Origin of the sequence: Niastella soli (genome assembly GCF_017742245.1) — a bacterium.
Classification (GTDB): Bacteria; Bacteroidota; Bacteroidia; order Chitinophagales; family Chitinophagaceae; genus Niastella; species Niastella soli.
In genome coordinates this window covers 57,672-288,357 of the sequence record NZ_JAGHKO010000002.1, presented here as the reverse complement: position 1 = coordinate 288,357, position 230,686 = coordinate 57,672, and the positions used below count along the sequence as shown (strand labels likewise).

Here is a 230,686-nt window from a genome sequence, read left to right as displayed (position 1 = left end):
GTATTTTATTAATCCCTGAAAAAACTTTTCCACAATAACGGTGATCCATACGGGTTAGTGGGTATTATAACGGTGCCATAATGGTGCTTCTGCAACGCCGTTGCCATTTTGCGCGGTTGTGTCACAAGATAATTTTGGTAAATTGATAGAGTATCACGTGCAGTAACCATACCATTAACCAAAGTTGTGATTTACTTTCAATAACCAACTATTAAATCTACAGACACATGAGAAAGACTATTTTCACCTTATCCGCAGTCGTGGCGGTCTGCCTGCTCACGTTATTTGCCTGCCGTAAAAATGTAAAAAGCGATTCTCCTTCAAAGGTTTCAGACGAAGCGCTTACTAAAATTTACAACCTGGGTTTCAGCAACAAAGATGTATTTGTTGATGGCAACGATTATATCGTAGAAGGAGACATCCGCATCAGCGAAGCTGAGCTGAATCAAAAAGCAGATGTTTCTCTTTTACGGGTAGCTGGTGAAGAACAATACCGGACTACCAACCTGGTGACCGGTTTGCCAAGGACCATTACGGTAAGCCTGGCTTCGGCTTTGAGCACCTGGTCTACTGCCTTGAATACCTGTATTTCCCGCTATAATGCGTTGGGACTCAGGATCACTTTTACCCGGGTTTCTTCCGGTGGCAATATTCAGATCGTTAACGGATCGGGCAGTTTCCTGGCCTCATCTGGTTTTCCATCTGGCGGAAATGCATATAACCGCGTGATCCTCAATTCAAGCGCGGTGGCTGGTCAGCCGAATAATACGGTTGCTTCCATTCTGGCGCATGAAATAGGCCATTGCATAGGTTTTCGCCATACCGACTATTTTAACCGGGCCTACAGTTGCGGCGGATCTGCTGTAAATGAAGGATCTGCAGGGGTTGGAGCCATCAATATCCCTGGTACGCCAACCGGCGCAGACCCCAACAGCTGGATGCTGTCCTGCATTGGTTCCGGCCAAAATCGACCCTTTAATGCAAACGATGTCACTGCATTGAACTACCTGTATTAATTTACTATTACCAGTTTGGTTACTGCACCAGGGAAAGTCCTGTCCGCCAGCTGGCAGACGGGATTTTCCTTTTTGGAACCCTGACTACGCTTTATTTTTACCCTTTGCAACGCCGAATTGGTAAGAATTTTTCTTACCTTTGCCCGCTCATTTTCAGGGCATTTTTCCCTGGAACATTAAAAAGAAAATTTAACAAAGTCATGGCAGACTTACGATTACAAAGAAACTTTGGAATTGCGGCACACATTGATGCCGGTAAAACAACTACTACGGAGCGTATTTTGCGCTATACCGGTATGATCCATAAAATTGGAGAGGTGCATGATGGGGCGGCTACCACCGACTGGATGGAACAGGAGAAAGAAAGAGGTATCACCATTACTTCTGCTGCTGTTAGCTGCCAGTGGAACTTCCCTACCGTAAAGGGTAAGGCTGACGCCAATACAAAAAAATATTATTTTAATATCATTGATACTCCGGGCCACGTTGATTTTACCATTGAGGTAGAGCGTTCAATGCGCGTACTGGATGGTTTGATTGCTCTGTTCTCTGCCGTTGACGGGGTTGAACCTCAGTCTGAAACCGTTTGGCGTCAGGCTAACCGCTATAAAGTTCCCCGTATCGGTTTCGTTAACAAAATGGACCGTTCCGGTGCTGACTTCCTGATGGTGGTTAAACAGGTAAAAGAAATGCTGGGTGCAAAAGCTGTTCCCCTGCAATTACCTATCGGCGCTGAAGATGATTTCAAAGGCGTGGTTGACCTGATCAAAATGAAAGGTATCATCTGGCACATGGAAACAGAAGGTATGACCTTCGACGAGATCCCTGTACCCGAGGATATGGTTGAAGAAGCAAATGAGTGGAGACAGAACCTGATCGAAGCTGTTGCCGAATACGACGACAAGCTGATGGAGAAATTCTTCGAAGATCCTAATACCATCTCTGAAGATGAAGTTCACGAAGCTATCCGCAAAGCTACGATCGATCTGAGCATCGTTCCAATGATGTGCGGTTCTTCATTCAAAAATAAAGGTGTGCAAACTGCCCTGGATGCTGTTTGTCGCTACCTGCCTTCACCCGCTGATATCGATGATATCGTAGGTACTAATCCTGATACTTTAGAGCCAGAAGTTCGTAAGGCTGATCCTAAAGCACCTTTCGCGGCCCTGGCTTTCAAGATCATGACCGATCCATTCGTAGGTCGTTTGGCCTTCTTCCGTTGTTACAGCGGCCACCTCGATGCCGGTTCGTATGTTAAAAACATGCGTAGTGGTAAAAACGAGCGTATCAGCCGTATCATGAAGATGTTCGCCAACAAACAAAACCCCATCGATTTCATCGAAGCTGGTGACATTGGTGCTGCGGTTGGTTTCAAGGAGATCAAGACCGGTGATACCCTGTGCGATGAGAACCATCCTATCGTTCTGGAGAACATGTTCATTCCAGAGCCGGTTATCGCTATCGCCATCGAGCCTAAAACACAGGCCGACGTTGATAAAATGGGTATGGCTATCGCCAAGCTGGTTGAAGAAGATCCTACGTTGCGTGTAAATACCGATGAAGATACCGGTCAAACCATCCTTCGTGGTATGGGTGAGCTGCACCTGGAGATCATCATCGATCGTATGAGACGCGAATTTAAAGTAGAAGTAAACCAGGGCGCTCCCCAGGTTGCTTATAAAGAAGCTTTCAGAAAATCTGTTGAGCATCGCGAAACCCTGAAAAAACAAACCGGTGGTCGTGGTAAATTCGCTGACATCGTGTTTGAGATCGGGCCCGCCGATGAAGAGTGGCTGAAAGAAAATCCTGACAAAGGATTCCAGTTCGTGAATGATATCTTTGGTGGATCTATCCCCCGTGAGTTCATTCAGCCTATTCAAAAAGGTTTTGAATCAGCTATGAGTAACGGTGTACTGGCCAGCTTCCCTGTTGAGAATGTGAAGATCCGTATTTTCGACGGTAGCTACCACCAGGTTGACTCTGACGGTATGTCGTTCGAGTTGTGTGCAAGAGCCGGTTTCCGTGAAGCTGGTCGTAAAGCACAACCCGTATTGCTGGAGCCAATCATGAAAGTGGAAGTTATCACTCCTGATCAATACATGGGTGACGTAACTGGTGACTTGAACCGTCGTCGTGGTATGCTGGAAGGTATGGATACCCGCGGTAATGCCCAGGTTATTAAAGCTAAGGTTCCGTTGAGCGAAATGTTCGGTTACGTAACGCAATTGCGTAGCTTATCATCTGGCCGCGCTACCAGCACCATGGAGTTCAGCCACTATTCTCCTGCACCTAACAACATCGCTGAAGAAGTGATCGCCAAGTCAAAAGGCAAGGTGAAAGTAGGTGAGTAATTGAGTTCTCATATCTCTTAATATAAAGCCTCCGGACGAAAGTCAGGAGGCTTTTTTTATTACCCCGTCTTACACGTCTATTGCCAAAAACAACACAGTTATCCGGTAAAACAACGCACTTATCAATTTATCCCGGGGTGTTGATTTGCGCATGTTGATTTTTGTTATCTTTCTTTTATCCAATCCTTCCGCAAAGCCCCCAATCCGTTCCATACTATTTGTATTGCATACATTCCTTTTTTAATATTTAAGCAATAATAAATGAATCAGGTATGAAACGAATTATACTCTCTGTCTTATGGCTGCTGTTCGTGTATACTTGCGGTTTGGCGCAAACGCCCGGTGTTAAATGGAGCAAATACATTGCCTCCGATGATGACGTGGAAGGTATTTTTGATGGAAAACAAACAACCGACAAGGGTTATATTCTGGTTGGCTATGATACCTCTTATCTTTTCCCGAAGGAATTTCTGTGGACTAAATCCAACTTCGGCACTGGATTGATAATTAAACTGGATAGTGCTGGTAACAAAGTATGGAGCAGGTGGCATCCCTATAGGGGCGGATTGCTGGCTGTAACGGAAGTGTCGGGCGGCTATACGGCTGCTGGTTATTCAGGGGGCTATCCTGATACAGCAAATTTTTACATAGGCAAACTAAACACAACGGGCGGTCTGGTTTGGGAGTACACTTATGGCGGCTCTGGAGAAGACAAGGCTTATTCAATGAAAGCAACCTCCGATGGATATATTTTGGCTGGTTTCTCCAATTCCTCGAACGGGGATGTTGTAAAGTCTCATAAAGAACGGGATGCCTGGTTGGTGAAACTGAATGATAATGGCCTTAAGCAATGGGCGGTTGCATATGGCGGTAGCCAGGATGATACCGCCTACGATGTTGTTCAGATGCCCGACGGGGGCTTTCTTGTTTGTGGAGTTTCTTCATCGGTAGATGGCGATATCGATGCCAATAAGGGCAGCAGCGATGGCTGGGTTTTTAAGGTCAATTCAGCTGGCGCGCTGCAATGGAAAAAGAATTTTGGCGGCAACGGATGGGATGTTCTAAACCGGATCATAAAAAATACTGATAATACTTATACGCTATCAGGATATTCTTCTTCCAATAACGGCGATGTTTCAGGTGCCCACGGTAATACCGATGTATGGGTAATAAAAATAGATGATACGGGTACGCTCCTTTGGTCGAAAGTATATGGGGGATCCCGTGATGATGCCTCATTTGGATTGCAGCCGGGCGTATCGGGAGGTTATTTTGTAACCGGATTTACTGAGTCTTCCGACGAGCAAATAACAGCACCTGCCGGTGGCGCAGATTGCTGGACGTTACGCCTTGATGACAATGGTGGTCTGCTCTGGCAAAAAAGCTCCGGTACAGTGAATGATGAATATGCAATGGTTGTAATGCCCACCAATGATGCTGAATTTGCCATTGCCGGTTTTGGCTATCCTTTAACTCAGGGCTGGCAACTCGATGAAGGGGATGGATTGATCATAAAATACAGCTACGCCAATACTATTAAGGGAACCGTGTTTTTTGATGCCAACAACAATGGTGTTAAAGATGCAGGGGAAAATAGTTTTGATAAGGCTATGGTCACCACACAAAAAACGGGTTATTCATCTTCGGGTATACCCTATAATGGCGCATTTAGTTTGGATGTTGATACGGGCAGTTTTGCGACCAGCCTGCAGCTGTCCAATCCCTATTATACTGTTGTACCTGCTACTCATGCCAGTAACTTTTCCAACTATTACAATGTCGATTCCTTTGGGTTTGCGGTTCAGGCCATCCCCAATAAAAAAGACCTGTTTGTTAGTTTGAACGCCATTACGCCGGCCCGGCCAGGTTTTAATGTGCAGTACCGGATCCTATATGCCAACCTGGGCACAGTAACTATACCCTCGGGTACTGTTCAGTTTGTAGCTGATCCTAAATTTAGTATCGTAAGCGCTTTGCCCCTGCCTACAACAACCAGCGGTAATACGCTAACCTGGAATTATTCAAACCTGAACGGAGCTGATACAGGAACCATATGGGTGAATTTACAACTGGCTGCGCCGCCGGCCGCTAATATTGGGGATACGCTGCGTTCTGTGGCTGTTATAAACCCCGTTGCAGGTGATGAAACTCCTGCCGATGATACCGAAGTATTAAAACAACTGGTAGTTGGTTCCTTTGACCCCAATGACAAAACAGAAGCCAATGCGGGTGTAATTACGCCAGACCAGGTAAACAATGGGGAATACCTGCATTACCTGATCCGTTTTCAAAATACCGGTACCGATACCGCATTTAATGTAACCGTAAGAGATACGCTGGAAAATCGCCTCGACTGGAACTCCCTGCAAATGATCTCGGCAAGCCATCCATATCAACTTACCATTGAAAATGGTAACAAACTCACCTGGCGGTTCAATGATATTAAGTTACCTTATACTGCCATCGATGAACCCGCCAGTCATGGGTATATTGCCTATCGGATCAAACCGGTGTCAACGGTGCAGATAGGTGATGTTATTCAGAATACAGCCGGTATTTACTTCGATTTTAATTTACCTGTTGCCACCAATATCGAAAAAACTGTAGTAATGGTATTGACTCCATTGCCGGTGACACTTACTTCGTTCCAGGCTGCCTTAAAAGATGCCGTAGTTCGGGTAACCTGGACAACCAGTTTAGAGGAAGACTTAAAACAATTTGAGGTAGAGCGCAGCACCAATGGGGTTGATTTTACAACCATTGGCATCGTACTCCCAGGTGGTAAGAGTTATCTGTTTACGGATAAGCAGCCATTGCCCGGTTACAATTATTACCGGTTGAAGTCGGTAGATAGGGATGGCGCCTATAAGTATTCATCCATTGTTATGGTGAATGTAAAGAACGATGGCAGTATTATTTCCTCCCTGTATCCCAATCCTGCTTCTGGCAGTATAACGCTGAAATTACAAGGTGTTATTGAGGGAAATGTAATGGTGCAGGTGCTTGATCAGCAGGGCAGACCTATAGTGACCAAACAATTGGGCATGCAACATACAGGTGAACTCAACATGCCGATCGTGTTAAATGGAATTTCAAAAGGAACTTATGTATTGCGAATATTAGTTGATGATAAAGCATACCTCCATAAGCTGTTGGTCCAATAATAATGAATGACTACTGAAAAGGTCCCGGCCATGCCGGGACCTTTTTCGTGTATATACAACTCCTTTTAACAAAATGTATAACAGTTGGGGGTATATGTGTTAATGAAATGACAACAAGTAGTGTGGCATTAAACTTACTTTCTCTGTCAGGCTCTAATAAACAGAAAACGTATTGTAGAACAACTAAAAATTCATTGTATGAAAAAATATGTTAACCGCATCATTTTAGCCGCAGTACTGGTAGTTGGATTTTCTGTTGCATCATCTGCACAAGTAGTAGTAAGAGCTCGTTTGAATGCACCGGTGGCAGTACGCCCTGTAGCTCCTTCGTCTCATCACGTATGGGTAGATGGTAACTGGCGGCCTCGTCATGGTCACTATGAATATGTTCAGGGTTATTGGGCAAGACCCCGCCATGGTCGTCATTATATACCCGGTTACTGGGCTCCGCGCCGTCAGGGTTATGTTTGGATAGATGGTCGTTGGGGACGCTAAATTTGCTGAAATAAGATAATTACGGATCAGGAGTACATATACCAAAACCCCGCTCATTAATTTGGGCGGGGTTTTTATTTGCGGTAATGATAGTTTGCGTTCAATGTCTTAATTTCCTGCCCCAAATAGTATCAGCATGCCACGTTCAATGTCAGTCACCCTTTCGACTCCGCTCAGGACTTTTTTATTAATTGTATTTACCGCGTTTGTACCTGTTGTACTGTTTGCCCAGAAGGGCACTAAATGGAACAGGACCGGTAATGGATATTATCAGTTTAAAGAGGGCGAACTGGATTTATATACCCTGCCCCTGCAAACGAAAACTGTGATCCTTACCAATAAGCAGTTAACCCCCGATGGAAAAACGACGCCCCTCAATGTTCGGGGTTTTAGTTTTTCAGCCGATGATAAAAAGGTGCTGCTTTTTGCCAATACCAAAAAGGTGTGGCGTTTGCAAACCCGGGGCGATTATTATGTATTCGATACTAATACCGGGAGTTTAAAAAAGCTGGGTAAGGACCGCCCGGCCTCGACCCTGATGTTTGCCAAATTTTCGCCCGATGCGTCAAAGGTGGCCTATGTAAGTGAGTATAATTTGTTTGTGGAAGACCTGGCCAGTGGAAATATACAACAGCTTACTTTGGATGGTAACCGTAAATTCATAAACGGTACGTTCGACTGGGTGTATGAAGAAGAATTCTGGTGCCGCGATGGTTTTCGCTGGAGTCCCGATAGCAAGCATATCGCTTACTGGCAAATAGATGCCCGCAAAACCAAAGATTACCTGATGATCGATAATACCGACTCTATTTATCCCTTTGCCGTACCGGTTGAATACCCCATTGCAGGCGAACCCCCATCTCCCTTTAAAATTGGGGTAGTGGATATTGCTACCGCCAAAACACAATGGATGGATATTCCCACTGACCCCGTATTGCAAAGCTATGTGCCGCGTATGGAGTGGGCTGCTAATAGCAATGAGTTGATCATTCAACATTTGAACCGGCATCAAAACCAGAGCGATCTGATGCTGTGCAACGCGCAAACAGGCGCTTCACAGGTGATCTATACCGAAAAGGATTCGGCCTGGATCGATATTCAGCCATTGTGGGATAACGATTATAGCTGGGGTGGCTGGGACTGGATCAGCGATGGCAAAGAATTTATCTGGGCTTCGGAAAAAGATGGCTGGCGCCATTTATACCGCGTTACCCGCGATGGAAAGAAAGAAGTTAAGATCACCAATGGCAATTACGACGTAATGGATATTTCGGCCATTGATGAAAAAAATGGATATGTGTATTTTCTGGCCTCGCCCAACAACGCTACTCAAAAATACCTGTACCGTACCAAATTGAATGGCAAAGGCCCGGCTGAAAGGGTGTCGCCTGCCAACCAGGAAGGAACACATGATTATGACCTGTCGCCCACAGCTGCCTATGCCCGGCATTTTTTCTCAAACATCTATACTCCCTCCACCGATGAAATGATCAGCTTACCTGATCATAAAGGCGTGAATGGGCAGCATATAGTAAACGATGCCCTTGCAAATGCCGACAAAAACTCCGGTGCCGAATTCTTTAAAGTAAAAACTGAAGAAGGCGTTGAGATGGACGGATGGATGGTGAAACCCAAAAATTTCGATCCCAACAAGAAATACCCCGTTGTATTTTATGTATATACCGAGCCCTGGGGGCAAAATGTTAGAGACGAGTATGGCGCCGCAGATCCCTTCCTGTACAAGGGCGATATGGCGGCTGACGGCTACATCTATATCTCCATCGACAACCGCGGTACACCGGTGCCTAAAGGCCGTAACTGGCGAAAGGTGATCTATCGTAACATCGGTAGAATAAACATACGCGATCAGGCAATGGCCGCTAAAGAGGTTATTAAATGGCCTTTTGTGGATACCTCCCGTATAGCAGTATGGGGATGGAGTGGGGGTGGTTCTGCCACGCTTAACCTGATGTTCCAGTTTCCGGAGATCTATAAAACCGGGATCGCTGTAGCGGCAGTAGGCAGCATCTTTACCTACGATAATATTTACCAGGAACGTTATATGGGGCTGCCCCAGGAGAACGCAGCAGACTATGTACAGGGTTCACCCGTTACGCATGCAAAAAATCTGCGTGGTAACCTGTTGTACATTCATGGTACCGGTGATGACAATGTGCACTATCAAAACGCCGAATTGTTATTGAATGAGCTGATCAAATACAATAAACAATTTCAGTTAATGAGTTACCCTAACCGCACACACAGCATTTCTGAAGGGGCCGGCACGTGGGAACACCTGAGCTCTTTATTTACAACTTATCTTAGAACGCACTGCGCACCTGGTGGCCGGTAATTGCATTCATTAGCGTTTTGCTAATTCGGCTATCCATAACAAATACGGTTTTTGATTTCGGCTAACTTTCCTAAAAAGAAGGTTATGCCGAAATCTTTACCTCTTGCTTTTATCCCCTTATTCTTTTGTGCTTCCTGCACAACCACCTTTCAGTATCCCACTCTTAGTAGTCCTCCCGCAATGCGCGACAGGCTCTCCTGGGAGGGGGTAGGGGGGTAATAGTATGAATGGGCAATAAGCAATAGGTCATGAAATTCGGGAAAATCTGAGATTCACTTTCGGCGGACGATCCTACTTCGCTAAAGCTTCTGGGTAAAGAAAAACTGGGGAGGGGGGTGAACCGAAAGGCGGGTGAGGATGTTGATAGTATCTCGAAGTTGGAACCCGGAACCTGGCGATCCGGGACCCGGAATAGGCGACCGAAAATCGCAAACAGGGCATCGTAAATGTCCCCAAACCGGAAAATTGGACCCCTGAAAGGGGCGAAAAAGTACTTTTTTTTAACTTTTTTAACCTTTCGGGAAAAAATAATTGAGAATTCTTTTGCTCAATACCTAACAACCCCTACCTTTGCATCCCCATTGGAAAAATTGGGTTTTGCAATATGTCTCAGCGAATCAGAATAAAATTACAGTCTTACGATCACAATCTGGTAGACAAATCTGCCGAGAAAATCGTAAAAACCGTTCGCAGCACAGGCGCTGTGGTAACAGGTCCTATTCCTTTACCTACACGTAAAAAGATATTCACCGTATTGCGTTCACCCCACGTGAATAAGAAGAGCCGTGAGCAGTTCCAGTTGTGCACCCACAAACGGTTATTAGATATTTATACTTCTAGCAGCCGTACAGTAGATGCGCTGAGTAAGCTTGACTTACCCAGTGGCGTTGAAGTAGAGATCAAAGCTTGATAGTATTGTATGAACCCTGTCAGGGTTCTAAAAATCCTGACAGGGTTTTTTCATAAAGTTCTTTCAATCCCATCTGTAAACTTTGTTCTTAACGGGGCAGATAAAACAGCGCTGGGTTAGCTAATTGGGAGTAGGAAGGCAAATGCCTGAATACGACTAAACAGATTAGATTAATAACTTTTTAAAATATGAACTAGCCCTTCGAGGTTAGTTTACTACCGGTACTTCCAAAATAATTTAGCGGGTTTCCCCGGGATTATTAAAACAGAAAAGGTCGGTAGCAAACGGAGATTGAAGTTGTGCATGGTTGTGCCTGTCCGCCGCCTGGTGGATAAGCGTATTAAGAACTCCCTGTTCTACAATCATTAACGCAAATGTCTCTTTAACCACGAGGGCACAAACCGAACAACGATGAAAGGAATCATTGGTAAAAAAATCGGGATGACCAGCATCTTCAGTCAAGATGGCAAGCAAACTGCCTGCACCATCATTGAAGCAGGTCCCTGCATTGTGACCCAGGTAAAAACTACCGAAACAGACGGATACAATGCTATCCAGTTAGCTTACGGTGACAAGAATGAAAAGCACACTATCGCTGCTGAAAAGAATCACTTCGCTAAGGCCAATACAGCCGCAAAGAAATTTGTTAAAGAATTCCGCAATTATTTTACTGAAAAGAATTTAGGTGATGCTATCACTGTTGACATTTTCGCTGAAGGCGAAAAAGTTGACGTTGTAGGTACTACTAAAGGAAAAGGTTTTCAGGGTGTTGTTAAACGTCACGGATTTAGTGGTGTGGGCGAACAAAGCCACGGCCAACACGACCGTCAACGTGCTCCAGGTTCAATCGGTAACTCATCAGATGCCTCTCGCGTATTCAAAGGTATGCGCATGGCGGGCCGCATGGGTAACGATCGCGTTAAAGTAAAGAGCCTGAAGATCCTGAAAGTATTCCCTGACAAGAACTACATCCTGGTGAACGGATCTGTTCCTGGCCACAATGGTGCGATAGTATACATTCAAAAATAATTTTGTTATTGCAGATTTATTCCTGGCTAAGGTTGGGAGGTAATCTTAAATATAAAGTACGATGCAAGTAGATGTTTTAAGTATAAAGGGTGCAAAAACCGGTCGTTCTGTTGATTTAGCCGATGATATCTTCGGAACAGAGCCGAACAACCACGTTGTTTACCTGGCTGTAAAGCAATATCTGGCCGCACAACGCCAAGGTACGCACAAAGTGAAAACCCGCTTGGAAGTTAAAGGTTCAAGCAAAAAATTGCACCGTCAGAAGGGTACTGGTGGCAGCCGTAAAGGTAACATCCGTAACCCGCTGTTCAAAGGTGGTGGTACCATCTTCGGGCCTAAACCCCGCGATTACGATTTCAAGCTGAACCGTAAGGTAAAAGACCTCGCCAAGATCAGCGCGCTGTCTTATAAAGCAAAAGAAAGTGCAATCGTGATAGTGGAAGATATCAACCTGGCTGCTCCTAAAACAAAGCAGTTTGTTGAGATCATGACTGCCCTGAAGATCGACAATAAAAAAGCATTGGTGATTTTACCTGAGTATAACGAGAACCTGCAGTTGAGCGTTCGTAATATTCCAAATGCATTGGGTATTCAGTTCGCAGATATCAACACATACGATATCGTGAATGCCGATGTATTGTTATTTACAGAAAGCACTGCCAAGTTGTTCAGTGAAGAAGGTGTAGAAGCGTAATTCATCAAATTTTCAAAAACGTTATTATGAAACTCACGGAAGTATTAATAAAACCAATCGTTACCGAAAAAAGCAATAAGCTGTCTGATGCTAAAAGAACTTTTGCTTTTCGTGTAAACCGCAAAGCCAACAAACTGGAAATTAAAAAAGCAGTTGAAAGCTTTTACGGTGTAAACGTAACAGAGGTAAATACGGTGGTAGTACCTGGAAAGGCAAAGAACCGGTTCACTAAATCGGGCTTTATTTCCGGTGTAAAACCAGCTTATAAAAAAGCGTATGTGAAAGTAGCAGAAGGTGAGAGCATTGATCTGTACGCTAACATCTAATCCTAACCGTTAGCGTTAGGATAAAGAATGGCGAGTCAATCGCCGCAAAGAATTGACAAAAGATTTTATCACGATATTATAAGAAGAAAACATGGCACTGAAAAAATACAAACCGATTACAGCCGGTACGCGTTGGAGAATCGGTAATGCGTATGCTGAAATCACTACTAATGAACCAGAAAAGAGTCTGCTGGAGAGTGTAAAATCAACCGGTGGTCGTAACGTTCAAGGTAGAAGATCTATGCGTTATATGGGTGGCGGACACAAGAAGATGTTCCGTATCATCGACTTCAAACGTAACAAAAAAGATATTCCTGGTACAGTAGCTTCTATTGAATACGATCCAAACCGTACTGCATTTATCGCTTTGATAAACTACAAAGACGGTGAAAAAAGATATATTCTGGCTCCCCAGGGCTTACAGGTTGGCGCCACTATTTTGTCTGGCGACGCAGTAGCTCCTGAAGTTGGTAATGCGCTTCAAATGAAGAACATGCCACTGGGTACCAACGTACACAACATTGAAATGCAGCCTGGTCAGGGTGGTAAGCTGGTACGCAGTGCCGGTACATCAGCTCAACTGGCCAACAAAGAAGAGAAATATGCTGTATTGAAAATGCCTTCTGGTGAATTGAGAAAGATCCTCATCAACTGCTTTGCTACTGTAGGTGTAGTAAGTAACGGTGACCATAACCTCGAAATGATGGGTAAAGCTGGTCGTAACCGTTGGAGAGGTATCCGTCCTCGCAACCGTGGTGTAGCGATGAACCCTGTAGATCACCCAATGGGTGGTGGTGAAGGTAAATCTTCAGGTGGTCACCCACGTTCTAGAACCGGTAAATACGCCAAAGGTCTGAAAACTCGTCAAAGAGGTAAAGGAAGCGATAAGTTGATCATTCAACGTAAGAACGGTAAAAAATTAGCCAAGTAATTGTTGAGTATCAAATTTTCAAACTAACAGAATCAAATCTTAGATATGGCTCGTTCAATTAAAAAAGGTCCTTACGTAGCCTCCAATTTGGAGAACAAAGTATTGGGTATCAATGATGGTAAAGTAAAGAAAGGTGTGATCAAAACCTGGAGCCGTCGTTCTACCATTACTCCAGATTTTGTAGGCCACACTTTTGCTGTGCACAATGGCAACAAATTCATACCAGTATATGTAACCGAGTTCATGGTTGGACATAAGCTGGGCGAATTTGCTCCTACCCGCCAGTTCAAAGGACACTCTAGTAAAAAAGTTGGTTAATAATTTCATTATTCCAGGTTGAAAGGACCCGGGATCAGAAATCAGAAATAATAAAAATGGAAGCTGTAGCAAAACTTAGAAACTATCCCACATCACCCCGCAGAATGCGTTTGCTGGCTGATGAAATACGTGGTGTTGACGTGGAAAAAGCATTAGCGTTGCTGGAATTTCATCCTCAACACTCTGCCACTCCACTGCTTAAATTATTAAAGAGCGCCATTAATAACTGGGAGCAAAAGAATGAAGGACAAAGCGCTGCTGATGCCGGTTTAAAAGTGAAAACGATTTTTGTTGACGGCGCCCGTACTTTGAAAAGAATGTTACCCGCTCCGCAAGGCCGTGCATATCGCCTTCGCAAGCGCAGTAACCACGTAACCATAATCGTTGATGTTAAATAATTAGCTCAAATTTTCAAATTATAATAAATGGGTCAGAAAACGAATCCTATTGGTGCCAGGTTAGGGATTATCCGCGGTTGGGAATCTAACTGGTATGGTAACAAAAAAGATTTTTCTACCAAGTTGATCGAGGATAACAAGATCAGAACTTACTTGAATGCCCGTATCAATAAAGGTGGTATCTCTAAAATAGTTATTGAGCGCACGCTGAATAAACTGATTGTTACCATTCATACTTCCAAACCTGGTATTATCATAGGTAAAGGTGGGAATGAGGTTGATCGCATTAAAGAAGAGTTGAAGAAATTAACTGGTAAAGAAGATGTGCAGATCAACATTCTTGAAATTCGTCGCCCCGAGTTGGACGCTATGATCGTAGGTGATACCATCGCCCGTCAGATCGAAAATCGTATCAACTACAAACGCGCCATTAAAATGGCTATCGCTTCTGCACTGCGCATGGGTGCTGAAGGTATCAAAATAAAGATCAGCGGACGTTTGGGTGGTGCTGAAATCGCCCGTACTGAAGAGATCAAACAAGGTCGCACTCCATTACATACCCTGCGTATGGATATCGATTATGCAAACGTATTTGCATTGACCGTTTACGGTAAGATCGGTATCAAAGTATGGATCTGTAAAGGTGAAGTACTGGGTAAAAGAGACCTGAATCCGAACCTCGTTGGTGGTAAGAGCGATGTAAACGACAGAAGAGACAGAAGAGAAGGAGAAGGTGGTGAAAGTCGTGGTCATCGTGGTGGTGGAGATCGCAGAGGTGGTGGTGACAGAAGACATCACGGTGGTGGTGGAGATCGCAGAGGTGGCGACAGAAACAGACAACAAGACTAATTTGAAAGGCTTTTTCAAATTAACCAATTTTCAAATTTTCAAATTTTAGATAAATGTTACAGCCAAAAAGGACGAAACACCGGAAAGCTCAGAAGGGCCGCATCCGCGAAGTAGCAAAACGTGGTACTACCATCGCTTTTGGTTCTTTCGGTTTGAAATCCCAGGAAGCTATCTGGTTAACAAATCGTCAGATCGAAGCTGCACGTCAGGCATTGACCCGCGCCATGAAGCGTGAAGGTAATGTTTGGATCCGCGTATTCCCTGATAAACCAATTACCCGCAAGCCACTTGAAGTGCGTATGGGTAAAGGTAAAGGTAACCCTGAATTCTGGGCTGCTGTAGTTGAACCAGGTCGTATCATCTTTGAATGTGATGGTGTTCCTGAACAAGTAGCAAAAGATGCTCTGGAACTGGCGGCACAAAAACTGCCCATCAAAACCAAGTTCATCGTAAGACGCGATTATAGTGCATAATATGCTAATCCCTGCTAAAGTCGGGATGCGCTAATTATCAATTTTCAAATAAAGAATAATGTCAAAGAAAATAGATTTCAATAAGAGCGTGAAGGAAATGAGTGCGGATGATCTGAAAGCCCGCATTCAGGAAGATGAACTGCGTTTGAAAAAGCTGGAGTTCGCTCATGCCATTTCTCCTTTGGAGAACCCAATGAGCATCCGTGACCTGCGCAGAGATGTGGCTCGTTTAAAAACAGAATTAAGAAACAAGGAACTGGCAAAATAATGTGCTAATTAGCCAATGTGCTAATATGCTAGTTGGTTTTAATTATCACATTAGCTAATTACCAAATTATCAAATTTATTATAATGCTCGACAGAAATTTGCGTAAAACGAGAATCGGGACTGTAACCAGCAACAGAATGGAGAAAACCATCACTGTTTCTGTAGAAAGAAGAGTAAAACACCCGATCTATGGTAAGTTCGTAAAAAAGACTACTAAATTCCATGCTCATGATGAAAAGAATGAGTGCACCATAGGCGATACTGTACGTATTATGGAAACCCGCCCTCTGAGCAAAACTAAGCGGTGGAGACTGGTAGAGGTAGTAGAAAAGGCGAAGTAATAAGCTGTTGGCTGTAAGCGGTTAGCTGTAAGCCAACGACGATTTCAAATAAATTTTTAATCATCGGTATTTGTCCCGATACCCTCGGGGCTAAAGGCTGAGAGCTAAAAGCTAAAACAATGATTCAGCAAGAGTCTAGATTAAATGTAGCTGATAACAGTGGCGCCAAGGAAGTACTGTGTATCCGTGTATTGGGTAACAGCGGCCAGGATTACGCCAAAATAGGCGATAAAATTGTAGTAACCGTAAAGGATGCTATTCCTGCCGGTGGTATTAAAAAAGGTACTGTTGTTAAAGCGGTAATTGTTCGCACTAAAAATAAATTACGCCGCAAAGACGGATCTTATATCCGGTTTGATGACAATGCCGTAGTGTTGTTGAATCAGTCTGATGAGCCTCGCGGTACCCGTATCTTCGGACCAGTAGCCAGAGAGTTGCGTGATAAAGGATACATGAAGATCATTTCTTTGGCACCCGAAGTACTTTAAAATAAAGCTGAAGGCTGAACGCAGAACGCTAAACGTTGAAATGCAGAAAGCCTGAAGTTTTCGATAAACATAAATTCGAAACAGCGTTATGCGTGGAGCGTTAAGCGTTAAGCACATTTCGCGTTAAGCTTAAATAAAATGAGCAACAGATTCAAACCTAAGTTTAATATTAAAAAAGGCGACACCGTAGTAGTTATTGCCGGTGATGATAAAGACGCTACTAAGCCCCGCAAAGTTTTGGAAGTATTTCCAGAAAAATCTCGCGTGCTGGTTGAAGGCGTAAACATTGTTACCCGCCATACCAAACCTTCGGCACGTAACACCCGTGGCGGTATCGTTAAAAAAGAAGCTGCTATTCACATTTCTAATGTGATGTTGTGGGATGCTAAAGCCGGCGCCGGCGTAAAAGTTAAACGCAGCCGTGAAAACGGTAAGCTGGTGCGTATTTCTAAAGAAACTGGTGAAGCAATTAAATAATTATCGATTATCAATTGTGTTATGCTGAGTGCTCAAAACATGAAACATAACACGCTAAGCTAAATAAGATGTCTACAACAAAATATAGTCCCAGGCTGGCAGATAAGTACAAAAAAGAAGTTGTACCTGCTTTAATGAAACGTTTTAGTTATAGTACGGTGATGCAGTGCCCCAAATTGGAAAAGATCTGTATCAACCGTGGTGTGAATGGTGCCGTTTCTGATAAAAAGCTCGTGGATGTGGCCATTGAAGAGCTGACTATGGTCTCTGGTCAGAAGGCTATCCCTACAATGTCTAAAAAAGACATTTCTAACTTTAAATTGCGTAAAAACATGCCAATTGGTGCCCGCGTAACGTTACGTGGTACCAAAATGTATGAGTTCCTCGACAGGCTGATCGCTACCTCATTGCCCCGTGTACGTGACTTCAAAGGGATCAATGAGAAAGCTTTCGATGGCCGTGGTAACTATACTTTAGGCGTTACCGAGCAGATCATTTTCCCTGAGATCGATATCGACAAAGTGAACAAGATCACCGGTATGGATATTACGTTTGTAACTACTGCCCAAACCAATGAAGAAGCGTATGAGCTGTTGAAAGAGTTGGGCATGCCGTTCAAAGGAGCTAAAAAAGATTAAGAACATCCCGATCACAATCGGGATTCATCTATACATTTAGAAATCTCAAAACGTAAAATAAATTATGGCTAAAGAGTCAGTTAAAGCCAGACAAAAGAAAAGAGAACGTATGGTTGAGCAACATGCTGAAAAGCGTGCTGCCCTGAAAGCTGCCGGCGATTGGAAAGCACTGGACGAAATGCCGAAGAATTCTTCGAAAGTTCGCCTGAAAAATCGTTGTCAGTTAACCGGCCGTCCCAAAGGATACATCCGTTACTTTGGTGTAAGTCGTGTTACGTTCCGTGAAATGGCGTTGAATGGCAAAATTCCAGGTGTTAGAAAAGCATCCTGGTAAGGTGAATCCCGATCTTATCGGGAAAGCCTCACAAGACATGAGAGTAAGCCTGTACCTGTAAACAGGAACTACTCTTGAATAAAATTGTAAAACTGAATTAACTAAAAATACACATGGTTACTGATCCCATAGCAGATTACCTGACAAGAGTTCGTAATGCACAGATGGCTGGCCACCGGATCGTTGAGATCCCGGCTTCTAATCTGAAAAAACGTATTACTGAAATATTGTACGATCAGGGATACATTCTGAAATACAAATTTGAGGATGATAACAAACAAGGTCTTATCAAAATAGCCTTGAAGTACGATCCTCAAAGTAAAGAGCCTGCTATCAAATCTCTGGAAAGAGTTAGCCGTCCTGGTTTGCGTCAGTATGCCAGCCCTGCTGAATTCAAAAGAGTGAAAAATGGTCTGGGCGTTGCTATTGTGAGCACATCACAAGGTGTAATGACCGACAAACAAGCCAAAAGCCAGAACGTTGGCGGCGAAGTTCTTTGCTACATCTATTAATATCAATAATGTGCAAATTTTCGGATTTGCACATTGTTCTCCAATACATTAAGCCCTTACCTATAGGGGCTGACCGGTTGGCTGAACAGGAAACTATATATAAATAAACTAAAAACTGATTAGTTATGTCTCGTATAGGTAAAAAACCAGTACCGGTTGTAGGTGGTGTTACCATTACTGTAAGTGGTGATAATGTGATCACTGTTAAAGGTCCTAAAGGCGAATTGAAACAATCAATCGATCGCGATATTAAAGTGGCTGTAGAAAATGGTGAAGTTGTATTCACTCGTCCTACCGACCAGATCCGTCACCGTGCCATGCATGGTTTGTACCGTGCACTGGTAGCCAACATGGTAAAGGGTGTTACTGAAGGTTACACAAAGAAACTGGAGTTAGTGGGTGTGGGTTATAAAGCAAGCAATCAGGGTAACATGCTCGACTTGTCGCTCGGTTACTCTCACAATATTTTGTTCGAGATCCCTAAAGAATTGAAAGTTGCTACTCAACAGGAAAAAGGGGAGAACCCAAAAATTACCCTGGAAGGTATTGACAAACAATTATTAGGACAGGTAGCCGCTAAATTACGCAGCTTACGTAAACCTGAGCCTTACAAAGGAAAAGGTGTTAAATACGTTGGCGAAGTTATTCGTCGTAAAGCTGGTAAAGCTGCCGGTAAATAATCAATGGGTCAATGTGCTAATGAGGCAACTCATTAGCACATTGATCAATTTTCAAATTCTCAAATTAGCTCTCCGGCAGTATCGGGGAACACAAAATAAAAGCAATGAATACCAAATTAGAACAAAGGCAGAAGATCCGCTACCGCATCCGTAAAAAGATTGCAGGTACTGCCGAGAAACCAAGATTGGCTATTTTTCGCAGTAACAGCGACATCTATGCTCAATTGATCGATGACACTAAAGGGTTTACTCTGGCGTCTGCCTCTTCACGTGATAAGGATATCAGTGCACAGAAAGGAACCAAAGTGGAAAAAAGCAAACTGGTTGGTCAGGCTGTTGCCCGTAAAGCAAAAGAACTGGGTATTGCCAAGATCGTTTTCGATCGCGGTGGTAACCTGTACCATGGCCGTGTAAAAGCAGTTGCTGAAGGTGCACGTGAAAGCGGATTAGAATTTTAAGACAGTTCACATTTTACAATTCCGATAATTTCAAATAGAAATAATGGCAAAAGTTAATTTAAACAGGGTTAAAGCCGGAGATATTGAACTGAAAGAGAAGGTGGTGGCTATTAACCGCGTGGTAAAAACAACCAAAGGTGGTCGTGCTTTCAGTTTCTCTGCCCTGGTAGTGGTAGGTAACGGAAATGGTGTTGTAGGTCATGGTCTTGGAAAAGCAAAAGAAGTACAGGAAGCAATTACCAAAGGTATCGAAGACGCCAAAAAGAACCTGATTAAAGTGCCTATCATGCACGGAACTATTCCCCACGACCAATGGGCGAAAGAAGGTGCTGCCAAAGTATTGATCAAACCTGCTGCCCATGGTACTGGTGTGATCGCCGGAGGTAGCATGCGTGCTGTGCTGGAAAGCGCCGGTATTACCGACGTTCTGGCTAAATCACTGGGTTCTGCTAACCCTCACAACGTGGTTAAAGCTACTTTTAAATCATTAGCTTTATTGCGTGAGCCGGTTACTGTTGCCCGTCAGCGTAAACTGAACCTGAAGAAAGTATTTAACGGATAATGTCGCGCGTCGGTAATCCCGGCAATCGACCATCATAACTAAGTTGAATCATGAAAAAGATAAAGATCACTTTAGTAAAAAGTCCTATTGACAGACCTGAGCGCCAAAAACTGACATTGCAGGCGTTGGGCTTGAATAAGACGAATTCTTCGAAAGAAGTAGAAGCAACTCCTCAAATTCTGGGTATGGTTCGCAAAGTGACCCACCTGATAACTGTTGAGGAGCTGGCATAAAAACACTTATTAGCCAAAATTTCTAATAAAAAGCAGTCATTTCTTATGGATTTGATTGCTTTTGATGTTAGTAAATCATTATTTTCGCGGCCGCTTGTAGCGAATTAGTACATTTTTAAAAATGCGAGGGGCGATTCCCCGTAAGTAAAAATCAATTACAATGAAATTACATGAATTAAGGCCTGCCAAAGGCGCAACGCACAGAGAAAAACGTTTAGGTCGTGGTGAAGCTTCCGGTAAAGGTGGAACTTCTACAAAAGGTAACAAGGGTGGTCAGAGCCGTGCTGGTTATCAACGTAAAAACGCGCATGAAGGTGGTCAGATGCCTATTCAACGTCGTTTGCCAAAACGTGGTTTCAAAAACCCATTCCGTGTTGAATATAAAGTGTTTAACCTGGGTCAAATTGATCACTTGGTAGAAAAATATGAATTGACAGAAATTTCTCACGACTCATTGAGAGAGTGGGGTCTGGCTGGTCAAACAGATAAAATAAAAATATTAGGTAACGGTGAACTGAAGAGCAAGGTAGCTTTCAAAGTAAGCGCAATTAGCGAAAAAGCTAAACAAGCAGTTGAAGCGGCAGGCGGTTCAGTGGAAATTGTAAAGTAATTTTGTGTAACTTGCATAGACGCATTAAATCAATGCGTCTTTTTTTCTTCTTTGAGGGAAATCTAAAAATCTTGGTAAATCCGTGAAAAAGTTTATACAAACACTAAAGAATATCTGGGGGATTGACGAACTGAGGAGTAAAATTCTGGTGACAATTACCCTGATAGCCGTTTACCGCTTTGGAACACACATTGTTCTACCCGGTATCGACCCCGAAAAAATCACCGTTAATCAGGCTGGTGGCGGTATCCTTGGATTGATCGATGCTTTTGCCGGCGGCGCCTTTCACCAGGCTTCTATCCTGGCGCTCGGGATCATGCCATATATCTCTGCATCAATCTTCATTCAATTGATGACCATCCTGTATCCACCTTTTCAGAAATTGCAAAAGGAAGGAGACAGTGGTCGTAAGAAGATCAATCAATACACCCGTTATCTCACCGTTCTGGTAACCATTTTACAGGCCAGCGCTTATGTAGCATTCCTGAATACTACAAACGCACAGGCTATGGTAGAATCTTATAAACCCTTCTTCTGGGTTTCTACCACTGTCATCCTTACAGCAGGTACCCTGTTTGTAATGTGGCTTGGTGAAAAGATCACAGATAAAGGTTTGGGTAATGGTAGCTCAGTGATCATCATGGTGGGTATCCTGGCTCGTTTCCCTCAATCACTTTGGCAAGAGTGGAGCGCCCGCTCAAACAGAGGCGGTGGCGGTTTGTTGATCTTTGTGATTGAAATTGCTATCCTGGTTGCGATCATTATGGGCCTGATCATCCTGATCCAGGGTGTTCGAAAAGTGCCTGTTCAATATGCCAAGCAAATTGTAGGTAACCGCCAGTTCGGTGGCGCCCGCCAGTTCCTGCCTTTAAAGGTGAACAGCGCTGGTGTAATGCCTATCATCTTTGCCCAGGCCATCATGTTCCTGCCAACCCTGTTGAGCAACTTTGACTCAACTAAAGGCCTGGCTGCAGTGTTTGGTAATCACAGTAACTACTGGTATATGGTCATTTATGCGGTAATGGTAATTGGTTTTACCTTCCTGTATACCGCTTTGATCTTTAACCCAAAACAAATTGCTGACGATCTGAAACGTAATAACGGTTTCATTCCCGGTGTAAAACCAGGTCAACCTACAGCCGATTACATCGGTGCGGTGATGGATAAAATAACCTTCCCAGGTGCGGTATTGCTGGCGCTGGTAGGTATTTTACCAGGTTTTGCTCAAAGAATGAGCGTACAACAATCGTTCTCTTCTTTCTTTGGAGGTACCTCCCTGCTGATCATGGTAGGGGTAATTCTGGATACTCTGCAACAGATAGAAACTCAGTTGTTGATGCGCCAATACGATGGCTTGATGAAGAGTGGACGAATTCAGGGACGCCAACAGGTTACCCCGGCTTCCTCTATCTAACAAAATATTTCTCAGCAAACAAAACCTGACAACTTATTGTATTAGTTGTCAGGTTTTGTATTAATATAAATTAGTGAGATGATCTATTATAAAACGGAAGCGGAAATTGCCTTGATGCGGGAAAGCGCTTTACTGGTAAGTAAAACACTGGCGCATATTGCCGGCATCTTAAAACCTGGTATCACTACACTTTCTCTGGATAAAACAATTGGCGAGTTTATTCGCGATCACCAGGCTGAACCTACATTTCTTAATTATAAAGGCTATCCCTTTAATTCCTGTATCTCCGTGAATGATGTGGTGGTGCATGGCTTTCCTGGCAATGATGAGTTGAAAGAAGGGGATATCATTTCTGTAGATATCGGGACCTATAAAAATGGTTACCATGGCGACCATGCCTATACATTCGCGATCGGTGATCCCGGCGACGAGGTAATGAAGCTGATAAAGATCACCAAAGAATCGTTATACAAAGGCATTGAAAAAGCAGTGGCCGGCAATCGTATTGGCGACATTGCCTATGCCATACAGGAACATACTGAGAAAAAACATGGTTATGGCGTTGTGCGGGAACTGGTAGGGCACGGGCTGGGAAGATCCCTGCACGAAGACCCACAGGTGCCCAATTATGGTCGCAAGGGTATAGGGCCGGTTTTGCGTGAAGGACTGGTGCTGGCTATTGAACCTATGATCAACATGGGTAAGAAAGATGTATATACAGAAGAGGACGGCTGGACGGTTCGTACCGTTGATCACAAGCCTTCTGTTCACTTTGAACATGATGTATGTGTGCGTAAAGGAAAAGCTGATATCCTGAGCGATTACAGCATCATTGAAGCAGTGGAGAAAAACAATCCCAATTTACATACCAAGGATTAAGTAATAAGTGAGTGAAGCAACAAAAAGACTGGTAGTTATAGGAGGCGGGGCGGCTGGATTTTTTTGTGCGGTGAATGCTGCCCGCATGTTTCCTTCTCTCGAAGTACTCCTTCTCGAAAAAACAGGCAAGCTGCTTTCAAAAGTAAAAGTATCTGGCGGCGGCCGGTGTAACGTTACCCATTCCTGTTTTTCTATTCCCGATATGGTGCGCAATTATCCCCGGGGCACCAATTTTCTGAAAAAGACATTTCATCAATTCTTTACCACTGATACCATTCAATGGTATGCCGATAGGGGCGTGCCATTGAAGAAAGAAGACGATGGGCGGATGTTTCCCGTTACCAATTCTTCTCAAACAATTATAGATTGTTTGATGCGTGAGGCAAACAAGTATGGGGTTGATATTAGAATGATGGCTGATGTAAGGAGTTTGAAGCGTGAAGCTGGAGGTATGTTTACCCTTGAGCTGTCTGAAGGCCGGTCGCTTACCTGCGATTTCGTTGTCATTGCCTGCGGTGGATATCATAAACTTTCCCAGTTCAGCTGGTTGCAGCAATTAGGCCATACCATTGCAGAACCAGTGCCCTCCCTGTTCACATTTAATATGCCGGGAAACGCCATTACACAGTTAATGGGCGTGTCTGTGCCAGAGGCAGCCATAAAGATAGCTGGCAGTAATTTAACGGCTAAAGGGCCTTTGCTGATCACCCATTGGGGATTGAGCGGTCCCGCGGTGTTGCGGCTATCGGCCTGGGGAGCGCGGCAACTGGCAACAGACAACTGGCAATTTGCAATAATTGTTAGCTGGTTACCTGACTACAACGAACAATCATTGCGGGAATACCTGCAACAACTGCGTTTCGATATTGCTTCTCAAAAGATTGGGAACAGAAATCCTTTTAATCTGCCGCAACGGTTATGGCAGTACTTACTGCAACAATCAGGTATCGATGAAGATAAACGCTGGGCCGATCTTCCGGCAAAAGAGCAGAACAAGCTGATCGCAAATTGTTGTGCACAGGAATTTAAGATACAGGGTAAAACAACTTTTAAAGAAGAGTTTGTAACGGCGGGCGGTATTCAGCTATCGGAGGTTGATGCCAATACTATGCAAAGCAAACTGGTGCCGCATTTATATTTCGCCGGAGAAATACTGGACGTAGATGGCATTACAGGCGGGTTTAACTTTCAACATGCCTGGACGAGTGGATATATTGCTGCGAAAGCAATTGCCAAGGAAATGGAAGGGGAGTAAGTCCGAGATATCCCGGACTCCCTGGCTTCCTGGTTTTTTTGATTTATTTCGCTTGCTCTTGCTCCTGTTCTTGTGGAAAACCCAATAATCTTCTGTGATAAGTGATCTGTCCTATATGGTAGTTCAGATGGGTGAGCATGTGCAGCAATAAATATTCAGTTGTTACTGTTTCGCCATTAATAGGCAATGGATAATTTTTTTCCAGTTCTTTTTTACTGGTTTGTTCCAATGCATCTTTCACGGCTACTTTAGCATTCTCTATTTCATTTAACAGCTTGTGTTTGCTGATATTTTTCAAATTGAATTCTGCTTCCCGGTTCCTTATGTAACCCGATTCACCCAGTACTGCGCCGATAAAATGTTGCAGGCTGCCGGTACAGTGTAAACACAGGTTGCCGCCGCTGTTCTTGATACCATCTTTTACCACCCAAAGACTGCTGTCGTCTGGGTACTGGGAAATTTCTTCAGTCAGCTTATTCAGGTCCCGCTCAAATAAAGTGATCAAAACTGGTGTAATCATAACAAATAGTCAGTTGAAATAATTTTCGATAAAAGTAAAAAGAAAAAGTGCCTGTCTGAATAACAGCACAAAAAAATAATTTTCATTCCTTAAATCCAATCTTATTTATGCACGTTTTCCCAAATCCGGGATCATTTTCGTACAATACATACTGTTGGATCGGCTAATCGTTTTTGCTATGTGAATCATACTATTAGTAGTGATTTTATTTTCCCATAAAACAGATGTACTAATACTACGAAGGAACCAACAGTTGCAAGGCAGGAAAAGTTCGTGGCAAAGGCATGATTAATCTTGTGTATATCAAGTAGTTGTTAAATGAAAAAAAACAGTTAAACCAGCTGTAATTCAGCATTTTGACCTATCTTTGCAGGCCCGAATTAAAATCATCGGGTTTTTATCATGTTTCAATTTATTAAACAATTAAACGCTGATGCACAGGAGTCTTCTGCAGCCGGTCAGGGTGCTGAAGCTACAGCGACACCAAAAGCACCTGCAGCTCCTGAAGTTGTGGACAACACTGCACACGACGATTTCGACTGGAGCATTGACAAACGTAACGTAGCTACGTACAGCAAAGAAGAAAAGGAAAAATACGATGCTGTATACGAAGGTACATTCAAAGCGGTTACCGATGGTGAGTTAGTAAAAGGTCTTGTTGTGGCCCTTACTAAAACTGATGTGGTGATCAACATTGGTTTCAAGAGCGATGGTCTGGTTTCGTTAAACGAATTCCGTGATCTGCCAAACCTGAAAACCGGTGATGAAGTGGAAGTTATGGTTGTAGAGAAAGAAGACCGGGAAGGTCACCTGAACCTCAGCCGTAAGCAAGCCCGCATTACCCGCGCCTGGGAAAGAATCGTTGAAGTTCATAAAACTGGTGAAGTTATCACTGGTACTGTTACTTCAAAGACCAAAGGCGGCTTGATCGTGGATGTATTTGGTATGGAAACATTCTTACCAGGTTCACAGATCGACGTAAAACCTGTAACTGATTACGATCAGTTTGTAGGTAAGACCATGGAGTTCAAAGTAGTGAAGATCAACGAAGCTATTAAGAACGCTGTAGTATCACATAAAGCTCTTATCGAAAGCGATATCGAAGCACAACGTGCCGAGATCATGAGCAAACTCGAAAGAGGTCAGGTTCTGGAAGGAACTATCAAGAATATCACCGACTTCGGTGCATTTATGGATCTGGGCGGTTTAGACGGTCTGTTGTATATCACTGATATCAGCTGGGGCCGTATCAGCCATCCTGGCGAAGTGCTGAAGCTGGATCAAAAACTGAAAGTGGTTGTATTAGACTTCGATGATGAGAAAAAACGCATCAGCTTGGGTCTGAAACAACTGACTCCACATCCTTGGGATATTCTGCCAGAAAATATTCACGAAGGTTCTGTTGTGAAAGGTAAAGTGGTGAATATTGAAGATTATGGCGCATTCCTGGAAATCATGCCAGGTGTTGAAGGTCTGGTACACGTAAGTGAAATTACCTGGGCTAACACACCTATCAATGCGAAAGAATTCTTCAAACTGGGTGATGAGTACGAAGCGAAGATCGTAACGCTCGATAAAGATAATCGCAAAATGAGCTTGTCTATCAAGCAAATGAGCGAAGATCCATGGAGCACTATCGAAACCAAATTCCCAGAAGGCAGCCGTCATACAGGTTTGGTGAAAAACATCACTCCTTATGGTGTGTTCGTTGAACTGGCTCCTGGTATCGGTGGTATGATCCACATCAGCGACCTGAGCTGGTTGAAACGTTTCAACCATCCTTCTGAGTACACTAAAGTTGGTGAGAACATCGACGTAGTGATCCTCGGAATTGATAAAGACAATCGCAAACTGCAACTCGGACACAAACAACTGGAAGAAGATCCCTGGAATGCATTACAGGGAACATTCGCAGTTGGCTCTGTACACGAGGGAACAGTTATCCGCAGAGATGACAAAGGTGGTATCGTTCAATTACCTTACGGTTTGGAAGGATTTGCACCTAACCGTCACCTTATGCGCGAAGATGGCAAAGCAATCGGCGCTGACGAAACAACTCAGTTCATGGTTATCGAATTCGATCGCAATGAAAAACGCATCGTAGTTTCGCATACCCGTATCTGGGAACAGAACAAGCAGGAAGAAAAGCAAGCTGCTCAAAAAGAAGCCCGTGCTGAAGCTGATAAAACTAAAAAGGCAGTGAAAAACATTCAGGGTAAAGTAGAAAAAGCTACTTTAGGTGACCTGGGTGCACTGGCTGAGATCAAAGAAAAATTGAAGCAGGAAGAACAACAAGGTGGTTCTACTGAAACAAAAGAATAATCTTTGTTTTCTGCAATAATAGTAAAGCGCCCCGATCAATCGGGGCGCTTTTTTTATGACAGAAGGAATCTTTTCTGTTTTACCGGAAGGATTCCTTTTTTTATTGCTTACCCAAAGGCGTACTTGCAAAACCGAGATAGCTTGTGTAAGTGGCACATTATCATTGCCAAGTCACATTATCACCTGATTGAGTGATGACAGTAGTTAACAAAAATTCGGCATATAAGCTTGCATAAGAAAAACTGCTTTTATATATTTATGTAAGCAACTCAAACGGGATACAATCTTAGTACAGGCTATAGCGTAAGTAGCATCAACTTTCCACTTATCCGGTCCATACATATTCAGTTTCCATTACAGGGATAGATCAGATTGGCGTAGCAATTCCATTATACATTACGTACAATGATGTCTGTTATTGGGCTTTGCGCCTGGCGCGAAGCAAGGGCGGCACATTGCGCCTTCGCTAAAGCTTCGGCGGCACCAGGCACAGATAGACATGTACTCAACTTAATACATTACAGGTTCATTTGGGTAGTAACACTCAACGGGGTGTTCCGGTCTCTACCGGGGCGTCCCGTTTGAGTGTATATACGGGCTGTTGTAATATTGTGGAGGTAGTCGGATAATATGGCGCTAAGGAGGAGGTAAGAATTTGAGGTAGGAAGTAGGAGGTAGGAAGTAGGAGGTAGGAAGTAGGAGGTAGGAAGTAGGAGGTAGGAAAAAGGAAGTAAGAAGTAAGAAGTAAGAAGTTCTAAGGTTCCCGACTTTCGAAATTCGGGTTTTTCATACGTCCTACGTCCTACTTATTATTTCATTACCTATAGAGTATCCAGGACAGTCTTATTAAACTTAAGCAAGGAGGATAACTTACGGTCTGAAGCATTCCAGCGGCCTTCATGGTGTACATGAGGGGCGGGGATCACCACACATTTCATCCGGGCTGCTTTGGCAGCGATCATGCCATTGAAAGAATCTTCAAAACAAATGCAGGTGGTGGGTGGAACCTGCAGCAGTTCGGCGCAATTCAGAAATACCTGGGGATGTGGTTTGCCATGGGGAAGGAGTTCCGCAGAGGTAACCGCATTTAAATATGGTAGAATATTGAGTTTTTCAATTACCGCTTCTATTAATCGCATGGGCGAAGAAGATGCCAGTCCGATAAGAAAACCATTGGTTTTAAAAAACTCCATGATGTATTGCACGCCTTCCATGGCTTCGCCATGTTGTTTTATTTTATCAAGGGCGGCCTGCTCAATGGCTTTGGCTGCTTCTTTTGCCCGGTCTTTATTGATAGCAAAATGGGTGAACCAGTAATCGACCCATTCGGGCGTACGTAATCCGGTAGTGAGGTTATACTGCTCGTCTGTAAGTGTTACACCAAACTCTTGTAAAGTCTCTGCGCCTGCCTGTTGCCATAAAGGCTCAGAATCAATAAGCAGACCATCCATATCGAAAATTACTGCGGAAAATTTCATGCCCGCAAAGATAAGAAAGAAGGATAAGGTTTATGGAGAGCTATTTTATAGCAAAGACCACGTTCATTTCCATTATAAGCCTGATCTTTTTAAAATCGATGCCGGCCCCTTCAACCCAATCTCCATTATAGCCAGCGATATTGGCCTTTGCCAACTGGTTCGCGTTAAAGAGTGGCACTACAGATGTATTATTCTGGTTTTCGGTGATAGTTACCGCTACGCCTAATTGTTCTCCCACCGCTTCAGTAAGATATTCGGCTTTTGCCTTGGCGGCTTTTATGGCCTGGATTTTTAATTGTTTGCGGTATTCCTGTATTTTACTGTGCGATACACGAACTACATCGAAATTCTTGGTGGCTTCATCGTCGAGTTGGCGAACCAGCTCATCAATTTTTTTACTGTTGGTAAATTTTAGCTGATAAGCAATGGTTGCATACAATTCATCTTTGGATTTTTTGCTCCACCAGTTTCTGGGGTTTGTCCCTTCGTATGATGCAATGGAGATGACCGAATCGGGCATGCCGGCATTCCGGCAGGTGGCAAGGAAATCAGTCTTTACTTTTTCGAGATCCATTTTTCCGGAGCCCTTCTTTTCATATTCTTTTAAGGTGACCACCACATAAATTTCATCGGGAATAATTTCCAGTTCGGCGCTACCGGTAACATTGATGGTTTTGGGGAATGGGTTGGGGGCCTGGGCAAACAGGCCGGTTGATAAAAAACATACAAATACAATAGCGATAAATCTGTTCATGGTTTATTCTTTAATAACTTAATGAGTGGGGAACTATTTAAATTACATAAACAGGTATGCGCTGTAAATAGGGAATAGTACTTTATTAACATTTCCTTAATTTCGGTGCTAATTGACGTTCAAAACCATGATGAATGAGTTCGTTTAGTGAAAGGTTAAGACATATTAAACTGGTTCGAAAAATATTATACCCCATCATAGGTATTATAACCTGGCCTGGGCTGGTTATAATTAATAAACTACAGATCAGGGGTACCGAACACATTGCCAAATTGCCCCGGAAGAACGTGCTTTTTGTAAGCAATCACCAAACTTACTTTGCCGACGTTATTACGTTCCTGCATATATTCTGCGCAGTAAAATGGCGTAAAAAGAACAAACTGGGTATCCCTTATTACTTATTAAACCCATTCACCAACGTATACTATGTGGCTGCCGAGGAAACAATGCGTGGCAGTTTTATCAGCCGGCTGTTTACACTGGGTGGGGCATTAACCGTTAAAAGAACCTGGCGTTCGGCTGGTACCGAAGTACGTAAAGGACTTGATCCATCAGATACCCGTAAAATTACCCGTGCCCTGGAACATAACTGGGTGATCACTTTTCCGCAGGGGACCACTACGCCTTTTGCGCCAGGTAGAAAAGGCACCGCCCACATCATTAAACTATGCAAACCCACAGTTATTCCGGTGGTAATTGGTGGTTTCTGGCGCGCTTTTAATAAGAAGGGATTGAAGTTTAAAAAGACAGGCACCTTACTTACGGTAACCTTTAAGGAGCCGCTGCAAATAGATTATGAAGCATCACCTGAAGTCATATTAGCGCAGATAATGGATGCCATTGAGCAAAGCAAACCGTTTATGTTGAAAGGCCCGCATCACAGGAAGGCCGTTAATGATAAAACAAATCCCGCCTGAAGCGGGATTAATTTTTATAGTTTAAATAAAGCTTTTAATTCTGTAGCGTCATCAGGTTTCATTTTTCCTCCCAATATCAGGCGGACCTGTCTTCTGCGTAAAGCCCCTTCAAATAACTTTATCTCTTCTTCTGATTCTGGTGTCACATTAGGCACCTTGCGGGGTTTGCCATTGGGGTCCAGTGCAACAAAGGTAAAATAGGCCTCGTTGCTTTTATATTTATACTGGTGCAGGGCATCTTCACCCCAAACACTCATATATATCTCCATAGAAGTATTAAATGCCCGGGAAACTCTTGCCTGAATGTGTACCGCATTGCCCAGTTTTATGGGATTCTCGAAGCTGATGTTATCAACCGAAGCTGTTACCACTGGTGTGCCGCAATGTTTCATAGCTGCCAGGGCAGCCGCAATATCCATCCAGTACATTAATCGTCCACCCATTAAGTTGCCAAACATATTGGTATCGTTGGGCAATACCAATTCGGTCATAGTAACCGAGGATTCTTTGGCAGTTTTAGAAAACTGGTCCATTTAGTTTTTTGCGCAAAGATATAGGTAGTTAGGCCAGAAAACCAGGATAACCTGAAAAGTCCGGTTGCTTAAACGGTTACTTTTTCAAGGGTTTGTAAAAAAGATTCGTTGGCATCAGCCCCAATACCAGGTGTTTCCGGTACTTCCAGCAAAAAGCCTTTGTATTGCACGCCGCCGGTAACGGGGTCGGTCTTATGCCCTAGCATACAGGTATCCATGTCATAAAAAACGATATTGTCATGCGCCAGCGCAAAATGCGCAAAGGCCGTCAAAGCAACCCGGCTTTCCAGCATACCGCCCATCATACAGGGGATATTATGCTCCTTGCATACCGCATGAATTTTTTGGGCTTCCCAGATACCCCCCGATTTGGCAAATTTGATGTTTACATAGTCGCAGGCATTGGCTAAAATAATGCGTTGGGCATCATGGTGATCAAAAACGCTTTCATCGGCCATAATGGGGATGGGGGATTGTTTAACCAGCGCCGGTAGCTTATTATCGTCCCAATACCGCATGGGTTGTTCGCAAAACTGAATATTATATGGTGCCAAATTGGTGAGGGCAAAAAGGGCGTCCTCATAATTCCAGCCCTGATTGGCATCTATGCGTAGGCCAATGGTGGGGCCGGCCGCTTCGCGGATCATCCGAACCCGCTCTACATCTTCTTTGGCATTCTTGCCCAGTTTTATTTTGATGATCCGTACTCCCCGTTTTACAAAGTCAATGGCTTTGGCTGCCATCTGTTCGGGCGTATCTATCCCAATGGTAAGATCGGTTTCCAGTTCCTTTTTGCCGGTTGCACCCAAAAACTGATACAACGGCTTTCCGGCAGCTTTGGCGGCCAGATCGTATAAGGCCATATCAAAGGCACTCTTAATGGTGGCATTAAAGGCAGTAAAACTATGCAGCTCATGTAACCTTTCTTCTATGGCGTTGGCATCTTTGTTTTTCCAGAGGGCGGCAAAGTCTTTTGCCATTTCAAAACAGGTAGCCTGGGTTTCACCCGCGATCATGGGGAAGGCAGAGCATTCGCCTACGCCGTATACTCCGGCATCGGTATGCACCCTGATAAAAATATTCTGCGCATAATGCATAGTTCCGGTGGCAATGGTAAAAGGGTGCATGGGGATGCTGAACTTATAGATATCGGTGTGTAGGATGTTCATAGTAATGTGCAATTTACAAGGTTCGGGCTACAGGAAAATCAGCAGAATCAGGCAAAGGGCAGAAGGCAGAGGGCAAAGGGCTTCTGCGCGGCGTCCAAAAGGCAGTAGGCAATAGGCAGTAGGCAATAGGAAATACACTTCTGCGCGGCATACATCGTCGCGGCCTTCATACGCCCCTCCCTTGCCAAAGCTTCGGCGGGCGAAACAAAGAACTCAATAACCTAAGAACCTAATAACCGGTGTTAAATATGGGCAATTATGATCCTGATCCCTAGAAATTATTCGCTAATGAATTATCTTCGCGCCTAACATTCGTTAGTTCTATGTCAAAAACCGCCGTAGCTGTATCTTTTGATAATACTGAAAATGCATTTGCTTATAAATCAGACAAGGAGTTAAAAAAAGCCCATTTCCTTTTTTCCAGTATGGGGTACCAATCCCTGGTAAAACTGGGCACCCGGATTACCCCTTGGGCCATAAAAGCCGGACTTCCCATAAAAAATCTGATCCGCAACACCATTTTTGAACAATTTGTAGGGGGCGAAACACTGCAGGAAACCGCTCATGTAGCAGCCAAACTGAAACAATTCAATGTGCAGGTGATCCTGGATTATGGAGTAGAAGGGATGGAAGGTGAAGAGAATTTTGATCACGGTACCGAAGAGTTCATTAAAGTGATTGAATATGCTGCTACTCAGCCAAATATTCCCTTTATGAGTGTGAAGGTAACCGGTTTGGCGCGGTTTGCCCTCTTGGAGAAACTGGATGCAGCCGCCACCACCAAAAGTGGGTTCGAAGGAAAAGTGCATACCGAGGTGTTAACAGCTGCCGAGAAGGCTGAATGGCAACGTGTTGAACAACGGATCATTCGCATTTGTGAAGCTGCCGCTGCCAAAGGTATTGGCGTTTTAATAGATGCAGAAGAAAGCTGGATCCAGGACCCCGTTGATGCGCTCACCATGCAAATGATGGAAAAATTTAACCGGAAAAGAACGGTGATCTACAATACCATTCAACTGTACCGGCACGACCGCCTGCAATTCCTGAAAGACAGTTTTGCATCGGCTCAACAAAAAGGTTTTATCCTGGGCGCTAAACTGGTTCGTGGTGCATATATGGAAAAAGAACGTAAGCGGGCGGCTGCCATGAACTATGCATCGCCCATTCAACCCAATAAAAAGGCTACTGATCACGACTATAATGCAGCCCTTGAGTTTTGCGTTGATTACCTCGAACATATTGCGCTGATCGTTGCATCGCATAACGAGTTCAGCAATTTATATACAACCGAGTTGCTCGATAAAAAGGGGATACCGCACAACCATCCACACGTGCACTTCTCGCAACTGTATGGCATGAGCGATAATATCACTTTTAACCTGGCAAAGAACGCCTTCCGTGTAAGCAAGTATTTGCCTTTTGGCCCCATTAAGGATGTGATCCCTTACCTGATGCGCCGGGCGCAGGAGAATTCATCGGTATCAGGACAAACGGGACGTGAATTGGGATTGATCAAGAAAGAAATGGAAAGAAGAAAAGAATCGTAGTCATAAAATGTAGCATTAAGAAGTAGGAAGTAGGAGATAAGAAATTCGCGAGTCTTGTATTTCCTACTTCTTACTTCCTATTTCACCAACCTATATTACGGGTTAATCAAAGTTTACTTTAAAGTCTCACCAAAAAGCTTCAACGTCCTTTCCCATGCCAGTTTAGCGACTGCCGCATTATAACGGGTAGGGGCGGTATCGTTATTGAAAGCGTGATTAGCCCCTTCGTAAACGTACAGTTCGTATTTAGTGCCTGCTTTTTTTAGTGCATCCTCATAAGCGGGTATGCCTGCATTGATGCGTTCATCCAGGGCGCCATAATGCAACTGAACGGCAGCTTTTATTTTAGGAACGTCTTCGGCACTGGGTTGCCGGCCGTAATAAGCAACAGCGGCTTTCAGCTCGGGCACATGAACGGCTAGCTGATTAGCCATAGCGCCGCCCCAGCAGAAGCCAACGCAACCTGTTTTGAGATTGCAATCTTCCCTCGATTTCAGGTAATCGAAAGCCTTGATATAGTTATTGAGATTTTTTTGAGCGTCCAGTTTACCGATCGCGTCACGGGCAGCGTCTTCATTAGTGGGGGTACCACCCGAAGGTGATAACGCATCAGGCGCCAGGGCCAGGTAACCGGCCAGTGCTACCCGGCGGGTAATATCTTCTATATGCGGGTTCAGGCCCCGGTTTTCGTGTATGACCACTACGGCGCCGTACTTTCCTTTTTCTTTAGGTTTGGCAACATACCCTTTCATGGTGCAATCATCACCGGGATAAGTTATACGTTCTGTGGTAATGCGGTCGTCCTGCGGGGGTACCGTATGCGCGTGGGCATAATTTACTTCCAGCATGGGCAGTACAGCCACCGCTGCGGCCAGGCTACCGGTTAGTTTGGTAAGGCGGCGCAGGAACTCATCGCGGGAAAGCGGTACGTGGGTATACTCATCGAAAAGGTTGATTATTTCCTGGTTCATAAATATGGCTTGAATGGTGAAGTGCTTTTCTTAAAGGTAATAAATTTGGGGAAGGCGGGCGACTGTTTTATCTTCGGTGTTCCCGGACTGCTAGCTCAGTTGGTTTAGAGCATTACTTTGACAGAGTAGGGGTCACTGGTTCGAGTCCAGTGCAGTCCACTTAAGGGAATGGTCAGATCTGATCATTCCCTTTTATTGTTTAATTGCATTTATGCGATGCTATATTCTATGTATCAATTCATACTGAACCAATGATTTGACGCAGTTTTATAAAACAGCTGAACAAAGTGTAGTTGTGGACTATTATTTACACTTACGACGGATCTTATTTTTTTAAAAGTTTATAATTCCCATCTGGGTCTTTTTCTACAGCGTACCCGTCATTTAGCGTAAGTACCCAACCAATTCCTTTTATATTTTTCTTATCCAGCTCTGTTGGATTGGTTATAGAAATTTTATCCCAATTCGCGCTTATAAGTGCGCCATCGCTTACCTCTAATATCCCCCAATTATCTGTCACTCTGATAGTCGGATAAACAGTTCCTTTGTCGTCAATGGGCATCATATTCCGTGGATCAAAAGATATGTTCATTTTCTCAAACCGAATTTCAAAATGTGGTTGCTCAATAAACTTGGATTTATATTCAGCTATTAGTTTTTTTATTCTTTCTTCGCGTTTTGTTTCTTCATCAATAATTGCAGACCCGTTGTATTTATTCGATAGGGTGAGCACCGACTTCTTCAAATTATCAGGGAATGATATTTCAAATGCTTTTATGAAATAATTAGTTAAGTGTGAGTTTGCATTTATGTCTTTATTCCAATGCTCTTTTTGAGTCTGCAGTATATAACCGTAAATAGGAATTGTTTGATACACAAATGAACGCACAAACGTTGGATTTGTTAAGAAGGCATTTATGTTTTGTTTAAAGTGTTCAATAATCTGTACTTTATTCCCGCCGCGTATCATAACGCCGGTATATTCAGCAAGTCCCTCGTTAAGTTCCAGCATATTCTCCGTTGAATCTGCCGCCGGATAAATTAAATAGCGATATTCTCTAAAATATAAAGCATTTGTAATATTCTTTTTTATTTCAGAAATGGTAGTACTTGTCAGCGCCATTTTCAATGCTTCCAATTCCAGACGCAGGTAAACCCTGCCATCCTTCTCATTCAAGTGATTATTTATTGGATCATGGGGTTTAAATCCCAACGATGGCTGTGCTCTGTGAAATAATTCATGAGCCATTAAATTTATTCTGTCCTGCTGTGTTTCGGGAAGATGGGGAAGTAAGATCATAGCCCAATCATTACCATTCCAGTGAATGGCAGTATTGGCAATATTTATATTAAGCGGCAAAATGCCCCTATAAACAGACCCATTGGATTGTAATATGCCGGCAGAGTCAGGAACATTCGCATAGGCCATTCTTGTGACAGGATTGACTAAAAGGATAGGGCCGTATAAATTCTTATCCCAAAGCAGCGTGTGTTTTTTTGTGGCAATTTTTATTTCATTAAAATAATTGGTAATGCTATCCTCGATTGTTGCAGTTTTTTGCGCATTAACTATTTGAAGAATGAAAACAAACAAAAGTGATACAATAAGTTTTCGTATCATTTGCAATTGTATTTAGAGAATAAAAGTTTAATATTAATATTATGAGTAGCCGAATATAAGTAAAAAATATTACAGAGGCTGCAGCTTCTGACATCATCAGAAGAATGTTCAAATGGCTGAAAGAAGATATTTTACATTATTTTGTACCCGGAGATGAAAACCGGGTATATACGCTTAAAGAATTCTTTTAATTGGTTCAACAATCTGCCGGAGGACTCCGCGAACGGCTCTTACATTAGTGATTTGAAGTCTCAATGTAAGCTTACCTTACCCATACGGTTTGCGTAAATGCACCATTTGCAGCCACATCCCAGGCTTCTAGTCGCACCCATCTTCTGCCGGTAAGATCAAGAGGTATATTGAAGGTTTGTTCCCCAAAGGGATGGGTATGTTGTAGGGTAATTCGTTCACGATATACCTTGTCGCCATCTCCCGAAATGATCTCTGCGTAGTTCATGGGGAATGTCCATTTAAGTTTGAATGAAATTGTTGTTTGTTTGCTGTTGGGGGAGATTGATTCGCCGGATGACTTTCCATTTACCGTGAACGAAGGTATAAGCACTTCGCCGGTAGAGGAAAAGAAATTTCCCTTTTGCAACACATCAACAATAGCCTGCCAGCCATTTTTGAAATAAGGCAGTTTGTCAATTTTCAGGTAGTTGATGTTCAGGTGAGCATACATTTCATTTTCCGGCTCAATGGTAAACAGGTCCGATTCCGCGAGTACTTTTTTATGGTTACCCCAGTTGTTCATATCATTCATTAGGTCGAGCACACGTTTACCGAGGATGGGCTGTGACAGGTCGGCTGGCATAGCTTTCCAGGCTGCACCCAGGAAATGGTCATCCTTGAAAAAAGGTGACTGTCGGTATTTGTCGGGATAACCCGTTGAACCTTTTGTGCGCGGATGGGCTGTCCAGGCCAGGCCTTTTTCTTTTTTCAACAGGTCGAGCATTTCATTCTCATTCGATATCCGGTACACTTTGCCGTAAGTGACATCATTGGTTACAAATGGCTGTCCGTCTTTTCTGGACATGACCCAATAAACAGGTTTAGGGAATAATTGCAGCCAATGTCCACCAAAGAATTCATTCGGCTCCTCCCCTGGAAGCAATAGAAATTTATCTGACGATAATCTTTCACATTGTTGAAACAGGGCGTGTAATTCTTTTAATCTAAGGCTGTCGGGGCCTTTTGGGTGCGCTGTGTAATGAAACTCACCCAGGTGAACAATGTCGATACCGGTTTGCCTGAAAACGTGGATGAAAGCTGGCGTATCAGGAACCGGTTTATTGGCCATTACTACTTTCATGATAAACTCATTATGAAAGTGGCTTGCCATTGTTTTATAGCCGGGGAGCGAAGGATAGCTATCGTTGTTTGTAAAATGTTTTATTGCTGCCAGCGTACTGGATTCGTTTTCGCTGTTGAGTAAAACAAAAAAATTTAATCGCTGCCTGGTACCAGGTGGTGCATTGAACCAGGGTACAAACCGTCGATCACCATAGAGGTCCTGCCGGATGCCAATACCATATCCATTTACCAGGTTTCGGTAATTATTACCTGCCCATACGAACTTTAAATTGAATGCTTCATCAAGCGGATAAAAATACTGGTGGGGTGGCGGAAATACTGCCAGGCTGCCATGGCTGCTTACGCCAATTATACTTCTGTATTTTACCTGCAAGGAGGCAGCACTGTCATGGCTGGCAGGTTTCATCGATTGCATTTGTCCTTGCACGTTGCTCCAACCGATCTTTACCCATGGTGTGGTCTTTGAAACCAGACCTGCGTCGTACAGGATAGCTGTAGAATCAATATTGGTTGACATTATTGCAGCAATGTTCAGCAAAGGGCTACCATTATATAAAGTTATTTCCAGGGTACCGGTGAAATCAGGCGCCTTCAATGAATCGATGCTGATCACAGTTCTGGTACCGATGCTGGTGACAGTGACAGCCTGTTTATGAAGTTCAACAAGGTTTGATGTAAACGGTTTGTTGGGAACTTTGTCGAAGAAAATGTTCCAACCGTTTTGTGACACCAGATCTCGTTTGCCAACCGTTAACAGGAATACCGGATCAAGACCTGATGCGATTGTATAATTTTTGTTGCCATCTTGTAATTCCAGGCTTTTGAAGAGGGGCTGTTGAGAAGAAACGTCAACAACCAGTTTGCCGGTTTTGTTATTGCCAGCTGGCCATGATACCGATAATGTGTTTGCGTTTATTATGGCCGCTGTGCCATTTTTATTACTGAAATTTTCCAGCGATATTTTTACTTGCGCATAAAAAATGCAAGGGCAGAAAAGAAATAAAATGGCAATAACGAATCGCATAATTGTATAGGTTGTTAGAATAACAGAGAAGCTTATTGTTGAACTAAAATAGCACTATATATTTTATTAATTTGTACATGCAGGTGCTAAATTTAGTTCAGCAAGTTTGGCATGTAAATTATATCTGCGAATGATGAGTTGAGATCAGGTTAAGTCAAACCTTATCATTTTAACAAGTGTTGTTGGGTGGATTCTTTATGAAGATCCTGGCTGACACCATGAAGGTTAAATGAACGCCAGACCAAAACAGTCAAACCGGGAAGTTCACCTTACAGATTCAAATGCCAAACCATCAACAGGTGGTATTTTAGTTATTAATCGTTTGCGTGCCTCTCGTTTCAACTCATCTGGCCCTTTTTACAGTTAGTCTGCCAAAATAGAAACCCACTTCAATTGCTATTTCAGGCGGTTTGTCCCAATGATCCCTTATTTTGCAAGCTAAATTTTAAGGCAGTGTCAGCAGGTTTTGCTTTATACGATAAATTCACAGCCCTATGAAGTCATTTTTATTCCTTATTGCATTACTGCTATTGAATTGTGCTGACGTGTGCGCTCAGGATGCTGACATAACGCCATTGATAAAAGCCTGGGAAATTTCCGATACTTCGCAAACCCGGAAATATCTTGAAACCGTTCATCATTACTTGAAGCAGCCGGATTCCGTTCGGAGAAAGGTAATTCAAGAAATGCATGCATACCTTGATAAACATGTGAATACCCGCTTACAGGTACGTCTTATGTTGTTCGAAGAGCCATGGTGGGTTGTATGTGCAAATCACGTTCCGGGAGCTGAAGCCGGCATCCCCCTTATAACGAAAGCTGTACAATTGGCCAGCCAGGAAAACGATGATCAATTGCTCAGCGAAGTGTATGCGGCCTATGCCGAACATTGTACACGCATTGCTTGGATTGAAGACTACCTCTTTTACAGTATTAAAGCGATTGAATTGCAACAGCGGTTAGGCGCTGAATATTTTCCGGATATCAGCACCCGGTGGTTCGATATGTGCAAAGCTTTATATATTACAAAAGAGTTTAGGTTAAGTTTGCAATATGGTCTGAAAGTATTGTCTGTAAAACGTAAAGACGTCTTCACAATGGACCTCGTAGGTGCCTGTTATAAAAAACTGGGCTTATACGATAGCTCATTGCACTACTATAAAAAACTTGCAGAGATGCTGCAAGCCGATGGAGGAGGAACTTCTGATCCTTTTAATAAAAAATGGCTGATCATTGCAAATGGCGATATCGGAGAAAACCTGGCGCTGCAAAAAAAATATGATCAGGCCCTTCCAATGCTCCGAGAATATGCCATAAAAAGCGGCCAGGTAGTTGATGCATTTAATGTGGCCCTTGCCAATAATGCTCTTGCCAATCTCTATTTTGCCCGGCATCAATTTACATTAGCCCTGGATTGCTGGAAAATAACCTATGCCTGGGCTATTTCACAAGAAATAATAAATATGGAGTATGCCGCCAATGCGGCCGAAGGCATTGCCGCGGCCTATAGTGGCCTTGGCCGTATCGATAGTGCGTTCTTGTATTCTACTTTGTTTCACAAACATTCCGACAGTCTCAATGCGTTTACCAATCGCAGCAATCTTCGGGCAACAAAGGCTAAAATAGCTTTTGAAGAAATGCAAACAGCATTGCAGTCGGCCAGGGCTGCTATCAGGCATCAGCGGCTGATCAGGAACTTTATAGTGGGCGGCATTATATTGTTGACTATAATTGCCCTGCTTTTGTATAACAGAAAGCTGTGGCTGCAGAAATATAAAACCGCCATTTTGGAGCGAAAGCGTCAAATAGCTGAAATAGAGTCAAAAAAAGCAAAAGAGCAAATTGCTTTATTTACACAGCAGATCATTGATAAAAATAACCTTATCAACAGGCTTAAAGAAGATTTGACCCTTCAGGCTGAGGTTGCTGTAGCGGAAAAAAAGACAGCTTTTGAAAGCTTGTTGCAATACACCCTGCTAACGGATGGCGAATGGGAAAAGTTCCGCCTGGAATTTTTCCGGGCCTATCCGGAGTTTTTCCCTGCTTTTAAAAAACTGGTTTCGCACCCTACGCCTGCTGAAGAGCGATTAGCAACATTAATTTATCTTGACCTCAGCAATCAGCAAATTGCCAATACCCTGGGCATAAGTAAAGACAGTGTGACCCGGGGAAAACGCCGACTGAAACAACGCCTTAACCTACAGGCCGATGAAGTACTGGAAGCCTATATACGCAATCTTACCGACTAATCCCTGGCGTCTTTTCTCCTGTTAGATGACTTGTCATTCATTGTAAGTCATTCAACCTGTTTTCCTTAAACTCAATACAGGCCTGATTGTCCGTTTTTTGTCCGCCCCTTTTTTTGCATGTCTGTAACGTTGCTTATACTTTTAATCCAAGCGAATGCCCCGGATAAGAGCCGGTTCTTATTTTAATTTTTTTAGCCTCTAAACCACCTATTGTGAAACGAATAAAGTTATCCGTTCCCGGCCTGTGCATGGCCGCCATTTTCATATTATTTTCTTCTATATACAATTGTAAGGTAAAAGGAGCGGGTATAAGCCGCCTGGCTTATTACGCAAACCCTGAAGGGAAGGTCTCTAAAATTTGACGTGCAGACAGAGACATAAATTATAATTCATACACTTTTTTTCATGAAAAAACTCACCTGGCTGGCCTTTTTATTGATGGCCGGTATAGTTTGTAACGCGCAACCTTTTTACAACTGGGCAAAACGTATTGGCAGCAGTAACGCTGATCTTGGTAACTCCATAACCGTTGATGCTTCAGGCAATGTTTATACAACCGGTAATTTTGTTGGAACGGGTGATTTTGATCCCGGAACCGGAATACAAAACCTTGTATCTGCGGGCGCCAGTGATATTTTTATCTCAAAAACAGATGCCGCGGGACAACTGGTATGGGCAAAGCGTATGGGCGGCGCCAGTGGTGATTATGGTAATTCTATAGCGGTTGATGCATCAGGTAATGTGTATATAACGGGTTATTTCTCGGGAACGGCTGATTTAGACCCCGGCCCGGGCATGCAAAATCATACGGCCGTAGGTTTTTTTGATGCTTTTATATCCAAACTGGATGCATCAGGTAACTTCGTATGGGCAAAAAGTTTTGGTGGCCTTCTTGGTGAACAGGCTGGCTCCATAGCAGTGGATGGCTCGGGAAATGTATATACTACGGGCATTTTCAATTCAACAGTTGATTTTGACCCCGGCGCCGGCATAAATTACCTAACATCGGCAGGTGGAGGAGATATTTTCATTTCCAAACTGGATGCTATGGGTAATTTTGTATGGGCAAAAAGCATAGGCAACGCCGGTAGTGATAATAGCGAATCTCTGGAGGTTGATGCTTCAGGTAATGTATATACCACCGGCTATTTTCAGGGAACGGTTGATTTTGACCCCGGCCCAGGCACACAACCTCTAACTTCGGTCGATGACAGGGATATTTACATTTCAAAACTGGACGCCTCGGGCAATTTTGTGTGGGTTAAGCAGATAGGCGGCGCCAGTTATGATGTTGGTTACTCCATAAAGGTAGATGCTTCAGGTAATGTATATACCGCCGGTTTTTTCCAGGGAACGGTTGATTTTGATCCTGGTATGAACATACACAACCTTGTTTCAAGTGGTTTGACTGATGTTTTTATTTTAAAACTGGATGCCGCCGGCAATTTTATATGGGCAAAACCCCTGGGTGGAGGCGGTAGTGATTGGGCTCACTCCATAGTGATAGATGCTTCAGACAATGTATATTTATCCGGGTATTTCGAGGGAACGGTCGATTTTGACACCGGCACGGGCACACATACTCTTACTTCGGCAGGTGGGTTTGATGTGTTTGTTATCAAATTGAATTACTGGGGCAATTTTGTGTGGGCAGGGCGCATGGGTGGGTCCGGTAATGACTATGGTCAATCTATTTCGGTTGATGTATCGGGTAGTAATGTATATACCACCGGTTATTTCCAGGGAACGGCTGATTTTGATCCCGGCGCCAACACAGAAAACCTGGTATCGGCGGGTGATTTTGATATTTTTATTTCAAAATTTAGTACCACTCCCAATTTAACCATCATTGCCGATGCCCAAAGTAAGGTATATGGTTCTGCAGATCCCCAGCTTTCCTGGCAGGCAAGCGGTTTTGCCAATGGTGACAACGCCAGTGTTATAACAGGCAGCCTTGCACGTGCTACTGGTGAAAACACCGGCACGTATGCTATCAGCCAGGGTTCATTGGCGGCCTCCGGTTATACGATTACTTATGTAGGCAATGATCTTACCATTACCCCTGCTGCGCTTGCCATTACCGCGAATGCGCAAACAAAAGTGTATGGAGCTAATGATCCGGCGCTTACTTATACGGCCATAGGTTTTGCCAATGGCGACAATAATAATATAATCACCGGCAACCTGAACCGGATATCCGGGGAAAACGCGGCCGTTTATACCATCAATCAAAATACGCTGAACGCCGGCAGCAATTACACGATCGTCTATACTGGTAATGATCTTACCATTACCCGTGCTGCACTTGCCATTACTGCGAATGCGCAAACAAAAGTGTATGGAGCTAATGATCCGGCGCTTACTTATACGGCCATAGGTTTTGCCAATGGCGACAATAATAATATAATCACCGGCAGCCTGGACCGGATATCCGGGGAAAACGCGGGCGTTTATACCATCAATCAAAATACGCTGAACGCCGGCAGCAATTACACGATCGTCTATACAGGTAGTGATCTTACCATTACCCGTGCTGCACTTGCCATTACTGCGAATGCGCAAACAAAAGTGTATGGAGCTAATGATCCGGCGCTTACTTATACGGCCATAGGTTTTGCCAATGGCGACAATAATAATATACTTACCGGTAACCTGAACCGGATATCCGGGGAAAACGTGGGCGTTTATACCATCAATCAAAATACGCTGAACGCCGGCAGCAACTATACCATAACCTATACGATCAACAACCTTACCATTACCAAAGTATCGCAAGTAATAACCTGGGTACAGGACCTTACCGTAGGCTGTAATGGCATGTTGGCGATGCAGCTAACAGCAACGGCCAATAGCGGGTTACCTGTAAACTATAGAATAACCAATACGGGTATCGCCACTGTAAGCGGAGCTATACTTACGCTTTTGCAGCCAGGCGCAACGATTGTAACAGCCGAACAGGGGGGAGATGCTAACCACCTGGCGGCAACGCCGGTTACCCGTAACCTGAACTACCTGCTGCCATCTTCCGTAAGACAACATTTTAACGATCTGCTTTTGTTTGATAATAAAACAGGTGAGTATGCGCAATGGCAATGGTATAAAAATGGCACTCCGGTAGCAGGGGCCACCACCGCCTGGTACAGCGAAACGACGCCGTTGAATGGCACGTTCTATGTGCTGGTTACCGATAAAGATGGCGCCCAACTGCAAACCTGTCCTATAACCTGCACAGGCAGCAGCACTATAGCCGGAGGAGTAAGAGTATACCCCAACCCGGTTACCCGGAACGCCACAACAACTGTAACCTGTGATTATAGCGAAGCGGCGTTACAGGGCGCCCGTTTACTGATAACCGATCATACAGGTGTAATATGGCAACAACTTACAAGTGTGCACCCGTCTAATCAGGTATCACTGCCGCCGTCCAATGGTGTATGTATCATTACGCTTATACTAAGCAACGGGCAAAAGACTACTGTAAACGCATTGGTAAATTAAACAGTATAACTGGAAAACAATGACAAGTAAAATAGCCACAATAGGATTTTGTTTACTGATGTGTTCATTCAATGTCCAATCGCAGGAATTTGGGATAGACCTGAATGGCGGTATACAGGGATTACGTTTTGATATCACAGGCGGCAGCCAGGGTAAGCCCCAGGCGGGCGGCAGTGCAGGTGTACACTATATTTTTCCATTATCGGCACGCTTTGGCTTGCTGACGGGTATTGGTTGCGGCTATTACAATGCCAAAGCTACCCTTCAGGATGGTGCAACTTTTTCTTCCTGGCAAGTTGATAATGCCGGTTCTGCATTTCAATACAACATAAGCACAACAGGCTATACGGAAACCCAACATTTTTTTGGAGCGGGCATTCCTGTGATGCTTCAATATCATACCATTGGCAATAACACCCAATGGTATTTGAGCGCAGGCACAAAATTCATATTTCCATTCAACGCAAAAATAAAAGCCACAGCGCAACAGTTGAAGTTGTCAGGTTATTATCCCGACTTCAATGTAGAAGTGTTTAATGTACCTCAGCATGGTTTTGCTTCCTTAAGTAATTGGCAAAGTAGCCGGAATATTGAGTTAAAACCTACCGCCACACTCAGTGGTAGTACCAGTATCAGTTTTAAAATGGGCGAGCGTATGCGCCTTTATACAGGAGTGTATATTGATTTGGGCTTAACTGATATGAAAAAAACAGACAGCTATAATTCACTCATCATGTATAATCCAGGCGGCACTGCCAATCCACTGGCAGGCGGAGTATTTAGCAGTAGCAATACTGGTCAGGCAAAATTGTTTGCCTGCGGTCTGCAGATTAAGCTGGGCCTTGAGCGCAGAAAAAGAAAACCTGTTCAACAACCCAGTCTGGAACCGGTAATGGAAACGGCACAACAGGTAACCGCACAACCAGCAATACCATCGCAGGAGCAACCTAAACAATTTGTACCGGAAGAAACAGTTCAGGCGCCACCACCCCAACGGCCCATTAACCCGGTTATGAGTGTGGCAGATTCATCGGTATTTAAGCAACCTGTTACGTTTAGCGTGCTCGGACAAACAACCATACCAGAAAGTGCTTATCCACACCTTGACAGCGTGATTGCTATTCTCAATAAATATGCCGGTACGCATATTGAAATTGTTGGACATACCTGTAACATAGGCAGTGAAAGCGAAAATATAAAAGTGGGCGAAGAACGTGCAAGAACAGTAGCATCCTACCTGCAAAGTAAAGGGATCCCTTTTGAACGAATGCATATCCGCTCGTCAGGTCTAAGCGATCCCCTCGTGCCTAACAGCTCAACGCTTAACCGGCAGGTAAACAGAAGGGTAACCATAATATTGAAATGATAATAATATTTTCGATTAACTGAATAATGGTTAATTAAAATTTTCCTATAAAATGATTTACAGAAAGTATACGAAGAGAACAGATTCCAAAAAGTAATAATGGCCAAATACACATCTTTCAAACGTCTGCTTAAGAGGATCTTTTTATTATATCTTAAGTGATCCTGATTCGTATAACTTCTTTTGGGCAATTTAGTCTGAGCGGAAAAGTGTCACCAATGCCTTTGCTGATGATGAGGGTGGTGTCCCTCAGTTGTTTTCTATCCGTACAATATTTATAAAGTAAGCTTCCCGGAAAATAAGCGTTATTTATTGTTTTAAACAAAATAAACTGTCCACCATGTAAATGGCCTGCGAGAATCAAATCAATGCCTTCCATTTCCTTATCTTTTAACTTCTCCGGATTGTGGATCAAAACTATATTTTTTTCCAATGTATGCGTCTTTAAATAATGCCGCTTGTCCCAAGATGTAATATGGTAAGTGAATCCTGCACTGGATGTAAAAGAATAAATATCGCTTTCCACACAATGGCAATTGGGAATGCCCAGTAACAGATCCGCTATTCGTGAACCGTAAAAGAAATCATGATTTCCTCTGATAAATATTATTGGATAGGTAGGTGCGATCTCACATAAAAAATTCCGGAATAGGTAAGCGCCTCTGGGAATATCAAAATAATCTCCTGTAAAAAGAAGCAGTGCAGGATCGTTTTCAAAAATAATGGCTTTCAGCTTTTTCAAAATACCAGTCGAAAACCATGTATGAATGTCGCTAAAATGAAGTGCAGTAAGCGACTCAAGGCCGTTATGAAAGTCAACTGTTTCTTCTCTTATATATATATGCATCAGTTAATAATTAACGTGGGCCAGATAGACAATTGAGTAACTCATGATACAGCAGACAGTTGCTGTGTTGACTGATCGAAAAAGCGGCTCTTTGCCTATGTTAGTTCTTGTACAAAGTAAAGCCAGTAGCCAAAAGCCAGTTGAAAAGATAATATCCATCCAATCGAACCTGCCGTGTGCAAAGTGCAAAAGCTGACATAATTCCATGAATAAGGCTATCACTATGGGAACAAATATCAAATCCCATTTTCGTTTTCGAACTTCCAGGTAAAAAGGGTTCGAGGTCAGTGTAATACAAAACACCCATAAGCCTTCGGGTAAGGAATAAATAACAAAATTTGGCAGAGGTAGAGAACTGGTTATACGGGCTTTTAAAAAGGTATACATCTCCTGACGAAAGAGGAGGATAAAAAGCTGGTTTATCAGGGTTTTTTCTGTGCGATAAAAAACATAAATAAATAAACTGAGGAACAAGGATACCGACAGTATGGGAATATACTTTTTCAAGGTTTACAAAAGATAAGAAGTTTAAAATATGAGCTTTTCCCAAGCTCCGTTTGCATATGAAGAGAAAACCGTTTCAGTTCTTTTATATCAGTCAGGTGAAAGGAAGATCTAAAATGAAAAAGTGAAGAGAAAGGTTGAAACGCCCAATCGATATACCTGAGCCAATTGCCAGGGGTAAAATGGTTAAGGATGAACAACTTTCCGCCAGGCTTTAATACTTTATATATCTGCTTCAATAATTGTTCTGGATCTTTGGTGACAGCCAGCACATGGCAAATAACCACATAATCAAAAGATGCTTCTGGAAACAATAAATTTTCCCCATTCATGAGAAGTAATTGGGTATGCTCACTTTTAAAACGCTGCGCTTTGTGAAGCATGGCTTCAGAAATGTCGATTGCTACAATTTGATGAGAGCTATATAAAGATAAATGTGATCCATTGCCAATACCAATCTCCAGCAGTTTTCCGGGAGTACTGCTATTGACCGCTTCAATCAGCTTTTTTTTATAGCCATTTAAAAAGTAATCGATGGCCGGGTAAAAAAATGACAGGCAGTTATAAAAGGTACCAGTAGAATTATACACCTTTTTTGAATTTGAAAAGTGAAAAAAAGTAAATATGCGATTCGTGATTTAGCTAAAAGCTGTTGCATGCGTTGCTAAAGCAAGGCAGTAGGAGGCCATGGAAAGGCCACGTTCTACCCATTGAGCGCATTTAAGCTGCAGGCTAGAAATCTAATTTGTATGTTGGAAAGTACTTTGTAGTTCAAAGTTAATATAGAAATTACTACTACGCAAGAACTAAAGGAATTATTTATTTATGTAGTTCAATACAGGTTTATCAGCCGCAGCCTCCCTATTTCTTCAAATCAATCGTTCGGGTATACCTGCCTCCATTGCCACTCCTTTGCGTCCAGAAAATAGTAGCCCGATTAAAAGTAAGTGTGAGAATATATGCGTCGTTATAAATGGGGCTGAGATAGTCGAAATACAATCTTGAATTGGGGACCAGGTGATATTTAAAATCATTACCAGTATGACCAACCTCGTGAATATTAAGCGTACCATTACTCAAAAATTCATAATAATCTGCTGGTACTCCAAAATAAACACCGGGTAAAGGATATCCTTCCACCATTACAAAATTACCGTCGTTGGTAACAGAGTCCCGTATAATACTCCATTTTCCCAACAGCATGGTTGCTGAATCGGCAATAGCGCAGGTGACTGTGTATTGTTTAATAGTTCCATTTCCTGCAGTGACTGAATAAGAAACCGGTTTGGTAAAATCCTGCGCAGCTTTGCTGGCCGGAGAAATTGATTTTCCCATAAAAGAAATGTCAGGGATCAGATTTTTGAGGATCGTATTGGGGGGAAATAAACATTTTACAGAATCACTACTTAGCACACCTGCAATATCATAGGCCAGAGAAGGGTTATCAGCAGATCTAAATACAATCGACTGGATCTGTTTCGTGGTGTCGGTAGTTTTAGCTGGATTAGAGGTATCAGGATTGTCAGAATCGTTCTTTTGACAGCCAGATAACATATAACCAAGCAACAAAACAAAAAAAATGAAAAGCTTTCTCATATAGTACGAATATTTAGACAAGTTAATGTCCGTTATGAAAATAGCTTTCTGGTTTATGAATGTAAAATAAACAAAATCTGTTTGCGTGCGTAATTATTAACAAAACCGGGGTACATTTCGCAGACAAAAAGCGGTTTTATTGTATGTATCTTGAGTTTGCAATGGTATCTGAGGCTTCATCGGTCTATTTTATCCATTTTTCCAGTAGGTTGCAATGTGGGGACCTCGTTATGATCTAAAAATTTTCAAATAGCTCCATTAAATGGACGATATATATAAAGAAAAGTTAATGATCCTGCGGAAACGAATTCCAATTGGGCTTCGTGACGGCTTAATATTGATTGAGAAATTAAATGGGGACCTGGAAAAGGCAGAAAAGCAGTTTAAAGCCGAAATGGTTACCCTTGCCATTAACAAAACAGGGGTAACGTCGGAAGTAGCTATCGACCATTTAATAAAAAACCGCTTTGATATTACCCTGGCAATTAAAAGTATCAAAGAGGAACTTAAACGAATTGACGATGCACGTTATACAGTTGCCGAGCTAATTTTAAGAGATCACAAAAACAAAAGGGAAGATGCATTACTCAAAATAATGTATGCGGTGGAAGAACATTATAATTTAAAAAGAGAAAGCTGGCTATCGGTTGATAGTTTAAAAGCACTACCCAAGGAAGTTTATAGTTTTATGGTAATTATGGAATGGCTTCAATTTGAAGACTGGGAAGGATATGACTATGCCTTGTCATTTAATTTGGATTTGGTCGTTATACATATTAAGGACCAATTAGTACTTGCTGATCTGGCAAGTACCCTGCAATATGCAAGCAGCTTAAAGAACTTTATTTTCTCAAAAAATGAGAAAACGAAGGATATTCAGCATTATATAAATGCAAGTAACGAATTACGTGAACATAAAGAATATCAAAAATGTGAAGGAGACTTCAAAAGGCAAAGACCATTATTATTGGAACGGCTTTATGAATTTGTAGAAAACAATATAGCATGCTATCCCTAAATGTAAGGGCAGGCGACAGGCGGATGGACGGATTGTGCACAAAAAACACTAAAGATCATAGCGATGAAGTTACTACGTTTCAGTTCTTTAATAATTTTACTATTAACTTTTCTGCAAACTTCTGCACAGGATTCAAAAGTATATTTTAGGCTGGTAGATAGCATACTGACGACAGAAAATTCATCATCCCAGCTTTTTACAAAGCTTGACTCTTTTAAAGCAAAGTTCATTCCCTCCAGAAGCAGTATAGTTAACTATTTTGACAGAGATGTTGTTCGAAGAGATAATTATCCTGCATTTTAAATAGCAATTTGACTCAAAACTATGAATATACTCATACAGGAAATATGGACAGACCTGTACCAGGAACTGAAAAAATTTATTTCAAGTAAGGTTAAGGATAGTAACACTACCGAAGATCTTCTTCAAGACGTTTTTGTGAAAATTCAATTGAATATCCATACGCTTACCGACTGCACTAAACTTACTGCCTGGGTTTACCAAATAACAAGAAACACAATTGCCGATCATTACCGTAAATCAACAAATGTAGCAGTTCCGATTGACGGTTTTGACCTGGCAGAACAAGATAGTGACGAACCGCTATATCATTCTTTAAGTAATTGTATCAATCAGAAAATAAATAAGTTGTCTGAAAAATACAAACAGGCAATACTACTTACATATGTAAATGCTTACTCTCAAATTGAATTAGCGGAAAAGCTGAACATATCCTATTCTGGAGTGAAAACGAGGGTACAACGGGGCAGAGAGATGTTAAAGGACCTTATCTTATATTGTCCGAATGTTAAAGCAGACAGTATGGGAAATCTTATTGCATACGAGCCTCCCAGGAAATAAAATGCGTCTTTTTTCCTTTCCCCGCGTCCATAGATTATAAATGTTTCACAAATTAAAAAGCAAGTATGGACAATTCCAGAAAAATTGAAGTACAGATCCTTAATGCCTTTGTTGATAATAATAAGGGTGGAAATCCAGCCGGTGTTGTTTTAAATGCGGATAATCTGACAAATGAACAGAAATTAAAAATTGCAGCAAAAGTGGGATTATCAGAAACCGCTTTTGTCTCAAAATCAGAAATTGCCGACTTTAAACTTGATTTTTTTACGCCTACCCGTCAAATTGCTCATTGCGGCCATGCCACAATAGCAACATTTTCATATTTATCGCAGTCAGGGTTAATTAAAAACACGCTTTCCTCGAAAGAAACGATTGATGGAAAAAGAGAAATTTTATTACAGGGCGAATTGGCATTCATGGAGCAAAAAGCACCTGTATATAAGAATGTTGACAAGCAGGAAGCGCAAATTTTAAGATCATTGGGCCTGACAAAAAAAGATGTTTTAAAAGAAGCTCCCATTTCATTGGTCAATACAGGAAATTCATTTGTAATAGTACCGGTTAAGAATGTGGAGATCTTAAAAAATATCAAACCAGACCACACCTTAATATCACAAATAAGTGAAGAATTAGATTTGATCGGCTTTTATGTTTTTTGCACTGAAACCAGTAGTCCGATAAGAGATGCCAATACAAGAATGTTTGCGCCACGGTATGGGATAGAGGAAGAAGCGGCTACAGGAATGGCTGCAGGGCCACTTGCCTGCTATCTTTTTGACATAGTAGGGGTAAGAAAAGACCGGATGCTAATTGAACAGGGGTGGTTTATGAGACAACCATCGCCCAGTTTAATTATTGCTGACTTATCGCTGGACAACGGAAAAATATCAAAAATTATGGCAGGGGGAAAAGGGATCTTAATGACATCATTGTCAGTAAATATAGACTGAGCGGCCCCGATTATTTATTTAATTTACTGAAATGAAAACGGGTTGAGGCCATAGCTTCAACCCGTAACAGTATTAATTGGTTCAAGAGACGCTCCGTTCCTAATACCTTTTTAAAAATTATCTGTAGCACCAGCACCGCCGCTACTGCCGCCACCAAATTCAAAATTATTTCCAGGTTCTGGCGAGGGTGTTTGATGGAAGGTTTGCGCCACTATTATTGATTCCACTTGTAGTAATCCGGCTAATGCAGGGTCATTTGGTTCGGCATGCGTAAACCCGTGTTTGGGTGGTGTAAGGTATTTTGTAATAGCATATGCAATAATGATCATTATTACACCGCCAATGGTCATGGCTATTTCCAGGGGAGCCAGGTGATGATAATAACGGATGGTAAAGATGATCGCGGCAACCAGTATTAAACCGGTGCGTAACAAAATGACATCCCGTTTTTGTATTCCACGGAAAATATAAACAGCAGGGAGAAGAACGGTTGGGATCCAGAAAACCCAGCCGAATGGAACAGATTCCCCTTCTTTCAATTGAAGATCAAACAGGCTGTTACTGACCTCTCTTACGACAAAATAGTTTCCGGCTGCATACAAAATGACCAACGCAAGTATTTCTATTAGGGTACAGCAGAGTTTGTAATGTCTTAACCGGTTATTGTTGCTGAAATTTTTTGCCAACCGGTAAACAAAAAAGGAGATGGCCATGAGCAAAAAAGGCATGATGGTTTTGGCTATGTTACCCAACGGCGTTACAATATAAAATATGACAGTGAGCAAGGCCGCAAACGCCAATGCACCCATAAGCGCATTTCCGAACCGCAGCAGGAAATAAAAAGCAGGTATAAATATCAGTACTGCCTGGCTGATTGCAGTTTGCGGAGAAAAAAGTAGATTGACCGCACCAACAATGCCTGTTATGCATAACCATAACAAGGCGTCATCCATTCCAGAATGGTAATGTTTTTTCTCCCGGATTATAAATTCCAGGGCCACGTATAATCCCAATGAATAAATAAAGGTTAATATACCAAATGCTTTCTCAGAACTGTCAAGGATCATTAAACATATGATCCCAAAAAACATAAGCCCAATTATGATGGTTAGCAGAAACAACCCAAAACGTATAAATGAATTGGGGATGTACAAATTATAAGGGTATGCTTTAAATACGGCTTCGGCCTCTTCTTTTGAAATGAGTTGCTGATCGAATGCAGCTATTGCTTCCTCGTTGATCAGTAAATTGTCGAGTGATGTATGGTTATATGCGATCATTTTACTTCATTTTTTTGTTCATCCGGGAAAGAAATACAATAGCCGCTGTGGCCGAACCAATAAAATACATTAATATAATAAATGCAATCCCAAGGTCAATCCTGAGCGATAGCAGGCCCCGTACGATCACATAACTGATGCCAATGTATCCGTAAAGCGTTAGCAGGAGTATATAATAAAATAAGCCTGTAGCGAGTGCTCTTTTATAGAAGTAAAATACTGTCCCTGCCAGCGGCAACAACCAAAGTGGGTAAAAATCTTCGAAGTGGATCATGCCTGCCAGACAAGAAATGAACAGGATGTTCATGCCAAAGTTGACATAGGTAAACTCAAAATGTGCTTTTATGTTACGCCGTTGGCTGAACCATGCTATTACTGTAAGTGCCACTCCTAATAATAACCCGGTAAAAATGAGTTCTGTATTGTCAAAATTGTTTGACTGTAATATATTCATTGGTGTTATGGCAATGCCTGCCCAGGCAGCCAGGTTGGTGATAGCCATACTTAAAACGCCTAAGTGGTCGAAGTAATAGGCGCAAAAAAACAGTATGACCATCGGGATAAACGTAGCCAGTCCGTACGCATTTCCAAAGGTGGTGTATTGCACCTGCAGATAGGTGATAAAAGTAACCAGGGTGATACATCCCAGCAACAGAATATAATCAAAAAAAGAGTTGGGCGCCGGTACCCTGGTAGTAGCAAAAGGAAGTTTTTTGCGTTCGCAATAAACGAAGCTGCTTACGCATATCAATGCTATTATGGCCAGTATAACCTGATGGCCGATGGTGTCTATGTTTTTATAGATCAGGATCCCTAGTCCGCCTGTGAGCAGGAGTATACCCAGGTATAAGATCGTTTTTAATTCCCAATGCACAGAGAATAGCCTGGAGCCGGCCCTTTGCTTTACTTTTTGAAGGGAGAGATCTGATAGCAGGCCTTCCTGATGTAATCGTTCAAATAGAGGTATGTTCACGTATAGGAGCTTTATTAACTAGAGTAAATATAGAAATTTTAAAGCAAAGCCCCGACGGTTCCGTCGGGGCTTTTATAAGTTTTTGAATGCTATTGATGCTTATTCTTTTACAAAACGGGAGGTATAACTTCCGGCGTTGCTGACCAACTGTACTATGTATACGCCTTTAGCCAGGGCTGCGGCGGGTATGCTGTACTGATTGGCACCGGTTTGCGCTGCAAATACATGCTGGTAAACCAGGCTGCCTTTGCTGTTTAGGACGCGAACACCAACCGTTTCTATGCTGTTAGCATGGTATGCCAGGGTAAGCGTTGATCTTACCGGGTTGGGATAAACGGTAAGTGCCGAAGACGCCGCATTTTCCTGCATATTAACCCGGGCAATATTGCTCATGGTTACATTACCAGCAACATCGAATTGTTTTACACGATAATAATTCCAGGCAGCCAGTGGTGCATTATCGTTCAGTTGATAATCAATGTGTGAGCTGAAGCTGTTTTGTACGGGCACCGTGCCGATCAGTTCATTAAAGTTAGTGCCATCAGCAGAACGCCAGATCTCGAAATAGCTGGTTTTCTCAGAAGAAGTATTTGCCCATTTCAGATTAACAGCATTGTCTGCTTTGGTGGCAGTTAAGGGTAGCAGTTGAGCCGATGTCAACACGGCGGTAACCATTACCTGCAAATTATTGGCGCTTGCATTACCGCACAAAGCAGATGGATTAAACAATAATACATCTCTGAATGAGGCGTAGGAGGACCCTACATAAGTACCCAATGTTGCTAAAGAAACTGCATTGGAATAGGAGAGCCCATAGATTGTATAAGTGGAACCTACGGGGTAACTGGCAGCATTGCTGAGGTCAGCGCTGGGATCGAAGGCTTTGATAAGACCGGTAGCATTGTCAACGATAACATAAGTATAGTTGAAACCGGCGCCGGGATTAGGTGTATTATTGAACAGTCCGCCACCCGCTGGTGGAGTAACACTAATTGTATAGTTGGCTGTTAAGCTGGGGAAGCCAACGTCGAACGTGCCCACTGCCATGGTATAATAGATACCTGCGGTTAAAGTAGCTGAATAACTGTTTATAGTAGAGCCATCGGACAGGGTGCTGGAATTAATAAAATTAGTACAGGGAACACTGGCGTTAAAATTACCTGAAACAAGTACAAAAGTAATATCAGGGTCTGTACCGCCGGCGCGGTTAAATGTATAAGAACCAGTTACACCTGGCGTAAACTGATAGGTATCGTATCTGAAAACATTTCCCCCATAGTACACGCACGAACTGCCTGATACATCTCTTGTTACCAGACCGGTACTTGGGTCAGCGGGAGCCAGTTGGCCGCTGATAGGAACAGCTGCACCATATACAGGCGACAGGCTCAGATCGAGCGATGCATTGCCGGCTGCGGCCGTTACAGACGCGCCCGGTGTAAAGGTGGCACCGTTGGCAGAACAACTGCTGCTGATCGTAATAGTAGCGCTGTTGATATTGAAAAAGATATTACCCCTGGCTTTTACCATTACACGACCTAATGAGGTAGGTAAATTGGGAACGGTAAAGGTTTCCGTACCATCGTTGGCTGTGTTGGCTACCAGGGTGTCGGTATAGGTAACACCGCCATCTTTGGAGAGTATGATATCGACATTGGAACAGTTAACAGGGGCAGCATTGGTACCGGCAACATTCCAGGTAACGGTTGCGGTATTGGAACCATTGGCCGTCCAGGTGGTGGTGGCATTTTGTGAAGTAACGGTAAATGCTCCGCCGGCAGCACTGGTATTTACTGTTACGGTTGTTTGCGCAGTACAACCGCCACCGCTTGCTGCATCGCGTACCATCACCTGAAAGTGCAGCGCGCGACTAATGCTCGGCAGCACATCAAAAGGATGGGCAGCGCCGCTAACCAGGTCCGACATCCGGGGGAATACCCGGGTATTGGTGGTTGTAGGCGGATAAGACCGGAAGAGTGGTCCCGTTGCCGCCGCCGCAGATGGCGTGCCTGATGTGGCAGCTGATGGCGCATCCAGTTGTTCCCAGCAATAATATAAAGTAGCGTTATTGGCATCTGTACCGGTAGCTGTAAGCATAAACGGCGTTGATACAGGAATGGTATAAGCTGCTGCTGCTACTGATACCGCAGGCGCTGCATTGCTCATGGGCGTGGGTGTTCGGCACGTGGCTGAGTTGACAGAGTAGTTAGCGATCTGCAAAATGCTGTAGCCATGAAAATACAGGTCAGAATTATTCTGATAAGCATCGGGCAATCCACAGGAACCTGCATAAGCCATGATGGTAGAACCACCACCAGGTTCATAACCGGTAGGAGGGTTCACATTGCCACCACCGCAGGAAGAGTTACCAGAAGCCATTGTGTGGTCAGCGCTGAACATGTGCGCCATTTCGTGGGCTACCGTACCGGTAAAGATCGGGCCTTGCGGACCGTTGGTAGGATTACTGCCGGTACCAAATGTAAGCCCGGCCGCAGCTCCGCCTTTCAAACTATTGTTACAAACAGCACTCATGTAGGCCAAACCACCGTTCCAGGCCCTGTTTAAAAGGATCCCCTGATCATAATTGGCACTTCCCAGCACCATATCAAGCCTGGCCGTATTGTCATCTAAGATACCCATATCAGGAAAACCTACGGTGATATAAGGATCGGTTGCCGGGTCGGTAAAAATGAGGCTGTTGTTAGTTACCAGCGTAAAAGTAATACCCGCATCACGTTCGTAAATGGCGGTTACGTCGTTTACCAGAATGCCGATATAGGTCAACGCCTGGGCTTGCGATCCGGCCCATTGAGTGTATTCACCGGTAGCCGCAACTGCCAGCCGGTAATTACGCAGGCTGCAATCGCTGGCGAGCACGCTTGCTACGCGGGCGCCGGCACCGGTTTTACCTTCTACCACTTCTTTCGCACCACACTGTACAGGCTTGGTAACAGGCTGGTCCTTTACATAATACACCATATGTACATCAGGATAATCAGGGCTTACAGGACTGATGTAAGCGCTGCCTTTATCGGTAAATATCAATCCGGAAATCCCTTGCGATGTAATGCTTATTCGACCCTGCAGTACATTGGTGGCCGGGTCTTTTAATTCGTAGGTTTTGAATCCGGTTAGTTGTTTGCTGAGGTCATTTGATAATATGGGTGACTCTATAAGACCACTTGCCAAAGATTGTCCGGCAACAGGCAGTGGAAAAGATATACCTGCTGGTGATACATTGGAACGCTCCCCCAGCTTTACCAACGGCGTCCGTAGTTGCAACTGTTTAAGCTGGCTGCGATTCAACTTTACCAGCTCAAAATTATCGGGCAACGGTGAAGCTGTTGAACGGCCATTAAAGTAAGGTTGAATACTGTTTTTGGAAACCGGGGTCCAGAGGCCGTCTTGCGCCATAGCATGCAAGATGGGAAGGCATGTCCCTAGAGACAGCAGCAGTCTGCGGATCATAGCGTATTGGATGTTTAAGGGGTTTGTATTGCAAAAATGTATAATATTAAAGTAGTATACATCTGCCTGGCTTCAACGTTTTTATGCTTTTTTTATTTCATGTATGCACCCTGGGTTATCCACGAGGCCCATTATCTGTTTACCATACAACTTTAGTGGTATCGTGCATAGTTCAGGCAAAATAATTATCGGTATAAGGAATCTTAATTTTAATTTAGATCGTAAGAGGAAGTATTTAGTGTTAAATGCAGTCCTATGGCGCTTTACATGGACATTCATATTATCCCGGGCATAAATGCAAAGGACGTTGCGGAAGCTCACCAGAAAGATATTCTTCTGCAGGAGCAGCATCAATGCAAATGCATGACCTATTGGATTGATGAAGAAAGGAATAATGTTTTTTGCCTTATTGAAGCACCGGATAAAGAATCCGTATCGGCTTTACATCAACATTCACATGGGCTTGTGCCTCACAAGGTCATTGAAGTAAATCCGGAACTGGTTGAATCGTTTTTGGGCAGGTTGCATGATCCTGTAAATGCACCTACAACAGACGAGGGGTTGAAGATCTTCCATGATTCTTCTTATCGAATTCTTCTTTTCATTACTACCAAAGACCCGGCCCTGATACGCTACCAACTGGGTATTGAAAAAGCAAACGAAATATTGAGCAATTGTACGAATGTGATAAGGCAGAACCTGGCTGCATTCGATGGACGGGAAGTAGAACACCCGGGTACTGGCTTTATTGCTTCCTTTACGGCTGCATCCAAAGCCGTGTCGTGCGCGTTATCTGTTCAGGCGGCAGCCATACAGCCCGATTTGAAGGCCACGGGTTTAAAGATCGGCATCAATGCCGGAGATCCGGTTGCTAACCTCAACCACCTTTTTGGTGATACTATTCAATTTGCCCGGCGTTTATGTTTCATCTCCTGCGAAACCCACATAGCCATTTCATCAGCTGTTAAAGAGCTGGCAAAAGATCAATTTCAAAAGCCGGCAAATAACATCATATGCCTGGCGCCGCCCGACGAAATTTTGCTGGAACTATTATTCAGTAAGCTGGAAGAGAACTGGCAAAACCCCGGCTTTACTATTAGTGAATTTTGCCAGGTCATGGCCATGAGCCAATCACAGCTGTACCGGAAAACGGTTGAGCTCACGGGCATGTCGCCCAATATATTTTTAAAGGAATTCAGGTTGGAGAAAGCAAAGGAATTGTTGACCCAACAACGATACAGTATTTCGCAAATAACTTTTGATGCCGGCTTTACCAGTCCTTCCTACTTCACCAAATGTTTTAAAAAGACCTACGGCCTGCTGCCTATAGATTATCTTGATCTGCTGCGTTGATCGATTTGTTCTATGTTTTGAAGGATTTATTTCAGACTGCATTACTCCGCATTTATTTTGATTCAGGATTGATATTCATTGAACGATCTGTTATACAACTTTCGTGGTTGTTGGATGTAGCTTTGGTTATCAGAAACAAATAAAAAAAAAGCCATGAAAGACACTATTTCTTACAGCGCATTGATGTTTGTAGTTCTCTTATTGTGCGGTTTTACAGGGAAGGCCCAAACCAGTTCTCTTAACGAATTAAAAAAAAAACCAACGATCATGAAAACTTATGTGATTGAGCGGGAGATTCCCGGCCTGGGCAAATGGACTCCTGAACAACTAAAAAGTGCTTCTCAAACTTCCTGTAACGTATTGACGGAGCTGGGGCCCAAAATTGAATGGGTACACAGTTATGTCACTGGCAACAAAATGTATTGCATTTACAGGGCCGAAAACCCGGAACTGATCAAAGAGCATGCAAAAAAAGGAGGTTTTCCCGCAAACTCCATCAGTGAGGTCACCGAGGTCATTAGTCCGGCAACAGCAACGGCCGCAGTCACGCCCGCAGCTAACTAACGGGAACAATATAGCCATGAATACGGAAGTAGCTGAAAATGCTGCTTCCGTTTTTATTTTCAGCATGTGAAAAAAAGGAGATATTTTCCGTTCTGAAATAATAAATGAGCACCGACTTAATTCTACAACATGTTGCGCGGTACATTCAGCTGGATAAAAACGAAGAGGAGCTGTTTATTTCCCTTCTTCAACAGAAAACAATACCGCGAAAAGGTTTTCTGCTTCGGCAGGGCGACGTCTGCAAAACGGAGAATTTTATTATTAAAGGCTGTTTGCGAACCTATTCAATTGATGAGAATGGGGTTGAACACATTGTAATGTTTGGTATGGAAGACTGGTGGGTGGGTGATCTGTATAGTTTTTTAACACAGTCTCCAGCCAGTTATTTCATAGATGCATTGGATGAAACAACCATCCTGCAGATCAGTAAACCGCATCTGGACCGGTTATATGAGCAGGTACCCAAATTCGAACGATTCTTTCGCATTCTGTTACAAAATGCTTTTATAGCCCAGCAAAACCGCATTAATCAAAACCTGGCATACACAGCAGAACAACGTTATCTGGAATTTATACGAAGGTACCCACAACTTGAACTGCGCATTCCACAGCGGCAGATCGCTGCTTATTTAGGTATTACCCCCGTTTTTTTAAGTATGCTTCGTAAAAAGTTTGCCTCGAAATAACCATTAAAGTAGTTTAATTTTTTTCACTACCGGCTTTCATTCATTTGCATCAAATAACAATAACATGATGCAATCGATTTTCAAAACAAACAACGATTATACGGGCTTTATTATCAGGTTAACGATAGGGTTGATCCTGTTCCCGCATGGCGCCCAGAAAATGCTGGGTCTGTTTGGCGGCCCTGGTTTTTCGGGCGAAATGGATTTTCTTATGGGTACGGTACACTTATCCTGGCTGATAGCCTTTCTGGTTATTGTGATTGAATTTGTGGGGGCCCTCTCGTTCATTGTTGGTTTTAGCAGCAGGATCTGGGCTGTTTTAACGATCATCCTGATGCTTGGTATTATCTTCAGCTCGCATCTTGAAAACGGCTTTTTCATGAACTGGTTTGGCAATCAAAAAGGAGAGGGGTATGAATACCACTTATTGGTGATCGGGCTTTGTTTGGCCACCCTCTGTAACGGCAGCGGCCGGCTTTCTGTCGATGGCATCTTGCTTTCCAATATTTCAAAGAACTGACACACGTAGCAACAGATCATAACCGGTAATGATGTGTAGCCTTGTGCAATACAAAGGTAAGATGGTTTTTTACTGAAAATATAACAGTGACGGCTATACCCGTCTATAACCGTCTATAATGTTCTCTATAGTACTGTATTGTTCGAGGTAGGTCTGTAATGCGCCGGGGAGGGCTAAAGTGGTCTATAGGTGTCTTAAATGGTCATGGTAAAAACCGGGTATTGTTTGGTTTGTGCCGGTATCACTGGGGGATTGCTGCGCATGTTGTTCGGAAGTTGTTCGGACCCGCCCTGAGGATGTTCGGGTGTTCCCGGGGGAAACCCGAACAAAGTCCGAACAATGTCAACAAGAAACCCACCGCAATACCGGCAAAAAACCGGTAAAAAGGCGGATAAAAGGTGGGTTCTCGGCCAGCTGGCGGAGAGCTCGCCTTACTGAAGCGAACTTTACAGTTTAGGAGCGTATCTTTAAGCAGCAATAAATACTTCAAAAATTCCTGCTATATGAACCATCACTGGATACAACACCCGGTAATTTTAAAAGGAACTACGGTTGACCTGCTGCCGTTAGAAGAAGGATTGCTGGAACAATTGTATATAGCTGCAGCAGATCCGGAAATATGGAAACTGGTGCCGTTTGATTGTTCTGAACGGGAAATGTTTTATAAAGCGTACACCGTTGCTTTGTCGGAACGGGAAAAGGGGACACAATACCCGTTTGTAATCCTTCATAAGCCAACCAACCGGCTAATTGGTTCCACCCGCTTTTTTGAAATATACCCTGATGATAAAAAGCTGGAAATTGGCTGGACGTGGATTGGCCGGGAGTTTTGGGGCACCACCGTGAATTTTGAATGCAAGCTGTTATTGCTTACCTACTGCTTCGAAGTACTGCATGCAAACAGGGTGCAGTTAAAAACAAAGGACACCAATTTTCGATCGAGAAAAGCTATTGAAAAAATCGGCGGAGTGTTTGAAGGTATTCTACGAAAAGACCGCATTCAGGGTGATGGTACCACCCGGAATGCGGCCTATTACAGTATTTTAGACGACGAATGGGCTGCTGCCAAAGTAAAAATTGAACAACAAATTGCCGAACGTTCTGCCTGATATTTACTGTTGTTGCGAAAAAAAGTAAATAGCGACTATCACTAACAGTACTGCAATAACAGTAAGTACTACCTTGGCGGCTGATACAGGTTTTGAACCGTAGATCTTACCTGTTTGACCGTTTACCAAAAAATGATATTGCTTGTTCTTATACAGATAAGAGCAAACCCAAAGCGGCAACAGAATGTGTTTATAGGTTTGATTGTCGTACGAGGTACTCACCTGTACATTACGATAGGTATCAATGCGACATTCATTAACACAGGCGTCATAGATCTCCTGTTCCATATATTTTTCCGCCTTGGCATAGCCATCACTTACTGAAATGTCATACACGTCGGCCTGGAAACCAGATAAGTAACGGGCGTCGAAATTTACCAGCTCTTCCAGTTTAAAAGGAAAAATGCTTTCATATTCTTTTTGCGATAACTCATTGGCCCCGCCGATAAGGATATCGTCAAATGAAGTGTTATAGGTACCTGAACGGTAGATCCATTCTGTTCTTTGTTCCTGTCTGGTGGTTCTGTTGCCATTGGCATCTCTGTCTTCTACCGTAACGTAGTAGTGTCTGCCGCCTTCACCTGTCCATTCACTAAAGGTTTGGGCATCGTAGGTCCAGAAGGGTAGGTAGATGCCATGCAACGCATCCTGCCGGGCAAATTCTTTTAGATCACCGGGTGCCCACCAACCCCTGCCCAACCAGTTTTTAAATATAGTGATGGATTGTTGTTTGTCTATCCCAAAAGGAATGATGCCAGATGGCTGTATCAGTCGCGTTTTGTAAGCGACCGGGTTCACTGCCTCGAAGTTGCAAAAGCTGCAGGTGAATGTGGGCGTTTCTGAAATGAATACCGATTCAGAGCCACAGCGGCCACATTTGTAAACCATTTGCTCTATGGCGGCATCAGGATCGCCCGTTACAGATAACTGTTGCCGCAGGCTTTTTTCCCTGATCTGATTGTTTGATTGATCGATAGCCACCTGCGTGCCGCAGTATTTGCATTCCAGTTTTTGATGTTCAGGATTGAAATATAATTGCGCATTGCATCCCGGGCATGGGAATAGCAATAAGGAGTCGTTTTGTACTTTTTCCATAAGATTGTTCAGCCAACTTTAGAGCTTGCCTAATATCTCTGCTTTCTTTTTATTGAATTCCTCTTCGGTCAATACCCCGGCGGTTTTCAAATCGCCCAGTTGTTTCAGCAGATCGAGCATTTTTTGCTGGTCGTTGCCTGATGCGGCAGCTCCGGCGTTTTGTTGTTGCTGTTGTTGTTGAGGTTGTTGTGCCTGTTGCATCATGTTGGTAAGAACGATGCCAGCGCCCAAACCAGCCGTGTTGGCTGCACCAGGGTTATCGGCCATTTTTTCCATGGCAATACCGGCTTGCATCTGGTTAAACTGGTTCAGTTTGTCGCCCATCATATTAAGCGAGGTGGTTTTGTCGAGCATTTTTTCCACCTCTTCTGGCAGACTTACATTCTCGATGTAGAACTGGCCGAGCTCGATACCCCAGGCGTCGAAATCAGTCTGGAAAATTGGTTTTAACCGGGTCCCTATTTCAGTAAAATTAGCTGCCAGGTCCAGTACGGAAACGCCGGCCTCAGCCAGGCCTTCCGATAATTTGCTTATGATGGTGTTGCGTAGTTGTTCACTTACTGCTTCAATGGTAACCCAGGGATTGGTACCGGCAAATTCTTTGATGAATTTCTTTGCATCAACCACCCGAATGGTGTAAGTACCAAAAGAACGGATACGTACCTGTTTGAATTCAGGGTCACGCATGATAATGGGATTGCTTGTGCCCCATTTTAAATTGGTAAACTGTTTGGTGTTTACAAAATAGATATCAACCTTAAATGGAGAGTCAAACAAATATTTCCACGACTTGAGGGTGGTGGTAATGGGCATGTTCTGCGTCTTCAGTTCGTACCGGCCGGGTTTGTACTCATCGCCAAACTCACCTTCGTTCATTAATACTACTACCTGCGATTCCCGAACAGTTAACTGGGCGCCATTCATGATCTTGTTCCCTTTGTCGGGAAATTTGGCAATAACTGTATTATTACTGTCATCGACCCAATCGATGACCTCAATGAATTCATTTTTAATAAAATCGAATAATCCCATATGCTGTTGATTGTAGGAGTTCTTTAAAATTGGTTGTTATGATACAATTGGTAGTAAAACCGGCGAGAAAATTACGTCAATCTGCTGAAGAATTATAGCCCTGTTTAAATTAAATGTAAGATTTATTAATGTGTTTTTGTACCTGCTAAACAAGGTATATTCGCAACCCTAGCACACCCTTATTTAAATCCTTCTTCATAATGCCTTAGCGACAGCTTGCTATATCCGGGCCGGTAACGGCGCGTGAAACACTATTCCCTGCACTATACCCCATACGAGTTTTCATTTAACCATTTAAAACCATGTAGTATGAAAAAACTATCACTATGGCTTTTAGGTAGTATGCTGCTCTGTGCAGCAGGGTATGCGCAGGTAAAACCGGTAATGCTGGGAAAAGCGCCGGACCTGTTAACCTCATTCCGTAAACAGTTCAGCGCGTTACCACAACAACGGGTAACAGGCAGGCTGGCATTGCGGATCAATGCGCTCGATTCATTACCAGGGAAAATAAATTTCCGCCAGTCATTGACTGCCGGTCAGGAATACCTGGTTGGGGAGATCGAGAACGTACCGGGTTCTTCCTTTTTTATCCGTTTCGAAGGCAACCGGGTGCAGGGAAATATCATTCTGCGTAATGCCAAAAAAGCCTATACGTATAATTCAGATGATAACGGTAATGTATACATAGAAGAAACGGATATTCATAAAGTGTTGTGTATCGATTTTGAAAAGGCACCGGTCAGTACCAATAGCAGTCTTGCTGCGGCGGCATTGACGGCCGGCCAGCTGTACAGCTTGCAAAGCTATCCCAATGCCAATGGTGTTGTATTGCTTGATTTTGATGGACAATACGTTTCCGGTACTGGTTGGAACAGCGGAAATCCTATCAGCGCAGCGCCCTCTACGTTAACAGAGGCTGAAAGATATGAAGTGTGGCAACTGGTCAGTGAAGATTTCCGGCCCTTCAAACTCAATATTACAACCAGTGAAGCGGTGTACAATTCTTACCCTGCCAACAGACGTATGCGTTGCATTTTCACGCCTACCAATACCGCTGCACCCGGTGCTGGTGGCGTGGCCTATTTAAATTCATTTACCTGGGGCAACGAAACGCCATGCTGGGTATTTAACGGTGGGGTGAAAGGGGCTGGTGATGCTGGTGCCCATGAAGTAGGGCATACATTTGGGTTAAGCCACGACGGCAGAACAAACCCGGTTGAAGAGTACTATCTGGGGCAGGGAAATTGGGCACCCATTATGGGAGCAGGCTATTATGTGCCGGTTGTACAATGGAGCAAAGGCGAGTATGCCAACCCCAGCCAAACGCAGGATGACCTGGCTATAATAGCTAATAATGCCAATGGAGTAGGGTACAGGGCCGATGATCATAGTAATACAAGATCGGGCGCTACCCCGCTTTCAATAAGCGGCACCGGAAGCGCTTTTAGCAATGGTATTATTGAGACCACCAGCGATGCTGACTTTTTTACTTTTACCACAACAGGCGGAGCCGTTTCGTTGAACATAAACCCTGCAGAGAAACATCCCAACTTGGATGTACTGGCTACCTTGTATGACAATGCAGGTTTTGTGGTCACCTCTTCTAATCCAACTGCTTTAACAGCCAATCTGAGCGCTACTTTAGCTGCAGGTACCTATTATGTTTCCATTACGGGTGTGGGATACGGTGACCCTGCTACCACCGGTTATACAAATTATGGGTCACTGGGGTATTATTCAATCAGTGGTAATATTGCAGGTGGCACCGCAAATACAGTGGCTACTTTCTATAAGGATTGTAATTACACAGGTAGCTATGCGGTAAGTTTAGCACCCGGCGCCTATACGGCGAGCGACCTGGTGGCCAGTGGTATCTCCGATAAAGATATTTCTTCATTTACCGTTGCCAGCGGATATGAAGTATTGTTGTATAAGAACAATGCGCTGCAAGGCAGTTATACCAGCTTTAATGCTAATACGGCCTGTCTGGTAAGCGCTGCCCTGAACGATTCTGTTTCGTCGCTTCGAATCAGATCTTTGACCAATCAGGCGCCCACCGTTAACTTCCTGAAACCTGTTTCGGGCACTAAATACCTGACGCCTGCAACTGTTGCCATTACCGTAAATGCGGCTGATGCAGATGGTGCCATCACCAAAGTAGAATTTTATAATGGCAGCACTAAGCTGGGTGAGTCAACAACGTCGCCTTATTCTTATGCCTGGAATAATGTAACGACAGGAAATTATACACTTATCGCTACTGCTACCGACGATCGCGGTGGCCAGTCTTCTGCACAGATAACCATTTCTGTAACCAATGTACCGGTGGTTACCGTATACCGGGATTGTAATTATGGTGGCACCGCAGTTGGATTGTTGCCAGGAAGTTATACATTAAGCCAGTTACAAAGTCTGGGTATAAACAATGATGACATTTCGTCGTTGCGGGTAACCAGTGGCTACCAGGTTCAATTATTTAATGATAATAATTTCGCTGGTACAGTTATTACCCTTACAGCCGACAATAGCTGCCTGGTGGCCAACAGCTTTAATGATCTTACTTCTTCGCTGAAGATAAGTGCAATAGGTACAATTACAGCTGCCACCGTATACAGGGATTGTGACTATGCAGGCACAGCCATATCACTGTCGCCAGGTAATTATACCCTCACTCAGTTGCAGGCCCTGGGTATTCTTAACGACGATATCTCTTCGTTGAAGGTGAACAGCGGTTACCAGGTGCAATTATATGCAGATGATAATTTTCTGGGTACTTCTCAGACATTTGGTGTTGACAATTCATGTTTAGTGACCAATGGCTTTAATGATGCCGCTACTTCCATCAAAGTATATGCTGTAGCTCCGGCGAAAGGGCAAGGGTTAATAACCGGACTGCAAATATATCCGAACCCTGTATTGAATGAAGTGAGGTTACGGACGGTGGAAGACCTTACCGGGGCATTGATCACTGTGTATGATTTTTCGGGCAGAGCGGTCCTTTCTACCCGTAATACCAATAATCGCCTGAATGTATCACGGCTGTCGGCCGGTGTATACACGTTAACGATCATCAAGAATGAGAAAATCGTTTCCGGCAGGTTTGTCAAGTAAAGTTTGATAATATAAATCCCTGGTATAATAAAATTCCCTATTTATTATACCAGGGATTTTTTATTAATATTGTCGAACACCAGGACCATGAAACGAATGATAATAAAAATTTTGATCATAGCAGGCTTACTGTACCTTGTTATTTGCGGGTTGCTTTACTTCATGCAGGAGAAACTGATCTTTTATCCGCAGGTATTGGATAGGAACTATCGATTTGGGTTTGATCAGCCGTTTGAAGAAATGACCATGACTACCAATGACAATAGCCGGTTGCATGGGTTGTTATTTAAAGCTGATAGTTCCAAAGGGCTTATATTCTATTTACATGGCAATGGTGGTGCGCTTGATTCATGGGGTGAGGTTGCCCGCACATATACTGACTTGAATTATGATGTGTTCCTGTTGGACTACCGGGGCTATGGCAAAAGCGAAGGCGTTATATACAGTCAGAAACAGTTTTTTGACGATGTCCAGACCGCCTATGATTCGCTGAAGAACAGATATGCAGAAGACAGGATCGTTGTATTGGGATATTCAATAGGTACCGGTGCCGCCACCAAACTGGCATCGGCAAACAATCCGAAGTTGTTGATACTCCAGGCGCCCTATTACAGCCTTACCGATATGATGAGACACACCTATCCCATTATTCCTACTTTTATTTTAAAGTATAAATTTGAAACGAGTAAGTATCTGAAAGCCTGTAAAATGCCGGTAGTGATCTTTCATGGCGATGTGGATGAAGTGATCTATTATGGAAGTTCGCTTAAGTTGAGAACAATGTTTAAAAAACAAGATACCCTGATAACATTAGAGGGACAGGCACACAATGGAATAACCGATAATGTAGTTTACAGAAGGGAGTTGCAGCGAATATTGTCTAATCCAACCACCCCTTTATGAATTTCCCGAAGATCCTGACCAATACCGGCCGTGTCCTTGTCTTTCTGGGCCTGACTGTGCTAACGCAAACAGGCGGTGTTGTTTATTTGATAAACTTTTCAACCTATAGGCTCATCAATAAGCGAATAGCCAATGGTTGGCTTCGCCGGTTTTGTAAACCAGGCTCATTTATCCTGATGTATTTAGTAGCTACATTTTTAATAGTTCCACTTTTAGCCAGGCCATTGGGCCGGGTACAAATGCCATTAAAAACAACCAATAATCTTCGGCCACTGACATTTTTAACCTGTTTATTGAACCGGAACTACGTTCGGAAAGACTTGCGGGAGGCGGCCTTTACGGTAGCTGGGGAAATGAATAAAAAGTATCCGGGTACAGTGATAAACTACCTGGATGCGAACTTTCCTTTTTTAAACGGTTTTCCGTTATTTCCGCATTTAAGTCATAATGATGGTAAAAAACTTGATCTTGCGTTTTGTTATCAGGATAAAACAACTTTAACAGCTACAAACGAGGCTCCTTCGCTCATTGGATATGGTATTTGTGAAGAACCTACAGCTGCTGAAAAAAATACTGCTGAATTTTGTTCGCAAAACGGCTATTGGCAATATAGTTTTCTCAAAAACGTTATGCCACAGCACAGAAAGAACGATTTTTTATTTTATGGCGAAAAAACAAAATGCCTGGTAACGTTATTCTGTCAGGATAACCGGATCGGTAAAGTATTTATTGAGCCTCATTTAAAATTGCGGTTACAGCTTTCCAATAGTAAGATACGCTTTCATGGCTGTCGCGCTGTACGCCACGACGATCATATTCATGTTCAATTGAATTGATCTATATTTGAGCCCCGAACCGGTAATCCGGTTATTTATATCCAATACACTATGAAACAACTAGCTTCAATTTTAGTATTGATTATCCTTATGGCTGGGTGTCAGGAAATGAACCAGCAAAAAGCCCCGGCAGCTACAAATGATCAAGTCTCCACTGTAGATTCCACTCCTGAAATGATAGCCTCGGAAGCTGTGCCGGAAAAGGCGGTCAGCGACCTGGCGGAGGGTGAAATAACCTGGTCAGATTCCCTGTTAAAAATGTATATGGCCTTTGCCAATACAGAAACTTTTAAACAGGCCCATACAAATAATTTTACCCTGGAATGGATGTATGACAATACGGTTAAAACCGATTCTGCCGTATTTGACGTTTACCGCATCGGGCATGAGATCTCACGTGATGAAGGAGCTGATACGCGTTTTATTGTTGATCAATGGATCTATTTGGATACCATGAGGAAACAGTTATATGAATATGATGCGGCAGCTAATAAGTTAAGCAAGTGGTGGACTTCGGAGGGAACGAGACAACTTTTTTATCCTGTTTATGAGCTGTCCGCTAAAACCACTGCCTTTGTGGTGAATTTTTATGAGGTAGGAAAACCCCGGGGCATCATGGATACACTTTTTGATGTGTTTTATCCAAAGAGAACCCAGGAAAAGGAGTTGCCCAAAAAATGGAAGCTATACGATACCTCAGGGGTATATAAATTAATAAGGCATGAAGCCCTGGAAAAGGAAGCAAGATGTTACTTTGATACAGCCTTTTACGTGTATGGAACGAATGGGTATGCCAGATCAAAGATAAAAAATATTGCTGTTGGGGTAGATGAATGCATCACCAATGTGTTTGCATTTTGCTTTGATAATACCAGTCTTAAATCAATTGGTCACCCACTTTTTTGCTCAACCAAACTGCTCCCCATCCATTATGGAAAGGATTATAGTAAAATGGAAAAGAGTATGGACAGTTATTTTGTGCCTTCAGGGGATTATATTGATAGCGTAAAGACAAAGATCATGGGTAATGTAGGGAATTTTTATTTCTATTATCATGACGACTTTTCCGGCGAGCCGAAAAACCATAAATCAAAATGCAAGTTTCCTGACAGAGGTATCAGGTTGATTGATAATAAAAGAGTATCGCAATTCTGGAATAGCGATTTTATTGACCTGTTTGGAATAGAATGTGATTAAAAACTTATTAATTGTTGCGCAGTACTCCATGGCGTACTGCGTAACAATTTTGCTTATCCCTGCTGCTGATAAACCCTGGCAAAATCTTCAGCAAATGCGATAAAATTGCGACTGCCTGAAACCTCTTTTGCGTGTTGGGCGTAATGGGCTGCCAGCAACCCCTCTCTGATTGCAATGCCCATATCTACAATATAATGCTGCGCTGCATCTTTTGAAAAGCCGTTTTGTAGTAGCCCCTGTAATAACTGTTCATCCGTAAATGGGACCCAGGTAAGCTCCGGCTTCCCAATAGCAGCGCCCAGGATCTGCGCTATCTGCCTGCCATTTAGGGTATCACTGATTATATACTGTACTTTTTTGCCTGTGAATGAAAGCGTGGAAAAAGCTTTTGCGGCCGCATCAGCTATGTCTTCCGGGTGCGATAGTACCATATTTACTTCCTCGCCATAATTGTTCCCAATAATACCCTGGTGCCTGATCAGCCCCATACTGCCATAGAAATTGGTATAAAAACCACCGGGGCGAAGGTGTAGGATATTTAGTGATGGCAGCTCATCGAGAAAGGTTTCCAGGTTCTGGTAATTAACAAGCGGCGACTGGCCTGCCAGGGGGGAGCCGGAACTGCTTAAGTTGACTACGTATGAAATACCTGCTTCCTGTATAGCGCGTGCATAATTTTTACCTGCCGTAATAGTAAAGGCCTTGTAATCCGGAGTACTAAAATTGGGCGGTATCATCAGGTATACGGCATCGCTACCCTCAAATGATCGTTTTACAAATTCGTACTCTTCTATTGAACCGATTAGAGGAGTTGCCTGTAATTTTCTGATTGCTGCCGCTTTATTAGCATCGGAACTGATAACCTGTACTTCATGGCCTTGTGCTACCAGCTTTTCTGTTAAGGGGCGACTGATATTCCCCAACGAACCTGTGATGGTGATCTTCATTGTTATACTTGTTTAAAATTATTGCACAAATCTAAAAGGTTACTTACTTTTATACAAGTACTTACCCTAAAGTGTGTATACTATGACATTGATAAAAGACGCATCCTCCATTCAGGAAAATAAAAGCCAGGCATTTGTAGCCTGCCCGGTAACATTTGTTATGGAAAAGATCGGCGGGTATTGGAAGCCGATCATTTTATTCAGCCTGTTATCAGGAGTGAAGCGATACAGTGAATTAAAAAAATCAATTCCCTCCATTACAGAAAAAGTACTGATTCAACAATTAAAACAACTGGAAGCAGATGGGTTGTTGATAAGAAGATCAAAACCTGTAGTGCCGCCTTATGTTACGTATGAATTGTCTAAATCAGGTAAGGCACTGCGGCCCGTATTGTATGCTATGGCAGAATGGGCAGTGGGGAACAGTGGTAAGTTATCGAAGACATTTTCAAAGCAAATGAAGGATTTTCCAGTTGAATAAGGCCGGTCGTGAATAATTGATAAGAGGTTGTATATGGGGAAAAAAAAGAATGATGCCCTGTGAAGAAGTTGTTGCAACATTGTCGTGCCTGGTTAACGGGTGAATATCTTTGATCTATTGGTGTAAATATTTTATATTGTTAATCAGACATTTATAGCCTCGCTTAGTGGTACCCATCCCGGTTTTCTGCAATATATTTCACCTGTTTTCGTTTAATGGAAACCATTGTCGGACGCTGCGTGGAAGGGCTGTCTACGGAAAGGTTGCATCACTAAGATATTTTTAAGTGAGGTAATGTTTTTGTTAATAGGTGTGAAAATGACATTTAATTTGTAATTTGCGCACTCTAATCATATTATCACTCCGATTGCAGGATGTATCCGAATTGCCAGATGGATCATTAACTTTTAACCTGCAAAAAAATCCGATCTTATTTTTTATGCGTAAGTTATTTTTATTTATTACTGTTTTATCCTGCACAACAGTTTTTGCACAACCCAAAACTTATTCAACAGCCAATGCGCATTCGCACAATGATTATCAACAGGGAACGCCCTTGCTTTCTGCTTACTCGCTGCAGTTTGGCAGTGTTGAAGCGGATGTAATGTTGGCTGGTGATGAAATACTGGTAGCTCACACCGAGCGTGATTTTGATCAACATCGTACATTGGAAGATCTGTATCTGAAGCCTATTCAGGGTTTTATCCAGGCCAACAAAGGACATGTATACGCTGATGAATCGCGTAAATTGATCCTGATGCTGGACATTAAAAGCGAAGCCATTCCTGTTATCAATAAATTAATTGACATTTTACAAAAATATCCTGAGCTTACCCGCACTCCATCTTTCAAAATAATGATCAGCGGAAACAAACCCTCTTCAGATACTTATATTTCTTATCCTTCCTTCCTGGTATTCGATGGTTTGTTAAGCTCTAAGTACAAAAAGGAGGCACTCGCCCGCATCGCTATGCTCAGTGACAACTTTATCAATTATTCAAAATGGAATGGCACCGGTGCTATCCCTCCTAAAGATGCAGAGCGTCTGAAAAACAATATTATCAAAGCGCATAGCTTAGGCAAAGAAGTTCGTTTGTGGAATGTGCCTGATTTTGATGATGCCTGGAAACAAGTGATAGAGCTGGGTGTTGATTATATTGATTCTGACAGTATCAAAGCCCTGGCACAGTTCCTGAAAAAACAGCAGCAACTGTCACAGAAGTAAAATAGAAAAGAATAAGACCTGTAAGGTGCATCATCTGAGCTTGCATAATTAGTGAGTTCATTTGTACCTTACAGGTCTTGTTCTTTTTGTATCTTATGACCTGTAAGGTCTGCCTTTTGAGCTTGCTGAATCAGGATGATGAACAGACCTGACAGGTCTGGTTTAAATTGAAGGTAGCCAGACCTGTCAGAGCCTGCCCCGCTTTGCGGGGTTCAAGACATCAGGCTGAGAGTGCGCGACCCAATGATGAACCTTACAGATTCTTATTCTTTTTATCTGAACTCGTAGCCCAAACCCATAACCTGGGTTAACAACGTGGCGGGTGCATCAGTGGCGGTACATCTACCTTCCACTACAGGCGCAATAGGCGAATGCACAGCAAGGTATTCTTCAATTACCTTGTGCATGGTGTAACCAAGCAATTGCGGCTGATTAACGCCTTGCATCCGGCAAAGGGTAGTATCGGGATCGCCTTCCCGTTCGCAGGCAACAAAACTGTATTCCCGGTCCAGATCAACTGGTTCGCCACCCACTTTAATATAATTGACCCGTTTGCCGGCCGTATTGCCCAACGTAAAATTCACCTCCATTCCTTTGAATCTGATTACCCAACCGCCTAAGCGTTTAGCCGGGTCCCGGGCAAAAGTATTTTCCAATTCGATCTCCAGCCAGTTCCATAATTGTTTACCGGTAACAGACCCTTTTTTGGCTTCACTATCAACCGGCAGCATACTCCATAAGTAATCAACAGTAATGTCGGCTGTACCTGTAGCCGGGTCGGGCACCAGGGGCGGACAAAACCGGAAGCCATTGCTAAGGGCTATATCCGGTTTGAATTTCCACATGATGGCATCAGTGATGAAATTGTCCATCGGCGTTTCAATCACGTAATACCTGATCAAAGGGTTCTTTGTTTTTCCAATCACCCGGCTTAGTTCTTTTTTATAGGGCTCATTGGCTTTGTTGATCAGCCGTTTCATTTCCTCATCTTCCCTGTAGGTAGCAGGATCAACATCCAGTAATTGATAGGTCTGATCTTTTATAATGCCATTCTCCATAACAATATCCAGTTTTGCAATGAACGACCCAAAGGCCCCTGGTTCTGTTACTTTTGCATAAGCGCCCTGTACCGGTTTTCTCAATCGCTCATGGGTGTCGGCGCCCAGAATATAATCAACCCCTTTTACCTGTTCCATATTGGATAAACCGAACTGCTGGGCTAACCCCATATGGGTTACCAGGAATACCAATTGGCACTTTTCGTATTCCCTTAAAATTTTAATATACTTGGCAACATTGCTTTCGGGCGGCGTAAATTTTATACCATCACAATAGGCGGGGGATTGCCGTTTTGGCGTTAGCGGATCATTATACCCAATGAACCCGATCTTGACACCTGCCATATGTTTTACGTAATAGGGGGGAAAGATCAGATCGCCTTTCATGTCGTCCTGCGTGTCGTGGTACATATTGGCGCACACCTTTAACGCATCATAGCCAAACATATCCTGCATTAGCATTTCTTTGCCATATACCACTTCCCAGTTGCCGGGCAGCATTATGTCATAACCAATATTATTCATTAAAGGCACTATGGCTTTGCCCTCGCTTAATGCCGCAATTCCGCTGCCCTGGAAGCAGTCGCCCCCGTCGATCACCAGGGTATTGGCCGCATTATGATTGCGTAAAGTGTTGATCATTGTTTTAAGGCTGGCCAGTCCGCCCCTTTTTTTATAGACAGGTTTACCATTCTCTATAAAAAATTCATCATGCTGGTAAAGTTGAGAATGAATATCAGCTGTGTGCAGCAAGGTGATCAGGGAAGCTTTGCCATCGCGTACGGCTTTGTTTTGCTTCATGCTGTTCGATTTGTAAGTAGCTTCTTCATCATACAGGGCAGCTGCAGCCAGTGGGGTAGTAACCAGTCCGCCCCCAATGCCCAGGCTTAACCCCAGTCGCCCGGCTTTCTTAATAAAATCCCGGCGGCTGTTTTCTGATAATTCAATATGCAATTCTTTTTCTGCCTGACTTATGGGATCTGTATGGCATACAGCGCAGCTGCATAGGGGTGAGTGATTCACAGACATAACAATCGTTATTAAGTAATAGTTTTTGTTTTACCGAAACAGGCTAATTTACTGGGTTTCCTGATAAAAAAATGTTATGCGTGTGAGCTTAACACAATAAGTCACAAAATACCCCCTCTTTAGTCACATCTACACAGCCTGGATTTTGGTAACTTGGGGTAAGTTTGCCTTGTCAATACGAAAAACATCATTAACTAATAAAAAACTAAAAAAATGGAAACTACCGGCGCAACAAAAATTACGGTTGAAACAGTTGTAAATGCTCCTGTTGAAAAAGTTTGGAACTACTGGTCATTACCAGAACACATTACAAAATGGTGCGCTGCTTCTGACGACTGGCATGCGCCTAAAGCTGAAAATGACTTAAAAATAGGCGGAAAATTCTCTACCAGAATGGAAGCCAAAGATGGCAGCTTCGCTTTTGATTTTGGTGGAGTATATGATGATGTAAAGAAAAATGAGCTGATTGAATATACAATGGGCGATGGCCGTAAAGTGGAAGTGCATTTCACTGCAAATGGGAACGAGACCAAAGTTGTTGAAACATTTGATGCAGAGAACACCCATTCACTTGAAATGCAACAAGGCGGCTGGCAGGCGATCCTGGAGAATTTTAGAAAATATACTGAGACTAATTAAGTGATATTCGTTTTTATATTAGCCCTGCAGTAATGTGGGGCTTTTTTTCTGCCCACCAAAAAAGTACAAACTATCCTTTCTTAGTACAGGCTGTAACTAAATTCATTACAAACGCTATGTGACAAAGTACAATTTATGCATACTGTCATCCAGTACCTTCCTCATTTATAAAGGTTTTTTTGTTTCCTGTTGTTGTTTTGTACAATACAAATTTAATTTTGAATACTAAGTACGTTAGTTGCTATATGCTAAAATAGTTAGTAATCGTAGTAGCTTTGAAAGTGCAAGGCACTACTATGTATTTAAATTGCAGAACATATTTCAGCTTACGATATGGCACTTATTCTACGGAAGAACTGGTTAATACCGCAGCAGATCATGGCATTCAGGTACTGGCTTTAACTAACATCAATTGTACCTGTGATAGCTGGGATTTTGTGAATTTCTGCCAGCAAAAAGACATTAAACCGGTTGCTGGTGTAGAAATAAGGAATGAAGATACCCTGCTTTATATTTTGTTGGCCCGGAATAACCAGGGGTTTGCAGCCATCAATGAGTTTTTATCATACCACTTACAACATAAAAAAAACTTTCCTGACCATGCAGCTACCTGGTTTCAAAACAACCACGATGTGTATACTATTTATCCCTATGATAGAAAGGCTGCCGGTGATCTGTTGCCTGACGAATATATTGGCATACTGGCATCAGAATTAAATAAATTGTTCGGGACCGACTGGAAGAAGTATGAGCACAAGCTGGTGGTTCGGCAACCCGTAACTTTTCAAAATAAGCAATACTTCAATTTGCACCGCCTGCTACGGGCCATACACAAGAATACGTTGCTTTCCAAATTGCCTGTTGGCGCGCAGGCATCACCTGATGAAACCTTTGTATCACCGGCTGCCTTGCTTGAACAGTTCAGGCAATTTCCGGCTATTGTGACCAATACTTACAAGTTGTTAGATAGCTGCCAGATCGAGATGGATTTCAAGGTGGATAAAAATAAAAAATGCTTTAGCGCAACTGTCGAAGATGACCGGGTATTATTGGAAAAGCTGGCTACCGAAGGGTTGATTGCCCGTTATGGAAGTAAGAACAAAGTAGCATACGAAAGATTACAAAAGGAATTAAGGATCATAAACGACCTGGGGTTTAATTCTTATTTCCTGATCAACTGGGATATGATCCGATATGCCCAGTCGCGCGGATTTTATTACGTAGGGCGGGGAAGTGGCGCCAATTCAATTGTAGCGTATTGTCTGCGTATTACTGATGTAGATCCCATTGAATTGAATCTTTATTTTGAACGCTTTTTGAATCCCGAGCGCACTTCCCCGCCCGACTTTGATATTGACTTCAGCTGGACAGACCGGGATGATATCATGGATTATATTTTTAAACGGTATGGCCGTAAGCATGTGGCCTTATTGGGGGCATACACTACATTTCAGCATGATGCCATTATTATGGAACTGGGTAAAGTGTTTGGATTACCTGTTGAGGAAATAAAAAGCCTGCAACGTGCTACACAGCCTACGGATAAAATACAGCGGCTCATCATGCAATATGGTCAACTGATGAAAAATTTTCCCAACAATATTTCCATTCATCCCTGTGGCATGCTGGTGACCGAAAAACCTATTTATGAATATGCTGCTTTGTTTATGCCGCCTAAAGGGTTTGCCACTACCCAAATGGACATGTTCGTTGCTGAGAATATTGGCATCAACAAATTTGATGTACTGAGTCAACGCGGGCTGGGGCATATAAAGGAAAGCCTGCGACTGATAAAAGCCAACAAGGGGATCGATGTGAATATTCACGACTTCCACAACTTCAGGCACAATGCCGCCATCAAAGATCAAATTCGGGAAGCACAAACCATTGGTTGTTTTTATATAGAATCGCCTGCTATGCGGCAACTGCTGAAAAAGCTCCGGTGCGATGATTATATAACGCTGGTAGCAGCTAGCTCTATCATCAGACCGGGTGTGTCGCAGTCGGGCATGATGCGGGAGTATATAACCCGGTTCCATAACCGGGATAAGATCGTATACCTGCATCCGCTTTTTGAAGAACATATGAAGGAAACGTTTGGCGTGATGGTCTTTCAGGAAGATGTGATAAAGATCGCGCATTATTTTGCCGGTTTATCGCTGGGGGAAGCGGATATCCTGCGCCGGGCCATGAGCGGTAAATACAGGTCGAGCAATAAATTCAAACATGTAAAGGATAAATACCTCTCCAACTGCCGGGAGCTGGGCCATACGGATGAGCTGGCTCTGGAAGTATGGCGGCAAATGGAAAGTTTTGCCGGCTATAGTTTTAATAAAGCCCACTCGGCCAGTTTTGCGGTGGAAAGTTATATGAGCCTGTATTTGAAAACGTTCTTCCCCAAAGAGTTTATGGTGGCCGTGATCAATAATTTCGGCGGCTTTTATTCAACCGAGCTGTATTTTATTGAATTGATGAAGGCCGGAGGCAATATTCATGCCCCCTGTATAAACAACAGCGAAATATACACCAGTATTAAAGGAAATGAAGTGTATACCGGTTTTGTTCATATTAAGGCCTTGCAGGAAAATTCCATGCAACAGATCATGGAAGAACGGAAAACGGGCGGCGTTTTTCTGCATCTGCAGGATTTTATTGAACGCACTGGTATTGGGCTTGAACAACTTAATATCCTGGTGAGTGTGGGTGCCTTACGCTTTACCGGTAAAACAAAAAAGCAATTGTTATGGGAGGCCAACTTTCTGCAAAAAAGGAATAAGGCCCATATCCCGGTAAGCGAATCTTTGTTTGAGGAAAAACCGGTGGAGTTCAGTTTGCCTGTACTAACAGATGATGCGGTGGATGATCTGTACGATCAGAAAGAGATCCTTGGTTTTACTTTATCAAATCCGTTTGCCATGGTTGATGAAGAAACCGATAATTATATACCGGCCCGGGAAATAAGCAGTCATTTGCATAAAGTGATTACGGTACTGGTTTATTTTATTGCCAGCAAACATGTGCAAACAAAAAATAACGACATCATGTTCTTTGGGACTTTTATTGACAAAGACCTTGATTGGGTAGATACCGTTCATTTTCCTGACATGGCCCGCAATTACCCACTGCACAGCGGTGGGTTTTATAAACTGACCGGCCGGGTGGTGGAAGATTTTGGCGTGTGCAGTATTGAAGCGCGCAAAATGGTAAAGGTGGGATTAAAAAAACGCAGTTACGATACTATAAAATAACAACGATGTTATTATCAAAGGACAGACATATAGCCCATTTTGACCTGGATGCTTTTTTTGTATCGGTTGAAACATTAAGGAACCCGAAGTTTCGCGGCAAACCCCTGTTGGTTGGTGGCGGCAGCGACCGGGGCGTGGTAGCTGCCTGTAGCTATGAAGCGCGAAAATTTGGCATCCATAGTGCCATGCCCATGAAAATTGCCCGCCGGTTATGTCCCGAAGCCATTATTATAAAAAGTGATTTTGAAGCCTATAGTAAATATTCCCGGCTGGTAACAGATGTTATAAAAGATTCGGTGCCTGTTTTTGAAAAGGCGAGTATCGATGAGTTCTATATAGATCTTACCGGAATGGATAAGTTTTTCGGGTGCCTGCAGTTTACCGACCAGTTAAAGAAAAAGATCAATAAGGAAAGCGGATTGCCGATCTCCTGGGGACTTGCTTCCAACAAACTCATCAGCAAGGTGGCCACCAATGAAGTAAAACCCAATGGACAACTGGAAATACCTTTTGGAAATGAAAAGACGTTTCTGGCGCCGCTCAGTATTATTAAAATACCAGGCATTGGCAAGGAAACCGGTTACAAGCTGTTAAAAATGGGGGTACAAACAGTGAAGGTATTAAGTGAGATACCCATGGAAATGATGGAAAATCTGCTGGGTAAATCAGGTATCGATCTCTGGCGTAAGGCAAATGGCATCGATGAAACGCCGGTTCTGCCTTATCATGAGCAAAAATCCATTTCAACGGAAAGTACCTTTCAAACAGACACCATCGATACTAATTTTCTGCATAGCCAGCTGGTACGAATGACCGAGGAAATTGCCTTTCAGTTACGGCAGCAAAACAAACTGACCGGCTGCGTGACCGTTAAAGTGCGCTACTCGAATTTTGAAACATTTACCAAACAAATTACCATCTCCTATACCAATGCCGACCATGTATTGCTACAAACAGCGAAGGAATTGTTCAATAAGTTATACGAACGGCGATTACTCATCAGGTTATTGGGTATCAGGTTCACCCACCTCATCCCGGGGAATTACCAGATAAGTTTATTTGAGGATACCCAGGAAATGATCAAGCTGTATCAGGCTATCGATAGTGTAAAAAAACGCTTTGGAGAAAAAACGCTTATCCGGGCCGTTGGGGTGGGCGTATAAACGAAAATTGTTCCTTACTGCCTGGATTTTAAGTGCAAATACTTAGCGAATAATAGAAAACTATTCATTTTTTGTCTTTCTGAGAAAACCTTTTGTCGAACTCTCCACTTTGGTGTATTAGTTATATCGGGTATGTCTCACCCTTTTGAGTAGGGTACCCCTGGGAAAAGCATAACGATCTGTGAAGCATGAAATTTTGAAAAAAATTGAATGATGTAACTATGAAAAAAGAAATCCCTATCACTATCGCCGTAGTAGATGACAATGCCTTCATTCGGGAAAGTGTGAAGTTTCGACTTAAAACATTGGGATACAATGTGGTAATGGAAGCAGAGAATGGGCAACAGTTCCTTGATAAATTACAGGAGAGCAATACTCCAGACATTTGTGTACTGGATATCAATATGCCAGTAATGAATGGACTGGAAACCACGGTTCATTTAAAGAAGGAATGGCCGGCTATGAAGATCATCTTCTTTTCAATGGAAGACAGCAATCTATACATTAAGAAGGGAATGCAATTGGGAGCCGATGGATTTGTTGCGAAAGATGCACCCTTTGCAGATTTAAATAATATGTTGTTGTCAGTTATAAACCGGGTGCAAGTGGCCTAAAACTTGATTGCTTTTTAACGAAAACGCACATTCCATTAAACCAAATAACAAACAGCCCCGAATGCTACATCGGGGCTTGTTTATTTTAGCCAGTTTCTAATCTATTTGAGTGTCCTGAGCAGGACCGAACGTTAAAAGATTCGAGCGGTTGTTTGCCGTTTGATTAACGGGCCTGAGCGTAGCGAAGGGCCCGTTTGCCGTTTGCCGTTTGCCGTTTGCCGTTTGCCGTTTGCCGTTTGCCGTTTGCCGTTCTAGTATCTACCATCTTTTTTATCCATTGAACGGCCAACGCCATAACCAACGCCACCACCCAGTACACCACCTGCGGCTGCACCTAATGCCCGGTTCTTTTTAATAAGTATGGCTCCTGCTGCTGCGCCAACACCGGCACCAATGGCTGTTCCCTTGGCGGCTTTACTCCAGCCTTTCTTTTTAGTTTTAGCTGGTTCCTGGGCTACAGGCTCTGTATTGTTAACTGTAGTATAGTGTTTGTGCACTACAACTGTTGGTGGAGTTGCAGTGGTTGCTTTCGTTTGCATTTTAATAGAATCCTCGTGTTGCTGTTGTTTCCAGTCTTTATACTCATTATATTCTGATTGAGAGATCGAGTTTGGTGTTACCGGAATGCTCCCAGACTCCAGTTTGTTATCGTTGTTCTTACAGGACGATATCAACATGGCTGCACTTACTACTACTGCTGTGGTTGTGTAAAATATCCGTTTCATACGCTTTGATTTTAAGGTTATTGAATTAGCGATCATTTGATCACCAGGCAACATACTTGAAAAAGCGTGCCATAAAATCAGTAAAATGTTAAAGGATGTGGTAAAAGGCGCAGGAAGCTCTCATTATCAATAAAATATACATAATTCACATTAACATAAAGAAAATTTAAAGGCTTTTGGTAAGAAGTCTTGTTAAGGAATTTCAAAGATTTGTGGTTTTTACTATCCTTTGTAAACCTTTCAGCTAAACTATTTTGCATTATAAAATGGAGAGTATCAATAGCTTGATCAATTAACTTAGGTCATGCCTCTTCGTTATAATAAATTAGCGACCGTATTTTCACTGTTGTTGTTGAACGATAGCTAATTAAGTGCCGCACAATTCCGGGAACGTTTGCGTAAAAAAATCTCTTTGCAGGCCTGTATGATAATTCACTTCTTTTTAACTTTCCTATAGTTTATTAATTACCCATTCCCCAGTTTTTTTCTACAATTACCCAGTTAGTTTTTTATCCGTCCCAATTACCCGATCCCGTTATTGCTAATAGCGATCAATTGCTTATTGTTCCGCTGGAAACCCTCCTCCTGCGTGATGAGCATACCATCCGCTATATAGCTTTCAACCTGTTTCACCCGAAATGGTGTAGCCATCTGTACATGGTTTTAAGATAAACCATGCAGTACTCTTATTGCCTTAACGATTGTCTTTTATACTTTAATTAAAGCTTGTTTTATGAAAAAAATGTTATTATCATTTCTAACCTTATTCTCTGTGTATCTGGGTGCCTATGCCCAGGACCTGTATGTTTCACCTTCGGGGAGTGCTTCCAATTCAGGCACTTCCATTTCATCGCCAACTACCCTGGCGAACGCTATTGCCACCATTACGGCGGGTAGTACTATTTATATGCGGGGTGGTACTTATAACTTAACAGCCACGGTATTGATTGCTGAATCGAACAGCGGCACTTCTTCTGCACATAAAAATATTTTTGCCTATGGAAGTGAAGTGCCTGTGATCAGTTTTGCCGGTATGGCGGTTTCCACCTCCAATCGCGGTATTATTTTAGATGGCAGCTACTGGCATTTAAAAGGGTTGATCATCGAAAGCGCTGGTGACAATGGGTTGCTGCTTTCAGGTGATAACAACACTATTGAGAGCTGTATCTTCAGAAAGAACGCCGACTCTGGGTTGCAGTTAAGCCGGTATAATACCAGTTATACCACTATTGCACAATGGCCCAGTAATAACCTGATCTTGAATTGTGAAGCATATGATAACAAAGACCCGGATAATGAAGATGCCGATGGTTTTGCTGCCAAGCTTACCTGCGGTGCCGGGAACGTTTTCCGTAATTGTGTTTCTCATAACAATATCGATGATGGCTGGGACCTTTATACAAAACCTGATACAGGGCCAATTGGCGCCATAACATTGGAAGGTTGTATTTCCCATGACAATGGTATCCTGACCGATGGCTCAACGTCTGGCAATGGCGATAAAAATGGTTTTAAGCTGGGTGGAGAAGATATTTCGGTGAACCATATTGTAAGAAGATGTATTGCATTTAACAACGGAAAACATGGTTTTACTTACAACAGGAACCTGGGCTCTATTGAAGTAACCAATAATACCGGTTATAACAATGCCGAAAGAAATTTCAATTTTGACGGAGGGACCAGTGTATTTAAAAACAACCTGTCGTTCCAAAGCGGCTCAAACGATCGCATTATTGGTACAGCCACTGCACCCAATTCCTTTCAGGGCGCAGCAGGTGGTTTTACCGTAACTGCGGCCGATTTTGTTACGGTAAGTCCAGGGGCTGCTGCAAACCCAACCTCAAATGGATTTTTAAATCTGGCATCGGGGAGTGATCTCATAAATGCCGGTGTTACTTCTACCGGTATTACTTACAATGGCAGCGCACCAGATCTGGGTGCTATTGAATCCGGAAGTACTTCCACCTCGTATTCGCTTACTACCAATGTATCACCGTCAGGTGGTGGCAGTGTAAGCCGCAGTCCGAATGCTACTACCTATGCATCGGGTACCGTGGTTACGCTTACTGCTACACCCAGCAGTGGCTATACCTTCACTGGCTGGAGTGGCGATGCTACGGGCTCTTCCACTTCGGTATCCATAACCATGAATGCCAATAAAACAGTTACTGCTAACTTTACCAATAGTACGGGTACCACATATACCCTGACCACTACGGTTAGTCCTTCAGCAGGTGGCAGCATTACCCGCAGTCCGAATGCTACCTCTTATTCTGCCGGTACTGTGGTTACATTGACTGCAACCCCGGCTTCGGGTTATGTTTTCAGTAGTTGGAGCGGTGGCGCCAGTGGTACCAATGCAACTACCACCGTAACCATGAATGCCAATACCAGTGTTACGGCCAACTTTACAACCAGTGGCGGCGGTACTGGTACAACCTTGCGTATTGATGATAAATCAGGTACAGGTACCGGTTATTGCAGCGCCAATGGTTCCAGACAAAATACCTATACAGGCGCCGATGGCGGTTATTACATAAACCTGAGCAATTCGAGCGGTCAGGGTATTACCTGGGCAGTGAGCGCCGGAGCGGCTGGTACCTACAACCTCGTTTGGCGCTATGCCAATGCGGGCTCACAAAGCGCTACAACGGCCCGGGTGCTGGTGAATGGGGTGCAGGTGAATGCGGCAGTTTCCTTCCCGAAAACGGCTACCTGGAGCACCTGGACCACCACCGCTCAAATACCGGTTACCCTGGTGGCAGGGGCAAACAAGATCAGGCTGGAAACAACCGTTTCTTCTGAATTTGCCAATATAGACTGGATAGAGATCACCGGTACCAACCCTACCGAAGCCTCCTGCAGCGCTGCTACCGGCAGCCGCATGACCACACAAGGTGATGAGCCTGCGCTGTTGATTGAGGAAGCGCCGATTGTTGTTCCCAATCCAACAACAGGGATGTCAACCGTACGGTTTGCCCTGGCGAGTCAGCAAAAAGTGATCGTGAATCTGTATGCAGCAGATGGCAGACTGGTATCTACGCTCGCGAATCGGGTGTTCGCAGCTGGTACACATGCTGTGCCTGTTGATTATAAAGGATTGCAGAAGGGCGTTTACTTTATTTCTATAAACTATAACGGTAAACAAAGGCTTCTCCAGAATATTCTTTCCAGATAAACAACCAACAGGGCTGTTCCGTCCCGGCTCAGCCGGGAGGGCGGCCCTTCCTTATTCTTAATTGATCAAAAACAACTTGTATGAAAAGCAAAATATTTACACTGCTGTGTGTATTGATGACGTTCTTTTCGTTGTCGTATGCCCAGGACCAATGTGCGCCAGTAGGCTGGTGTACACAAAATGGCGGCACCACCGGTGGGGGTAATGCAACGCCTGTAACCGTATCTAATATCAGTGACCTCACTTCCCGGGCCAATGGTTCGGGTTCAAGGGTTATATATGTAAGCGGCACTATGGGCTCAGGTGTTAGTACCCGCGTAAAAGTGGCTGCCAATACAACCATCATAGGTTTGCCCGGCGCCAAATTGTATGGTGGCTTTGATATAAAGGCCAGCAATGTGATCATCCGGAATATGATCGTGCAGGGACCTGGGTCAGTGGATGTAGACGGGGTGGATTGTATTACGATCGATGGATCATCTACTAATAACGTATGGATTGACCACTGTGATATCTATGATGGGCAGGACGGTGACATGGACATTACTAATGGCGCCAGTTATGTTACGGTCTCCTGGACTAAATTCCATTATACGTCTGCTTCACAAAATCACCAGTATTGTAATTTGATCGGTAATTCAGATAGTAAAACATCTGATCGTGGCCGGCTGAAAGTAACGATGGTATACAACTGGTGGACCTCAGGTACGGTGGAGCGCATGCCTCGCGTTCGTTTTGGCCAGGTACATGTGGTGAACAATTTATTCGACAGTCCGCAGACAAATTATTGCGTACGTGCCGGTGTGGAAGCCGATATCCTGGTGGAGAGCAATTATTTTGATGGCGTAAATGATCCTATCGATCTGTATGAGAATAATTTTACTGCTGTTACATCCCGGAATAACGTATATAACAATACTACCGGCAACACAGCTGGCAGTGGTACGAGTTTTACACCTTCTTATTCCATGAGTATAGCGCCGGCTGCCAATGTGAAAGCGCTGGTAAGTAATGCCACTTGCGGGGCAGGGGCCACTTTACCATCGCCCACCCAATGTGGTTGTGGTACCAGTACTTCGTATGTATTGACCACTTCTGCTAATCCTTCTGCTGGTGGATCTATTTCCCGTAGTCCGAACGCCAGTTCTTATTCACCAGGTACCATGGTTACTTTGACTGCAACCCCGGCATCGGGTTATACCTTCACAGGTTGGAGTGGCGGTGCCAGCGGTACCAATACTACTACCACTGTTACTATGAATGCAAACACCAGCGTTACTGCTAACTTTACCAATAGTACGGGTACTACCTATACGTTGACGACCACAGCGAATCCATCTGCCGGCGGTTCAATTACCCGCAGCCCGAATGCCACTTCTTATGCAGCCGGTACTGTGGTTACATTGACCGCAACCCCGGCTTCGGGTTATGTTTTCAGTAGTTGGAGCGGTGGCGCCAGTGGTACCAATGCAACTACCACCGTAACCATGAATGCCAATACCAGTGTTACGGCCAACTTTACAACCAGTGGCGGCGGTACTGGTACTACCTTGCGTATTGATGATAAATCAGGTACAGGTACCGGTTATTGCAGCGCCAATGGTTCCAGACAAAATACCTATACAGGCGCCGATGGCGGCTATTACATAAACCTGAGCAATTCGAGCGGTCAGGGTATTACCTGGGCAGTGAGCGCCGGAGCGGCTGGTACCTACAACCTCGTTTGGCGCTATGCCAATGCGGGTTCGCAAAGCGCTACAACGGCCAGGGTGCTGGTAAATGGGGTGCAGGTGAATGCGGCAGTTTCCTTCCCGAAGACCGCTACCTGGAGCACCTGGACCACCACGGCTCAAATACCGGTAACCCTGGTGGCAGGGGCAAACAAGATCAGATTGGAAACAACTGTTGCTTCAGAGTTTGCCAATATAGACTGGATAGAAATTACAGGGACCAACCCAACTGAAGCATTCTGTAGTGCAGCTACGGGAGCTAGAATGGAAAATGAAACACCAATCACGAGTGTTGACCCCGCAGCCGTTAAACCAATGGTGCTGCCCAATCCATCAACCGGCTTGTCGACCCTGCGGTTCGGGGTTGCTGCGTTTGAAAAAGTGATGGTGAACCTGTATGCAACTGATGGCCGGTTAATAAAAACATTGACCAATAAAACCTATGCACCCGGTACCTATACATTACCCGTAGATTATACCGGCTTACAAAAAGGTGTTTATTTCATTATCATACATAACGGCAATAAGAAAACTGTTCTCCGGAATACATTCATGCACTGACTATAAGCCGGTTTTTTGCAAAAGAGAGCCTCCCGATCTGATCGGGAGGCTCTTCTTTATTGTTGCAACTATCACCAGTTATTGGTCAACCTTTGCTATTTTCCGCCGTACGATGCCGGAGTATATGTATCTATCGTCCTTGCTTTTTGCTTTGAGATCCTCCGGCCGCGGAAGAACAGGTACAGGTTAAAGAATAACATAATGCCCAAATAGATGCTAAACCCGCCGATCTTGGTACTTAATATTTCCAGCATGGTTTGGCTGTCGGTAATGTTGCGGGTGATTTCCATTATTATTAATGCAAATCCCAGGTTAAGCAAATAGAAACCCGTCTCAAAAAGTTTGTTGGTAGAAAACGCAATGTCAGTTTTACCATTGAAGATGTCCTGCATAAATATCTTGCTGTTTTTAAAAAGAATGTGCGCTACGTACCAGGTTAAAAAAATTACTATGGGCAGGTAAATTGTATAAGCGACAAATGTCAGGGACGTGTTCATAAAATTATATTTTTATTGTTAGTGTTCGTGTTCTCATGACGGTGGCTAATGAACAGGAGGATAGCCATATTGCAAAAATGTATTATGGCAAGAATGCACATTATTTTGCCGGTCATGGTACAAATGCTGCTGACTACTTCTGTCCACGTATGCACCGGTTTCCAAAACCGAATGGTGATGGTGACATAGCCAAGATTCAATAGATAGTAGCCGGTCAGCAGCGTTCGGTTTATGAACAGGGTAAGCTTTTCCTCTCCATGCAGCAGGTTCAGTATATAGCCTTTCCCATTTCGGTAAAAGATCAATCCCACGTGAACTGTTATAAACCAGGTTAGTAGCAGATATATGATGTACGACAGCGTGTTCATAAAAGCAGTTTTAATACTTGACTGCGCTTTGACATGACAAAAGTATTGAAATGTTTCAAACTTTCAATACTTTCTGAAAGTATTTATTTTTTGGTGATATACCACTTGTTGAACAGGTGAGGATCAAATCAAAATCATGGGAAAATAGCTTGCATATCCCTGGACAGCCAGTTTACAGATCCTGGTATACTGGTGGGGAAATAGGAGGGGAGTGAGCTTAAATGGTCGGGATATTGCCTTGGAGTGCTCTAAGGATGCTCTAAGGATGCTCTGGGGATGCTCTGGAGATGCTCTAAGGACTCTAGTCTGTATGACCACTCTTAGACAACTATCAGACAACTATCAGACAACTATCAGACAACTATCAGACAACTTCCTGGCCATTCCCAGACAACTCCCCTAACACTCTACTACAACCTGACTCCGGTGGGGGTAAATAAAAAGAGGATACACCATGGGTGTATCCTCTTTTTAGGTAAAGGAGCGTATTTTATTAATTAAGCTACGGAAGCTCCGGTAAATTCATGGTGTTCGGCTGCAGTGAGTGGGAACAGGTACCAGCAAATGCCCAGTAAAAAGCAGGCATATTCCTCATTGCTGTATTTGTTGGTCGACAGTGAAGCAAAGGAAGGAGCCTCAGTCATGTCACAAACAGCCAACGGCATCGTTACTGAATGTTCATATACTATCAGGTGCGAGTTGTTTTGCAACGTGTAGTAATATTTCTTTCCTTCAATTTCTATGATCCCGGTACCATGGACCTTATCTATACCCAGTCTGCCAATTTCAACGCCATATTCATTTTTCAGAATAGTTTTGTTGTGCCATAATCCAGTTTTGTCAATAAAAAAGAGCCGGTGATTTTCTTCGCTACTAATTCGTACTGTTTGTTGGTCCAGGTTATACTTAATTACCAGTTTAGTATTATCGCCTTCTGTTAATTGATATTTTCTAATATAAACAGACGGCTGATTAACATACACCCATTTCATAATGCGACAATTAGCGGGTTAAGAAATTATTAGGAACCTCCCGTCAAAAATATACCTGTTCATACATAGTAAAATGGGTTGTGGATTATTTATATGGCTTTGTGGAAAAAACGTGCATGTTTTTGATAAATGTCAACCATTTAATTGGCTTACACGTTAAATGATATTAACTCTATATTATCTTATTGTTAACTGATGTTTTTTGTTATAAAAATTAGTATAAGTGTAGTCAGGTTACAATTTTGATACAGTCCCTGATCCGGAAACGTGTGTAGTAACGGCAGGCGACCCTTTATATAAAATGCTGCCGCTGCCCGAGATGCTTGCATCTAATGTTTGGGTGGCAAACAATTGAATATTGCCCGATCCTTTGATGCTGGCCCGCGCATCTTTTACCATTAAACCTGATGCATTCAATAATGCGCTTCCGCTTATCCGAAGATTGTTCGTATTGGCATTGCCGCTGTTAACGGTTATGATGCCTGAGCCATCGATATCGGCATTTACTTCTGTGGTGGTTACATTGTTAACCTTGATGTTGCCGGAGCCTTTTACGTGTAAACCCAGGTTGGCAGGTGTTATCAGGTTGGGTATTTCCAGGTAACCGGAACCGTCAACGGTGAAAGACCGTACATCTGGTCCATTTACAAATACGGAAATGCCATCACTGCTGCGAATTTTGGTATCGCCATGGCGGAAACGGACCTGGAGCTCGTTGTTGATAACAGCGGTCTCTATTTCCTCCAGGATGTTTTCCTGGGCCTGTATTTCTATTTTGAATGCGGAATCCTGTTTAAAATAAACTTCTGCTGGTATTTTAACATTCAATCCATCAAAGGTAGCAGTTTGCCGGCTTTCTACCACTACCGGGCCTTTCCCGGTGATCTTTTTGCACGAGGAAGAAACGATGAACAATACAATTGCACAGAGCGCTAAATGGGAATTTTTCATGGTTGTTATATTAATAATTGGGAAATGAATTGTTAAGGATTTTTGTTTGTTGTTTACCATTCTACTTTATAGTTCAGTATCGGGATCATCCCGTTTTGATAATTGGTGATCGTTGTGCCTTTTAACAGGTCATACTTTTGATTGTAAATGTTTTTCCGGTTTATTACATTTTGAATATCGAGTGAAAGCGTACTGGTAAGGCATTGGCGGTTCCATTTCAGACTAATGCGGCAGTCGGGACGGAAGTAAGCCTGGTTTTGCAAACTGAATGCTTCCTTTTCTTTATAAATAGTATAACCTTCCTGTTGTGATGCTGGCAGGTCGATGGGCGTGGTGCGATAGCCGCCGGCATAAATGATCTTACAATTTATACCCAATACCTTTCGTTGACCCGATAAGGGAAATTCCTTTCCTGCCACCGTATTGAAAAGATAATTGCCATTATAGCGGGTATTTCTTTCTATTCCATCCGCTGCGGTATATTTCGATTGATAAAAGGAGCCATTTACTGTATAATAAAGATTATTATCCAGGTATTTTTCCAGCGTTAACTCAATACCATAGTTTCTGCCTTTGCCATTATTAGTAAGCGGGTCGGTTATAAATTCGTTTTGAATATTAAGGGTAGAAAAGGTTTTATTGACGTCTACAGTTACCGGTACATCAAATAAATGCTGATAATAGATCTCTGCCTTTGCCCGCAATTTGTAACCTACTAACCGGCTATAGGAAAGTACAAAGTGATGTGCTTTAGTAAGATCAATATATTGGTTGGGCGACTGGCCATTGAGGTCCTTTGCAAAATATACTCCCAGGGGCTGTAACTGGCTATGCAAACCATATCCGAAGGCCAGGGAGCTTTTATTATCGGGATCCCATTTAACGGAAGCCCTTGGTTCGGCAGAACCCGTGTTGTTGTACAACAAAGCCAGGTAATGCATGCCCACGTTAAAGGTGAGGTTGTTATATGGTTTGTATTGCCATTGTACAAAAGCCTGCACCGTTTGTGTATTACCGCTGGTGTTGATGTTTTCGAGCAGGGGGGCATTGGGGTTTTCCTTCGATTGTTTGTAATATTTAAAAAAGATGAAATTTACATAGGCGCCTGCCCTCAGGGCATTGCTTGCATTTACCTTATGATTGAGGGTAGAAGAGACCAGGATCTTTTTAGTGATGTAATTATCCTTGTAGTTGTCTACAATGCTTTTACTGCTCTCTACATATTTCTCGTTATAAGAATTGGCGGTATAGGAAAATGCCAGTGCCGATTTCAGGGTGGTTTGATCGTCGACAGGGATAGTATGCGTGATGCCGGTAGCGCCAGTATTCGCTATGAATTTACCGGCGTACCGGTCATCCTGCATTTCCCATTTAGAACTATCGGTTTCGATATTTTGGTTGTCGGAACTCAATCCGCCAAAACCAAACACCGTAAAAATTCCTTTATTTTTTGTGGGGAGATAAATATTATACGAAAGGTCCTGAAAGTTGGTAGCGCCCTGCGACAGGTCGAGCCCCATTTTGTTTAACAACGACAGGGTAGAGTACCGGTAATTCACCAGGTAGGAGCCCTTATGCGATGCAGACAGGGGGCCTTCGGCTGCAGCATTCAGTCCCAGAAAACCCGCCTGCAGCGCATACTCGTTTTTTTCATTATTGCCTTTTCTGAGTTTCAGGTCAAAGACACCGCTTAACGCATTGCCATATTCAGCGGCAAACGCACCAGTTATAAAATCGCTGTTAGCCAGCGTTTGGGAGCTTAAAATAGAAATGCCTCCGCCGCTACCGCCTGCTTCACTAAAGTGATTGGGGTTGGGTATGTCAACACCTTCCATGCGCCATAATAAACCTGTTGGCGCATTTCCCCTGATCACGATATCATTACCGCCATCGTCGGCGCTGGCTACTCCGGCAAAACCTGTAACCATCCGTAAGGGGTCATTCACTGCTGCCGCATATTTCTGTGTTTCTTCAACGGTGAATGCACGGGCGCTTACGACGCTCATGTCATTGAGCGGCCGGTTCTTTTTACTGCCTGCAGTCACTACCACTGCTTTTTCTGCCCGCACCTTTGTTTCCATAGCAATGGTCAATACAACCTGCTTACCGGTATTAACTACAATATTACTGGCAACAGCATCGGTATAATTGATGTGAGTGATCAACAGGGTGTAGGTGCCTGCTGCCACATTGGGTATTCTGAAATTGCCCAGCGAATCGGCAATTACTTTTTTGTCAGTGCCGGTTATAACAACTGTTGCACCTGCAATAGACGTTTGTAGCAGCTGATCAGTTACAGTGCCCCTGATGTTTTGCGTTAGTTGCGCAATGGTTGTTATACAATATAGCATACCTGCCATAAGCAAGGTGATCATTTTGCTGTTGATGACCATGGGTGGTTACTTTTGCTAGTGAGACAATTCGATGAATACATACCCCTATGCTTAATTAGAAAATATTAGTAGGGAATTGGAGCAGGTTATTTAGTTTTTAGGTTATTAAGTTATTGGGTTCATAAGTTATCGCGAGCCTAACTCAATAACTCAATAACTCAATAACTCAATAACTCAATAACTCAATAACTCAATAACTTGATTTCACCACTGGCGCTCGTTATAACAAAAGGCCATTATAGAAAGCTAACCCCCGCTGTCCAGCCAATCCATCCCGTTACGTTATTGTGCCCAAGATCGTAAGTGTGATAGCTGCTGCCTGGTATTTGGAATTTATATCCTTTTTCAGCTTCAGGCTGATCGGAGTAGTAAACAGAAAAGGCAGGTCCGCCAAATAGGGCGAGGCCGCGTGTTAATTTAACGGTAGCCAGTACCTGACATTTGCTTAACAGATTTAAATAGTTCCAGTTACCCAGGTACAGGTACTGTGTGGAAAGCTCAGGGTTTACCGTAAGCCAGTTGTTGACTTTCATTTCATGTCCAAGACCATAGCCGTAAGAAAAGATCTTATCATTGTCGCCGGCATTGATGCCTACCATTAAGATGTTGTACAATTTGGCGTTGCCCGATTTTATAGCGAGATTGACATTCAATACTTCATTAGTGCTGAGTGTGATCTTATGATATCCTTTTTTTACAATGTTTAACAGGCCAATGCTATAGCCATCTGAAGTATCGGCCATATTGATCAGACCCAATTGAAAGCCCTTTAAATGTTTTGTGTAATTAAAAATACCTGCTATCTGAACCCCTTTGGTGACACTGGTATTGATGTTTGTAATGCCTGCTAATTGCATGCCTTTTACCGATTGCTGGGTATAATTACAAATACCAGCTGTTTGAAACCCATTGAAAGTGCCCGATACATGGTTATAGATGCCAGCGGTTTGCATGCCATTAGCGTTCTTATCAGTATAGTTGAAAAGACCGCCAACCTGTGCGCCCGTAACATTATTTTTTGCGCCATTGAACAAACCGCCCAATTGTAACCCCTTTACATCGCCATTGGTTACATTGAAAAAGCCTGCGGCCTGAACACCCTGCAGGTTTCTTTTATCGATATTGAACCAGCCACCGAGTTCAAGGCCATTTACGCTGCCAGTGTATCCTCCGAAGATGTTCAACGAAAAATTACTGGTGGTGAACATATCATTTTTACCCTGCGTACTAATATTAGGCAGAACACCTGCCCGTACAGGCACGGTTATATTATAGGGGTTACTGGTTGTTGATTGTGCAAACGAAACAGACTTCAATAAAATGCATGCGCCAAGGCATACTGCAAATTTCCCATTTATCATAGAAATATTATTTGCAGTATGACAACTCAGTAAAGTTGATCCCCTATGTGACTTAGTAAAATTTATTGTTGTTAGAAGAGGCTGATGCCGGCATTCCAACCGATCCAACCTCTTACGTCATGGCTCCATAATTCAAATGTGTGATAACCCGATGAAGGGATGGGATAGTTCCAGCCTGAATATGTTTTTGATTGGTCAGAATAAAATGTGGTAAAGGAAGGACCTCCAAAGATGGAAAAGTATTTGCCAAACTTAATGTTGAATTGTACATGTAATTTGTTCATCACATTAGTGCTCTTATAGTTTCCCAGATACAGGTATTGTGAAGTGAATTCAGGATTGATACTAAACCATTTGCCAAGCGAAAATTCATGTCCCAAACCATAACCAAGAGAAAATACATTGGCAGAGTCTTCTTCTGATAATTTTTTCTGATCGAAACCCATTAACAGTATGCTGTAAAGTTTGCTGTTCCCTGTTTTAAAGGCTGCATTGAAGCGCATGGTTTCGTTGGTAGAAAAAGTTATTTTATGATAACCTTTAAATACGATGTTGACCAACCCGAGGCTATACCCATCAGATGTGTCAGCCACATTAATAAGTCCCAATTGGAACCCACGTAAATTTTTTGCGTAATTGAATAAACCAAATTGGGCGCCTTTTAGTTCCCGGGTGGCCACATTCCCAATGACCGATAACTGTACGCCTGAAACCTGTTTGTGCGCAAAGTTTATAATATTGGTGGCCTGAAAACCAGACAGGCTGTCGTAACAAACATTGTATATATTACTTAATTGAACGCCAGTGAATTTACCATACACAAAATTGGAAATATTGCTGACCTGTAATCCGGTAAATGAACCAGCTACATGGTTGTAAATGCTGCTCATTTGAACGCCGGTAGCATTACCCTTTACAAAGTTGGCAATACCTGCTGCCTGCAACCCTTTTACATCTTTACTTACATGGTTATATATGCCGGTCAGTTGAGTACCGGTTACATTCCCTTTAACAAAATTGGCTATGCCCGATGCCTGCACAATTTCCACATTGCCCAACACATGATTATGTAAGCCTGCCAGTTGCACGCCTTTGACAGACCCACCGGTAAAGTTTAATAGACCGGCTGCCTGCACATATTTCACATCTGTTTTATTGATGTTGAAGGCGCCCCCCAATTCAACTCCATTTACACCGGCTGTATAACCACCAATAACGTTCACTGAAACAGTGTTCACCACCTGGGCACTTAAATTTCCATGCGTACTTAAACCGGGCGTTAATGAAACCTGGAAGGTACGGTCGGCCATGAATTTCTTCAGGTTGATACTTTGAATATTTTGTTTGGCCGATAACAGAAATTTACCCCAGCGTGATTTTTCAACCCGGTTGATCTCTTCTTTTGTAATGGATTGTGCAGTAAGCGTATCGCCTGGGGTTTTAATTACAATGGTATCGGGTAATTCATTTTCGATAGGACTAATGGTCACTACCGGATCACTCGTTTCAACCGGCGTCATGGCGATGTTTACCTGCTGGTCGTATTTGGGTTTGATAACAACGGTAGTGTCTTCAAACAACTCGCGGCTTATTGTAAGGGTGGCCGTGCTGTACCTGCTTTTCAGTTTTATTTTGAAAAAGCCTTTCTCATCTGACATGGTAGAGACCAGGCGTTGTTTTTCGTAAATGGTTACATTCCCTACTTTTTCACCGGTTTCACTATTCAGGATATATCCGGTAACAGTGTATAATTTTTCAGCACTGGGAATGGGGCTGGTTACCGTTGCAGGGGGTGTTATAGGTGCTTTCCGTAATATTATATAGTTGTTGCTTTGTTGCCATTTGTACTGGTTGCCACATAACTGATCAAGTACCTGTTTTATGGTCCTGTTGTAGGCCGACAAAGAGATCAGGCTGTCATTGGCAATAATGTTGCTATTGTAGGAGAAATAAAAATTTCCTTTGCTGCTGATCTGTTTTAATACTTCAGACAGCCGTTGGTTGCTGGCATCGATAGTAATCCTTTTATCAAGCAGGTTTTGTGCTAATACGTTGACGTTAAGACAAAATAATCCAATAATCGTGGGAAGAACTCCCCGTAGTTTTGTCATGGTTATTAATTCTGCATGCAGGTTAGCGTAGTATGATTTGTCCTTTTTCTTTTACTACAGAGATATTAAAAGTTGTGCTAAGGATATTTAGAATTTTGTCAAGCGGTTCATTGTCAAAAGTAGTGGTAAGCGGCAGGTCGCGCAATTCCTGTTTACCAAAAATAATTTGCACTTCATATGCTTCATTGAGCTTATCGACCAGCTTCCATAAAGGCGTGTTTTCGCAAACAAACTTTTTACTGCGGTAGTAGTTGTATAGCTGATCGGTATTTGATTGTTTTTGCAAAATGTCTTCACTAATGCCGGTAATTGCTTTTTGACCTGCTTTCAGTAACACGGTTTGTTTATCGGTGGTTACTTCCACCAAACCGGTCTCTACAATTATTTCGGTGGTATCGCCCCGGCTTCTTACGTTGAAGGAAGTGCCTACAACAGTGATTGTTACATTGTTGGTATGTACTTCAAAAGGTTTTTTCTTATCAGGTTTAACTTTAAAGAAGGCTTCCCCGTTTAGTTGCAGTACTCTTTTGTCGTTGGTGAATTTTTCAGGAAAAGATACTTGTGAATGTTTGTTCAAAGTTACAATGGAGCCATCTGGCAGGGAGTCAGACTTAACCTGATTGTTTGCCTGAATAGTAGCCATGGCCAGCACATTGCCGGGATTGTTATGGAACAGGAAATAGGTGAGGGCCGCAATACCAATAACCAATCCGGTGATCACCGCAGCCCGTAATGCTGGACTGTTCAATGACCAGATCCTGGCTTTTTGTGGGGTGAACGATCCTTCCTGTACGCGGTTTTGAAATCGTTTCCAGGCCGCCTGTTCATCGATCTGCGTGGTGGTGGCCAGTTGCACACTTTCTTCCCAAATCAATTTGAAATGTTCAAAATAATGCTTGTTTGCCTCATCGTCGGCCAGCCACTTTTCCACCTCCAGGGCTTCTGCCGCCGTAGCTTCACCGGTAATATGCTTTACCAGCAGATCATCCATATGTTGTGTATAGCTTTTCAATAAGGTAATTTTATTTAGTTGTCATGTGTGTTATAGATAGAATAATGCCAGGATAAAAATTGGTAAATAGTCGATCAGTTTTGTTCGTAACAGTTTGAGGGCTTTGCCCATCTGGTTTTCAACGGTTTTTACTGAAATCCCTAACTGATCGGCAATTTCCTGGTATTTAAGTCCTTCAAAACGGCTTAATTGAAAAATGGTACGGCATTGCTGAGGAAGGGCATTCATGGCATCACGTAATTTTTCTTCCAGTTCCTTCACCAGTATTTTCCGGGATGCACCCTGATCGTTATGATTATTTGATTGATTCATAACATGCATTTGATACCGGGCCTTTATTTTCTGATGTTTCAGGTAATTCAGGCTTTCGTGGTACACTGCCTTATACAAATAGGCCTTTAATGACGTTTGTATGTTGTCAGGTACCTTCTTCTCCCATATTTTATAAAACACGTTTTGTACGGTCTCTTCGGCAATAGCCTCATTCTTCAAAATAGTGAAAGCATAGGCATATAAGCTTTTAAAGTGTTCTTTAAAAAGTAGTTCAAATTCCTTCTCGCTGTCGGCCGACAGCGGCTTAATGGTAGTAGTATTTGGGATGGCCACTTTAATGCGTTGATAATCCGCTCCAAATATAATTGCTTCCAATAAAGTTTTAGCAAAAGAGACAACTGAAAATAACCTTACCCCTACGAAACTTTAAAATTTTGTTATACCTGGAGTCTAAATCATATATGTTAAAGGTAGTATGTGTTAACGATCACCGTATTTTTTCATCGCTTTTTGTGGAAAAAACAAGCGTCAGATGCTTGTTTTAACCTTTTTTTGGTATTATTATTGAACCCTGAAACACTTGCTGTTTACGAGCTAACAGCTGTTCATAAAAAACTGGGCCAATTTTAATTTTCAGATTGCACAATAAGGAATGTATTATGTAGGTTTTTTATGAGTAGCTATATAAAGTAACCAGCCATACCACCCCCCACACCGTAGTATCAATTTAATCCAACAGTCCCTCTGAAGCCACTCTGTCGTTTCGAAAGCTAAACGTGTACCTAAAATTTTCTTATATGTTGGGATACCTGCTCGTTTCCATGTACGAGTTAAAGCAGTTTCTGCAGATCGTTCTGTGGATTGCTATTCCGGGGACTGTTATTGCATTCCTGGTAACCACCTTCTTTCATTACAAACGTAAAAAGAGGGGCGCCGATGGGGCCGAACCTGCTTACATGGAAGGTGGTGGGGTTCATACCGTAATGGCAGCTGAGCCCAATAGTGGCAACCAGGTGCCAGATTGGTTATCAAGCGGTACTAACCCTGATAATCAGCCTCTGATCAAAAAGTACGAGCAGGAGGTTCGCCGGTATCGCGAGAACTATGCAACGCTTGAACAGGATTTTCGCGAACTGGAAGGAAAATACTCCGATCTTCTTAATAAAGCATACAGCACCGAAAAGCAGAATGACGATGCCAGCACCCGTTTGCAACTGGAGTTAAATGGGTATAAATTGAAGGTAACGCAACTGCAACAATCATTGGAAAATGCACAGACAAATGCCAAACTGATTGAAGGAGAACAGCAGATACCGGAGGCATTGGCCCTAAGCCAGCAACAGGTTCAACAGTTACAGGATTCGGTTAGGCAATTGCAGGATAAACTGCGCACTCAGCAGGAATTAAGAGAAAAGAGTGCCGCGGAGGTTACCCGTTTGGAGAACCTGCTGAAGAACATGGAATATTCAGCAAAAACTTCACAATCGGAAACGGAGGAATTACAACGCTATTACGCCAAACAGGTTGATGAACTGGGCGTGCAGTATAAGAGTGAAAAGACTGATCTGTCAGTGCAATTACAACAATTGCAAAAGACCATTCAGCAATTAAAAGATGAGAATGTAGTACTGCAGCAAAAAGTGCACACCAGCGGGGAGCAGAAGTTTGGTACTTATGAACAACAGATAAAAGAATTGCAGGGTCTTCTTACAACAGCAGAAGAAGAAAAGACCTCGTTAAAGAACAAGATCACCGATCAAACTTATTTACAGGATGTATTGCAGGAAAAGAAACTGCAGATCGAGTTCCTGCAAAACCAGCTGGAGCAACGAATTAAAACTTTCCGCGAAGTAGAAAAAGAGGCAGCTGATAAAACTGTCTTGGTTCAGCAAAACCAAACAGCGCGGGAGAATTTTGAGCGGGAAGTACATGCGATGAAGGAAGAGCTGCACCAGCAACGCGAGGAGGTTTCTGCCTGGCAACAAGCCGTTGAACGCAGCCGCGAAGAGAACAGACAGCATCAGGACAACCTGCGTTCAAAAGCCGGTCATATAGAGAACCTGGAGCGTAACCTGCACGAAGTACAACAACAACAGGCTGTACTGCAACTGGTGCTGGATGACAAACAAAATATGATCACCTCACTGCAGGAATCATTACACCGCGAACAACAAAAAACCAAAGACCTCGAGGGTAAACTGATCACGAATAATCAGTTACTGTCGAAGATCTATGGCGATCTGTCAAAATCATTGAGCAATCCACCGGCTTCACAACAAAACGGCATCAAGGTTAATGGAAGTGGCAATAATGGCTCCAATGGCCATGTGATAAATGGAAATGGGTTTAACCTGGCTGGCCATTAGCCTTCAGCCTCTCCCGACAAGTCGGGATTCCGCCAACTGGCGCAGGAGCCGAGACTAACTGCTTACCTGATTACCTGTTGCCAATCATCGGCTACAGGGAAATACAATACTTGTTTCAGGCTTAAATTATAAATGGTTATCTATCAGTAAAGAACTGGAACCAACTGCTTGTTTCCAGCCTCTCCCGACAAGTCGGGATCCCGCCAACTGGCGGGAGAGCCGAAACTAACTGCTTATCTTTCCTGCCCCCTAAAGGGGGTAAAGCTGGAGAGCAAACTGCTTACCTAATTCCGGTTGCCAATCACCGGATACCGCGAGATACAGTCAAAAAACCTGAACGGAGACCGAGCGCTGCGAGGATCCAGGTTTTAATTCACAGCCCGTCCCGGCTTGTCGGGATTTCCCCGTTTCACGACTTTGAACTGCCGATTGCTCTCGGCTGAGCCGAGACCGATTACGGACTGCGGATTGCCGACTACCGACTGCCGATTCCCCTATTCACAGCCTTTCCCCATGTCATCCTGTCTCACCTGTAACGATCACAGTTTTCGTACCTTGCGGCCATGGAGCAATACCTGGCGCTTTTAAAGCATATCAAGGAAACCGGTGTTTATAAATCAGACCGTACCGGTACGGGCACTACTAGTTGTTTTGGATACCAGATGCGTTTTGATCTGCAGCAGGGGTTTCCGCTGGTCACTACCAAAAAATTGCATCTTAAAAGTATTATTCATGAATTGTTATGGTTCCTGAAAGGGGAAACCAATATCAAATATCTGAAAGATAACGGGGTTCGCATTTGGGACGAATGGGCCAATGAACAGGGAGAATTAGGACCTGTTTATGGCAAGCAATGGCGCAGCTGGTCGGCAGGAGGCGAGGGAGCCCAAACCATTGACCAGATCACGGATGTGATCCGTCAGATAAAGACCAATCCCGACAGCCGCCGTCTTATGGTTAGCGCCTGGAATGTGGCCGAATTGCCTAATATGGCATTGATGCCCTGTCATGTATTATTCCAGTTTTATGTGGCGCCCGCACAAACGGGAGGTAAGCCAAGATTATCCTGCCAGTTGTACCAGCGGTCGGCAGATGTATTTTTGGGCGTTCCCTTCAATATTGCATCTTATGCTTTATTGACCCTGATGATTGCTCAGGTATGTGATCTGGAGCCGGGCGAATTCATTCATACTTTTGGCGATGTACATATTTACAGCAATCATATGGAGCAGGTGGATCTTCAGCTTACCCGTACGCCGTACCCGTTGCCTACCATGCAACTCAATCCGGCAATAACAAATATTTTTGATTTCAAATACGAAGATTTTACCCTGCTCAATTATCAAAGTCATCCGGCTATTAAAGCGCCGGTAGCAGTTTAAAATATTCAACCCGCCTTCGCCCCTCCTTCTCCGCCGCGGCGGATTCGGAGAGCAACGCAAGGTTTCGTCGGGCAGGCATTCATTATTCAATTCAACATTTATATGATCTTAAGCCAGGTGGTCGCAGCGGCCGATAATAACGCAATAGGAAAGAATAATCAGTTACTATGGTCGTTGCCCAACGATACAAAGTTTTTTAAAAATACCACCTGGGGTATGCCGGTGATCATGGGTAGAAAAACGTTTGAATCACTGGGTAAACCATTAGCCGGCAGAACCAACATTGTAATTACCCGTCAAACGGATTGGCAGCCTGAAGGCGCATTTGTGGTGCATGACCTGAAGGGGGCTATCACAGTAGCTGCCGGCACCGATGCCAAAGAAGCGTTTATAATAGGTGGTGGTGAAATTTACAAACAAACCCTACCGCTCACTCAACGCGTTTATCTTACCCGCGTTCATACAACTATAGAAGCGGATGCTTACTTCCCTCAAATGAACTTTGCCGATTGGGACCTGCTTTCTCAACTGGATTTCACTGCCGATGAAAAACACGCTTATGCGTATAGTTTTCAGGTTTGGCAAAGGAAGGACGGGAAATGAGAAATGAAAAGTCGCTGGCGACGAACACGGTTCTAATCTCTTATTTCTAATTTTTAATTTTCTCATGTTTTCTACCTGGCAGCTTTTAAAAAAATATTCATCTTACTACGTATCTGCATTGAATGGAAAAGGGCATGGTATTCATTCCCCTTTTGTGTATGATTTTGTGCGGCGGGTATTGATAGATAAGCGGAATTTTTATGCATATAACCAGGTAGAAGCGATACGGCGGAGATTATTGCACGATAATACGCTGATTGAAGTGGAAGATTTTGGCGCCGGTTCCACTATTAATAAAACAAATCAGCGGTCCATTGCATCCATTGCACGGCATTCGGCCAAATCAAAAAAATGGGCGCGGCTGTTATTTCGCATCGTAAATTATTATCAACCCAATACTATCCTGGAATTGGGTACCTCACTGGGAATTACCACCGCTTATATGGCATTGGCCAATCCCAAAGCACGACTGATCACGGCTGAAGGAAGTGCCGCCATTGCCGACCAGGCAAAAAGGAACTTTCAATCCCTGCAACTTTCTTCCATTCAACAGGTGGTAGGCAATTTTGATGATACGTTGCCTGATATTCTCAATGCTGTTTCCTCACTCGATCTGGTTTTTATTGATGGCAACCACCGGTATGAACCCACCCTAAGATATTTTAACCAGCTATTGCCGCATCTGAACGCTACCAGCGTGGTTGTCTTTGATGATATTCACTGGAGTCAGGAAATGGAACAGGCATGGGCTGCTATTAAAGAACACCCTGCAGTGCAGCTTTCTGTCGACCTGTTTTTTGTCGGATTGGTTTTCTTCAATGACCAGTTTAAAATAAAACAGGATTTCACCATTCGATTTTAATTATTCGATAACATATTATGGTTTGTATTAGAGAAAATGAAGCGCAGCAAGCGCTGGCATAGTCATTGTGGATGTGCCAGGTCAATATTTCAATGCGGTCACAATAAAAAGTCATTTCAGGCGTAGGCGTGCACATAACTTAAATTTTGCTTACCTTGAATCATATAACTACTACCTGATTATGACGATTGGAGTTTTAAAAGAACCATCTGAAGAATCCCGCGTATCATTCTTGCCCGAAACTGTAACTGCGCTTACCAAAAAAGGCATTACTGTAATTGTTGAATCGGGCGCTGGCGAAAAAGCATTTCATAACGATGAAGAATATGTTAGTTCTGGTGCGGCTATTAAAAGCAGAGCAGAAATTATTCAATCATCCGATATCCTGGTAGCCATTCATCCCTTTCCTGAAGCTGCCAAAGCTTCATCAAAGGTCATTATTGGGGTGTATCAACCTTTATTCAATGTATCGGTGATGCAACAATGGGCAAAGCAGGGTATTACCACGTTTAGTTTGGATATGCTGCCGCGCACCACCCGGGCACAAAGTATGGATGTGTTGAGTTCCCAGGCCAATATTGCCGGTTATAAAGCCGTGTTACTGGCCGCTAATTCTTACGGCCGCTATTTTCCTATGTTTATGACTGCTGCCGGAAGTATTGCGCCTGCCAAATTATTGATACTCGGAGCTGGTGTGGCTGGTTTACAGGCCATAGCCACCGCCCGCCGGTTGGGTGCAGTGGTGGAAGTGTTTGATACCCGGCCCGCAGTAAAAGAAGAAGTAATGAGCTTGGGTGCTAAATTTATCGAGGTGGAAGGTGCGGCCGATGCCTCCAAAGCAGGTGGATATGCCGTAGAACAATCAGCCGATTATCAGCAACGCCAGCAACAACGCATTGCAGAAAGCATTGCCAAGTCTGATATTGTGATCACCACAGCGCAAATACCAGGTAAAAAAGCCCCCATCCTGATAACAGAAGAAATGCTGCAACGCATGCGCGTAGGATCGGTGATCATTGACCTGGCAGCAGCTACTGGTGGTAATACGCCGGTTACAAAAAATGATCAAACTGTACTATATAAGGGCATACACATTATAGGGAACAGCAACCTGGCAGCTTCCATGCCCTCTGATGCCAGTAAATTGTATGGCAAAAACCTGCTGAACTTTTTACAACTTATCATTGATAAGGAAGGTAACCTCAATTTAAACATGAACGATGACCTGGTTAAGGGTTGTTGTATCACCTTTAATGGCGAAGTAGTGCATGAGAGAGTTAATCAACTAACCAGTTAACCAGTTGATCAGGCAGAAGGCAGAAGGCAGAAGGCAGAAGGCAGAAGGCAGAAGGCAGAAGGCAATGAATTTCGGGCGGCTCAAATTAGTTATTAATTTCAAATGTCGCGAACCGTCTGCCGTTTCACGTTTGCCGTTTGCCAGCCAGCCCCGACTTGTCGGGGATTCAGGACTGCCGAATTAAAAAACTCACAAACTCTTTGTATGGAATCAGTTTTAAGATGGATAGCTGACAATCAGCAGATGATCTACATTGTTATACTGATGATCTTCGTAGGTATCGAGGTCATCGGTCATGTGCCCAGTGTATTGCATACCCCGTTAATGAGTGGCGCCAATGCCATACATGGGGTGGTGATCATCGGTGCCATTATCGTAATGGGGAAGGCGGACCATAATAACTATTTGGCGCTCATTCTTGGTTTCCTGGCTGTGGTAGTAGGTACGTTGAACGTGGTAGGTGGATTTGTAGTGACCAACCGTATGCTGGAAATGTTCAAAGGAAAAGGCAAAAAACAAAACACAAGCAGCAAGTAATAAAGAAATATGGAAGTAAGTATACTAACCCTGTGTTACCTGTTTGGTTCGGTTACGTTTATCATAGGATTAAAAATGTTATCGAACCCCGCAACAGCCCGTAATGGTAACCTGCTGGCAGCGGCAGGCATGGCGATCGCTATTGTTGGAACTATTTTTCTATATGAAGAAGAGGGTAAAAAGCTGGGCAATTATCCCTGGATCTTTGGAGGCATCCTGGTGGGTGGTATTATTGGTACCCTGAGCGCCAAAAAAGTAAAGATGACGGCCATGCCCGAGATGGTGAGTATGTTCAATGGTATGGGCGGCGCCTGTGCGGCACTGATCTCAACCGTGGAATTTGATCATATCTATCAAACATATAGAGCCGTTGAGACCGCGTGGCTGAGCGATTTTGTGCAAGCCGGTCATTATTTGACCATCATAGCAGGCGCTATTATCGGCAGCGTATCCTTTGCTGGTAGTATGATCGCCTGGGGGAAGTTGAGCGGTAAGATCAAAGACATGTCGTTCCGGGGGCAGCATATTGTAAACCTGCTGGTATTATTGCTGGTGTTGGCGGCCGCGGTATTTACTTATCAATATAATGTTGGTTATGCGCAGCTGCTGTTTTATGTTACTGTTGGGTTGGCCCTGATATATGGGGTGCTGTTTGTAATGCCTATTGGCGGGGCCGATATGCCGGTGGTAATTTCATTATTGAACTCCTTTACCGGTGTGGCGGCAGCCTGTGGCGGTTTTTTATACAACAACAAAGTAATGTTAACGGGTGGTATCCTGGTTGGTGCTGCCGGTACCCTGCTTACCATCCTGATGTGTAAAGCTATGAACCGCTCCCTGAAGAATGTACTGATAGGATCATTTGGTGGTTCAACTGTTGCTGCTGGCGTTAAAAAAGACCAGGGCTCATTTAAAGAGATCACCTTAAGCGATACCGCCGTGGTAATGAGCTATGCCAGTAAAGTATTGATCGTTCCGGGGTATGGACTGGCAGTTGCGCAGGCGCAACATGCCTGTCATGAACTGGAAAAATTGTTGGAAAGCAAAGGGGTAGAGGTGAAATATGCCATTCACCCGGTCGCGGGCCGTATGCCGGGCCATATGAACGTGTTGCTGGCGGAAGCCGATGTGAATTATGATAAACTGTTGGAGATGGAGCAGGCCAATGACGAATTCCCTACCACCGATATAGTGTTGATCCTGGGTGCGAATGATGTGGTGAACCCCGCCGCTAAAACAGATCCTTCTTCCCCCATATATGGGATGCCTATTCTTGATGTGGAACTGGCCAAAAACGTGGTCGTGAACAAACGCAGTATGAAACCAGGTTATGCCGGTATTGAGAACGACCTTTTCTTTCAACCCAAAACCTCTATGCTTTTTGGCGACGCCAAAAAAGTATTGCAGGACCTGATAGGGGAGATAAAGAATCTTTAATTGAATGGAACAAACAGAAGTTAAGTCGAAGTCCTGGATGCTGCCCTTTTGGTTTATGACAGGTATTGCGATCTTATGTTTTTTAGAGAATTTGACCCTGTTCAAAGCGAATTCCTATGTAGCAGCAGCTACATTTTCCTGGTATATTTTAATAGAAGCAATCACCTGGCCGTTCATTATATTAATAGAAGCCATTATTTATTGGCGGATCCGAAAAAGAATAGAAAACAGAAAATGGGTGTGGGCACATTTACTGTTTTCTTTATTTTCATTTGTGTTACTGGTGGTCTTATATTTTATAGCGCTTTATTGTATTTTTTTTATTACTGGAGGTGAAGGATATAGCTATTATCTGACAATAATGAAAAGAATACAATTTTATGCCTTCTGGTCTGGGGTAGTAGTCGGAAATATATTTTTCATTGTAGCTATCGTCCAGAGCTTTTCTTACCAAAAATCTCCGTTGCCTGCTGATTCAAATGATTTGCTGGGTGAAGTTGCGGATCTTAAACACTAAATGGCCCCGGTATGCCGTTATAAGGGCTGCACAATAAGGGAAATGCTGTATTTGTACGCAAAGAAACTGTTCAGGTGTTTGTAAAAGAATGAGTTATGTGCATTGCGTACACAAAATTTCTCCATTATCTTAGCCGCAAATAATTGTTAATCGTACAATATGATCACAAAAAGTGCTCTCCTCGCTGCTTTTGCTTTAGTAGTTACCTGTCAGGTCAGCAAAGCCCAGGACAATTCATTCTCGAAAGTAGATGATTCTGCTGTGTCGAAGCCCAAAAGTCAACTTACCTATGAGTACCAGTACCTGAATGACGATCATACGGAAGGTGTTGAGAAATCTTTTCTGTTCGGAAAGCTGAAAACAGAGATCCATTTTAAAGAAAAGGGCAAATTTCAGGCAGCCAAATCATACGATACAAAAGGGAATTTGATAAAAACTGATACCATAGTTAACTTCAATAAGCTGGTTGGTACTACTACTACCTACTATACCAACGGTAAACCCAAAGAAATGGAACACCGGGATGATAGTAGTTCAGTTGACTGGTACGCCGCCAATTTTGAAGGTGGTGGAAGAAGGATCATCATCCATTACAAAAACGGTAAAAGAAATGGTAATACCACCGAATATAACCCTAATGGTACGGTGAAAGAGACCGGAAGTTATTTAAACGATAAACGTGAAGGCGTATTCAAGTTTTATGATGTGCGCGGTCAGCTGATAACTTCAAGAAAATTCAAGGCCGATAAGGTGGTGAAATAATCAAGAAACCGAACTTTTATATAGCTGAATACCGTTCTGCCCTGGGGAGAGCGGTATTTGTTTTATGCGAAGGCCCTCCTTCGCCAAGGCTTCGGTGGTGGAAGCAGAAGGCAGAAGAATTTTGGCGGCGCAAAAGGTTATTAATCTCAATAATCGCGAGTCACGTCTGCCGTCTGCTCTCGGCTGAGCCGAGACCGTCTGCCGTCTGCCGATTCCTGGACTTGGCCATTATTTCATAAATTTGCGGGGTGCAACTTCCTCAACAACTTCTTGATTCATTAACCGGTATCGCGGGCTTCGATAAAGAGGCGTTTATACAGGTGCATGAAAGCGGCGAGCAGGTTACCTCGGTAAGGGTGAATGCTGCTAAGTCGGTAATTCCCGACAAGTCGGGACAGGGTAACAATCGGCAGCTGGCAATTGATCAGTTTTTAACGCCACAGTCCGTAAAGATCCCCTGGTCGTCCAATGGCTACTATTTACCAGAGCGGCCTGTCTTTATTTTTGATCCACTAATACACGCTGGTGCGTATTATGTACAGGAGGCGTCGAGCATGTTCCTGGAGCAGGCGCTTGTGCAAACTACAGACGTAAGCCAGCCATTACGCGTACTGGACCTGTGCGCAGCACCGGGTGGAAAATCAACCCTGTTGCAATCGCTCATTAGCGCCGATAGTTTACTGGTGAGTAATGAGGTGATCAAATCGAGGGCTGCTATTCTGGAGGAGAACAGTATTAAATGGGGTGGGGCCAATGTAATTGTTACCAATGCCGACCCAACAACCTTTGAACGGTTAGAAAATTTCTTTGATGTAATTGTAATAGATGCGCCCTGTTCGGGTTCAGGGCTGTTCAGACGCGAACGGGAAGCTATTGGTGAATGGAGCGAACAGAATGTAGAACTGTGTTATCAACGCCAGCAGCGCATTCTGGCCGCTGTTATGCCCGCCCTGAAGGAAGGCGGTGTGCTGATCTATTCCACCTGTTCCTATTCAAAAGAAGAAGATGAGCATATTGGCGACTGGCTGATGGATTCGTTTCCTGTTGACAGTTTGCCTTTGACGATAGATGCCACATGGGGTATTGTTGAAACGCAATCGGATGGACGCCGGGCCTATGGTTACCGGTTTTTCCCCTATAAAGTAAAAGGGGAAGGCTTTTTTATCAGCTGTTTTCGCAAACAGGAGGGCGGCCGCGGTACTATAAAGCCCCCTAAAAAATCATTATTACAGAAAGCTTCCAAAAACGAAACGGCGATTATTCAACCCTGGTTGCAACCAGGATCGCCTATGCAGTTATGGAAAATGAAAGAAGAAATACTGGCTTTTCCGCAGCAACTGGAAAAAGAACTGCTTACTATTGTAGATAATGTGTATGTTCGAAGAGCTGGCATAGCAATTGGTAAGATAGCAGGCAGCGACCTGGTCCCTGATCATGCGCTGGCGCTAAGCACCATCATTAATCCCGCAATTGTTGCAGTAACGTTAAAAAAGGAAGATGCCTTACAATATTTGAGGCGGGAGGAAGTTAGCTTATCTATTGGCCATAGGGGTTGGACCCTGGTACAGTATGAGCAGTATAATGTAGGCTGGATAAAGGTATTGCCAAACAGGATCAATAATTATTATCCACAGAACTGGCGCATCCTGAAGAGAGCGGTTGATAGTGCAAATGAAAACAGCTAATTAAAATTAATTCTACATCTTTGCAAATGTTACGAAATGCATCGCCTATGTTGAAGTATAAAGGAGTTTTAGTTATCGCGTTATTGGTGTTTACCCAATTTGCCTGGTCACAGTCAGACATGACTGTGAAGGGTACTTCTCCTGACCTTTACCTGATGCATACGGTACAACCCAAAGAAACCTGGTTTGCTATTGGGCGGTTATACAATTCACAGCCCAAGGATATTGCCACTTTCTCTGGGGTCACCATGGACAAGCTTTCAATTGGACAGGAACTAAAAGTGCCCCTTTCCGCACACAACTTTTCACAGGATGGTAAAAAGAATGCCGATGAGGTATTTGTGCCGGTTTATCATATTGTGCAGGAAAAAGAATGGATGTATCGCATTAGTCAGAATTATAATAAATTACCCATTGAGTCGCTGGAAAAATGGAACAGTGTCACCAACGACCAGTTACAGGCTGGTATGAAACTGATCGTAGGCTACCTGAAGGTTAAAACTGCTTCATCGCCACTGGCAGCCAATGGGCTTAAGAAATTGATCGTTCCGGCTGCAACAACTGTCGGCACCGCTGCTAAACCTACTGAGACCGCTGTGGTTAAAACGGAGAAACCTGCCGAAACAAAACCTGCCGAAACAAAAACAACCGAAACAAAGCCAGCTGATACAAAAACAACTGAGACCAAGGTTGAAACCCATAAAGAAGAATTAAAGAAAGAAGAGCCTAAAAAAGAAGATGCCAAAAAAGATATAGGTACACCGCCACCAACCACACCGGTTACCCCTGTTAGTGCAACTGAAGGAAATTATTCCGGGTACAAGGGTGGTTATTTCAAACCAACCTATAATGGCAGTGGAAAATCAACCGCAGGTAATGCTGGTATTTTCAGAAGCACCAGTGGCTGGAAAGATGGAAAGTACTATGCCCTGATGAATAATGTTCCGGTGGGCACTATTGTTAAGATCACGTATAACTCTACCAATAAATCTGTTTTTGCCAAAGTACTGGGGCAATTACCGGATATGCGCGAAAGCGTTGGACTTACCCTTCGCCTGAGTGATGCCGCAGCGGCGGAACTGGGTGCGGAAATGGGTAAGTTTTATGTTGATGTAGCTTATTAGTGAAAGTGCAAATGGGTAATGGGCAATAGGCAATGGGGAAAAGGCAAAGGGCAGAAGGGAGAGGGCAGATAGAAAATACACCTCAGCGCGGAAGGCTGAGATCCAGGAATAAACTCAAGAATTAAATATCTATAATAAGAAACCCACTCTGATACCAGAGTGGGTTTTTATTTTAAATTAACTTTATCAACCTTTTCAACCTGCCTTTCTTGTTAACCTGAGCCCTCGACTGCGCTCGGTCTCTTTGCTGACTCTTCGATCCTTCAACTCCGCTCAGGACGCTCAGTGTCTTGTCAACTAAGAAAACCTATATCCTCTAAGAAATTCCTCAATTCCCATTTTCTTCTTCCCTTCGAGTTGTAATTCGGTTACATAAATGTACCCATCTGAACCCGCGAATTTCAGATAAGTTTTATTATCCGTTTCAAATGAGCCAGGGCTTTTAGGGGAATTGTGCAATTCCTTTTTTGCCTTGTAAATTTTCAACATTTTATCATTCAAATAAGTGAATGCCGCGGGGTAGGGCGATAAACCCCTGATAAGGTTGTAAATGGCGATCACGGAATGGTCCCATTCGATCTTACAGGTTTCTGTAAAAATTTTAGGCGCATGTTGAATGGGACCGCTATCTGCCTTTTGCGGTATTTCAGTTAAGTTGCCTTTTGCCAAACCTTGCACGGTTTTCACCAGTAATTGCGCGCCGATCTCTTTCATTTTATCATGCACTTCACCGGCTGTTTCATCTTCCCCTATAGGAAAACTTTCCTGTAACAGGATATCGCCGGTATCAATTTCATGTTGCAGTTTAAATGTAGTAACCCCGGTTGCTTTTTCTCCATTGATAACGGCCCAGTTAATAGGCGCCGCACCGCGATATTGAGGTAACAAAGAGCCGTGAAGGTTTATGGTGCCCATCGACGGCATGTCCCAAACTATCTCTGGCAACATACGAAAAGCAACCACTATCTGCAGATCGGCCTTCAGGTCCTTTAATTCCTGCAAAAACTCCGGGTCTTTCAGCTTTACCGGTTGCAGAATTGGCAGCTGTTTTTCAACGGCATATTTTTTGACGGCGCTTTCTGTTAATTTCATTCCACGGCCCGCAGGTTTATCGGGTGCCGTTATCACGGCTACGATATTACACCCTGCTTGCACCAAAGCATCAAGTGAGGCTACGGCAAATTCGGGGGTGCCCATGAATACAATGCGGGGAATGATATTTGATGGTTGATTTATTTTTTCCATTTGGTTCTTTTGTTACTGGTTATCAGTACACAGTTAAAGCTTTCAGGAGGCAAATGTCATTAAAAAACTTTTATTGGCTGCCCCAAAATATTCCTTTTACTTTGTACCAAAGGGAATTAGGCTTTTTAATCTGCTCGCTTCTATTCACCAAATGTCAAGCGGATACGGCGATGTGGGACGGGAGAGTTGATTTTCCTGACAATTTTAAACACTAATAAAGTAAGTATGCAACAAGTAAAAAGCGGCGATACTGTAAAGGTTCATTATCATGGCCGTTTAACCGATGGAACAACTTTCGATTCCTCAGCAGGTCGTGAACCGCTGCAATTTGAAGTAGGAAGCGGAATGGTTATTCCTGGTTTCGATAATGGTGTTATGGGAATGGTTGTTGGTGATAAAAAAACCATTAATATTCCAGTTACCGAAGCATATGGTCCTAAAAATCCCGAGATGATCGTTGCCTTCCCCGTGACCGAATTCCCTGAAGATATGGACCTGGAAGTGGGTATGCGGTTGAATATGACCAATTCTGAAGGACATGTCATTCCTGTAGTAGTTACTGAGATCGGTGAAGAAAATGTAATGCTCGATGCCAATCACCCTTTAGCTGGTGAAGACCTGGTTTTTGACATTGAACTGGTTGAAATTGGTGCCGCACCTTCTCGCATCATTATGCCCTAATATAACGGATACAGGCCCCGGCCTGATCAATACATAGTTTCAGCAGGCAACTGGCTTTTTGCAGGTATTGCAGAGAGTAAGTTGCCTGCTTCGTTATATGCGTGTTCCTGCCCATACTTCCCTTCTAGTAGTTTTCCGATATTGACCTGCCCGGATTTTTTTTCTATTTTGGTCCCCTAATTTATACCCTATGATACAAACCACTAAGTGCATCATTACGTGCGCACTATTTATCTGTTTATCTGGTATTGTTCACGCTCAGGATCAAACCGCAGCCCCTTCCACCACCGATTCCTCATTGCCCGAATCGGATACGGCCATTGCTACCCGTAATGCCCTGAAGTTTGCCGAGAGCCTAACTAAGGCCAATTTTTACGCTGAATGGGACACCTACATGAATTTAAGCATGGCCAGTGCCATTAAGTATTATGGAGGCAAAGACGGGTTTAAAGAACATGTGGTGACCATCCATTATCACAATGAACCCAAAACGGAAGAAAAGCCTGAAAAGCTCCAGCTATTGAACCTGTTAAATAAGGAAGATACCTGGCAGTGTGTAATTGAAAAAGTACGGGAGTCATGGGACGAAAGCCGGGGAAAGGTGAAGACATTTACTTATCTGCTAGGGGAGTCAACCGACAATGGCCTTACCTGGAAGTTTGTCGATGCCAGCCATAATTCCCTGGTAAATGTAATTTACATTATGCCGTCTGTTTTTGGGACCCTGGAGATCCCTGAGGGTAAAATCGTATATGTAGACGAAGTAGCTGCACAGGAAGCAATACAGGCTGAACAAGCTGCCAAAGCAGCTGCCGCAAAAAAGAAACCGGCAGTTAAGAAATCAACTAAATAATACTGAGATAATGGGATTTTGGGGACCAGTGGGATATTGGATATATCTACCCCTATAAGTAAAAGGCGGAGCCGTTCTAATACGACTCCGCCTTTTCTATAATTGAATGTATTATCCGAAACATCCCACCATCCCATCCATCCCAACTATCCTATTTCCAATCATTCCAATAATCCCATCTATCCCAGTTCAGACTGCTTTTCATAGGCGGCATATAACAACAATAACGCAAGTAGCAAAAGGCCGGTAGCTACAAACGAACCTTCTACTCCAAACGCCCCGCCGGTTATCCACCAGGGGCCATTTAATGCAGGTTGTAATACGCTTTGTAAAGGCAGTCCGCTCACTTCATAACCCAAGACCGGTCCCTGTAGAAAGTTCCAGCTAAAGTGGAAACAAATGGCAAACCAGATATTGCGGGTATATATGAAGTTAATGCCCAGTAACAGACCGGCTAAAAACAGGTTAATAACAGCTATGAATGAGATGCCGGGGTTACTGCCATGGGCCATTGTAAACAAAACGGCTGACACACCCAGGGCTGCCCATTTATTCATCGATTCCATCAGGTTGTTAAGAATGTATCCCCTGAACACCATTTCTTCGGTAAAGGCTATCAATATCATTAATACCAGTCCTGTAAACAGGTCAGCGGCGGCAAAATGAGCATCGGTATATTCCAGGTTGTGGGTGCCCAATAGCAGCAGGGTACTGGTGCCTAATAAGGCCAGGCCCAGACAAAAACCGATAAGGGCATCCCGTTGAAATGGCTGCCATTGAAATCCCAGGCTTTTTACCGGCCGCCGATCGATGTAACGGCGAAAGATGATGGCCAGACCCATGCCTGCTAATTCAAATATAAACAGTGCCAGAATGACCCTGTTAAGAAGCTTTTGACTAAATGCGGTACTATCGGCCGGGTTTAACGTAAACAACCCACTGGCAATACCTGCCAGTAGCCCACCACTGCTAAAGGCCACATAAAGTAGAACAGCTCTTAACCAGCCTTGTTTAATAAGCGGGGTAGAAATGCCTGGCGTCATGGAGGAATGAGTTGATCGATATTTGAGTTATATTGCCAAAAATACAGCTTACATGTTTACTAACTATAGTTTTAGCGTGAAGGACAGGTTTTTGCGGTATGTGCAGGTAGATACGCAAAGCGATCCCCAATCAACAACCTGTCCCAGTACGGAAAAACAAAAAGACCTGAGCCGGATATTGGTGCAGGAGTTGCAGGCAATGGGCATTACCGATGCACAGCTTGATGACAATGGGTATGTGTATGCCACCATACCTTCCAATACTACCAAACAGGTGCCGGTGATCTGTTTTTGTTCGCATGTTGATACTGCGCCTGACTGTACCGGAAAGGACGTAAAACCTATTGTGCACACTAACTACGATGGCGGTGATATAGTGCTGCCAGATGATCCCACACAGGTGATCAGGCCAGCGGAGCATCCCTATTTGCTTAAAAAGAAAGGGGAGGATCTTATTACTGCTTCCGGTACAACCTTGCTCGGCGCCGATGATAAGGCAGGCGTAGCCGTTATCATGGATATGGCCCATTATTTTATGACGAACCCCCATGTTAAACATGGCACCATTAAGATCCTCTTTACGCCCGATGAGGAAATTGGCCGGGGTGTAGATAAGGCCGATCTGAAAAAGCTGGGGGCGGAGTTTGCATATACACTCGATGCGGGCGAACGCGGAGCTTATGAAGATGAAACTTTTTCTGCCGATGGAGTTACCATTACTTTTCATGGAATCAGTGCGCACCCCGGTTATGCAAAGGATAAACTGGTGAATGCAATGAAAGTGGCTGGCGCCTTTCTGGAATCCCTGCCAACAGATAGCCTGTCGCCCGAAACAACGGAAAAACGCCAGGGTTTTGTGCATCCGGTGCGTATTAACGGAATTGCTGAAAAGGTAACATTGGAGTTTATTATTCGCGATTTTATAACTGCAAAGCTGGCTGAATATGAGACCCTATTAAAGGAGAAGCTGGCGGCTACGCTCCAACGTTTCCCCGGCGCTAAAGCTGATTTTGAAGTGCGCGAACAGTACCGCAATATGAAAGAGGTGCTTGATAAGTACCCACAGGTTTCTGCCTATGCGAAGGAAGCCATAAAAAGGGCAGGTGTGCCATTGATTGAAATGAGCGCCCGCGGTGGTACAGACGGATCGCGGTTATCGTTTATGGGGCTGCCCTGTCCGAATATCTTCACCGGAGAAATGGCCTTTCATGGTAAACATGAATACGTGAGCGTACAGGATATGCAGAAAAGCGTAGAATCGATCGTGCATCTTTCCTGTATATGGGAAGAAAAGGGCCAGTAGTTTTATAAAACCAGCAGGTAGATAGTAGTGGAAAAGTGACAGCGTCTGGTTACAGGTGCCAATGCATACCTGTAACCAGCGCTTGTATCATATAACCATAGTCGTATGAAATATCTATTTGTTTCCTGTATCCTGTTGTTATCCACCAGTGTGGCACGTTCTCAAAACCTACTTGCCAATGGTGGTTTTGAAGATGAAAATATATGCACGGAATATAATAAGAACTGTGCACCCGAAGCGTGGATCGCTACTTCATTAAATGCCAATTATTATTTCGATGCCTCCCAGCAGCAGGCTGTAAAAGCGCATGAAGGCACCCATTATGTGGGACTGACTGCAGGTAGTCTTTACCCTAAGGGTGTACGAAATTTTATACGTGGCCGGTTGTTATGTGGTTTGCAGGCCGGTCATCAATATAAACTCTCCATGTGGGTACGTGCCCAGCACGATATCCTGGATAGCCTCGGGGCCTATTTTTCCGAACAGGATTTTTTATACGAGAAAAAGTTCTTCAAGCTCATTACACCACAATTATGGAGCCTGGATGGAATGGATACAACGATCAATCCGGGGTTATGGCAGCAAGTAGAATGGCTGTATACAGCAAATGGTACCGAGGGTTTTGTTACCATTGGTAATTTTAAACGGAACGATTACAGCGGTATCAGGTTCACAGAATATCGCAATGATTATTATTTCTTTCTCGATGAAGTAGCGTTAATACCAGTTGATCCCAAAGAGAAATTATGTATGCAGGCCGATAGTGTAAAGCAGGCCATTTATGCCGAGAACGAACGGCATAGTTATTTGGAAAGGAAGGTCTATTTGTATCGCCACAATCCGCCTCCGGTAACTCCCCTGCCAAAAACAATTCAGCGAAGGACCCAGCATATCGATACGCTTATTATTCCTGATATCTTTTTTGCTACGGCCAGCTACCAGTTATCACCGGTTAGTTTTCATGTGCTCGACAGTTTTGCCAGCCGCTTATCATTACCTGCGATCGATTCCATGGTGGTGGAAGGACATACCGATAGCATTGGTAAGCTGGCTTATAATGAAGCCTTATCACTGAACCGTGCCATATCGGTAAAGGATTATCTAAACAATAAAGTACAGGGATTACAGGAAAAAACCACCACCCGCGGCTTTGCCTATCTGCGACCAGTGGCCAGTAATAAAACTCCAAAGGGCAGACAGATGAATAGGCGCGTAGAGATCATTTTGTATAGGAAGGAGGATTGATAGAGTTGATCAGTTAACCAGTTAACAAGTAGTTGATAGAGTTGACTGGGTTGATAGGGGTGATAAGAAGGATTGAAGGGGGAAAGGTGGAGATTCGAGGGTTAATAAGATCGATGAGTTTTGGTGAAATAGAGGGTGAGCCGAAGGCGAGACGAAATGAGTTTGCCGTCTGCCGTTTGCCGTTTGCCGTCTGCCGTCTGCCGTTTGCCGTCTGCCGTCTGCCGTTTGCCGTCTGCCGTCTGCCGTTTGCCGTCTGAACGAGTCTCAAATTACGAGAACCCATTGCCCATTGCCCACTGCCTATTGCCAAAAAAAGCCACCGGCATTCCGATGGCTTTTTATCAAAAAGAGGTTACTTCTTATTGTTTGATCACCGTCTTACTAAACATATCTGAACCATTCCTAAATTCAACGTGGTATAATCCGTTGGAGAAACCGCTCATGTCAATATTTGAGATAACTGCATTGGCAGCTAATTTTAGATCTTTTACTACCTGGCCATTGAAGCTTATGATTTGAATATGCCCTTCTGTTGTCACTTTCGGGTGCTGGACCATCAGGTTGTTTTTAACCGGATTGGGCGACAAAGAAATATTCATGTTCATTTTGCTCCTGAAACTAACGATGTAACTGTATTTAAAGGAACCGTCGAGGTCAACCATTTTTAACCGGTAGTAGCTGTTGTCGGCATTAGACTGGGCATCGACAAAGCTGTAGGCTTTTTGATTGGTGCCTTTTACCGTGCCAATAGCATTGAACGTTCTGCCATCAGTGCTTTTTTCAATAACATAGTTCGCAATATCACTTTCCTGCGTGGTATTCCAGATGAGTTTTGTGCTCAGGCCATCCTCAGTTGCATTAAAGCTGGTGAGTACAACAGGCAGACTGGAGGCAGCAGGATCGAGATTGAACCAGGCAATGGCTGAATTAGGACCGTAAGCGATGCGAATGGCATCAAAGGCTGCAACGGGCGATGTGGTTGAACTGTTTTGGTTCAGTTCAATGGCATTTATCAAATTGCCATAGTTGGCTTCCACTACATCAAGTATTTGCATATTGGCAGAAGCAATAGCAGGTTCTGAGGTCAAACTGGGGTTAACCCATAAGTAAGCGTCATCGTCATTACCGGGAGCGCTGGAAATATCATACCGGATCACGATCAAATAGGTGGTGCCTGTTGTAAAACTGGCAGTTGTAGGTGTCCATACGATCCTGCTAGCCATGGTAAGATTACCGGTTAAAAGACCAAACTGCACTTCGTTGCTGTTACCTGGCTCTGAAGCAATATAAAAACGTAACGGACGGTCAGGGTCAGCCGTATTTTCCAGGGCAATACTATAGGCAGGTGTACCGTTAGACGCCGCCGGCATTGAAGTTACTCTTACTACAAAACTCATATAAATAGTAAGGTCAGCATTTTGGGTGCTGATGGCCTGGTTCAATAATTTATGGGGATCTGTACCGCTGACAGCTCCAACAGTGGCATATTCAGCTCCGCTGAGATAATTGGGATAGATGAGTGGATTGGTACTGGTGATTTGCACATCCTGACCTGAGCCATTTTGTACCCATGAACCCTGGGTCCCCAGGTTAGGATTGGGGTAAGGAAAAGCCTCATTGAAGATCAATTGGGCATTGGTGGTAATCGCAATAACTGAGACCATGATCAAAGAGTAGATCTTTTTCATTTCTTTTTGTTTTGAATGAAATAAAAATTATGGGATGGTGGCCCAGAGGAATTGGAGGAAGCACTTTTCTAGCACATGCTTGTAGAAAAGACTAATCGGAGTTCTTCAAAAGGATGAATGAAAAATTTCTTGGGGGGCGTAGATTAAATGCTCAGTTTTCGAAGGATGTATGGAAAAGTAGGAAGGGGTAAAAGTATATACAGTTTATTGCATGTGCAAATGAGTGTAAATTTTATTGATACAGATCAAATTATGTGTAATGTGTTTAAGAGGCATGGAACGGCAATTTTAAGTAATTTAGGTTCAATCCATTGTCAACCAATCCATGAAACAAATATTGCCATTCGTTCCCGCCTTTTCGGTATTGCTGTTAGCCGGTATTACCGGTAATTCCCAGAATCTGGTAGCCAATGGCAGTTTTGAAGACGCCAATCTTTGCACCGAATTTCATAAGTATTGTGCCCCGGAAGCGTGGATCGCTACTTCTCATGAAGCCAATTATTATTATGGGGATATGAGCATTGCCTACGATGGCTATCGCTATGTAGGGCTTACAGCAGGTAGTGTGAACAGAAAGGGCGTGCGTAATTTTATCAGGACCCAGTTGTTATGTGGTTTGCGAAAAGGCAGTCAGTATAATGTAGATTTTTATGTAAGCGCCACCAATAAAGTGCTCGATAGCATCGGGGTGTATTTTTCGGCGGAAGATTTTTTATATGAACAAAGAAGCTACCGCGACATACAACCGGTCTGGTGGTATATAAAAAGTGGCGGAGCATTGTCGCAACCTTTGAACAAATGGCAAAAGGTGCATTTTGTGTATACTGCAACCGGCAATGAAGCCTATCTTACCATTGGGCTATTTAAAAGAACAGATTTTACCGGTTCTTTAAAACCCGATTTCCAGGATGAATATTTGTTTCTGCTCGATAAAGTATCATTGACACCGGTTAATTCCAATGAGAGGATTTGCACGGAAGCCGAACAGGAGAAATGGCGTATTTATAAAGCAGATGACCGGCATGAGCGTTTAGATAAGATGATCAGTAACCATTTAAAGAACCCACCGGTACCAAAGCCAGCACTGGCCCTCACCCGTATACCGTATGTACAACACATCGATACCCTGATCATCCCTGATATTTATTTTGTTTCCGCCAGTTTTGAACTATCTAAAAAAAGCTTTGAGTTGCTCGATAGCTTCGCGCATAAAATGACCGGCGTTATGGATTCTGTTGTTGTGAAAGGGCATACCGATAGTATTGGCAACCTGCAGTACAACCAGGAGTTGTCACAGAATCGGGCTGTTTCAGTAAAGCAATACCTGATGACCAAAGTGCCTTCGCTAGGCGTAAACTTTATAGCAAGAGGATACGCCTTTTCGCAACCAATAGCCAGCAATAAAACTTCTTCGGGAAGGAAGAAGAATAGAAGGGTGGAGATCTTTGTTTATAGGAGGGAGTAGTTGATAGGTTAATACGTTGACACGTTAACTGGTTGACAAGGTTGCCGTCTGCGGATGTCCCATTGCCTATTGCCCACTGCCGTCTGCTTCGCCCGCCGAAGCTTTAGCGTAGGAGGGCCTTTTTCTTAATTGACTTCATGATCATCTCCGCATGAATGCGGCTATTTTCAATAAACCACACATGGGTGTTCATACCACCGCAAACCACACCGGCCAGATAAACATTGGGTAAGTTGGTTTCCATGGTTTCAGGATCATAGGCAGGTTGCAGCACTTCATCTGCCGATAACTGAATGCCTGTATCCCGTAACAGATCGAAATTAGGTTGATAGCCGGTCATGGCAATCACATAATCGTTGTCGATGGTAACTATGCCTTCAGGAGTAAGAATATCTACTTCCTTTTCGCGAATGTTCATTAAGGAGGAATGGGTATAAGCGGTTACACTGCCCTCTTTGATGCGGTTTTCAATATCGGGTTTTACCCAGTATTTCACCCTTTTGCCAATTCCCTCTTCGCGTATGACCATGGTGACTTCGGCACCTTTACGCCAGGTTTCCAGGGCTGCATCAACCGCTGAATTGTTGGCGCCTACGACCACTACTTTTGTCATGGCATAAAAATGCGGGTCTTTATAGTAATGCACTACTTTAGGGAGGTCCTCACCAGGAATATTCATAGTGTTGGGGATATCATAAAAACCAGTTGCGATCACAACAAACTTTGAAACATATGTTTGTTTAGTGGTGATGATCTGGTATTTACCATCGAGGGCAGCAATGAATTTAACTTCTTCCTGCAGGTGAATGGTAAGTTTATTACTGGTAGCTACCCGCCGATAATATTCCAGCGCTTCGGGCCGGGTAGGTTTAATATTATTGCTTACAAAGGGAATACCGCCAATTTCCAGTTTTTCAGAAGTAGAAAAAAAGGTCATATTCAGCGGGTAGTTGTATAGTGAATTGGTAAGACAGCCTTTTTCCAGGATACAATAGTGCAAACCGGCTTTTTTTGCTTCCAGGGCACAGGCCAAACCGATAGGGCCACCACCTATTATAATAATGTCGAATTGATTGGTTGAGCTCATTGCGCCAAAGTTAAGAAAAAGGCAGCCGTGAATCCCCGACAAGTCGGGGCTGGCTGGCAATCGGCAGTGGGAAAACGGCAGACGGCAGACGGCAGACGGCAGACGGCAGACAGCAGACAGCAAACGTGTCAACCTGTTAACTTGTCAACATCCTACTTCTTACCTCTTACTTCCTAAATCAACTATATCAACCCTATCATCCTGTCAACCCTTATCAACTTGTCAACTCGTCAACTAATCGCTATCTTTCATTAAAATTTAATCTTATGGATTTGCTAGCGTCCTATTGGTATGTCATTATAATTATCCTCTTCCTGTTTGCGGGATTAAAAACAATTAACCAGGGTTTTGTGGGGGTGGTTACCATGTTTGGCAGCTACCGCCGGGTATTACGGCCTGGCCTGAATTTTTTAATACCCTTCCTGGAGCAGATCAACCGCAAGGTGAGCATCCAGAACCGTTCTGTTGAAATGGAGTTCCAGGCCGTAACGGCCGACCAGGCGAATGTATACTTTAAAAGTATGCTGTTGTATGCTGTACAAAATGCCGATGAAGAAACCATTAAAAAAGTAGCCTTTAAATTTTTAAGCGAGCGTGATCTGATGCAGGCGCTCACCCGTACTATTGAAGGTACCATCCGGTCGTTCGTTGCCACCAAGCGCCAGGCCGAGATCCTGGGTTTACGTAAAGAGATCGTTGAATACGTAAAAGAACAGATAGACCATTTGCTGGAAGAGTGGGGTTACCACCTGCTCGACCTGCAGATAAACGATATTACATTCGATAAAGCCATTATGGACAGTATGAGCAGGGTAGTGGCCAGTAATAACCTGAAGGCCGCGGCTGAAAATGAAGGCCAGGCTTTATTGATCACCAAAACAAAATCGGCCGAGGCTGAAGGTAATTCTATAAAAATTGCGGCTGAGGCTGAACGTGTTGCCGCTCAGTTGCGCGGTCAGGGGGTAGCGTTGTTCAGAGAAGAAGTAGCCCGTGGTATGAGCCAGGCGGCAGAACAAATGAAACAGGCCAATCTCGATACCAATGTGATCCTGTTCAGCATGTGGACGGAAGCCATCAAGAATTTTGCGGAAGTGGGTAAGGGCAATGTCATCTTCCTCGACGGCAGCAGTGAAAGCATGCAACGAAATATGCAACAGATCATGGCCATGATGCAACAACAGCAAACAAACAAAGGCGGCCAGAACCTAAGCCAGAATTAACGTTTAGTTGGCTGTTCGTTTTAACCTGGAGGTAATTCAATTAGCAAACTTTTAAGAAATATTAAATCGGTCCATTCGTTTTAGGCACGCATTTGCCTACATTTACACCATTGTGATTCTGGTTTTGATTTACTTTCAAATTATTTAAAATACTATCTGGATGAATTGGTTTTTTTTACAGGTTACCAATCCCGCTACCACCGCTACCGCCGACTCATTACAAAAAGCGGCCACTCCTGGCGCTCCTCAGGGCGAGCATGTTATGAATGTAATGGACATGCTTGGCAATGGTGGACCTATTATGATCCCGTTGGGATTGTTGTTCGTACTGGCCGTATTTTTCTTTTTTGAACGGCTTATTGCCATTCGCAAAGCCAGTAACATTGACCCCAATTTCATGTATATAATACGGGATAACATCTTTAGTGGTAACGTATCTGCAGCCCGGTCATTGGCAAAAAATACGCCCAACCCTGTGGCCCGGATCATCGATAAAGGGTTACAACGGATAGGTAAGCCAATTGAGGCTATTGAAAAAAGCATGGAAAATGTAGGTAAACTCGAAGTGTATAAAATGGAACGCAACCTGTCGATACTGTCATTGGTGTATGGTATTGCGCCCATGTTCGGGTTCCTCGGTACCATCTTCGGGATGTTGCAGTTGTTCTATAATATCAATGCATCGGGTGAGTTTACACCTGCACAGATAGCCGGTGGTATCTATACAAAAATGATCACCTCCGCATCGGGTTTGATCATTGGTTTGTTGGCGTATGTAGGATATAATTTCCTGAATGCGCAGATCGATAAAACCGTGAACCGGATGGAAGCTGCCAGTGCAGAGTTCATTGATATTTTACAGGAACCAACCCGATAGACCCATTGGCCCTTCGACTCCGCTCAGGGCGCTTAGGGCGCGCAGGACTATGGGAAATACGAACATTTTAGAGCTTTAAATTATCAGATAAATGAATTTAAGAAGAAGATTAAAGGGACATCAGGAATTGCATGCAGGTGCGTTGAACGACATCCTGTTCATCCTGTTGTTCTTCTTCCTCATCGTATCTACCCTGGCCAACCCGAATGTGATCAAGTTATCGCAACCCAAGGCCAAGAGCGATACCAAGGCCAAACAAACCGTTATCGTGAATATTAAACCTACCGGTGAATACATCATTAACGGTAAACAGGTAACTATAGAAGAAATGAAGGCTTTTGTAGAGCCCTATGTGATGAAGGATTCCTCGCAGGCAACCATTGCGATCAATGCCGATAAAACGGTGCCGCTCGAAAATGTGGTGGCGGTAATGCGGGTGGCACGCGACCTGGGCGCCCGGTCAACGCTACTGGTAGATACGAAAGTGAAATAAATTATTCCGGCCCTGACATCCAGTTGGGGCCGTTTCTTTTATACCCCTTATCTTAAAACCCCTCTTAATGCCTGACCATAGAAAATTACTGCTGGTGTGTGTGCTTATTTTTACAGCACTATTGTTTATTAACTTTTTTGTAGTGCATGAATTTTTCCCCGAAGACGTTCCCGGTGCGGGTAAAGCAATATCAGGTTTGTTTTTGTTGGTGTGTTTTGAAGTGTTATTTTATGTAGTGTTTAAAAGAATATTGAAACAGCATGAAACTTTAAGCGTAGCTTATTTAACCATCTTTGGATGCCTGATCGTGCTGTTTAGTGGACTAATATTTCAAACCTACAGACAAGCCACACTGGAGTATACTACCAATGAAGACCGGATCAAAATTTTCCTTATAGGCGTGTTAGGGTTAACTGCTGTTGCAGGTATAACGGCGTTTCCGGTGGCAGTAGATGTGAAATATAAAAAGAGGTGGTTAACCACCCTGCTTAACATAGGGATTGGGCTCTTGTTTCTTTTAGGTGTTCCCTATCTTTTTAGCTTGTTAAAGGGTAAATAGCACCTGCACACTACTTCACTGCCTTTACCATCCGGTCCTTACCCTGGAAATCTTTCTTTACTTCAGCTTTGAATCCGTTGTTTTCAAAAAGTTCCTTTGTTTTCAGACCCAGGTCTTCATGTATTTCTACAAAAACGCTTCCGCCGGATATCAACTTGTCTTTCGCAAAACGGGCAATAGCCTCATAGAATACCAGCGCATCGTTGTCGGGCACAAACAAAGCCAAATGCGGCTCATAGGCCAGTACGTTTTGCAACATGGTGTTTTTATCGCTTTGTGGAATGTAAGGCGGGTTGCTCACAATTATGTCAGCCATAGGCAAAGAGGGCCAGGTGTCGGCATTCAGGAAGTCAGCCTGTAAAAAATGAATGGGAGTTTGTTGGGCAGCTGCATTGCGCGCTGCTACCGCAAGGGCGCCTTCGCTTACATCACAGGCGAATACCTCAGCCCGGGGTAATTTCTTTTTAAGAGAGACAGGTATACAACCACTCCCGGTACCAATGTCCAGAATTCGAAGCGAAGTTGCCTGTAGGGAATTATTGCCCATTGCCCATTGCCTATTGCCCTCTTCTCTCTGCCCTCTGCCCTCTGCCTTCTGCCCTGCATTTTCAACCACCCACTCAACAAGCTCTTCCGTCTCAGGTCTTGGAATAAGTACCTGCTCATCCACATAGAACGGCATCCCGCAAAACCAGGCCTCGTGTAAAACGTATTGTACCGGTTTATGGGTCAGCAGTTCCCGGGTATATTCCAACAACCGGGCTGCCTGATCGGGAGCCAGGATCGACTGCTTATGCATAATACGGTCAATTTTTCTCATACCGGTAACATGTTCCATAACCCAGTCAGAAATATTGGCCGCCTCGCGGTCATCATACAACTCAATAAGGGCCTTTTGCAATTGTTGTTGCGCCTCGTATACCGTCATAGGGGCAAAGATGAGGGTATTTTGGCGTATATTTGCGCCCCATTGACCACTCACGAAACATATATGCAGCGTTGTATCGAACTGGCAAAAGCCGGGGCTGGACACGTTGCGCCTAACCCAATGGTTGGCGCCGTGCTGGTGCATGAAAAACGCATCATAGGAGAGGGGTACCATAAAAAATATGGCGGTCCGCATGCCGAGGTGAATTGTGTAAATTCCGTTTCCGAGGCCGACCGGCATTTGATTTCCCAATCTGTAATGTATGTGTCGCTGGAGCCTTGTGCGCATTTTGGTAAAACGCCGCCCTGCGCCGATCTGATCATAGAAAAAAAGATCCCCGAGGTGGTTATTGGCGTTCGTGATCCGTTTAAACAGGTAGATGGAAAGGGCGTGGAGAAGCTAAAGGCCGCCGGGGTAAAAGTTACCCTGGGCGTGCTGGAGCAGGATTGTAAAACCCTTAATAAACGGTTCATCACCTTCAATACCCAACATCGACCCTATATTATTTTGAAATGGGCACAAACGGCCAATGGGAAAATGGCCGTGGAAGCAGGTGAGGAACGCCTGTTTATCAGCAACGAATTTACCAACCGCCTGGTGCATAAATGGCGCAGTGAAGAAGCGGCTATTCTGGTAGGTACCAATACGGCCCTGTTCGACAACCCGGCATTGACCACCCGTTTATGGAACGGCCCCAATCCCGTGCGGCTGGTAGTAGATAGAAACCTTCGATTGCCTTCGTCGTTACAATTGTTTGATCAGCAGGTAAAGACCATTGTATTCAATACCCTGAAACAGGAAGAAAAAGATAACCTGTTGTATTACCAGGTTACACAGGATGTAAGTCTTGTGCATCAGATCGTACATGCATTATACCAGTTAAAAATACAGAGCGTGCTGGTGGAAGGCGGAGCGCAATTGCTTCAATCTTTTATTGATGAAGGCGCGTGGGATGAAATACGCGTGATCACCAATAATGAACAGGTGGTGGGGCAGGGATTACCCGCACCGCGTTTGCAAAGCGGCCAGCTGTTACACCAGGAAACTTTTTATTCAGATACCCTCCATTATTTTGTGAACCCACAAACCGTGGCACTTTGAGCAGTTTATTATTCCTCATTGCCAGTATTATACTTACTGCCTGGCTTACTATTTCCTTTAAAATAATTGACCGGTTGGGCATCAATAACCTGCAGGCTATTGTATGCAACTATACGGTGTGTGTAATCACCGGCAGCATAGTAAATGGCAGCTTTCCTGTAAATGGAGCGCTGGTTCAACAACCCTGGTTGGGCTGGGCCCTGGTAATGGGCGCCTGTTTTATTTCGATTTTTAATCTGGCTGCCTATACCGTGCAAAAGATAGGAGTGGCGGCGGCAACAGTGGCGTATAAGTTATCGTTGGTGATCCCCTTTCTGTTTTCCCTGTACCTGTATCACGAAGAAGCAACGATGCTGAAGTTTGCCGGGGTGGCACTGGCCTTACTGGCAGTTTGGTTCACCACCCGGCCGGCGGATGGAGGCAAAAAAGGTAAAAAAGTATCGTGGTTGATCTGGGTCATGCCGCTGTTATTATTTGTGGGCAGCGGCCTGCTGGATACCATGATCAAATATGTTGAACAGGCATTTATCAACCCGGCTAACCAGGATGCTTATTTGATCACTGCCTTTTTTGTGGCTGCATCAGTAGGCTGGGTCATTTTATTTTATTTGTTCGCCACCGGAAAACAGCAATTATCGGGCAGGGCTGTATTGGCGGGCATTGGCATTGGGATACCGAACTATTTTTCCATCTGGTGTTTGCTGGGTGCATTGAAGGGATATGCTAACAACAGCTCGGCCATCATTCCCATCAATAATATGGGAATTGTACTATTTACGGCAATGGTTGCCTGGTTGATCTTTAAAGAAAAGCTCTCGGCCACCAACTGGTTGGGAATTGCCTTATCACTGGGCGCTATTGCGTTGATCGCTTATGGATGACCCGTCCATTTTTTCAATAACATTTAATTATGACCGACCTCGAATTCTTTTATACCATAGAAAAGTCAACCTCCGCAGAATTTAAAGACCGGGGCAGTAAATTTATTGCCTTTACTTACCCGGTACAGTCGGTAGAGGATTTTAAAAAGTGCATGGATGCTATCAAAAAAGAACATCCCAAAGCTACCCATCACTGTTTTGCTTATCGCATAGGGCTTGATAATAATACATACCGCGTTAGCGATGATGGTGAACCCTCCGGAACGGCCGGCAGGCCCATACTGGGGCAAATAGATAGTAAAAAACTCACCAACATACTGGTTGTAGTAGTGCGTTACTTCGGCGGTACCCTGTTGGGTGTACCCGGGTTGATCAATGCTTATAAATCTGCTGCTGCACTGGCCCTTCAGGTAACCCCTATTGTTCAAAAACCCATTGAAGTGGCGTATACCCTCCAGTTCGACTATACGCAAATGAATGAGGTGATGATGCTCGTAAAACAGCTGAACTGCACGGTGTTGGAAAAAGATATGAACCTTTTCTGCCACCTGGTGATCGGTATTCCCAAAGGCCGTATCGACGAAGCAATATATATGTTCAAAGAAATACGCGGGGTGGAAATTATGGAGAAGAATTTGTAGTATCTTTCTCCTAATTGAGGTCTGAAAGCGTATGAAACGGTTTATTACAGTAATAATCCTGTCCCTCGTATTGATTCAAGCCTGTAAACCAGGTAACGGGCCCTGGGGCAAAAACAAGTCTAAAGACACCTTATCGGTACATGCAGTTCCCTATGAGGTGCTGTTAAGCAAGGCTATGGACAGCACCGAAGAGATTGCCTTTTTCAGGGATTACTGCATCAGAAAACTGGACAGCCATAAAGTGGATAACCAGTTTTACACCCTGGCCGTTTTTGAAGGGGATACCAACCGCATCCAATTCTACAAAGGAAATATCTGCACCAATCAAAGACAACATGCTGTGGTGGGTTTTGAAGCCAGGAACCTTTTCTTCTTCTTTACAAAAGAAAATGACTGGCGACTGCGACAGGTTATAAATGGGTTTGGAAAGATCAAAGACAGTGCTATTCAATTCTGCGATATAAATTTTGATGGGCTTAAAGATGTATCTATAATCTGGAACTATTCAGCGGGTATTTGTAACTGTTCGGCACCTGGTTGTCGTGATATTTATCTGTATAACAATGACACCGACAAGCTGGAACATGTACCCGAAATAAGATCGTTCTTCGATTTTGGTGTATCGGCCGATGAAAAAACGATCTATTTGGGGGAACACTGCAAAGGCTTTTATGGGAAATATGTCTGGCAGGAGGGGAAACTACAGCTACAGGAAGAATATGCCAGCAACCAATGGGGTGAAACAGATTCCACCCATTGGCGCCTTGAACATTTTATATATTGCGAGGGAGAACGCGTTTCCGCTTATACCATACCGAATTTGCCCTTGCCTGAGAAATGGCAACAGGTTTTTGGATGGGTTAAGTGAGTTATCACCGTGAAAATCTTTCACTCACCACCAATTCCTTACTACCCCCTTCATACTTATAAAATCCTTCTCCGCTCTTCACTCCCAGATAACCGGCGGTGACCATATTCGTGAGTAACGGACAGGGCGCATATTTGGGGTTGCCAAAACCTTCATACAACACGTTTAAGATGGCATGACAGGTATCCAGGCCAATAAAATCGGCTAACTGTAAGGGCCCCATGGGATGGGCCATACCCAGCTTCATGATGGTGTCAATTTCATTTACACCGGCAATGCCTTCGTACAGGCTGTAGATCGATTCATTGATCATGGGCATCAAGATACGATTGGCAATAAAACCGGGATAATCGTTCACCACACAGGGAACTTTACCCAGTTGTTTGCTCAGTGCAACAATGGTATCGGTAACTGTTTTGGAAGTAGCGTAGCCGTTAATGATCTCTACCAGTTTCATTACCGGTACGGGGTTCATAAAGTGCATGCCGATCACCTGGCTGGCGCGTTTGGTAACGGCCGCAATACGGGTGATGGAAATAGAAGAAGTATTAGTGGCCAGCAAGGCGTGGCTGGGAGCCAGGCTATCGAGCTGTTTAAAAATATGCAGTTTAAGATCTATATTTTCTGTAGCTGCTTCCACTACCAATTGGGCCTCTTTAACACCCTGCGCCATATCGGTAACCGTGGTCAGATTGGCCAGGGCATTGTTTTTCTGCTCTTCTGTGGCCGTGCCTTTTGCGATCTGGCGGTCGAAGTTCTTTTGAATCGTTTGTAATGCTTTATCCAGCTGCGCGGCGTTTACATCTATCAGGTTTACCTGAAAACCATTCTGCGCAAAAACATGCGCAATGCCGTTGCCCATGGTACCGGCGCCTATAACTGCAATATTTTTTAAGTCCATATGGTAAGTTAATGAGGCGCTAATATACTAACGACTGTTAATATGGCAAAGGGCAATGGGGAATGGGCAGACGGCAGACGGCAAACGGCAAACTGGACCTTCGCTGCTCTCAGGTCCGTTAATGGGCAGTAGGCAGTAGGCTGTAGGCAGTAGGCAGTAGGCTGTAGGCAGTAGGCAGTAGGCAGTAGGCTGTAGGCTGTAGGCTGTAGGCTGTAGGCTGTAGGCTGTAGGCTGTAGGCTGTAGATTTTTGGCGGCGCAAAGTAGTTATTAATTTTAAATGTCGCGAACCATTCCTGAGCGTAGCGAAGGAGCCAATGTATCGAACGAAGTGAGATGCCCTGGATTTTATTTCACGTTTCACGTTTGCCGTTTCACGATTACATGAGTCTCAAATTTCGCGAGGCCAAAATTGCCGTCTGCCGTCTGCCGTCTGCCGTCTGCCGTCTGCCGTCTGCCGTCTGCCGTCTGCCGTCTGCCGTCTGCCGTCTGCCGTCTGCCGTCTGCCGTCTGCCGTCTGCCGTCTGCCGTCTGCCGATCACAAAAAAGCCCCTGCGTTACGCAAGGGCTGGTTATATAAACAAGTTAACTTGTCAACTTTAATTCTGATTCTTGAAGTCGCCCCGTTTCCAGGCCTGAATAAATTCGGCCCAGGCTGCGGGATTAAAGATGTTTTGTGGAGGTGTTTGTCCGTTGTAATAATACCGTTGCGCATTGTTCCGCAGGAACATATTGGAGCTTTCCCGGCCATCGCGGGGCAGTGTGCGGGCCAGTACCCTGCGTTTTGATTCATCGGTATTCTTACGGGCAATTTCTATATCATCATCAGGAATATTAACATTCACGAAGTCGCGTTCAAACTGTTCTTTGGTGGGGCGTGGTTTAATGATGGTGGCAGGCAGGTAAACCGTATCGGTAACCATCAATTGCAACAAACTGAATTGATTGCCTTCCAGTTCGCGAGGAATGGTAGCCAGTTTGGGTTTATAACCTATAGACGTAAACTCAACGATATCGCCTTTCATCACCACAATGCTGAAAACACCCTGTTCATTTGTAATGGTACCCCGGTTCTGACCTTTGATCATGACGGTAACAGAAGGAATGGCTCTCAGGCTGTCGGCTGTCATTACAACGCCATATAACTGCACTACAGAATCTTTCAGTTTTTCAAACTGAGCTTTAGAGGCAAAGGGAATGGCAATCGCCAGCGTAACCAAAAAAAGTAAACGTCTTTTCATGCCCGTCAAATATATACATAATGCATAAAATACTTCAACAAAATACTCATGCCAATGGTTAATTTTGTGGCAAATAAATCTTTTTAACAAAACTCTTAGATGAATGACCCCTGAGAAAGTTTTAGCTGCATTGAGGAACGTTCAGGAACCGGATTTGGGACAGGATATTGTTACGCTTAACATGGTTAAAGATATTGTGATTAGCGGTAATACGGTGTCTTTCACCGTAGTGCTTACCACACCCGCTTGTCCAATGAAAGATAGGATCGGCAGAGATTGTGAAAATGCGGTGCGATCACTGGTTAATAAAGAAGCGGTTGTACGGGTGAATTTTACAGCCAATACCAGCACGAACCGGCAGGACCCTGGTTCCGTGTTGCCCAAGGTTAAAAATATAATCGCTGTTATTAGTGGTAAAGGTGGCGTGGGAAAAAGCACAGTTTCCGCCAATCTGGCACTGGCCCTTGCGCAAAGCGGAGCGAAAGTAGGTTTGATGGACGCAGATATTTACGGTCCCAGCGTACCTATCATGTTTGGGGTGCGTGGCGAACGGCCCATGATGAAAAGTATGGGGGAAGGACAGAAAGGTATGATCGTTCCCCTGGAGCGTTTCGGGATAAAATTAATGAGCATCGGGTTGCTGGTTGATGAAAAAAGTGCGGTGATCTGGCGTGGTCCCATGGCCAGCAGCGCTATTAAACAGTTTGTGACCGATGTGTATTGGGACGAACTGGATTACCTGGTGATCGACATGCCGCCCGGCACCGGCGATATTCATTTAACATTGGTGCAAACAGTGCCCGTTACCGGCGCGGTAATTGTTACCACTCCGCAGGATGTTGCCCTGGCCGATGCTAAAAAAGCGATCGGGATGTTCAGCCAGGCTCAGATAAAAGTGCCTATTATTGGGCTGGTAGAAAATATGAGTTATTTTACCCCTGCTGAACTACCTGATAATAAGTATTATATCTTTGGCAAAGAAGGTGGAAAACGCCTGGCCGAAGAGTATGACCTGCCTTTCCTGGGACAAATACCCCTGGTGCAAAGCATCCGTGAAGGAGGAGATATAGGTGTCCCTATTATGGTAAGTGATGATATGATCTCCCGCAAAGCCTTTGAAGAATTTGCCGCCAATGCCACCCGTAGTATTGCCATGCGCAATGCCAATGTAAGTGCCGCAAAAGTGGCTGAAGTAATAGAATAGTTACCTGTTTCCAGTTACCAGTTTCAATACCGATAGCCATCGGGACGGAAACTGGTAATCGGTTACCTGATCCCCCAACACTGCAAACCGTCAACATTAAGTAGTACTGCATCCAATATCCCTAATCAAGTACTGTAAAAAACAATTATGATTAAATTTAGGGAAGTAACAGAGTTGATGTTACTGGTTGCATTAATTTTTGCCTGTCACGCCTCAAAAAAAGTTACCGATCCATTGTTACCTGCTTTCGACATTGAAGGGCATCGCGGCTGCCGGGGACTAATGCCCGAAAATACCATTCCGGCCATGATGAAGGCGCTGGAGCTGGGTGTTACTACGTTGGAAATGGATGCCGTGATCACCAAAGACAAACAGGTGATCTTATCTCATGAACCATTTTTTAACCATGAGATCACTACCGGTCCTGACGGAAGAAATATAACTGAACAGGAAGAGCGCAATTTGAACATTTACAAAATGACGTATGCGCAAACGCAAACCTATGATGTAGGATTGAAACCTCATCCGCGTTTTCCCAACCAGCAGCGGTTAAAGGCAACCAAACCCCTGCTGCGCGAAGTGATAGAGAATGTAGAAGCCTACCACAAATTAAAGGACGGCGCTGAAGTGTTTTATAATATCGAGACCAAAACACAGCCGGCCACCGATAACAAGTACCATCCCGCGCCCGAAGAGTTTGTGAAAACTCTCATGAATGTGATCCATGATGCAAAGATCAGCGACCGGGTTATTATTCAGTCGTTCGATTTTCGTACGCTGCAGGTCTTACATAAAAGGTATCCTGCAATGAAAACGGCCGCCCTGATAGAGGAGTATGATAAACGGGCGCTCGAAGAACAATTGAAAGCATTGGGATTCACACCAACAATCTATAGCCCGGCTTATAGCCTCGTTACTCCTGAGCTGGTAGCCAAATGCCACCAGCTGGGTATTAAGGTTATTCCCTGGACGGTCAATGATATAGCGTCGATCGATAAAATGAAAGCGGCGGGTGTAGATGGAATTATTTCTGATTATCCCGACCTTCTGACTAATAAACCATAAACCCATAAACATGCATTTATCATTAGAAGGAAAAAATGCAGTGATCTGCGGAAGCACCCAGGGTATAGGGCTGGCCATTGCCGAAGAACTGGCTTTGCTGGGCGCTAGCTGTATCCTCATGGCCAGGAATGAAGAGGCTTTACAGGCGGCGGTTAAAAACCTGGACATCGCCCTGCGGCAACAGCACAGCTACCTGGTAGCTGATTTTAGCAAACCAGATCAGGTAAAACAGGTTATTCAACAATATGTGCAACAGCACCCCGTGCATATTCTGGTGAATAACACAGGCGGCCCGCCGCCCGGTTCAGTACTCGATGCTACTGAAGAAGCGTTTATGCTGGCATTTAACCAGCACCTGATCGTAAATCAATTGCTGGCGCAGGCCGTTATTCCTTCTATGAAGCAGGCAAATTATGGCCGCATCATCAATATCATTTCCACTTCTATCCGCATTCCCATCACCAATCTGGCTGTATCGGGCACAGTACGTGGCGCAGTAGCCATGTGGTCTAAGATCCTGGCCAACGAAGTAGGGCAGTTCAATATAACCGTAAATAATCTCTTGCCCGGTCTTACCAAAACACAGCGTCTTGATAGTTTGATAAAGAACAATGCCCAAAAGCGGGGCGTATCAACTGATGTAATAGAACGCGAAATGGAACAGGAGATACCTATGAAGCGTTTTGGCGAAGCGTCAGAGCTCGGCGCGGTGGCTGCATTCCTGGCATCGCCTGCCGCCTCTTATGTAAATGGGGTCAGTATTGCGGTTGATGGCGGGAAGACGGGAGCGTTGTAGATAGTGACCAGTTGACCAGTTAACGGGGGCGTATCGAACCGAAACGGGAAAGTAAATGCAGGGAAATCAGGCATAATTATTAGCGCCAGCTATTAGGTATAAACCTAAACTCCCCGATATTTTCGCGTCGGGATTGTTTGCCGTCTGCAGGAGGGCCCACTATTGCCCATTGCCTATTGCCGATTCCCATTGCCCATTGCCGATTCCCTTATCTTTACGGCAACAAACTACTACATGATTTTTGAAAACTCTCAATCGTTTGCCTGCCGGCTCGATCAGCAGGATGAACTGCGTTCATTTCGGGACCAGTTCATAATGCCCGTAATTGACGGAAAACAACAGATCTATTTCCTGGGGAATTCCCTGGGCCTGCAGCCAAAACGTACCAATGAATACCTGCAACAGGTATTGAACAAATGGGCCAATTATGGCGTGGAAGGTTTCTTTATGGGCGAACAACCCTGGCTGCAATACCACGATCATCTTACACAACCATTATCGACCATCGTAGGCGCATTGCCCCATGAGGTAGTGGCCATGAACCAGCTTACGGTAAACCTGCATTTGCTGCTGGTCTCGTTTTATAAACCCGATCAAAAACGGAATAAAATCATTTGTGAAGCCAAAGCATTTCCCAGCGATCAGTATATGCTTGAAACGCATGTAAAATACTGTGGCCTCAATCCCAATGAGGTGATCATAGAAGTAGGACCCCGCAAAGGAGAGCATACTATCCGTCAGGAAGATCTTCTGCAGGCTATAGCGCAACATAAAGACGAACTGGCCCTGGTGTTATGGGGCGGGTTGAATTATTATACCGGTCAGTTATTCGATATGGCGGCCATTACCAAAGCCGCACAGGCCGTGGGCGCCAAAGTAGGGTTCGACCTGGCCCATGCAGCCGGTAATGTCCCCTTACAATTGCATAACTGGAACGTGGATTTTGCCGCCTGGTGCAGTTATAAATATATTAATTCAGGCCCCGGTGGTATTGGGGGCGCCTATATTCATGAACGTTATCACAACGATAGTTCTTTGCCGCGTTTTGCAGGCTGGTGGGGCTACGATAAAGCCACCCGCTTTCTGATGCAGAAAGGGTTTAACCCTACCCGCACGGCCGAAGGCTGGCAGTTAAGCACGCCTTCTCTCTTGCTATATGCGGCACATCGGGCCGCACTGGATATTTTTATGGAAGCCGGGTTCGACAGATTACAAAAGAAACGGCAGTTATTGAACAAATGGTTGTGGTACCTGCTTGATGAAATGAACAATGCACAAACAGAGCCGGTAATTGAATTTATTACACCCCGCCAGGAAGCGGAACGAGGCTGTCAGGTATCTATGTTGATGTTACAGCAGGGAAAGCAGGTATTTGATGAGCTGGCCCGGGCGGGTATTATAGTCGACTGGCGCGAACCCAATGTGATCAGGCTGGCACCCGTACCTTTATACAATACTTTTGAGGAAGTATGGCAATTCACTAATATCTTGCGTCAAATTTTACAACTCCAACACGCATGACAAGGCAGCAACTGGTTGAACAAATACGCACAAAAAAGACATACCTTATAGTAGGTCTGGATACGGATATTACCAAGATCCCCAAACATCTGTTGTCTGCGCCCGATCCGGTATTTGAATTTAACAGGCAGATCATTGATGCTACCAAAGACCATTGTGTAGGCTATAAGATCAATACGGCTTTTTATGAAGCATTGGGAAAACCAGGTTGGGAAGCAATGGAAAAAACGGCTGCTTATATTCCAGCTACACATTTTAAAATAGCCGATGCCAAACGCGGTGACATTGGCAATACCTCCTCCCAGTATGCCAAAGCTTTCTTTGACGCTTTGCCATTCGATGCAATAACCGTAGCGCCTTATATGGGTGCCGACAGTGTACTGCCATTCCTGGAGTACAAAGACAAATGGACAATAGTATTAGGATTAACATCCAATACCGGTGCCCGTGATTTTGAATTACAAAAAGCGGGGGAGGAGTTGTTGTATGAAAAAGTATTGCGTACTGCTGCGCAATGGGGTACTGCCGAGCAGTTGATGTTTGTGGTAGGTGCTACACAGGCGTCGGAGTTTACCAACATCCGCGCTATTACCCCCCATCATTTTTACCTGGTGCCAGGGGTAGGGGCCCAGGGTGGAAGCCTGAAAGAGATCTCCGAAAAAGCAATGAATAAAGACGTGGGCCTGCTGGTAAATGCCAGCCGGGCCATTATTTATGCATCCGGTAATGAAGATTTTGCTGCTAAAGCAAAGCAAATTGCCAGTGATTATCAGCAGGAAATGGCTGAATATCTGTAATTGGTACAAAATTTCCAATCTGTTCCACTTCCATAAAGGATTTAGTTTCACACAGTTCCAGTGGAGAAATGTGAATTATTTTTTCATGATCAGATAGGGTTATACACAATTGCAAGCCCTAAAACGCGTTCTTAAATGGTTCGCGACGTAAAGATACCAGTTGAGTTTTTCCCAAACCGTTATCGGTTATGTGATCACGATAAGGAACATGTACTAAGTGTATATTCGTAAGATTACGGTTTTGGGGAAGGGGATCAGGAGGTATTTTACGTTGAAACCCCAACCACCCTACATGCCGCACCCTTGTTTGAATGATATATTCATGCATGGGTTATGTTGTTGTACTGGGGACCATTAACCAATGATCAATTGCAATACTGATAATTGGTATTTTAAGTTCTCATTATTATATATAAGATAAACGAGATCCGATATCCTGTTGAATTAAAAAAATCCAATCATCGGCTATGCGAAAAAATTTACGCGGGCACGTATTTAATATAAGATTTCTGTTTACCCTTTGTTTAGGTTTTGCCTTTTCTGAAACCCATGCACAGATGTCCGGCTCGTATACTATCAATTCGGCGGTAGTAACTGGCGGATCAAATTTCCAATCATTTACAGATGCAGTTGCACAATTGACTGCAGTTGGTTTTAGTGGCCCGGTAACCTTTAACGTACAACCGGGTAGCGGCCCCTACAGTGAACAGGTCGTGTTGAATAACATAAATGCAACAGCTGCCAGTCCCATTATATTTAATTGTAACGGGGTAACCCTTTCTTTTAATTCTTCCAATACGAACAGTCGTGCTGGTATTAAGTTGAATAATTCTGATTATATAACCTTTGATGGCCTGGTGATAACGCCGCTGGCTGCCACTATCACCAGATTTGGTTATGGCTTTCATTTATTGAATGATGCCGACCATAATACTATACAGAACTGCCACATCATCTGCAAAGTGATCGGCCCCCGTCCTTATCAGGCGCAGGGAATTGTGATCAATGGCAGTAACGGTAATCCTACGGAACCTGGTTACAGCAATTGTGATTACAACCTGATACAACAGAACACGATAGAAGGTGGTGGTGCAGCAATTACCTTGTCATCTGTACCCATCGCAGGTAATCCAGACCAATACATGACCGGGAATATTGTAAAGAAAAACACCATTATCAACTGGAAAACAAATGGTATTGAGTTATATTATAATAGCAATGCCCAGGTAGACGGAAATGATTTTACCGGCGGGACCAACACCTACGTAACATGCGGTATTCACCTGGGTCTTTCAAATCAGAAAGTGGCTGTTACAAATAACCGTATTCATGATCTAATTGTTGATCCGTTAAATTTTGGTGGTACGCTGTATGGTATCCGGATCAATTCGAAAAGTGTATCCGGTCAGGAATGCGTCGTAGCCAATAACGCCATTTACAACTGGGCGTCAGACGCCCCTCAATACGGGATCTTTTGCCAAAACGCGGCCTTTTTAAATGTTTACCACAATACAGTATCACTGGACGATCAAACTACTCCTGGCGATTATTCCCGGGGATTGTCGCTGGATTCTATTTCCGATGTTACTGTAATGAACAATATTGTTACCGTAACCCGGAATGTGGTGAGTGAAAATTATGGCATGTATGTTACTAAAGCGCCATTGCAGCGATTGGTAAGTGATCATAACGTGTTTTATGTGCCGGCATTATCAGGTACTGGAATAGCCTATTTGGGATTGTATGGCGGGGATTTTATGGATAATTTGACCATCTGGCGCAGCAAAACAGGATATGATCTTTTTTCGGCCGAACTTGACCCGTTATATGTAAATGCTTCAACAGGTGACTTAAGGCCAACTGTTCAACGCATCGATAATATGGCGCTGGCTGTTGGTATCACTACCGATCTTGCTAACATAACCCGTAACGCCACGAATCCAGATGCGGGATGTTTTGAATTTACCTCGGCTGCCTGTACAGCACCTTTGGCCGGTACGCCCGTAATAAGCCCTGATTCGGTTCTTTGTCAGGGGCCTTCAATAGCAATGGGTTTAGATGGTAATTCAGGCGGAAACGGCCAAACTTATACCTGGCAATCTTCTTCTGCACAATTTGGCACTTACAATAATATAGTTACCCGGGATTATCCCTATTTCACCGTAACACCCAGCAGCTCTTTATATTACCGGATAGCGGTAACCTGCGGGGCTACCACCGTGTATTCATCACCTGTTAAGATCCTGGTAACCACTCCGCTCAATGCAGGTACATACACCATCAATAACGCATTACCCACAGGCGGCATCAATTACAACAGTTTCAGTGATGCGGCCCGGGCATTACAATGTGGGCTCAATGGTTCCGTTGTATTCAATGTGACCAGTGGCAGCGGACCTTATCCGGAACAAATGATCATTCCAGCGATCAATACCGCTCCCAATAGAACGGTTACATTCAATGGTAACGGTGCAACCATTACCTATGCTACCACCAGCTCAAAGATCCCGGTAATAAAGCTGAATGGAGCAGATTATATTACCATCGATAGTCTTAATGTTACTGTGCAGGGCGCTGATCCGGCAGGGTATGGATATGGCATCTTTTTAACGAATGATGCCGATCATAACGTTATAAAACGCTGTTCCATTAACCTCAATAAAACATCAGCAAGCCCTTATTATGGCGGTATTATAATGAGTTCAAATGAAAAGGACCCGGTTGACTCAGTTACTGAAAGCAATTGCGATTATAACCAGATTGTCAATAATACAGTGAACGGAGGGTATTACGGTATCGTTTGTGCTTCCAAAACCATTAAAGCCACCATACTTGCTTCAACTGATAATACTATAAAAAATAATAAAGTATCAGATAACTGTGCTGATGGAATTTATGTGGTAGGTACCAAGAATATGGTGATAGATAGCAATGACATCGGTCATCCTACCCGTACAGCGTTCTCAGTTTCATATGCCGGCATTTATGTATTCAGTCAGAATAATGGGTTGAATATTTCAAAGAACCGGATCCATCACCTGTTAGATAAAGCAAGAACTTCCAACGTACAGTTAAGTGGGATAAAATTTGTAGGAACGGGCGGCACCCTGGCACAACCGAATATGGTAACCAATAATTTGATGTATTACTTTATGGGCCAGGGGTACCAGGAAGGATTGTATGCTTTTTCTTGCGATTACCTGAAATTTTATCACAATACAGTTTCTCTGGAAGACAGCGCAGCGGGCGCCGTAACCGGTGAAACAAGTGGATTTGGTGTATATGGTCTTAATTCTACTGGTTTGGAATTCAAGGATAACAGTATAGTTATAAAACGTGGTGGCGATAGGAATAAATATTGCGTATTCCTGAATATTCCTGATAGTAATCTGGTGGCTAATTACAATAACTACTATATGCATGCCGCATATGGTACCACCAATTACGTGGGTAATATGGGCGCCATACTCTATCCAACCTTATCCAACTGGCTGGTTACCCGCAAGGATTCCAGCACTGTCAACATCGATCCTGTTTATAATGATATAGCGAACGGCGACCTTACACCTACCAAGCTCGCGTTTGAAAACAGAGGATTTAATGTAGGCATCACTTCCGATATGTTCGATGCCAAGCGGGATGTAGCAAGACCAGATATTGGCGCCATTGAATTTACGATCTGTAGACAGTTGGCCAATCCGGTAGTAACGGTGGAAGAAGCAGGTACTAAAACAATCAAGTTCAGCTGGCTGGAGGTTCCGAATACAACCGGTTACCGCGTATCGCGTGATGGTTTTAACTGGACGATCCCTACCTCGGGCGCCAAAGGGCTTAATCACATCATCACCGGACTGAAACCCACTGATACGATTGGTTTGATGGTGAAAGCGCTGGGTACCAGAGCTGATTGTCCTGAATACCTGTCAGCACGGGTAGTAGGTCAGGCACTCACCGATGGCGTTTTTGTACCCAATACTTTTACACCAAATGGTGATAGCAAGAACGATAAGTTCAAGGTGTACAGCAATGTTACCAAATCGATCCGTTGGATGGTATTTAACCAATGGGGTGAAAAAGTATTTGAATCTAACGATATACAGGGCGAATGGGATGGCACTTATAAAGGCAAACCCCAGCCTATTGGCGTATATGTGTTTGTGGTATCAGGCATATTAACAGATGGTACCAAAGTATCACAAAAAGGAACCTTTAATCTTGTAAGGTAAAATAACCCCAAAAAACTGTTTGTAATGCGACGATATCTTATAAAAACCGGCTTGTTACTGTTGACGTTAGTTACAACAATAGCAGGTCATTCTCAAACAGATCCTCACTTTTCGCAATACTATGCGTATCCCATGTGGTTGAACCCGGGTTTAACGGGTGCCATTGATGGTAACTACCGGGTTACGGCTATGTACCGAAGCCAATGGGGAGGCGTTAGTAATCCTTTTGCAACACCAGGTGTTTCGGCGGATTTAGTAACTAATAAGAATGTAAGCTTTGGTGTGAATATTATGAACCAGCGGGCAGGGAATATTGGTTACAACTATTTGACCGGATATGGCTCTATGTCTTACAATGGGGTTCGCTTCGGTTATCACCAGATCTCTATTGGCATGGCGTTGGGTTTGCTCAATCGCAAGTTCGACCCTTCCAAGTTCCGTACAGGCGACCAATGGCTCGGGGCAACCGGCTGGGACCCAAACAATGCCTCTCCGGAGACGTTGAGTAAAACATCGGCCATTGCATTCGATGCTGGAGTAGGGGCCGTGTACTATGATGGAACACCGGGTAAAAAAGCCAACCTGTTTGGCGGTATCTCTGCTTATCATTTAACACAACCCCAGGACCCTTTCTTTGCCGATAAGGGCGAAAAAATGCCCATGCGCCTTACCGTGCATGGCGGTTTAAAATACAATGTGAGTGAAGACCTAAGCATTACCCCCAACCTGTTGTACATGCGGCAGGGAACAAGTTCGGAGAAAATGGTAGGCGCTTATGCCCAAATGCGGGTAAATGAATCTACCGACTTTTTAGTGGGCGCCAACTACCGGTTTAAAGATGCCTTTGCTCCGTATGTGGGGGTTTACTATAAAAATTACATGATCAGTGCGAGTTACGATGTGAACGCATCTGATCTGGGGAAAGTGGCTGGCAACGCCAATAACTTCGAAATTTCACTGACGCTTATTGGACGTAAGTCGGTTAAACAGGATGCCGTGCCGTTTGTGTGTCCAAGATTGTAATCAGGACCACCAGGCAACCGGGCATCAAAGGAACTATCACATTAATAATAGCAAATTGACCATACATGATTAAGCATCTATTAATAATTGCTGGTTTGGGATTGTCTGCAACTGCGGTACAGGCGCAGGCAAGCAACTTTAAACGGGTGGCAGAACAGTTTTATGCCAAAGGCGATTATTATTCAGCCGCGCACTATTTTGAAAAGTACTTAAGTGGAAAAACACCCACCCATTCAGGTTACAATGCTTATGTAGTGCAGAAGCAGGGCGCTGCGTTGATCAATCACAACGATTTGGGTGGCCTCGACGGAAACCTCCTGTATCGTATGGGTGACTGTTATTATAACCTGAACGATTTTATACATGCAGAGCAATGGTACAAACTGTGTCTGCAAAAAGATTCTACCACCCATCCGCTGGCCCGTTACTATTACGGCATTTGTTTACGCGCCAACGGCAACTATAATATTGCCCAACAGGAGTTGAACCGGTTTATGAAAGAGAACACGGAGGGCGACCAATTCAATAAACAGGCGCAGCAGGAGATAGACAACTGTGTATTTATTATGCAACAGTTGAGCAATGGCCCTACCGGAGTAAAAATTGAACGGCTCGATAACGTCATTAATAAAGAAGGCGCTAATTACGCCGCCAGCTGGTTAAACAATAACACGCTGGCCTTTACCTCTACCCGGGCTGAAGGGTACACCAATGCCCTGTATACCGCAGCTTATCAGGGTGAGGGTAATTTCGGGAAGGTGGAAAGATTAAATGTGTCGGCGCCCAAAAATACACAACAGGGCACGCCGGCCTTTACACCCGATGGCTCAAAAATGTTCTTTACAGGCTGGATGGTTAAAAATGGTAAAAAGATCTCTGCCATCTATATGAGTGAGCAAAATGATGGCAGATGGAGTGAGCCTGTACTGATTGATGGAAAACTCACCGAACAATCATTCAATTCCCGGCAACCCCAGGTAACGCCCGATGGAAAATACCTCTTATTCGCCAGCGACCGTTCTGACGGTATTGGCGGGTTCGACATCTGGTATGCCACCCTCGATGCTAAAGGCATGCCCGGACAAATAACCAATGCCGGTCCGGCCATTAATACCACTGGTGATGAAGAAGCGCCCTTTTATCATGGCCCCACCCAATCCCTGGTATTTTCATCCAATGGCAGAACGGGTATGGGCGGTTTTGACCTGTACAGTTCTACCGGTAATTTCACCGGTTCCTGGACGGTGTCGCTGAACCTGGGTTATCCCGTGAATTCTGAAAAAGATGATATTTATTTTGTAAGCCGCGGAAAGGGGCTGTTGGAAGACGCGATCTTTAGTACTGACCGGGCTTCCCTTTGTTGTTTGGAATTGTTCTCTATACATAAGAACTATCACCAGGTGTTTACCGGTATAGTACTCGATTGTGATAGCAAAAAGCCGCTCGAAGGGGCTATCATTACCGCAAAAGACCCTCGTGGTACGGAAGTGGCCATGATCAAAACCCAGGCTGGCGGACGTTATACCATTGAGACCGACGCCGGAATTGCCCTGCAGATCAGCGGTACCCAGGAAGAATACCAAAGCGGGCTGCTGACGGCCTACCCTTCAAAAGGGGATACCGTATATGCTGCAGAGTTATGCCTGGTTAAAAAGCCCGATCCGTTCAAAAACAAGACCGAGGTTACTTACCAGATCGTGTTTGAGTTAACAACAGAGATCGCCAAGGAATCGTACCCATATCTCGACCTTATTGCCGGCTATTTGAAAGGCAACCCGGCTGTGGTGCTTGAAATAGATGTGCATACAGATGGTAAGGGGTCGGTTAAATCGAACGAGTTCCTGGCGAAAGGCCGGGCCAATGCCTGCGCCGAATACCTGATCAACGCCGGCGTATCGCCCAGACAGTTAAAACCAGTAGGATTTGGCGAATGCTGTCCGTTAGAGAAAGAAACAACGCCTGACGGAAGAGACATTCCGGAAGCCCGTGAGAAGAACAGACGTGTGGTGTTCAAAATGCTGAATAATGGTTCTACCATCAACAATGGTACGCCAATCATTAATGGAGGTACCCAAAACACCAACTAATACCGACAAACGCCCACCGGCACACGACAAGCCGGTGATTTAGATAGAGCAACCTTTTTCCCCATTCATTTGGGAACATGGCCCCCGGAAATTCGGCTTTGATCGAATACTCCGGGGGCCTTATTTTTGTCTACGGCATTCCGCGTTTTTTTTTATTATATTTATTACTGGTATTGCCTAATCCCATGCCGGAGGGGCGCTTTTATGCGCCGGCTTTGGCTAAAAATGCCTTCTGCCCAAAGAATACCCCTCTTTTTGAGGGGGTAGCTTATTAAATCCATACTATTTAAAAATCCTTAAATTGCAATAACACCCAGCGATTTAAGACTTTTTTACGTATAGAGCATAGATCATCTACTTAATCAAAATTTACATTTTATGAAACAAGTCTTCTCAGTCCTCTCTGTTGCTTGTGTTGCATTTTTTACGCTCTTCTTATCAACGACCAACGTGAGCTGTAAAAAAGGCGATACAGGACCTAAAGGCGATACAGGGGTTGCCAATTCTGTATATTCGGCCTGGAAAACGGTTACCTATCAGGCAGCAGTTATCCAACCCGGCGATACGGTGGGTGTAGCCACGCTTAAGGCTCCGGAAATTACCAAAGACGTACTTGATAAGGGTATGATCCATGTATATGCCAATTTGGGAACAGCAGCAGCGCCGGACATCGTTCAAATCCCCTACCAGGATTTTTATCTTACCGGCATTTATGTGAACGTAGATTATGAGGTGGGTAACATCAATTTTGTTTCTAATATCTTGGCCAACGGTTTATACCGTTATATCATAGTTACCGGAACTATTCCTGCCGGCGGACGTCAGGCGACTGTTGACTGGAATAATTATGAAGAGGTGAAGAAGTTTTACAATCTTAAGGACTGAGAAAGCTGAATCAGACGCAAACTGTTCCCTTCAGAGACCATTCTTTTCCCGCATGGCGGGAATAAAAGAATAAACGAATTATCCCAAACCAGTGTGAGTAACTATTTTAACCATCCAGGCCGTGCATCAAGGTGATGCACTGGCCTGACTGGTTAAAGGGCAACCGCAAAAGGAGCCCAGGTGTATTAATCTATTATTCTTCAGTTAATCAAAAACTAATTGCTATGCGTTTTAATCAAAACGCTTTTGAGGCAACGGCATTTCAGGCAACCTGCAAAAGACTGTTATTGTTGGTAGTGGTAGCTGCCTGTGTGCCGGTAACTACCCACGCATTTGAGATTCCCCATCACACAAACAAATCCGGGTTTTTCCAGGACACCGCCATATTAAGAGGTAAGGTATCTGGTACCGAAGAGGGAAACCTACTTCCTCAGGTATCTGTTCAGAACCTTGTTAGCGGCCGGGGAACATTTACCAATTCCCAGGGCGAATTTGCCATCGGCGCCCGCCGGGGCGATAGTATCCGGTTTACCTACGCCGGAAAAGGTCCCCAAACCATCATTTACCGGGGCGAGAAATTTTTGGAAATCCATCTGTTAGCGAGCGATAAGGCCCTGTCTGAAGTAATTGTAACCGGTTTCCAGACCATCGAAAAAAAGAAATTTGCCGGTTCTGCAGCTACTGTGAAAATGTCTGACGCCAAACTGGATGGCCAAACCGATATCAGCCGGATGCTGGAAGGCCGGGCCGCAGGCGTATCGGTCCAAAACGTATCGGGCACCTTTGGGGCTGCACCCAAAGTTCGGGTGCGCGGCGCCACCTCCATAAACGGTGATAACAAACCATTGTGGGTAGTAGATGGCGTGGTGCTCGAAGACATCGTAAACATCTCCAACGATCAGCTTTCGAGCGGTGACCCCACAACTCTGTTAGGGTCGGCGGTAGCCGGTTTAAATGCCAACGATATCGAAAGCTTCGACATATTAAAAGATGCCTCTGCGGCTGCCTTATATGGCGCCCGGGCCATGAACGGGGTGGTGGTGATCACCACAAAAAAAGGCCGCCTGGGTAAAACCAGCATAAACTACATCGGTAATTTCAGTACCTATTTGAAACCCGATTATAGTAATTTCAATATCATGAACTCTGCCCAGCAAATGTCGGTTCTGGCCGAGCTGGAACGGAAAGGCAGCCTGAATGCCAACATCCTCGATCGCGCGGATAATGGAGTATATGGTAAAATGTATGAGGATCTAAATACAGTGAAACCCGACGGCTCAGGATTCGTTATTCCCAATACCCAACCTGCCCGCAAAGCTTTTTTAACCCGGTATGCACAGGCCAATACCGACTGGTTCGATCTGTTGTTCCGTAACAACTTCATGCAGGAACATTCGCTTAGCCTTTCCGGCGGTACCGAACGTTCCCAATCCTACTTCTCAACCAGTTATTATGGCGACAATGGCTGGACGTCCGCCGATAAAGTAAGCCGTATCACCCTCAATTTCCGCAACAACTATAAGTTCAACGATAAATTGTGGGCCGATTTTACAACCGTAGGTTCTGTGCGGCAGCAAAAGGCCCCCGGTGCCCTGAGCCGGCAAAGTAACCCGGTGGAAGGTAGCTACGATCGTGACTTTGACATCAATCCCTTCAGCTATGCCCTTAACACCAGCCGCACTTTAACGGCTTACGATTTAAATGGCAACCGGGAGTATTTCCGGCGCAACTACGCTCCGTTCAACATTCTCACCGAACTGGAGAACAATTATATGAACCTTAAAGTGGTTGACCTCCGTTTGCAGGGCAGCCTGAACTATAAGATCACCCCCGATCTGCGGTATGAATTTGTGGGTGCCTTGCGCTTTGTAAAGTCGAGCCGCGAACACGAGATCACCGAAAACTCCAATATGGCCAATGCTTACCGGGCAGCCGGTACATCAACCATAAAACAAAATAACAAGTTCCTGTACCGCGATCCTGAGAACCCCGATGCAGAACCCGTGGTGGTACTGCCTTATGGTGGTTTTTATAACCGCGTAGAAGACCAGCTGCTCAGCTACGATTTTCGCAACAGCCTTAACTACACTAAAGTAATTAACGATATCCATGCGATAAGCTTACTGGGTGGTATGCAGGTGAAATATGCCGACAGGCAGAATTTCAATAGTACCGGCTACGGTTATCAGTATGATAACGGCGGCGTTCCTTTTATCGACTACCGCATTCTGAAACAAACCATCGAGCTGAATTTCCCCTATTACGGTATGGCGAAAGATTATGACCGCTTTGTGGCCTTTTACGGATCAGGTACCTATACCTATAATTCTCGTTATAACTTAACAGGAACGATCAGGTACGATGGCTCGAACCGGTTGGGTAAATCACGGCAGGCCCGTTGGCTGCCCACCTGGAGTGTGGCCGGTTCATGGAACGTAGAGCAGGAAAAATTCATGGAAGGGGTAACCTGGGTTGATGCGCTTACCCTACGGGGCAGCTATGGTTTAACCGCCAGTATGGGACCCGCTACCAATTCGCAGATAGTTTTAAAGAACCTCGTTACCAACAGGACCTACTTAGACGAACGGGAATCGGTAATACAACTGGCCAACCTGGAGAATTCAGAACTTACCTGGGAAAAATTATATACTGCCAACGCAGGTGTTGACGCTACGCTTTTGGACAAACGCCTCAATATTAGCGTAGACGTATACCATCGCAACAGCTTTGACCTCATAAGCCTGGTTAAAACATCGGGTGTTGGTGGCGAACCTTATAAACCTGCCAACTATGCCGATATGGAATCGCAGGGTATAGAATTGCTGGTAGGCTATGTATTGGTAAACAACAAAAACTTTAAATGGCGCACCAACCTTACCGCCGGTTATAATACCAATAAAATAACCAATGCCAAAAACGAACCTAACATCTTTGACCTGGTGCAGGCAGAGGGCGGCAATAAAGAGGGGTATCCGGTGCGCAGTTTGTTCTCGCTCAATTTTAAAGGCCTGGAACATTTTACCGGTCTGCCTCAGTTTGTTGATGAAACAGGTAAAACTGCCAACAATGTGTACCTGCAAGACCAAAACACCAGTTACCTGGTTTATGAAGGCCCCGTTGATCCCCGGCTTACCGGTGGTTGGTTGAACAGCTTCAGCTACAAAGACTTTACGCTGAATGTATTCATCACTTACCAGGCGGGCAATAAGATCAGGTTATACCCCGCATTCAAGACCGCTTATTCCGACCTGGATGCCATGCCCAAAGAGTTTTACGACCGTTGGTCAATGCCTGGTGATGAAAAGTATACCACTGTTCCCTCTATCCTGGGCGCTTTTGAACAATCAAAACTGGAAGGTGCTACGCCCTATAACAACTACAATTATTCAACAGAAAGGGTAGCCAGTGGTGATATGATCAGGTTAAAGAACGTTTCCCTGACCTGGCAGATGCCCGCACAAATGATCAGGAAAATAGGTTTAAGTAGCCTGGCATTGCAGGGGGTGGCCAACAACCCATGGCTTATTTACTCCGACAGTAAATTAAAAGGGCAGGATCCTGAATTTTTCAATACCGGTGGTATTGCTCAACCCATTCAAAAGCAGTTTACGTTTTCTGTGAAACTGGGCATATAACACAGGTGTGAAACGAAAAAAGGTAATTACCATGCGAAAAATACTATCATATACAACTGTTGTACTGCTTTTTACAACCACTGGCTGTAAAAAGTTTCTCGAAAAAAATCCTGATAACCGGGCTTCCCTGAACACGCCCGAGCAGGTGTCGCAATTACTGGGCACTGCGTACCCGCAGGCTAACTACATGGCTTTTTGCGAATCCATTTCTGATAATGTGGCTGATAAGGGTACTGGCGTACAGGACAGGACCAACATTGACCCTTACTTTTTTCAGGATGTAAATTATAAAGACCAGGATTCGCCCGAGTATTACTGGGATGGCTGTTATACTGCCATTGCGGCGGCCAACCAGGCGCTGGAAACCATCAGGAATGCACCGGATTCAACACTGTATACCGCGCAAAAAGGCGAAGCGCTGGTCTGCAGGGCCTATGCGCATTTTATGCTGGTCACCTTCTTCTCAAAACCCTACAGCTCCCTAAGCGGTAGTACCTCCGCCAAAGACCTGGGTATCCCTTATGTGACCACCCCTGAGAAGATCGTGTTCCAACAATACGATCGCAAAACGGTGGATTATGTGTACAAGATGATTGAGCAGGACCTGTTACAGGGCTTACCGCTGTTAGACGATACCAAGTATAAAGTAAAAAGCTATCACTTTAATAAAGCGGCTGCCAATGCATTTGCCGCCAGGTTCTATCTCTTTAAACAGGATTATGCCAAAGTGATCACCTATGCCAATGCGGTATTAAATGCAGGCAATGTAATTTCCATGCTGCGGCCCTGGAACACTACTTACCTGGATTATACTCCGGCCGATATGTTTGCTATTTATCAAAAGGCAACAGAACCGGCTAATCTGTTGCTGGTGGAAACCGCTTCTAACTGGGGGCGTAATTATTACAGCGTTCGTTATGCCCTTAACTCATCTATTCGCGATGAAATATTTGGTAGAAATCCCACTGGCGGCGAATGGGCATTCGACAGCAAAACTTTTACAACAGGGACCGTTAATTATTTACTGCCAAAGATCAATGAATATTTCGTCCGCAATTCGGTAAATGCCAATATTGGGGTGCCCTATGTAATGGTGCCTATATTCACTGCCGAAGAGGTGCTGTTTAACCGGGCTGAGGCCTATCTGTTTACCCGTAATCTTTCTAAATGCCTGGAAGATCTGAATACGTATGCCAGCACCCGGATCATTGACAGCAAAACTAAAAAATACGATCCTGCATTACATACCATCACGGTGGCGAAGTTGACATCCTACTATGGGAACGGTCTGAGCGACCTTGATAAAGCGCTGAATTGTGTTATAGATTTTAAACGGGCTGAATATGTACAGGAAGGCATGCGCTGGTTCGATCTGCTGCGCTATGATATCCCTGTATATCATGAAACTACCGATGGCCGCAGTTTCACCCTTGAATCAGGCGCCAAACAACGGGTGTTTCAGTTGCCCGAAACTGTAAAGCTTTCAGGCATGCCATTGAACCCGAGATAATACAAACGATTAACAATAAACCGAAGCAGAGATGTTCAAACATAAAATATATTTAATCATACTCACATTGGCCATATTGGCTTCGTGTAAAAAGGAAGATGACCTGGGCGATGTGAGCCAGATACCCGGTTTGGGCGGCGATACCTGGGCGGGCGGTACCATCGATACCTGGATCAGGGATACGCTTACCGTTCCTTTTAATGTGTCCGCTAAATACAAGTGGGACCAGGGCGAACTGGAATTCGATAAAACACTGACCCCGCCAAAGGAAGAAAAGATCATCCCGGTGTTGAGCTCCATAAAAAAAGTATGGATAGATAACTATGTGAAAGAAGCGGGAAAAACTTTCATGATGAAATACATTCCCAAGTATTTTGTACTGGTGGGTAGTGCCAGCTGGAATACGGATGGTACCATTACGTTGGGTACTGCTGAGGGTGGCCGCCGGATCATCTTATATGTGCTGAATGATTTCAGAGTTAAGGGAATGACAGGGTTTGTACCCGGTGATTCGGTCAATATTAAAGAGATGTTCCATACTATAGAACACGAGTTTGGTCATATCCTTCATCAAAATGTGATGTATCCTGAAGCCTGGAAACGCATTTCAGTAGGTGATTATACTTCAAGCTGGAACCTTACTACCGATTCATCGGCCCGGGCAAAAGGGTTTATTACCATGTATGCCCAATCGAACCCCGATGATGATTTTGTAGAAATGATCTCTATGATGCTTACAGAAGGAAAGGGCGGTTATGAGGCTATACTAAGCGACATTACCAACCCAACGGGTTTAAGCAAGTTACGCCAGAAGGAAACGATGGTAGTAAGTTACTTTAAAGATGTATGGGGGATCAACTTTGCCAGTTTGCAAGCCCGGACCCGCAATTCCATTGACCAATTGATCAAGTAGGCACTCACCCAACAAAAAACAGGTATGAACAAGAACTTATTATATTGTTTACTCGCAATGATCCTGGTAGCGTCCTGTAAGAAGGACGATGACACGGTGTTTGATAAATCGCCTGATGAGCGGATCAATGAAGCGCTGAAGACCTATCAGACCGCCATTACCAGTTCGCAATACGGGTGGAATGCCAACCTGATCACAGCAGATGGCGCCCCTTACCGGTTTTATTTCACCTTCACCGATAGCAACCGGGTGCAAATGTTCAGCGATTTTGACAGCACCACCGCTACCGATCTTAAGGAAAGCAGCTACCGGTTAAAAGCGTTGCAACAACCCAGTTTGATCTTCGATACGTATTCTTATATCCACATTTTGAGTGATCCCGATGCTTCGGTAAATAATGGCCAGTATGGGGTGGGGTTGAAAGCTGATTTTGAATTTGCCATAGATACGGTGGGCGCTGACAGCATAAGCCTCACAGGCCGGTTTAACGGAAGTAAAATGACCTTGTATAAAGCTTCTCAGACAGATAGGGCTATATGGACCAGCAAACAGGTGGCCAATGGGGTAGTGAGTTTTAAAAACTACTGGAAGTTCCTGAATTATTGGCGTAGGTTAAATTATCGCGGTATCGATTACGAACTGCAGTTTGATACTTCCCTTAAAAAAGTAACAGTGTCCTGGGGTACTGGTAACCAGGCCCAATCTGTTACCAGGGGATATTATTTCTGGGCAAATGGGATAAATTTTACGGACCCTGTTGTAAATGGTAATTTCACCATACCCGGTTTCACCATCACCAGTTTTACAAACGGTGCCACCCCCGCCGACCAGGTTATGAATGTAGCGGTAAGTGGTACGGCAGCCACTATCAAAGCAACCTACACAAATTCTCTTAACCCGGATGTAAAGAATGCGGTTACCCGGTGGCGCAACCAGGCCATAAACAGTGGACTCTATTATGTGTCGTTCGATGGGTTCCATAAGAACGGTGTTGATGATGCCTATAAATTGAAGACCCTTGTGAACGACTCGGCTCGCTACTATGCCTTGTTATATGCTCCTAATCCTACCGGCTACAGTGATGCTTTTATAAACATGTACGTTGATACGGTGAATGAACCTGCATTGGTTGCAATAAATGGCTCCTGGGTTAAACAAACTGTAAACAGTAATACCGGGTTGGCAAAGGTTACCGAAGATTCAGTACGTAAAAATGAACCCTGGCCCGCAACCGGGCCGGCGGCTGATACCCGTGCGCAAATGTATAAGAGTGGCGGCTACTATTTTGTACAAAGCAGCGCCATTACTTACGACATGGTAAGTGTTGATGATCCTTCTGTTTGGATAACGTGGTGGTGGGTGTTTTAACAATACAGAAACGCATTAATATAATTGCAAAGGTCCTGACAGTTTCGTCAGGACCTTTATATTTTAAAAACGGGATCCCCGGTTTTGATCGGGGAGAGCCCGTTGTAGCGAGTCTTCGACTCTGCTGACTGCAAGTTGGTTATCGTGAATCGGCAATTAAGACCTGTAAGGTTCGCCACTTGAGCTCGCAATATTAGTGGGTTTATGCGACCCCCGATAAATCGGGGCAGGCTCTGACAGGTCTGGTCTTATCGGCAATCGGCAGTCGTGAAACGTGAAAGGGTCTCCGAAATTCGATCCGCACTTCTATATTTCTAGAACCTGATAACTCAAGAACTTAATAACTAACAAACTCAATAACTTGCCTTTATCAACCTTATCAACCCCGTCAACTCTATCAACTCCATCACCCGTATCAACCCCGCAAGGTGGGGCAGGACTCTGCCTTCCTGGTCAACTGATCAACTTATATCCTCACCGCACCCCTCTTATCTTTATCCTTATCTTTATCCTTGTCCTTGTCTTTATCCTTACTCTTCTCTTTATTCATATCGATATTCAGATTATGGCCCAGTGTAATTTGACCGTATTCTGATTTTATCTTCATGTCGGTAGTACCGCTGCCTGTTTTGCCCTGGTACCGTTTGTTGAACCGGGGGCCATGGCGATCGTCATCAGCGCCCTCTTCTTTTATCTCGAAATTGGTTTTGTTATGCAGGTCGCCAAAGTTGGTGCTGATATCGAAGTTGGCGGAGATATTGGTGTTCAGGTCAAGATATAGATTGGAGAAACTGTTCTTTACGGTAAGCGCCTTGGTGCTGTTATCAACCCGCAGTTTGGCAATATCGCAATATTCGAATACCGCATTTACCGAACCATCGAGGTTTTCAATAGCTGCCTTTGAGAATTTGATCACCAGGCTGCCATTATTAATGCTGCCGATGGTGCCTTTACCAAATTCAATCGTTACTTTTTTTACATTGTTCAGCTTGCCGGTGGTAAGGCTGCCGAATTTACTTTCAAGCGTTACCTCGCCATTGTAATCGCCGATGGTCATGGGACCAAATTCGTTCTTTGCCTGTAAGGGATTACGGGCAGGCATATTTACCACGTAGTCGATATGAAAACCCTGCTTTTCGCCCTTACCCCATCGTTGGTCTGTGTTGTTTTTATTGATCTTTGTTTTGAAGAAAACTCCATCGGCGTTTTTACCATCTTCAATACTGATGACATCGAGTATGGCCTGGGCTTTTTCGTCGGTATTGGCCTCGGCGGTAATGGTTACCGAAACACTCACTTCATTCTTGTCCCAGGTGTTTATTTTCATTTCGCCAAACTGGTTGGTCAATGAGATCTTATCACTATTACTTACGTTGTATGATTTTGTATAGGTTTTCTTTTTTTCAACAAATGGGCCTTCGGCAAATACCTGCGTTGTTAATAGGAGTAACGAAATAAATAAAGGGAGCCTATAATGTCTTAGAGTTACTTTCATGATTGTTGCTTTTTGATGCTTTGATTTGATTTATGATGCTTAATTGCTGATTGAGTATTTCAGTCTGCAGCCTTAAGTTCTCAATCATCGCTTCGAGTAATTGTTCACGGTTAGGATTTTCCGGTAGTTCTTTTTTCAACGCGTTATACGAACTATCGAGTTTATCGATACCAGTAACAAATTTTTTATACAGAATGGGGTTTTCTTTTTCAATCTCTTTCAGTTCGTTTTGTTTCATCTCAATAAGCTGGGTGAATTGAGATACCTCCCGGGCATAGCTGGGGTTTATCTCTTTCAGTAACTGATCATTTACACCCGGACTGTCGATGGAAACATTATTTTTTGCCATGCCGCCCTTGTCAGTTGAACGGGTATTTAACAGGGAGAATATGCCTATGCCTGCCAGTATCAGTATGGCGGCTGCCGCGCTCCATCTCAGCATGGTTAGTACAATTGTTTTCTGCCCCTTGCTTTTTTGTTGTTGGTTGTTTCGTTGCTCATCTGTCAGTTCCTGTTCCAGTTTTTTCCAAATCCGTTCGCTTGGCTCATCCGAATCAAACTGGTCGCGGTTATCACGCATAAATTGTTCTAAACCTTTGCTCATATGTCACACTCCTTGTTTAATTAAAGTCAGCAGTTTTTGTTTGGCCCTTACATATTGGGTACGAACCGTGTTATGAGAAATATTAAGTATCTGGGAGATCTCTTCATGGTCATACCCTTCCAACAGATACAGGCTCAGTACCGTTCGGTAGCCGTCGGGTAGCCGGGTGATCATTTTTTTGACCTCTTCCACCCGGTACTGGACCTCTTGCTCATTGATGGGTTCTTCTTCCGGCATAGCCTGCAGATCGGTATTTTCCATATCAACCAGGTCATTCCGCCGCTTTCGCAAAATGTTGATCGATTTATTGATCACGATCCTTTTAAGCCAGGCCCCAAAGGTGCTGCGGTAATGAAAGTCATGCAGGGAGCGATAGGCGTCCAGGAATGACTCCTGCAGTACGTCTTCAGCGTCGGCTGTATTGTTTACGATACGTAAACTGGTGTTATACATAGCTTTGGAATATTGCCGGTACAACGTCTGAAAACTTTGGGTGTCGCCCTGTTTACAGCGTTCAACCAGTTCATCCCGGATAATGTTTGCAGTCAGCTCCAAAATGATCTGTTTAGGTTGTGTATATAAGAGACATAGGTTTCACCCGCATGTTGCATAAAGCTGTTTTTTAAGGCCAATGTTAGGCTAAGTGGTTAAATGGCTTGATGGGTGGAGTTTGTTTGTAGTTTGTAGTTTACAAACCTCAAACAACAAACTTTTCTTATTTTTAGCGTAATATAGAAAACTGTTTAGTCATGGGTACCAGAACCGATTTGTTCACCAGCCCGGATTACTTCTTATTGGATGAGCTTTTAACCGACGAACAGAAACTTGTCAGAGAATCTGTTCGCAATTATGTAAAAAGAGAGATATCCCCCATTATTGAAGAGTATGCCCAAAAGGCAGAGTTCCCCGAACAGATAGTTCAGCAAATGGGCGAGCTCGGTTGTTTTGGCCCCACCATCCCGGTTGAATACGGCGGTGGCGGTCTGGACTATATCAGCTATGGGTTAATGATGCAGGAGCTGGAGCGTGGCGATAGTGGCGTGCGGTCTACCGCTTCCGTTCAGGGCTCGCTGGTGATGTTCCCCATTTTTGAATATGGCAGTGAGGACCAGCGGCGTAAATACCTGCCCAAGCTGGCCAATGGCGAATGGCTGGGTTGTTTTGGCCTTACGGAACCCGACCATGGCAGCGACCCGGGCAGCATGACCACTCATTTTACCGATGCTGGTGACCATGTTATCCTGAACGGGGCCAAAATGTGGATCAGTAATGCACCCTATGCAAAAGTCGCTATTGTTTGGGCCAAGGATGAGCTGGGTGAGGTGCGCGGATTGATCCTGGAAAGAGGCATGAAAGGTTTTACTGCCCCCCTGACGCATAATAAATGGAGTTTGCGGGCTTCTGCAACCGGTGAGCTGGTTTTTGACAATGTAAAAGTGCCCAAGGAGAATATTTTACCAAATATAAAGGGATTAAAAGGCCCATTGAGCTGTTTAAGCAAAGCCCGTTATGGCATAGCCTGGGGTTCGGTAGGGGCGGCCATGGATTGTTATGATACCGCCCTGCGGTATTCGAAGGAGCGCGAACAGTTCGATAGGCCAATTGGCGCTTTTCAGCTGCAACAGAAAAAGCTGGCCGAAATGATCACCGAGATCACCAAAGCCCAGTTATTGAACTGGCGGCTGGGCATACTAATGAATGAAGAAAAGGCAACCCCCCAGCAGATAAGCATGGCCAAACGCAATGGATGTGAGATTGCAGCGGATATTGCCCGGGAGGCCCGGCAGATCCTGGGCGGCAGCGGCATTACCGGTGAATACTCCGTCATGCGCCATATGATGAATATTGAAAGTGTTATTACCTACGAAGGCACACATGATATACATTTGCTGATCACAGGAATGGATGTAACTGGTTTCAACGCTTTTAAATAACTTGCGACGTAATGAGGATATTCTTAATCGGTTTCATGGGTTCCGGAAAAACACATTGGGGAAAACAAGTAGCGCAAAAGTTAAGTTTACCGTTCTATGATCTTGACGAAGTGATCGTATCTGAAGAAAAGCGAAGCATCCCGGAAATATTTGGCGGATCTGGCGAAGAATACTTTCGCAACAGGGAAAAAGAAGTACTGGAAAAAATAGTAGATGAAAACTCCAACATGGTCCTGTCATGCGGTGGCGGCACCCCCTGCTTCTTTAATAACATCGAATTCATGAAAAAGTATGGCACTGTGGTATGGCTCAATACACAGGTTGATGTATTGCTGCACCGGCTTTTAAAAGAGCGCGTACAACGGCCTTTGCTAAAAGATATTCAGGACGAAGACCTGAAACATTACATCATTCGTAAGTTGAACGAACGCCGCATGTATTATGAACAGGCCGATGTGATTATTGATAAAGAAGATGCCATATCTATGAATGACTTTATTCAAACTGTATTACATGCATAAAGGATTTTTGCAAACGGCCGCCATTTTAGGCGCACTGGCCGTAGCCCTTGGCGCTTTTGGCGCACATGGATTAAAGAAAATTGTTCCCGCTGAAACCGTTACTACCTTTGAGACCGGGGTGCGGTATCAATTCTACCATGTATTTGCTTTATTAGCGGTAGCTATATTGTTTGGAAGCTTTCCCGGTAAGAACCTGCAATACGCAGGGGTGTGCTTCATTATAGGTATTATACTCTTCTCCGGTTCATTATATGCATTGACCGCATTACAGGCAACCAACACAGTTGGCCTGCGTGGTATAGGCGCCATTACACCTATTGGCGGCGTATTCTTTATAGTAGGCTGGATCTTCCTGTTCCTGGCAGTTCTAAAAGGAAAAGCGTAAAAGGGTAGAAGGCTCAACTTTCAACTTTGAACTTTGAACTTCCGACTTTCAACTTTCAACTTTGAACTTTCAACTAAATAGGTGCTTCGAAGGTGAGGATACAGTTATTATCAGACTCTATCTTAAAAGCACCCTCTATGCTTTCCATGCGCCGGCGCATGTTGCTAAGGCCATTTCCGAAACGGCGAAGTTTATCGGCATCGATGCCCACCCCATTATCGCAGATCTTTATCATCAGCCATTTGTCGTTGGTAGAAATAATGATCTGTATCTGTGATGCCTGGGAATGTTTCATCGCATTGTTCAGCGCTTCTTTTATACTCAGAAAGATATTTCTTCTTTTTTCGCCGCTTACTTCAGCCTGTGGTATTAACGCGGGCAGTTGTACCCGGCATTCAATAGGGGTGCTGTCGAAGTATTCAATGGCGTGCGCTCTGATGTAAGCAATAAGACTTTCCAGCGTGTCGTTGCTGCTTTTCATGGTCCAGATGATGGTGTTCATCTTGCCCAGCAGTTCATTGGCCGAGTTGGAGATCTTTTCCAGTTCGGGTACCACATCGCCTTTTAACCTGCTCTTCATGATCTCACTCATAAGCCTGATGGCTGTAACGCCCGAGCCCAGCTCATCGTGCATATCGGCCGAAATACGGTTTCGCTCCTCCTGTTTGGCCGCCATTACCGCCATTTGTTTATCGAATTCTTTCCGTTCATTTTCCAGCTTCAAACGCTCACGTTCTTTTACCCGTTCAATAATATCACGCCGGTTCTTGAACGCCAGACCCGACAAAAAGAACCCCAGTTCCAATACCAGTCCAAATTCATAATAGAACAGGGCGCGGTTAAAAATGGAGGTAGCATCGGTTTTAACCAGCTTCCACCCGGTTATGATGATAATGTAGGATACAACAGACAGGGCGATCAAAGAAAAATTACCAGCCGCCAGGTAATTAAGCAGGGGATTTTTCTTTTTTATGCTGTATACAATGAACACCACGCCGGTTACAAAGAACAGCTGTTTAATGGCGTTCTCCATAATGTTCAGCATAATGTACAGATCGGTAAAAAAGTAAACAACGGAGAAAACAATACTGGCGCCAATCAACAGGATGTTGAAAGAACGCAGTATTTTATCGAGCACCGGGTAAACATCCTGGCTGTTGATGAACTTACGCATGAAGATCTGGTATACCACTACACTTGCCGTCATGATCATAAAATCGAGGTACTCCTCATAGAAATAATTGAAGCCGTTAGCACTGGTATCGAGGTACGATTTCAGGAACAACAACGAGCAGGTAAGAAAGGTGTACAGGGCATAAAAGACAAACTCCTTGTTCCTGCTTTGAATATAAACAGCCAGTGAATAAAAGATCATGAACAGCAATACCCCTGAAACAGTATAGGTGAAAACATCGAGCATGCTATCCCGTTCACGCTGGATCATGCTCCATTGTGTAAGATAGTCGTACATGATAAGCCGCGGAATAAGGGAATTAACATTGGTACGTACAAAGTTGAACCGGCTGAAAAAAACGGCTTCTTCATGTGGTTGTAAACGGATCCGTTTTACACCCCCGTTCCGGTCGTCAGTGATACTGCTATCGGGTAGTCGGGTAAATGTGCCCGGGATATCGTGCAATTGCGCTTTAAAAAGGATGATCGACCGGCAATAGGAGCCGGGAATAAAACAAACGGAAATGGCGGTATCGGCGCTGTTCTTTAAAGCAAATTGTAAAAAGCAGTCCCGTTCAACCAGTTTGCCTGGCAAAACATGCGGTAAGTAGCTACCCGGGACCTGTTTAAAAGGAAGTTTATAAATTTCTGCATCCGGCACCTTGTGTTTGGGTGCTGAAGTGAACAGGGATTGTTTGCCTATTGCTTTCTGAAAACGAATGTCAGACGCCTCCACCACCATGCTATCGGGCCATTGTGAATAACTATTATTCGCAAAACAAAAAAGCAGGATATAAAAAAATGTATGTTTGAAGGCCTTACGAAAAGGATGGCGGCGAATAATGTTAGCAGATACAAATCGAGGATGGCTGTTAGTGCTCATAAAGTGCCCCGGCTATGCGCCGGGAGGTTAGTTTCTAAGGTGAAAGTACGGAAAAAGGTTGATAGTGTTGACACGTTGACGGGGTTGACAGGGAGGGAAGTAGGAAGTAGAGAGTGGGGTGTTGCGAGATTGATGAATGTAGCGAATTTGCGTGTTGATCCGCCAGACGGCGTGAAACGGTTCTGCATTTGAGCCGAAGGCGAATTAGGGATTCCCGATAGCCGCGTTGCGGTTTCACGTTTCACGTTTGACGTTTCACGACAAGCGAGGACCGTATTTCGCGAACCCATTGCCGATTGCCGATTCACGATTGCCGACTAAAGCAGCTCTCCATAAAACTTAACAATTTCCCTGGCAGAAGCCCACTTATCAACTATATGCCCTATCCTATAAACTACTTATCTTTGACCCCATGGCCAACCGCTTAAAAGCAGACAAAGCAGAAAAGAAAAAGCCAACAAATTCGGACAAATTCAAGCCTGAAAAAGAAGCTCAGGTTACGGTTAAGCAATTAGTAAAAGACGAACGTACCCATAAAATTGCTGGCGCTTTCTCCATACTGATCAGCCTTTTTTTATTTATTGCCTTTGCATCATACCTGTTTACCTGGAAAGAAGACCAGGATGAGGTATTGAACAAGGGTGTTGCCATATTATTGCCCGGTGACGTAAAAACCACCAACCTGCTTGGCAACCTCGGCGCATACATCTCACACCTGTTTTTCTATAAAGGTTTTGGCGCTGCCTCCTTTATGTTCTGCAGCCTGTTTTTTGTAATAGGCGTAAATGCCTTGCTCGGCGCAAAAATATTTAACCTCTGGCGCAATGTGCGCTACGTAATAGTAAGCCTGTTATTCTTTAGTGTAGTGTTCGCCTTTGTTTTCCGTGGTGGCGCATTTGCCTGGGGCGGGGCCGTGGGTAATATGGGTAGCGACTGGCTGGTGCGAATGATTGGCAGTGTTGGTACCGCCGCTTTATTATTGTTGGGCGGACTGGCATACGTGATCTGGCGATTCAACCCGGTATTCAAAGCGCCAACATTAAGTAAACCTAAAGCAACAGAGCCAGTTAAAGAGGTGGTGTCCGTAGTAGTAACAAAAGAGGAAACAGAAAAACCGGTAGTAAAACCGGTTGGCAATAAACTGAAAGACGGCTTAGGGGTGATCAGGAAAAATCCCATCACAGATCCTGAGGAAGAACCCATGGACCTGCAGTTGGTAGAAAAAGAGGGCGAGGAAGAGGAAGAACCCTGGGATGAAGAAGTAGAAGAGATTGAGGAGGAAGAGGAAGTTGAAGAAGCACCCGTGGAAGTAACACCCGTATTAGGGAAAAATGGCCGGAAAAAGCCAGATCTCGCCCAGTTGGAGCTGGAAATAAAATCATACCCCGAAGTAGACCAGCCACCGGTGACGGTTGAAGAACCAAAAGTGGAACCGGTAATTTCACAGGAGCCATACGATCCATCGCTCGAACTGCGCGATTATAAATTCCCAAGTCTTGAATTGCTGGAGCTGCATGGTAGTGAACGGATCATTCAGGACCCACAGGAGCTGGAGACCAATAAGAACCAGATCATTAATACGCTGAAGAATTATGATATTGAGATCCAGAAGATCAGCGCTACGGTAGGGCCTACAGTAACATTATATGAAATTGTACCGGCTGCCGGGGTACGTATCTCGCGGATCAAAAACCTGGAAGATGATATCGCGCTTAGTTTGGCGGCATTGGGTATTCGTATTATTGCCCCTATACCCGGTAAAGGTACAGTGGGTATTGAAGTGCCCAATGTAAAGAAAACTGTAGTGAGTATGCGCAGCATGCTGTCGTCTGAAAAATTCCAGAACAACAGTTTTAGTTTGCCAATTGCCATTGGGAAAAAGATCGATAACGAGAATTTTATCGTTGACCTTACTACCATGCCGCACTTATTGATGGCGGGTGCTACTGGTCAGGGTAAATCGGTTGGTTTGAACGCCATCCTCGTATCGTTGTTGTATAAAAAACACCCTTCGCAAATTAAGTTGGTACTGGTTGACCCCAAGAAGGTGGAGTTGAGCCTGTACCGACATATTGAAACGCATTTTCTGGCCAAATTACCGGGTGAAGATGAAGCCATCATTACCGATACCAAAAAGGTAATTCATACGCTGAATGCCCTGTGTATTGAAATGGATAACCGGTATGATCTGTTGAAGGAAGCCGGAGCCCGTAATATTCGCGAATACAACGAGAAATTTATAAAACGGAAACTGAACCCGCAAAAGGGACACCAGTTTTTGCCCTTTATAGTATTGGTGGTGGATGAGTTTGCCGACCTTATTATGACGGCTGGCAAAGAAGTGGAAATGCCCATTGCCCGGTTGGCCCAGCTGGCCCGTGCGGTAGGTATTCATTTGATCATTGCCACCCAGCGCCCGTCGGTGAACATCATTACCGGTACCATCAAAGCCAACTTCCCGGTACGGATTGCCTTTAAAGTGTCTTCCAAAATAGACTCCCGTACCATTCTGGATGCAGGGGGCGCCGAGCAGTTGATCGGTAAAGGGGATATGCTTATTTCCTACAATGGGGAAATAACGCGTTTGCAATGTGCCTTTGTTGATACTCCCGAAGTAGACAGCATCTGCGATTTTATAGGCACGCAGGAAGGGTACCCGCAGGCATTCTTTTTGCCTGAATATGTAGATGAAAAGCAATTTGAAGGAAAGGAACTGGACCTGGAGGATCGCGATACCTTGTTCGAAAGCGCTGCCCGGATGATCGTAACCAGCCAAATGGGTTCTACCTCCTTATTGCAACGGAGAATGAAACTGGGTTATAATCGCGCCGGCCGTCTTATGGACCAGCTGGAAGCTGCCGGAATTGTGGGACCGAGCCAGGGAAGTAAGGCCCGCGACGTACTGGTAAAGACGGAAGCCGACCTGGAAATGATCCTGAATGACATAGGTTAGAGTTTTGTTAATGTGTCATTGATTTACAACCTGGTGCAACAATTACCGTCTTATTATTGCCGCAATAGGTTTAACCAGTTATCTTTGCGGCCTTTACACAAAGTACTCATATAATGAAAAGCCTAATTGTATTAATTTCTACTTTTTTTATAGCCACTATAAGTTTTAGTCAGCAAAATGACCCTGCCGCCAAAAAAGTGTTGGATGGAGTTAGTGCTAAGTTTAAAACGTTTAAGGCGGTTCAGGCCGCATTTACGCTGCGTCAGGAAGACAGTAAAGGCACTTTGTTGGGAACAAAAAAAGGCACCGTTTCTCTGAAAGGCAACCGTTACCGCGTTAGTATTGCCGGCACCGGCCAGGAAATATTCTGCGATGGCACCAACATCTGGACGTACGATAAATCGTCAAACGAAGTAACCATCACAAAACCTGATCCTTCTGCCAGTACCATTAACATGCAGAAGTTATTTACCAGCTTTTATGATAAGGATTTCCTGTACAAGCTGAATGGTGATAAAGTGGTAAACAAGAAATCAGTACAGGAAATTGAAATGACCCCTACCGACAAAAACAAGCCATTTCACAAAGTATACGTGTTGGTTGATAAACAAGCCAAGACCATTTACAGCACCCGGATCCTGGATAAATCAGGCAACGTAATGGTGTATACCGTTAATAACATGAACGGAAGCGCTAACCTCCCCGATAACCTGTTTGTTTTTGATAAAAGCAAATTCCCAGGGGTAGAAGTGGTGGATTTACGATAAACCTCAGCATAGTTAAAATATTAAAAGGGATTGTTTCACAACAGTCCCTTTTTTAATGCCAGAGCGAGGAAGGCTTGAAGGCGGTTAATACTTGTTTTAAGGAATCCCCTCCTGGGAGGGGTAGGGGTGGGTTTGCCTTTCAGCCTTACACATTATTTTTTCTCGCTTCCCCAACGGTAGGTGGAAATATCCAGCCCCGCCAGGTCAAGAATGCGGTCGGTTACCGTGGCTACTGCTTCCTCAATGGTGGCAGGGCGGCTGTAAAACGAGGGGGTTGCCGGACAAATAATACCCCCAGCCAGGGTAACGGTCTCCATATTTCGAATGTGGATGAGGTTATAGGGGGTGTCTCGTACTACGCATATTAGTTTGCGGCGTTCTTTGAGCACTACGTCTGCCGCGCGGGAGATCAGATCGCTGGAAACACCGCCCGCAATACGGCCCAGGGTGCCCATAGAACAGGGGGCAATGATCATGGTATTATACCTGCCCGAACCGGACGCAAAGGGTGCCATGAAGTCTTTGGTAGAATAGAAATGGACCGGGTATTGGGTATAGTCGTTATTGCCGAGTTCGGTTTCCCAAACCTGTTTGGCATTGTCCGTCATTACAACTGCAACATCCTGCCATTGTTGTTTGATAGTCAACAGTTTTTCAATCAATAACCGGGCATAGATACTACCACTGGCGCCCGTAATGGCCAACACTATTTTGTGCATGGAATGACTTAAATTTAGGTGTTTAAACAAAAATACACATGCAAACATTGAAATTGTCGGTTTTGTTTTGCTGGTTGGCTATTTTTTCATGTGCTGAAAAACCTGCCCTGAATGCGGAGAAAAATAACTGGAAGAAAACCAATGCGGAGAAACTAAAATGGATGACGCTTGAGGACGCAGAAGCCGGCTTGCAGAAACAAAGACGCCCGATACTTATTGATCTGTATACCGACTGGTGTGGCTGGTGTAAAGCAATGGATAAGAAAACATACAATAACAAGGATGTAAAGGCATATGTAGAGGAAAAATTCTACCCGGTTAAGTTTGATGCAGAGGGGCATAAGACCATTACCTGGAATGGCAAAACCTATAACTTCAATGAAAGGCATAAGACCCATGACTTCGCCATATATCTTACCAAAGGGGAGTTATCCTATCCTACCACGGTGATCATTCCGGTTGATGGAGAGCCACAGGCTATTCCTGGTTTCCTGGCGCCCAATGAATTCGAGCTGATCGCTAAATATTTCGGTGAAGGCAAATATGGAAAGATCTCATTCCCCGAGTATGAAAAAAGTTTTAAGTCGAAATGGTAGGGGAGGTGCTATGTTGCAAAAGGCCGATTTTCTCTCTGAATATATCTGGGAGCTTATCAATCAGCTCTTTTTGTAAAATATCCATATGAGGGAAATCTTTTCTTGTTATAATACCGCCACGGGCGCTGGCAACCAAGTCTAAAGTTTCATCTTTTTGATCAATTTCAATGGGTAGTCTGGTATAATTCTCTCGTTCGACCAGATTGTTGAACCATTGCTTAAAAAGGTTATGTCTTACCTCATGCCTGCCATCACTACTGTCACACGTATAAAGTACAACCCTTAATTCTGGAGCTAAAAATTTAAATATTAAATGGGAAATACAAGTCGAAACCCTTTTGTCAAATTTTTTGAGTGAATCGTTTTGTTCATCTGTTTTATAGCTATTGAAGTAAAATTCCCAAACTTCAATGTCATAAATACCCAGAACCGGCGATAAATCTCTTGTTCGGTTTCTAAAACCGCAAAGGAAGGTCAGGCCATTTTCTGTACGAAAATGGTAAGACCCTGATGAAGGATCATACGAAATCTTATACATGGGAGGCGGCGGTTATAGTTCTGAAGGATCTATTGGCGAATCAAACTTGATGTTATTTCTTTTACAATAGTCAATGACCTCATCGTAAGTAAGGCCTGCGGTAGCTTCTTTAAAGGCCTTCTTTTCCGCCATATATTTTTTAATAAATTCGGCAGCTTTAGAATTTGACTCTATCGTGATTTTTATAGTTTCCATTTTGTGGTAATTCAAAGTTAAGGTATAACGTTAATGGCTCAAATACCATACACTAAAGTTACGCCAATGCCTGATATAATAAATACCTATAATAACTTAGCCGTTTGTTTGTCGGATAAAATTGACAACAATCAAGAAGTTACCTGCTACAGATTTAAAATATATGTTCTCAGTGTATTGCATTAAACAGTGTTGATGAGCGCAGGTATAAAAATGAAATATATAATTAGAAAATATGTTGATAAAACCGGTTTTGCAGTTAATAATTAGACTGTTAGAAGTAAATAAATTGGTTTATTTTAGCCTTGATTTAAATCAACAATACTACTCGTATTCAAAATTTCCTAACGATAAGACCTATGCTTTGAGATATTCATACTATATTTGAATTTTCATAGGATAAGGTTTAATGGTTAATGGTATTTGATTAGTGCAGCCTCCCCTCCGGGAGGCTATTTTTTTTTGTACCTACCTCAAGGACTTCCTCGTTCGTAGCGCCCAAAGCCTATTCTTATATATCAGTTATGCTCACAAGATTGCCTGAATACCCTATAATAATGCCACCAAACTGCCACCAAACCCCCACTGAAATGCCATAGCCTATGGGATTCGGATGGATTTGGATGGGATTCGGATGGGATTATTAGGCGGGAAATGGCTTGTTTGAATGCATCTGGAGTGCATCTGACAAGTACTTTAACAGGACAGGCCTATCTGAACGATTTGATATTGGTAATAGCGAGGTTGGTAAAATCGATTTCCATGTCAGGCAAAAAGGTGCCGGGTACATACTCATCACTGCGTCTTAATTTGTATCGCAGGTTATTACTGTGTCTTTTGCTGATAAACATTTCATCCGTGAAGATATCGCGGTAAAAGCCTAAACAATAAATGCTTATATAGTATTTCCCTTCCGGGACCTTGAAGATAGTGAATTGATTATTGGTGGGGTAGTAAATGCGTTTTACAATTCCGGCGCCAGTGCGATCAAAGCGGTCGAATATAACCAATACAGAATCAACCCGCGGGTTTTGGATATTCCTTGGGCGTAAACGGATCAGTACATTCACACTATCAGGTAGTCTATTACTTTGTGCGGTTGCTGTTTTAGCTGTAAAGAGCAGCAACAGCAAGGTCAGCACACAGACCGCTTTCATAAGTATTGATGTTTGGGTACCGGAATAAAATTCACTACATGCCTGGTATTTTTTCTATGGTCAATTTACAACTAGTGCTATCGATCTATTATAAGTATTAACGCTTATTCGTATATTTTCTTATTAACAGTCAATGGTTTTGGGTAATAAACATAAAAAAATCCCGGAGGTTTACTCCGGGATCAAAATTAGTACTGAAAATCAATATGATTATAGGCTTTTTTACCAAATAACGTATGGTAAAAACACCCATTAAGCTTCTGCCATATCAGGAATAGCCGATACTTTGTAGGCGCCGGCATCGAGCTTTTGTTTGGTTTCAGAGAAAGCCGCCAGCGTTCTTTGAATATCCTCATCGGTATGCACCGCAGTTGGAATAAGACGGTAAATGATGTGTCCTTTAGGGATTACCGGGTAAACCACAATAGAACAGAAAATGCCATAATTCTCACGCAGGTCCATAACCATTGCAGTAGCTTCTTCAACGCCGCCTTTCATATAAACGGGGGTAACTACTGAATCGGTTTTACCAATATCAAAACCTCTTTCTTTCAAACCTTTTTGCAGTTTGGTAGCCACATCCCACAGCTTATCCTTCAGTTCAGGACGGGTTTGTAACAGCTCCAGGCGCTTAAGGTTACCAATTACCAATGGCATAGGTAAGCTTTTAGCGAAGATCTGGCTGCGGATGTTATAACGGATATAATCGATGATGGCTTTAGGTCCGGCAATGAAAGCGCCGATAGAAGCCATAGACTTGGCGAAAGTGGAGAAATACAGGTCAATTTCATCCTGTACGCCCTGTTCTTCACCAGCACCTGCACCGGTTTTACCCAGGGTACCAAACCCGTGGGCGTCATCAACCAACAGGCGGAACTCGTATTTAGATTTCAGTTCGGCAATTTCTTTCAGTTTACCCTGGTCGCCGGCCATACCGTAAACACCTTCCGTAATTACCAGGATACCACCAGCTTTTTGTTTATCGATCAGGGTAGTGGCGCGTTGCAACTGCTTTTCCAGATCTTCTATGTCGTTGTGTTTGAACACATACCGGTGACCGGGATGCAAACGAACACCATCAATGATACAAGCATGACACTCAGCGTCATAAACAATAATGTCGTGACGACCACACAACACGTCGATCAGGCTGACCATACCCTGATATCCAAAATTCACTAAAATGGCATCTTCTTTACTTTCAAATTCAGCCAGCTTCTTTTCCAACAGTTCGTGGTTGTTGCTGTTTCCACTCATCATGCGGGCTCCCATAGGCAATGCCAGTCCGTACTGAGCGGCACCTTCTGAGTCGGCCTTTCTTATTTCAGGATGATTGGCTAAACCCAGATAATTGTTCAAACTCCACACGATCATTTCCTTACCTCTGAATTTCATTCTGCTCCCGATCTCACCTTCGAGTTTAGGAAATGCAAAATAACCATGAGCTCTTTCACGATGTTGACCAATTGGACCTTGATTTTTTAGTAATCTTTCAAAAATATCTGCCATAATATGGATTTTATTAATAGGGTTATTGCTGTTTTTGGCGAATGGCGCAAAGGTAGCGTTTTTAATGTTTTGATAACCTTGACAAGCTGGCTAAATGCTGCCCCACGCGCTAAAACCTTATTTTGGAGGGGTTACAGCGTTTAACGGAGAAAGACCCCGAATATTTGAAAGGATATTCTAAAAAATTTAAAAAAAGGGTCCTTCAAATATCTTAGCAATCAAAACATTAAGCAATCGTTTGTGTGCCCGATTTTATTAAATTTTAATGTAGCGGGTTTTGTAGCCGGTTATCTTTGCCAAAACTTTTTTTAATGCGCCTTCTAGTAGCAACCATATGTTTTTTGCTGTTTTGTTTTATTTCGCCCGCACAAACCAAAACAGTTACAACCGCCGCCCCCACCACTGTTAACCGGCCCAAATTAGTAGTAGGTATCGTAATTGACCAAATGCGCTGGGATTATTTGTATCGTTTTTATGACCGTTATGCCACCGATGGTGGTTTTAAACGGTTCCTGAATCAGGGTTTCTCCTGCGAGAACACGATGATCCCTTATGTACCAACGATCACGGCTTGCGGCCATACCTGTATTTATACCGGTAGTGTGCCTGCCATCCATGGTATTGTAGGCAATGCCTGGTATGATCCACAAAAAAACAAGAACGTATACTGTACAGAAGATTCAACCGTATCAACCGTGGGTGCCGACGCTGGTGTGCCCGGCGCCATGAGTCCTTTTAATATGAAGGTTACTACTATTGGCGATGAACTGCGACTGGCTACCAATTTCAAAGGTAAAGTTATTGGCATTGCCGTAAAAGACAGAGGCGGTATTTTACCCGCCGGTCATTCAGCCAATGCTGCTTACTGGTACGATAGCCGTAATGGGAACTGGATAACTTCTACTTACTACATGAAGGAGCTCCCTAAATGGATGCAGGATTTCAATGCCCAGAAACTGGTTGATAAATATTATAGCATGGGTTGGAACACCTTATATCCCATCAACTCTTATGTTCAAAGCACGGCCGACGAAAAACCGTATGAAGGAACTCCTTTCGGTGTTGAACAAAAAGCTTTCCCCTACGATCTGAAGAAATTTGCCAATACCAATTATGGCGCTATTTGCACTACACCATATGGTAATGCCATGACGGTTGAGCTGGCAAAGGCTGCAGTGACCGGCGAACAACTGGGCGCTGATAACATCACTGATATGCTGACTGTAAGCTTTTCTTCGCCCGATTATATAGGCCATACATTTGGTCCTAACTCGATTGAGCAGGAAGACGATTACCTGCGTCTTGATAAAGACCTGGGCAGCTTTTTTAATTTCCTCGATGCCAAAGTTGGAAAAGGTCAATATGTAGTGTTCTTATCGGCCGACCATGCCGTAGCACATGTGCCTGGCTTTAGCAAAGAAAATAAATTACCTGGTGGTTTGGCGCCTGCCGCCCGCTGGTCGCAGGACCTGGGTAAAATACTGAACGAAAAATTCGGTTCATCAAAATTGATCATTGGCAATTTTAATCATCAGGTCTACCTTAATCATCAGCTGATCGACTCCCTGAAACTCAATGAAAGCACGGTGAAAGAAACGATCGTTTCATATCTTATTCGCCAGCCTGAAGTGGCAAGGGTGTTTGACCTGAATAAACTGATGGAAGTGCCTTTAACGGCTAAACAGCGCGATATGGTGGCCAACGGCTTTAACCAGCATTTGAGTGGCGATATTCAGGTAATGCTGCAAGCGGGTTACATGGAAGGAAGTTCAACCGGTACTACGCACAGTGCCTGGAATCCATACGATTCGCATATTCCGTTGTTGTTTTATGGCTGGAATGTGCCCAAAGGCAAAACCAATCGTGAAGTGTATATGACGGATATTGCAGCTACTATGGCGGCCATGCTGCACATCCAAATGCCCAGTGGATGCGTAGGGCATGTGATAGAAGAAGTTGCGAAATAGATATTACTGAATCTTATAATAACGAAAAAGCCTTCCGACGAGTCGGGAGGCTTTTTCGTTATATTCGCCCCTAATATTTTTGAAATACCAAAAACAACCTAACATGATGAACTCCTTACGTGTTGCATGCCGGTGGCTGTTGCTGCTGGTTGGTATCCTGGTTATTCAACATACAAGCGCTCAGTTAAACCTTCAAAGCAAATTATCCGTCGATACTAAAGTTAAGATCGGGAAGCTGAGCAATGGGCTAACGTATTACATTCGTCAGAATAAAAAGCCCGAACAAAAGGTGGAGCTGCGGCTGGTGCTTAATGCGGGGTCCATTCTGGAAGAAGATGACCAGCAGGGGCTGGCTCACATGGCCGAACACATGGCCTTTAATGGTACTACCCATTTTAAAAAGAATGACATCGTTTCCTTTTTACAGGATATTGGCGTTGGGTTTGGGAACGACCTGAATGCCTATACCAGTTTTGATGAAACTGTATATATTCTGCCCGTTCCTACGGATAAACCCGGTAACCTGGAAAAAGGTTTCCAGGTGTTGGAAGACTGGGCGCATAATGTAACCTACCTGGATGACGATATCAATGGCGAGCGGGCAATCATTCTGGAAGAAAGCCGGATGGGCAAGGGCGCCAATGACCGTATTTTCAGAAAGGTATATCCGCATTTATTCGAAGGATCAAAATATGCAAAGCGGTTGCCGATCGGTATCGACAGCATCATCAAAAAATTCCCGGTTGATAACATTCGCCGTTTTTATAAAGACTGGTATCGTCCAGACCTGATGGCGGTGATCGTAGTGGGTGATCTCGATCCACTCAAGGCGGAGGAAATGGTTAAGAAACATTTTGCCGGAATGATCAATCCAACTTCAGAACGTAAAAGGGAATATGCCGATGTGCCGCCTTACAATGCATCACAGGCAATGGTGGTAACCGATAAGGAAGCAACGGGCTACCGGGTGTCTATTAATTATCCTGCCTTTAAACAACCGGCTTCCGTAACCGTAGGTGATTATCGTAAAGACCTGATAGAACAGCTGTTTGTTTCTTTATTAAATGAACGCCTGCAAGAGCTGGCAAAAAAAGAAGATCCGCCATTCCTTTATGGGGGTGCTGATTTTGATTCGTATGCCCGGGGTTATGAAAGCTTTAATGCTATGGCGTCAGCAGGCACCGGTGATATAAGGAAAGCAATGAATGCATTGGTGGAAGAAATTGAACGGGTAAAACGATTTGGGTTTACGGAGCCTGAATTACAACGTGCCAAAAAAACGATACTGGCACAATACGAACGTACTTATAATAACCGCACTAAAACCGAATCGGCCGACCTGGTAGATGAATATATGAACAACTTCCTGGTACAGGAACCCATTCCTGGTATTGAAAAGGAATTTGAATATGTAAAAGCCATGTTGCCTGCCATTACACTTAATGAAGTGAATGGGGTGTCGAAGGTGATCAAAGACCAGAAGAACCTGTTTGTGTATGTGAGCGGCCCTGAAACTGGTAATAGTAACGCTCCAACTGATAAAGAGTTGCTGGCCATCATCGATGCAAAGGCCCATGCGGACCTAAAACCTTATGCAGAAAAAGCCCTGGCGGCTTCGCTGTTGGAAAAAGCACCCAAGCCTGGTAAAGTGCTTACTGTTTCAAAAAATGCGTTACTGGGTACAACCGAATATAAATTAAGCAATGGCGTTACGGTGACCTTGAAGCCCACTGATTTCAAGAGTGACCAGGTAATTATGGGCGCAACCCGACCTGGTGGCAAAAACGAATATGGACTGGCTGATAAATACACCGCAGAATATATGGTGCCGGTAACCAATGCCATGGGATTGGCCCGGTTTTCGCCTACTGATCTAAGTAAGATGCTGGCTGGCAAAACAGTAAGTGTAGATCCGGTTTTCACATCCATCTCAGATGGCTTCCGCGGCAGCAGCAGTGTAAAAGACCTGGAAACGCTGTTTCAGCTTACTTACCTGGAGTGTACAGCGCCTCGTGGCGATACGGCTTTATTCAGGGCATTTATTCAGAAGAATAAACTGCAGTATGCCAACATCAGTGCCAATCCCCGGGCCGCATTTGCCGATACATTGTATAAAACGTTTTTTGATAACAATCCGTTGGCCCCGGTTGTAGTGCCCAGCAGCGATTTTTTTGATAAGATCAGTTATGACCGCGTACTGGCCATTCGAAAAGAACATTTTGGTGATGTAAGCGGTATGGAGTTTGTATTTACCGGAAGCTTTAAAGAAGCAGAAATAAAACCACTGATTGAAAAATACATTGCCAGTCTGCCCGCTACCGGTAAAAAATTCAGTTTTGTCGATAATAAAGTACGTCCTGTAGATGGTAAAAAAACATTAACGATAAAGAAAGGGAAAGAGGACCAAAGCCTGATACTGGGTCTTTATACTGGAGAAACTCCTTATAGCGAAGATGTTGAATTAAAAGCCCATGCCCTGAGTGAAGTATTGAACATTCGCATAATTGAAGAGTTACGTGAGAAAATACAGGGTATTTATGGTGGTGGCACCTATGCTGAACTGGAAAAGTATCCATATAACAACTATAGTTTTGTAGTACAACTTCCCTGCGGGCCACAAAAGGTTGATACGCTTGTAAAAGCAGTTAAGAATGAATTCAATGAAATGGTTTCGAAAGGACCTGATACTACATACCTGAACAAGGTAAAAAAGCAATGGTTGGAACAGCACAAGCTGGATATAAAAGATAATGGTGTTTGGGTAGAAAAACTGTTGCAACTTAAATCGCAAGGTAGTGATCCCGACAGGTTTGTTCATTATGAAAAATATGTGAACAGGCTAACGCCTGCAGATGTGCAACAAGCTGCCAGGCTGATGCTGGCAGGAAATGAATTCCTGGCTATTCAGTTACCGGAAAATACCAACGGCACGGCGGTAGAAGAGCCGAAGAAAGGATTTTAGTAGGTAAATCAGTGAGTTGTGAGTTGTCAGTTGTGAGTTGGCTCGCCAGATTCGGGAAACCCGAACAATTGCGAACTCGCGGAAATTACGGAGGTCAGAAAAATCGGAAACCTACTCACAACTCACCACTCACAAAAAGAGGCTGTATCAAAAGTATGATACAGCCTCTTTTTATTCGGGTACCTGATGGAGCCAGGTAGTCGTTTAAGCGATTCTCAGGACCTTCATTTATTTTTGATACAACCTCTTTTTATTTGTATTTTATTGAATTGCAGTGCAATTGAACGAGGCCGTGAGGGAACGGGAAAATGAAAAAACAGAATCCGCTCAAATGCTGATCGAATGCGCCATTGGTAGATGTTTTGCTCATTCGTTTTAATAATAAAAATCGCTAAAAAAATTTTTTTATTTTCTTTTTACCACTAACTTGCAGGAACAAACGGATATAGCAAACTCCTCCCTATTAGATCTTGTACTACTTTAAGAAAAGCGTTTACGCAGGATTTGATCATTAGTGCTAGAATGGATTTTTTGCATGGCACTGTTTCTCTAGAACAAAAATTACATACGATTACAAATTGCATTCAGGTGAGCTGGTCAACTCACATGAGCATATAATACATAAAATCATTGGTAAAGACATCCCGGAGGTGAGAGGCGTCTTAGTACCGGCTTTAATTAGTAGCAGGTAAAGCTTTGTTCATACAAGCAGCGTTAAGTTGCTATAAAAATTACCTGTTTAACGATTTCGCTGGTTTAGGGGTTGCTAGATCACGACAGTCGGCCGCATGGCTGGCTGTCTTTTTTTGCCTGTTAGTGATAGAGTCGTATTACTTTGAAGTCACTATCCGGATACGATTTAATAACAGTATAACGGATATGGGCACTATCCAGGAACCGGGTAGTGGTAATAGTATGCGAAAGTATGTAATCGCTTTCATTCAATGTTTGTATGGCTTTATTTGTCAGTGGCTCGTTGGTGAATTCTTCGAAGATAACTCCGGACGGAGCCAGTTGGTCTACCTGTGAATAATAACCGATATAGGTGCCTGCAATCCAGAATGAAAGACTGGGACGGGCGGGACGCTGGGCATATAGGTCGTACAGTGGCTGGCGGGTTGGGTCTTCCATATAGTATTCCATGCAACGGCGGCTGTTATACCTTGTAACAAAATGAAAAATTACCAGTATGCAGGTTGCCGTGCCTAGCGCATAGCCAATAAAACGATATTTCTTTACAGGGATCTGCCATTCGCCTACCGCCAAAAAGATAGTGAGTAACCCTGGCACATACCACTGTAAAGCTGTTCTGTTGGCTATGTAAGGCGTATTGAGAACCAAATGAAAAATAAGGCCCAATAAAAAAATACTCCCGGTAATAAAAGTGATTATTATACCGGGGCTCCACTTTTTTTGTTGAATGGTCTTTCTTATAAAATAGATACCTGCCATTAAGATCAACGCAAAGGTGCACCAACTTAACCAAAAAGATAGGGGCGTGTAGCTGGCCTTATAAAGACTTTTATCCCAGAACGTATTGAATACGGACCCTATAAAATTTTCCTTACCGCCAAATTCCAGGTCTTTTCCATAGTACTTTATAAACAACAGATCGGCCGTGGAAAAAAATAGCAACAAAACAAAAAGGGCTGTTATCCGGCGTTTTTGGATATTGGCATACCAGGACATAAGTGAATCGGTGATACTGCAGTAAAGCAGGTAGCCACCCGTAATTGCCATTATCGTATACTGATACGATAAATTGGCGCCCAGGGTCAACGCACTCAGGATAATGAGCTTTATCCACTGACGATAATTAAAGTCTGTTTGAACTGCTTTTATAAATGCCAGGATGGTCCAAACCTGTAGGGTAATAGCCAGGCTATAACCCCTTGCCAGGGAAAAGAAATCGAGTATATAGGGATTGAATATAATTAAGCAATAAAAGGCTATCTGCGCCCCGGTACTTTTTATAAGCGCTGCAAGCCGGTAAATACCCTGTGCAAAAAAGGGGAACGCAATTATAACATGCAGGCGTAAAGCAATGACTGACTCATTAAAGATCATCATTAACCTCATAAAGAAACTGTTCAGCCAGTGTGTATTGGCAACCCCTGGCAGTGCCTTGTAATTACCGGTTTTTAAAATATAGTAGGAGGAAGCCTCATCGTAGACAATATCCATTGTGGATGCATGGTGCCATACAAACATCCAGGCAAAAATTGTTGCAAGTACATGAAAAAGGAAAAAGGGCTGCTTTGCCAGGGGCCGTGTAATTGATCTCATAAGCCGCATAAAGGTATAAACGAATTATGGAAAATGATCAGTTCTTAAAAGAATGCAAAGGCTTAATGCTACCATCAATTTTATCTTGCTTTTAACTGTTTAACAGGCTGGTATTCAGTTTATATCTTAAAATTTGTTAATTGTACAGTTGTTCACATAAATGTATTGATAAGGCATGTATTTTGGTTTCCTATTCGTAACCAAATCGATAATTTATGAAACGGGTTTTACAAGTTTTGCCAGTACTTGCCTTTTTAACTACAGCTTCAGTTATTACTTCACAGGCACAGGTTAGTGTAAACGTGAATATCGGTGCGCAACCCCAGTGGGGGCCTGCCGGTTATGAATCGGTTGATTATTACTACCTGCCTGATATTGAATGCTACTATTATGTTCCGCAACGCCAGTTTGTTTATCTGAATGGCCCTAACTGGGTGTTCTCGGCCAATTTACCGGCGCGTTGCCACGGATATGACCTGTACAGCGGTTATAAAGTGGTTTGCAGCGGTCCAAGACCATATACGCATTTTTCTGACCACCGCGTTGTATATGCCCGTTATAGAGATTACAGGGGGCGTCAGCCGGTAATACGTGATTGTGGTCCCCGTGGCGGTTATTATGAACAACGTTATTATGACGGGCCTCGTGGTCACGGACATGGATATGGTCACTATGAAGGTCGTGATCATTATGAAGGTCATGGTCGTGGACATGGACATGGACGTGGTCATGGAAGATGGTAGGATCCTTGCAATTTTTTAAATTAATATACAGTCAAAGTTGGAATTCTAATTGAGTTCCAACTTTGTTTTTTTTTGAGTAACATAAGCAGGATCATTGTTTCAGATATATTATTTACTATATATTGCGCCCCTGAAATTTTACAACAACTGAAACTAACTCCCTAGTTTGTACCTTCTTTTGAATTCGTTTTCATCTACCGAAAAAGCTGCTTGGTGATCAATACTTTATTGTCCTGACTTCAAAGTATTGAATCAAGAAAACATTATTTCGTTTAAGCAAGTGCTGTATTAGCATGATGATGAAATATTGTCTTTATGCTAGTATATACCATCCCCTTTGTGAACGCCGGATAGATTATCAAAAATCTCTAACTAAGTTTTTAAACCAAAAAAACTCAATGTTATGGCAACAAAAACTATGTCACAAAGACCAAACAGCGGTCAATCAGAAAGATTTTCAGAGCTTGCTTCAGAAGTTGAACAGAGAAGAAGGGGGTTATCAGAAACCCCTGTTTTTGAAGCAGAAGAAATTGGCGGGGGAAGTAGCGTTTCCTATTTAAGACCCGAGGAAATGCACAAGGAAACCTCGAATGTTTTATCTCAGGCCGGTATGGGGCTTCGGGAAGATATTCTGGAAGAACCAGGTATGGAAGGTGAAACTGATCAGCCTTTGGATGCGGTGTTTGCCAGCTATGGTGAATTACTGGTAAAACTCCAGCAAACACAACCGGTTATGGGTGAAATTCAGGATGAGTTAGAAGGCCGCATGCCAGTCAATGATTCCACTTCATTTCCATTCAGGGCTATTTGCCGGCTCATCATTACTGCCAGCGATAACACCCGTTGGTATGGAACTGGCTTTATGATTTCTCCGCGTACAATTATTACTACAGGCCACTGTGTGTATCTGCATGAACATGGCGGCTGGGCCCGGAGCATTGAAGTTATTCCCGGATTAAATAATGAGAACCGTCCATATGGTTCTGCTGTTTCACGAATATTTAAATCTGTAGCGGGGTGGACAAAAAGCAAAAACCGGAACCAGGATTATGCAGCCATTATTCTTCCTAACAATTCTCCACTGGGAAATCAAACAGGCACTTTTGGATTTTCTGCAATGAAGGATGAAATGTTGGAAGCCGCTACCTTGAACCTGGCCGATTTTCCCATCATTCAACACACCCGGCAGGCTTTCTTCCGGTTCCAGAAACGGCAATTCCAATCACAGCGTGGCGTATTTGAAGGTCAGTACCAACGCAAGTTTGAACAAACAGAACAGAGCCAGGAGGAACAGGAAGAAGATACCGAAAAACAAGACGCTCCAAGATTAAAGGAAGGGTTGATGAATATGACCAACCAATTATGGTTTGCTCAACTTAATGTTCGTTCAGTAACTGCCAGTCAGATCCGTTACGATCAGCAGGTACAACGGTGCCAAAGTGGTGCTCCAATTTGGGTGAAGTCGGGAAACAGCAGATATGTAGTGGGCATTCATACCAGCAGCTTTTTGTCTGGCATGGCTGCGCTTCGCATTACTTCGCAGGTGTTTAAGAATTTAAGTGAGTGGAAGGCTCAGGGGATGTAGGTTGTTGAGGAGTAGATCAGTTGATCAGTTGACAAGGGAAGGGCAGATCGCCTTCGCCAAGGCTACGGCGATCGAAGTAGGAAGTAGATCAGGAACTAAGCTCTGAAAGACAAAAAGAAAGGTGAGCTGCCATTAATAAGGAGCTCACCTTTTATTATCTTCTTACTTTATATCCTTACGCAATAGTAATGTCTTTGTCAAGATATACATCCTGCGTAGCATTCAACAACTCAATACCCTCTTTCATTGGGCGTTGGAATGCTTTACGGCCGAGGATCAAACCCATACCACCGGCTCTTTTGTTGATAACAGCCGTATATACTGAATCGGCCAGATCGCTGGACCCTTTGCTTTCGCCACCGCTGTTGATCAGGCCAACGCGACCGCTGTAGCAATTCAGGATCTGGTAACGGCACAGATCGATGGGGTGATCGGTAGTGAGTTTTTCATATACCAGTGGCGAGGTTTTACCATGTTTGGTTGCCAGGTAACCACCGTTATTGGTAGGCAATTTTTGTTTTATGATGTCTGCCTGTAAGGTAACGCCCAAATGATTGGCCTGTCCGGTAAAGTCAGCAGCAGTATGATAGTCTACACCATCTACTTTAAAACCATTATTACGGGTATAGCACCATAGAATGGTGGCCATGCCCAGTTCGTGTGCCATTTCAAATGCTTCAGCTACTTCTTTCAACTGGCGGGCACTTTCGGCAGATCCCCAGTAAATGGTAGCACCAACCGCTACAGCACCCATATTCCACGCACTTCTGATGGTGCCGAACATGGTTTGATCGTATTTGTTGGGGAGACTTAAAAATTCATTGTGATTGATCTTTACGATAAAAGGAATGCGGTGCGCATACTTACGGCTCATAATACCCAATACGCCATATGTACTGGCTACTGCATTACAACCGCCTTCTATAGCGAGTTTGATAATATTCTCAGGATCGAAATAAATAGGGTTGGGCGCGAAAGCGGAGCCGCCACTGTGCTCAATGCCCTGATCAACCGGGAAGATGCTGCAAAATCCGGTGTTGCCCAAACGGCCATTGCTTAACAGGGTTTGCAGACTGCGTAATACCTGGTTGTTGCGATTGCTGTTTACCCAAATTTCTTCAACATGATTGGGGGAGGGTAGCGTAATAGTTGATTTGTCAATAGCGGTGCTTTTGTGCTCCAGCAGATAGGACGCTTTGTCTCCAAGCAGATCGATAATTTTTTTAGAAGGCATACTTGTTTATTTGTTTGTGTGAATTGTCAATCGTCAATGCAATTCATAAGCCACAAGCTAGTCGGCAATCGGTCTCGGCTCAGCCGAGAGTAATCGGCAATTTGGCCTCGGGAAATTCGAGCCTCACTTAATCGTGAAACGTGAAAGTCCTTATTGCTAAACCCCGACAATTATCAGCCCCCTCTCTGCTCTTTGCCTGCTGCTTTTATGCTTTCTGCTTAGCGCATACGGCTTGTGGCTGTTTTCTGCTGCCAAAGATATGTTGTACAAGTATGGTATGCAACGAAGCCCCGACGGTACCGTCGGGGCTTCGTTGCATAATAATTCAACCCTGCTAAGGAAACAAGAATTAAATTCTAAACTTTATGCGTTTCTGTTGATGCAATTCAAATCATCAAACGCAATTTCTAAACGTTTAATAAAGTTTTCTTCGCCTTTACGTAACCAAACGCGGGGGTCGTAGTATTTTTTATTTGGTTTATCTGCTCCCTCTGGATTGCCCAGCTGGTCTTGCAAATAACCTTCGCTCTTTTTGTAGTAATTCAGGATTCCTTCCCAGAATGCCCATTGCAGATCGGTATCAATGTTCATTTTGATAGCACCATAACTGATGGCCTCACGGATCTGGTGCTGAGGAGAACCACTGCCACCATGGAATACAAAGTATACGGGCTTTTCGCCGGTCTTATATTGCTTTTGAATATAGTCCTGGCTGTTCTTCAGGATCTCGGGACGCAATTCCACGTTACCCGGACTGTACACGCCATGCACATTACCAAAGGCTGCCGCCACTGTGAACAAACGGCCTACTTTACCTAATTGCTCATAAGCATAAGCAACGTGTTGTGGCTGGGTATATAATTTATCATTTTCAATCCCGCTGTTATCAACACCATCTTCTTCACCGCCGGTTACACCCAGTTCAATTTCAATACCCATGCCCAGGGGCGCCATGCGTTTGTAGAATTCAACTGAAGTGTGAATGTTTTCTTCAATTGGCTCTTCGCTCAGATCGAGCATATGTGAGCTGAACAAAGGTTGTTTTTTCTCTTTGAAGAATTGCTCGCCGGCATCGATGAGACCGCTGATCCAGGGTAACCATTTTTTAGCAGCATGGTCAGTATGCAACACAACCGGTACACCGTAATATTTTGCAACATTATGAATATGCAATGCACCTGAAACAGCACCAGAGATATTGCCCTGCAGTTGCTCGTTGGGCATACCCTTACCGGCAATAAACTGTGCACCGCCATTGGAGAACTGAATAATTACAGGGGAGTTTACTTTTGCAGCTGTCTCAAGGGTAGCGTTGATCGTATTAGTGCCAATTGTATTAACTGCCGGCAAAGCAAACTGATTTTCTTTGGCGTCTTTATACAAGGCTTCCAGTTCTTCACCAAAGAGGACTCCTGGTTTGTATTTCTTCATCGTTTTCTGTGTTAAAGCGTGTTGATATTTAATTGAATGTCAAAAGCGTTGGAAAATATTTAATGGATAATGGCTTTTTTTAATGAGACGCGAAGATAAACAATTAGCAATGAATGTTGGTGTATTTGTTACATGATACAAATGTTACTTTCCATTAATAGGTGTGCCATTCAGGATATTGCTGCCCACCTGTCCGGGTAATACCCTGAATACCGGAATGTTGATAGCGTATTTGTTGCACAGTTCCAGGATCCGGGTATCAATTTGTTCGGCGCTGTAGCGGGAGGAGAAATGACCCAGAATGAGCTGCTCGATATTTGATCCGCTCACCATTTCCATTACTTCTTCAAGGTAGCTGTGTTTGTGGGTGTGGGGTGAGATCATTTCATCATCCTGCAAAAAGGTAGCTTCATGAATGAGTATTTGGGAGTTTTCCCAACGGGTGAGGTCCTCTACCGGTGTATCGCCGGAGTAGCTTATTAAATTGGTTTGAATTTCTGTATGGGTCCTGGCTTTGCCCTTTTCTTCAATAATGCGTTTGATGTCTTCGGCGGGCAATTTTCTTAGCTCAGGGTTTAATTTCATTTTTGATTGAATGACCTTATAACTGAGGCTTCTTATGCCGGGACCTTTATCGACCACATGGCTGTTAGGAATGGCCCTGATGAAAATATCTTTTTTTATAGGTACCTCGATCTCGGGGGAAATAGGCGACCAGATGGTACCCGTAACATGCGGGTCGAATTTAAGGGTGAACTCATTTAATGCCGGAAAAGTACCGCTGTCTTTTGGATAATGGATAACAGGGAAGCCAGGCCGTGAATTCAATTGATTGAATTGCAGCAAACCGGTTACATGATCGCGGTCGGCATGGGAAATGAACACATGTTCTATTTTCCTGCTTTTTTGTAACAGGCTTGCCATAAGGCCATCGCCGGCATCGAACAACAGGCGCAGCTCATCAATGAAATACCAGGTAGAAAAAAGGGCCGTTGAATAGCCGGTTATATTGAAATACATGATCGGTTGGTATTAAGGTGGGTCGCTCTTAAAGAGCGGCTCACCTTTCTTGTTCAAAGCAAGGTGAGCCGCCCACCAAGGGCGACCCACCTTCGTAAATCAGTCCTCGATCTTGCCGAGATTCTTCTGGATCAGTTTTAAATTCTTCTGCAGGGTTTGTTTTAACTGGCGTTTTACCAGCTGCCCCATAGAGGAACATTTATAGAATTGCGGATTGTGAAAATAGTCTCCCAGTTCGGCCCGCAACTGATACAATTTTTCAGGTGACGAGATATGGTCTTTAGACATGATGTTCAATAATTCCATCAGTCTGAACCGGGAAGAAGCCACGCGAAATGCCATCATAGTACGTTCTTCCGTTTGATACTGATGTATACTTTCTTTATTAAGTAATTTGGCACAAAGGTCAACCAGGGTGTTATTCTCTTTAAAGAATTGCGGCATATATAAATTCTTACGCCCCTCGTACGATTGCTGATCAAAGTCGATAGCGCGAATGCGGTATTGATAGTCTTCGATATCGGGAGTAATATCAACCACGAAATTGTACGAACGCATATCGCCCAGCAATCGGACAAAACACCGCTCATTGAATTTTACAAATTCCTTGGCCAACCTGATCTTATTGGTATGAGGATCATTCAAATGCTGTGCGATAAACACATCACCGGGAATACCGGGAATATGTTCTTCAACCAGGGTATTTTGACTGGTAAGGTAGGTAATTCGGTTGGGCGAAAGAATGTGTTCCAGCTCCAGTCCGTATATCCGGGAGGCATCGGCTATTTTTATATAATAGTGATCATAGTTGTCATTATACTTGTTCACGATGCGGATGCGGAATGGGTTCGAATTGCCAAAGCTGCAATAGTCAATACGTGCTACATCGAGGTGACTGGTAAAAGTAAGATCGCCTTCCGTTTTCAGGATCGCATACATTTGAACCAGTCCGTTGCGAATGTATTCCCAGTCGCGCATATCATATACCACTGTTTCCCAATAGGTATCATTGCCTTTTTTATCTTTTAAAGGAAGGGAGTAGGTAATATGCAGCAGATCGTTGTACGAAACGGGCAGCTTTACTTCACGGCCGTGATTTTTTAAATACCCGCGTAGGCGGTCGTGCACCGGGAACATGGGCTTTTTGCGGGACGGCTTATTCGGTTCATTTGTTTCGATGTTGTCGATCATCGACCAAAGTTACAATATGCTTTGCAATAAGCTGGTAAAGTAAGCAGGGGCATGGAGCAGCCGGCTGCCATACCAGCTGAACATTTCCCCATCCACCAGTAAAATGCGGGTATTGGGTAATTCGGCCTGCAATTCATCAAGGTGTTTTTGTTGAAAGGGGTAGGGCTCTGAAGATAATAAAAGTACATCGCATTGAGCCAATTGCCAGGTATCAATGGCGGGATAGCGCTTAGTGTGGGCGAAGATATTCTTAAACCCGCACCGGCCAAGCATATCATGAATAAAGGTGTCGTTGCCGATGGTCATGTAAGGATTGCGCCAGATAAGGTAGCCCGTTTTTATGGGTCGGTTGTTGTTGTTCAATTGGGAAAAAGCGGTTTTGATCTTACTGGTCAACTGCGTGGCGGCAGGCAGGGTATTGGTAATGGCGCCTATTTGTTCTATCATTTGCAGAGCATCGGCCAGGGTATTTACATCAGTTACCCATACAGGGTAGTGCTGTGCCAGTTCTTCTACCTGTTCCTGTACGTTCTCTTCTTTATTGGCTATTATCAGATCGGGCTGTAATTCCTCAATTACGCCGGCTTTAATAGCCTTGGTGCCACCTACCCTTGTTTTTTCCCTGAACCAGTTGTTGGGATGTATGCAAAATTTGGTAATACCGGTTACCTGGTCATCGAGTTGTAAACTATGTAGCAATTCTGTTATAGAAGGCACCAGCGATACAATACGGCGGGGTGTTGTTGTAAACTCCACCGGTCGGCCCATCTGATCTATAAAAACACTCATCTGAACTGGGATTTATGGGATGAATGGGTTGTGTTGGGACTAGGATTAATGGAATTATTGGGATGAACTGGGATATTTAGTAAGCAGCAAAGATAAAGAAAGCGATAATCGCGAATATGGAGATTCTGACCGGAAATATTAAAAAATAAGAAATCAATGAAGCTATTTGAAAGGGAGGGTGTGTCTTTTCAGGAGACCGCTGCTGCCTCCTGCTAAAAGCATTGTCGGTTTTAGCAGGAGGGGTTATTGGAGTTAAGCAGACGGTTTTTAACACACAGGAATTGGAACTACCTCGGTCTTTGGGACGTTGGATTTTAATTTACTTGGTTATTCATTAGGATATCCGTTGGTTTTCACGGGATACTCGTTTTGTCATGGACATTGGATCTGGATAATGGATTTTATGAATGATATCGGATTATTAAAACTGAAGTTGATTGGTACCGAATTTTTTATTGGATATTGAATTAATGACGGTTTTCATGAACATTGGAAAAGATTGATTAGTAATCAATCAACTTCTTTAACAAAGTTAATACAGATACAAATGTTAACAAGAGCAAAAAAACTCGATTAAAATCGTTCAGTAATTACTGCTAAAATCGTAGCTATCCAGTACTACTATGCGTAGTATTGCTTTTGTGGTTGGGTAGTATTACGAAATGGTGCATAGTACAGTTTCTTCTGCATTGATCCTGATCAAATATGTAATAAATGTATATGCCTGAAATGCACTTCCAGTAAGGGTTTCAGGGCATTGTACGGGCTTAATCCGACTTTTTCACACATTAAACGAGGAAGGACAGCCATTGATCGAATAAAGTTCAACCACCGCAAAAACATTATGATCTTTGTTATGTCAACACGCAGTTGACGTACCCTTTAAAAGTTCTGTACCGGATTTACACGAACGACCTTACTCCTGAAACCATAGAAATGCCCCTAAACCCTTTACTTGATTATAGTTTTTTTGGTTTTTGATCCGTACCCCGTATCCAATATCTAGAAAACCAGAAATCTCTATCAGCAAACCAGTCCTTAGTAAAACCGTCCAAAGTACCTGAACAAGATTTCACAATGGCGCTCTGCTAAATGCGGGGCGCTTTGTTTTTTATGTAAAGGCAATGGGCAGTGGGCAGTAGGCAGTGGGAAAAAGACAATAGGCAATGGAGAAAAGGCAAACGGCAGAAAGAAATAAACTATTACACGCATATCGCCTGACAACAAAAGCCGGCAACCTATAAAAGGGATGCCGGCTTTTGCTATTTGTAATGATTGCTTAAAGTTCGCGAGGCCATCTCTGCCTACTGCCCGCTGCCTACTGCCTTTTTTAGCTCCCCAACGCCTGTATCACATCGTATTTAGTAACTATGTGATAATTGCCCAATTCATCTTTACTCAATACTGCGCCATTGTCTTTATTGATCAGTGTACGCAGTTTTTCAATGGGCGTATTAAAATCAACAATAGGGAAGGCGGGTTCCATCACTGTTGCTATGGTAGCGTTCTTAATATCGGGGTTGGAAAATATTTTCTGGAATAAACCGCTTTCACTGATGGCGCCCACCGGTCCGCTGCCATTGATCACCGGAATGTGCTCAATATCATATTTACGCATAAGATCAACAGCCTGGGCTACGGTATGATTGGGGTCAATAGTAATGAGTTTTTGTTTGGCGGTGCGGCCGTTAATAATGTCTTTACAGGTTTTAACATCCATAAAGCCCCGTTCCATCATCCATTGGTCGTTATAGATCTTGGCTACATAGCGACTGCCATGGTCATGGAAGATACATACCACCAGGTCGTCTTTTTTCAACGGCTGGCTGGCGGCAATTTGCATAAGCCCCTGCAGACAGCTGCCTGCACTGTAACCGCAAAAGATGCCTTCATCCTTGGCCAGGCGGCGGGCCATTATAGCACCGTCCCTGTCTGTAACCTGTTCAAAATGGTCAATAACGCTCATGTTATAATTCTCCGGCACAAAATCTTCTCCAAAGCCTTCTGAAATATAAGGATGTACCTCATTCATATCCACTTCCCCGGTTCGGAAAAATTTGGTAAGCAGGGAACCGTACACATCGATGGCCCATATTTTAATATCAGGATTTTTCTCTTTCAGGTACATAGCCGTGCCCGTTACTGTACCGCCGGTGCCGGCTGTACAAACCAGGTGGGTTATTTTACCATCGGTTTGGTTCCAGATCTCAGGCCCGGTGGTTTCATAATGCGCAAGCCGGTTGGCAAGGTTATCGTATTGATTACAATGGAATGAATTGGGGATTTCTTTTGCAAGCCGGCGTGCTACAGAGTAGTAGCTGCGTGGATCATCAGGTTCCACATTGGTAGGGCATACAATAACTTCAGCGCCTACAGCCTTTAAAATATCTGCTTTTTCTTTTGATTGTTTATCGGTAGTAGTGAAAATACATTTATACCCTTTTACACAGGCGGCCAGTGCCAGACCCATACCTGTATTACCGCTGGTACATTCAATAATGGTCCCACCTGGTTTTAATTTGCCTTCTTTTTCTGCCACTTCAATCATTTTAACCGCCATGCGGTCCTTGATAGAGTTGCCCGGATTAAAATAATCTACCTTGGCTACAACGGTGGCAGGAAGTTGTTTTGTGATCTTGTTGAGCTTGATAAGTGGCGTATTTCCAATCGTTTCGAGAATATTGTTTTTAATATCCATTACATGTAGTTTATGTGTTCAAAGGTACGCTTTTCCCCGGGGAAGACCTGTAAGGCCTGGTTCTGCTTATCTGGCACAAGCGGACGCTTGCGCCAGATAAGCGCTAGCAGGTCTTCGGCGGTCACAGACCACCTACGCCAAGGCTTCGGGGGGCACAGGCCACCTATGCCAAGGCTTCGGCGGTCACAGTGTAAAAGTTTTATTAAGCTTTTTGTGTGGTAAATTGAATCCTACAGGCCAATAGTTAAATTTGCAGTGGGAGATTCTTGCTATGAAAGTGTATTTTATTGCCGGGTTGGCAGCAGATAAACGGGTATTTAAATATATTCAATTGCCAACCGGTTGTGAGGCTGTTTTTTTAGATTGGATATCACCTGAAAAAGATGATACACTCCCTTCTTATGCACTGCGACTGGCGTCAACAATTAACAAAAACGAACCTTTTGCGCTGGTAGGGTTATCGTTTGGCGGTATGCTGGCTACCGAAATAGCAAAAGTGTATAAACCTGCTGTTACCATACTTATTTCAAGTGTGCCTGTATCAAAAGAATTACCGGGTTATTTCCGCATGGCGGGTAAAATGGGATTACATAAAATAGTGCCCGTGTCGCTGTTAAAATCAACGGCTGCTACCAAACGGTTCTTCACCCGGGAAAAGCAGGCAGATAAGATCATGTTATTAGATCTTATTAACGAAAGTGATTCGGAACTAATTCGCTGGAGCGTTGATGCTATCCTGAACTGGCAAAACGATGTGGTTCCACAACCATTGTGGCATATACATGGTAAAAGCGATGAAATATTACCGGTTCGGTTTACACATCCTACTCTGACTATTCCCAAACAAGGGCATGTAATGGTAGTGACCAAGCCCGATGCCGTAAATGAATTCTTGGCTGAGGCGTTGCAGTCGTATGCTTTGAAGGCATAAAATACTTTCCTCTAATTACTTCGGTTGTAAATCAAAGTTGTTTAGTATTGCAATAGCAGCTCCATTGTTATACTTTCGGGCTTACATTTATTGTTAAACCTGAATAGTATGAAACTTTTAACCAAACCTGGGATATTAAAATATGCAGGGAGGCCATGCCCGGGGTTATCACCTCTTGTTTTCCATGATATGTGAAAAAATGGCCAATTGCCGGTTTCCTATAGGATTTTTTTACTTATGTATAATGTTTTTATTAATCATAAATTTGAGCAGTCCTAATAAAAATCTGGTACGTTTTTTAGGGAAAAATGTTGTTAGTAAAAACAAGTTTTTTCTTAGGTTCATTGACTTACATTTGCGACCCTTATCCTGATTTTTATCCCGGTATTGTCGGGAGGTAAGACATTAAAAAACTGCAAATTCTCAATAGATGGAAGTAAAGTACATTCAGAAGATCGCTGAAAAATTATCATTCAGCATTAAGCAGATCACGAATATTCATGACTTGCAAAGCGAAGGTGCCACCATTCCTTTTATGGCCCGTTACCGTAAGGAAGCGACCAACAACATGGATGAGGTGGGTATTGGCCAGGTGGTTGAACAGATCGCTTATTTTTCTGAACTGGATAAACGCAAAGAAACGGTTGTAAAAACGATTGAAGGCCTGGGCAAATTAACGCCCGAGTTAAAAGACCGTATTGAAAACTGTTACGATTCAACCGAGCTGGAAGATATTTATCTGCCCTACAAACCCAAACGTAAAACAAGGGCTACCCAGGCGATTGAAAAAGGATTGGAACCTTTGGCGAAACTGGTGTTTGAGCAGGGTGCTGAAAATCTGGATGAAGAAGCTGCCAAATTCATCAATGAACAAGTGAAAGATATTAAGGAAGCCATGCAGGGCGCCCGCGATATCATTGCGGAGTGGGTGAGTGAAAATGAACAGGCACGTAATAAAGTTCGCCAGGAGTTTACCGAAACGGCTAAGTTGTCGTCGAAAGTACTCACCAGCAAAAAAGAGGAAGAAGAAGCTCAGAAATACCGCGATTACTTTGAATTCAATGAAAACCTGGCCGATAGTCCTTCGCACCGCATTCTGGCAATTCGCCGGGCTGAGAAAGAAGGTTATCTGGTTATGGACATTAACATTGACAAACAAACTGCTGTAGATGACCTCAACAGGACGTTTGTAAAAAATAGTAACCCATTTGCCGGTGAAGTAAAGAAAGCGATCGACGATTCGTTCGACCGTTTGCTGAAACCTTCTATTGAAAATGAGTTCCGCCTGGCCAGCAAAAACAAAGCCGATGAAGAAGCCATAAATGTATTTGCCGAGAACCTGCGTCAGCTGTTGCTGGCTTCCCCATTAGGTTCTAAAAAAGTGCTGGCGCTTGATCCAGGTTTCCGTACCGGTTGTAAACTGGTTTGTCTGGATGCACAGGGCAACCTGGTATACAATACCGCCATCTACCCACACCCGCCACAAAACGACTGGCAGGGTAGTGTCTCTGAATTAAAATTCCTGGTTGATAAATACGATATTGACGCAATTGGTATTGGAAATGGTACCGCCGGTCGCGAAACCGAACAATTGGTGCGCAGCATTGATTTTGGTAAACCCGTAAGCGTGTTCCAGGTAAATGAAAGCGGCGCTTCCATTTATTCTGCCTCTGAAGTGGCCCGTGAAGAATTCCCCGATCAGGATGTGACTGTACGGGGCGCAGTGAGCATTGGCCGCCGTTTGCTCGATCCGCTGAGTGAGCTGGTGAAAATAGATCCCAAATCAATAGGTGTTGGCCAATACCAACACGATGTAAACCAAACCCGCCTTAAAGAAGCGCTGGACAGAGTAGTAGAAAGTGCCGTGAACTTTGTGGGGGTTGATGTAAATACAGCTTCTAAACACCTGTTGGTATATGTGTCAGGGTTAAGCAATACCCTGGCTAAAAATATTGTTGAATTCCGCGCCAAGAACGGGCCATTCAAAACCCGTGAAGAATTGAAGAAGGTGCCTATGATGGGACCCAAATCATTTGAACAGTGTGCTGGTTTCTTACGTATCCCAGGTGCCGAGAACCCGCTGGATAACTCTTCTGTACACCCTGAGAGCTATCATGTGGTGCAAAGCATGGCCAAAGATCTGCAGGCATCACTCGAAGACCTGATCAAAAATGGCGAACTGCGCAAAAAGGTCAACAAGAAACAATACATTACTGAAAGCATTGGTGAATATACCATTGATGATATCTTAAAAGAATTGGAAAAACCTGGTCGTGACCCTCGTGCTCAGATCGAGGAATTCCGCTTCGATGATACTATTAAAGCCATTGAAGATGTAAAACCGGGTATGACGGTGCCAGGCATTGTAACCAACATTACCAACTTTGGGGTGTTTGTTGACATTGGTGTTAAACAGGATGGACTGGTGCATATTTCTCAATTGAGCAATACATATGTTTCAGATCCTAACGAAGTAGTGAAGCTGCAGCAGAAAGTAATGGTTACTGTTTCTGATGTGGATGTACCGCGCAAACGTATTTCACTTACCATGAAAGATCAGCAAAAAAGTAGTGGTGGTGGTGAAAAACGCAGTAGCGGTGGTGGCGATCGCAAACCTGCTGCTGGTGGCGGTAAAGGTCAGCCGAAGAAACAGGAGCCGCTGAATCCGTTCCAGGCAAAGCTGGCGGAATTGAAGAAGAAATTTAACGACTAATTCAAATAGTTTGTATTTTGGAAAGTCCCGACTGTTTCGTCGGGACTTTTTTATTTTATGAAAAAACATGTACTTAAATACAGGAAGCGATGGCTTACGGGTATTGCCATCTACCAATTGCTCGGTGGGCTTGTAATGCTGATCCTTCTGTTTTCAATTCTTATGGGGCAGGAAGTATCACCTGGTGTAATATTGGCCATTATTCCTATGGTTGCCCTGAGTTTGGTTTCACTGATTGCCGGGATCATGCATTTTATAAAGGGGAATGAGGTCAGGTTCTATACTTTGTCGAAACTGAATTTTTGCGCACAGCTTTTGCAACTTGCCATTCCGCCCGGGTTTACCTATAGATTTTATTATGGCCCTTACCTGGCAGTGGGGGTGGATACTGACCGGATGTTTACGATAAAGTTTGAAACGCTTACTGCAAATTTTGGTTTCAGTTTTGGTACCCAGGATGAAGGATTGCTGGTAATGTTAAATTGTATTCCGCTTTTTATGCTGATCGTTCTACGTTGGATAGAAAGAAATAAAATAGCGTCGCCGGAATTTGAAGGAGCGTTTATAGAAGGGTCGCAACAGGAAGTTTAATTTTCAGTTGATCAGTTGAACAGTTGAATAGGGGGCCTCCTACGCCAAGGCTTCAGCGGGCAACGTATTGCCTACTGCCCATTGCCTATTGCCCTTCGTTTTCGCCCTCTCAAATACATGTCTAATGCAACCAATCCCAGTACAACATTCACCATCATAAAAATGGTAGTGTACGTGTTATTAAAGAATTTACTGGTATCTACTTTGTCGAGGTTGATCTTATTAAGATTGACAAGGGAATTATCAGTGGTGCTGCCTCCTGTCCAGTGTACCTGGGCCAAACCGGCAATGAGAAACCCAATGATGCAGCAAAGGAAAAAGCCTGCAATGGACCAGATGATCCGTTTGTTTATATAGGTTTTAGCAGCAGGCGCAATATGGTGTTTGCTGATGGCTTCCATAATGTTCTGGGTGAACCGCATAGAGGGCTCATCCAGTTCCAGGCGGTGGCTTAGCAGGTCCTGCAGTTCCAGTAACTCCTGGTACCTGGCTTTCCAGGCCGCATTGGAGGCAATGAGCTGTTCAACAAACAAGCGCTCCTCAGCGCTGCCGGCGCCATCGATATAATCCCACAAACGTTCTTCTATGTTTTCTGGCTTGTTCATTTTATTAGTGATTAAAGTTATTAATTAACCAACCATATCTTTTACTGCTTCGGAGAAATGTTTCTCCATTTTTTCTTTCAACCGTTGCCGGGCGCGATGCAGTTTTACCTTGGCGGTATTGGGCTCAATACCCAGGATGCGGCCAATTTCTTCCAGGCTTTGTTCGGCCTGATAAAATAAGGTGATGATGCGCGCGTCATCGATGCTCAATAATCGCAATGCTTCATTAATTACCTGAAGCTTTGATTTTTGTTCTACCTGGTTCGCTTTGAAATCGGAATTCTGGCTGTCGGCCACCTCAAATACCTGTTCGGTATCCAATGATTGTATGGGTACTTTCTTTTTACGTAAAAAAGTGATACAGGTAGTGGTGACAATGGTGTACAACCAGGTGCTGAATTTTGACTCGCCTCTGAAATCGGCCAGACTGCGATAGGCTTTTACAAATACGTCCTGAGCGATCTCTTCTGCATCTTCCCGGTTGGGGGTATAGCGCAAGACTATGGTAAAAACGAAATTCTGGTATCGTTTTACCAATTGGGCATATTGTGCCTGGTCGCCTTGCAGCACCTTGTTTATGATCTCATTATCAACCGGTCCGGTTTGCATTAGTATAAGTATGACGATGTAAGTGATGATCAGGTTACACCAAATAGACACTCCTTGTGCCGGAAATCATGTTTGTTGATTATCAGTTGTTTATTTTGAAGGAATGGCATCCTTGTGTTCGGTTTTGATACTTGCTGTGTTCATTTATGAAAATTCTTGTCCTGGAACTGTAACCAGCCGCCAGCAGCAATAGTCATAGTTGTATAGAACCTTAAAAAATAAAAATTATGGATAAAGGAGTATTAGCAATCGTTTGGTTAATGGTTTCCTCTTTAGGATTGTTGATCCTGATCTTCGGCATCAGGTATTTAATGAGTCGCGAAAACCTGGCCATGCTTGAAAAGGGGATGAATCCCAAAGAGAAGGTCAACCGGCCTGCGCCCTATACCAATTTAAAATGGGGATTGCTGCTGTTAGGGGCAGGATTTGGGTTGGCACTGGCATATATTATTACGCAGTACATGCTGCATGATTATGAGAATCCGGCTTTGTGGTTTGCCTTTATAGCTATGGGCGGCGGCGGCGGATTGATCTATTCTTACCGCATTGAGAAGAAAGAGCTGCTTGATAAGCCATAGGGGCAATCAATGTCGTTTAGTTAAGGAGGGGATTCTTTAAAACAAGCATTAACTAAACGTCATTGAATGGGCAATAGTGAAAACCGCTTCACGTCCTGAGTCGAAAACCACAAACCAAATCAAAAGCCCACCCCGGTTACCGGAGTGGGCTTTTATATTACCTTGTCAATTTGTTAACTGATCAACTGATCTACCTACTTCTTCATTTCATCCATTGCTTTCGTAATGGCTGCATCGTCGGCATTGCTCACTTCATAATATCCTTCCATGCGCCAGATCTGGCGGGCAAGCCAGGTTTTGATGCGTTTTTCTACTTCTACTTTATCCCGGTCGGGAACGTTTTGTACGTTGACTGAATTTTTGCTGGCATAGGCAACCAGGCTGTTCCAGGCTGTGCGGGTGTCGTTAAAACTACGGGCAAAATCGGCCGGGGTTTTAAACTGGTCAAAGTAGGCTTTATTCTGTTCGTAATAGATGTAAATGAATTTGCTGAACAACTGATTATCAAACAACACATACACATTGCTGGAGAATGTAGCTGTATCGAAAGGGATAAATACGTCGGGGGTAATACCGCCGCCGCCATATACAATTCTGCCTTTCTTGGTCTTAAAGGCCGGGCCGGTGTGTTTGGAAACAGTATCACCGTTCACCAGTTCACCATTCTCAAAACGTTCAGCCAGTTCCTCATTATAAGCCTCACGACCTTTGTTGTATGGTTTTTGAATATTACGGCCAAGTGGCGTATAGTAACGGGCAACGGTTAAACGCAGTGCAGAACCGTCTGTAAGGTCATATTGTTCCTGTACCAGGCCTTTACCAAAAGTACGGCGGCCGATAATAGTGGCACGGTCCCAGTCTTGCAACGCGCCGGCAACCACTTCACTGGCTGAAGCCGAGCTTTCATCTACCAGCAAGATCAGTTTGCCTTTTTCAAACAAACCCGGGCGTTTACAGTGGTATTCCATTTTCTCGGATTTATTACCCTGTGTATATACGATCAGGCGTTCATCGTCGAGGAATTCATCAACAATATCGGTGGCTTCTGTCAATATTCCACCGCCATTGCCCCGCAGATCGAATATGAGCTTTTTCATGCCTTTGGCTTCCAGGGTTTCCATTGCTTTCATAAATTCTTCATAGGTAGTGCCTGAGAATTTATTCAGGTGTATGTAGCCGGTAGTGGTGTCTATCATGTAAGAAGCATCGACCGAATACAAAGGGATGGTGCCGCGGGTAATAGCGGTTGATACCTGTTTGCCATTACGTAAAACGGTAACCTGCACTTTGCTGCCGCCCACGCCGCGTAAAAATGACTTTATTTTATCACCAGTAATGGATTTGCCGGTAACTACCGAATCACCCACTTTCAGGAACTTATCACCAACCAGTAATCCTGCCTTGTCGCTGGGACCATCGGAAAGCACGTTGGTAACATGTACGGTGTCGTCGATAATGAAGAATTCAACTCCAATGCCCTCAAAATTACCTTGAAGGTCTTCGTTTATTTCCTCCACGTTAGAGGCGGGAATAAAAACAGAATGGGGATCGAGGTGGGCCAGCATAGCCTGTATGGCATCTTCGGTAAGGGTATCGGTATTTACCTTATCAACGTATTTCAAGTTTACCAGGTCCATCACTTCCTGTAACACTGAACGCTTGCCGCTGTTAAAAATACCACGCGAGCCAGGTACATTCTGCCTTAATGCCGAGCCTATGAACATGCCCACGATCAATACTACAGAAAATAACAATGGCATCCATACTTGAAGTCTTTTCATCTGAAGTTGTATAGTTTGTTTTAATAAGGCCGGGGAATTGTTAAAAAGTTTATAGGCTAACCAGTTAACTAATTCCGCCAGTTGTGCCGCAGGTGCAATTGCTTGCTAAACGAAGTCTGGTCGGAATGCCGACCGAATGCGTCAGCGTTCGAATGCTGTCCCTGGGCCCGCAAATTAATCACCTTTTTATTTAATTGTTTTGTTATTAATAGATCCGCTCAAAAGCAACATTCTAATTAACGGCCTGTATTTACAATCGGGTATAAAAAATATGTGTTAAATCCACAATATTGTAACCGGCTGTTTTCCTGATCCCTGCTCCCATCCGGGGCTGTAAGTGAATTTGCCGGAGCGGCAAAGAAACAGCACCGCAAGGGAGTGAAATCTTGAAATTTTGGGCGAAGTTCATAATTAATTTGCAAGTAACGTTTTTTTGTTTTGAATGGTTACAGACCGCAGTAAAGCGGCACTTCAAACAAATGAGGGGTAGGGGCATGTTGGGAAAATAAGGCCAGGTTGCGTTTTTATGCAAGGTATATGAGGCACTTACGGTATGGTTGTTTCAGCTATGCGTCTTACCTTCGTGAGATGGCTATATGTGTAAACAAACGTGTAGCAATGGTTTGGAAATTATACGACTAAACGGTTATAAATATGGCAATACTGCTGGCAGATAGTGGAGCTACCAAATGTGAATGGTTTCTGGCAGAATCAAAAGAAAGTACCAAAACGGTTTTTACTCAAGGCATTAGTCCGTATTTTTTTAATGAGGAAAAAACGGTGGCTTTATTGCAGCAGGAATTGCTGCCTCAATTACCAGATTCGGCAGTAATTGACGAGATACATTATTACGGAACAGGCATGCGCAATCCGGTTAATGTAGAAATGGTGAAGAAATCGCTGGCCACTGTTTTTGGAAAAGCCGGAACAATAGAGGTAAGTGACGATATGCTGGCTGCAGCCAGGGCGCTGAATGGCCATAAAGAAGGGTTGGCCTGTAACCTGGGTACGGGTTCTTTTGCCGTGTATTACGATGGTAAAAACATTGCTAAACAGGCACCGGGAATTGGGTACATTCTGGGCGATGAAGGGAGCGGCGCCTACCTGGGGAAAAAAGTACTTCAGTATTATTTGTATAATACGTTTGATGAAGAGCTGCGTTACAAGTTTGAAACAAGATATAATGCAACACCCGTTGAAATATTAGAGAATGTTTACCGGAAACCCCTGGCAAACAGGTACATGGCTACTTTTTGCCTGTTTTTGTCGGAAAACCGGGAACATTACATGATCGAAAATATCATTGAAGACGGGTTGAATGATTTCTTTTTTACCCACCTATGCAAATTCACTGAAAGCTGGAAAAACCCCATTCATTTTGTAGGCGGCGTGGCTTTTGCTTTTCATGATATAATTGAACAGCTGTGCCATGCGTATGAATTTGAACAGGGTAAAATATTGAAAGGCGCTATGGAAGGATTGATCCAATACCATGTGCAATAATGAAAAACAACCTTATGCCTAACCCGAATAAAACATTGAACAACAGAAATATGTCAGCAGAATTTACCAGGATCACAGAGCAGTCGAGCGATTACCGGCATCTGGAGCAAATGAGTATTAATGAGTTGCTCACCAATATGAATAATGAGGACAAAAGGGTGCCAGTAGCGGTAGAGAAAGCCATCCCTCAAATAGAAAAACTGGTGACTGCTATTTCAGATAAAATGCTGGCTGGTGGCCGCCTTTTTTATATTGGCGCCGGTACCAGTGGCCGGCTGGGAATCCTGGATGCCAGCGAAATTCCACCTACTTATGGTTTACCCCAGGGCCTCGTGATCGGGATTATTGCCGGTGGCGATGTGGCCATTCAACGACCTGTAGAACAGGCTGAAGACAGCTGGGAGCAGGGCTGGGCCGATCTAATGAAACATGCCATCGATGAAAAAGATGTGGTGATAGGGATTGCCGCCAGCGGCACCACCCCATATGTGATTGGTGCGTTGACCGAGGCTCGCAAAAAAGGTATTGTCACGGGTTGTATAACCTGCAATGCCGGCTCGCCCCTGGCCGATGCGGCAGAACTACCCGTTGAAGTGGTGGTAGGCCCTGAATTTGTTACAGGCAGCACGCGCATGAAAAGCGGTACCGCGCAAAAGCTGGTGCTGAATATGATCTCTACCGCCGTAATGATCCAGATTGGCCGGGTAGAAGATAACAAAATGGTTAACATGCAGCTGACCAATAGCAAACTGGTTGACCGGGGCACCAAAATGGTGATGGAAAAAACCGGTATCAATAGTTATGATAAAGCCCGCGAACTGTTGCTGAAATATGGCAGTGTAAAAAAAGCAGTGGATTCGCTGGGGGCGTGAGAACGGCAGACGGCAGACGCCTCTTCGCGACAACTCAGAACTAAAAAACTAAAGAACTAAATAAGTTATAGCAAAAGCTCATTCTGGTAAGGATGGGCTTTTATATTATAATAACTCTCCGACACGTCGGGGCAGGCTGTCAACTGATCATGAGGTCAACTGATCAACTGTCACCAACTTCTCCCCAACTTTGGTACCCTCCTCAAAAATTTGTAACTTTTAAGTACATATCATTAAACTTATACTTATGAGGTACAGATTTTTACACACTTCTTTAGCAACCTGTATGCTGATGGTGACTGTACAGGTTTCTGCTCAACAAAATCAAACAACTGCCTTTGCAATTACCAGTTCCGAGAAGGGAAACTATAACTGGACCGATGTAAAACAGATTGACTTGACAACTGGTACGGTTACCCGATCGATCTTCGATTCCAAACAAACCAATTTCACGGTATACAATGCGCGAACAGGTAAGGAATTAAAATCCATTACAAAAAACGGGGTTACTATGAGTGGCAATACTGCTCAGCCAGTGGCTTCCTTAGCTGCCGCCTGTGCATACGATCAACGGCATAACCGCTTGTATTATGCGCCGCTGTTCATGAACCAGCTCAGGTACATTGATCTGGATGAAAGTACGCCCCGCATCTATTATTTCGATAATGAACCCTTTATGCAGGTTACAGACGCTTCCAATGAAGCCAATCATATTACTCGCATGGTCATTGGCGCCGATGGCGATGGATATGCCTTAAGCAACGATGCCAATCACCTGATGCGTTTTACAACCGGTCGTAAACCCGTTATTACCGATCTGGGTGCCTTAGAGGATGATGGCACTAACGGTGAAAGATCTGTACATGCAAAATCAACAGCCTGGGGTGGTGATATGGTAGCCGATGCCGCCGGTAACCTGTACGTTATTTCAGCCTACCACAACGTGTTTAAAGTGAACATCCAAAGCAAGGTGGCTGCCTGGGTAGCCGAGATCCAGGGTCTGCCTGCTACCTTCACTACCAATGGCGCCGTGGTTGATACCGAGGGCAATTTAATTGTGAGCAGCGCCAATACTGCGGAAGGTTATTATAAAGTTGATATGCATTCCTGGAACGCCAGCCGTATAGGGATCAATGGCACCGTTTTCAATGCAAGTGACCTGGCAAATGGCAACCTGGCTTTCCCTAATGAAAAGCCATCGGTACCCTTGTTAGGCAGCAGGGATATTGTAGTTAATGGGAATATTGGTCTGTATCCCAATCCTGTTGTTACCAACCAGGTGACTGTAAACTTTAATGGTAAGGAATCCGGCCGGTATACCATTCTATTAGTTGATATTACTGGTAAAGTATTGTTAGAAAAGATCGCCGTAGTGAACGGAAAGCAGGGTATACCTTTTCTGTTTAAGCAAGGTTTGGCTAAGGGGCCCTATATTGTAAAAGTGTTAAGTAATAGTAAAAAAACGGTTTTTGCCGATAAGCTGGTTATTGAATAAAGCAATAAAAAAATATTTGGAAACCGCGTTGCGAAGGCTGTAAATTGCTACAGCCTTCTTTCGTTATAAAAAGTGCCGCATGGCATAGTTTTTAGTGAGCAGGGAAGAAGAAGCTAATAATGAATTATGCATGAAATAGAACCATTTTATAATTGGCGTCACATTTATACCAGTGAGCAGGATGAGCGGTCTCCGTTCTTCGGGAAAGTATATTCTGAGTTTACCTATACCCAGGCTATTTACAATTACCTGATACATCCGCAGTGGGATGATTTCGGTTCCCGCACCCTGTACCTGAAAGTATTGATAGCCGACTATGAAGAGAAATATGCAATTATAGAACTGATAGGGGAGTGGAACGATGCCATTGAGAACGATATCATGGAACTGAAGCGGGAGGTAACTGATGTGTTCTTCTATGAAGGTATTACCAAGTTCATTTTCATAGCCGAGAATGTGTTGAACTTTCATAGCGGCGACCGGGACTATTACCAGGAATGGTTTGAAGAAGTAACGGATGAGGAGGGCTGGATCGTAGTGCTGAACATGCCCGAACAAACGCAGTATGATTTTAAAAAGAACCGCCTTAACCGCTATGTCGAACTGATGGACCTGCCCAACTGGCGAACCTATAAACCCTTCCATCTGTTCAAGAAAATTGATGAACAAATGCGGAAAAGATTGGAATAGTCTAGTTGGAAACCGGGTTTTTAAATCGCTGAAAGCCGCTACTGTTAAGGGCTTTAGGTGGAAAAGGAGAGGTTGGGCCCTGTAGAATTGACCGAAAAAAATTTGTACATAAGTAATTAGTTATTATTTTTGACCTAATGAATATCACAAAGGCATACCGTTTCTTTTACTTTTATTTTAGCTTCTATTTTAGAAATAGGCCGGGAATGCTTTTGTTGACAATAAAATAAGAATAAAGAAAAAAATCAACATAAAGAGTCCCGGCAAAAAGCCGGGACTTTTTTTATGTCTTTTTTAAAACCGTACAAGGGAAAGCATAAAAAAGCAATTATGGTCGACCGAAAACAACAACAGGAGAGTACCGATGCAACGCCGGGATCCAGTGGCTTGCAGGGAACAGGGATAAGGGTTTCTATTCAGGGATATGAAGGAAGTTTCCACCAGGTAGCAGCCCGGCAATTCTTCGGAAAGAATGTAGAAGTGATACCCTGTGCCACCTTTCGCGAAGTAGTGAAAATTGCCAGTAACAAAAAGGAAAGCAATGGTGGTTTAATGGCCATCGAGAACTCCATCGCCGGCAGCATTCTACCTAACTACAACCTGTTGCAAAAGAGTTCCCTAAAGATCATCGGCGAAGTTTACCTCCCCATAAAACAACAACTGTTAGTTAACCCCGGGGTCCAGTTGGAAGATATACGCGAAGTACACTCTCACCACATGGCCATTCAGCAGTGCCTCGAATACCTCGACAAATACAACTGGAAACTGGTAGAAACGGAGGATACTGCACTAAGCGCTAAACATGTTCAGCAGCACCGCAGTAAACACATAGCCGCCATTGCCAGCAAACTCGCCGCCGACCTCTTCAACCTCGATGTAATTGCTCCTAACATTCATACTTTAAAAAACAACTATACCCGGTTCCTGGTGCTGGTCCCTGAAGACATAGCACAACCAGTAGCCGAAGCCAATAAGGCCTCTGTGAATTTTCATACCGATCATTCACGCGGCAGTTTGGCCAGAGTACTCAGTCGCATTGCAGAAGGAGGGATCAATTTAAGTAAGCTGCAAAGCTCCCCCATACCAGGTACCGATTTTCAATACAGCTTTTATGCAGATATGGAATTTGATACCCTTGACCAGTTCAATGAAGTTATCAATGGCATAAAACCGGTTACGCAGGACTTGAGAATATATGGCGTATACAAGAACGGTAAAACAAACAATTAATTCAATCCTGATCATCACCATTCACGAATAGCGATATGCAAACATCAAAACGTTTAGAAGGTATTGGCGAATATTATTTTTCGCAAAAGCTGCGGGAGATAGATGAGTTGAACAAGCAAGGGAAGAATGTAATCAATCTGGGCATTGGCAGTCCCGACCTGCCGCCACATGCCGATGTGATAAAAACCCTGCAGGAAGAGAGCGCCAAACCCAATGTGCATGCTTATCAAAGTTATAAAGGATCACCAGCGTTGCGCAAAGCGATCAGCGACTGGTATCAGAAATGGTATGATGTTGACTTGAATCCTGATACGGAGATCTTGCCTCTGCTGGGTAGCAAGGAAGGCATCATGCACATTTGCATGACCTATTTGAATGCCGGGGATAAGGTTCTGGTCCCTAACCCGGGTTATCCTACCTACCGAAGCGCCGTGAAACTGGCTGGTGGTGAATGTGTTGATTATGATCTCACGGAAGCCAACAACTGGGAGCCTGATTTTGATGCCCTGGATAAACTGGTGGCTGCCGGCGGTACCTACAAACTGATGTGGATCAACTATCCGCAAATGCCTACAGGCCAGCTGCCTTCTGCCAGCCTGTTTGAAAAGATAGTGGCGTTTGGAAAGAAGCACCAGATCCTTATTTGTCACGATAACCCTTATAGTTTCATCCTGAATGATAACCCTACCAGTTTACTACGGGTGCCGGGTGCAAAGGAAGTGGCCATTGAACTGAATTCGCTGAGTAAGTCGCACAATATGGCCGGCTGGCGGGTAGGGGCCTTGCTGGGTGCCAAAGAACGCATCGACGAAGTATTGCGGTTCAAGAGCAATATGGATAGCGGCATGTTCCTGCCGGCACAATTAGCGGCTGCCAAAGCCTTACAATTGCCCAAAAGCTGGTACGATGAAGTGAATGCTATTTACAAAAAGCGTCGCGAAAAAGTATTTGAACTGCTCGATCTGTTACAGTGCGTGTATGATAAAAGCCAGGCCGGTATGTTTGTGTGGGCAAAGATCCCTGCATCCTATAAAACCGGTTACGAACTGAGCGATGAAGTGCTTTACAACACCGGTGTATTCATAACGCCCGGCGGCATTTTTGGTAAAGCCGGAGATGGATATATACGGGTGAGCCTGTGTAGTACAGAAGAAAAATTTGCGGAAAGCATTCAACGGATAAAAGCATTTAAACCAGCATTAAAAGTTAATTAAACCATGTTCAACACCGTTACCATAGTTGGGGTAGGCTTAATCAGCGGTTCCTTTAGCCTGGCTTTAAAAGAGCGGGCACTGGTTAAAAAAGTGATCGGAGTAAGCCGTACCGAAGCTAGCGCCCAAAAAGCCATAGAGCTTGGGTTGATAGACGAGGCATTGCCTTTGGAAGAAGCGGTAAAACAAGCTGACCTCATATACGTGGCCATACCGGTTGATGCCACCATTGGTGTAATGCAACAGGTGATGGACATGATCACCGATAAACAGATAGTAGCCGATGCGGGCAGTACCAAACACGCGTTGTGCGCCGCAATGGCCGATCATCCAATGCGGCAACGGTTTGTGGCCACCCATCCTATGTGGGGAACGGAATACAGTGGTCCTGAAGCAGCCGTACGGAATGCCTTTGCCGGCCGTAGCTGTGTGATCTGTGAAAAGGAAAAAAGTGATGCCGCGGCGGTTGCAACCATTGAAGAAGTGTACCGCCAATTGGGTATGCACCTGGCCTACATGGATGCTGATAGCCATGATATGCATACCGCCTACATCAGCCATATTTCCCATATTACCTCCTTTGCCCTGGCCAATACGGTACTGGAAAAGGAAAAAGAGGAAGATACCATTTTTGACCTGGCGGGTGGTGGTTTTGAAAGCACCGTGCGGTTGGCAAAAAGTAACCCTGCGATGTGGGTACCCATTTTCAAACAGAACCGCGAACATGTACTGGATGTACTGAATGAGCACATCAGCCAGCTGCGGAAGTTTAAAGCCTGTCTGGAAAAAGAAAATTATGACTATTTGCTTGAGCTGATAGAACAGGCAAATAAGATAAAAAGAATACTGAAATAATTAAAAAATATTCAATAAAAAGCCCGGTGGGCGGGCATTTGCTCTTTGAACAGGATTAATTAGGTCGACGGCCATAATAACAGTACCTTTGCGCCAAATTTTCTGACTATGATAACATTTGATGCATTGGGTTTGGATGAGCGGCTGATACAGGCTACCAATGCTTTAGGATTTGTTAACCCCACCCCGATACAGGAAAAAGCAATCCCTGTATTGTTGAGCGGAACAAAAGATCTGGTGGGATTGGCGCAAACAGGCACCGGTAAAACGGCTGCATTTGGGTTACCCCTGTTGCATTTGGTGAATGAGCAGTTGAAACATCCCCAGGCATTAGTGGTTTGTCCAACAAGGGAATTGTGTATGCAGATCGTGAACGAGATTGAAGGGTTCAAGAAGTTTATACCCGGAATGTTTGTGGCGGCGGTATATGGCGGCGCCCCTATAGGCCAACAGATCCGCGAGTTAAGAAGAGGTGTACAGATCGTGGTAGCTACACCGGGCCGTTTGATAGATCTGATAGAACGCAAGGCTATTGACCTGGAACAGATCCAGTACGTGATACTGGATGAAGCCGATGAGATGTTGAACATGGGCTTTCAGGACGATATTGAGTTCATTTTGCAGAACACCCCCAAAAGGGATGCCACGTGGTTGTTCAGTGCCACCATGCCACCCGAAATTCGCCGGGTAAGCAAACGCTACATGAAAGAACCGGTGGAAGTGACGGTGGGTAAAATGAATTCTGCCAATAAGAATATTGACCACCAGTACTACATTACCAGTGCCCAGCACCGGTACCAGGCGCTGAAACGGTTGATTGATTTTAACCCTGGCATTTACGGCATCATTTTTACACGTACCAAGGCCGACGCCCAGGATATTGCCGAGAAGTTAACCCGCGAAGGATACGATATCGATGCATTGCATGGCGATCTGACGCAGCAGCAACGCGATAAGGTAATGGGTGATTTCAGGGATAAAACATTACAGCTCTTAATAGCAACGGATGTGGCCGCCCGCGGTATTGATGTATCGGGTATCACCCACGTTATCAACTTTGAGTTACCCGATGATGTGGAGGTATACACCCATAGAAGCGGCAGAACCGGCCGGGCCGGTAAAACCGGGGTTTGTATGTCGATCGTGCATGTGCGGGAGCTGGGGAAAATGCGGCAGATACAAACTATTGTACAGGTGCCTTTCCATAAGCTTGAGATCCCATCAGGCAAAGATGTTTGCCGCAAACAGTTCTATCACTTTATGGATAAACTGTTGCAACTGGAGGTTAACCACGGCGATTATGAAGCCTATGTGCCCATGCTGGAAGAGAAGTTTGCCGACATGAGCAAAGAAGAGATCCTGAAACGCGTGGCAGCATTGGAGTTCGACCGCTTTTTGAAATATTACGAGAACGCCGAAGACCTGAATGCACGCGAACAACGTCGCGGTGAACGCGGCGAACGCAGCGAACGCGGAGAAAGATTAACGGTAGGAAGAGGAGAGGGCGACAGAAGAGGATCGTACTCCGATACCAGAGGTCGGAAATTCGGTAACGGCGGCGGTGGTGACTACACCAAATTATTTGTGAACCTGGGTACAAAAGATGGTTTTTATAAAGCCAGCTTCCTGCAGTTCATCTTAGATATGAGCGAACTGCAAAAAGATGTACTCGGTCGCATAGATATGAAGGAAATGAATAGCTGGATCGAAATTGACAAACGGGTTGCCAGTCAAATGATCCGGTCTATTGACGGAAAGAACTACAAGGGTAGAAGAATACGAATGAACGAGGCTGATAGCAGACGCTAAGTTAACCAGTTAACAAGTTGATAAGTTAACAGGTTGACGGTCCACTGAAGCCTGCTAACAAATCAACTTTTTAACTTATCAACTTAAATACAATATGCAACAAACATCAACAACCATGAGAGAGACCGTGCAACAGGTATGGAAAAAGCGCCCGATCATTATCAGTGGACCTTGCAGTGCCGAAACTGAAGAGCAGGTACTGGAAACTGCTACCCGTTTGGCAAAGACTGGAAAAGTAGATATGCTGCGTGCCGGTATCTGGAAACCTCGTACCCGTCCTGGTAGTTTTGAAGGTATTGGAACCAAGGGATTGCCCTGGATGCAACAAGCCAAAAAGATCACCGGCTTACCTGTAACAGTAGAAGTAGCTACTGCAAAACAGGTAGAAGACGCGCTGACCTTTGAAGTGGATGTACTGTGGATAGGCGCCCGTACAACGGTAAACCCTTTCAGCGTACAGGAAGTAGCTGATGCTTTACGTGGTGTTGATGTACCCGTGTTGATCAAAAACCCTATCAATCCTGATCTGGAACTGTGGACTGGCGCCGTTGAGCGTGTTGCCAAAGCAGGTATTAAACAAATAGGGTTGATCCACCGCGGATTTAGTTCTTATGGTAATACTGAGTACCGGAATGCGCCCATGTGGCACCTGGCTATCGAAATGAAACGCCGCAATCCGGAATTATTAATGATCAATGATCCTTCACATATTAGTGGTCGCCGCGATATTCTGCTCGATGTAGCCCAAAAAGCCATTGACCTGGATATGGATGGCCTGATCATCGAAAGCCATATCGATCCTGACAAAGCCTGGAGCGATGCCAAGCAACAGATCACCCCTGAAAGACTGGGCGAAATGATCAGTCAGATCCAATGGCGCCGAGAAGATGTAAACTCCGAAGAATACCACGCCGCATTGGAAAAATTGCGTCAGCAGATCAATCACCTCGATGATGAACTGATGCAGATCTTAGGTCAGCGGATGAAAGTGGCAGAAAAAATAGGTGAATATAAAAAGAACAACAATATCACCATTCTGCAAACCAACCGTTGGAACGAGATCCTGGAAAGAGCATTCCAAAAAGGTGAAAAACTGAACCTGAGCAAAGAGTTCATCACCAAATATTTTGATGCTGTACACATGGAGAGTATTAACCACCAGAATAAGATCATGAATTCGTAAGACGGTAATCGGTAGTCGGCAATCGGCAATGAATTTCGGGCTCAACGTTCGCGAACCATTCTCGATTGCCGATTCACGATTCACGATAAAACAGACTTCCAAATGAATAGCCAAACCAGCAAAGTGTATTTGTTCGTTCATGTAATTACCTGTGTAAAGAACAAAGAACCTTTGTTGACCAAGCCTGTTCGTACTGTTTTATTTGCACACATTAAAAAGCATGCAACTGAAAATGGCATCAACGTACTGTCTGTGAACGGTACAGATGACCATATGCATGCCGTGGTGCAAATGATGCCAACACAAAACCTGGCGCAGATCATGAAAAGCATTCGCACCGATTCTACCACCTGGATCAATGAAGGCAATTTCATTAAGAGCCATTTTGAGTGGGAGGAAGGCTTCGCGGCTTTGAGTGTAAGCCCCAGTGGCATAAAACAGGTATTGGAATATCTTGACAAACAGGAAGAACATCATAAAACGAAGACGCTGGACAGTGAGCTGGAAGTGTTTCAGAAAATTCAGATTTGATTAGCTGTATGACAACAAAAAGTTACCGGTTTTCATCCGCCACCGTGAATTATTATTTCGATGCCGATTTTTCCAAACTGGAAAAAATGGTCGGCAGAGAACACGCGGTACTGATCACTGATGAACATGTTTTCCAGGCCCATAAAAAAAAGCTGAAAGGGTGGAATTGCATTACCCTGAAGCCAGGTGAAGAATACAAAGTGCAGGCCACGGTTGATTCTATCATTGAACAATTGATAGAGTTCAAAGCCGATCGCAGCACCTGGCTTATAGGTATTGGCGGTGGCGTTGTTACCGACATTACCGGGTATGTAGCCGCGGTGTATATGCGGGGTATAAAATGTGGTTTTGTACCTACTACTATCCTGGCTATGGTAGATGCTTCTATCGGTGGCAAGAACGGCATCGATGTAGGCATTTATAAAAACCTGGTAGGCACCATTCGACAGCCACAATTCTTACTATACGACTATGGCTTCTTAAAATCCCTGCCTAAACAGGAATGGGTAAATGGCTTTGCTGAGATCATCAAGCATGGTTGTATAAAGGACCTGTCGTTATTCAAAGAACTCGAAAAGAACAAGATCACCCATTATCAAAGGAATAAACCGGCATTAGCCAAACTCATTCGGCGCAATGCAGAAATAAAATCAACTGTTGTACAGGCCGATGAATTTGAGAAAGGCGAACGGCGTTTACTGAACTTTGGTCACACCCTGGGACATGCTATTGAAAATATGTATGAACTCAGTCATGGTCAGGCCATTAGTATTGGAATGACAGCCGCCTGCCAGATCTCAGAAAAACTGGTCAAATTTAAAGACAGTACGCGGGTGATCGACGTGCTTGACCAATATGGATTGCCTACGCTGGCCAACTTCGATAAACCAAAAGCATTTGAAGTATTGAAGATGGATAAAAAGCGCGAGCAAAAAGATATGAATTATGTGCTGTTGGAAAAAATAGGTAGAGGTGTTGTACAGTCTATACCTATGACGAAGTTAGAGACAATTATTAATGAACTTTAACAGGGTTGACCTGTAAGGTGGACCTTCGAGGGCCGATCCGCCGGCTGGCGGAAGCACGAATCCATCCGCCAGCCGGCGGATCAAGTTAATGCAGTGCACCTTACAGGTCAGCAAATTATCAACTTTACAATGGTAGTAACGATTCAACCATCAGAAATAAAGGGAACTATTCAGGCACCGGCATCGAAAAGCTCTATGCAACGAGGTTGTGCTGCCTCCTTACTCTTCAACGGAACAACCATTATTCGCAATCCCGGTCATTCAAACGACGATAAAGCGGCCCTGGGTGTTATTCAGGACATGGGTGCTGTAGTAAAGAAGCTGGATGACGGTTCTTTACAGATCACCGGCGGTGGTGTTAGTCCCGATTGCGATGCGGTGAACTGTGGTGAGAGTGGATTGGGTATCCGGATGTTCACGCCCATCATCTCATTAAGCAATAAGCGCATTACCATTAACGGGGAAGGCAGCCTGGTTACCCGCCCAATGGATTTCTTTGATGAAGTGTTACCGCAACTGGGTGTGGAGATCATTTCAAAAGAAGGCAAACTTCCCTTGCAGGTGAAAGGTCCCCTGCAACCTAAAAATATTACGATCGATGGGTCATTGAGTTCGCAGTTTTTAACCGGGTTATTATTCGGTTATGCCGCTTCCAATGCAAAAGGTGTTACCATCACTGTAGATAACCTGAAAAGCAAACCCTATATCGATCTTACCTTAACGGTAATGAAGCAGTTTGGCTGGGAAGTGGAGAATCGGAATTATGAACAATTTCATTTTACCGGAAACAATAAGCCATCTGCCTCATCTATAACATATACAGTAGAAGGCGACTGGAGCGGTGCTGCTTTTTTGCTGGTTACCGGCGCTATTGCTGGTGACATTGTTGTAAAGGGGCTCGACGTACAATCTACCCAGGCCGACCGTGCCGTATTGCAGGCCTTACAGGCTTGTGGCGCTAAAATGTCTATTCAGTCAGAACAGATTGAGATTGGACCTGCTGCATTGAAAGCTTTCCAGTTCGATGCCACTGAATGTCCTGACCTGTTTCCTCCACTGGTAGCACTGGCTGCTTATTGCAAAGGTACTACTGTTATAGAAGGCGTGACCCGTCTTACGCATAAAGAAAGCAACCGGGCGCTCACGTTGCAGGAAGAGTTTGGTAAAATGGGCGTGGAAATTGAACTGCAGGATGACCTGATGCTGATTAAGGGTGGTAATGGATTGAAAGGCGCTGCAGTGCATTCGCACCACGATCATCGTATTGCAATGGCTTGTGCAGTAGCGGCTTTAAAAGCAACCGGCGAAACCGTTATCAGCGAGGCTCAGGCGATCAATAAATCGTACCCCGATTTTTATGAGCATATTCAGGCATTGGGTGCGATAGTAAAGAAAGAAGGTTCTGCTCAGAACGCACATTAAGGGCAGCGGGGAGAGAGGGAAAGCTGAAAGGAAAAAATTGCCGACTGCGGATTGCCGATTGCCGGACTCAGGCGAGTTCAACGGACGGATATAACTAATTAGACAAATTCAACATTGATATAGGAATGAACAGTTTCGGACGCATATTCAAGGTGACCATATTTGGTGAATCGCATGGTGAAAGTGTGGGTGTGAATATTGACGGGTGCCCTGCTGGTTTACCATTGACAGTGGAGGATTTTCTGGTAGATATAGAGCGTCGGAAAGGTGGTACACAAAAAGGAACTACCCCACGTAAAGAAGACGATCTGCCTATTTTTAAAAGCGGATTGTTCAATAATAAAACAACCGGTGCCCCCATCACTATAATTTTTGAGAACAAGAATACGCGTTCGGGCGATTATGAAAAGTTGCGTGATTTCCCCCGGCCAAGCCATGCCGATTTTGTTGCCCATGACAAATTTGGCGGCTATGAGGATTATCGGGGTGGTGGCCATTTCAGCGGACGGTTAACCGTATGCCTGGTAGCAGTGGGCGTAATTGCCAAAAAACTCCTGCAATATCAGAACATCTCCGTTGCCGCCAACCTCCTGGAGATCGGTGGTGAAAAGGACCTTGAGAAAGGATTACAAAAAGCCATTGATGCCAAAGACTCTATCGGTGGTATTGTGGAATGCCGCGCTAATGTGCCAAAGGGACTGGGCGAACCGTTTTTTGATTCAGCAGAATCGTTGATCGGTCATGCTGTATTTGCGATCCCTGCTGTTCGCGGTATTGAATTCGGGACTGGTTTTGCCGCGGCCCGAATGTTTGGACTGGAACACAATGACGCCATCATTGATACAAACGGAACTACCCGTACCAATCATGCCGGCGGCATAGTAGGTGGAATTACCAATGGCAATGAACTGGTTTTCCGCATCGCTATAAAGCCAACTGCGTCTACTCCCAAAGAACAGGAAACCCTGAACTGGAATACAGGTGCCGTAGATACATTCTCTGTAAAAGGCCGTCACGACCTGTGTATTGCCTTGCGTGTTCCGGTAGTACTGGAAGCCGTAACGGCCATGGTATTGGCTGATCTGATGTTACTGGAACAACGTATTAAAAGAGTGATCTGATGCATAAGCATATAATCAACGCTTCTATTCAAATAGTACCCATCGTACTGGATAAACATCCATACCTGTGGGTGGATGATGCCATTGCTATTATACAACAATCCGGCATCAAGCATGAAGTAACTCCCTTTGCTACTGTGTTGGAAGGAACCTATGATGAAGTGATGCGTGTTATTCATCAGGTAAATGAATTCTTATATCAAAAGGGATGTGCGGAGTGGATCTCGAATCTTCAGATCCAGGTCCGTAGTGAAGGAGACATTACTGGTAATGAAAAGACGGAGAAGTTTAAGTAAGTTGATAGTGTTGACAGGGTTGATAAGGGGCGGGAGGCCCGCTGAACAGTTAACAAGTTGAAATATTATCGTAAGGCCAAAATTGCCGACGGCCGATTCACGAGCAGCCCTCACTTAACGAGCTCCACAAACGGAATATCCAGCACCTCATATTCCCGGTCATTGGGCCAGAAAAAATGCCACCATTCTGTATCCAGTTTGTTAAAGCCATGTTTCACCATTACATCCAGTAACAGCTTACGATGTTCCAGCACTTCGGGTGGCAAGGCGGTAAAAGCATGATGGGCCGTATCGCTGAAATTGTCGAACCCGGTACCCATATCCAGCTCACGATGGCTTTTCAGTTCCACAATCGTGAGGTCAACTGCCAGGCCGCGATTATGACCGGAGCCTCTTCCGGGATTGGCCACATACCGTTCGTCCTTTATTAATTCCCAAAATCTGACCGTTACCGCATAGGGCCGGTAGGCATCAAATATTTTGAGCCCATAGCCCCGGGTATTTAATTCTTTTTGAACGGCTGCCAGGGCCCGGGCGGCAGGTAGCCGCAAAAAGGTGTGGTTACTGGCCGGTACGTATAGTTGTAAATGGGTAAAGTTATTGGTGGTAGCATACCGAAGATCGTAAACAATACCCGGTATCAATTGTAGCAATTCTACCATTTTTCTGGCAGAATCATTTAGTACAGTAGATTGATAGTCAGCTAATTTATTGATAACCGGTACCCCATATTTACTAACAGTTGTTGTTTGTGCCAGGCAGGTGCCTTCGTGGAAAAAAAACAAAAGTACCATTATGTAAATACCGAGCTTAAGCACTATTTTGTATAACATTGTGACCGGTTTAAAGGCAGAATAGGAAGTGAAAAGATACAAAACTTTAGACCGGATAACCAGGATCAATAAACATGAATAAAGGTATTACTTCAGGCCTCCTTTGGTGTTTGTTAATTGTAGCGATTACCATAGCTGCCTGCCATGGACGTGGAAAAGCGGCTAAACCCCCAGCCCCCAAAGCCAAGGATATTGTTGAACAACCAAAAGAATTGAATGTCAGCATTGAACGGAACATTCAAACGGCGCTCGAATTTATTTTGGCCAGCAATGGGGTGTTGAACGATTCCATGCACCTGACAAAAGATTCCCTCGTAAGCGATATTTATCAGAAAAGAAGTTATGGACCGGTTTGGAGCGATCAGGATAAATGGCTGCCTTTGAGCGATTCCCTGGTTGATTTTATTGGCCACGCCCGCGAATACGGTTTATTCCCTTCTGATTATCATTACAATGTATTAAAAAACATTCGCAGTCAAACCACCCAGGATGCCCTGGGACAGAAAGATGCCGCCTTATGGTCGCGGGGCGAACTGTTGCTCACCGATGCCTTTTTCAGAATGTGCGCCGACCTGCATAAAGGCCGCCTGCCGTTCGATAGTGTTACCCTGCGCAAAGACACGCTGACGGTGAGCGGTTACCTGAATCTTTTCGACACGCTTTGGCAATACAAAGATGTGGGCGGTCTAATGCATTCCCTGGAACCTAAACATGAAGGCTATGATTCATTGAAATGGGGATTGAAAAACTTCCTGAGGTCAATGGATACCCTGAAAAAATATACGTATATCCCTTATCCAGCCTCAACTTCTGCAGATTATAGTAACCTTTTGAAACAACGACTGTTTGAAGAAGGGCTGCTCAATTCACCCTATGATTACCTGGATACCACCTCTATGAAGCTGGTGATCGGTAAGTACCAGCGTGACAAGGGGTTAACAGAAACGGGGAAACTGAATTCCAATACGGTAAACAGCCTGAATAACACCAACTGGGAAAAGTTTAAAAGAATTGCCATAACGCTCGACCGGTATAAATTGTTACCAGATTCAATGCCAACTACTTATATCTGGGTAAATATTCCAGCCTACAGTATGAAGATTGTGGATTCGAATATGATAGTAATGGAATCGAACGTTATAGTAGGGCAGCCAAGGACCCGGACCCCTTTATTGACGTCGAACGTGGTGAATTTTATTACGTATCCACAATGGACGGTGCCTTATAGCATCATTTTCAAGGAAATGCTGCCAAGGATCAAAGCCAACCCCTCGGGTTATTTGAATAAACAGAACCTGATGGTGGTTGACAATAATGACAACGTGCTGAACCCGGATAGCCTGAATTGGGGAAAATATAACAAAAATTACTTCCCCTTCCTGATAAAGCAACGTCAGGGTGATGATAACTCATTGGGTGTGTTGAAGTTCAACTTTGCCAATAAATACGCGGTGTATTTGCATGATACCAATGCCCGCTGGTTATTTTCGAAAGAGAACCGGGCTTTGAGTCATGGTTGTGTAAGAATTAAGGATTTTATGAAATTGGCCGATTTTTTGGTGAGAAATGACACCCTTCGGTTTCCGCCCGATACTTTACGGAGCTGGATAAGCAGGAGGGAAAAGCATTATGTAGCCGGTTTTCCAAGAGTACCCATTTTTATCAGGTATTTTACCTGTGAAGAAAAAAACGGAGGTATTAGATTTTACAATGATGTGTATGGGGAAGACAGGGCCTTGTGCCAACGATATTTTGACAGTAAGACCCTTTAATAACTCTAAGACTATGAAGAATTTATTGGTTTTAACACTCCTGATGTTCACTTTTTTTGCGTCAAAAGCCCAGATAAAGGTGGATAGTGTTGCGTTGAATAAGAAACGAAATGTGCCTGTAACTCAATTTGGTGTGGCCAGTTTTTATGCCGATAAATTTGAAGGTCAACGTACCTGCACCGATGTGGTGTTCACCCAGAAAAAGCTTACTGCTGCCTGTAATACATTCCCCCTCAATGTTTGGATAAAAGTTACCAATCTCAGGAACCATAAAAGTGTAAATGTAAAGATCAACGACCGGATGCATCCCTCCAATCCCAGGCTGATTGATATGAGTAAGTCCGCCGCCCTGGCCCTCGGCTATACCGGTCATGGGTTGACGAAAGTAAAGATCGAGTACCTTGGTAAAAACAAACCCGACGAAGACGATATCGCTGATAATAATTAATTTCTCCAGTTTACAGGTACCGGTTATTTTTGCCCGGAACGGTTCTCCAAACCAAACCGGTTATGAAAAAAAACGTAGGATTTCTGCTGGCCATCCTGCCATTTCTGGTGCCTGCTTTTAGCCAGGATGACTATATACAGCGACCTACGTTAGGGATCTATTTCTTCTTTAACGATTTTAAAACAGCTGCTAATATTCGTTCCACCTCTTTACGACAGGTGTTGCGCAGTTCACAATTCGGTAAGTTGAAAGACATGTCGCCCGGACTGGCTTTGAACTATCTCTACGGGTTGAACAAACATGTTGATTTCACTTCTACTTTAACAGGTAGTTTTTTAGATTACAAGGATCGTAATGATGTTTCTCTGGGGCAGGATAACCTGTTGCTGGAAGGTGATGTATCTGTAAAAGGAAAGTTGTTTTCAAATCGATACTGGGTGAGTCCCTTTTTGCAGATCGGTACCGGTATTTCAAAATTCAGAAGTTACTGGGGCGCCTTCATTCCCATGGGCACCGGCTTTCAGGTGAATTTGTTCAATGAAGCTTACTTTATCTTCAATGCGCAATACCGGATGGCGGTTACCGAAAAAGTGAGCAATCATTTCTATTATAGTCTTGGCATAGCGGGGGTAATTGGAAAAAGGAAAGATACCAGCCGGTCAATACTATCTGATGAATAAGTAAGAAGTTGGAGGTAGGAGGTAAGAAGTAGGAGGTAAGAAGTAGGAGGTAAGAAGTAGGAGGTAAGAAGTAGGAAAGAAATGGAAGGAAAATAATGAATGTTGAATATGGAAGTAAGAAGTACGAAGATCAGGTTCTTCATACTTCTTACTTCTTATTTCAGTTAAAGTACTCCTTTGGTCGATGGAAGATAATTAGACAAAGGATCTCTCTTAACAGCCATCCGGATAGCTTTCGCAAAAGCTTTAAAGATGGCCTCAATTTTATGATGTTCGTTATCTCCGTGGCATTCGATGTTCAAATTACAACGGGCTGCATCGGAGAATGATTTAAAGAAGTGAAAGAACATTTCTGTTGGCATTTCACCAATACGCTCTCTTTTGAATTCTGCATTCCAAACGATCCAGTTACGGCCGCCAAAATCAATCAGTACTTTGGCATCCGCTTCATCCATCGGTAAGGCAAATCCATAGCGTTCCATTCCTCGTTTATCGGCCAGTGCCTGGGCAAATGCTTCGCCCAGTGCAATACCGGTATCTTCAATAGTATGGTGTTCATCGATGTGCAGGTCGCCGTTAGAACGAACGGTAAGGTCCATTTTACCATGACGGGCAATTTGATCGAGCATATGATCAAAAAAGCCAAGACCGGTATATATGGCGCCCTTGCCGCTGCCATCTACATTCAATTCTATCTTTATTTGCGTTTCGTTGGTATTGCGTTCATGGATCACTCTGCGCAAGCCCAGCTTCAGGTATTCGTAAATGGTGCTCCAGTGCGTGCTTTCCAAAGCAATTACCGGACGCAATTCCGCTACTTTATCCTTTATTTCACCAGCGCCCAGATTGGGGTCCTGGTTCAACCAAATGGCTTTACAGCCCAGGTTTTTGGCCAGTTGTACATCGGTGATGCGATCGCCTATAACAAATGAGTTGGCGATGTCATAAGCCGGGTTATTCAAATATTGGGTGAGCATGCCTGTACCGGGTTTACGGGTGGGGGCATTGTCATGAGGAAATGAACGGTCAATATGTACGGCGCTGAAATGAATGCCTTCACCTTCAAGGCTCTTCATAACCAGGTTGTGCAGGGGCCAGAAGGTATCTTCGGGGAAAGCATCGGTACCCAGCCCATCCTGGTTAGTGACCATTACCAGCTCATAGTCCAGCTCGCGGGCTATACGGCCCATGTACTCGAACATATGCGGGTAAAAGGTCAGCTTGTCAAAAGAATCTAATTGATACGTAGGGGGCGCTTCGTTTATTAAGGTCCCGTCGCGATCGATGAATAGAATGCGTTTCAAAACAATATTTTAAAAGTTCACTATTATTTCAGCTTGGCCCGCACGGCTTTAACTTCACCCATTGATACCAGGCTGGCTTTGTTGCCAAAGCTGTTGCGAATGTAAGTCAATACATCTGCAATTTCCTGATCTGATAAAGTTGATTCCTGCGGTGGCATGGGATTATGGAATTTATCGCCATCGATCTCAATTTCACCACCCTGAAGGCCTTTGAGTACGATCTTGATCAATGCTTTCTTATCACCCAGTACCCATTTGGTTTTTACCAGGGGCGGGTTCATGTTCTGTACACCCAGGCCATCGGGTTGATGACAGGCCAAACAGGTGGCTTCGTACACCGTTTTGCCGCGGGTCATAGCTGCTTTTAGATTGCCTGGTTGCGGTTTTTGTTGTTGCACTCCAAATGCAGAAGCGATAACCAATACCAGTAAGGCGAACAATACTCTTTTCATATAATTAATTGTGCTGGGTAATGTGGTTTGTTATTGGGGACCTGGTTATTTGCTGTAGTTCACTTTCCAGATGGTCCCATTGGTATCGTCAGATACATACAATGATCCATCGGGGCCTTGTGCCAGACCGCAGGGACGGTATTTCGCTCTGCCTTCTGTAGCGCCTTTTGGAATTTGTGAGAAGCCATCAGCAAACACTTCCCATTTGCCGTTGGGCATCCCATTCTTGAAAGGCATGAACACTACAAAGAAACCTGCCTGTGGTTCAGGAGAGCGGTTCCAGGAGCCATGAAAGGCAATAAAAGCGCCGTTCTTGTATTTGGCGGGGAATTGACTGCCGGTATAGAACAGCAAGCCATTGGGCGCTAAGTGACCGGGGAACTGGGCAACAGATTTTGTTTTATCTGCACAACGGTCAGCCTTTTTACGATCGCCGCCATATTCAGGCGTCATCAGTTTTTGCTGTTTGTCATTATCGTAATAGCAATAAGGCCAGCCACAGTCGGCTCCTTTGGTTAACCGGAACATTTCTTCAGCAGGATTTTCTGCGCCTTCTTTTTGATTGAACAGCTCTGGGAAGAACTGGAACAACATGTCGCGGCCATGCTGCATGCAATACAGCTCATTTACTTCGGTATTCCAGTCAAGCCCAACTACATTACGCAAACCGGTAGCATAACGAACCCCTTCTGCATATGACTGGTTGGCTTTATCTGCTTTGAACTGCCAGATGCCGCCTGCTTTTTCAAGAATGGGGCAGGGGTCCTGTCCGGGTGAACCTTTTACGCGGTCCTGTACCTGACAGCAGTTGCTGGGAGCGCCAATGTTTACATAAATGTTACCACTGTTATCGAGGGCGATAGATTTAGAACTGTGTTGGTTTTGGGATACCAGGCCGGTAACGATCTTTTCTACAGAAGCGGTATCAACCTTTCCTGTTTTTTCATCGATCTTGTAACGGTATACATTCTCATCGGATGAGGCATACAGATAGCCGTTTTTGATAGCTATACCAGTACCGATATAATTGCCCCAGCCTGTTATTTCATCTGCTTTGCCGTCACCGTTTTTATCGTGCAAACGAAGGATGCCTTTTCCCTCTTTTAACTTTTCCAGTTTTACGAACACATCGCCATTGGCTGCTACGGTCAAATGGCGGGCCCGGCCTAAATCAGTGGCAATAACTACCGATTTAAAACCCTGCGGTAAGGTAATAGGCGCTTCGTCTTTTTTAACAATGCCTGTCGAAGATGATTTCACCCTGGTAGTATCACTGCCAAATGCAGCAGCTGCAAAAACTACTGAACATGCTAGGATCAAGACTTTTTTCATAATGGAATATTTAAAGCGCTTTTTATAAAGCGGGTTCTAAAATTACTGATTTAGCAACCTACTCCTCAGGCCGGGTTCCAGTTTTTCATGGCATTAACTACGGAAACGTTTTCAGCTGGCGTACCTACCGTGATCCGTATACAACCGGCGCACAACGCTACACTGCTCCGGTCGCGAACTACGATGCCTTTTTCGATCAAATAGTTGTATATGGCTTTAGGATTTGTAACCTGAACCAGCAAAAAGTTGGCATCGGAGGGGTATATCTTTTGAACCGAAGGGACGGTTAACAGGTCTTTGGCCAGGATATCGCGCTGGGCAACAATTTCCCTGATCATATCATTTACCTGCCCAACTTCTTCCAGGGCCTGGAGGGTCAGCTCCTGCGAAGCCTGGTTGATATTATAAGGCGGTTTTATTTTATTCATCACATGAATGATCTCTTGCGATGCAAATGCCATACCCACGCGCAGGGCAGCCAGTCCCCAGGCCTTTGACAGGGTTTGCAGGATCACCAGGTTGGGATAGTCGTTCAGTTCCTGGGTAAAGGAGCGGAAGCGGGAAAAGTTAATATACGCTTCATCAATCACCACAATGCCCGAATAATTATTTAAAATAACTTCAATGTCTTCACGGTCCAATGAATTACCGGTAGGGTTATTGGGCGAACACAAAAAGATAATTTTGGTGTTGTCGTCAATGGCTTCTTCAATAGCCGGCAGGTTTAACTGAAAGGCAGGTGTAAGCGGTACTTTCTTTATGTTCACATCATTGATGTGCGCGCTTACTTCATACATGCCATAGGTGGGCGGAACGATAAGGATATTATCTTCTCCGGGTTCGCAAAAAGCACGCATCAGCACATCGATGCATTCGTCGCTGCCGTTGCCCAGGAAAATGTTCTCAACGGGAACACCCTTAATGGATGATAATTTTTCTTTTACTTTTATTTGTAACGGATCGGGATACCTGTTGTACCATTTGGTAAGCGGCGATCCAAAACTGTTTTCATTAGCGTCGAGAAAGGTACTGGCTTCGCCTTTAAATTCATCCCGTGCAGAAGAATAGGGGACCAGCTTTTTTATATTTTCTCTTAGTAGATTATTTAAATCGAAAGTCATATTGTTTATTTTTTGTCGTGAAACGGCAATCGGCAATCGGCAGTGGGTTCGCGACATTCGAGACTTCCGCCAGGTGACGGATGAAACGTGAAACGTAAGACGCCCCCAACGCGGCAATAGATAATCCTTCGCTGCGCTCAGGGCCTGGTAACCGGAAACCGGCGACCGGGAACAACGAACTCAATAACCTGTGAACCCAATATCTTAAGAACCTACGAACTAAAAAACTATAACCTAACTTTTACCGCGTTAGCGTGAGCTTGTAATCCTTCCGCTTCGGCCATGGCGATCACCGTTTTGCTGATATTTTGTAAACCTTCCTGGGTTAATTGTTGAAAGGTGATCTTTTTTACAAAGCTATCAATGCTTACTCCGCTGTATGCCCGCGCATAGCCATTGGTGGGCAGGGTGTGGTTGGTACCGCTGGCATAGTCGCCCACGCTTTCGGGTGAATAATGACCCAGAAAAACAGAACCGGCGTTGATGACCTGTTCGGCCATGGGCTCCGGATGGTTACAACTGATAATCAGGTGTTCTGGCGCATACATGTTCAACATGTCAATAGCTTCGGCTTCGTTGGTCACCAGGATGAGTTTGCTGTTAGCCAGTGCTTTTAACGCTATGTCTTTTCTGGGAAGGGCTTCCACCTGTTTGTTGATCTCCTGTTCAATGCTGTTTATTACAGCCAGGGAGCAACTTACCAGTACCACCTGGCTATCGCTGCCATGTTCAGCCTGGCTTAACAGGTCTGCGGCTACAAAGGCGGCATTGGCCGATTCATCGGCATACACCGCTACTTCACTGGGGCCTGCTGGCATATCGATGGCCAGTCCATCCTGTTGCACCAGTTGTTTGGCACAGGTCACGTACTGGTTGCCGGGACCGAAGATCTTTGATACGGCCGGAATGGTATCGGTACCATAGGCCATAGCTCCGATGGCCTGTACGCCTCCCACTTTAAATACTTTGGTAATACCCACTGCTTTGGCTGCAAATAAAATGGCAGGGTTCAGCTGGCCATTGGAATCGGGAGGAGAACACAGAATGATCTCTTTGCACCCCGCCAATTTTGCCGGAACACCGAGCATTAAGATGGTGGAAAACAGGGGGGCAGTACCACCAGGGATATACAGTCCCACTTTTTCAATGCCAACGCTTTTGCGCCAGCATTGTACGCCAGGCATGGTCTCAATAACCTCCGGTGCAATGAGCTGTGTTTTATGAAATGTTTCAATATTTACTTTGGCAGAAAGGATCGCTGCTTTCAGTTTGGCATCGAGCAATTGTTGCGCGTTCATGAACTCGTCCTCAGTCACCACTATATTGTCGATGGTGGCCTTATCAAACTGCCGGGTGAATTTCTTTACCGCAGTATCACCTTGTTGTTTTACTTCCTGCAGAATGTTTTTTACCGAACCTTCCAGTGCGATTGTATTCATTACCGGCCGTTGTAACAAAGCCTTCCAGCTGCTCCTTTCCGGATATTGATAAACTTGCATGTCGTATAGTTTTTCTTGTGCCTTAAATAATCATTTTTTCGATAGGCACTACCAGAATGCCTTCAGCGCCTGCGGCTTTCAACTGTTCTATAATATCCCAGAAGGTATCTTCACTCAGTACGCTGTGTACGCTGCTCCAGCCTGTTTCGGCCAGAGGTAATACAGTGGGGCTTTTCATCCCGGGCAACAAAGAAATGATCTCCTGTAATTTGTTATTGGGGGCATTCAACAAAATGTATTTGTTGTGTTTGGCTTTTTTTACAGCGCGGATGCGGAACACCAGTTTCTCGATCAGTTTTTGTTGTTCGGCATTCAGGTTGTTGTTGCGGATCAAAACCGCTTGCGATTGCAACAAAACTTCCACTTCTTTTAGTCCATTCATGAGCAGGGTAGAACCGCTGCTTACCAGGTCGGCCACTACATCGGCCAGGCCAATTCCAGGAGCAATTTCAACCGATCCGCTGATCTCATGGATCTCGGCCTGTACATTGTTTTTTGCAAGGAATTCATTTACGAGGAATGGATAACTGGTGGCGATGCGTTTACCCTGTAAGGATTGAACGCCTTCGTATTGCTGAATGCGTGGAATGGCCACTGACAGACGGCATTTGCCAAAACCCAGTTTTTCAACGATGGCAGCTTTTTTGTTCTTTTCGTACAACACGTTTTCGCCTACAATGCCAATATCGGCAACGCCATCTTCAACATATTGCGGAATATCGTCGTCGCGCAAAAAGAATATTTCCAGGGGAAAATTATCCGCTTCAGTTTTTAACCGGTCTTTCACGTTGCGCAGATCAATACCGCATTCTTTCAGCAGTTGTACGGAATCTTCATACAGGCGACCTGATTTTTGAATGGCGATCCGAAGTTTCATTTGAATGTCGTTGTTTTTTAGCCCGTACGGGTGTACCGCGTTCCAGGCTATGATTAAAAATAAAAAGGGCTTACCATGCGGTAAGCCCTTCAAATATTCTGGCACTACACAAAGCACCATCGGCCTACCTGCTGGGGTAAGTATGATGATGATGGATGTGAGTGAGTATTGTCATAATCGAGGCGCAAAAATACTACTTACCATGTTTTAGCAAAATTTATTTTGAAAGAAAATGGGTTATGCACAAATCTGCAAAATAAATTTTGACGCATCCGTTTAATAATGTGTAACTTAGGGAGTAGCGAACACTCGTGAGTCTTTGTTGGATCTTTTAAACGTTGCAAAAATGCCAAACCGATCTCGCATCCAACGATTTGCAATTTTGCTCTTGCTGCTTTTTATGGCCTGGTTTACCCGGTGCAAACCCATCACCAGGGCTCCTCCGCCTATTCACCCATCCCAAACGTTCCAGTCATTCCCAAATCCCAAAATCCCAATCATCCCAAAATCTCTAACATCCATCCCAAACATCCCTATCTTCCCAAAAATCCCAGTATGAAGGAGCATCATTACAAAGTTAATATTACCTGGACGGGCAACCGGGGGGAGGGCACAGCATCCTACTCCTCGTACGACAGGAACCATACAATTGTAGCCGGGCAAAAGCTGGTGATCCCGGGCTCTTCCGATCCTGCTTTCAAAGGCGATGTTACCCGGTATAATCCGGAAGAATTATTGGTAGCCTCCTTGTCCTCCTGTCATATGTTATGGTATTTACATTTGTGTTCGGTGGCCGGTGTAGTGGTGGTGGAGTACGTAGATGATGCTGCCGGCGTTATGGAAGAAACCGCTAATGGTGGTGGCCGTTTTACCGAAGTCACACTGTTTCCTGTAATTACTGTGGCCAGTGAGGAAATGGTTGAAAAGGCCGATGCCCTACATGAAAAGGCCAATGAACTCTGTTTTATCGCCAACTCCTGCAATTTTCCGGTTCATCATAAACCTATTTATAAGATCGCAGAACACGTTTGAAGAAGGCAATAGGCAATTGGCAATGGGTTCCAATTCCAAAAGGATGAGCAATGGCCGCATTCCTAATTATCCGGGACTCGTTGCCGCAACGGTGTGCTGCGTAAAGCTGTATTTGCTTTAGGCTTTTGACTTTGGGCTTTTGACTGTATTCGCTTGCATCCGCCAGCTGGCAGATTGTTTCAAGGCAGTGGCCCCTTGTGATAGGTATATGAAATAGAACGCAGGATGGTTTTCTTTAGCACCAGTTTGAAGAAAACATAGCAGGCATGTAAACTGAAGATCGACCAAACCAGAACGTCGAAGATCCGCCCCAGCATTTTTTCTCCCCCCGTATACATGATGGTATCTCTGTCAAGCCTTTTGGTGACAAATAATTCATCGAGATACACATAGGTACAAACCAGCAACAGCATCAGGAAGATCTCCTGCATGATAAAAGGATATACCGCAAATGGTTTGTTCAATTGCTTTTTAACCCGGTAATAAAAATATACGCTTAACACATTGTAAGGGACGAGCGTGAGATAGGCATTGGTGTTATCCAAATTGAAATAAATAAAGTTCACGATCAGGCAGCTTAGCAACACGCTTACTTCCATGCCCGGACTGTTTGCCAGATCATGGTTGATGAACACCAGGTATATCGAACTAAATAAAGAGATCAGGAATAAGGAGCCTATGATGGCGCTTTTCGTTGTTGCCTGGCAATCACTGGTAAAACATACTGCTTCCGCTATATTATAGCGATACAGAATGTATTGTCCTAACCAGGCCATTATTAACGAAATAACCACAATCAGGGTAATGGATCTTATCACATTACGAAGGGGCATAGGATCCTTTGTTTCTTTGTTGCCTTAAAAATAGCAAAATTTATCAGTCCCAGGTAGTAGATGAGGTGCTTGTCAATTATATATCGTAACAGTTATATGGAAGGCTGATTACCAGGTTTGTTTATACCGGTAACTGATTTAATATGTGGCTTGTTTATTGCAAACAACACCCTAAATTCACTATTACTTGCTAACTTTCAGGGTATGGAACAAACCATTTCAATTGTCGTAAGCGGGTTGGTGCAGGGGGTATATTACCGGCAAAGCACCAAGGAAAAGGCCCTGGAGCTGGGTATTTCGGGTATTGTTAAGAACTTACCCGATGGTAATGTGCACATCCTGGCTACCGGTTCAAGCGATCAGTTAAATGAACTGGTGCACTGGTGTAAACAGGGACCGCCGCATGCAAATGTAAGTTCCGTAGATGTTAAGTCTGTAGAATCGCAAGTGTTTATGGGGTTTGTAATTCAGCGTTCATAGATTACTGTTGATTGAGCGCAGCGAAGGAATCCCTGTTGCCGTGTTGCGGATTTACCGATTACCGAATAGCGGCCCTGAGCGCAGCGAAGGCCGGATTTTCCGTCTGCCTCGCCCGCCGAAGCCTTGGCGTAGGAGGACCGCCTGCCGTTTCCCCATTCCCCCATTGCCCATTGCCTTCTTAGGTTGGTGAGTTATTATGATATTTTGTTCGTTATAACAGCTGAACTTAATAACTTACAACCCCAATAACATAATAACTTCTTCAAAAAACTCAACCAATGGTGCAACGATTCTTGTTTAGCTGTATCCTGCTTTTTTGCGTATATGCCTTGCAGGCACAAAAAGCTCCGCGGCAAGGTGATCCTAAATTAACCGAATACTGGGAACCCGAAGTAAAAGTGATAGAACCCGGTAAAACAAGTGCCGATCCTCCTTCCGATGCCATCATTCTTTTTGGCGGACAAAATGCCGATGCCTGGGCGGCTAAAGACAACAGCGCGGCCAAATGGAAAGTAGAGAATGGCATCTTGACCGTTGCCCCCGGCACCGGCGAAATTCATACCAAACAAGGCTTTGGTGATTGCCAGCTGCACATTGAATGGAGAACACCCGCCGAAGTAAAAGGCGAAAGCCAGGGTCGTGGTAATAGTGGGATCTTCCTTATGGGCCGTTATGAATTACAGGTGCTGGATTCCTATAAGAACAGAACGTATAGCAATGGACAGGCGGGTAGCATTTATAAACAATTGCCACCACTGGTTAATGCCAGCCGTGGTCCCGGTGAATGGCAAACCTATGATGTGATCTTTACAGCCCCCCGTTTTAATGAAGATGGTAATGTAAAATCGCAAGCTCATATAACCGTGTTACATAACGGCGTACTGGTGCAAAACGATGCCCACCTGTGGGGTAGTACGCAATACATTGGTGTTGCTACCTATGAAAAACATGGCGATAAAGAACCGCTGGTGTTACAGGACCATAATAATCCTACCAGCTTTAGAAATATCTGGATCAGACCTTTATAAATTATCAGGATTGTAAGTGGGACTGACCTGTAAGAGCTTGTCCGCCTTTGGCGGATGCATCATTTGAGCTTGCATTAATAGAGTGGTCAGTTGCATCTGACAGGTCTACATTATTAAAAATAATGACCTGTCAGGTTCGATTGATCTGCTTAAATGTTCAAGACCCTATGACGAACCTTACAGGTCAGTCCCACCTAATATCTTATGATCCCTGCTTTAGCAATTCATCTATTACCGCATAAAAATCCTTCTTATATGCTTCGTAATGTTCTCCTGTACCGGGCCCGAAAAAGCCAGTATGTATTTTCTTCACGGTACCATCGCGGCCAATGAATAAAGTAGTAGGGAACATCTTTATCCGGGTTAATTCAGGTAATGTTTTTTCTGTACGCAGGGAGTCGCTGGTGCGTATACCCGTGATGAGCATGGGGTAGGTAATATTGAAACGCTGCTGAAACTTGCGCAGGCTTTTTTCAGAGCGGCGGAAATCGGCACTGTATTCATATGCCAACGCCACCATTTCAATACCTCGTTGTTTATTGTTTTTGTAATAGTCGCTTAAGAAGGCGGTTTCATCCATGCAGTTCGGGCACCAGGAGCCCATGATCTGGATGATCACTACTTTGTCGCGAAAGCGTGGGTCGCTTAAAGAAACAAGGTTGCTGTCGAGGTCGGGGAAACGGAAATGCAACCGGTCTTCACCACGCTTCAGATAAACAGCCGACAGCGTATCAGGAACAGTGGCTTTTGCATCTTTCCAGGCGGTCCAATTCTCAATGGAGGTGGCACCGGAAAAATATTCGCCATCAGTAATGGCGGTATCGTTTTTAATAATGGCCCGGAAATAATACGCATGGCTGCCATCGAAGGTGCTTAAATGCAAGGTGTCGTTGCTTACTGCGCCCTCCAGATAACGATAATCACCCGTTGGGGTTAAAACGGTACCGGTTAATGCCGTGCCATTTTGTTTGAACTCAACAACCGCAGGGTAGGGTTTGTTATTATCAATAAAAGTAGCGCCCCAACGCCCTGTTACTTTTCTTTTTGTTTGTTTGGCCTGAGGGTATCGTTGTGCCTGATTATAAGCCAATACCAATGGCATCACCTGTTTAGAAGAGGACGTGCTTTTGATCCATACGCCCCGTAAAGTATTGTTATTTACCAATTGCAATCTGAACTCCGATTCAAATAAAGGCATTTGCACCAGTATGGAGTCCTGTTTTTGTTCAATAGCAGTTACTTCAATCTTTTCTGCGGCATTGCGAATAAACCAAACCGGTTTACCGCTTTTGTATTGCATAGAAATATTAAAATCAATTGTATGGCCATCAGCACGTTGCAGCGACGCACGCCACCAGCCGGTGGGTAAGGTAGGGTTGGCGGCAACGTTTAGGGTAAGCAGGGTAATAAAACCGATAATCCAGGGAATCTTTTTCATAATACTATTGAGAACAAATTTAACCATTGCAAGTTTAATGCATTACCGGGGTATAAAAAATTGGGGCTGCTTCATTTTTTTGAAACAACCCCGGTGACAACACAAAACAGTCTTACCCCAATATAAATTGGGTGAATTATTTTGCACCTTTTTAACAAAAAGGCCAGCTAATAGATGCCGCATTTTCGTCGAAGCATATCCGTAAATAGGTTAACAGCTCAATTATTGCTGGCGAAGGTTTTCAAGCATGTCCTTCGTCATTTTATTCAGATCGTACTCCGGTTTCCAGCCCCAGTCGTTACGGGCAACCGCGTCATCAATACTTTGAGGCCAGCTGTCAGCAATAGATTGCCGGTAGTCGGGCTCATAATTGATGGTAAATTCAGGAATATAATTTTTGATGGCCGCGCTGATCTCCTTGGGCGAGAAACTCATAGCCGACACATTGTAGGAGGTGCGTGTTGAGATTTGTACAGCCGGTGCTTCCATCAGTTCAATGGTTGCTCTGATGGCATCGGGCATATACATCATGGGAAGATAGGTGTCCTCTCTTAAGAAGCAAGTGTATTTTTTTTCTTCCAGTGCTTCGTGGTAAATTTCTACTGCATAATCGGTAGTACCACCACCCGGTGCCGATTTATAAGAGATCAAGCCTGGGTAACGAAGACTGCGTACATCAACCTGGTAACGCTGGTGGTAATAGTTACACCAGAATTCGCCGGCATATTTACTGATACCATAAACCGTAGTAGGCTCAATGATGGTTTGTTGCGGGCAATTTTGTTTAGGCGAAGTAGGTCCGAACACGGCAATGCTGCTTGGCCAGTATACTTTGTAGATCTTTTCTTCACGGGCAATGTCCAACACATTCAGCAAACCCTGCATATTCAGGTGCCATGCCAGGTTGGGATTTTTTTCACCAGTTGCCGAAAGAATGGCTGCCAGCAGATAGATCTGGGTAATGTTTTGCCTGATCACCTGTACGTGCAGCATTTCTTTGTTCATAACATCTATGCTAACATAAGGGCCAGTACCTTTCAGGAGCTCGTTTTCTTCCCGGAGATCTGAAGCAACTACGTTATTGTTGCCATAGATCTTACGCAGGGCCAGTGTTAATTCAACACCAATCTGGCCTGATGCGCCAATTACGAGTATTCTTTCTCTAATCATTAAGAAACAACTGTTAGTTTTTGTAATAGCCGCAAAAAAAAGAACAAAAGATGAGATGCGCAAATTTGTTCCTACCCTACTAAGGACCAACCGGTTGGGTAGTGTTTATGGTACATGAGTGTTGTTTTGCTCCTGGCTAATATATCGGACATTTTTAGTGACAGCATCTGTATTATTGCTATACCCTGGCAATGCATTGGTATTACACCGGAGATATCCCGGTACTAATAAGAGATGGGATATCTCGGACTCATCTCGGGGACAACTCCGGGATATCTCCGGGATATCTATACCTCTGACCTGAATATGAGGTACTTATAGCTACCTGTTTGAGCGGACTATCTTACTATTCTAAAGGTATATGGGATTGATTTTCAATTGAATTTGCCTGCTATGCCGGAGGGTAAAGAATGGTTTGGGCAAGAACTGCAAACTATGAATTAAATTTGCGGCATGAAAAAAATGCTAACAGACCTTTTTGCAGGACAACAATACGATACTACCAATTTCTTTTTGATTGCCGGCCCATGTGTGGTAGAAAGTGAAGAACTGTTGATGGAAGTGGGGGACAAGGTGTCGACCATTTGCCGTAACCTGGGTATTCCCTACATTTTTAAAGCTTCTTACCGTAAAGCCAATAGGACCAGCGCCTCCTCTTTTACCGGTTTGGGTGATGAAACCGGGCTGCAACTGTTGCAAAAAACCGGAAAGACCTATAAAGTTCCTGTAACCACCGATATTCATGGGCATGATGAAGCGGCCATAGCTGCTAAGTATGCCGATATTTTACAAATACCTGCCTTCCTTTGCCGCCAAACCGATCTGCTGGTAGCTGCTGCTGAAACCGGCAAGATTGTAAATGTAAAAAAAGGACAGTTTGTAAGCGGCCCTTCCATGAAATTTGCGGTAGAAAAAATTGTAAAGGCCGGTAATGAAAATGTGATCCTTACTGAGCGGGGGAACACCTTTGGCTACCAGGACCTGGTTGTTGATTACCGTAATATCCCCTGGATGAAAGAACATGGAGCACCGGTAGTAATGGATTGCACGCACAGTCTGCAACAACCCAATCAAACAACGGGCGTAACCGGTGGTAACCCTCAATTGATAGGCACCATTGCCAGTGCAGCGATCGCATCTGGCGCTGATGGATTGTTTATTGAAACGCACCCCAACCCGGCAGTTGCCAAAAGTGATGGCGCTAACATGCTTAGGTTAGATCTGCTGGAAGGTTTATTGCAAAAGTTAGTGAAGATCCGTAAGGCAGTGATCTAGTGAGTGGTGAGTTGTGAGTAGCTTCCTTAAGGCGGCCTCGCGACAAAATTCAAACTCACTATGGTTTTAAAATAACTATGCCCTTATAGAGAAGCTAGTTCTCTATAAGGGCATTTTCTTTATAATATTGCGAGGATGAGATTAATCAGGAGGCGCTCGAAAATCGATCGCCCACTCACCACTCACGATCTTATTTCGACAAGCTAACCGTTTCAACAACAGTAACGTTACCTGTTGTTACGCCAACGCCTGTTTTAGTCTGAGACTTATAAGTTACATCAGTAGGCTTGTATTCCAGACTATAAGTTGCAGCTGGTAATCCTTTTATCAAAAAAGCGCCAGATGCGTCAGTGAACGTAGTCATGGTATCGGTACCGTTGATAGCGTATACTGCAGTGAGTACTGAGCCTGGGGTAACAGCACCTCTAATGCTTCCGCCTACTGCATTTAACACCGTGCGGATCACAGGCTTCAGGCTGTATTTACCGCTGCCGGTTGTTACAATTGAACGGGCAGCATCAAAGTCAAGTGTCATGGTGTACAGAATGCCACCTTTTACATCTTGTTGAACATTCAGCTTTAAACCGCTTTGTTGAGCGCTGGGTGTTTCCAACTTGGCACTAACGCCATTTAAAGAAACACTGTTGTTGTCGCCCAGTACCAGACGGATCTGGTGCAGTTTGCCAGTTGGAATGTCAGCATCTGCCAGCATTGTGTCTTTGCCATTTACCAGGTCGAGGATGTTGTAAATACCTGCTTTTACGCCAGGTAACGATTGCCAGCCTTTGTCGTCATCGCCGGTTACATTGATCTGAACATCCTTAATGTCGATGTTGACCGCATCATAACCAGCGGGAGCATCTGTTAAGCGAACCTGTAATTTGGCTTTTTCTTCAGAATCATTTTTGGAACATGAGCTCAGGGAAGAGGTAAAAAGTAAGCCCAGGAACAGGGCTGAAAGAAAACAGGATTTCATAGTGTGTACAATTGTTTGATATGGGCACAATATCAACATAAATTATACCATATGCAAAAATGCAATATGAAAAAAGCTCCACAAGGGAGCTATAAGTATCTGTAATTCAAAGGTATCTTGATGTTAAAAAATATTTATAAACATTATTTAACATCTAAATATTGGATTAAAAAACGGGGAGGCTTTAATAATTTTATGTGTAGATATACGGAAAACTGTACCGGAAATATACGGTGGCAAACCTAATATGGTCATAACTGTAACTGCAAAAAGTAACTAATCGGAGAGCTTTTTAGGGGAGAGCAGTTGACTGGGCAGGATCCCGAACTCCTTTTTAAAAGCTATGGTAAAATTGCTGAGGTTGGAATAGCCCAATTCCATAGCTACTTCTTTAACTGAAAATTTACCCGTTAGTAGTTTATCCTGCGCTGCGTGCATACGGGCCTTTTGAAAATATTCATAGATGGGGAAACTGTACATGGTCTTAAAATCCTTTTTCAGCTTTGATTCACTTATGGCGGCTATTTTAGCCAGTTGCTGAATAGAGGGTGGGGTTTGCAGTACATTCTTTGTTAACAACCGTTCAATATGCATAACCCGGGCAATGTCTTCGTGGGTAAGTGGTAACCGGTAGGCGGGGTTGCTCATTTTTTCGAACAAGCTGGCAAAGAACCGTTCTATCAGCAACATCATGCGGTTTTGCAGAATGGTTTTCCGTAGAGGATTGCTTTCTTCTACATTGCAAATGGTTTTCATCCACCGGCGATAACGGGCATCGAGCGGTTCAATGTTAATGCTTTCGGCTTTCAATGATACGTAGGATGTCAATACTTCATCAACACGTGCTACATCAAAATATTGGGCCAGCCATTTTTTGCTGAAAAGTATATTCACTCCTTTGTAGGTGCAGCCTTCGGTTCCCTCGTACGACCAGTTGTATAGCGAACTGGTGAGGTAGGCAAATGCTTTGCTGGTATTCTTCTCCCGAATTTTTTCATCGCCAATGGACATAACGAGTGTATCGGGAATAGTTAGCTCATCAAAACGAAGTATATAAAATTCCTCTGCAGATGTGCTGGCGTAAATATGCCAGTCCTGGTGCCAGGTACAATCAATGAGATAGGCATGAAGGCCATTAGGCACATGAATGTGGCGTAAAGTGCCGGTGCCAATGGCTTCGGGGAATAACAAATGGTCGTTATGCATGGGAACCTTTAGGGCACTACCCATTGCATGAACCAATTGCTCGTAATTGGTATCAGTATATTCAAATTCAAACACAGAACCTTATTTATTGGTCTGCAAATTCACAGATCAAAATGATAATAAATTCCATACCAGCAATAGGCTACGGGACATTTGAATGTGGAGTCAATGGTATTATTGATATTTCAGGGGGTTACGGCGTAGTGACCAAATGTACCGTTTAATATTCATCCAGAAAGCAAGAATAAAATAAATAATGAGGGGAGACCCCATCGTTAGAAAGGAGACATAGATAAACCAGGTACGAATGCGCGATGTGGCGATGCCCAAACGTTCGCCAATGGCGGTACAAACGCCAAATGCCTGCCATTCTATAAATTGTCTAAACCGGTTCATGCCTCTAAATTAGAACATTCGGGAAAATTGTGCAAGCATTGAACCCCTATCAACCCATTTTTTAGGTAACTTTGCCAAACTTTTTTATACGTTTGATCACTTCTTAAACGAATAATCATGGTTTTTGATCTGGACTTAATCAAAAAGGTTTACGCCGGAATGCCCGAGAAGGTAGCAGAAGCGCGTAAACTGGTAGGCCGTCCCCTTACATTAGCAGAAAAAATATTATATGCTCACCTGTTCCTGCCCACAGAAAAGGCATATGAGCGCGGGGTAGATTATGTTGATTTCACGCCCGACCGTGTTGCTATGCAGGATGCAACGGCACAGATGGCATTATTGCAATTTATGACCTGCGGACGTGCAAAAGTGGCTGTTCCTTCAACCGTGCATTGTGATCACCTGATCCAGGCCAAAACCGGCGCTCAGGAAGATTTGAAAACCGCTAATGAAGTAAATAAAGAAGTATACGAATTCCTGGCTTCAATTTCCAATAAATACGGTATCGGTTTCTGGAAACCCGGAGCTGGTATCATTCACCAGGTGGTACTGGAAAACTACGCCTTCCCCGGCGGTATGATGATCGGTACCGATTCCCATACACCCAATGCCGGTGGTTTAGGTATGATTGCCATTGGAGTAGGGGGAGCTGACGCCGTTGACGTAATGGCCGGCCTGCCCTGGGAGTTAAAAATGCCCAAATTGATCGGTGTTAAATTAACCGGTAAAATGAACGGCTGGACCTCTTCCAAAGACGTAATTCTGAAAGTTGCTGGTATTTTGACTGTAAAAGGTGGTACCGGTGCTATTGTTGAATACTTTGGCGAAGGCGCCGACAGCCTGAGCGCTACCGGTAAAGCTACCATCTGTAACATGGGTGCTGAAATTGGCGCTACCTGCTCATTGTTTGGTTACGATGAGAAAATGGCTGCTTATCTGACTGCAACCGGCCGCGAAGAAGTGGCTGTTGCTGCTACGCAGATCAAAGAATACCTGCGTCCTGACGAAGAAGTATATGCTGATCCTGCTAAATACTACGATCAGTTGATTGAAATAAACCTCGACGAACTGGAGCCTTATGTGAACGGTCCGTTTACACCAGACCTGGCATGGCCCATTTCGAAATTCGCTGAAGCTGTAAAAGCCAATAACTGGCCAGAAAGACTGGAAGTGGCTTTGATCGGTAGCTGTACCAACTCTTCTTACGAAGACATCAGCCGTTCTGCTTCTCTGGCAAAACAGGCCGTTGACAAAAAATTAAAAGCTAAAGCTGAATTCACTATTACTCCAGGTTCTGAAGTAGTTCGTTATACCATCGAAAAAGATGGCTTCCTCGATACTTTCTACAAAATTGGTGGTGTAGTACTGGCAAACGCCTGCGGACCCTGCATTGGTCAATGGGCACGTCACATCGACGATCCAAAACGTAAGAACTCTATCATCACTTCATTCAACCGCAACTTTGCAAAACGTAACGACGGTCTGGCTTCTACCCACGCATTTGTGGCGTCTCCAGAGATCGTAACTGCATTTGCTATTGCCGGTGACTTAACCTTCAATCCGTTAAAAGACAAACTGAAGAACGAAGAAGGTAAAGAAGTAATGCTGGATGAACCTACCGGTGTTGAATTACCACCCAAAGGTTTTTCTGTTGAAGATGCTGGTTATACTGCACCTGCTGCTGATGGTAGCGGTGTTGTGGTAAAAGTAGCTGGTGATTCACAACGTTTACAATTACTGGAACCATTTGCTGCCTGGGAAGGTACTGACCTGAAAGGGTTGAAATTGCTGATCAAGGCAAAAGGCAAATGTACTACTGACCATATCTCTATGGCTGGTCCCTGGTTAAAATTCCGTGGCCACCTGGATAACATCAGTAACAATATGCTGATTGGCGCTGTAAACTTCTTTAACGAAGAAACTGATAAAGTAAAGAACCAATTGACTGGCGAATACGGTGCAGTACCTGCTACCCAACGCACTTACAAAGCAAAAGGTATCGGTTCAGTTGTAGTGGGTGATGAAAACTATGGTGAAGGTTCAAGCCGCGAGCACGCAGCTATGGAGCCACGTCACCTGGGCGTTCGCGCTATTGTGGTAAGAAGCTTTGCCCGTATACACGAAACCAACCTGAAAAAGCAGGGTATGCTGGCGTTGACCTTTGCCAATAAAGAAGATTACGATAAAGTACAGGAAGATGATAGCATTGACTTCATTGGTCTTGCTTCTTTTGCTCCTGGCAAACCATTGACTATGGTGTTGAACCATAAAGATGGCAGCAAAGATGAGGTTACTCTCAACCACACCTACAATAAACAACAGATCGAGTGGTTTAAAGCAGGTGGTGCGCTGAACGTTATCCGTTCTCAGTTTGCGAAAAAATAATGATCGCATTATAAGTTTTGGTGTGGCCCCGACGGTACCGTCGGGGCTTTTTTTGTGTAACTTAGGTAAGGTGAAATTTGACATCTAACTGGTACCATTGTGTACTTTACTGTTTCGGGAAAATTAGCCGTGGTTTGAATGTTATAAAGTACTAAATTGTTTAGTATATTCGGGTATGGAAAAGCTTAGAATAAGAAATTTTGGTCCAATTGAGGATGCTGACATTGATCTAAAACGGATCAATGTTTTTATTGGGCCACAGGCAAGTGGGAAAAGCACCATAGCAAAGGTTATAAGCGCTTTCAGGAGTTATAATAATTTGAAAGCTGAATGGGTAGAACGTGGCTTTATTGAAAGGTTAAAGGAAGATTATGGGCTCAGTAGCTTTTTTCAGGAAGGTACAAACATCAGCCTGGAAACCAATAATGGGACGTTTAGTATAGGTAATGCGAGCTCCCCGTCAATGTTACAGGAGCCGGAAGCTGCCTATTATAGTATTCCGTCATCAGTTTATATTCCTACCGAAAGAGTGTTAGTGCCGCTTATTTCAGAAAACTCGTTTCTGTTTATCAGTGAAAAAATATTTATACAAAAGTATATTACTGAATTTGGTATTTTATTTCAGAATGGCCGTAAACTAACAAAGGAACTTACCGTAGATTTTTTAGATGGGGTTACCTATTATTATGAAGATGGCGTTGATAAAGTAAAATTAAAGAATGGAAGGACCATAAGATTGACCGAAAGTTCCAATGGTATCCAAACTACTTTACCACTGTTACTGGCTGTTATATTTTTATCGGATAAGGTTGGTAAAAAGAATACCAGGGATATTTCAATTGCTATTGAAGAACCCGAGTTGTCACTTTTCCCTTCAGCTCAAACAGCACTGCTAAAGTATTTATTGGAATTGATAACCCCATTAAATTATCATTTAACGATTACAACGCACAGCCCATATACGCTCACTACAATCAATAATCTTATTTATGCATACCAGGTAGGTCAAATGAATAAAAGCGTGCATGATATTGTCCCGGACAAATTATGGCTCAATCCAAATGATGTGGGAGCCTGGTTTGTCGAGAACGGAATCGTTCGGTCTATCATAGACGAAGAAAATAATCAAATAAAAGCTGAGGAAATTGATAAGATCTCTGAGGTGCTAAACCATGAATATGATAAAATTATGGATTTGAAATTCTCCTAAAGGGATAATAATGAAATTGAATAGCGATTGCATGCGTTACACCGGAGATAAGAAAGATTGCCCTGTTTCAGAAAGGGGAAAAACTTTTCGACTAATAAATACCTGTCAGTATCCAGTTTCTGTTTTTCAGGTAGATTCTTGTTTGATCAAGGGTAATAAAGAGAAAAAATGTGATTTTCTGTTTGTGGTTGATAAAAAGCTGGAATGTAAAGCCTACTTTGTTGAACTTAAGGGAACTGATTTGACAGGTGCGATACATCAGGTATTGAATTCTATAGATATTCTGTATAAATCTTTACATGAACATAAGATCTATGCAAGGATAGTAGGTAAACGGGTAACCCCCAATATAAAATCAAAAAGGGTTAAGCTGGATGAAAAGGTAAAACAATTTGGTGGTGACCTAAAAATTGTATCGGCTCCTGAGCTACT

Annotated in this window: 199 protein-coding genes and 1 tRNA gene (1 of these 200 running past the window's edge); 131 read left to right on the top strand and 69 right to left on the bottom strand. The window is 43.9% G+C overall.

Going from position 1 to position 230,686, the window contains the following annotated elements:
* Positions 1–227 precede the first annotated feature (227 nt).
* Complete coding sequence (locus J7I42_RS13775) at positions 228–1,016, top strand: M57 family metalloprotease (protein ID WP_209139393.1); 789 nt, start codon at positions 228–230, stop codon at positions 1,014–1,016.
* Between the two features lie 200 nt (positions 1,017–1,216).
* A complete protein-coding gene (fusA, locus tag J7I42_RS13770) occupies positions 1,217–3,367 on the top strand; it encodes an elongation factor G (RefSeq protein WP_209139392.1) in 2,151 nt (716 codons plus the stop codon).
* Positions 3,368–3,436: 69 nt separating this feature from the next.
* On the opposite strand, the gene J7I42_RS13765 is transcribed toward fusA, so the two are convergent.
* Positions 3,437–3,580 (bottom strand): hypothetical protein, encoded by a 144-nt coding sequence (locus J7I42_RS13765; protein WP_209139391.1) that lies wholly within the window; start codon positions 3,578–3,580, stop codon positions 3,437–3,439.
* A gap of 59 nt (positions 3,581–3,639) precedes the next feature.
* On the opposite strand from J7I42_RS13765, the gene J7I42_RS13760 reads away from it, so the two are divergent.
* The 27 genes from J7I42_RS13760 (at position 3,640) to J7I42_RS13630 (ending at position 24,456) form a co-directional block, all read left to right on the top strand.
* A complete protein-coding gene (locus J7I42_RS13760) occupies positions 3,640–6,531 on the top strand; it encodes a DUF7619 domain-containing protein (protein WP_209139390.1) in 2,892 nt (963 codons plus the stop codon).
* Between the two features lie 198 nt (positions 6,532–6,729).
* Positions 6,730–7,026 carry a YXWGXW repeat-containing protein gene (locus tag J7I42_RS13755; protein ID WP_209139389.1) on the top strand — a complete coding sequence of 99 codons (297 nt, stop codon included), beginning with the start codon at positions 6,730–6,732 and terminating at the stop codon, positions 7,024–7,026.
* 136 nt (positions 7,027–7,162) lie between these two features.
* Positions 7,163–9,379 (top strand): S9 family peptidase, encoded by a 2,217-nt coding sequence (locus J7I42_RS13750; protein WP_209139388.1) that lies wholly within the window; start codon positions 7,163–7,165, stop codon positions 9,377–9,379.
* Positions 9,380–9,983: 604 nt separating this feature from the next.
* On the top strand, positions 9,984–10,289 hold the full coding sequence (gene rpsJ, locus J7I42_RS13745) for a 30S ribosomal protein S10 (protein ID WP_014220852.1): 306 nt from the start codon (positions 9,984–9,986) through the stop codon (positions 10,287–10,289).
* A 411-nt stretch (positions 10,290–10,700) separates the two neighbouring features.
* Positions 10,701–11,318 (top strand): 50S ribosomal protein L3, encoded by a 618-nt coding sequence (rplC, locus tag J7I42_RS13740; RefSeq protein WP_207513200.1) that lies wholly within the window; start codon positions 10,701–10,703, stop codon positions 11,316–11,318.
* Between the two features lie 61 nt (positions 11,319–11,379).
* Positions 11,380–12,012, top strand: coding sequence for a 50S ribosomal protein L4 (gene rplD, locus J7I42_RS13735; RefSeq protein ID WP_209139387.1), 633 nt, complete (start codon positions 11,380–11,382; stop codon positions 12,010–12,012).
* Positions 12,013–12,038: 26 nt separating this feature from the next.
* Positions 12,039–12,338: a 50S ribosomal protein L23 gene (gene rplW, locus J7I42_RS13730; protein WP_209139386.1), complete on the top strand. Its 300-nt coding sequence runs from the start codon at positions 12,039–12,041 to the stop codon at positions 12,336–12,338.
* A gap of 91 nt (positions 12,339–12,429) precedes the next feature.
* A complete protein-coding gene (gene rplB / locus J7I42_RS13725) occupies positions 12,430–13,269 on the top strand; it encodes a 50S ribosomal protein L2 (protein ID WP_209139385.1) in 840 nt (279 codons plus the stop codon).
* 45 nt (positions 13,270–13,314) lie between these two features.
* Positions 13,315–13,587, top strand: coding sequence for a 30S ribosomal protein S19 (gene rpsS / locus J7I42_RS13720; RefSeq protein ID WP_209139384.1), 273 nt, complete (start codon positions 13,315–13,317; stop codon positions 13,585–13,587).
* Between the two features lie 56 nt (positions 13,588–13,643).
* Entirely contained in the window at positions 13,644–13,985 is a 342-nt protein-coding gene (rplV, locus tag J7I42_RS13715) for a 50S ribosomal protein L22 (RefSeq protein ID WP_014220846.1), read from the top strand.
* Between the two features lie 27 nt (positions 13,986–14,012).
* Entirely contained in the window at positions 14,013–14,834 is an 822-nt protein-coding gene (rpsC, locus tag J7I42_RS13710; protein ID WP_209139383.1) for a 30S ribosomal protein S3, read from the top strand.
* A gap of 53 nt (positions 14,835–14,887) precedes the next feature.
* Positions 14,888–15,307 carry a 50S ribosomal protein L16 gene (gene rplP / locus J7I42_RS13705; protein ID WP_209139382.1) on the top strand — a complete coding sequence of 140 codons (420 nt, stop codon included), beginning with the start codon at positions 14,888–14,890 and terminating at the stop codon, positions 15,305–15,307.
* A gap of 58 nt (positions 15,308–15,365) precedes the next feature.
* Positions 15,366–15,575, top strand: a complete 210-nt coding sequence (gene rpmC / locus J7I42_RS13700) for a 50S ribosomal protein L29 (RefSeq protein WP_014220843.1) — start codon at positions 15,366–15,368, stop codon at positions 15,573–15,575.
* 83 nt (positions 15,576–15,658) lie between these two features.
* Complete coding sequence (gene rpsQ, locus J7I42_RS13695; protein ID WP_209139381.1) at positions 15,659–15,916, top strand: 30S ribosomal protein S17; 258 nt, start codon at positions 15,659–15,661, stop codon at positions 15,914–15,916.
* 119 nt (positions 15,917–16,035) lie between these two features.
* Entirely contained in the window at positions 16,036–16,404 is a 369-nt protein-coding gene (gene rplN / locus J7I42_RS13690; protein ID WP_081198362.1) for a 50S ribosomal protein L14, read from the top strand.
* A 138-nt stretch (positions 16,405–16,542) separates the two neighbouring features.
* Positions 16,543–16,881, top strand: coding sequence for a 50S ribosomal protein L24 (gene rplX, locus J7I42_RS13685; RefSeq protein ID WP_209139380.1), 339 nt, complete (start codon positions 16,543–16,545; stop codon positions 16,879–16,881).
* Between the two features lie 68 nt (positions 16,882–16,949).
* Positions 16,950–17,519 (top strand): 50S ribosomal protein L5, encoded by a 570-nt coding sequence (rplE, locus tag J7I42_RS13680; RefSeq protein ID WP_209139379.1) that lies wholly within the window; start codon positions 16,950–16,952, stop codon positions 17,517–17,519.
* Between the two features lie 64 nt (positions 17,520–17,583).
* A complete protein-coding gene (gene rpsN, locus J7I42_RS13675) occupies positions 17,584–17,853 on the top strand; it encodes a 30S ribosomal protein S14 (RefSeq protein WP_209139378.1) in 270 nt (89 codons plus the stop codon).
* Between the two features lie 113 nt (positions 17,854–17,966).
* On the top strand, positions 17,967–18,365 hold the full coding sequence (gene rpsH / locus J7I42_RS13670) for a 30S ribosomal protein S8 (protein WP_209139377.1): 399 nt from the start codon (positions 17,967–17,969) through the stop codon (positions 18,363–18,365).
* Between the two features lie 125 nt (positions 18,366–18,490).
* Entirely contained in the window at positions 18,491–19,045 is a 555-nt protein-coding gene (gene rplF, locus J7I42_RS13665; RefSeq protein WP_209139376.1) for a 50S ribosomal protein L6, read from the top strand.
* 104 nt (positions 19,046–19,149) lie between these two features.
* Positions 19,150–19,503: a 50S ribosomal protein L18 gene (gene rplR / locus J7I42_RS13660; protein ID WP_236065489.1), complete on the top strand. Its 354-nt coding sequence runs from the start codon at positions 19,150–19,152 to the stop codon at positions 19,501–19,503.
* A gap of 43 nt (positions 19,504–19,546) precedes the next feature.
* Positions 19,547–20,065 (top strand): 30S ribosomal protein S5, encoded by a 519-nt coding sequence (gene rpsE / locus J7I42_RS13655; RefSeq protein WP_014220834.1) that lies wholly within the window; start codon positions 19,547–19,549, stop codon positions 20,063–20,065.
* Between the two features lie 50 nt (positions 20,066–20,115).
* The gene (rpmD, locus tag J7I42_RS13650) at positions 20,116–20,298 is read left to right on the top strand and encodes a 50S ribosomal protein L30 (protein ID WP_236065488.1); all 183 of its coding nucleotides are present in this window, start codon (positions 20,116–20,118) and stop codon (positions 20,296–20,298) included.
* Between the two features lie 160 nt (positions 20,299–20,458).
* Entirely contained in the window at positions 20,459–20,908 is a 450-nt protein-coding gene (gene rplO / locus J7I42_RS13645; RefSeq protein ID WP_209139375.1) for a 50S ribosomal protein L15, read from the top strand.
* 82 nt (positions 20,909–20,990) lie between these two features.
* Positions 20,991–22,322: a preprotein translocase subunit SecY gene (gene secY, locus J7I42_RS13640; protein WP_209139374.1), complete on the top strand. Its 1,332-nt coding sequence runs from the start codon at positions 20,991–20,993 to the stop codon at positions 22,320–22,322.
* 78 nt (positions 22,323–22,400) lie between these two features.
* A complete protein-coding gene (gene map, locus J7I42_RS13635; RefSeq protein WP_209139373.1) occupies positions 22,401–23,201 on the top strand; it encodes a type I methionyl aminopeptidase in 801 nt (266 codons plus the stop codon).
* Positions 23,202–23,208: 7 nt separating this feature from the next.
* The gene (locus tag J7I42_RS13630; protein WP_209139372.1) at positions 23,209–24,456 is read left to right on the top strand and encodes a BaiN/RdsA family NAD(P)/FAD-dependent oxidoreductase; all 1,248 of its coding nucleotides are present in this window, start codon (positions 23,209–23,211) and stop codon (positions 24,454–24,456) included.
* A 43-nt stretch (positions 24,457–24,499) separates the two neighbouring features.
* Here J7I42_RS13630 and J7I42_RS13625 read toward each other — a convergent pair whose 3' ends face one another.
* Positions 24,500–24,976 carry a DinB family protein gene (locus J7I42_RS13625; protein ID WP_209139371.1) on the bottom strand — a complete coding sequence of 159 codons (477 nt, stop codon included), beginning with the start codon at positions 24,974–24,976 and terminating at the stop codon, positions 24,500–24,502.
* A gap of 402 nt (positions 24,977–25,378) precedes the next feature.
* Here J7I42_RS13625 and rpsA point away from each other — a divergent pair, with 402 nt between their 5' ends.
* Entirely contained in the window at positions 25,379–27,298 is a 1,920-nt protein-coding gene (gene rpsA, locus J7I42_RS13620) for a 30S ribosomal protein S1 (protein ID WP_209139370.1), read from the top strand.
* Between the two features lie 821 nt (positions 27,299–28,119).
* Here rpsA and hxpB read toward each other — a convergent pair.
* The gene (hxpB, locus tag J7I42_RS13615; protein WP_209139369.1) at positions 28,120–28,776 is read right to left on the bottom strand and encodes a hexitol phosphatase HxpB; all 657 of its coding nucleotides are present in this window, start codon (positions 28,774–28,776) and stop codon (positions 28,120–28,122) included.
* Positions 28,777–28,816: 40 nt separating this feature from the next.
* Complete coding sequence (locus J7I42_RS13610) at positions 28,817–29,530, bottom strand: SIMPL domain-containing protein (RefSeq protein WP_209139368.1); 714 nt, start codon at positions 29,528–29,530, stop codon at positions 28,817–28,819.
* A 134-nt stretch (positions 29,531–29,664) separates the two neighbouring features.
* Here J7I42_RS13610 and J7I42_RS13605 point away from each other — a divergent pair, with 134 nt between their 5' ends.
* A complete protein-coding gene (locus J7I42_RS13605; RefSeq protein ID WP_209139367.1) occupies positions 29,665–30,447 on the top strand; it encodes a lysophospholipid acyltransferase family protein in 783 nt (260 codons plus the stop codon).
* 14 nt (positions 30,448–30,461) lie between these two features.
* Here the strand turns inward: J7I42_RS13605 and J7I42_RS13600 are convergent, their stop codons facing one another.
* Both J7I42_RS13600 and J7I42_RS13595 read right to left on the bottom strand, forming a co-directional pair.
* The gene (locus tag J7I42_RS13600; protein WP_209139366.1) at positions 30,462–30,980 is read right to left on the bottom strand and encodes an acyl-CoA thioesterase; all 519 of its coding nucleotides are present in this window, start codon (positions 30,978–30,980) and stop codon (positions 30,462–30,464) included.
* A 68-nt stretch (positions 30,981–31,048) separates the two neighbouring features.
* Positions 31,049–32,149 (bottom strand): mandelate racemase/muconate lactonizing enzyme family protein, encoded by a 1,101-nt coding sequence (locus J7I42_RS13595; protein WP_209139365.1) that lies wholly within the window; start codon positions 32,147–32,149, stop codon positions 31,049–31,051.
* 323 nt (positions 32,150–32,472) lie between these two features.
* Here J7I42_RS13595 and J7I42_RS13590 point away from each other — a divergent pair, with 323 nt between their 5' ends.
* Positions 32,473–33,696 (top strand): proline dehydrogenase family protein, encoded by a 1,224-nt coding sequence (locus J7I42_RS13590; protein ID WP_209139364.1) that lies wholly within the window; start codon positions 32,473–32,475, stop codon positions 33,694–33,696.
* Between the two features lie 113 nt (positions 33,697–33,809).
* Here J7I42_RS13590 and J7I42_RS13585 read toward each other — a convergent pair whose 3' ends face one another.
* Positions 33,810–34,667: a dienelactone hydrolase family protein gene (locus J7I42_RS13585; protein ID WP_209139363.1), complete on the bottom strand. Its 858-nt coding sequence runs from the start codon at positions 34,665–34,667 to the stop codon at positions 33,810–33,812.
* An 84-nt stretch (positions 34,668–34,751) separates the two neighbouring features.
* On the opposite strand from J7I42_RS13585, the gene J7I42_RS13580 reads away from it, so the two are divergent.
* A tRNA-Val gene (locus tag J7I42_RS13580) sits at positions 34,752–34,826 on the top strand.
* A gap of 166 nt (positions 34,827–34,992) precedes the next feature.
* Here the strand turns inward: J7I42_RS13580 and J7I42_RS13575 are convergent.
* Together J7I42_RS13575 and J7I42_RS13570 are read right to left on the bottom strand one after the other, a co-directional pair.
* Entirely contained in the window at positions 34,993–36,288 is a 1,296-nt protein-coding gene (locus J7I42_RS13575; RefSeq protein WP_209139362.1) for a hypothetical protein, read from the bottom strand.
* 262 nt (positions 36,289–36,550) lie between these two features.
* A complete protein-coding gene (locus J7I42_RS13570; protein ID WP_209139361.1) occupies positions 36,551–38,626 on the bottom strand; it encodes a CehA/McbA family metallohydrolase domain-containing protein in 2,076 nt (691 codons plus the stop codon).
* Between the two features lie 494 nt (positions 38,627–39,120).
* On the opposite strand from J7I42_RS13570, the gene J7I42_RS13565 reads away from it, so the two are divergent.
* From J7I42_RS13565 to J7I42_RS13555, 3 genes are all read left to right on the top strand, one after another.
* Positions 39,121–40,875 (top strand): helix-turn-helix transcriptional regulator, encoded by a 1,755-nt coding sequence (locus tag J7I42_RS13565; protein WP_209139360.1) that lies wholly within the window; start codon positions 39,121–39,123, stop codon positions 40,873–40,875.
* A gap of 405 nt (positions 40,876–41,280) precedes the next feature.
* The gene (locus J7I42_RS13560; RefSeq protein WP_209139359.1) at positions 41,281–44,373 is read left to right on the top strand and encodes an MBG domain-containing protein; all 3,093 of its coding nucleotides are present in this window, start codon (positions 41,281–41,283) and stop codon (positions 44,371–44,373) included.
* Between the two features lie 19 nt (positions 44,374–44,392).
* The gene (locus J7I42_RS13555; protein WP_209139358.1) at positions 44,393–45,739 is read left to right on the top strand and encodes an OmpA family protein; all 1,347 of its coding nucleotides are present in this window, start codon (positions 44,393–44,395) and stop codon (positions 45,737–45,739) included.
* A 154-nt stretch (positions 45,740–45,893) separates the two neighbouring features.
* On the opposite strand, the gene J7I42_RS13550 is transcribed toward J7I42_RS13555, so the two are convergent.
* The 3 genes from J7I42_RS13550 to J7I42_RS13540 form a co-directional block, all read right to left on the bottom strand.
* On the bottom strand, positions 45,894–46,586 hold the full coding sequence (locus J7I42_RS13550) for a metallophosphoesterase (RefSeq protein ID WP_209139357.1): 693 nt from the start codon (positions 46,584–46,586) through the stop codon (positions 45,894–45,896).
* Positions 46,587–47,089: 503 nt separating this feature from the next.
* A complete protein-coding gene (locus J7I42_RS13545) occupies positions 47,090–47,680 on the bottom strand; it encodes a class I SAM-dependent methyltransferase (protein ID WP_209139356.1) in 591 nt (196 codons plus the stop codon).
* 271 nt (positions 47,681–47,951) lie between these two features.
* Positions 47,952–48,686 carry a DUF5018 domain-containing protein gene (locus tag J7I42_RS13540; protein WP_209139355.1) on the bottom strand — a complete coding sequence of 245 codons (735 nt, stop codon included), beginning with the start codon at positions 48,684–48,686 and terminating at the stop codon, positions 47,952–47,954.
* 262 nt (positions 48,687–48,948) lie between these two features.
* On the opposite strand from J7I42_RS13540, the gene J7I42_RS13535 reads away from it, so the two are divergent.
* From J7I42_RS13535 to J7I42_RS13525, 3 genes are all read left to right on the top strand, one after another.
* Positions 48,949–49,704 (top strand): hypothetical protein, encoded by a 756-nt coding sequence (locus J7I42_RS13535; RefSeq protein ID WP_209139354.1) that lies wholly within the window; start codon positions 48,949–48,951, stop codon positions 49,702–49,704.
* A 324-nt stretch (positions 49,705–50,028) separates the two neighbouring features.
* On the top strand, positions 50,029–50,565 hold the full coding sequence (gene sigZ / locus J7I42_RS13530; RefSeq protein WP_209139353.1) for an RNA polymerase sigma factor SigZ: 537 nt from the start codon (positions 50,029–50,031) through the stop codon (positions 50,563–50,565).
* Between the two features lie 65 nt (positions 50,566–50,630).
* Positions 50,631–51,515 carry a PhzF family phenazine biosynthesis protein gene (locus J7I42_RS13525; protein WP_209139352.1) on the top strand — a complete coding sequence of 295 codons (885 nt, stop codon included), beginning with the start codon at positions 50,631–50,633 and terminating at the stop codon, positions 51,513–51,515.
* A 110-nt stretch (positions 51,516–51,625) separates the two neighbouring features.
* On the opposite strand, the gene J7I42_RS13520 is transcribed toward J7I42_RS13525, so the two are convergent.
* The 3 genes from J7I42_RS13520 to J7I42_RS13510 form a co-directional block, all read right to left on the bottom strand.
* Positions 51,626–52,795: a hypothetical protein gene (locus J7I42_RS13520; protein ID WP_209139351.1), complete on the bottom strand. Its 1,170-nt coding sequence runs from the start codon at positions 52,793–52,795 to the stop codon at positions 51,626–51,628.
* A gap of 1 nt (position 52,796) precedes the next feature.
* Positions 52,797–53,768 (bottom strand): DUF2157 domain-containing protein, encoded by a 972-nt coding sequence (locus tag J7I42_RS13515; RefSeq protein ID WP_209139350.1) that lies wholly within the window; start codon positions 53,766–53,768, stop codon positions 52,797–52,799.
* Between the two features lie 99 nt (positions 53,769–53,867).
* Positions 53,868–57,182 (bottom strand): zinc-dependent metalloprotease, encoded by a 3,315-nt coding sequence (locus tag J7I42_RS13510; RefSeq protein WP_209139349.1) that lies wholly within the window; start codon positions 57,180–57,182, stop codon positions 53,868–53,870.
* Positions 57,183–57,491: 309 nt separating this feature from the next.
* On the opposite strand from J7I42_RS13510, the gene J7I42_RS13505 reads away from it, so the two are divergent.
* From J7I42_RS13505 to J7I42_RS13485, 5 genes are all read left to right on the top strand, one after another.
* A complete protein-coding gene (locus J7I42_RS13505) occupies positions 57,492–58,589 on the top strand; it encodes a nickel-binding protein (RefSeq protein ID WP_209139348.1) in 1,098 nt (365 codons plus the stop codon).
* Positions 58,590–58,742: 153 nt separating this feature from the next.
* Positions 58,743–59,153, top strand: a complete 411-nt coding sequence (locus J7I42_RS13500; protein WP_209139347.1) for a DUF4242 domain-containing protein — start codon at positions 58,743–58,745, stop codon at positions 59,151–59,153.
* Positions 59,154–59,257: 104 nt separating this feature from the next.
* Positions 59,258–59,839, top strand: coding sequence for a Crp/Fnr family transcriptional regulator (locus J7I42_RS13495; protein ID WP_209139346.1), 582 nt, complete (start codon positions 59,258–59,260; stop codon positions 59,837–59,839).
* A gap of 64 nt (positions 59,840–59,903) precedes the next feature.
* Entirely contained in the window at positions 59,904–60,359 is a 456-nt protein-coding gene (locus tag J7I42_RS13490) for a DoxX family protein (protein WP_209139345.1), read from the top strand.
* Positions 60,360–60,862: 503 nt separating this feature from the next.
* Positions 60,863–61,468: a GNAT family N-acetyltransferase gene (locus tag J7I42_RS13485; RefSeq protein WP_209139344.1), complete on the top strand. Its 606-nt coding sequence runs from the start codon at positions 60,863–60,865 to the stop codon at positions 61,466–61,468.
* 3 nt (positions 61,469–61,471) lie between these two features.
* Here J7I42_RS13485 and J7I42_RS13480 read toward each other — a convergent pair whose 3' ends face one another.
* Positions 61,472–62,563: a hypothetical protein gene (locus J7I42_RS13480; RefSeq protein WP_209139343.1), complete on the bottom strand. Its 1,092-nt coding sequence runs from the start codon at positions 62,561–62,563 to the stop codon at positions 61,472–61,474.
* 18 nt (positions 62,564–62,581) lie between these two features.
* Positions 62,582–63,595: an SPFH domain-containing protein gene (locus J7I42_RS13475; protein ID WP_209139474.1), complete on the bottom strand. Its 1,014-nt coding sequence runs from the start codon at positions 63,593–63,595 to the stop codon at positions 62,582–62,584.
* 309 nt (positions 63,596–63,904) lie between these two features.
* On the opposite strand from J7I42_RS13475, the gene J7I42_RS13470 reads away from it, so the two are divergent.
* The 4 genes from J7I42_RS13470 (at position 63,905) to J7I42_RS13455 (ending at position 69,642) form a co-directional block, all read left to right on the top strand.
* The gene (locus J7I42_RS13470) at positions 63,905–66,706 is read left to right on the top strand and encodes a beta/gamma crystallin-related protein (RefSeq protein WP_209139342.1); all 2,802 of its coding nucleotides are present in this window, start codon (positions 63,905–63,907) and stop codon (positions 66,704–66,706) included.
* 87 nt (positions 66,707–66,793) lie between these two features.
* Entirely contained in the window at positions 66,794–67,609 is an 816-nt protein-coding gene (locus J7I42_RS13465) for an alpha/beta hydrolase (protein WP_209139341.1), read from the top strand.
* Positions 67,606–68,445: a hypothetical protein gene (locus J7I42_RS13460; RefSeq protein ID WP_209139340.1), complete on the top strand. Its 840-nt coding sequence runs from the start codon at positions 67,606–67,608 to the stop codon at positions 68,443–68,445. Before J7I42_RS13465 ends, J7I42_RS13460 begins: the two co-directional genes overlap by 4 nt.
* Positions 68,446–68,496: 51 nt before the next feature.
* Entirely contained in the window at positions 68,497–69,642 is a 1,146-nt protein-coding gene (locus J7I42_RS13455) for a hypothetical protein (protein ID WP_209139339.1), read from the top strand.
* Positions 69,643–69,695: 53 nt separating this feature from the next.
* Here J7I42_RS13455 and J7I42_RS13450 read toward each other — a convergent pair whose 3' ends face one another.
* Positions 69,696–70,589: an NmrA family NAD(P)-binding protein gene (locus J7I42_RS13450; protein ID WP_209139338.1), complete on the bottom strand. Its 894-nt coding sequence runs from the start codon at positions 70,587–70,589 to the stop codon at positions 69,696–69,698.
* A gap of 82 nt (positions 70,590–70,671) precedes the next feature.
* Here J7I42_RS13450 and J7I42_RS13445 point away from each other — a divergent pair, with 82 nt between their 5' ends.
* Together J7I42_RS13445 and J7I42_RS13440 are read left to right on the top strand one after the other, a co-directional pair.
* Positions 70,672–71,070 (top strand): winged helix-turn-helix transcriptional regulator, encoded by a 399-nt coding sequence (locus tag J7I42_RS13445; RefSeq protein ID WP_236065487.1) that lies wholly within the window; start codon positions 70,672–70,674, stop codon positions 71,068–71,070.
* A 439-nt stretch (positions 71,071–71,509) separates the two neighbouring features.
* On the top strand, positions 71,510–72,295 hold the full coding sequence (locus J7I42_RS13440; RefSeq protein ID WP_209139337.1) for a PI-PLC domain-containing protein: 786 nt from the start codon (positions 71,510–71,512) through the stop codon (positions 72,293–72,295).
* Positions 72,296–72,567: 272 nt separating this feature from the next.
* Here J7I42_RS13440 and J7I42_RS13435 read toward each other — a convergent pair whose 3' ends face one another.
* Entirely contained in the window at positions 72,568–74,382 is a 1,815-nt protein-coding gene (locus J7I42_RS13435) for a bifunctional metallophosphatase/5'-nucleotidase (RefSeq protein ID WP_209139336.1), read from the bottom strand.
* A 213-nt stretch (positions 74,383–74,595) separates the two neighbouring features.
* On the opposite strand from J7I42_RS13435, the gene J7I42_RS13430 reads away from it, so the two are divergent.
* The 4 genes from J7I42_RS13430 to J7I42_RS13415 all read left to right on the top strand — a co-directional run bounded on the left by J7I42_RS13430 (position 74,596) and on the right by J7I42_RS13415 (position 80,046).
* A complete protein-coding gene (locus J7I42_RS13430) occupies positions 74,596–75,021 on the top strand; it encodes an SRPBCC family protein (RefSeq protein ID WP_209139335.1) in 426 nt (141 codons plus the stop codon).
* A 296-nt stretch (positions 75,022–75,317) separates the two neighbouring features.
* Positions 75,318–78,269, top strand: coding sequence for a DNA polymerase III subunit alpha (locus tag J7I42_RS13425; RefSeq protein WP_209139334.1), 2,952 nt, complete (start codon positions 75,318–75,320; stop codon positions 78,267–78,269).
* A gap of 5 nt (positions 78,270–78,274) precedes the next feature.
* Positions 78,275–79,432: a DNA polymerase IV gene (gene dinB, locus J7I42_RS13420; RefSeq protein ID WP_209139333.1), complete on the top strand. Its 1,158-nt coding sequence runs from the start codon at positions 78,275–78,277 to the stop codon at positions 79,430–79,432.
* A gap of 221 nt (positions 79,433–79,653) precedes the next feature.
* Positions 79,654–80,046, top strand: coding sequence for a response regulator (locus tag J7I42_RS13415; protein ID WP_209139332.1), 393 nt, complete (start codon positions 79,654–79,656; stop codon positions 80,044–80,046).
* A 251-nt stretch (positions 80,047–80,297) separates the two neighbouring features.
* Here J7I42_RS13415 and J7I42_RS13410 read toward each other — a convergent pair whose 3' ends face one another.
* Entirely contained in the window at positions 80,298–80,771 is a 474-nt protein-coding gene (locus J7I42_RS13410; RefSeq protein ID WP_209139477.1) for a hypothetical protein, read from the bottom strand.
* Between the two features lie 522 nt (positions 80,772–81,293).
* Positions 81,294–81,422 (bottom strand): hypothetical protein, encoded by a 129-nt coding sequence (locus tag J7I42_RS35345; protein ID WP_262898126.1) that lies wholly within the window; start codon positions 81,420–81,422, stop codon positions 81,294–81,296.
* Between the two features lie 82 nt (positions 81,423–81,504).
* On the opposite strand from J7I42_RS35345, the gene J7I42_RS13405 reads away from it, so the two are divergent.
* Positions 81,505–83,949: an InlB B-repeat-containing protein gene (locus J7I42_RS13405; protein ID WP_209139331.1), complete on the top strand. Its 2,445-nt coding sequence runs from the start codon at positions 81,505–81,507 to the stop codon at positions 83,947–83,949.
* A gap of 80 nt (positions 83,950–84,029) precedes the next feature.
* Complete coding sequence (locus tag J7I42_RS13400; protein ID WP_209139330.1) at positions 84,030–86,240, top strand: InlB B-repeat-containing protein; 2,211 nt, start codon at positions 84,030–84,032, stop codon at positions 86,238–86,240.
* Positions 86,241–86,335: 95 nt separating this feature from the next.
* Here the strand turns inward: J7I42_RS13400 and J7I42_RS13395 are convergent, their stop codons facing one another.
* From J7I42_RS13395 to J7I42_RS13355, 9 genes are all read right to left on the bottom strand, one after another.
* A complete protein-coding gene (locus tag J7I42_RS13395; protein WP_209139329.1) occupies positions 86,336–86,737 on the bottom strand; it encodes a hypothetical protein in 402 nt (133 codons plus the stop codon).
* On the bottom strand, positions 86,734–87,105 hold the full coding sequence (locus J7I42_RS13390; protein ID WP_209139328.1) for a hypothetical protein: 372 nt from the start codon (positions 87,103–87,105) through the stop codon (positions 86,734–86,736). The genes J7I42_RS13395 and J7I42_RS13390 overlap by 4 nt, the downstream gene beginning before the upstream one ends.
* 497 nt (positions 87,106–87,602) lie before the next feature.
* A complete protein-coding gene (locus J7I42_RS13385; protein WP_209139327.1) occupies positions 87,603–88,097 on the bottom strand; it encodes a hypothetical protein in 495 nt (164 codons plus the stop codon).
* Positions 88,098–88,331: 234 nt separating this feature from the next.
* A complete protein-coding gene (locus J7I42_RS13380) occupies positions 88,332–89,048 on the bottom strand; it encodes a head GIN domain-containing protein (RefSeq protein ID WP_209139326.1) in 717 nt (238 codons plus the stop codon).
* Between the two features lie 53 nt (positions 89,049–89,101).
* Positions 89,102–91,441, bottom strand: coding sequence for a TonB-dependent receptor (locus tag J7I42_RS13375; RefSeq protein WP_209139325.1), 2,340 nt, complete (start codon positions 91,439–91,441; stop codon positions 89,102–89,104).
* A 236-nt stretch (positions 91,442–91,677) separates the two neighbouring features.
* Positions 91,678–92,802 (bottom strand): hypothetical protein, encoded by a 1,125-nt coding sequence (locus J7I42_RS13370; protein ID WP_209139324.1) that lies wholly within the window; start codon positions 92,800–92,802, stop codon positions 91,678–91,680.
* Positions 92,803–92,873: 71 nt separating this feature from the next.
* Positions 92,874–94,913 carry an STN and carboxypeptidase regulatory-like domain-containing protein gene (locus J7I42_RS13365; protein WP_209139323.1) on the bottom strand — a complete coding sequence of 680 codons (2,040 nt, stop codon included), beginning with the start codon at positions 94,911–94,913 and terminating at the stop codon, positions 92,874–92,876.
* A 22-nt stretch (positions 94,914–94,935) separates the two neighbouring features.
* Positions 94,936–95,925 carry a FecR domain-containing protein gene (locus J7I42_RS13360; RefSeq protein ID WP_209139322.1) on the bottom strand — a complete coding sequence of 330 codons (990 nt, stop codon included), beginning with the start codon at positions 95,923–95,925 and terminating at the stop codon, positions 94,936–94,938.
* A gap of 30 nt (positions 95,926–95,955) precedes the next feature.
* Positions 95,956–96,573 carry an RNA polymerase sigma-70 factor gene (locus J7I42_RS13355; RefSeq protein ID WP_209139321.1) on the bottom strand — a complete coding sequence of 206 codons (618 nt, stop codon included), beginning with the start codon at positions 96,571–96,573 and terminating at the stop codon, positions 95,956–95,958.
* Between the two features lie 422 nt (positions 96,574–96,995).
* On the opposite strand from J7I42_RS13355, the gene J7I42_RS13350 reads away from it, so the two are divergent.
* From J7I42_RS13350 to J7I42_RS13300, 11 genes are all read left to right on the top strand, one after another.
* Positions 96,996–98,564 carry a hypothetical protein gene (locus J7I42_RS13350; protein ID WP_209139320.1) on the top strand — a complete coding sequence of 523 codons (1,569 nt, stop codon included), beginning with the start codon at positions 96,996–96,998 and terminating at the stop codon, positions 98,562–98,564.
* A gap of 563 nt (positions 98,565–99,127) precedes the next feature.
* A complete protein-coding gene (locus J7I42_RS13345) occupies positions 99,128–99,946 on the top strand; it encodes a thymidylate synthase (RefSeq protein WP_209139319.1) in 819 nt (272 codons plus the stop codon).
* A 102-nt stretch (positions 99,947–100,048) separates the two neighbouring features.
* A complete protein-coding gene (locus J7I42_RS13340; RefSeq protein WP_209139318.1) occupies positions 100,049–100,549 on the top strand; it encodes a dihydrofolate reductase in 501 nt (166 codons plus the stop codon).
* 64 nt (positions 100,550–100,613) lie between these two features.
* Entirely contained in the window at positions 100,614–101,411 is a 798-nt protein-coding gene (locus tag J7I42_RS13335) for an O-methyltransferase (RefSeq protein WP_209139317.1), read from the top strand.
* Positions 101,412–101,592: 181 nt separating this feature from the next.
* Positions 101,593–102,708: a Re/Si-specific NAD(P)(+) transhydrogenase subunit alpha gene (locus tag J7I42_RS13330; protein ID WP_209139316.1), complete on the top strand. Its 1,116-nt coding sequence runs from the start codon at positions 101,593–101,595 to the stop codon at positions 102,706–102,708.
* A 204-nt stretch (positions 102,709–102,912) separates the two neighbouring features.
* Positions 102,913–103,245, top strand: coding sequence for an NAD(P) transhydrogenase subunit alpha (locus J7I42_RS13325; protein ID WP_236065486.1), 333 nt, complete (start codon positions 102,913–102,915; stop codon positions 103,243–103,245).
* Between the two features lie 9 nt (positions 103,246–103,254).
* Positions 103,255–104,682: an NAD(P)(+) transhydrogenase (Re/Si-specific) subunit beta gene (locus J7I42_RS13320; RefSeq protein WP_209139315.1), complete on the top strand. Its 1,428-nt coding sequence runs from the start codon at positions 103,255–103,257 to the stop codon at positions 104,680–104,682.
* A gap of 4 nt (positions 104,683–104,686) precedes the next feature.
* Positions 104,687–105,199: a hypothetical protein gene (locus tag J7I42_RS13315; protein WP_209139314.1), complete on the top strand. Its 513-nt coding sequence runs from the start codon at positions 104,687–104,689 to the stop codon at positions 105,197–105,199.
* A 159-nt stretch (positions 105,200–105,358) separates the two neighbouring features.
* The gene (locus J7I42_RS13310) at positions 105,359–105,961 is read left to right on the top strand and encodes a toxin-antitoxin system YwqK family antitoxin (protein ID WP_209139313.1); all 603 of its coding nucleotides are present in this window, start codon (positions 105,359–105,361) and stop codon (positions 105,959–105,961) included.
* Positions 105,962–106,209: 248 nt separating this feature from the next.
* On the top strand, positions 106,210–107,646 hold the full coding sequence (locus J7I42_RS13305; RefSeq protein ID WP_209139312.1) for a methyltransferase RsmF C-terminal domain-like protein: 1,437 nt from the start codon (positions 106,210–106,212) through the stop codon (positions 107,644–107,646).
* 26 nt (positions 107,647–107,672) lie between these two features.
* The gene (locus tag J7I42_RS13300) at positions 107,673–108,770 is read left to right on the top strand and encodes a LysM peptidoglycan-binding domain-containing protein (protein ID WP_209139311.1); all 1,098 of its coding nucleotides are present in this window, start codon (positions 107,673–107,675) and stop codon (positions 108,768–108,770) included.
* A 297-nt stretch (positions 108,771–109,067) separates the two neighbouring features.
* Here the strand turns inward: J7I42_RS13300 and fmt are convergent, their stop codons facing one another.
* Positions 109,068–110,015, bottom strand: coding sequence for a methionyl-tRNA formyltransferase (fmt, locus tag J7I42_RS13295; protein ID WP_209139310.1), 948 nt, complete (start codon positions 110,013–110,015; stop codon positions 109,068–109,070).
* A gap of 225 nt (positions 110,016–110,240) precedes the next feature.
* Between fmt and J7I42_RS13290 the strand changes: the two genes are divergently transcribed.
* Together J7I42_RS13290 and J7I42_RS13285 are read left to right on the top strand one after the other, a co-directional pair.
* Positions 110,241–110,696: an FKBP-type peptidyl-prolyl cis-trans isomerase gene (locus J7I42_RS13290; protein ID WP_209139309.1), complete on the top strand. Its 456-nt coding sequence runs from the start codon at positions 110,241–110,243 to the stop codon at positions 110,694–110,696.
* 190 nt (positions 110,697–110,886) lie between these two features.
* Entirely contained in the window at positions 110,887–111,549 is a 663-nt protein-coding gene (locus tag J7I42_RS13285) for a hypothetical protein (protein ID WP_209139308.1), read from the top strand.
* A 179-nt stretch (positions 111,550–111,728) separates the two neighbouring features.
* Here the strand turns inward: J7I42_RS13285 and J7I42_RS13280 are convergent, their stop codons facing one another.
* Complete coding sequence (locus J7I42_RS13280) at positions 111,729–112,592, bottom strand: CPBP family intramembrane glutamic endopeptidase (protein WP_209139307.1); 864 nt, start codon at positions 112,590–112,592, stop codon at positions 111,729–111,731.
* A gap of 52 nt (positions 112,593–112,644) precedes the next feature.
* On the opposite strand from J7I42_RS13280, the gene pepT reads away from it, so the two are divergent.
* Both pepT and J7I42_RS35580 read left to right on the top strand, forming a co-directional pair.
* Positions 112,645–113,895 (top strand): peptidase T, encoded by a 1,251-nt coding sequence (gene pepT, locus J7I42_RS13275; protein WP_209139306.1) that lies wholly within the window; start codon positions 112,645–112,647, stop codon positions 113,893–113,895.
* A gap of 105 nt (positions 113,896–114,000) precedes the next feature.
* Positions 114,001–115,140 carry an OmpA family protein gene (locus J7I42_RS35580; RefSeq protein WP_317196243.1) on the top strand — a complete coding sequence of 380 codons (1,140 nt, stop codon included), beginning with the start codon at positions 114,001–114,003 and terminating at the stop codon, positions 115,138–115,140.
* Between the two features lie 359 nt (positions 115,141–115,499).
* Here J7I42_RS35580 and J7I42_RS13265 read toward each other — a convergent pair whose 3' ends face one another.
* On the bottom strand, positions 115,500–116,828 hold the full coding sequence (locus J7I42_RS13265) for a T9SS type A sorting domain-containing protein (protein WP_209139305.1): 1,329 nt from the start codon (positions 116,826–116,828) through the stop codon (positions 115,500–115,502).
* A gap of 325 nt (positions 116,829–117,153) precedes the next feature.
* Between J7I42_RS13265 and J7I42_RS13260 the strand changes: the two genes are divergently transcribed.
* Positions 117,154–118,293, top strand: coding sequence for an OmpA family protein (locus tag J7I42_RS13260; protein ID WP_209139304.1), 1,140 nt, complete (start codon positions 117,154–117,156; stop codon positions 118,291–118,293).
* A 103-nt stretch (positions 118,294–118,396) separates the two neighbouring features.
* Here the strand turns inward: J7I42_RS13260 and J7I42_RS13255 are convergent, their stop codons facing one another.
* On the bottom strand, positions 118,397–119,380 hold the full coding sequence (locus J7I42_RS13255; protein WP_209139303.1) for a YpdA family putative bacillithiol disulfide reductase: 984 nt from the start codon (positions 119,378–119,380) through the stop codon (positions 118,397–118,399).
* Between the two features lie 266 nt (positions 119,381–119,646).
* Here J7I42_RS13255 and J7I42_RS13250 point away from each other — a divergent pair, with 266 nt between their 5' ends.
* The 4 genes from J7I42_RS13250 to J7I42_RS13235 all read left to right on the top strand — a co-directional run bounded on the left by J7I42_RS13250 (position 119,647) and on the right by J7I42_RS13235 (position 122,529).
* Positions 119,647–120,600, top strand: a complete 954-nt coding sequence (locus tag J7I42_RS13250) for an SPFH domain-containing protein (RefSeq protein WP_209139302.1) — start codon at positions 119,647–119,649, stop codon at positions 120,598–120,600.
* A 160-nt stretch (positions 120,601–120,760) separates the two neighbouring features.
* Positions 120,761–121,477, top strand: coding sequence for a MotA/TolQ/ExbB proton channel family protein (locus J7I42_RS13245; RefSeq protein ID WP_209139301.1), 717 nt, complete (start codon positions 120,761–120,763; stop codon positions 121,475–121,477).
* Between the two features lie 91 nt (positions 121,478–121,568).
* A complete protein-coding gene (locus J7I42_RS13240; protein ID WP_209139300.1) occupies positions 121,569–121,970 on the top strand; it encodes an ExbD/TolR family protein in 402 nt (133 codons plus the stop codon).
* Positions 121,971–122,037: 67 nt separating this feature from the next.
* Entirely contained in the window at positions 122,038–122,529 is a 492-nt protein-coding gene (locus J7I42_RS13235) for a hypothetical protein (protein ID WP_209139299.1), read from the top strand.
* Positions 122,530–122,539: 10 nt separating this feature from the next.
* Here J7I42_RS13235 and prmC read toward each other — a convergent pair whose 3' ends face one another.
* Complete coding sequence (gene prmC, locus J7I42_RS13230; RefSeq protein ID WP_209139298.1) at positions 122,540–123,457, bottom strand: peptide chain release factor N(5)-glutamine methyltransferase; 918 nt, start codon at positions 123,455–123,457, stop codon at positions 122,540–122,542.
* A gap of 21 nt (positions 123,458–123,478) precedes the next feature.
* On the opposite strand from prmC, the gene ribD reads away from it, so the two are divergent.
* The 4 genes from ribD to J7I42_RS13210 are packed head-to-tail and all read left to right on the top strand — an operon-like array spanning position 123,479 to position 126,948.
* Positions 123,479–124,558, top strand: coding sequence for a bifunctional diaminohydroxyphosphoribosylaminopyrimidine deaminase/5-amino-6-(5-phosphoribosylamino)uracil reductase RibD (gene ribD / locus J7I42_RS13225; RefSeq protein WP_378571348.1), 1,080 nt, complete (start codon positions 123,479–123,481; stop codon positions 124,556–124,558).
* Entirely contained in the window at positions 124,555–125,439 is an 885-nt protein-coding gene (locus tag J7I42_RS13220) for a hypothetical protein (protein ID WP_209139296.1), read from the top strand. The genes ribD and J7I42_RS13220 overlap by 4 nt, the downstream gene beginning before the upstream one ends.
* 29 nt (positions 125,440–125,468) lie before the next feature.
* A complete protein-coding gene (locus J7I42_RS13215; RefSeq protein WP_209139295.1) occupies positions 125,469–126,080 on the top strand; it encodes an IMPACT family protein in 612 nt (203 codons plus the stop codon).
* A gap of 31 nt (positions 126,081–126,111) precedes the next feature.
* Positions 126,112–126,948, top strand: a complete 837-nt coding sequence (locus J7I42_RS13210) for an XAC2610-related protein (RefSeq protein ID WP_209139294.1) — start codon at positions 126,112–126,114, stop codon at positions 126,946–126,948.
* 4 nt (positions 126,949–126,952) lie between these two features.
* On the opposite strand, the gene J7I42_RS13205 is transcribed toward J7I42_RS13210, so the two are convergent.
* Both J7I42_RS13205 and J7I42_RS13200 read right to left on the bottom strand, forming a co-directional pair.
* Complete coding sequence (locus J7I42_RS13205; RefSeq protein ID WP_209139293.1) at positions 126,953–127,849, bottom strand: 3-hydroxyacyl-CoA dehydrogenase family protein; 897 nt, start codon at positions 127,847–127,849, stop codon at positions 126,953–126,955.
* Positions 127,850–128,446: 597 nt separating this feature from the next.
* Positions 128,447–129,088, bottom strand: a complete 642-nt coding sequence (locus J7I42_RS13200; RefSeq protein ID WP_209139292.1) for a carboxypeptidase-like regulatory domain-containing protein — start codon at positions 129,086–129,088, stop codon at positions 128,447–128,449.
* Positions 129,089–129,191: 103 nt separating this feature from the next.
* Between J7I42_RS13200 and J7I42_RS13195 the strand changes: the two genes are divergently transcribed.
* From J7I42_RS13195 to J7I42_RS13135, 13 genes are all read left to right on the top strand, one after another.
* Positions 129,192–130,292, top strand: coding sequence for an Mrp/NBP35 family ATP-binding protein (locus J7I42_RS13195; RefSeq protein ID WP_209139291.1), 1,101 nt, complete (start codon positions 129,192–129,194; stop codon positions 130,290–130,292).
* 147 nt (positions 130,293–130,439) lie between these two features.
* Positions 130,440–131,357 carry a glycerophosphodiester phosphodiesterase gene (locus J7I42_RS13190; protein ID WP_209139290.1) on the top strand — a complete coding sequence of 306 codons (918 nt, stop codon included), beginning with the start codon at positions 130,440–130,442 and terminating at the stop codon, positions 131,355–131,357.
* A 10-nt stretch (positions 131,358–131,367) separates the two neighbouring features.
* Entirely contained in the window at positions 131,368–132,153 is a 786-nt protein-coding gene (locus tag J7I42_RS13185) for an SDR family oxidoreductase (RefSeq protein WP_209139289.1), read from the top strand.
* Between the two features lie 234 nt (positions 132,154–132,387).
* Positions 132,388–133,674, top strand: coding sequence for a kynureninase (gene kynU / locus J7I42_RS13180; protein WP_209139288.1), 1,287 nt, complete (start codon positions 132,388–132,390; stop codon positions 133,672–133,674).
* Positions 133,671–134,471 (top strand): orotidine-5'-phosphate decarboxylase, encoded by an 801-nt coding sequence (gene pyrF / locus J7I42_RS13175; RefSeq protein WP_209139287.1) that lies wholly within the window; start codon positions 133,671–133,673, stop codon positions 134,469–134,471. Before kynU ends, pyrF begins: the two co-directional genes overlap by 4 nt.
* A 467-nt stretch (positions 134,472–134,938) precedes the next feature.
* On the top strand, positions 134,939–138,697 hold the full coding sequence (locus J7I42_RS13170; RefSeq protein WP_209139286.1) for a right-handed parallel beta-helix repeat-containing protein: 3,759 nt from the start codon (positions 134,939–134,941) through the stop codon (positions 138,695–138,697).
* A 24-nt stretch (positions 138,698–138,721) separates the two neighbouring features.
* On the top strand, positions 138,722–139,720 hold the full coding sequence (locus J7I42_RS13165; protein WP_209139285.1) for a PorP/SprF family type IX secretion system membrane protein: 999 nt from the start codon (positions 138,722–138,724) through the stop codon (positions 139,718–139,720).
* A 65-nt stretch (positions 139,721–139,785) separates the two neighbouring features.
* A complete protein-coding gene (locus tag J7I42_RS13160; protein ID WP_209139284.1) occupies positions 139,786–141,807 on the top strand; it encodes an OmpA family protein in 2,022 nt (673 codons plus the stop codon).
* Between the two features lie 378 nt (positions 141,808–142,185).
* The gene (locus J7I42_RS13155) at positions 142,186–142,692 is read left to right on the top strand and encodes a hypothetical protein (protein ID WP_209139283.1); all 507 of its coding nucleotides are present in this window, start codon (positions 142,186–142,188) and stop codon (positions 142,690–142,692) included.
* Positions 142,693–142,916: 224 nt separating this feature from the next.
* Positions 142,917–146,327 carry a SusC/RagA family TonB-linked outer membrane protein gene (locus J7I42_RS13150; RefSeq protein WP_209139282.1) on the top strand — a complete coding sequence of 1,137 codons (3,411 nt, stop codon included), beginning with the start codon at positions 142,917–142,919 and terminating at the stop codon, positions 146,325–146,327.
* A gap of 31 nt (positions 146,328–146,358) precedes the next feature.
* Complete coding sequence (locus J7I42_RS13145; protein WP_209139281.1) at positions 146,359–147,837, top strand: RagB/SusD family nutrient uptake outer membrane protein; 1,479 nt, start codon at positions 146,359–146,361, stop codon at positions 147,835–147,837.
* 31 nt (positions 147,838–147,868) lie between these two features.
* Complete coding sequence (locus J7I42_RS13140; RefSeq protein ID WP_209139280.1) at positions 147,869–148,750, top strand: zinc-binding metallopeptidase; 882 nt, start codon at positions 147,869–147,871, stop codon at positions 148,748–148,750.
* Positions 148,751–148,774: 24 nt separating this feature from the next.
* Positions 148,775–150,118 (top strand): DUF4302 domain-containing protein, encoded by a 1,344-nt coding sequence (locus J7I42_RS13135; RefSeq protein ID WP_209139279.1) that lies wholly within the window; start codon positions 148,775–148,777, stop codon positions 150,116–150,118.
* A gap of 466 nt (positions 150,119–150,584) precedes the next feature.
* Here J7I42_RS13135 and J7I42_RS13130 read toward each other — a convergent pair whose 3' ends face one another.
* The 3 genes from J7I42_RS13130 to J7I42_RS13120 are packed head-to-tail and all read right to left on the bottom strand — an operon-like array spanning position 150,585 to position 152,772.
* On the bottom strand, positions 150,585–151,613 hold the full coding sequence (locus tag J7I42_RS13130; RefSeq protein ID WP_209139278.1) for a DUF4097 family beta strand repeat-containing protein: 1,029 nt from the start codon (positions 151,611–151,613) through the stop codon (positions 150,585–150,587).
* A complete protein-coding gene (locus tag J7I42_RS13125; protein WP_209139277.1) occupies positions 151,588–152,217 on the bottom strand; it encodes a hypothetical protein in 630 nt (209 codons plus the stop codon). The genes J7I42_RS13130 and J7I42_RS13125 overlap by 26 nt, the downstream gene beginning before the upstream one ends.
* 3 nt (positions 152,218–152,220) lie before the next feature.
* Positions 152,221–152,772, bottom strand: coding sequence for an RNA polymerase sigma factor (locus J7I42_RS13120; protein ID WP_209139276.1), 552 nt, complete (start codon positions 152,770–152,772; stop codon positions 152,221–152,223).
* A gap of 194 nt (positions 152,773–152,966) precedes the next feature.
* Between J7I42_RS13120 and J7I42_RS13115 the strand changes: the two genes are divergently transcribed.
* From J7I42_RS13115 to J7I42_RS13105, 3 genes are read left to right on the top strand one after another with little or no spacing between them, the layout of a single operon-like run.
* Positions 152,967–154,151 carry an acyl-CoA dehydrogenase family protein gene (locus J7I42_RS13115; RefSeq protein ID WP_209139275.1) on the top strand — a complete coding sequence of 395 codons (1,185 nt, stop codon included), beginning with the start codon at positions 152,967–152,969 and terminating at the stop codon, positions 154,149–154,151.
* Positions 154,152–154,162: 11 nt separating this feature from the next.
* Positions 154,163–154,672, top strand: a complete 510-nt coding sequence (locus J7I42_RS13110; RefSeq protein WP_209139274.1) for a shikimate kinase — start codon at positions 154,163–154,165, stop codon at positions 154,670–154,672.
* The gene (locus J7I42_RS13105) at positions 154,665–155,057 is read left to right on the top strand and encodes a DUF423 domain-containing protein (RefSeq protein WP_209139273.1); all 393 of its coding nucleotides are present in this window, start codon (positions 154,665–154,667) and stop codon (positions 155,055–155,057) included. The genes J7I42_RS13110 and J7I42_RS13105 overlap by 8 nt, the downstream gene beginning before the upstream one ends.
* 73 nt (positions 155,058–155,130) lie before the next feature.
* Here J7I42_RS13105 and J7I42_RS13100 read toward each other — a convergent pair whose 3' ends face one another.
* Positions 155,131–157,113 carry a sensor histidine kinase gene (locus J7I42_RS13100; RefSeq protein WP_209139272.1) on the bottom strand — a complete coding sequence of 661 codons (1,983 nt, stop codon included), beginning with the start codon at positions 157,111–157,113 and terminating at the stop codon, positions 155,131–155,133.
* A 412-nt stretch (positions 157,114–157,525) separates the two neighbouring features.
* Between J7I42_RS13100 and J7I42_RS13095 the strand changes: the two genes are divergently transcribed.
* Both J7I42_RS13095 and J7I42_RS13090 read left to right on the top strand, forming a co-directional pair.
* Entirely contained in the window at positions 157,526–160,066 is a 2,541-nt protein-coding gene (locus J7I42_RS13095) for an FtsK/SpoIIIE family DNA translocase (protein ID WP_209139271.1), read from the top strand.
* A gap of 113 nt (positions 160,067–160,179) precedes the next feature.
* A complete protein-coding gene (locus J7I42_RS13090) occupies positions 160,180–160,833 on the top strand; it encodes a LolA family protein (protein ID WP_209139270.1) in 654 nt (217 codons plus the stop codon).
* 152 nt (positions 160,834–160,985) lie between these two features.
* Here the strand turns inward: J7I42_RS13090 and J7I42_RS13085 are convergent, their stop codons facing one another.
* Complete coding sequence (locus J7I42_RS13085; RefSeq protein WP_209139269.1) at positions 160,986–161,552, bottom strand: UbiX family flavin prenyltransferase; 567 nt, start codon at positions 161,550–161,552, stop codon at positions 160,986–160,988.
* A gap of 38 nt (positions 161,553–161,590) precedes the next feature.
* Between J7I42_RS13085 and J7I42_RS13080 the strand changes: the two genes are divergently transcribed.
* Positions 161,591–162,148, top strand: coding sequence for a thioredoxin family protein (locus J7I42_RS13080; protein WP_209139268.1), 558 nt, complete (start codon positions 161,591–161,593; stop codon positions 162,146–162,148).
* Here J7I42_RS13080 and J7I42_RS13075 read toward each other — a convergent pair.
* The 4 genes from J7I42_RS13075 to J7I42_RS13060 all read right to left on the bottom strand — a co-directional run bounded on the left by J7I42_RS13075 (position 162,132) and on the right by J7I42_RS13060 (position 165,547).
* Positions 162,132–162,686, bottom strand: coding sequence for a DUF6169 family protein (locus J7I42_RS13075; RefSeq protein WP_209139267.1), 555 nt, complete (start codon positions 162,684–162,686; stop codon positions 162,132–162,134). The two genes, J7I42_RS13080 and J7I42_RS13075, sit on opposite strands and share 17 nt — an antisense overlap.
* A 12-nt stretch (positions 162,687–162,698) precedes the next feature.
* Entirely contained in the window at positions 162,699–162,881 is a 183-nt protein-coding gene (locus J7I42_RS13070) for a hypothetical protein (RefSeq protein WP_209139266.1), read from the bottom strand.
* A gap of 710 nt (positions 162,882–163,591) precedes the next feature.
* A complete protein-coding gene (locus tag J7I42_RS13065) occupies positions 163,592–164,038 on the bottom strand; it encodes a hypothetical protein (RefSeq protein ID WP_209139265.1) in 447 nt (148 codons plus the stop codon).
* Positions 164,039–164,290: 252 nt separating this feature from the next.
* On the bottom strand, positions 164,291–165,547 hold the full coding sequence (locus J7I42_RS13060; RefSeq protein ID WP_209139264.1) for an aminotransferase class I/II-fold pyridoxal phosphate-dependent enzyme: 1,257 nt from the start codon (positions 165,545–165,547) through the stop codon (positions 164,291–164,293).
* Positions 165,548–165,858: 311 nt separating this feature from the next.
* Here J7I42_RS13060 and pafA point away from each other — a divergent pair, with 311 nt between their 5' ends.
* Both pafA and J7I42_RS13050 read left to right on the top strand, forming a co-directional pair.
* Positions 165,859–167,514 (top strand): alkaline phosphatase PafA, encoded by a 1,656-nt coding sequence (gene pafA / locus J7I42_RS13055; protein WP_209139263.1) that lies wholly within the window; start codon positions 165,859–165,861, stop codon positions 167,512–167,514.
* 103 nt (positions 167,515–167,617) lie between these two features.
* Complete coding sequence (locus tag J7I42_RS13050; protein ID WP_209139262.1) at positions 167,618–170,476, top strand: M16 family metallopeptidase; 2,859 nt, start codon at positions 167,618–167,620, stop codon at positions 170,474–170,476.
* Between the two features lie 813 nt (positions 170,477–171,289).
* Here J7I42_RS13050 and J7I42_RS13045 read toward each other — a convergent pair.
* Positions 171,290–172,762: a hypothetical protein gene (locus tag J7I42_RS13045; protein ID WP_209139261.1), complete on the bottom strand. Its 1,473-nt coding sequence runs from the start codon at positions 172,760–172,762 to the stop codon at positions 171,290–171,292.
* 215 nt (positions 172,763–172,977) lie between these two features.
* On the opposite strand from J7I42_RS13045, the gene J7I42_RS13040 reads away from it, so the two are divergent.
* Together J7I42_RS13040 and J7I42_RS13035 are read left to right on the top strand one after the other, a co-directional pair.
* Positions 172,978–173,505 (top strand): hypothetical protein, encoded by a 528-nt coding sequence (locus J7I42_RS13040; protein ID WP_209139260.1) that lies wholly within the window; start codon positions 172,978–172,980, stop codon positions 173,503–173,505.
* A 403-nt stretch (positions 173,506–173,908) separates the two neighbouring features.
* Positions 173,909–175,090 (top strand): trypsin-like serine peptidase, encoded by a 1,182-nt coding sequence (locus J7I42_RS13035; RefSeq protein WP_209139259.1) that lies wholly within the window; start codon positions 173,909–173,911, stop codon positions 175,088–175,090.
* A 175-nt stretch (positions 175,091–175,265) separates the two neighbouring features.
* Here the strand turns inward: J7I42_RS13035 and J7I42_RS13030 are convergent, their stop codons facing one another.
* The 6 genes from J7I42_RS13030 to J7I42_RS13005 form a co-directional block, all read right to left on the bottom strand.
* Entirely contained in the window at positions 175,266–176,324 is a 1,059-nt protein-coding gene (locus J7I42_RS13030; RefSeq protein WP_209139258.1) for a class I fructose-bisphosphate aldolase, read from the bottom strand.
* 363 nt (positions 176,325–176,687) lie between these two features.
* On the bottom strand, positions 176,688–177,755 hold the full coding sequence (fbaA, locus tag J7I42_RS13025) for a class II fructose-bisphosphate aldolase (RefSeq protein ID WP_209139257.1): 1,068 nt from the start codon (positions 177,753–177,755) through the stop codon (positions 176,688–176,690).
* Positions 177,756–177,899: 144 nt separating this feature from the next.
* Positions 177,900–178,775 carry an MBL fold metallo-hydrolase gene (locus J7I42_RS13020; protein ID WP_209139256.1) on the bottom strand — a complete coding sequence of 292 codons (876 nt, stop codon included), beginning with the start codon at positions 178,773–178,775 and terminating at the stop codon, positions 177,900–177,902.
* Positions 178,776–178,874: 99 nt separating this feature from the next.
* Positions 178,875–179,966, bottom strand: coding sequence for a hypothetical protein (locus tag J7I42_RS13015; RefSeq protein ID WP_209139255.1), 1,092 nt, complete (start codon positions 179,964–179,966; stop codon positions 178,875–178,877).
* Positions 179,967–179,975: 9 nt separating this feature from the next.
* Positions 179,976–180,755: a helical backbone metal receptor gene (locus tag J7I42_RS13010; protein WP_209139254.1), complete on the bottom strand. Its 780-nt coding sequence runs from the start codon at positions 180,753–180,755 to the stop codon at positions 179,976–179,978.
* 1,330 nt (positions 180,756–182,085) lie between these two features.
* Positions 182,086–183,453 (bottom strand): pyridoxal-phosphate dependent enzyme, encoded by a 1,368-nt coding sequence (locus tag J7I42_RS13005; RefSeq protein ID WP_209139253.1) that lies wholly within the window; start codon positions 183,451–183,453, stop codon positions 182,086–182,088.
* 271 nt (positions 183,454–183,724) lie between these two features.
* Here J7I42_RS13005 and J7I42_RS13000 point away from each other — a divergent pair, with 271 nt between their 5' ends.
* The 3 genes from J7I42_RS13000 (at position 183,725) to J7I42_RS12990 (ending at position 187,688) form a co-directional block, all read left to right on the top strand.
* Complete coding sequence (locus tag J7I42_RS13000; protein WP_209139252.1) at positions 183,725–184,384, top strand: alpha/beta fold hydrolase; 660 nt, start codon at positions 183,725–183,727, stop codon at positions 184,382–184,384.
* A 430-nt stretch (positions 184,385–184,814) separates the two neighbouring features.
* The gene (locus tag J7I42_RS12995) at positions 184,815–187,097 is read left to right on the top strand and encodes a Tex family protein (RefSeq protein WP_209139251.1); all 2,283 of its coding nucleotides are present in this window, start codon (positions 184,815–184,817) and stop codon (positions 187,095–187,097) included.
* A gap of 57 nt (positions 187,098–187,154) precedes the next feature.
* Positions 187,155–187,688 carry a hypothetical protein gene (locus tag J7I42_RS12990; RefSeq protein WP_209139250.1) on the top strand — a complete coding sequence of 178 codons (534 nt, stop codon included), beginning with the start codon at positions 187,155–187,157 and terminating at the stop codon, positions 187,686–187,688.
* A 71-nt stretch (positions 187,689–187,759) separates the two neighbouring features.
* Here the strand turns inward: J7I42_RS12990 and J7I42_RS12985 are convergent, their stop codons facing one another.
* Together J7I42_RS12985 and J7I42_RS12980 are read right to left on the bottom strand one after the other, a co-directional pair.
* Positions 187,760–188,293: an anti-sigma factor family protein gene (locus tag J7I42_RS12985; RefSeq protein ID WP_209139249.1), complete on the bottom strand. Its 534-nt coding sequence runs from the start codon at positions 188,291–188,293 to the stop codon at positions 187,760–187,762.
* Positions 188,294–188,317: 24 nt separating this feature from the next.
* The gene (locus J7I42_RS12980) at positions 188,318–188,902 is read right to left on the bottom strand and encodes an RNA polymerase sigma factor (RefSeq protein WP_209139248.1); all 585 of its coding nucleotides are present in this window, start codon (positions 188,900–188,902) and stop codon (positions 188,318–188,320) included.
* Between the two features lie 227 nt (positions 188,903–189,129).
* Between J7I42_RS12980 and J7I42_RS12975 the strand changes: the two genes are divergently transcribed.
* Positions 189,130–189,480, top strand: coding sequence for a DUF6249 domain-containing protein (locus J7I42_RS12975; RefSeq protein ID WP_209139247.1), 351 nt, complete (start codon positions 189,130–189,132; stop codon positions 189,478–189,480).
* Between the two features lie 194 nt (positions 189,481–189,674).
* Here the strand turns inward: J7I42_RS12975 and J7I42_RS12970 are convergent, their stop codons facing one another.
* Positions 189,675–191,261 carry a S41 family peptidase gene (locus tag J7I42_RS12970; RefSeq protein WP_209139246.1) on the bottom strand — a complete coding sequence of 529 codons (1,587 nt, stop codon included), beginning with the start codon at positions 191,259–191,261 and terminating at the stop codon, positions 189,675–189,677.
* 654 nt (positions 191,262–191,915) lie between these two features.
* Here J7I42_RS12970 and J7I42_RS12965 point away from each other — a divergent pair.
* The 14 genes from J7I42_RS12965 to J7I42_RS12900 all read left to right on the top strand — a co-directional run bounded on the left by J7I42_RS12965 (position 191,916) and on the right by J7I42_RS12900 (position 206,507).
* Positions 191,916–192,764, top strand: a complete 849-nt coding sequence (locus J7I42_RS12965) for a hypothetical protein (protein ID WP_209139245.1) — start codon at positions 191,916–191,918, stop codon at positions 192,762–192,764.
* 14 nt (positions 192,765–192,778) lie between these two features.
* On the top strand, positions 192,779–193,636 hold the full coding sequence (gene murQ / locus J7I42_RS12960; RefSeq protein ID WP_236065496.1) for an N-acetylmuramic acid 6-phosphate etherase: 858 nt from the start codon (positions 192,779–192,781) through the stop codon (positions 193,634–193,636).
* Between the two features lie 247 nt (positions 193,637–193,883).
* The gene (locus J7I42_RS12955) at positions 193,884–195,131 is read left to right on the top strand and encodes a T9SS type A sorting domain-containing protein (protein ID WP_209139243.1); all 1,248 of its coding nucleotides are present in this window, start codon (positions 193,884–193,886) and stop codon (positions 195,129–195,131) included.
* 126 nt (positions 195,132–195,257) lie between these two features.
* Positions 195,258–195,821: a hypothetical protein gene (locus tag J7I42_RS12950; protein WP_209139242.1), complete on the top strand. Its 564-nt coding sequence runs from the start codon at positions 195,258–195,260 to the stop codon at positions 195,819–195,821.
* A gap of 330 nt (positions 195,822–196,151) precedes the next feature.
* Positions 196,152–197,051, top strand: coding sequence for a prephenate dehydratase (locus J7I42_RS12945; RefSeq protein WP_209139241.1), 900 nt, complete (start codon positions 196,152–196,154; stop codon positions 197,049–197,051).
* A 35-nt stretch (positions 197,052–197,086) separates the two neighbouring features.
* Entirely contained in the window at positions 197,087–198,265 is a 1,179-nt protein-coding gene (locus tag J7I42_RS12940) for a pyridoxal phosphate-dependent aminotransferase (RefSeq protein WP_209139240.1), read from the top strand.
* A 3-nt stretch (positions 198,266–198,268) separates the two neighbouring features.
* On the top strand, positions 198,269–199,117 hold the full coding sequence (locus tag J7I42_RS12935; protein ID WP_209139239.1) for a prephenate dehydrogenase: 849 nt from the start codon (positions 198,269–198,271) through the stop codon (positions 199,115–199,117).
* 108 nt (positions 199,118–199,225) lie between these two features.
* Positions 199,226–200,926 carry a DEAD/DEAH box helicase gene (locus J7I42_RS12930; protein ID WP_209139238.1) on the top strand — a complete coding sequence of 567 codons (1,701 nt, stop codon included), beginning with the start codon at positions 199,226–199,228 and terminating at the stop codon, positions 200,924–200,926.
* A 94-nt stretch (positions 200,927–201,020) separates the two neighbouring features.
* Positions 201,021–202,109, top strand: coding sequence for a chorismate mutase (locus J7I42_RS12925; protein WP_209139237.1), 1,089 nt, complete (start codon positions 201,021–201,023; stop codon positions 202,107–202,109).
* A gap of 102 nt (positions 202,110–202,211) precedes the next feature.
* Positions 202,212–202,640, top strand: coding sequence for a transposase (locus J7I42_RS12920; RefSeq protein WP_209139236.1), 429 nt, complete (start codon positions 202,212–202,214; stop codon positions 202,638–202,640).
* An 8-nt stretch (positions 202,641–202,648) separates the two neighbouring features.
* Positions 202,649–203,668: a 3-dehydroquinate synthase gene (gene aroB / locus J7I42_RS12915; RefSeq protein WP_209139235.1), complete on the top strand. Its 1,020-nt coding sequence runs from the start codon at positions 202,649–202,651 to the stop codon at positions 203,666–203,668.
* Between the two features lie 129 nt (positions 203,669–203,797).
* Complete coding sequence (gene aroA / locus J7I42_RS12910) at positions 203,798–205,090, top strand: 3-phosphoshikimate 1-carboxyvinyltransferase (RefSeq protein ID WP_209139234.1); 1,293 nt, start codon at positions 203,798–203,800, stop codon at positions 205,088–205,090.
* A gap of 125 nt (positions 205,091–205,215) precedes the next feature.
* Positions 205,216–206,211: a chorismate synthase gene (locus tag J7I42_RS12905; protein WP_236065485.1), complete on the top strand. Its 996-nt coding sequence runs from the start codon at positions 205,216–205,218 to the stop codon at positions 206,209–206,211.
* Complete coding sequence (locus J7I42_RS12900) at positions 206,211–206,507, top strand: thiamine-binding protein (protein WP_209139233.1); 297 nt, start codon at positions 206,211–206,213, stop codon at positions 206,505–206,507. The genes J7I42_RS12905 and J7I42_RS12900 overlap by 1 nt, the downstream gene beginning before the upstream one ends.
* 110 nt (positions 206,508–206,617) lie before the next feature.
* Here the strand turns inward: J7I42_RS12900 and J7I42_RS12895 are convergent, their stop codons facing one another.
* Positions 206,618–207,340: a M15 family metallopeptidase gene (locus J7I42_RS12895; RefSeq protein ID WP_209139232.1), complete on the bottom strand. Its 723-nt coding sequence runs from the start codon at positions 207,338–207,340 to the stop codon at positions 206,618–206,620.
* 74 nt (positions 207,341–207,414) lie between these two features.
* Between J7I42_RS12895 and J7I42_RS12890 the strand changes: the two genes are divergently transcribed.
* The 3 genes from J7I42_RS12890 to J7I42_RS12880 all read left to right on the top strand — a co-directional run bounded on the left by J7I42_RS12890 (position 207,415) and on the right by J7I42_RS12880 (position 210,240).
* On the top strand, positions 207,415–209,112 hold the full coding sequence (locus tag J7I42_RS12890) for a L,D-transpeptidase family protein (protein ID WP_209139231.1): 1,698 nt from the start codon (positions 207,415–207,417) through the stop codon (positions 209,110–209,112).
* 13 nt (positions 209,113–209,125) lie between these two features.
* Positions 209,126–209,560, top strand: coding sequence for a septal ring lytic transglycosylase RlpA family protein (locus tag J7I42_RS12885; RefSeq protein ID WP_209139230.1), 435 nt, complete (start codon positions 209,126–209,128; stop codon positions 209,558–209,560).
* Positions 209,561–209,622: 62 nt separating this feature from the next.
* Positions 209,623–210,240: a hypothetical protein gene (locus J7I42_RS12880; protein ID WP_209139229.1), complete on the top strand. Its 618-nt coding sequence runs from the start codon at positions 209,623–209,625 to the stop codon at positions 210,238–210,240.
* Between the two features lie 164 nt (positions 210,241–210,404).
* Here the strand turns inward: J7I42_RS12880 and hisB are convergent, their stop codons facing one another.
* The 6 genes from hisB to hisG all read right to left on the bottom strand — a co-directional run bounded on the left by hisB (position 210,405) and on the right by hisG (position 216,825).
* The gene (hisB, locus tag J7I42_RS12875; RefSeq protein ID WP_209139228.1) at positions 210,405–211,544 is read right to left on the bottom strand and encodes a bifunctional histidinol-phosphatase/imidazoleglycerol-phosphate dehydratase HisB; all 1,140 of its coding nucleotides are present in this window, start codon (positions 211,542–211,544) and stop codon (positions 210,405–210,407) included.
* Between the two features lie 23 nt (positions 211,545–211,567).
* Positions 211,568–211,996: a c-type cytochrome gene (locus J7I42_RS12870; RefSeq protein ID WP_209139227.1), complete on the bottom strand. Its 429-nt coding sequence runs from the start codon at positions 211,994–211,996 to the stop codon at positions 211,568–211,570.
* A 45-nt stretch (positions 211,997–212,041) separates the two neighbouring features.
* Positions 212,042–213,328 (bottom strand): PQQ-dependent sugar dehydrogenase, encoded by a 1,287-nt coding sequence (locus tag J7I42_RS12865; protein WP_209139226.1) that lies wholly within the window; start codon positions 213,326–213,328, stop codon positions 212,042–212,044.
* A 65-nt stretch (positions 213,329–213,393) separates the two neighbouring features.
* Entirely contained in the window at positions 213,394–214,449 is a 1,056-nt protein-coding gene (gene hisC, locus J7I42_RS12860) for a histidinol-phosphate transaminase (protein WP_209139225.1), read from the bottom strand.
* A gap of 227 nt (positions 214,450–214,676) precedes the next feature.
* Positions 214,677–215,948: a histidinol dehydrogenase gene (hisD, locus tag J7I42_RS12855; RefSeq protein ID WP_209139224.1), complete on the bottom strand. Its 1,272-nt coding sequence runs from the start codon at positions 215,946–215,948 to the stop codon at positions 214,677–214,679.
* A 22-nt stretch (positions 215,949–215,970) separates the two neighbouring features.
* On the bottom strand, positions 215,971–216,825 hold the full coding sequence (gene hisG, locus J7I42_RS12850) for an ATP phosphoribosyltransferase (RefSeq protein WP_209139223.1): 855 nt from the start codon (positions 216,823–216,825) through the stop codon (positions 215,971–215,973).
* A 555-nt stretch (positions 216,826–217,380) separates the two neighbouring features.
* On the opposite strand from hisG, the gene J7I42_RS12845 reads away from it, so the two are divergent.
* A complete protein-coding gene (locus tag J7I42_RS12845; RefSeq protein ID WP_209139222.1) occupies positions 217,381–217,857 on the top strand; it encodes an OsmC family protein in 477 nt (158 codons plus the stop codon).
* 179 nt (positions 217,858–218,036) lie between these two features.
* Here the strand turns inward: J7I42_RS12845 and J7I42_RS12840 are convergent, their stop codons facing one another.
* Positions 218,037–218,690: a hypothetical protein gene (locus J7I42_RS12840; RefSeq protein ID WP_209139221.1), complete on the bottom strand. Its 654-nt coding sequence runs from the start codon at positions 218,688–218,690 to the stop codon at positions 218,037–218,039.
* A 204-nt stretch (positions 218,691–218,894) separates the two neighbouring features.
* Here J7I42_RS12840 and J7I42_RS12835 point away from each other — a divergent pair, with 204 nt between their 5' ends.
* The gene (locus tag J7I42_RS12835; protein ID WP_209139220.1) at positions 218,895–219,170 is read left to right on the top strand and encodes an acylphosphatase; all 276 of its coding nucleotides are present in this window, start codon (positions 218,895–218,897) and stop codon (positions 219,168–219,170) included.
* A gap of 278 nt (positions 219,171–219,448) precedes the next feature.
* The gene (locus J7I42_RS12830) at positions 219,449–220,198 is read left to right on the top strand and encodes a 3-keto-disaccharide hydrolase (RefSeq protein WP_209139219.1); all 750 of its coding nucleotides are present in this window, start codon (positions 219,449–219,451) and stop codon (positions 220,196–220,198) included.
* Positions 220,199–220,400: 202 nt separating this feature from the next.
* Here J7I42_RS12830 and J7I42_RS12825 read toward each other — a convergent pair whose 3' ends face one another.
* Both J7I42_RS12825 and J7I42_RS12820 read right to left on the bottom strand, forming a co-directional pair.
* Positions 220,401–221,663 (bottom strand): peroxiredoxin family protein, encoded by a 1,263-nt coding sequence (locus J7I42_RS12825; RefSeq protein WP_209139218.1) that lies wholly within the window; start codon positions 221,661–221,663, stop codon positions 220,401–220,403.
* A gap of 195 nt (positions 221,664–221,858) precedes the next feature.
* The gene (locus J7I42_RS12820; RefSeq protein WP_209139217.1) at positions 221,859–222,806 is read right to left on the bottom strand and encodes an NAD-dependent epimerase/dehydratase family protein; all 948 of its coding nucleotides are present in this window, start codon (positions 222,804–222,806) and stop codon (positions 221,859–221,861) included.
* A 453-nt stretch (positions 222,807–223,259) separates the two neighbouring features.
* Between J7I42_RS12820 and kdsA the strand changes: the two genes are divergently transcribed.
* Positions 223,260–224,081: a 3-deoxy-8-phosphooctulonate synthase gene (kdsA, locus tag J7I42_RS12815; RefSeq protein ID WP_236065484.1), complete on the top strand. Its 822-nt coding sequence runs from the start codon at positions 223,260–223,262 to the stop codon at positions 224,079–224,081.
* Positions 224,082–224,271: 190 nt separating this feature from the next.
* Here kdsA and J7I42_RS12810 read toward each other — a convergent pair whose 3' ends face one another.
* From J7I42_RS12810 to J7I42_RS12800, 3 genes are all read right to left on the bottom strand, one after another.
* The gene (locus J7I42_RS12810) at positions 224,272–225,057 is read right to left on the bottom strand and encodes a DUF4382 domain-containing protein (RefSeq protein ID WP_209139216.1); all 786 of its coding nucleotides are present in this window, start codon (positions 225,055–225,057) and stop codon (positions 224,272–224,274) included.
* 276 nt (positions 225,058–225,333) lie between these two features.
* Complete coding sequence (locus J7I42_RS35575; RefSeq protein WP_209139215.1) at positions 225,334–226,338, bottom strand: helix-turn-helix domain-containing protein; 1,005 nt, start codon at positions 226,336–226,338, stop codon at positions 225,334–225,336.
* A gap of 99 nt (positions 226,339–226,437) precedes the next feature.
* Complete coding sequence (locus J7I42_RS12800; protein WP_014220653.1) at positions 226,438–226,659, bottom strand: PspC domain-containing protein; 222 nt, start codon at positions 226,657–226,659, stop codon at positions 226,438–226,440.
* 159 nt (positions 226,660–226,818) lie between these two features.
* On the opposite strand from J7I42_RS12800, the gene J7I42_RS12795 reads away from it, so the two are divergent.
* The 3 genes from J7I42_RS12795 to J7I42_RS12785 form a co-directional block, all read left to right on the top strand.
* Entirely contained in the window at positions 226,819–229,044 is a 2,226-nt protein-coding gene (locus J7I42_RS12795) for an aconitate hydratase (RefSeq protein WP_262898122.1), read from the top strand.
* 175 nt (positions 229,045–229,219) lie between these two features.
* The gene (locus tag J7I42_RS12790) at positions 229,220–230,254 is read left to right on the top strand and encodes an AAA family ATPase (RefSeq protein WP_209139213.1); all 1,035 of its coding nucleotides are present in this window, start codon (positions 229,220–229,222) and stop codon (positions 230,252–230,254) included.
* Between the two features lie 10 nt (positions 230,255–230,264).
* Positions 230,265–230,686: the 5' portion of a hypothetical protein gene (locus J7I42_RS12785; RefSeq protein ID WP_209139212.1), read on the top strand. 13 nt of this gene lie beyond the right edge of the window; only the first 422 of its 435 coding nucleotides appear in the window; it begins with the start codon at positions 230,265–230,267; the stop codon falls past the right edge of the window.

What these genes read in the sequence shown, in the direction of transcription:
- J7I42_RS13400 (WP_209139330.1), top strand. Translation starts at nt 84,030, where the DNA reads ATGAAAAGCAAAATATTTACACTGCTGTGTGTATTGATGACGTTCTTT.
- J7I42_RS13140 (WP_209139280.1), top strand. Translation starts at nt 147,869, where the DNA reads ATGTTCAAACATAAAATATATTTAATCATACTCACATTGGCCATATTG.
- J7I42_RS13145 (WP_209139281.1), top strand. Translation starts at nt 146,359, where the DNA reads ATGCGAAAAATACTATCATATACAACTGTTGTACTGCTTTTTACAACC.
- J7I42_RS13755 (WP_209139389.1), top strand. Translation starts at nt 6,730, where the DNA reads ATGAAAAAATATGTTAACCGCATCATTTTAGCCGCAGTACTGGTAGTT.
- J7I42_RS13160 (WP_209139284.1), top strand. Translation starts at nt 139,786, where the DNA reads ATGATTAAGCATCTATTAATAATTGCTGGTTTGGGATTGTCTGCAACT.
- J7I42_RS13285 (WP_209139308.1), top strand. Translation starts at nt 110,887, where the DNA reads ATGATACAAACCACTAAGTGCATCATTACGTGCGCACTATTTATCTGT.
- J7I42_RS12900 (WP_209139233.1), top strand. Translation starts at nt 206,211, where the DNA reads ATGCATAAGCATATAATCAACGCTTCTATTCAAATAGTACCCATCGTA.
- J7I42_RS13105 (WP_209139273.1), top strand. Translation starts at nt 154,665, where the DNA reads ATGCATAAAGGATTTTTGCAAACGGCCGCCATTTTAGGCGCACTGGCC.
- J7I42_RS12905 (WP_236065485.1), top strand. Translation starts at nt 205,216, where the DNA reads ATGAACAGTTTCGGACGCATATTCAAGGTGACCATATTTGGTGAATCG.
- J7I42_RS35345 (WP_262898126.1), bottom strand. Translation starts at nt 81,422, where the DNA reads ATGGCTACACCATTTCGGGTGAAACAGGTTGAAAGCTATATAGCGGAT.
- J7I42_RS13125 (WP_209139277.1), bottom strand. Translation starts at nt 152,217, where the DNA reads ATGAGCAAAGGTTTAGAACAATTTATGCGTGATAACCGCGACCAGTTT.
- J7I42_RS13585 (WP_209139363.1), bottom strand. Translation starts at nt 34,667, where the DNA reads ATGAACCAGGAAATAATCAACCTTTTCGATGAGTATACCCACGTACCG.
- J7I42_RS12820 (WP_209139217.1), bottom strand. Translation starts at nt 222,806, where the DNA reads ATGATTAGAGAAAGAATACTCGTAATTGGCGCATCAGGCCAGATTGGT.
- J7I42_RS13095 (WP_209139271.1), top strand. Translation starts at nt 157,526, where the DNA reads ATGGCCAACCGCTTAAAAGCAGACAAAGCAGAAAAGAAAAAGCCAACA.
- pyrF (WP_209139287.1), top strand. Translation starts at nt 133,671, where the DNA reads ATGACAAGGCAGCAACTGGTTGAACAAATACGCACAAAAAAGACATAC.
- J7I42_RS12795 (WP_262898122.1), top strand. Translation starts at nt 226,819, where the DNA reads ATGCCCGAGAAGGTAGCAGAAGCGCGTAAACTGGTAGGCCGTCCCCTT.
- J7I42_RS13345 (WP_209139319.1), top strand. Translation starts at nt 99,128, where the DNA reads ATGGAGCAATACCTGGCGCTTTTAAAGCATATCAAGGAAACCGGTGTT.
- J7I42_RS13260 (WP_209139304.1), top strand. Translation starts at nt 117,154, where the DNA reads ATGAAACAAATATTGCCATTCGTTCCCGCCTTTTCGGTATTGCTGTTA.
- J7I42_RS13625 (WP_209139371.1), bottom strand. Translation starts at nt 24,976, where the DNA reads ATGATTACACCAGTTTTGATCACTTTATTTGAGCGGGACCTGAATAAG.
- J7I42_RS13210 (WP_209139294.1), top strand. Translation starts at nt 126,112, where the DNA reads ATGAAACGGTTTATTACAGTAATAATCCTGTCCCTCGTATTGATTCAA.
- J7I42_RS13485 (WP_209139344.1), top strand. Translation starts at nt 60,863, where the DNA reads ATGAACCATCACTGGATACAACACCCGGTAATTTTAAAAGGAACTACG.
- J7I42_RS12930 (WP_209139238.1), top strand. Translation starts at nt 199,226, where the DNA reads ATGATAACATTTGATGCATTGGGTTTGGATGAGCGGCTGATACAGGCT.
- J7I42_RS13525 (WP_209139352.1), top strand. Translation starts at nt 50,631, where the DNA reads ATGGACAATTCCAGAAAAATTGAAGTACAGATCCTTAATGCCTTTGTT.
- J7I42_RS13255 (WP_209139303.1), bottom strand. Translation starts at nt 119,380, where the DNA reads ATGAGCTCAACCAATCAATTCGACATTATTATAATAGGTGGTGGCCCT.
- J7I42_RS13010 (WP_209139254.1), bottom strand. Translation starts at nt 180,755, where the DNA reads ATGAGTGTTTTTATAGATCAGATGGGCCGACCGGTGGAGTTTACAACA.
- J7I42_RS12925 (WP_209139237.1), top strand. Translation starts at nt 201,021, where the DNA reads ATGCAACAAACATCAACAACCATGAGAGAGACCGTGCAACAGGTATGG.
- J7I42_RS13080 (WP_209139268.1), top strand. Translation starts at nt 161,591, where the DNA reads ATGCAAACATTGAAATTGTCGGTTTTGTTTTGCTGGTTGGCTATTTTT.
- J7I42_RS13035 (WP_209139259.1), top strand. Translation starts at nt 173,909, where the DNA reads ATGGCAACAAAAACTATGTCACAAAGACCAAACAGCGGTCAATCAGAA.
- J7I42_RS12790 (WP_209139213.1), top strand. Translation starts at nt 229,220, where the DNA reads ATGGAAAAGCTTAGAATAAGAAATTTTGGTCCAATTGAGGATGCTGAC.
- J7I42_RS13245 (WP_209139301.1), top strand. Translation starts at nt 120,761, where the DNA reads ATGAATTGGTTTTTTTTACAGGTTACCAATCCCGCTACCACCGCTACC.
- J7I42_RS13405 (WP_209139331.1), top strand. Translation starts at nt 81,505, where the DNA reads ATGAAAAAAATGTTATTATCATTTCTAACCTTATTCTCTGTGTATCTG.
- J7I42_RS13385 (WP_209139327.1), bottom strand. Translation starts at nt 88,097, where the DNA reads ATGAAATGGGTGTATGTTAATCAGCCGTCTGTTTATATTAGAAAATAT.
- J7I42_RS13365 (WP_209139323.1), bottom strand. Translation starts at nt 94,913, where the DNA reads ATGACAAAACTACGGGGAGTTCTTCCCACGATTATTGGATTATTTTGT.
- J7I42_RS12955 (WP_209139243.1), top strand. Translation starts at nt 193,884, where the DNA reads ATGAGGTACAGATTTTTACACACTTCTTTAGCAACCTGTATGCTGATG.
- J7I42_RS13015 (WP_209139255.1), bottom strand. Translation starts at nt 179,966, where the DNA reads ATGATCGACAACATCGAAACAAATGAACCGAATAAGCCGTCCCGCAAA.
- rplF (WP_209139376.1), top strand. Translation starts at nt 18,491, where the DNA reads ATGTCTCGTATAGGTAAAAAACCAGTACCGGTTGTAGGTGGTGTTACC.
- rpmD (WP_236065488.1), top strand. Translation starts at nt 20,116, where the DNA reads ATGAAAAAGATAAAGATCACTTTAGTAAAAAGTCCTATTGACAGACCT.
- rpsS (WP_209139384.1), top strand. Translation starts at nt 13,315, where the DNA reads ATGGCTCGTTCAATTAAAAAAGGTCCTTACGTAGCCTCCAATTTGGAG.
- hxpB (WP_209139369.1), bottom strand. Translation starts at nt 28,776, where the DNA reads ATGAAATTTTCCGCAGTAATTTTCGATATGGATGGTCTGCTTATTGAT.
- fmt (WP_209139310.1), bottom strand. Translation starts at nt 110,015, where the DNA reads ATGGAAAAAATAAATCAACCATCAAATATCATTCCCCGCATTGTATTC.
- J7I42_RS13550 (WP_209139357.1), bottom strand. Translation starts at nt 46,586, where the DNA reads ATGCATATATATATAAGAGAAGAAACAGTTGACTTTCATAACGGCCTT.
- rplC (WP_207513200.1), top strand. Translation starts at nt 10,701, where the DNA reads ATGAAAGGAATCATTGGTAAAAAAATCGGGATGACCAGCATCTTCAGT.
- J7I42_RS13390 (WP_209139328.1), bottom strand. Translation starts at nt 87,105, where the DNA reads ATGAACACGCTGTCGTACATCATATATCTGCTACTAACCTGGTTTATA.
- J7I42_RS13280 (WP_209139307.1), bottom strand. Translation starts at nt 112,592, where the DNA reads ATGACGCCAGGCATTTCTACCCCGCTTATTAAACAAGGCTGGTTAAGA.
- rplW (WP_209139386.1), top strand. Translation starts at nt 12,039, where the DNA reads ATGAAACTCACGGAAGTATTAATAAAACCAATCGTTACCGAAAAAAGC.
- J7I42_RS13050 (WP_209139262.1), top strand. Translation starts at nt 167,618, where the DNA reads ATGATGAACTCCTTACGTGTTGCATGCCGGTGGCTGTTGCTGCTGGTT.
- J7I42_RS13070 (WP_209139266.1), bottom strand. Translation starts at nt 162,881, where the DNA reads ATGGAAACTATAAAAATCACGATAGAGTCAAATTCTAAAGCTGCCGAA.
- J7I42_RS13185 (WP_209139289.1), top strand. Translation starts at nt 131,368, where the DNA reads ATGCATTTATCATTAGAAGGAAAAAATGCAGTGATCTGCGGAAGCACC.
- J7I42_RS13000 (WP_209139252.1), top strand. Translation starts at nt 183,725, where the DNA reads ATGAAAGTGTATTTTATTGCCGGGTTGGCAGCAGATAAACGGGTATTT.
- J7I42_RS13455 (WP_209139339.1), top strand. Translation starts at nt 68,497, where the DNA reads ATGAAACAACTAGCTTCAATTTTAGTATTGATTATCCTTATGGCTGGG.
- J7I42_RS13325 (WP_236065486.1), top strand. Translation starts at nt 102,913, where the DNA reads ATGGAATCAGTTTTAAGATGGATAGCTGACAATCAGCAGATGATCTAC.
- J7I42_RS13595 (WP_209139365.1), bottom strand. Translation starts at nt 32,149, where the DNA reads ATGAACATCCTACACACCGATATCTATAAGTTCAGCATCCCCATGCAC.
- J7I42_RS13765 (WP_209139391.1), bottom strand. Translation starts at nt 3,580, where the DNA reads ATGGAACGGATTGGGGGCTTTGCGGAAGGATTGGATAAAAGAAAGATA.
- J7I42_RS13415 (WP_209139332.1), top strand. Translation starts at nt 79,654, where the DNA reads ATGAAAAAAGAAATCCCTATCACTATCGCCGTAGTAGATGACAATGCC.
- hisG (WP_209139223.1), bottom strand. Translation starts at nt 216,825, where the DNA reads ATGAAACTTCGGATCGCCATTCAAAAATCAGGTCGCCTGTATGAAGAT.
- J7I42_RS13075 (WP_209139267.1), bottom strand. Translation starts at nt 162,686, where the DNA reads ATGTATAAGATTTCGTATGATCCTTCATCAGGGTCTTACCATTTTCGT.
- J7I42_RS13315 (WP_209139314.1), top strand. Translation starts at nt 104,687, where the DNA reads ATGGAACAAACAGAAGTTAAGTCGAAGTCCTGGATGCTGCCCTTTTGG.
- rpsN (WP_209139378.1), top strand. Translation starts at nt 17,584, where the DNA reads ATGGCTAAAGAGTCAGTTAAAGCCAGACAAAAGAAAAGAGAACGTATG.
- J7I42_RS13490 (WP_209139345.1), top strand. Translation starts at nt 59,904, where the DNA reads ATGATGCAATCGATTTTCAAAACAAACAACGATTATACGGGCTTTATT.
- J7I42_RS13240 (WP_209139300.1), top strand. Translation starts at nt 121,569, where the DNA reads ATGAATTTAAGAAGAAGATTAAAGGGACATCAGGAATTGCATGCAGGT.
- J7I42_RS12985 (WP_209139249.1), bottom strand. Translation starts at nt 188,293, where the DNA reads ATGAACAAGCCAGAAAACATAGAAGAACGTTTGTGGGATTATATCGAT.
- J7I42_RS13750 (WP_209139388.1), top strand. Translation starts at nt 7,163, where the DNA reads ATGCCACGTTCAATGTCAGTCACCCTTTCGACTCCGCTCAGGACTTTT.
- J7I42_RS13395 (WP_209139329.1), bottom strand. Translation starts at nt 86,737, where the DNA reads ATGAACACGTCCCTGACATTTGTCGCTTATACAATTTACCTGCCCATA.
- J7I42_RS12810 (WP_209139216.1), bottom strand. Translation starts at nt 225,057, where the DNA reads ATGAAATCCTGTTTTCTTTCAGCCCTGTTCCTGGGCTTACTTTTTACC.
- J7I42_RS12870 (WP_209139227.1), bottom strand. Translation starts at nt 211,996, where the DNA reads ATGAAAAGAGTATTGTTCGCCTTACTGGTATTGGTTATCGCTTCTGCA.
- rplB (WP_209139385.1), top strand. Translation starts at nt 12,430, where the DNA reads ATGGCACTGAAAAAATACAAACCGATTACAGCCGGTACGCGTTGGAGA.
- J7I42_RS13205 (WP_209139293.1), bottom strand. Translation starts at nt 127,849, where the DNA reads ATGGACTTAAAAAATATTGCAGTTATAGGCGCCGGTACCATGGGCAAC.
- J7I42_RS12920 (WP_209139236.1), top strand. Translation starts at nt 202,212, where the DNA reads ATGAATAGCCAAACCAGCAAAGTGTATTTGTTCGTTCATGTAATTACC.
- J7I42_RS13380 (WP_209139326.1), bottom strand. Translation starts at nt 89,048, where the DNA reads ATGAAAAATTCCCATTTAGCGCTCTGTGCAATTGTATTGTTCATCGTT.
- pepT (WP_209139306.1), top strand. Translation starts at nt 112,645, where the DNA reads ATGTTTACTAACTATAGTTTTAGCGTGAAGGACAGGTTTTTGCGGTAT.
- J7I42_RS13115 (WP_209139275.1), top strand. Translation starts at nt 152,967, where the DNA reads ATGGGTACCAGAACCGATTTGTTCACCAGCCCGGATTACTTCTTATTG.
- J7I42_RS12825 (WP_209139218.1), bottom strand. Translation starts at nt 221,663, where the DNA reads ATGGTTAAATTTGTTCTCAATAGTATTATGAAAAAGATTCCCTGGATT.
- J7I42_RS12885 (WP_209139230.1), top strand. Translation starts at nt 209,126, where the DNA reads ATGAAGAATTTATTGGTTTTAACACTCCTGATGTTCACTTTTTTTGCG.
- J7I42_RS12880 (WP_209139229.1), top strand. Translation starts at nt 209,623, where the DNA reads ATGAAAAAAAACGTAGGATTTCTGCTGGCCATCCTGCCATTTCTGGTG.
- J7I42_RS13535 (WP_209139354.1), top strand. Translation starts at nt 48,949, where the DNA reads ATGGACGATATATATAAAGAAAAGTTAATGATCCTGCGGAAACGAATT.
- J7I42_RS13335 (WP_209139317.1), top strand. Translation starts at nt 100,614, where the DNA reads ATGTTTTCTACCTGGCAGCTTTTAAAAAAATATTCATCTTACTACGTA.
- J7I42_RS12895 (WP_209139232.1), bottom strand. Translation starts at nt 207,340, where the DNA reads ATGTTATACAAAATAGTGCTTAAGCTCGGTATTTACATAATGGTACTT.
- J7I42_RS13430 (WP_209139335.1), top strand. Translation starts at nt 74,596, where the DNA reads ATGGAAACTACCGGCGCAACAAAAATTACGGTTGAAACAGTTGTAAAT.
- J7I42_RS13450 (WP_209139338.1), bottom strand. Translation starts at nt 70,589, where the DNA reads ATGAAGATCACCATCACAGGTTCGTTGGGGAATATCAGTCGCCCCTTA.
- J7I42_RS13435 (WP_209139336.1), bottom strand. Translation starts at nt 74,382, where the DNA reads ATGTCTGTGAATCACTCACCCCTATGCAGCTGCGCTGTATGCCATACA.
- J7I42_RS13005 (WP_209139253.1), bottom strand. Translation starts at nt 183,453, where the DNA reads ATGGATATTAAAAACAATATTCTCGAAACGATTGGAAATACGCCACTT.
- J7I42_RS13250 (WP_209139302.1), top strand. Translation starts at nt 119,647, where the DNA reads ATGGATTTGCTAGCGTCCTATTGGTATGTCATTATAATTATCCTCTTC.
- rpsQ (WP_209139381.1), top strand. Translation starts at nt 15,659, where the DNA reads ATGCTCGACAGAAATTTGCGTAAAACGAGAATCGGGACTGTAACCAGC.
- J7I42_RS12940 (WP_209139240.1), top strand. Translation starts at nt 197,087, where the DNA reads ATGCAAACATCAAAACGTTTAGAAGGTATTGGCGAATATTATTTTTCG.
- J7I42_RS13440 (WP_209139337.1), top strand. Translation starts at nt 71,510, where the DNA reads ATGCGTAAGTTATTTTTATTTATTACTGTTTTATCCTGCACAACAGTT.
- J7I42_RS13150 (WP_209139282.1), top strand. Translation starts at nt 142,917, where the DNA reads ATGCGTTTTAATCAAAACGCTTTTGAGGCAACGGCATTTCAGGCAACC.
- J7I42_RS13065 (WP_209139265.1), bottom strand. Translation starts at nt 164,038, where the DNA reads ATGAAAGCGGTCTGTGTGCTGACCTTGCTGTTGCTGCTCTTTACAGCT.
- rplN (WP_081198362.1), top strand. Translation starts at nt 16,036, where the DNA reads ATGATTCAGCAAGAGTCTAGATTAAATGTAGCTGATAACAGTGGCGCC.
- pafA (WP_209139263.1), top strand. Translation starts at nt 165,859, where the DNA reads ATGCGCCTTCTAGTAGCAACCATATGTTTTTTGCTGTTTTGTTTTATT.
- J7I42_RS13460 (WP_209139340.1), top strand. Translation starts at nt 67,606, where the DNA reads ATGAATTTCCCGAAGATCCTGACCAATACCGGCCGTGTCCTTGTCTTT.
- J7I42_RS13330 (WP_209139316.1), top strand. Translation starts at nt 101,593, where the DNA reads ATGACGATTGGAGTTTTAAAAGAACCATCTGAAGAATCCCGCGTATCA.
- J7I42_RS13320 (WP_209139315.1), top strand. Translation starts at nt 103,255, where the DNA reads ATGGAAGTAAGTATACTAACCCTGTGTTACCTGTTTGGTTCGGTTACG.
- J7I42_RS13060 (WP_209139264.1), bottom strand. Translation starts at nt 165,547, where the DNA reads ATGGCAGATATTTTTGAAAGATTACTAAAAAATCAAGGTCCAATTGGT.
- hisD (WP_209139224.1), bottom strand. Translation starts at nt 215,948, where the DNA reads ATGCAAGTTTATCAATATCCGGAAAGGAGCAGCTGGAAGGCTTTGTTA.
- J7I42_RS13505 (WP_209139348.1), top strand. Translation starts at nt 57,492, where the DNA reads ATGGCGCTTTACATGGACATTCATATTATCCCGGGCATAAATGCAAAG.
- J7I42_RS13465 (WP_209139341.1), top strand. Translation starts at nt 66,794, where the DNA reads ATGAAACGAATGATAATAAAAATTTTGATCATAGCAGGCTTACTGTAC.
- rplR (WP_236065489.1), top strand. Translation starts at nt 19,150, where the DNA reads ATGAATACCAAATTAGAACAAAGGCAGAAGATCCGCTACCGCATCCGT.
- J7I42_RS13190 (WP_209139290.1), top strand. Translation starts at nt 130,440, where the DNA reads ATGATTAAATTTAGGGAAGTAACAGAGTTGATGTTACTGGTTGCATTA.
- J7I42_RS13590 (WP_209139364.1), top strand. Translation starts at nt 32,473, where the DNA reads ATGTCAAAAACCGCCGTAGCTGTATCTTTTGATAATACTGAAAATGCA.
- J7I42_RS13760 (WP_209139390.1), top strand. Translation starts at nt 3,640, where the DNA reads ATGAAACGAATTATACTCTCTGTCTTATGGCTGCTGTTCGTGTATACT.
- J7I42_RS12950 (WP_209139242.1), top strand. Translation starts at nt 195,258, where the DNA reads ATGCATGAAATAGAACCATTTTATAATTGGCGTCACATTTATACCAGT.
- rplD (WP_209139387.1), top strand. Translation starts at nt 11,380, where the DNA reads ATGCAAGTAGATGTTTTAAGTATAAAGGGTGCAAAAACCGGTCGTTCT.
- map (WP_209139373.1), top strand. Translation starts at nt 22,401, where the DNA reads ATGATCTATTATAAAACGGAAGCGGAAATTGCCTTGATGCGGGAAAGC.
- J7I42_RS13445 (WP_236065487.1), top strand. Translation starts at nt 70,672, where the DNA reads ATGACATTGATAAAAGACGCATCCTCCATTCAGGAAAATAAAAGCCAG.
- J7I42_RS13610 (WP_209139368.1), bottom strand. Translation starts at nt 29,530, where the DNA reads ATGAACAGATTTATCGCTATTGTATTTGTATGTTTTTTATCAACCGGC.
- murQ (WP_236065496.1), top strand. Translation starts at nt 192,779, where the DNA reads ATGCCTAACCCGAATAAAACATTGAACAACAGAAATATGTCAGCAGAA.
- J7I42_RS13100 (WP_209139272.1), bottom strand. Translation starts at nt 157,113, where the DNA reads ATGAGCACTAACAGCCATCCTCGATTTGTATCTGCTAACATTATTCGC.
- J7I42_RS13340 (WP_209139318.1), top strand. Translation starts at nt 100,049, where the DNA reads ATGATCTTAAGCCAGGTGGTCGCAGCGGCCGATAATAACGCAATAGGA.
- J7I42_RS13495 (WP_209139346.1), top strand. Translation starts at nt 59,258, where the DNA reads ATGAGCACCGACTTAATTCTACAACATGTTGCGCGGTACATTCAGCTG.
- rpsH (WP_209139377.1), top strand. Translation starts at nt 17,967, where the DNA reads ATGGTTACTGATCCCATAGCAGATTACCTGACAAGAGTTCGTAATGCA.
- J7I42_RS12990 (WP_209139250.1), top strand. Translation starts at nt 187,155, where the DNA reads ATGAAAAAACATGTACTTAAATACAGGAAGCGATGGCTTACGGGTATT.
- kynU (WP_209139288.1), top strand. Translation starts at nt 132,388, where the DNA reads ATGATTTTTGAAAACTCTCAATCGTTTGCCTGCCGGCTCGATCAGCAG.
- J7I42_RS13110 (WP_209139274.1), top strand. Translation starts at nt 154,163, where the DNA reads ATGAGGATATTCTTAATCGGTTTCATGGGTTCCGGAAAAACACATTGG.
- J7I42_RS13195 (WP_209139291.1), top strand. Translation starts at nt 129,192, where the DNA reads ATGACCCCTGAGAAAGTTTTAGCTGCATTGAGGAACGTTCAGGAACCG.
- J7I42_RS13215 (WP_209139295.1), top strand. Translation starts at nt 125,469, where the DNA reads ATGACCGACCTCGAATTCTTTTATACCATAGAAAAGTCAACCTCCGCA.
- fbaA (WP_209139257.1), bottom strand. Translation starts at nt 177,755, where the DNA reads ATGAAGAAATACAAACCAGGAGTCCTCTTTGGTGAAGAACTGGAAGCC.
- J7I42_RS12935 (WP_209139239.1), top strand. Translation starts at nt 198,269, where the DNA reads ATGTTCAACACCGTTACCATAGTTGGGGTAGGCTTAATCAGCGGTTCC.
- J7I42_RS13565 (WP_209139360.1), top strand. Translation starts at nt 39,121, where the DNA reads ATGAAGTCATTTTTATTCCTTATTGCATTACTGCTATTGAATTGTGCT.
- J7I42_RS13300 (WP_209139311.1), top strand. Translation starts at nt 107,673, where the DNA reads ATGTTACGAAATGCATCGCCTATGTTGAAGTATAAAGGAGTTTTAGTT.
- sigZ (WP_209139353.1), top strand. Translation starts at nt 50,029, where the DNA reads ATGAATATACTCATACAGGAAATATGGACAGACCTGTACCAGGAACTG.
- J7I42_RS13600 (WP_209139366.1), bottom strand. Translation starts at nt 30,980, where the DNA reads ATGGACCAGTTTTCTAAAACTGCCAAAGAATCCTCGGTTACTATGACC.
- J7I42_RS13605 (WP_209139367.1), top strand. Translation starts at nt 29,665, where the DNA reads ATGAGTTCGTTTAGTGAAAGGTTAAGACATATTAAACTGGTTCGAAAA.
- J7I42_RS12840 (WP_209139221.1), bottom strand. Translation starts at nt 218,690, where the DNA reads ATGCCCCTTCGTAATGTGATAAGATCCATTACCCTGATTGTGGTTATT.
- J7I42_RS13130 (WP_209139278.1), bottom strand. Translation starts at nt 151,613, where the DNA reads ATGAAAGTAACTCTAAGACATTATAGGCTCCCTTTATTTATTTCGTTA.
- J7I42_RS13570 (WP_209139361.1), bottom strand. Translation starts at nt 38,626, where the DNA reads ATGCGATTCGTTATTGCCATTTTATTTCTTTTCTGCCCTTGCATTTTT.
- J7I42_RS12835 (WP_209139220.1), top strand. Translation starts at nt 218,895, where the DNA reads ATGGAACAAACCATTTCAATTGTCGTAAGCGGGTTGGTGCAGGGGGTA.
- rpsA (WP_209139370.1), top strand. Translation starts at nt 25,379, where the DNA reads ATGTTTCAATTTATTAAACAATTAAACGCTGATGCACAGGAGTCTTCT.
- J7I42_RS13030 (WP_209139258.1), bottom strand. Translation starts at nt 176,324, where the DNA reads ATGCCTTCTAAAAAAATTATCGATCTGCTTGGAGACAAAGCGTCCTAT.
- J7I42_RS13170 (WP_209139286.1), top strand. Translation starts at nt 134,939, where the DNA reads ATGCGAAAAAATTTACGCGGGCACGTATTTAATATAAGATTTCTGTTT.
- J7I42_RS13510 (WP_209139349.1), bottom strand. Translation starts at nt 57,182, where the DNA reads ATGGCGCAAGACGGCCTCTGGACCCCGGTTTCCAAAAACAGTATTCAA.
- J7I42_RS13520 (WP_209139351.1), bottom strand. Translation starts at nt 52,795, where the DNA reads ATGATCGCATATAACCATACATCACTCGACAATTTACTGATCAACGAG.
- J7I42_RS13200 (WP_209139292.1), bottom strand. Translation starts at nt 129,088, where the DNA reads ATGAAAAGACGTTTACTTTTTTTGGTTACGCTGGCGATTGCCATTCCC.
- aroB (WP_209139235.1), top strand. Translation starts at nt 202,649, where the DNA reads ATGACAACAAAAAGTTACCGGTTTTCATCCGCCACCGTGAATTATTAT.
- J7I42_RS12965 (WP_209139245.1), top strand. Translation starts at nt 191,916, where the DNA reads ATGGCAATACTGCTGGCAGATAGTGGAGCTACCAAATGTGAATGGTTT.
- fusA (WP_209139392.1), top strand. Translation starts at nt 1,217, where the DNA reads ATGGCAGACTTACGATTACAAAGAAACTTTGGAATTGCGGCACACATT.
- J7I42_RS13020 (WP_209139256.1), bottom strand. Translation starts at nt 178,775, where the DNA reads ATGTATTTCAATATAACCGGCTATTCAACGGCCCTTTTTTCTACCTGG.
- J7I42_RS13560 (WP_209139359.1), top strand. Translation starts at nt 41,281, where the DNA reads ATGAAAAAACTCACCTGGCTGGCCTTTTTATTGATGGCCGGTATAGTT.
- rpsJ (WP_014220852.1), top strand. Translation starts at nt 9,984, where the DNA reads ATGTCTCAGCGAATCAGAATAAAATTACAGTCTTACGATCACAATCTG.
- rplP (WP_209139382.1), top strand. Translation starts at nt 14,888, where the DNA reads ATGTTACAGCCAAAAAGGACGAAACACCGGAAAGCTCAGAAGGGCCGC.
- J7I42_RS13040 (WP_209139260.1), top strand. Translation starts at nt 172,978, where the DNA reads ATGAAACGGGTTTTACAAGTTTTGCCAGTACTTGCCTTTTTAACTACA.
- rplE (WP_209139379.1), top strand. Translation starts at nt 16,950, where the DNA reads ATGTCTACAACAAAATATAGTCCCAGGCTGGCAGATAAGTACAAAAAA.
- J7I42_RS12865 (WP_209139226.1), bottom strand. Translation starts at nt 213,328, where the DNA reads ATGAAAAAAGTCTTGATCCTAGCATGTTCAGTAGTTTTTGCAGCTGCT.
- J7I42_RS13425 (WP_209139334.1), top strand. Translation starts at nt 75,318, where the DNA reads ATGTATTTAAATTGCAGAACATATTTCAGCTTACGATATGGCACTTAT.
- hisC (WP_209139225.1), bottom strand. Translation starts at nt 214,449, where the DNA reads ATGACTTTCGATTTAAATAATCTACTAAGAGAAAATATAAAAAAGCTG.
- J7I42_RS12970 (WP_209139246.1), bottom strand. Translation starts at nt 191,261, where the DNA reads ATGAAAAGACTTCAAGTATGGATGCCATTGTTATTTTCTGTAGTATTG.
- J7I42_RS13410 (WP_209139477.1), bottom strand. Translation starts at nt 80,771, where the DNA reads ATGAAACGGATATTTTACACAACCACAGCAGTAGTAGTAAGTGCAGCC.
- rplO (WP_209139375.1), top strand. Translation starts at nt 20,459, where the DNA reads ATGAAATTACATGAATTAAGGCCTGCCAAAGGCGCAACGCACAGAGAA.
- J7I42_RS13135 (WP_209139279.1), top strand. Translation starts at nt 148,775, where the DNA reads ATGAACAAGAACTTATTATATTGTTTACTCGCAATGATCCTGGTAGCG.
- J7I42_RS13480 (WP_209139343.1), bottom strand. Translation starts at nt 62,563, where the DNA reads ATGGAAAAAGTACAAAACGACTCCTTATTGCTATTCCCATGCCCGGGA.
- J7I42_RS12995 (WP_209139251.1), top strand. Translation starts at nt 184,815, where the DNA reads ATGGAAGTAAAGTACATTCAGAAGATCGCTGAAAAATTATCATTCAGC.
- rpmC (WP_014220843.1), top strand. Translation starts at nt 15,366, where the DNA reads ATGTCAAAGAAAATAGATTTCAATAAGAGCGTGAAGGAAATGAGTGCG.
- J7I42_RS12830 (WP_209139219.1), top strand. Translation starts at nt 219,449, where the DNA reads ATGGTGCAACGATTCTTGTTTAGCTGTATCCTGCTTTTTTGCGTATAT.
- J7I42_RS12980 (WP_209139248.1), bottom strand. Translation starts at nt 188,902, where the DNA reads ATGCAAACCGGACCGGTTGATAATGAGATCATAAACAAGGTGCTGCAA.
- J7I42_RS13500 (WP_209139347.1), top strand. Translation starts at nt 58,743, where the DNA reads ATGAAAGACACTATTTCTTACAGCGCATTGATGTTTGTAGTTCTCTTA.
- J7I42_RS12975 (WP_209139247.1), top strand. Translation starts at nt 189,130, where the DNA reads ATGGATAAAGGAGTATTAGCAATCGTTTGGTTAATGGTTTCCTCTTTA.
- rpsE (WP_014220834.1), top strand. Translation starts at nt 19,547, where the DNA reads ATGGCAAAAGTTAATTTAAACAGGGTTAAAGCCGGAGATATTGAACTG.
- J7I42_RS13470 (WP_209139342.1), top strand. Translation starts at nt 63,905, where the DNA reads ATGAAAAAACTATCACTATGGCTTTTAGGTAGTATGCTGCTCTGTGCA.
- J7I42_RS13375 (WP_209139325.1), bottom strand. Translation starts at nt 91,441, where the DNA reads ATGGTCATCAACAGCAAAATGATCACCTTGCTTATGGCAGGTATGCTA.
- J7I42_RS12845 (WP_209139222.1), top strand. Translation starts at nt 217,381, where the DNA reads ATGAAGGAGCATCATTACAAAGTTAATATTACCTGGACGGGCAACCGG.
- J7I42_RS35580 (WP_317196243.1), top strand. Translation starts at nt 114,001, where the DNA reads ATGAAATATCTATTTGTTTCCTGTATCCTGTTGTTATCCACCAGTGTG.
- J7I42_RS12800 (WP_014220653.1), bottom strand. Translation starts at nt 226,659, where the DNA reads ATGAACCGGTTTAGACAATTTATAGAATGGCAGGCATTTGGCGTTTGT.
- J7I42_RS13155 (WP_209139283.1), top strand. Translation starts at nt 142,186, where the DNA reads ATGAAACAAGTCTTCTCAGTCCTCTCTGTTGCTTGTGTTGCATTTTTT.
- prmC (WP_209139298.1), bottom strand. Translation starts at nt 123,457, where the DNA reads ATGACGGTATACGAGGCGCAACAACAATTGCAAAAGGCCCTTATTGAG.
- J7I42_RS13265 (WP_209139305.1), bottom strand. Translation starts at nt 116,828, where the DNA reads ATGAAAAAGATCTACTCTTTGATCATGGTCTCAGTTATTGCGATTACC.
- rpsC (WP_209139383.1), top strand. Translation starts at nt 14,013, where the DNA reads ATGGGTCAGAAAACGAATCCTATTGGTGCCAGGTTAGGGATTATCCGC.
- dinB (WP_209139333.1), top strand. Translation starts at nt 78,275, where the DNA reads ATGTTATTATCAAAGGACAGACATATAGCCCATTTTGACCTGGATGCT.
- J7I42_RS13085 (WP_209139269.1), bottom strand. Translation starts at nt 161,552, where the DNA reads ATGCACAAAATAGTGTTGGCCATTACGGGCGCCAGTGGTAGTATCTAT.
- aroA (WP_209139234.1), top strand. Translation starts at nt 203,798, where the DNA reads ATGGTAGTAACGATTCAACCATCAGAAATAAAGGGAACTATTCAGGCA.
- J7I42_RS13555 (WP_209139358.1), top strand. Translation starts at nt 44,393, where the DNA reads ATGACAAGTAAAATAGCCACAATAGGATTTTGTTTACTGATGTGTTCA.
- rplV (WP_014220846.1), top strand. Translation starts at nt 13,644, where the DNA reads ATGGAAGCTGTAGCAAAACTTAGAAACTATCCCACATCACCCCGCAGA.
- J7I42_RS13540 (WP_209139355.1), bottom strand. Translation starts at nt 48,686, where the DNA reads ATGAGAAAGCTTTTCATTTTTTTTGTTTTGTTGCTTGGTTATATGTTA.
- J7I42_RS13475 (WP_209139474.1), bottom strand. Translation starts at nt 63,595, where the DNA reads ATGGGATTATTCGATTTTATTAAAAATGAATTCATTGAGGTCATCGAT.
- kdsA (WP_236065484.1), top strand. Translation starts at nt 223,260, where the DNA reads ATGAAAAAAATGCTAACAGACCTTTTTGCAGGACAACAATACGATACT.
- J7I42_RS13045 (WP_209139261.1), bottom strand. Translation starts at nt 172,762, where the DNA reads ATGAGATCAATTACACGGCCCCTGGCAAAGCAGCCCTTTTTCCTTTTT.
- J7I42_RS13575 (WP_209139362.1), bottom strand. Translation starts at nt 36,288, where the DNA reads ATGATACGAAAACTTATTGTATCACTTTTGTTTGTTTTCATTCTTCAA.
- J7I42_RS13370 (WP_209139324.1), bottom strand. Translation starts at nt 92,802, where the DNA reads ATGATAAATGGGAAATTTGCAGTATGCCTTGGCGCATGCATTTTATTG.
- J7I42_RS13090 (WP_209139270.1), top strand. Translation starts at nt 160,180, where the DNA reads ATGAAAAGCCTAATTGTATTAATTTCTACTTTTTTTATAGCCACTATA.
- J7I42_RS13290 (WP_209139309.1), top strand. Translation starts at nt 110,241, where the DNA reads ATGCAACAAGTAAAAAGCGGCGATACTGTAAAGGTTCATTATCATGGC.
- J7I42_RS13775 (WP_209139393.1), top strand. Translation starts at nt 228, where the DNA reads ATGAGAAAGACTATTTTCACCTTATCCGCAGTCGTGGCGGTCTGCCTG.
- J7I42_RS13310 (WP_209139313.1), top strand. Translation starts at nt 105,359, where the DNA reads ATGATCACAAAAAGTGCTCTCCTCGCTGCTTTTGCTTTAGTAGTTACC.
- rplX (WP_209139380.1), top strand. Translation starts at nt 16,543, where the DNA reads ATGAGCAACAGATTCAAACCTAAGTTTAATATTAAAAAAGGCGACACC.
- J7I42_RS13165 (WP_209139285.1), top strand. Translation starts at nt 138,722, where the DNA reads ATGCGACGATATCTTATAAAAACCGGCTTGTTACTGTTGACGTTAGTT.
- J7I42_RS13350 (WP_209139320.1), top strand. Translation starts at nt 96,996, where the DNA reads ATGTTGGGATACCTGCTCGTTTCCATGTACGAGTTAAAGCAGTTTCTG.
- J7I42_RS12945 (WP_209139241.1), top strand. Translation starts at nt 196,152, where the DNA reads ATGGTCGACCGAAAACAACAACAGGAGAGTACCGATGCAACGCCGGGA.
- J7I42_RS12890 (WP_209139231.1), top strand. Translation starts at nt 207,415, where the DNA reads ATGAATAAAGGTATTACTTCAGGCCTCCTTTGGTGTTTGTTAATTGTA.
- J7I42_RS13235 (WP_209139299.1), top strand. Translation starts at nt 122,038, where the DNA reads ATGCCTGACCATAGAAAATTACTGCTGGTGTGTGTGCTTATTTTTACA.